152 protein-coding genes and 2 tRNA genes (2 of these 154 running past the window's edge) are annotated in these 230,686 nt (G+C 40.0%); 44 read left to right on the top strand and 110 right to left on the bottom strand.

The annotated features are described in order from the left end of the window. On the bottom strand, positions 1–763 hold the 5' portion of the coding sequence (locus C7S20_RS10690; protein WP_107012460.1) for a methylmalonyl-CoA mutase family protein. 2,690 nt of this gene lie to the left of the window's left edge; 763 of the gene's 3,453 nt are visible here — the first part of the coding sequence; the start codon lies at positions 761–763; the stop codon falls past the left edge of the window. A gap of 141 nt (positions 764–904) precedes the next feature. Here C7S20_RS10690 and purU point away from each other — a divergent pair, with 141 nt between their 5' ends. The 3 genes from purU (at position 905) to C7S20_RS10675 (ending at position 2,896) form a co-directional block, all read left to right on the top strand. Continuing rightward, on the top strand, positions 905–1,756 hold the full coding sequence (gene purU, locus C7S20_RS10685; RefSeq protein WP_107012459.1) for a formyltetrahydrofolate deformylase: 852 nt from the start codon (positions 905–907) through the stop codon (positions 1,754–1,756). Between the two features lie 97 nt (positions 1,757–1,853). Further along, positions 1,854–2,555 (top strand): DUF4197 domain-containing protein, encoded by a 702-nt coding sequence (locus tag C7S20_RS10680; protein WP_107012458.1) that lies wholly within the window; start codon positions 1,854–1,856, stop codon positions 2,553–2,555. A gap of 161 nt (positions 2,556–2,716) precedes the next feature. After that, on the top strand, positions 2,717–2,896 hold the full coding sequence (locus C7S20_RS10675; protein WP_107014202.1) for a Lacal_2735 family protein: 180 nt from the start codon (positions 2,717–2,719) through the stop codon (positions 2,894–2,896). On the opposite strand, the gene C7S20_RS10670 is transcribed toward C7S20_RS10675, so the two are convergent. From C7S20_RS10670 to prfA, 3 genes are all read right to left on the bottom strand, one after another. Next, positions 2,886–3,665, bottom strand: coding sequence for an ABC transporter substrate-binding protein (locus C7S20_RS10670; RefSeq protein ID WP_107012457.1), 780 nt, complete (start codon positions 3,663–3,665; stop codon positions 2,886–2,888). The two genes, C7S20_RS10675 and C7S20_RS10670, sit on opposite strands and share 11 nt — an antisense overlap. A 4-nt stretch (positions 3,666–3,669) precedes the next feature. After that, positions 3,670–4,494, bottom strand: coding sequence for an orotidine-5'-phosphate decarboxylase (gene pyrF, locus C7S20_RS10665; protein WP_107012456.1), 825 nt, complete (start codon positions 4,492–4,494; stop codon positions 3,670–3,672). 145 nt (positions 4,495–4,639) lie between these two features. Next, entirely contained in the window at positions 4,640–5,716 is a 1,077-nt protein-coding gene (gene prfA / locus C7S20_RS10660; protein WP_107012455.1) for a peptide chain release factor 1, read from the bottom strand. 437 nt (positions 5,717–6,153) lie between these two features. On the opposite strand from prfA, the gene C7S20_RS10655 reads away from it, so the two are divergent. Continuing rightward, positions 6,154–6,396 carry a hypothetical protein gene (locus tag C7S20_RS10655; protein ID WP_107012454.1) on the top strand — a complete coding sequence of 81 codons (243 nt, stop codon included), beginning with the start codon at positions 6,154–6,156 and terminating at the stop codon, positions 6,394–6,396. After that, complete coding sequence (locus C7S20_RS10650) at positions 6,387–6,704, top strand: type II toxin-antitoxin system RelE/ParE family toxin (RefSeq protein WP_107012453.1); 318 nt, start codon at positions 6,387–6,389, stop codon at positions 6,702–6,704. The genes C7S20_RS10655 and C7S20_RS10650 overlap by 10 nt, the downstream gene beginning before the upstream one ends. Positions 6,705–7,026: 322 nt before the next feature. On the opposite strand, the gene C7S20_RS10645 is transcribed toward C7S20_RS10650, so the two are convergent. The 3 genes from C7S20_RS10645 to C7S20_RS10635 form a co-directional block, all read right to left on the bottom strand. Next, entirely contained in the window at positions 7,027–8,205 is a 1,179-nt protein-coding gene (locus tag C7S20_RS10645; RefSeq protein ID WP_107012452.1) for an AIR synthase related protein, read from the bottom strand. A 120-nt stretch (positions 8,206–8,325) separates the two neighbouring features. Beyond that, positions 8,326–10,512, bottom strand: coding sequence for a glutamine synthetase III family protein (locus C7S20_RS10640; protein WP_107012451.1), 2,187 nt, complete (start codon positions 10,510–10,512; stop codon positions 8,326–8,328). A 435-nt stretch (positions 10,513–10,947) separates the two neighbouring features. Continuing rightward, on the bottom strand, positions 10,948–11,895 hold the full coding sequence (locus C7S20_RS10635; protein WP_107012450.1) for a calcium/sodium antiporter: 948 nt from the start codon (positions 11,893–11,895) through the stop codon (positions 10,948–10,950). Positions 11,896–12,024: 129 nt separating this feature from the next. Here C7S20_RS10635 and C7S20_RS10630 point away from each other — a divergent pair, with 129 nt between their 5' ends. The 3 genes from C7S20_RS10630 (at position 12,025) to C7S20_RS10620 (ending at position 14,726) form a co-directional block, all read left to right on the top strand. After that, positions 12,025–12,387, top strand: coding sequence for a BlaI/MecI/CopY family transcriptional regulator (locus C7S20_RS10630; protein ID WP_107014201.1), 363 nt, complete (start codon positions 12,025–12,027; stop codon positions 12,385–12,387). Continuing rightward, complete coding sequence (locus C7S20_RS10625) at positions 12,384–14,393, top strand: M56 family metallopeptidase (protein ID WP_107012449.1); 2,010 nt, start codon at positions 12,384–12,386, stop codon at positions 14,391–14,393. The genes C7S20_RS10630 and C7S20_RS10625 overlap by 4 nt, the downstream gene beginning before the upstream one ends. Positions 14,394–14,573: 180 nt before the next feature. After that, positions 14,574–14,726 (top strand): SsrA-binding protein, encoded by a 153-nt coding sequence (locus tag C7S20_RS10620; protein WP_107012448.1) that lies wholly within the window; start codon positions 14,574–14,576, stop codon positions 14,724–14,726. On the opposite strand, the gene C7S20_RS10615 is transcribed toward C7S20_RS10620, so the two are convergent. Both C7S20_RS10615 and C7S20_RS10610 read right to left on the bottom strand, forming a co-directional pair. Continuing rightward, the gene (locus C7S20_RS10615) at positions 14,723–15,244 is read right to left on the bottom strand and encodes an adenine phosphoribosyltransferase (RefSeq protein WP_423738320.1); all 522 of its coding nucleotides are present in this window, start codon (positions 15,242–15,244) and stop codon (positions 14,723–14,725) included. The genes C7S20_RS10620 and C7S20_RS10615 overlap by 4 nt on opposite strands. A gap of 2 nt (positions 15,245–15,246) precedes the next feature. Continuing rightward, on the bottom strand, positions 15,247–15,900 hold the full coding sequence (locus C7S20_RS10610; protein WP_107014199.1) for a DUF2461 domain-containing protein: 654 nt from the start codon (positions 15,898–15,900) through the stop codon (positions 15,247–15,249). 635 nt (positions 15,901–16,535) lie between these two features. Here C7S20_RS10610 and C7S20_RS10600 point away from each other — a divergent pair. After that, positions 16,536–16,895 (top strand): hypothetical protein, encoded by a 360-nt coding sequence (locus tag C7S20_RS10600; protein WP_107012447.1) that lies wholly within the window; start codon positions 16,536–16,538, stop codon positions 16,893–16,895. 191 nt (positions 16,896–17,086) lie between these two features. Here the strand turns inward: C7S20_RS10600 and C7S20_RS10595 are convergent, their stop codons facing one another. From C7S20_RS10595 to C7S20_RS10485, 24 genes are all read right to left on the bottom strand, one after another. Next, entirely contained in the window at positions 17,087–17,785 is a 699-nt protein-coding gene (locus tag C7S20_RS10595) for a gluconate 2-dehydrogenase subunit 3 family protein (protein WP_107012446.1), read from the bottom strand. Between the two features lie 10 nt (positions 17,786–17,795). Next, entirely contained in the window at positions 17,796–19,538 is a 1,743-nt protein-coding gene (locus C7S20_RS10590; protein WP_107012445.1) for a GMC family oxidoreductase, read from the bottom strand. A gap of 130 nt (positions 19,539–19,668) precedes the next feature. Further along, positions 19,669–21,009 (bottom strand): Gfo/Idh/MocA family protein, encoded by a 1,341-nt coding sequence (locus C7S20_RS10585; RefSeq protein ID WP_107012444.1) that lies wholly within the window; start codon positions 21,007–21,009, stop codon positions 19,669–19,671. A 10-nt stretch (positions 21,010–21,019) separates the two neighbouring features. Continuing rightward, a complete protein-coding gene (locus C7S20_RS10580; RefSeq protein ID WP_227008995.1) occupies positions 21,020–22,396 on the bottom strand; it encodes a 3-keto-disaccharide hydrolase in 1,377 nt (458 codons plus the stop codon). Positions 22,397–22,430: 34 nt separating this feature from the next. Beyond that, entirely contained in the window at positions 22,431–22,553 is a 123-nt protein-coding gene (locus tag C7S20_RS19635; protein WP_257791332.1) for a hypothetical protein, read from the bottom strand. A gap of 60 nt (positions 22,554–22,613) precedes the next feature. Next, positions 22,614–24,263, bottom strand: a complete 1,650-nt coding sequence (locus C7S20_RS10575; protein WP_227008994.1) for a sulfatase family protein — start codon at positions 24,261–24,263, stop codon at positions 22,614–22,616. A 262-nt stretch (positions 24,264–24,525) separates the two neighbouring features. Then, positions 24,526–25,539: a class 1 fructose-bisphosphatase gene (fbp, locus tag C7S20_RS10570; RefSeq protein WP_107012442.1), complete on the bottom strand. Its 1,014-nt coding sequence runs from the start codon at positions 25,537–25,539 to the stop codon at positions 24,526–24,528. A 21-nt stretch (positions 25,540–25,560) separates the two neighbouring features. Next, positions 25,561–26,799: a tagaturonate epimerase family protein gene (locus C7S20_RS10565; RefSeq protein ID WP_227008993.1), complete on the bottom strand. Its 1,239-nt coding sequence runs from the start codon at positions 26,797–26,799 to the stop codon at positions 25,561–25,563. Positions 26,800–26,810: 11 nt separating this feature from the next. After that, positions 26,811–27,617, bottom strand: a complete 807-nt coding sequence (locus C7S20_RS10560) for an SDR family oxidoreductase (RefSeq protein ID WP_107012441.1) — start codon at positions 27,615–27,617, stop codon at positions 26,811–26,813. Positions 27,618–27,636: 19 nt separating this feature from the next. Beyond that, positions 27,637–28,827 carry a mannonate dehydratase gene (gene uxuA, locus C7S20_RS10555; protein ID WP_107014196.1) on the bottom strand — a complete coding sequence of 397 codons (1,191 nt, stop codon included), beginning with the start codon at positions 28,825–28,827 and terminating at the stop codon, positions 27,637–27,639. A 179-nt stretch (positions 28,828–29,006) separates the two neighbouring features. Beyond that, positions 29,007–30,089, bottom strand: a complete 1,083-nt coding sequence (gene pelA, locus C7S20_RS10550) for a pectate lyase (RefSeq protein ID WP_107012440.1) — start codon at positions 30,087–30,089, stop codon at positions 29,007–29,009. 13 nt (positions 30,090–30,102) lie between these two features. Next, positions 30,103–30,873, bottom strand: coding sequence for a rhamnogalacturonan acetylesterase (locus C7S20_RS10545; RefSeq protein WP_107012439.1), 771 nt, complete (start codon positions 30,871–30,873; stop codon positions 30,103–30,105). Between the two features lie 30 nt (positions 30,874–30,903). Then, positions 30,904–32,793: a pectinesterase family protein gene (locus C7S20_RS19770; protein ID WP_227008992.1), complete on the bottom strand. Its 1,890-nt coding sequence runs from the start codon at positions 32,791–32,793 to the stop codon at positions 30,904–30,906. 13 nt (positions 32,794–32,806) lie between these two features. After that, a complete protein-coding gene (locus tag C7S20_RS10535; RefSeq protein ID WP_107012438.1) occupies positions 32,807–33,619 on the bottom strand; it encodes a rhamnogalacturonan acetylesterase in 813 nt (270 codons plus the stop codon). A gap of 6 nt (positions 33,620–33,625) precedes the next feature. After that, positions 33,626–36,415, bottom strand: a complete 2,790-nt coding sequence (locus tag C7S20_RS10530; protein ID WP_107012437.1) for a glycosyl hydrolase family 28 protein — start codon at positions 36,413–36,415, stop codon at positions 33,626–33,628. Positions 36,416–36,423: 8 nt separating this feature from the next. Further along, complete coding sequence (locus C7S20_RS10525; RefSeq protein ID WP_227008991.1) at positions 36,424–38,043, bottom strand: glycoside hydrolase family 43 protein; 1,620 nt, start codon at positions 38,041–38,043, stop codon at positions 36,424–36,426. Positions 38,044–38,049: 6 nt separating this feature from the next. Further along, positions 38,050–39,300, bottom strand: coding sequence for a glycoside hydrolase family 88/105 protein (locus C7S20_RS10520; protein WP_107012436.1), 1,251 nt, complete (start codon positions 39,298–39,300; stop codon positions 38,050–38,052). Then, a complete protein-coding gene (locus C7S20_RS10515) occupies positions 39,300–40,322 on the bottom strand; it encodes a DUF4861 family protein (RefSeq protein ID WP_107012435.1) in 1,023 nt (340 codons plus the stop codon). Before C7S20_RS10515 ends, C7S20_RS10520 begins: the two co-directional genes overlap by 1 nt. 143 nt (positions 40,323–40,465) lie before the next feature. After that, entirely contained in the window at positions 40,466–41,899 is a 1,434-nt protein-coding gene (locus C7S20_RS10510; RefSeq protein WP_107012434.1) for a glycoside hydrolase family 28 protein, read from the bottom strand. A gap of 335 nt (positions 41,900–42,234) precedes the next feature. Beyond that, on the bottom strand, positions 42,235–44,085 hold the full coding sequence (locus tag C7S20_RS10505) for a right-handed parallel beta-helix repeat-containing protein (RefSeq protein WP_107012433.1): 1,851 nt from the start codon (positions 44,083–44,085) through the stop codon (positions 42,235–42,237). Continuing rightward, a complete protein-coding gene (locus tag C7S20_RS10500) occupies positions 44,082–49,220 on the bottom strand; it encodes a pectinesterase family protein (RefSeq protein ID WP_107012432.1) in 5,139 nt (1,712 codons plus the stop codon). Before C7S20_RS10500 ends, C7S20_RS10505 begins: the two co-directional genes overlap by 4 nt. Positions 49,221–49,572: 352 nt before the next feature. Beyond that, positions 49,573–51,129: a DUF5123 domain-containing protein gene (locus C7S20_RS10495; RefSeq protein ID WP_107012431.1), complete on the bottom strand. Its 1,557-nt coding sequence runs from the start codon at positions 51,127–51,129 to the stop codon at positions 49,573–49,575. Between the two features lie 30 nt (positions 51,130–51,159). Beyond that, a complete protein-coding gene (locus tag C7S20_RS10490) occupies positions 51,160–52,953 on the bottom strand; it encodes a RagB/SusD family nutrient uptake outer membrane protein (RefSeq protein ID WP_341476502.1) in 1,794 nt (597 codons plus the stop codon). Positions 52,954–52,966: 13 nt separating this feature from the next. Then, complete coding sequence (locus tag C7S20_RS10485) at positions 52,967–56,230, bottom strand: SusC/RagA family TonB-linked outer membrane protein (RefSeq protein WP_107012429.1); 3,264 nt, start codon at positions 56,228–56,230, stop codon at positions 52,967–52,969. A gap of 585 nt (positions 56,231–56,815) precedes the next feature. Between C7S20_RS10485 and C7S20_RS10480 the strand changes: the two genes are divergently transcribed. Next, entirely contained in the window at positions 56,816–57,865 is a 1,050-nt protein-coding gene (locus C7S20_RS10480; RefSeq protein WP_107012428.1) for a LacI family DNA-binding transcriptional regulator, read from the top strand. On the opposite strand, the gene C7S20_RS10475 is transcribed toward C7S20_RS10480, so the two are convergent. The 26 genes from C7S20_RS10475 to C7S20_RS10345 form a co-directional block, all read right to left on the bottom strand. Further along, on the bottom strand, positions 57,852–59,039 hold the full coding sequence (locus C7S20_RS10475; protein WP_107014193.1) for a Gfo/Idh/MocA family protein: 1,188 nt from the start codon (positions 59,037–59,039) through the stop codon (positions 57,852–57,854). The two genes, C7S20_RS10480 and C7S20_RS10475, sit on opposite strands and share 14 nt — an antisense overlap. Before the next feature lie 14 nt (positions 59,040–59,053). Further along, the gene (locus C7S20_RS10470) at positions 59,054–60,670 is read right to left on the bottom strand and encodes a UxaA family hydrolase (protein ID WP_107012427.1); all 1,617 of its coding nucleotides are present in this window, start codon (positions 60,668–60,670) and stop codon (positions 59,054–59,056) included. Between the two features lie 25 nt (positions 60,671–60,695). Next, positions 60,696–62,141: a tagaturonate reductase gene (locus tag C7S20_RS10465; protein WP_107014192.1), complete on the bottom strand. Its 1,446-nt coding sequence runs from the start codon at positions 62,139–62,141 to the stop codon at positions 60,696–60,698. Between the two features lie 32 nt (positions 62,142–62,173). Beyond that, complete coding sequence (locus C7S20_RS10460) at positions 62,174–63,463, bottom strand: TRAP transporter large permease (protein ID WP_107012426.1); 1,290 nt, start codon at positions 63,461–63,463, stop codon at positions 62,174–62,176. After that, positions 63,460–63,930, bottom strand: a complete 471-nt coding sequence (locus tag C7S20_RS10455; RefSeq protein WP_107012425.1) for a TRAP transporter small permease — start codon at positions 63,928–63,930, stop codon at positions 63,460–63,462. The genes C7S20_RS10460 and C7S20_RS10455 overlap by 4 nt, the downstream gene beginning before the upstream one ends. Continuing rightward, entirely contained in the window at positions 63,927–64,904 is a 978-nt protein-coding gene (locus tag C7S20_RS10450) for a TRAP transporter substrate-binding protein (RefSeq protein ID WP_107014191.1), read from the bottom strand. The genes C7S20_RS10455 and C7S20_RS10450 overlap by 4 nt, the downstream gene beginning before the upstream one ends. Before the next feature lie 105 nt (positions 64,905–65,009). Next, the gene (locus C7S20_RS10445; RefSeq protein ID WP_107012424.1) at positions 65,010–66,038 is read right to left on the bottom strand and encodes a sugar kinase; all 1,029 of its coding nucleotides are present in this window, start codon (positions 66,036–66,038) and stop codon (positions 65,010–65,012) included. A 21-nt stretch (positions 66,039–66,059) separates the two neighbouring features. Continuing rightward, positions 66,060–66,728 carry a bifunctional 4-hydroxy-2-oxoglutarate aldolase/2-dehydro-3-deoxy-phosphogluconate aldolase gene (locus C7S20_RS10440; RefSeq protein WP_107012423.1) on the bottom strand — a complete coding sequence of 223 codons (669 nt, stop codon included), beginning with the start codon at positions 66,726–66,728 and terminating at the stop codon, positions 66,060–66,062. Between the two features lie 11 nt (positions 66,729–66,739). Further along, entirely contained in the window at positions 66,740–67,780 is a 1,041-nt protein-coding gene (locus C7S20_RS10435; RefSeq protein WP_107012422.1) for a sugar kinase, read from the bottom strand. Between the two features lie 40 nt (positions 67,781–67,820). Next, entirely contained in the window at positions 67,821–69,224 is a 1,404-nt protein-coding gene (uxaC, locus tag C7S20_RS10430) for a glucuronate isomerase (protein ID WP_107012421.1), read from the bottom strand. Positions 69,225–69,249: 25 nt separating this feature from the next. Continuing rightward, a complete protein-coding gene (locus tag C7S20_RS10425) occupies positions 69,250–70,011 on the bottom strand; it encodes an SDR family NAD(P)-dependent oxidoreductase (RefSeq protein WP_107012420.1) in 762 nt (253 codons plus the stop codon). A gap of 7 nt (positions 70,012–70,018) precedes the next feature. Next, positions 70,019–70,855 (bottom strand): 5-dehydro-4-deoxy-D-glucuronate isomerase, encoded by an 837-nt coding sequence (kduI, locus tag C7S20_RS10420; protein WP_107012419.1) that lies wholly within the window; start codon positions 70,853–70,855, stop codon positions 70,019–70,021. 242 nt (positions 70,856–71,097) lie between these two features. Continuing rightward, positions 71,098–73,236, bottom strand: a complete 2,139-nt coding sequence (locus tag C7S20_RS10415; RefSeq protein WP_227008990.1) for a hypothetical protein — start codon at positions 73,234–73,236, stop codon at positions 71,098–71,100. A gap of 436 nt (positions 73,237–73,672) precedes the next feature. After that, on the bottom strand, positions 73,673–76,549 hold the full coding sequence (locus C7S20_RS10405) for an exo-beta-1,4-galactosidase (RefSeq protein ID WP_227008989.1): 2,877 nt from the start codon (positions 76,547–76,549) through the stop codon (positions 73,673–73,675). Positions 76,550–76,581: 32 nt separating this feature from the next. After that, the gene (locus C7S20_RS10400) at positions 76,582–77,877 is read right to left on the bottom strand and encodes a glycoside hydrolase family 28 protein (RefSeq protein ID WP_227008988.1); all 1,296 of its coding nucleotides are present in this window, start codon (positions 77,875–77,877) and stop codon (positions 76,582–76,584) included. Positions 77,878–77,954: 77 nt separating this feature from the next. Further along, positions 77,955–78,545: an acetate uptake transporter gene (locus tag C7S20_RS10395; protein ID WP_193510765.1), complete on the bottom strand. Its 591-nt coding sequence runs from the start codon at positions 78,543–78,545 to the stop codon at positions 77,955–77,957. Positions 78,546–78,553: 8 nt separating this feature from the next. Next, entirely contained in the window at positions 78,554–80,443 is a 1,890-nt protein-coding gene (locus C7S20_RS10390) for a rhamnogalacturonan lyase (RefSeq protein WP_107012416.1), read from the bottom strand. After that, positions 80,440–82,353 (bottom strand): rhamnogalacturonan lyase, encoded by a 1,914-nt coding sequence (locus C7S20_RS10385; RefSeq protein WP_107012415.1) that lies wholly within the window; start codon positions 82,351–82,353, stop codon positions 80,440–80,442. Before C7S20_RS10385 ends, C7S20_RS10390 begins: the two co-directional genes overlap by 4 nt. Positions 82,354–82,601: 248 nt before the next feature. Continuing rightward, entirely contained in the window at positions 82,602–84,080 is a 1,479-nt protein-coding gene (locus C7S20_RS10380; protein WP_107012414.1) for a glycoside hydrolase family 28 protein, read from the bottom strand. Positions 84,081–84,259: 179 nt separating this feature from the next. After that, the gene (locus C7S20_RS10375) at positions 84,260–85,684 is read right to left on the bottom strand and encodes a purine-cytosine permease family protein (RefSeq protein WP_107012413.1); all 1,425 of its coding nucleotides are present in this window, start codon (positions 85,682–85,684) and stop codon (positions 84,260–84,262) included. 7 nt (positions 85,685–85,691) lie between these two features. Further along, positions 85,692–86,273 carry a LutC/YkgG family protein gene (locus C7S20_RS10370; protein WP_159039917.1) on the bottom strand — a complete coding sequence of 194 codons (582 nt, stop codon included), beginning with the start codon at positions 86,271–86,273 and terminating at the stop codon, positions 85,692–85,694. Next, positions 86,266–87,633, bottom strand: a complete 1,368-nt coding sequence (locus tag C7S20_RS10365; RefSeq protein ID WP_107012411.1) for a lactate utilization protein B — start codon at positions 87,631–87,633, stop codon at positions 86,266–86,268. Before C7S20_RS10365 ends, C7S20_RS10370 begins: the two co-directional genes overlap by 8 nt. Further along, positions 87,630–88,370, bottom strand: coding sequence for a (Fe-S)-binding protein (locus C7S20_RS10360; protein WP_107012410.1), 741 nt, complete (start codon positions 88,368–88,370; stop codon positions 87,630–87,632). The genes C7S20_RS10365 and C7S20_RS10360 overlap by 4 nt, the downstream gene beginning before the upstream one ends. Beyond that, positions 88,367–89,752, bottom strand: coding sequence for an FGGY-family carbohydrate kinase (locus C7S20_RS10355; protein WP_107012409.1), 1,386 nt, complete (start codon positions 89,750–89,752; stop codon positions 88,367–88,369). The genes C7S20_RS10360 and C7S20_RS10355 overlap by 4 nt, the downstream gene beginning before the upstream one ends. Before the next feature lie 10 nt (positions 89,753–89,762). After that, entirely contained in the window at positions 89,763–91,043 is a 1,281-nt protein-coding gene (locus C7S20_RS10350) for a sugar isomerase (protein WP_107012408.1), read from the bottom strand. Between the two features lie 77 nt (positions 91,044–91,120). Next, on the bottom strand, positions 91,121–93,217 hold the full coding sequence (locus tag C7S20_RS10345; RefSeq protein WP_107012407.1) for a bifunctional aldolase/short-chain dehydrogenase: 2,097 nt from the start codon (positions 93,215–93,217) through the stop codon (positions 91,121–91,123). Between the two features lie 405 nt (positions 93,218–93,622). Between C7S20_RS10345 and C7S20_RS10340 the strand changes: the two genes are divergently transcribed. The 9 genes from C7S20_RS10340 to galB all read left to right on the top strand — a co-directional run bounded on the left by C7S20_RS10340 (position 93,623) and on the right by galB (position 111,688). Beyond that, positions 93,623–94,669, top strand: coding sequence for a GntR family transcriptional regulator (locus C7S20_RS10340; protein WP_107012406.1), 1,047 nt, complete (start codon positions 93,623–93,625; stop codon positions 94,667–94,669). Between the two features lie 100 nt (positions 94,670–94,769). Next, entirely contained in the window at positions 94,770–96,290 is a 1,521-nt protein-coding gene (locus C7S20_RS10335; RefSeq protein ID WP_107012405.1) for a sialate O-acetylesterase, read from the top strand. Between the two features lie 11 nt (positions 96,291–96,301). Then, the gene (locus C7S20_RS10330) at positions 96,302–97,600 is read left to right on the top strand and encodes a rhamnogalacturonan acetylesterase (RefSeq protein WP_107012404.1); all 1,299 of its coding nucleotides are present in this window, start codon (positions 96,302–96,304) and stop codon (positions 97,598–97,600) included. 4 nt (positions 97,601–97,604) lie between these two features. Further along, positions 97,605–100,475: a glycoside hydrolase family 2 TIM barrel-domain containing protein gene (locus C7S20_RS10325; protein WP_107014188.1), complete on the top strand. Its 2,871-nt coding sequence runs from the start codon at positions 97,605–97,607 to the stop codon at positions 100,473–100,475. Between the two features lie 12 nt (positions 100,476–100,487). After that, positions 100,488–102,005 carry a rhamnogalacturonan acetylesterase gene (locus C7S20_RS10320; RefSeq protein WP_107012403.1) on the top strand — a complete coding sequence of 506 codons (1,518 nt, stop codon included), beginning with the start codon at positions 100,488–100,490 and terminating at the stop codon, positions 102,003–102,005. A gap of 240 nt (positions 102,006–102,245) precedes the next feature. Continuing rightward, complete coding sequence (locus C7S20_RS10315; RefSeq protein WP_193510764.1) at positions 102,246–103,283, top strand: glycoside hydrolase family 43 protein; 1,038 nt, start codon at positions 102,246–102,248, stop codon at positions 103,281–103,283. Positions 103,284–103,305: 22 nt separating this feature from the next. Beyond that, positions 103,306–106,287, top strand: coding sequence for a glycoside hydrolase family 2 protein (locus C7S20_RS10310; RefSeq protein WP_107012401.1), 2,982 nt, complete (start codon positions 103,306–103,308; stop codon positions 106,285–106,287). Continuing rightward, positions 106,280–109,183, top strand: coding sequence for a glycosyl hydrolase 115 family protein (locus C7S20_RS10305; protein WP_107012400.1), 2,904 nt, complete (start codon positions 106,280–106,282; stop codon positions 109,181–109,183). The genes C7S20_RS10310 and C7S20_RS10305 overlap by 8 nt, the downstream gene beginning before the upstream one ends. 75 nt (positions 109,184–109,258) lie before the next feature. Further along, positions 109,259–111,688: a beta-galactosidase GalB gene (gene galB, locus C7S20_RS10300; RefSeq protein ID WP_107012399.1), complete on the top strand. Its 2,430-nt coding sequence runs from the start codon at positions 109,259–109,261 to the stop codon at positions 111,686–111,688. Between the two features lie 50 nt (positions 111,689–111,738). Here the strand turns inward: galB and C7S20_RS10295 are convergent, their stop codons facing one another. The 23 genes from C7S20_RS10295 to C7S20_RS10185 form a co-directional block, all read right to left on the bottom strand. Continuing rightward, complete coding sequence (locus C7S20_RS10295) at positions 111,739–112,497, bottom strand: GDSL-type esterase/lipase family protein (protein WP_107012398.1); 759 nt, start codon at positions 112,495–112,497, stop codon at positions 111,739–111,741. Positions 112,498–112,522: 25 nt separating this feature from the next. Further along, positions 112,523–113,548: a glycoside hydrolase family protein gene (locus tag C7S20_RS10290; protein ID WP_107012397.1), complete on the bottom strand. Its 1,026-nt coding sequence runs from the start codon at positions 113,546–113,548 to the stop codon at positions 112,523–112,525. Positions 113,549–113,596: 48 nt separating this feature from the next. After that, entirely contained in the window at positions 113,597–115,195 is a 1,599-nt protein-coding gene (locus C7S20_RS10285; protein ID WP_107012396.1) for a rhamnogalacturonidase, read from the bottom strand. 11 nt (positions 115,196–115,206) lie between these two features. Then, entirely contained in the window at positions 115,207–115,521 is a 315-nt protein-coding gene (gene rhaM, locus C7S20_RS10280) for an L-rhamnose mutarotase (protein ID WP_107012395.1), read from the bottom strand. Positions 115,522–115,531: 10 nt separating this feature from the next. Next, positions 115,532–116,920 (bottom strand): TolB-like translocation protein, encoded by a 1,389-nt coding sequence (locus C7S20_RS10275; RefSeq protein WP_107012394.1) that lies wholly within the window; start codon positions 116,918–116,920, stop codon positions 115,532–115,534. Positions 116,921–117,096: 176 nt separating this feature from the next. Then, positions 117,097–118,434, bottom strand: a complete 1,338-nt coding sequence (locus C7S20_RS10270) for a glycoside hydrolase family 88/105 protein (RefSeq protein ID WP_107012393.1) — start codon at positions 118,432–118,434, stop codon at positions 117,097–117,099. An 81-nt stretch (positions 118,435–118,515) separates the two neighbouring features. Then, positions 118,516–119,622 (bottom strand): PKD domain-containing protein, encoded by a 1,107-nt coding sequence (locus tag C7S20_RS10265; protein WP_107012392.1) that lies wholly within the window; start codon positions 119,620–119,622, stop codon positions 118,516–118,518. A 221-nt stretch (positions 119,623–119,843) separates the two neighbouring features. Next, complete coding sequence (locus C7S20_RS10260; RefSeq protein WP_159039916.1) at positions 119,844–120,491, bottom strand: DUF6250 domain-containing protein; 648 nt, start codon at positions 120,489–120,491, stop codon at positions 119,844–119,846. A 67-nt stretch (positions 120,492–120,558) separates the two neighbouring features. Further along, positions 120,559–121,860: a DUF4861 domain-containing protein gene (locus C7S20_RS10255; protein WP_107014187.1), complete on the bottom strand. Its 1,302-nt coding sequence runs from the start codon at positions 121,858–121,860 to the stop codon at positions 120,559–120,561. A 28-nt stretch (positions 121,861–121,888) separates the two neighbouring features. Further along, the gene (locus C7S20_RS10250; protein WP_107012390.1) at positions 121,889–124,585 is read right to left on the bottom strand and encodes an exo-rhamnogalacturonan lyase family protein; all 2,697 of its coding nucleotides are present in this window, start codon (positions 124,583–124,585) and stop codon (positions 121,889–121,891) included. Positions 124,586–124,645: 60 nt separating this feature from the next. Further along, positions 124,646–125,950: an oligogalacturonate lyase family protein gene (locus C7S20_RS10245; RefSeq protein WP_227008987.1), complete on the bottom strand. Its 1,305-nt coding sequence runs from the start codon at positions 125,948–125,950 to the stop codon at positions 124,646–124,648. An 81-nt stretch (positions 125,951–126,031) separates the two neighbouring features. Beyond that, on the bottom strand, positions 126,032–127,600 hold the full coding sequence (locus C7S20_RS10240; protein ID WP_107012388.1) for a RagB/SusD family nutrient uptake outer membrane protein: 1,569 nt from the start codon (positions 127,598–127,600) through the stop codon (positions 126,032–126,034). A 12-nt stretch (positions 127,601–127,612) separates the two neighbouring features. After that, a complete protein-coding gene (locus C7S20_RS10235) occupies positions 127,613–130,594 on the bottom strand; it encodes a SusC/RagA family TonB-linked outer membrane protein (protein ID WP_107012387.1) in 2,982 nt (993 codons plus the stop codon). 559 nt (positions 130,595–131,153) lie between these two features. Then, a complete protein-coding gene (locus C7S20_RS10230) occupies positions 131,154–132,893 on the bottom strand; it encodes a RagB/SusD family nutrient uptake outer membrane protein (RefSeq protein WP_107012386.1) in 1,740 nt (579 codons plus the stop codon). A gap of 35 nt (positions 132,894–132,928) precedes the next feature. Then, a complete protein-coding gene (locus C7S20_RS10225) occupies positions 132,929–136,093 on the bottom strand; it encodes a SusC/RagA family TonB-linked outer membrane protein (protein WP_107012385.1) in 3,165 nt (1,054 codons plus the stop codon). Positions 136,094–136,114: 21 nt separating this feature from the next. Next, complete coding sequence (locus C7S20_RS10220; RefSeq protein WP_107012384.1) at positions 136,115–137,581, bottom strand: fasciclin domain-containing protein; 1,467 nt, start codon at positions 137,579–137,581, stop codon at positions 136,115–136,117. Between the two features lie 30 nt (positions 137,582–137,611). Next, positions 137,612–139,282: a fasciclin domain-containing protein gene (locus C7S20_RS10215; protein WP_227008986.1), complete on the bottom strand. Its 1,671-nt coding sequence runs from the start codon at positions 139,280–139,282 to the stop codon at positions 137,612–137,614. A 46-nt stretch (positions 139,283–139,328) separates the two neighbouring features. Further along, the gene (locus C7S20_RS10210; RefSeq protein ID WP_107012383.1) at positions 139,329–140,819 is read right to left on the bottom strand and encodes a RagB/SusD family nutrient uptake outer membrane protein; all 1,491 of its coding nucleotides are present in this window, start codon (positions 140,817–140,819) and stop codon (positions 139,329–139,331) included. 10 nt (positions 140,820–140,829) lie between these two features. Continuing rightward, entirely contained in the window at positions 140,830–144,111 is a 3,282-nt protein-coding gene (locus tag C7S20_RS10205; RefSeq protein WP_107014185.1) for a SusC/RagA family TonB-linked outer membrane protein, read from the bottom strand. A 4-nt stretch (positions 144,112–144,115) separates the two neighbouring features. Continuing rightward, positions 144,116–146,374 (bottom strand): fasciclin domain-containing protein, encoded by a 2,259-nt coding sequence (locus C7S20_RS10200; protein WP_107012382.1) that lies wholly within the window; start codon positions 146,372–146,374, stop codon positions 144,116–144,118. Between the two features lie 352 nt (positions 146,375–146,726). Beyond that, on the bottom strand, positions 146,727–148,127 hold the full coding sequence (locus tag C7S20_RS10195; protein ID WP_107012381.1) for a sulfatase-like hydrolase/transferase: 1,401 nt from the start codon (positions 148,125–148,127) through the stop codon (positions 146,727–146,729). A 282-nt stretch (positions 148,128–148,409) separates the two neighbouring features. After that, positions 148,410–149,903, bottom strand: coding sequence for a RagB/SusD family nutrient uptake outer membrane protein (locus C7S20_RS10190; RefSeq protein WP_227008985.1), 1,494 nt, complete (start codon positions 149,901–149,903; stop codon positions 148,410–148,412). A 4-nt stretch (positions 149,904–149,907) separates the two neighbouring features. Then, the gene (locus tag C7S20_RS10185; protein WP_227008984.1) at positions 149,908–153,021 is read right to left on the bottom strand and encodes a SusC/RagA family TonB-linked outer membrane protein; all 3,114 of its coding nucleotides are present in this window, start codon (positions 153,019–153,021) and stop codon (positions 149,908–149,910) included. A gap of 482 nt (positions 153,022–153,503) precedes the next feature. On the opposite strand from C7S20_RS10185, the gene C7S20_RS10180 reads away from it, so the two are divergent. Genes C7S20_RS10180 through C7S20_RS10165 form a run of 4 tightly spaced genes read left to right on the top strand, consistent with a single transcriptional unit; the run spans position 153,504 to position 160,452 of the window. After that, on the top strand, positions 153,504–154,691 hold the full coding sequence (locus tag C7S20_RS10180; protein WP_107012380.1) for an oligogalacturonate lyase family protein: 1,188 nt from the start codon (positions 153,504–153,506) through the stop codon (positions 154,689–154,691). Positions 154,692–154,700: 9 nt separating this feature from the next. Beyond that, positions 154,701–157,457: a glycosyl hydrolase gene (locus tag C7S20_RS10175; protein ID WP_107012379.1), complete on the top strand. Its 2,757-nt coding sequence runs from the start codon at positions 154,701–154,703 to the stop codon at positions 157,455–157,457. A gap of 5 nt (positions 157,458–157,462) precedes the next feature. After that, entirely contained in the window at positions 157,463–158,599 is a 1,137-nt protein-coding gene (locus tag C7S20_RS10170; RefSeq protein WP_107012378.1) for a glycoside hydrolase family 88/105 protein, read from the top strand. Between the two features lie 38 nt (positions 158,600–158,637). Continuing rightward, positions 158,638–160,452 (top strand): prolyl oligopeptidase family serine peptidase, encoded by a 1,815-nt coding sequence (locus C7S20_RS10165; protein WP_107012377.1) that lies wholly within the window; start codon positions 158,638–158,640, stop codon positions 160,450–160,452. Positions 160,453–160,958: 506 nt separating this feature from the next. On the opposite strand, the gene C7S20_RS10160 is transcribed toward C7S20_RS10165, so the two are convergent. The 5 genes from C7S20_RS10160 to C7S20_RS10140 all read right to left on the bottom strand — a co-directional run bounded on the left by C7S20_RS10160 (position 160,959) and on the right by C7S20_RS10140 (position 175,109). Continuing rightward, entirely contained in the window at positions 160,959–162,125 is a 1,167-nt protein-coding gene (locus tag C7S20_RS10160; RefSeq protein ID WP_107012376.1) for a DUF4998 domain-containing protein, read from the bottom strand. Positions 162,126–162,391: 266 nt separating this feature from the next. Beyond that, the gene (locus C7S20_RS10155) at positions 162,392–165,796 is read right to left on the bottom strand and encodes a VCBS repeat-containing protein (protein ID WP_107012375.1); all 3,405 of its coding nucleotides are present in this window, start codon (positions 165,794–165,796) and stop codon (positions 162,392–162,394) included. A 150-nt stretch (positions 165,797–165,946) separates the two neighbouring features. After that, on the bottom strand, positions 165,947–167,593 hold the full coding sequence (locus C7S20_RS10150; RefSeq protein ID WP_107012374.1) for a RagB/SusD family nutrient uptake outer membrane protein: 1,647 nt from the start codon (positions 167,591–167,593) through the stop codon (positions 165,947–165,949). A gap of 10 nt (positions 167,594–167,603) precedes the next feature. After that, a complete protein-coding gene (locus C7S20_RS10145) occupies positions 167,604–170,663 on the bottom strand; it encodes a SusC/RagA family TonB-linked outer membrane protein (protein ID WP_107012373.1) in 3,060 nt (1,019 codons plus the stop codon). 387 nt (positions 170,664–171,050) lie between these two features. Then, the gene (locus C7S20_RS10140; RefSeq protein ID WP_159039915.1) at positions 171,051–175,109 is read right to left on the bottom strand and encodes a hybrid sensor histidine kinase/response regulator transcription factor; all 4,059 of its coding nucleotides are present in this window, start codon (positions 175,107–175,109) and stop codon (positions 171,051–171,053) included. 230 nt (positions 175,110–175,339) lie between these two features. Between C7S20_RS10140 and C7S20_RS10135 the strand changes: the two genes are divergently transcribed. The 9 genes from C7S20_RS10135 to C7S20_RS10095 all read left to right on the top strand — a co-directional run bounded on the left by C7S20_RS10135 (position 175,340) and on the right by C7S20_RS10095 (position 192,651). Then, positions 175,340–178,438, top strand: coding sequence for a SusC/RagA family TonB-linked outer membrane protein (locus tag C7S20_RS10135; protein WP_107012371.1), 3,099 nt, complete (start codon positions 175,340–175,342; stop codon positions 178,436–178,438). A 9-nt stretch (positions 178,439–178,447) separates the two neighbouring features. Beyond that, positions 178,448–180,139 (top strand): RagB/SusD family nutrient uptake outer membrane protein, encoded by a 1,692-nt coding sequence (locus C7S20_RS10130; RefSeq protein ID WP_107012370.1) that lies wholly within the window; start codon positions 178,448–178,450, stop codon positions 180,137–180,139. Positions 180,140–180,295: 156 nt separating this feature from the next. Next, the gene (locus tag C7S20_RS10125) at positions 180,296–181,873 is read left to right on the top strand and encodes a glycoside hydrolase family 30 protein (RefSeq protein WP_107012369.1); all 1,578 of its coding nucleotides are present in this window, start codon (positions 180,296–180,298) and stop codon (positions 181,871–181,873) included. A gap of 23 nt (positions 181,874–181,896) precedes the next feature. Continuing rightward, on the top strand, positions 181,897–184,305 hold the full coding sequence (locus C7S20_RS10120; RefSeq protein WP_107012368.1) for a glycoside hydrolase family 2 TIM barrel-domain containing protein: 2,409 nt from the start codon (positions 181,897–181,899) through the stop codon (positions 184,303–184,305). A gap of 17 nt (positions 184,306–184,322) precedes the next feature. Next, the gene (gene lacZ / locus C7S20_RS10115; RefSeq protein WP_107012367.1) at positions 184,323–187,427 is read left to right on the top strand and encodes a beta-galactosidase, LacZ type; all 3,105 of its coding nucleotides are present in this window, start codon (positions 184,323–184,325) and stop codon (positions 187,425–187,427) included. Positions 187,428–187,485: 58 nt separating this feature from the next. Further along, positions 187,486–188,781, top strand: a complete 1,296-nt coding sequence (locus C7S20_RS10110; protein ID WP_107014182.1) for a BNR repeat-containing protein — start codon at positions 187,486–187,488, stop codon at positions 188,779–188,781. A gap of 152 nt (positions 188,782–188,933) precedes the next feature. Further along, entirely contained in the window at positions 188,934–190,142 is a 1,209-nt protein-coding gene (locus tag C7S20_RS10105) for a glycoside hydrolase family 88 protein (RefSeq protein ID WP_107012366.1), read from the top strand. 361 nt (positions 190,143–190,503) lie between these two features. Next, positions 190,504–191,370: a glycoside hydrolase family 16 protein gene (locus tag C7S20_RS10100; RefSeq protein WP_107012365.1), complete on the top strand. Its 867-nt coding sequence runs from the start codon at positions 190,504–190,506 to the stop codon at positions 191,368–191,370. A 39-nt stretch (positions 191,371–191,409) separates the two neighbouring features. Beyond that, on the top strand, positions 191,410–192,651 hold the full coding sequence (locus tag C7S20_RS10095) for a DUF2264 domain-containing protein (RefSeq protein WP_107012364.1): 1,242 nt from the start codon (positions 191,410–191,412) through the stop codon (positions 192,649–192,651). A 54-nt stretch (positions 192,652–192,705) separates the two neighbouring features. Here the strand turns inward: C7S20_RS10095 and C7S20_RS10090 are convergent, their stop codons facing one another. Beyond that, a complete protein-coding gene (locus tag C7S20_RS10090; RefSeq protein WP_107012363.1) occupies positions 192,706–194,862 on the bottom strand; it encodes a glycoside hydrolase family 43 protein in 2,157 nt (718 codons plus the stop codon). A 117-nt stretch (positions 194,863–194,979) separates the two neighbouring features. On the opposite strand from C7S20_RS10090, the gene C7S20_RS10085 reads away from it, so the two are divergent. Then, positions 194,980–195,981: a glycoside hydrolase family 43 protein gene (locus C7S20_RS10085; RefSeq protein WP_107012362.1), complete on the top strand. Its 1,002-nt coding sequence runs from the start codon at positions 194,980–194,982 to the stop codon at positions 195,979–195,981. 152 nt (positions 195,982–196,133) lie between these two features. Here C7S20_RS10085 and C7S20_RS10080 read toward each other — a convergent pair whose 3' ends face one another. Continuing rightward, positions 196,134–197,744 (bottom strand): family 43 glycosylhydrolase, encoded by a 1,611-nt coding sequence (locus C7S20_RS10080; protein WP_107012361.1) that lies wholly within the window; start codon positions 197,742–197,744, stop codon positions 196,134–196,136. A 567-nt stretch (positions 197,745–198,311) separates the two neighbouring features. Between C7S20_RS10080 and C7S20_RS10075 the strand changes: the two genes are divergently transcribed. Further along, positions 198,312–198,965 carry a Crp/Fnr family transcriptional regulator gene (locus C7S20_RS10075; RefSeq protein ID WP_107012360.1) on the top strand — a complete coding sequence of 218 codons (654 nt, stop codon included), beginning with the start codon at positions 198,312–198,314 and terminating at the stop codon, positions 198,963–198,965. An 83-nt stretch (positions 198,966–199,048) separates the two neighbouring features. Here C7S20_RS10075 and C7S20_RS10070 read toward each other — a convergent pair whose 3' ends face one another. From C7S20_RS10070 to C7S20_RS10040, 7 genes are all read right to left on the bottom strand, one after another. Beyond that, entirely contained in the window at positions 199,049–199,435 is a 387-nt protein-coding gene (locus C7S20_RS10070) for a hypothetical protein (RefSeq protein ID WP_107012359.1), read from the bottom strand. Between the two features lie 31 nt (positions 199,436–199,466). Beyond that, entirely contained in the window at positions 199,467–199,883 is a 417-nt protein-coding gene (locus C7S20_RS10065) for a hypothetical protein (RefSeq protein ID WP_107012358.1), read from the bottom strand. Between the two features lie 85 nt (positions 199,884–199,968). After that, the gene (locus C7S20_RS10060; RefSeq protein WP_107012357.1) at positions 199,969–200,478 is read right to left on the bottom strand and encodes a nicotinate-nucleotide adenylyltransferase; all 510 of its coding nucleotides are present in this window, start codon (positions 200,476–200,478) and stop codon (positions 199,969–199,971) included. 182 nt (positions 200,479–200,660) lie between these two features. Further along, positions 200,661–201,335: an ABC transporter ATP-binding protein gene (locus C7S20_RS10055; RefSeq protein ID WP_107012356.1), complete on the bottom strand. Its 675-nt coding sequence runs from the start codon at positions 201,333–201,335 to the stop codon at positions 200,661–200,663. 5 nt (positions 201,336–201,340) lie between these two features. After that, entirely contained in the window at positions 201,341–202,603 is a 1,263-nt protein-coding gene (locus C7S20_RS10050; protein ID WP_107012355.1) for an ABC transporter permease, read from the bottom strand. Next, positions 202,600–203,676: an efflux RND transporter periplasmic adaptor subunit gene (locus C7S20_RS10045; protein WP_107012354.1), complete on the bottom strand. Its 1,077-nt coding sequence runs from the start codon at positions 203,674–203,676 to the stop codon at positions 202,600–202,602. Before C7S20_RS10045 ends, C7S20_RS10050 begins: the two co-directional genes overlap by 4 nt. 94 nt (positions 203,677–203,770) lie before the next feature. Then, positions 203,771–204,313, bottom strand: coding sequence for a hypothetical protein (locus C7S20_RS10040; RefSeq protein WP_107012353.1), 543 nt, complete (start codon positions 204,311–204,313; stop codon positions 203,771–203,773). Positions 204,314–204,537: 224 nt separating this feature from the next. Here C7S20_RS10040 and C7S20_RS10035 point away from each other — a divergent pair, with 224 nt between their 5' ends. Genes C7S20_RS10035 through C7S20_RS10025 form a run of 3 tightly spaced genes read left to right on the top strand, consistent with a single transcriptional unit; the run spans position 204,538 to position 206,873 of the window. Continuing rightward, on the top strand, positions 204,538–205,566 hold the full coding sequence (locus tag C7S20_RS10035) for a zinc-dependent alcohol dehydrogenase family protein (protein WP_107012352.1): 1,029 nt from the start codon (positions 204,538–204,540) through the stop codon (positions 205,564–205,566). Positions 205,567–205,585: 19 nt separating this feature from the next. Beyond that, entirely contained in the window at positions 205,586–206,230 is a 645-nt protein-coding gene (locus tag C7S20_RS10030) for a dienelactone hydrolase family protein (RefSeq protein ID WP_107012351.1), read from the top strand. A 4-nt stretch (positions 206,231–206,234) separates the two neighbouring features. Further along, on the top strand, positions 206,235–206,873 hold the full coding sequence (locus C7S20_RS10025; protein ID WP_107012350.1) for a phosphoribosyltransferase: 639 nt from the start codon (positions 206,235–206,237) through the stop codon (positions 206,871–206,873). A 624-nt stretch (positions 206,874–207,497) separates the two neighbouring features. Here C7S20_RS10025 and C7S20_RS10020 read toward each other — a convergent pair. From C7S20_RS10020 to C7S20_RS09980, 9 genes are all read right to left on the bottom strand, one after another. Beyond that, positions 207,498–209,813: an amylo-alpha-1,6-glucosidase gene (locus C7S20_RS10020; RefSeq protein WP_107012349.1), complete on the bottom strand. Its 2,316-nt coding sequence runs from the start codon at positions 209,811–209,813 to the stop codon at positions 207,498–207,500. 82 nt (positions 209,814–209,895) lie between these two features. Then, a complete protein-coding gene (locus tag C7S20_RS10015) occupies positions 209,896–210,354 on the bottom strand; it encodes a pyridoxamine 5'-phosphate oxidase family protein (protein ID WP_107012348.1) in 459 nt (152 codons plus the stop codon). A gap of 24 nt (positions 210,355–210,378) precedes the next feature. Continuing rightward, positions 210,379–214,629, bottom strand: a complete 4,251-nt coding sequence (glgP, locus tag C7S20_RS10010; protein WP_107012347.1) for an alpha-glucan family phosphorylase — start codon at positions 214,627–214,629, stop codon at positions 210,379–210,381. Positions 214,630–215,142: 513 nt separating this feature from the next. Further along, positions 215,143–215,216, bottom strand: a tRNA-Arg gene (locus C7S20_RS10005). A gap of 87 nt (positions 215,217–215,303) precedes the next feature. Next, a complete protein-coding gene (locus C7S20_RS10000; protein ID WP_107012346.1) occupies positions 215,304–215,579 on the bottom strand; it encodes an ATP-dependent Clp protease adaptor ClpS in 276 nt (91 codons plus the stop codon). A 50-nt stretch (positions 215,580–215,629) separates the two neighbouring features. Further along, on the bottom strand, positions 215,630–216,463 hold the full coding sequence (prmA, locus tag C7S20_RS09995; RefSeq protein WP_107012345.1) for a 50S ribosomal protein L11 methyltransferase: 834 nt from the start codon (positions 216,461–216,463) through the stop codon (positions 215,630–215,632). A gap of 1 nt (position 216,464) precedes the next feature. Then, positions 216,465–217,217 carry a triose-phosphate isomerase gene (tpiA, locus tag C7S20_RS09990; RefSeq protein WP_107014181.1) on the bottom strand — a complete coding sequence of 251 codons (753 nt, stop codon included), beginning with the start codon at positions 217,215–217,217 and terminating at the stop codon, positions 216,465–216,467. A gap of 147 nt (positions 217,218–217,364) precedes the next feature. Further along, positions 217,365–218,459 carry a BT_3928 family protein gene (locus tag C7S20_RS09985; protein ID WP_107012344.1) on the bottom strand — a complete coding sequence of 365 codons (1,095 nt, stop codon included), beginning with the start codon at positions 218,457–218,459 and terminating at the stop codon, positions 217,365–217,367. 50 nt (positions 218,460–218,509) lie between these two features. After that, a complete protein-coding gene (locus tag C7S20_RS09980) occupies positions 218,510–219,064 on the bottom strand; it encodes a DUF1599 domain-containing protein (protein ID WP_107014180.1) in 555 nt (184 codons plus the stop codon). A 76-nt stretch (positions 219,065–219,140) separates the two neighbouring features. Between C7S20_RS09980 and folP the strand changes: the two genes are divergently transcribed. Together folP and cdaA are read left to right on the top strand one after the other, a co-directional pair. After that, on the top strand, positions 219,141–219,971 hold the full coding sequence (folP, locus tag C7S20_RS09975) for a dihydropteroate synthase (protein WP_107012343.1): 831 nt from the start codon (positions 219,141–219,143) through the stop codon (positions 219,969–219,971). A 31-nt stretch (positions 219,972–220,002) separates the two neighbouring features. Then, positions 220,003–220,776, top strand: a complete 774-nt coding sequence (gene cdaA, locus C7S20_RS09970) for a diadenylate cyclase CdaA (protein ID WP_107012342.1) — start codon at positions 220,003–220,005, stop codon at positions 220,774–220,776. Here the strand turns inward: cdaA and C7S20_RS09965 are convergent. Together C7S20_RS09965 and truA are read right to left on the bottom strand one after the other, a co-directional pair. After that, a complete protein-coding gene (locus C7S20_RS09965) occupies positions 220,773–222,539 on the bottom strand; it encodes an ABC transporter ATP-binding protein (RefSeq protein ID WP_107012341.1) in 1,767 nt (588 codons plus the stop codon). The genes cdaA and C7S20_RS09965 overlap by 4 nt on opposite strands. 4 nt (positions 222,540–222,543) lie before the next feature. Continuing rightward, entirely contained in the window at positions 222,544–223,287 is a 744-nt protein-coding gene (gene truA / locus C7S20_RS09960; protein WP_107014179.1) for a tRNA pseudouridine(38-40) synthase TruA, read from the bottom strand. A gap of 109 nt (positions 223,288–223,396) precedes the next feature. Here truA and C7S20_RS09955 point away from each other — a divergent pair, with 109 nt between their 5' ends. Beyond that, entirely contained in the window at positions 223,397–223,885 is a 489-nt protein-coding gene (locus C7S20_RS09955) for a metallophosphoesterase family protein (protein WP_107012340.1), read from the top strand. Between the two features lie 61 nt (positions 223,886–223,946). Here the strand turns inward: C7S20_RS09955 and C7S20_RS09950 are convergent, their stop codons facing one another. Beyond that, positions 223,947–224,357: a DUF4293 domain-containing protein gene (locus tag C7S20_RS09950; RefSeq protein ID WP_107012339.1), complete on the bottom strand. Its 411-nt coding sequence runs from the start codon at positions 224,355–224,357 to the stop codon at positions 223,947–223,949. A gap of 195 nt (positions 224,358–224,552) precedes the next feature. Between C7S20_RS09950 and rho the strand changes: the two genes are divergently transcribed. Continuing rightward, positions 224,553–226,229, top strand: a complete 1,677-nt coding sequence (gene rho, locus C7S20_RS09945; protein WP_107012338.1) for a transcription termination factor Rho — start codon at positions 224,553–224,555, stop codon at positions 226,227–226,229. Between the two features lie 401 nt (positions 226,230–226,630). On the opposite strand, the gene C7S20_RS09940 is transcribed toward rho, so the two are convergent. Continuing rightward, positions 226,631–226,703 (bottom strand) — tRNA-Gly (locus tag C7S20_RS09940). A gap of 1,288 nt (positions 226,704–227,991) precedes the next feature. Here C7S20_RS09940 and C7S20_RS09935 point away from each other — a divergent pair. From C7S20_RS09935 to C7S20_RS09925, 3 genes are read left to right on the top strand one after another with little or no spacing between them, the layout of a single operon-like run. Next, on the top strand, positions 227,992–228,558 hold the full coding sequence (locus C7S20_RS09935; RefSeq protein WP_107012337.1) for a ClpP family protease: 567 nt from the start codon (positions 227,992–227,994) through the stop codon (positions 228,556–228,558). Further along, on the top strand, positions 228,555–228,833 hold the full coding sequence (locus tag C7S20_RS09930) for a GNAT family N-acetyltransferase (protein WP_107012336.1): 279 nt from the start codon (positions 228,555–228,557) through the stop codon (positions 228,831–228,833). Before C7S20_RS09935 ends, C7S20_RS09930 begins: the two co-directional genes overlap by 4 nt. 9 nt (positions 228,834–228,842) lie before the next feature. Further along, complete coding sequence (locus C7S20_RS09925; protein WP_107012335.1) at positions 228,843–230,489, top strand: L,D-transpeptidase family protein; 1,647 nt, start codon at positions 228,843–228,845, stop codon at positions 230,487–230,489. On the opposite strand, the gene C7S20_RS09920 is transcribed toward C7S20_RS09925, so the two are convergent. Continuing rightward, positions 230,470–230,686, bottom strand: the 3' portion of a protein-coding gene (locus C7S20_RS09920) for a murein L,D-transpeptidase catalytic domain family protein (protein ID WP_107014178.1). 530 nt of this gene lie beyond the right edge of the window; 217 of the gene's 747 nt are visible here — the last part of the coding sequence; the start codon falls outside the window, past its right edge; it ends in the stop codon at positions 230,470–230,472. The genes C7S20_RS09925 and C7S20_RS09920 overlap by 20 nt on opposite strands.

Here is a 230,686-nt window from a genome sequence, read left to right as displayed (position 1 = left end):
TTGAATTCATTCGGATTCGATCCCCCAGCAGAGCACCGCCGGTTTTTTTCTTGGATGGATCTACAGAAACAATTCCGATATATTTTTCGGGAAAATCGACTAAAAATCTTCGCACCAGCTCATCCACCAGGCTGGATTTTCCGGAGCCGCCAGTACCCGTAATTCCGAGGACCGGAGTTTTAGCTCCTTTAAAATCTTTTTTCAGAAAGGCAGTTTTGAATTCTTCGTGCTTATTTTCAGCAAGGGAAATAAGCCGCGCAATGGTATTGATGTCTTTATCTTCAAGCTTGCTCTTTATGTTGATTTTTTCAGGAAGTGAGGGGATCTCATTATCGACCTTTTGAATCATATCATTGATCATTCCCTGCAGTCCCATTTCGCGCCCGTCATCAGGCGAATAAATACGCTCGATCCCATAATCCATGAGCTCTTTGATCTCTTCCGGAAGGATCACTCCGCCGCCGCCGCCAAAAACTTTAATATGTCCTGCTCCTTTTTCGTTCAGCAGGTCATACATATATTTAAAATATTCAATATGGCCGCCCTGGTATGAGGTCATAGCTATCGCATGAGCATCTTCCTGAATGGCACAGTTCACCACTTCCTCAACACTGCGGTCATGGCCCAGATGAATCACTTCCACCCCCGTAGCCTGAATGATCCGGCGCATGATATTTATAGCCGCATCGTGACCGTCAAAAAGCGAAGCCGCGGTTACAATTCTAATTTTATGTTTTGGAGTATATGCTTGTTGTGGTTCCATTATTGAATTTATCGGTTTTTCCAGGCTGCAATTTACGAAAATTGTAAAGTTTAGCGGCCTTTTCTGATAATTGTCTAATACTTGGCAGGTTTCTGCGGAATGCCTTGAAAATCTCCTATTTTAGCTGAAAAACAGGCTGAAATGAGCAAGATCACCCTACTAATTCACTGCCCCGATACCTCCGGGATCATTGCCGGCGTTACTTCATTTTTTCATGGGCAGCAAGGGAATATAATTTATATAGATCAATATGTCGATAGAGAAAATAAGGTATTTTTTATGCGCCTGGAGTGCGAATTTTCCGAAGACCTTAAACTTGACAGGCTGAAGCAAAAATTTGGCGCTTCGATTGCCGAAAAATATGAAATGACCTGGAAAATAGCTTCTGCCGAAGCACCCGAGAAAATGGCAATTTTCGTTTCTAAATACGAGCACTGTCTTTATGATCTCCTCGGAAGATATAAATCAGGCGAACTGGAGGTAGAAATTCCACTTATCATCAGCAACCATGATAAACTTCAGCCCATTGCCGAAAGCTTCGGTATTCCCTTTTATCATATTCCGGTTGAAAAAAATAGAAAATCTGAAGCAGAAGCAAAACAGCTGGAACTGCTTAAAAAGGAAAAAATTGATTTCATCGTGCTTGCGAGGTATATGCAGATCATTTCCGGAGAAATGATCGAAGCTTTCCCAAACCGCATTATCAATATCCACCATTCTTTTTTACCTGCCTTCGCCGGCGCAAAACCGTATCATTCGGCCTACAAACGAGGTGTTAAGATCATTGGCGCCACCAGCCATTACGTCACCGCCGAATTGGACGCCGGGCCGATTATCGAACAGGATATTTCCCGAATTTCACACCATCATTCTATCCGCGATCTCATTCTTAAAGGAAGGGACCTGGAGAAAATTGTACTGGCAAGGGCAATTAAGCTCCATCTCGCGCGAAAAACCCTGGTCTATAACAATAAAACTGTCATTTTCACCTGATTTTTTCCACTTGAAGAATCGGATAAATTTTATCCTATGAAACCCGGTTCCCAAATTGTTTCAAATCGAAAAGCCTTATATTTGAGAAAAGACCGTTATGCAAAAACTTTTAGTTTTATCCTTCATTTTCATGTTCACCTCCTGTGCTGAGCTTCAGAACATCGCTTCGCAGTTGCCACAGGACTATACCTTAAGCGATGCTGAAATAAGTTCAGGATTAAAACAGGCGCTTCAATTTGGAATAGACCGCGAAGTCACCAAACTTGCTGAAGAAAACGGTTTTTATAATAATGAGCTCGTGCGGATCACGCTTCCGCCAGAACTCCGAAAAGTTGATAAAACCCTTAGAGATATAGGTTTGGATGCCCTGGCCGATAAAGGATTAATGGTCCTGAATCACGCCGCCGAAGATGCCGTTAAGGAAGCAATCCCTGTTTTCACCAATGCGGTAACCCAAATGAGCATTAACGATGCCAGGAATATTCTTTTTGGCCCCGATAATGCAGCAACCAATTACCTGCAAAACAGGACCAGTGAGGAGCTTTATCGAAAATTCAGTCCTATAATTTCAAATTCTCTGGATAAAGTTGGAGCCACCGAAGTCTGGAAGAATATCATTGATAGATACAATGCCATCCCTCTTACAAATAATGTGAATCCTGACCTTCCCGATTATGTAACAAATGAAGCATTAGATGGAGTTTTTACCATGATCTCCATCGAAGAGAAAGACATCCGAAACGATCTTTCAGCCCGCACCACTCAACTGCTGAAAAGGGTATTTGGAGCACAAGATTAAGAAATATTTTTCCTACAACTTATAATATTTTAACACTCTAAAGGCCTTTTCCTGAAGTTTTTAGAATAAGCTTAACGGGATTTTATCATAACCTATGGTAAAGCCTGTGTAGCTTTGTAGCATGCAGAATGATAACGTTGAAGGAAAAGTCCGATACTACCATGTTTAGAATCTTTGAAAATAAAACCAGGGAAGAACTTTTATGCGAAAAGTATTCCCGACTAATGGCACGCTCCTACAAACTTGCCCTTACCGATAAAGAGCAGAGCGACAAGCTAAATGAAAGGGCGGTTAAAATTCTTGAAGAGCTTAAAAGGATGAAAAGCGCGCTCATCGATTAAGATGCAGGGCCTTGAAGTAATCCAAAGCTTCAGATAGACGTGAACCGTACCAGCTAAAATACTCTCCATCGACCAGTTTAACCTCTGAAAAATGAGGTTGCAGTTCCTTTTTATGCTCCTCTGTGAAGGAATATGGTTCAGAGGAAAGAAGGCAGAGTTCCGGCTCAAGATTTTTTATTTCCTTTAAACTCATTTGGGGATAACGATTTTCTTTCACTGCATTTTCAAAATTATTTATTTCTAATAAAGAATTGATAAACGTGTTTTGCCCCGCGAGCATATAGGGAGCTTTCCATATAAAATAAGCAACCTTTTTAACAGGTTTGTCCTTTAAAGAATCCCGAAGATTATCCAGCTTTTTTCTGATAGCGCCAATCATGGTTTGGGCGAAATTTTCGCGATCGAACATTTTTCCATACTGGAGCATCAAATCGAAAGCATCTTCAATCGTGACAACGTCTGAAATATGAACAGTGGCGATCTTCTCAAGTTCGGAAACCATTTCCGGAGTATTTTCTTCTTTATTGCACAGGATAAGATCTGGCTCCAATTCATGAATTTTTCTGAAATTCACTTTTTTCGTGCCGCCAACTCTCGTTTTGATCTTTTTTAAATAAGAAGGATGAACACAAAATTGGGTAATCCCAACAATATTCTTTTCCATGCCAAGATCTACAAGTAATTCGGTTTGACTCGGAACCAGGGAAACAATTCTTTCGGGAACTTTGGAAAGATGGATTTTTCTGCCAAGCTGATCCCTGATCTCCATATTTTCAGGATTTCAGTTTCTCCAGTTCTGCAGCCATTTGTTGTTGAAGGGCTTCGGCACGTGCAGCGGCAATTTCAGCAAAATTAGGAGCATCAGAAGCATAAATGATCTTTCGGGAAGAATTTACCAGCAGGCCAACATCTTTTGTAATTCCGTATTTACAAACCTCTTCAAGACTTCCGCCCTGGGCGCCCACACCGGGGACGAGAAGAAAATTCTCAGGAATGATCTTTCTTATTTCTGAAAGATATTCTGCTTTTGTCGCGCCTATTACATACATCAGGTTTTCAGAATTCTTCCAGCTTTTGGAAGTTTTAATGACTTTTTTGTAAAGCTCTTCTCCTTCAGTTTTCAAAATTTGAAAATCGGATGCTCCGTCATTAGAGGTCAAAGCAAGCAGGATGGTATGTTTGTCGGTAAATTCCAAAAAAGGCTCCACAGAATCTTTCCCCATATATGGCGCTACGGTCACCGAATCGAACCCGAGATCTTTTAGAAAGGTCTTCGCATACATTCGCGAGGTATTGCCAATATCGCCACGTTTGGCATCGGCAATGGTATAAAGATCGGGATATTCGGAATGCAGATAATTAATGGTCTTTTCCAGCGCTTTCCAGCCATCCAGACCCATCGCCTCGTAAAAGGCTATATTGGGTTTGTAGGCTACACAATATTGATGTGTGGCATCGATAATTGCTTTATTGAAAGTAAAAACCGGATCTTTTTCTGAAAGGAGATAGGTTGGGATCTTCTCCAGATCGGTATCCAAACCAACGCATAAAAATGATTTCTTTTTAAAGATTTGTTCGATCAGTTCCTTTGTCCTCATTTTTCAGTTACCTGTTATCGGTTATCAGTTATCAATTATCAATTATCAATTATCAATTATCTAAGATTAATTTTTTCTGGGAGAATCAATATATTCATCATTAGAACTTCTCAACCTTAAACCTTAAACCTTAAACCTTAGACATTTAAAGGATGTCTGAATTTTCCTTGAGTTTTTCGGTGTTTTCGGCGAATCTTAATTCATCGATTATCTTTTGAATATCGCCATTAATGATATTCGAGAGATCATATAAAGTAAGATTGATACGATGATCTGTCACCCGGCTTTGCGCATAATTATAAGTACGGATCTTTGCACTACGGTCACCACTGGAAACCATTGAATTTCGTTTTGCCGCATCGGCTTCCTGTTTCTTGGCAAGTTCCATTTCATAAAGCCTGGAACGCAAAACGCGGAAGGCTTTTTCCTTGTTCTTATGCTGAGATTTTTGATCCTGGCACTGAGCTACCAGTCCGGTAGGTTCGTGGGTTAATCGAACTGCCGAATAGGTAGTATTCACCGATTGTCCGCCGGGACCTGAGGAACAGAAATAATCTATACGAACATCTTTAGGATCGATCTCCACATCAAATTCTTCGGCTTCAGGTAACACCATCACAGTAGCTGCAGATGTATGCACTCTTCCCTGGGTTTCGGTTTGCGGCACACGCTGAACACGGTGCACGCCGGCTTCAAATTTCATTGTGCCGTAGACCTCTTCCCCTGAAATCTCAAAAATGATCTCTTTGAAACCTCCGCTGGTACCTTCGCTGAAATCAACAATATTATGCTTCCAGCCCTTGCTTTCCACATATTTGGTGTACATACGGTATAGATCACCGGCAAAAATACTGGCCTCATCACCGCCGGTACCCGCACGGATCTCCATCACCACGTTCTTGGCATCTTCAGGATCTTTGGGAACCAACATCATCCTGATCTTTTCTTCGAGTTCCGGGAGTTGCGCTTTAGCCTCTTCAAGCTGGAGTTTTGCCATTTCGGTCATCTCAGGATCACTTCCATCGGCAATGATCTCTTCGGCTTCCTTTATATTATCGGTAAGCCGCATATATTTTTCGCGCTCATTCATCAGCGCCTTAAGATCTTTGTATTCTTTGTTTAATTCAATATATCGCTTTTGATCTGAGATCACATCCGGCTGAATAATCAAATCGTTCACCTCATCAAATCGCTGCTTTACGATATTAAGCTTATCAATCATATAAAATGCTGAATTTAGGTTGCAAATTTACGATAAATCCACGGAATTCTATACCGCATTGCTTTCTTCTGAAAAATTTTTACCGAAGCTTCACCGATAATTTCTGTTGAAAAAAGTGATATTATTGAAGTTTTAGAAACAGGAGAGAGTTATTATTTAAACTAAGCTCTTAAACGCTTAAAGAAGTAATGAAGAAAGGATTCGTTGAGTATTTTTCTCCCGCAGATCCACGCTGATTCTCGACCAGTATAACCCCTAAATCTGTTGGAGAAAAAAATCTGCGGATTTCTGCGTCATCTGCGGGAGCTTTGATAAAACAGGTTTCTTTACTTCTTTCTGAAGTTTCTTTACCCCGCAGCTGGCAACAAGCTGCACAAAAATTTAACTAAAATAGAAGGAATAAATTAGAATTCGTATTTTTGATAAAAAGCAGACAGATGGATTTAGAGGCTAAAAAAATATCTTTTGTTCAAGAATTTCTTCGTTTACAAAATGAAGAAATTATAAATGGATTAGAGAAAATGCTGCATAAAAGAAAAGCAGAATTGCTTGAAAAGGAAATGAAACCTATGTCAATGCAACAATTTAACAAGGAAATTGACCAGGCCTTAGATGACTCTAAAAATGGGCGATTAATTAAAGCATCTGAATTAAAAACAAAAGTTCAAAAATGGAGCTAACCGTTTATTGGACTCAACTAGCCGAGGATAAATTAGAAGATATATTTCATTACTATAAATATAAGGCCAGCAAAAGAGTTGCTGCAGATATAATTAACGGAATTATTGATTCTACAAATGATTTAGAAAAGACACCTGAAATTGGCCAGAAAGAATTTCTTCTTAAAGAAAGAGAACAAGATTTTAGATATTTAATTTTTAAAAACTACAAGATTATTTACTGGATTAATAAAAATCAACAGCGCATAGAAATTACTAATGTCTTTGATACCAGACAAAATCCAGAAAAAATTAATCAAACCAAATAGCAGCCAGTTGCCAACATCGCATATTCGCAATTGCGGCCATTCTGCTAAAAAAAGATTGTAGAAAACCAGGAATTAAAAACTAAATCGAACAAATCCGCATTTTCACTACCACAACTGACGAATAAACGTGACCTATCTCCCAGATCCACGCTGATTTTCAACCAGTATAACCCATAAAGCGCTTTGAGAAAAAAATCTGCGGATTTCTGGGTCATCTGCGGGAGATTTTTTTATTTTTATATGCCTTTTTCTCAAGCTGATTCAGCTGATATTCGCTAATTGTTAAAGTTTGCAATTCATTGGAAGCGGACATCGGCTAAATCTAGTATTCAAATTCCCCAAATTCACTTTTAATAGTGAGTTTTTTAGTTTCAGAATCTTCTACTCTCCCGATTATTTTCGCATCTACATTGAAAGATTTTGAAATCTCTATTATTTTCTCAGCGAAATCAGGATGTACGTAAAGTTCCATACGATGTCCCATATTAAACACCTGGTACATCTCTTTCCAGTTCGTGCCGCTTTCCTTCTGAATTAACTTGAACAAAGGCGGAATTTCAAAAAGATCGTCCTTAACCACATGATATTTATCCAGGAAATGAAGGATTTTTGTCTGAGCGCCCCCGCTGCAGTGAACCATCCCGTTGATATTCTCGTTGCCAATTTCCTGAAGTATTTTCTTAATGATCGGCGCATAGGTTCTGGTTGGGGAAAGCACCAGTTTACCCGCGTCCAGCGGACTATCTTCCACTTTATCGGTTAATTTTTTCGATCCTGAATACACCAGTTCTTCAGGTATGGAACTATCAAAACTTTCGGGATATTTTTCAGCGAGAATTTTGGAAAAAACGTCGTGGCGCGCAGAGGTAAGTCCGTTGCTACCCATTCCGCCGTTATATTCCTTTTCATAAGAAGCCTGGCCAAAAGAGGCCAGCCCAACGATCACATTTCCGGGTCTGATATTGGCATTGTTGATCACCTTTTTTCGTTCCATCCGTGCAGTCACCGTGGAATCTACAATTATCGTTCGTACAAGATCACCCACATCGGCCGTTTCCCCACCGGTAGAATGTATCTCCACGCCAAAATCATTTAATTCGGAAATCAATTCTTCGGTTCCGTTAATGATCGCAGAAATCACTTCACCGGGAACCAGGTTCTTATTCCTTCCGATAGTGGAAGAAAGAAGAATATTGTCTATAGCCCCAATGCAAAGAAGATCGTCGATATTCATGATAAGAGCATCCTGGGCAATGCCTTTCCAAACCGAAAGATCCCCGGTTTCCTTCCAGTACATATAAGCAAGCGAAGATTTGGTTCCGGCACCATCGGCGTGCATAATAAGGCAGTGATCCCTGCTTCCGGTCAGATAATCGGGCACGATTTTACAGAATGCCTTCGGAAAAAGGCCTTTATCCACATTTTTAATAGCCTTGTGCACATCTTCCTTTCCGGCAGAAACACCGCGGCCAGCATATCGTTTACTTACTTCTTTGCTCATTCCTGAAGGTTTTGAGTTTCCAAAGATAATCAGTTTTGAAAGTTTAGATAAAACTTCAGACTTTAAAATAAAAAAGCCCCGGCATAAGCAGGGGCTTCCAATCTTAGTTTAACAGAATATTTATCTCGTGAACAACAATTCTCTGTACTTGGTCAATGGCCAGAGTTCATCGTCAATCAATAATTCCAGTTTATCACAGTGATAACGGATCTCATCAAAATAAGGCTTCACATCATCACAATAGGCAAAGGCCCGCTCTTCTACCTCTTCAATCTTATTGGCGACCTTACGAGCTTCGATCATGGCGTTAATCTTGGAATTGATAATAGCTATATGAGAGGAAATACTTTCCAGGATTTCCAGTTGTTCCTTGCCGTGACGTGCAAAATCCTCACCGTAAATTTCTTTCAATCCGCGAACATTTTCAATAAGAAGGTTTTGGTAACGAATAGCCGTTGGAATCACGTGGTTTCGCGCGATATCTCCCAGTACACGTCCTTCAATTTGAATACGCATCGCATATTCTTCAAGTTCGATCTCGTGACGAGCTTCTATTTCGGTCTTATTCATCACCTCAAGCTCTTTGTAAAGATCGATGGTCTTTTTACTTACCTGTGCTTTTAAAGCGGTAGGGGTATTTTTATTATTGCTAAGACCTCTCTTTGCAGCCTCTTTTTCCCATGCTTCACTATAACCATCCCCTTCAAAACGAATTTTTTTGGATTTTTTGATGTATTCTCTAAGAACATTGAAAATAGCATCATCTTTTTTCATTTTTTTGTTCTTCACCAGCTTGTCAACTTCTTTTTTGAAATCGCGCAGCTGCTTGGCAACAATACTGTTAAGAACGGTCATCGCACCGGCGCAGTTAGCGATAGAGCCAACGGCACGGAACTCGAATTTATTGCCGGTAAAGGCGAATGAGGAAGTACGGTTACGGTCGGTATTATCTCTTAAGATTTCAGGAATTTTTCCAACCACGTTAAGTTTAAGATCGGTTTTTTCCTGAGGAGAAAGTTTTCCGTCGGTAACTTTTTCAAGTTCATCAAGAACTTTGGTAAGCTGTGATCCGATGAAAACCGAAATAATCGCAGGTGGAGCCTCGTTTGCACCTAAGCGGTGATCATTTGAAGCACTTGCGATGGAAGCCCTCAGCAATTCTTCATAATCGTATACCGCTTTAATGGTATTGATAAAGAAGGTTAAAAACTGAAGGTTTTTCATAGGTGTGGAACCTGGAGAAAGAAGGTTCACTCCGGTATCGGTTGCGAGAGACCAGTTGTTGTGTTTACCACTTCCGTTGATCCCGGCAAAAGGTTTTTCATGCATGAGAACGGTTAAATGATGACGTTCTCCAACCTTTTTCATCACATCCATTATAAGGGAGTTATGATCTACGGCCAGGTTGGCTTCCTCAAAAATCGGAGCAAGCTCAAACTGGTTTGGAGCCACTTCGTTATGACGGGTCTTTACAGGAATTCCCAATTTCATACACTCTATTTCCAGATCCATCATAAAAGAGATAGCTCTTGAAGGAATAGAACCAAAATAGTGGTCATCTAATTGCTGTCCTTTAGCAGGCGAATGTCCGAGCAAAGTCCTTCCGGTAAGCGTAATATCAGGGCGGGAAGCCGCAAGGGCTGAGTCAATAAGGAAATATTCCTGTTCCCATCCCAAAGTAGAATTAACTTTCTTTACATTCTTGTCGAAATATTTACATACATCGGTAGCAGCATGATCAACGGCCTGTAAAGCTCTAAGAAGCGGAGTTTTATTATCAAGTGCTTCACCGGTATATGAAACGAAAACTGTAGGAATACAAAGGGTAGTCCCCCAGATAAATGCAGGGGAAGTTGGATCCCATGCGGTATAGCCACGGGCTTCGAAAGTATTTCTTATACCTCCACTAGGAAAACTGGAAGCATCTGGTTCCTGTTGTACTAATTGTCCGCCTCCGAATTTTTCGATGGCCGTTCCATCTCCAATTGGCTCGAAAAAGGAATCATGTTTTTCGGCAGTTGCTCCGGTAAGCGGTTGAAACCAGTGCGTATAATGCGTTACTCCTTTAGAAATAGCCCACTCTTTCATCCCGGTAGAGATATGATCGGCTACTGAGCGGTCAATCTTTTTCCCGGTTTGTATGGCTTCTCTAACATTCTCGTAAGCTTCTTTGGTAAGAAACTGACGCATCATTGATTCATTGAAAACATTCTGTGAATAGATCTCAGACCTTCTTCCTGGTTCGTCTACTTTAACAGCGCTTCTGCCGAGCGTTTCTTTTAAAGCTTGAAATCGTAGTGTTGGCATATTGTACTTTATTGATTTGAATTCTATTAAAATGAAGACCTAAAAAAGTCTTTTATAAATATCAGCTGGTTAATTTTCCAATTTTCAGATGCGAATATAATATTTATCCTATGAAATTTCATTAAATCAGGTAAATATTTATATGTTTCTGAGTTTTACCCCCTGTTAAAATAAGGGTATATTTGAGGGTAAAATTAAAATTTATTATTTAAGCCCTGTAATTGTATAGGGTATTTATCCAAATCGCATTTTTAGCCCTCAATTATTACGAAGATTATAAATTCCAGGTAAAAACAGAAATGAAAAAATAAAAGCAGAAAAAATTGATTTTCAGAAAGAAATCAATAAAAAACACCTTAAAAGATTAAAAATAAGAGGGATAACCAACTCCTTTTAATGAGGTTCAAATATTAAAAACTAGAAATTCGGTTCTTTTTAGCTAAGAATAGTCATTGCAACAAAAACGCAATAGGCAGCGAAAAGAAAAAATCCTTTATACCGGCTAAATTTTAGCCTGGTAGGCAGAAAGGCCAGCGGAGCCAGAATAAATCCTACCGCAAGCATCCAGATAATATCATTGGTAAGTATCTCGGGGGATTGCACCTGGATAGGTTTTATAAGCGCCGTAATGCCCAAAACTGAAGAAATATTAAAGATATTCGAGCCTATGAGGTTACCTAGAGAGATGGCTTTTTCCTGTTTTACCGCCGCGATAATAGAAGCCGCGAGTTCGGGTATACTCGTTCCCACTGCGATCATGGTCACGGAAATCACCCGTTCACTCACTCCTAATTTGGTTGCCAGTTCTACCGCCCCTTTAACAAGTAATTCAGAACCTGCCCATAAAGCAAAAATGCCTATTCCCAGCCAAATGATTATTTTAAAAGTGGAGACTTCTTTTAATTTCTCATCAACTTCTTCTACGAGAACTTCATCCTTTATGCGTGCGCGCCTTAACAGGAAAAAAAGATAAACAAACAGACCCGATAACAGAGCCAGCCCTTCTAACCTGTTAAGATCATGCCCATTTTTCAGGAAAAAATAGAGGATAATTGAAAAGATCATCATGACCGGCCAATTGATCTTAAAGAAATCCCTGTCGGCAAAAAGCGGAGCGATCATAGCCGTGATCCCCATTACCAGGGCGATATTGGCGATATTAGAACCGATTACATTTCCCAGAGAAATATCTGAAAAACCGTTAATAGCAGCCTGGAGGCTTACCAACAGCTCAGGGGCTGAAGTAGCAAAAGATACCACCGTTAATCCTATGACCATTCGGGAAATGTTCATCCGGAAAGAAAGAGCCACTGAAGATCTCACCAAATACTCCCCTCCTATTACCAGTAAAACAAAACCTATAAGTAAATAAACGATGCTCATAGAACAATTTTTGACGAAGATAGTCAATCGAAAAAATATAGGCAGACACAAAAAACTAACTACTTTTATAGTTGTTAAACTATTTTTTTCGTTATATTTGAAAACAAGATGATTATTCAATCAACCAAAATGGAAAAATTAACCAATAAAGAAGAGGAGATCATGCACGTGTTGTGGGATCTCGAAAAAGCCTTTGTAAAAGAGGTTTTAGCCGAACTTAAAGATCAAAAATTGCATTATAACACTGTTTCCACCATCATTAGGAATCTTGAGGAAAAAGGCTATGTTTCTCATAAAGCATTCGGGAAAACACACCAGTATTATCCGGTGGTAAGCAAGGAAAAATATCGGAAACAGTTTATGAACATGGCTACTAAACGCTTTTTTGATAATTCGTTTAAGAGTGTGGTTTCCTATTTTGCCAAAGAAGAAAAGATTAGCGCGGAAGAGCTTAGGGAAATACTGGAGATCATCGAAAAAAAGAAAAAATGATAGAGGATATACTTTTTTACCTGTTCAAATCTTCTGTTTTACTGCTGATCTTTTATGGAACCTATCAATTACTGTTGAAAAAGGAAACATTTTTCAATCTTAATAGGAAATTTTTACTAGGCGGACTCATCGTGGCCGCAATCTTTCCTGCGATCTATTTTACAAAAACCGTTTTTATAGAAGCTCCTCCGCTTCCAATAACAAGTCAGGAAACGAATCTCACTTTGGTAGCAGTTCAGGAAAGTTTCGACTGGTGGGAGATCGCAGGAATGGTATATTTATGTATTACCAGTTTTTTTCTGTTGCGTTTCGGCCTTCAGCTATTTTCAGTTTTAAGGATTATTATTTCTGAAAATGCCAAAAAAGAGAAGGGTATTTATTTCATTGATACTTCCAAAAATCAGCTGCCGTTTTCCTTTTTCAATTATATCGTTTACAACTCTGATAAACATCATCCCGGGGATCTGAAACTGATCCTGGAGCATGAAAAAGTTCATACCAGGCAGTTTCACAGTATGGACATCTTAATGGCAAATCTTGCGCAATGTCTCCTTTGGTTTAATCCGTTCGCATGGTTTTATAAAAGATCCATCGAACAAAATCTTGAATTTATCGCCGACAGGGAGGCTGCAGCGGGCTACCCTTTAAAAGATTACCAGCATGCGCTGGTGAAAGTTTCGGTTGCCGACCTAAAACCGGCACTTACTAATCACTTTTATCAGTCATTTATCAAAAAACGAATTCTTATGCTCAACAAACGTCATTCAGGAAATGTGAAATTCTGGAAAAGCAGCCTCGTGCTCCCTCTTATTTTTACTTTCATGCTAACCTTCAATGTAAAAACAGAGGCCAGGATCCTGCAACAACAGCCTTCAGAAACTTCCGTAGCTTCCGGAGCAATTTCAGCCCGCATTACTAAAAAAACAACAAAATCAGAATTGCAAGAATTCGAAAAGGACTTTGCGAGCCATGGTGTAAAGCTCAAATTTGATCATGTAAAGTACTCTTCCGCAGGTACCCTCACCGGGGTCGACATTTCAGTAAAAGACAATAATACCGTAAATAAAGGAAGCCTTAGTCGCAGAAATCCCGATGGAATAAAACCCATAGATATTCTTATTGCTGAAAATGGTGAACTTTCGCTGGGCTCTGCAAAGACGGTTGAAATTGAAGAAACCAAAGCGACTTCCGGAAAGAAAAAATACAGGATCATTGATCATGCGTCCCCAATTCTCCAGGACGACAAACCGATGGTGATAATAGATGGAATTCCACAGAAAGACCGGTCAGAACTGGAAAGTCTCAGCCCTTCCAAAATCATAAACATTACAGTCCTGGAAAACCCTAAGGCCACTGCACTTTACGGAGCTCGCGGTCGCAACGGAGTTATAATTGTGCGCACAAAAAGCGAAGACAAAAAGGCTCCAAAAATAAAAATCAGGAGAAATGTAACGATCTCTGATTCCGCAGAAAATCCCAATGGAGATATTTACGCCTATGAGTATGGGAAAAATGATCAAGAAATCATTCTCGGCAACCACAAGGGAGAAAAGCCGCTGATAATAATAGATGGTGAGGTAAAAGAAAAAGATTTTGATTTAAACCAGATGGAACCCGAAGAAATAGCGGCTATAAATGTGCTGAAGGGAAATCAGGCCACTGAAAAGTACGGCGAAAAAGGAGAGAACGGTGTTATAGAGATTAATACCAAATCTTCAAATTATAAATTAAAATCAGGTAAAACTGATGCGATTGCCTTCAGACTTACTAAAACACTTTCAGACAATGAACTGGAAGGACTTAAAGCCAGAATTCAGCAATCAACAGGAATGGAAGTGAGTTTTTCAGGAATCAAAAGAAATTCAAAAAATGAAATCACGAATATCAGAATTTCAGGTAAAAAAGATAGCAGCAAAGCATCAGCTACCTGGGAAAAGAAAGACGGAATTCCTCCCATAGTCATCGGATTAGATCGCAATGGAGGAATTCAAATTAAAACGGAATAGTTTATTTCAAAAAATATTGTTTAAAGGATCTGTCTCAAAAGTTCAATTTTCGTCAAGCTGAACTTGCCTGCCTGTGGTAAGCAGGTTTCAGTTTTCGATCCTTTGGAAGGAGAAACGCTTAATCTTTCCAAAAACAGCATTTTTAAAAATTTGATATCTTTGATAGAAACCATCCTTTAGATGAAGAAGAAAATTTTTCAGGCACTGGCAAAATTCAATAAAAAGGTACTGCCTTCTTATTCCAAAAAGCAGCTCGACTTAAGCAAGGCCAGCAAACTGCAAATGGCGATCATCGGCTGGAAATTGTGGGTCACAAAAAATTCGCTGGATTAAAGATAATCAAGCAAACTCTTCACCTCATAGTTCTTTAGTTTTTCCCTTCCTTTTAAAAATCCGAGTTCCACCAGAAAATTGCACTGAACGATCTCTCCACCACATTTTTCAATGAGCTTACAGGTGGCAAGCGCTGTTCCTCCCGTTGCCAGTACATCGTCATGCAGCAGCACTTTCTCTCCTTTCTTTATCGCGTCTTCATGGATCTCTAAAGTATCGGTACCATATTCCAGTTCATAAGTTTCTTTATGTGTGATATAGGGCAATTTTCCAGGTTTTCGTACCGGAATGAAGCCTGCATCAAGTCTTTCGGCCAAAAGAGTTGCAAAGAAAAATCCGCGGGATTCGATGCCAACAACCTTGTCGATCTTTTTTCCTTTAAGTCCGGCCATAAAAAGATTAACAGTATACTTCATCGCTTCGGGATCCTGGAGGAGCGGAGTAATGTCTTTATATGAAATCCCTTTTTTGGGAAAATCTTTTACTTCTCTTATATATTCTTTTAAGTCTATTTCCATTTTTAAACAGTTATGGCGTGATTCAGATATTTACGAAAAGGAAGCATTTCTTTATATATAGTGATAATTTTTTGCTGAAAATCGTCAGCGGTTACCTCTTCTCTTGAAAAGGAATGCATAACGGCAAAGGTCCTTTTCCTTAAAAGGTCTATGTATGGATGATCTGCCGGATATCCTTTTGGTGAAGTTTTTAAAGGATCGACCTCCATCATTTCTCCAAAAACTATTTTAAAGGAAGCTTTATTCAGAATTTTTCGGAAATCTTCTCCATTATAATCTATAGCTGCACGAATGCTATCCAGTTTTTCCTTTGGCGGCTTGTAAAATCCGCCAGCAACGAAACGCTCATTGATCCCGATATGAATATAAAAATCGCCTTTCCCCTTCTCTTTATCAAGGCCGGCACCGAAATGATCTTTATAAACAGGTTTATCGGGATGAAAAAGAAGGTTATTGTTTATGCGGTTGATGGCCTGCTTTCCGGTAGTTGGAGAATAATCGGGATCTATTTTGGCCAGTTTGATATCCAGCTCATTAAGCCAGGAAATATAAAAATCGCGGATCTCATAATATTCACCGCGATGCTCATCCATCCATTCTTTAGAATTATTCCGGTTTAGTCTTTCGAGAAAACCGAAAAGCTTTTGGAAGCTCATTTTTCTTTTAAAGATATAAAAAAGGGCGGTGGACACCAGCGTTTTCAGCAAATTTCGAGCTTATGGGCTCATTTTTCAGCTTTTTCAGAAAGTTTCTTCAGGTGTGCTTACGAGAAATATTAAAGACTACAAAAAAAGTGAATTAGCGATAATGACTCCTGAAACCTATTTAAAGGGTGCCACCAGTCTCTAACATAGGTTAAAGCGAATAGACGGTGGATCGTGTTCTAGAGATTTATTAATTCATTTTGTAAACTGACAAACCCGTGTCTCCTACTCCGGCCAATTGTCCATAACCCTAACCGTTGGTAACGAGCTGGTAAAAATATCTATTACAACTCCAAGAGGATACCGGAAATCGCTTTTTAGTACTTGAAGTATCCGGTGATTCTTAAGCGTATTGCCTAAAAAACAGGGCTTTTAATTTCATAATCTTTGGTTTACCGGAAACTTAGAATTAACCGCCATTTACCGCGTAAAGAACCGGTTAAAAGCATCTGAAAAAAGCCTTAATACGATCCTCTGAAAATCAACTGATTGCATTCATTAAAAAGTGGATAGTGTTAATCATAAAGAAGCTTTTTCCTTATATTCAGTATTACTTAATTGACACAACAACCTAACTTCGATTACTAATGAACTATAAGCAATTAGGGGAATTTGTATATATTCCCAAAACCGATGGAAAACCTTTGAAAGACAAGAAGGACATTAAATTCAATTATTATTTGTCAAGCCGGGTAAACGGCAAAAAGATAGATGTTGACATAACAACCAAACTTTTTGACGACGAACAGATCTATATTCGTAAAGCATGTTATCGGGTGGGGATTGGAGAAATTGAAGGCTGTGTAAAGGAAAATCTTATTAATCACATGAAAAGCCTTGGAATGGACGACGAGAATATTCCCTCTTCACTTATTAATGTAGGAATTACACCCCATGCAGTTCGTTGCCTGACCAAAAACTCTTATAAAAAGGAAAGAGTAGAATAAGCTTTTTTATTTTCACTTTTATTGGCTGGCTGAAAATGACAGTTCAACCGGGTTTCCAGTTTATTTCAGAAATTAACCTTCTGATAATTAAGATTATATCTTCTGAAAAAAATTCAGCCTGATGATTTTTTTCAGCCAGTCTTTTCCATCTGAAAATTGAGCTTTTTCAGATTATAGGGTTTGAGATCAAATTAAACCTCATAGGAATTCCAGTCTTCAATTTCGTTTCTCTCTTCAGGTTTAATAGCCTGTCGCAACATCTCCTGGTCATATTCCAAACCGTGTTTTTGAAGGACATCCTCAGGAACACCATCCCATACATTTGGCCTGTTTCCTTTATAACCTAAATATTCGATCCCTTCTTTGCTGGTAAAATAGCCGGTCGTCACCAGGTTTCTGATGGTACTGAAAAATTTGGCACCCTGGGAATACTCAGGTTTTACCTCTTCAGGATAAGCGATATCATCAATAATGGAAAGCTGCTGATCTTTTGAAAGATCTACGAAATCCTGATTATAACGTTTATAACTTTCATTTTTCAGCCATCTTAGACCACCTCGCATAGGAATTTTATAGGCGGGAATATCCTTGGTGATAAATTCGATAAATTCAGGAACACCAACCTCTGAAGCCGGCTTTGTATTGTCGCCGGGCATGATTATATCACTAAGAACAATGATAGTACCCATCTCCTCATCGGTATAAAAATCTTCTTCCATCAGCCGTTCATCACGGGCCTCCTCTTCGGGAGTCCTTCCGTAATCGAATTCTTTTTCCCTGATATCGGTCAGTTGACTTACATCGGTATTTTCATCAAGGCGGCAGCTCATTAATAAACCAGAGCCGGCTCCGCCGATAATTAAGGTTTTAAGTGAATCTCTTCTGTTCATAACCAGCTTTTTAAATATTACCTTTTTTCATTTCATCTGATAAATAATCGGAAGCCCTCCATGCCAGTGCAAGAATGGTCCATGTGGGATTCTTATCGGCCTGGGAAACAAATGCGCCGCCATCCATCACAAAGAGGTTGGGCACATCATGCGCCTGATTGTATTTATTAAGCACTGAAGTATTTCTATCATCTCCCATTCGGGTGGTGCCTACTTCATGAATGATCTGTCCCGGATTCGTGAGTCCGTAATTAGATTCTTTCCCGGGTTTGGTACCTAAAGGAACCCCTCCCATAGACTCGATGATCTCTTCAAAAGTATCCTGCATGTGCGCGGCCTGTTTGATTTCTTCTTCAGACCATTTATAATCGAATTTAAGAACGGGAATTCCGAATTTATCAACCGTTTCCGGATCAATAGTACAGCGGTTATCATGCCTCGGAATACTTTCACCTCTTCCGGCCATTCCAAGGGTAGAACCGTAAAATCTTTTTACATCGTTCATGAATTCAACGCCATAACCTCCGGCTTTTTTCTTTTCTCCATTTTTTCCCGGTACGCGGCCGTTCATACCTTCCATATTAAAACCGAAACCATAGGAAGGCATTCCCATTCCGCCCCAGTATTCAATATGGTAACCCCGGGTAAAGCCAAGATTTTTATTATCATTCAACCACCACGGCGTGTAAAGATGCATACCGCCTACCCCGTCTTCATTATATCGTTTTCTGTCCATCAAAGAAGGAATGAAGCCCATACGAGAAGCTCCCGTAGAATCATGAAGGTACCGGCCAACCACATCACTTGAATTCGCTAGGCCATTAGGATGAGCCGATGATTTGGAATTAAGAAGGATCCTGGCAGAACTACATGCGCTCGCAGCAAGGATCACCACCTTCGCTTTAAGATGATAATCTTTTTGGTCAGATTTATTGATATAGTGTACACCGGTAGCATTTCCATCTTTATCGGTGCTTACTTCCCGGACCATGGCATTCACAAAAAGATCTACATTGTCACTTTCTTTTGCCGGTTTAACCAGTACCGAAGAAGATGAAAAATCTCCATACACCGAGCAGGATCTTGAACACTGACTACAATAAAAACAAGCCTGGCGGTCTTTATTAACCCTTTTTGTCAAAATGGAAAGTCTCGATGGGATCATGGGGATTCCGGCTTTTCCGGTAGCTTTTTTGAGATATAATTCGTGCAGGCGCGGTTTTGGAGGCGGCAGGAAAAAGCCGTCAGGTTCATTGGGAATGTTTTCTTTGGTGCCGAAGACACCTATAAGTTTATCAACTTTGTCATAATAAGGCTTCACATCATCATAGCCAATAGGCCAGTTATCACCTTTCCCGTCAAAATCTTTTCTTTTGAAATCAAGGGGGCCAAACCTCAGCGAAATCCGTCCCCAGTGGTTTGTCCTTCCTCCAACCATTCGGGAGCGAAACCAGTCGAATTCGGTGCCCCATTGCTTGGTGTAAGGCTCCCCTTCTATCTGCCAGCCCCCGTAAGCCATATCGAAATCGCCAAAAGGGCGAACTGTGGCAGCTCCTCTTCTTGGAGACTCATAAGGCCATCTAAGCTGAGTACGTTGTTCGGGATTTGCCGGATCAAAATCTGGACCGGCCTCCAAAAGGGCAATTTTATAGCCTTTTTCGGCTAATATTTTGGCAGCCATACCGCCACCCGCGCCCGAACCTACGATGCAAATATCATATTTCGGGGATTGTTCAATGATTTGAAAGGACATAATAAAAAATTATAATAACTAAAAGGTTTCTAAAACAGGCATTTTTGAATCCTGCCATTGCTTAAGCAATCATTTTCAATAATTTAAAAATCGATAAAATATCTGACCAAAATTGGTATATTTTTCCTGGTTATACTGAAGGTCTCCAGCCGGGAGCATATTCCCTGGACCACAAATTCATCACTTCATCATCCAGAACTCTCCCTGATCGGTCATCAACCTTAAACTCTTTGCCTGAACGATAAGCCATGTTGGCATAATGTACCATCGCCATAGAAATACTGGCATCGGCTATGGGAGCTGTCAATTCTGATTTTCCCCGAACGGTATCAAAGAAATTGACCATATGTGCTGTTGTCATATCGCCTCCTCCGCCAAGGGCTGTTCCCGCTTCATTTGAAGCAGATTCGGTTGTACGGATCACTTTCCCTGCCCTATCTTTTAAAACATATTTATCACGATCTACAAAAACGCTACCTTCTGTGCCGTAAATGATGGTTCCGCGGCCGGCACCGTAAGTTTCATAACCATTACGGCTTTGTCCATCCCATTCAATAATCTTATCACCATTAAATTTAAAGCTGGCCTCCATGCTGTCATACATTTCCCAGCCGTCATTCGGAAAATGCCTTTTTGCTGCCTGGACCTCTACATATTTCGGAAAGCCTACCTGAAGCGCCCACCTGGCGATATCCATTTCATGGGTGCCATTATTTCCGGCTTCGGCAGTACCATAATCCCAACCATACCAGTGCCAGTTATAATCCCAGGTTTCTGCAGTATAATCGCGGCGCGGCGCAGGTCCCTGGAATAGTTCCCAATCCAGCCCTTCCAGAACGGGAGCCGGAGATTGCACCGGAACCCTTCCCCTGGAATTTGTGTAAAATGCCGTGGCTTTATACGGTTCTCCAATGGCGCCATTATGAATTTCATTAATAATTTCTATGGTATGATCTGAAGATCGTTGCTGGTTTCCCATTTGCACGATCTTATAATATTTTTTAGCAGCCGCTAACAGTATTTCGTTTTCGTTCATATTATGGCTGCAGGGTTTTTCAACATACACATGTTTTCCTCCTTTCATGGCCATGATCGAACCGGGAGTATGCCAGTGATCAGGAGTGGCATTGATCAAAATATCAACCTCTTTATCATCGATCACTTTTCGGATATCATTTTCCAGTTTTGGTTTGTAATCGATCAATTTTGAAAATTCTGCTGAAGCCTTTTCACGCTGACTTTTCATTACATCACATAAATATACCAGCCGGACATTAGACGATTTCAGAGAAACAGGTTCATAATAACCGCCAAGCCTTCTACCCAGGCCGGCAATTGCCACATTTAACCTTTCATTAGATCCGATAATCCTTCGGTAACTGCCAGCAGCCATACCCATCGCCGAACTTCCCGCCAACAGTGCGGCACCTCCTAAAACCGTTTTTGAAATAAAATCTCTTCTTGTGGTCATAAATTCAGAATTAAAGAGGTTTAATTTTTATGTTCCTGAAGGCTACGCGATTTCCATGATCCTGCAAAAGGATCCTTCCTTTTTCCAGTTCACCAAAATTTGGCCATTTATCGTATTTACTTTCTGAAACCAGTTTTCGAAATTCATCTGAACCCCTTTCATATTCCAAAACTTTTACCCCATTTAACCAGTGTTCCACATGATTATCTTTGGAAATTATGTGCGCCGTATTCCATTCCCCAATCGGATGAATGGGTTTATCAGGATCAGCCTGAATGAGATCATATAAAGAAGCTACAGTCCTGCTGCCCTCATGATTTCCCAGTTTCGCATCGGGATGGTTCTCGTCATCGAGAATTTGATATTCCAGACCAATGGAAGAGCCCGGACCTTTATTGAGATCGGTATCTACATAATACTTTATCCCGCTATTAGCTCCTTTGGTGATCTTAAAATCTACTTTCAGCTCGAAATCGCCGTAAAGCGAATCGGTTACGATATCACCTCCAGCAGCAGATTCTGCCCCTCCACTAGCCAAAACGATAAGATTTCCATCTTCGATCACCCAGCCTTTTTCCGGAAAATCATCCAGCCTGGCTCCGTGCCAGCCACTGGTAGTCTCCCCATCCCAGAGCATTTTCCAGCCGTTGGCCGCTTCATCTGAAGTCAGTTTATTTTTAGTAGTTTTAGGTTCCAGAGCAATCTTTTTGGAATATTTTGAAAGACTATCGGTAAGAATCTTAATATTCTTCCACATGACCTTTTTTCCGGCCTCATCATCTTTTCCGATAGCATGTACCTGCAGCGCGATAAAACCTTTATCGGTCTTATCATCTATAAGATAAGCCGTGGGAATTTCATTCACCCAGGTTTTAATGGTATCGCCTATAGCTTCGATGCGGTAATGATTCCACTTGTTCTGCCGGAAGGCTTTCTGAGCTTCGGGATTATTTTCGAGGGAATACAGCCAGCCCCTGCGGCCTTCATCATAGATACCCCCGCTCCAGGCCCTATCGGAAGGATCGATCTCTACCTGATACCCGTGAACTCTCCCGTTTTGATAATTGGGAAAACTATTGCTGCGAATCTGGATTCCCGAATTCATTGTGGAATCTACTTTAAAATCGAGTTCCAGAATAAAATCCTCGTAATTTTTTTTGGTGGTCAAAAAAGAGTTGGGAGTATCGTGAACCGTAGAGCCGATAATCATCCCGTTTTGCACCTCATAATCGGCTTCACCACCTTTTTGTTGCCAGCCGCTAAGGTCTTCACCGTTAAATAAAGGAACCCAGGGTGTGGAATCTTTTTCGGTTTCCTGGCAGCCGGTAAGCATTAAAAGCGATAACAGAAGTGGGATCGTTATCGCACTGAGGATGGATTTTTTCATGGGAAAGTAAATTTTCATCTCTAAATATCAGGAATTATTGCCTGATGAACAACTTCTTGTTCGGTTTACTACTCATCCAGAACGTCAATTCTCCACCTTTCATAATATCATCATGCTGAATGAATGGTTCGGTAAGCTCTTTTCCGTTCAGTTCCACTTTTTATACGTAGACGTTCTTATCGCTCTGGTTTTTGGCGGTTATTTTGCAATTCCTTTTTTAATGCTTCCTGGAATAATACCCCGAATCCTTTCCTTTTAATTTGGAAAACATTTCATAAGCCCTGTCAACCTGTTTTGGAGTAGAATGCTTAAATTCTGCCGTGTCTTTATAAACCTTCATCAGGGAATCCAGGCTTTTATGAAGTCTTCTCCGCACCCCGACATATTCTTCTGAATTATAGACGTTATTCTTTTCGTCAGGATCTTTTTCCAGATCATACATCTCCCATTGGTCGATATTATCGTAAAAATGCATCAGCACATATCGATCGGTACGAATACCATAATGCTTTTTCACCATGTGGAAAGCCGGAAAATCGTAATAATGATAATACAGTGAATTTCTGAAATCCTCATCTTTAACCTCGCCCTCAAGTAAGGGTTTTAGCGATTTTCCCTGGAAGCCTTCCGGAATTGGAGCTTGAGCATAATCGAGGAAAGTCTCGGCAAAATCCAGGTTTTGAGTCATGGCATTAATTGTAGTATTCGGTTTAATATGTCCCGGATACTGAATAAGTAGCGGCATTCTGAATGAAGTTTCGTACATAAAACGCTTGTCAAACCAGCCATTTTCGCCAAGGTAGAAACCCTGATCTGAGGTATAGACTACCAGCGTATTATCATCAAGGCCGTTTTCTTCAAGATAGTCCAGAATTTTTCCCACCCCGTCATCAACCGCTTTTACGGTTGCAAGATATTCTCTCAGGAACCGCTGGCCTTTCCATCGTGCCAATTCTTTCCCTTTAAGATTAGCTTCATGAAAAGCATCATTTTTCTTCTGATAGGCGCTGTCCCATTTTCTGCGTTGTTCCTTGGTCATCCGGCTGAATTCATTATGCCATGGATCATGAGCAAGCTCCGGGCTACCTTCCTTTACCGTCATTTTAAGGTCATAGCCTTCATACATATCCCTGTAAATGGTCATTAACTGATCCTGAGCGGCGATTTGCGTGGAATCAAATTCCGGAAAATAACTATCGGGTAACGGAAAATCTATGCTGTCATATACATTGGTGTAGCGCAAAGGTGCCATCCAGTTTCGATGTGGAGCTTTATGGTGCACCATCAGGAAAAAAGGTTTGCCGGAATTCTTTTGCTTTTGAATCCAATCAATGCTTTTTTCGGTAATAAGATCGGTCGCATATCCGTGGATCGTCGTAGTGTCGCCATCATGAATAAAATCAGGATTATAGTAATGTCCCTGATCATTCAGAATATCATAATAATCAAAACCAGTGGGTAATGTTCCTAAATGCCATTTTCCGATAACGGCCGTTTTATAACCATTTTTCTGAAGCACCTTTGGAAGCGTAACCTGTGAGGCGTCAAACTGATCTCCGTTCATCCTGAAACCATTCTCATTGCTGAATTTCCCGGTCAAAATAGTTGCACGACTGGGGCCGCACAAAGAATTTGTACAGTAATTTCTAATGAAAATAGCTCCGTCATGAGCTATCCTGTCGATATTTGGAGTTGGCGCCAATTTGCTGAGCGGATGGCCATACGCACTGATTGCCTGGAATGCATGGTCATCGGCCATGATAAAGATGATATTTGGCCTTTCGGGAGATTCCTTTTCATTCTTATCCTGGGAACTATCACAGGAAATTAAGCTAATCGTAAAAAAAACAAGGGTAAATAATTTCAATATATTTTGAAATGGAGAAATCAAATTCAGGAGTTTTTTGTGGATAAATGAGAGAAAAAATTAATGGTATCCGAAAGATATCAAAAACTTCAAACAATTCTTCCTGCAACAAAAACAAAATAACTTGAATTTTCTGGAAAATAAATTAAACCGTCTAATTTTCCACTAAAAGTTCAGCTTCGTCTCCCATTTAACCAAAACCGCTCTAAAAGATTTGAGGAAAACCGCTTAGTTTCCGAATACAATTTCGATCTTTTGCCTGTTAATCTTCAGGATATTCTTTCAGGAATTTTTCGGCAATGGTTACCATTTGAGAATTTCCACAAATAAAGGGAACTCGCTCATGCAGTTCTTTCGGGACAATATCCATAATATTCATTTTCCCGTCAATGGCTTTTCCCCCGGCCTGTTCAGCTAAAAATGCCATTGGGTTGCATTCGTAAAGCAATCTCAGTTTCCCATTGGGCGCGGTACTTCCCTGCGGATATAAATAGATCCCTCCTAAGAGCATATTTCTATGAAAATCGGCCACCAGAGAACCGGTATATCTCGCAGTAAAAGGACGATTCTCTTCTTCATTAAGCTGCTGCATCCATTTAATGAACTTTTTTATTCCGACAGGGAAATGGATATAATTTCCTTCGTTTACGGAATAAATGCTTCCTTTCTCCGGAAATTTTATTTTAGGATGGGAAAGGAAAAAAGAGCCTACCCCCGGATCAAAAGTAAATCCGTTCACTCCCTTTCCCGTGGTATACACAAGGATGGTGGAGGACCCATAGATAAGATAGCCTGCTGCTACCTGGTTTCTGCCCGATTGCAGAAAATCTTCGTCAGTCACCGTAGTGCCGGTTGGAGAAACACGCCTGTAGATACTGAATATGGTGCCGACCGTAATATCTACATCAATATTAGATGATCCATCCAGGGGATCTATCAGGACAATATATTTCGCTTCCTTATGCATGGGTTCTTCAAAGGCCAGGTAATTTTCCAGTTCTTCTGAAGCTAATCCACAAACTTCTCCCCTGTTCCTCAAGGTGTTTATAAATTCATTATTGGCCATAATATCCAACTTGGCCTGGACTTCTCCCTGTATATTCTCCTTCCCTGCCTTCCCGAGGATTTGTGACAAACCTGCCCGGTTAATGGATTGGTGCACCACTTTTCCTGCGAGTTTGATTGAACTCAATAAGGCGCTGAGTTCTCCTTTTGCGTATGGAAAATCTTTCTGATTTTCGATAATAAATTCTCCAAGAGTTATTGGCCTTTCCATAGAAGTTATTTTAGTCGGTATTTACGTAGGAAAAATCTGTTTCAGATGCCTTTCATATAGATTGTAGGTGACATTCTCTTCTATCCTGGCACGATGTTCCAGAAGCAAGGCCTCGAAATCTTCTTTTTCTGCAGCGATCTTATAGGCGCAATGGAGCAATTGCCTGAAGTGTGGATTATAGGCTTTGGAATTCTCATCATGCCTCAGGGCATCTGCATATTCTTTACCCGAATGAAAACTATCCACTTCAGGCAACTTAACCTTATCTATAGAAAGAACTGAAAAGTAATCTTTTGTGAGCTCGTCATAGCGCTGCAAGGCCTCCTTATAGACCTCTTTGGCAAATTCAAAGGCTTTGCCATCACTTTCGGCTAAACCTATGAGCTCTTCCAGCCAGGTAGTACCGGCCGTTTTGAGATGAAGCCCAAAATTGTGCTTTTTAATGAGCTTTTTCATAACGGGATAAATCGAAAATTTGTCGCTGCCACTATGTACACTGAGCTTCAAATTTTCAGGAAAACCCAATTCTTTTATAGTGAATTTCAGCACCAGCAGATCTTCTTCAAATTCTTTTTCAAATTGCTGAAGATCTCCCTGATAATCCACTCCCTTGTTAAATTCTCCCGTGAATTTGGGCGCGATGGTATTTACCGGAACCTGATAATAAGCCAGGGCCGATAAAATGAAGAACAATTCTACCGGCGATTGCGGATCTTCAACCTCATCTATAGAAACTTCAGTATGAAATTGTTCTTTTTTTGCAGACTTTATGATGGAATAAACCTCTCCCGCCTTTTTCATGGCGAGTAGAAAACTGTTCGTCATCTCCTCCAGTTCTGCTTCGGAAATCTTTATTTCTGAAGAAAAACCATCGATCTTAAAGCCTTTGGTATATTTTTCAAAATACCTGAGAAACTCCTTCTTTTCTTTATTTGAAGCTGATTTTCCTATATAATCGGCTACATCAATGGTGAAAAAATTGCTCACCGGTATGTATGGCTCAACGATTTCGGCATTTATGTGGTCGGCATCTACAAAATATGCCTTTTGGAATTGCAGTTCTTGGACGGCTTTATCGGCTTCCTTACGAATACTTTCAGGCTGTGTCCCCACCGTCCTGTGTTCACGGTGAGATTTATTCCATACGGGAGTTACTTCCACGCCCTTCTCTTCCATCTTCAGAATGGCCTGTAACTGTGCTTTTCCCTCTTTGCCAAACCTGTCACCCGTTCCGAAGGAATATTTGCCTAATTTCATCATTATATATGTTTTTAAACGCCGCTAAAAGCGCTGAAGCCACCATCAACAGGGACTATGATCCCGGTGACAAATTTTGAAGCCTCACTGGCAAGCCAAACTGCCACTCCCTGCAATTCTTCGGCTTCTCCGAAGCGCCTCAAGGGCGTCTGGCTTACGATGGTTTCACCCCTCGCAGTAAGCGAACCGTCTTTTTTGAGAAGCAGGTCCCTGTTCTGTTCACCAATAAAAAAGCCGGGGGCAATAGCATTTACGCGAATCCCTTCCCCATATTTTGAAGCCATTTCCACCGCCAGCCATTTGGTAAAATTGTCCACCGCGGCCTTTGCTGCGGAATATCCCATCACACGTGTCAAAGCCTTTTGTGCGGCCATGGAAGAAATATTGATGATACTTCCCTTTTTATTGTCGGCCATTACTTTTCCGAAGACATAGGTAGGTAAAACCGTTCCTTTATAATTAAGCGCATTTACCTTGTCCATATCATCTATAGAGAGATCAAAAAAGTTCTGATCGGGTCCAATAGTGGCGCCTTTCAGATTACCACCGGCACCATTCACAAGGATATCAATGCTGCCCCATTTTTGAAGGATCTTATCTTTTGCTTTCTTCAGACTTTCTTCGTCCAGCACATCGGCCACCAAAGAAATGGCCTCTCCTCCTTCCGAAGTTATCTCGTCTACCCGTTGCTGCACGGTTTCTGAAGTTCTGCCAAGAATCCCTATTTTGGCTCCCTGAGCAGCAAGGCCTTTGGCTATTGCGCCTCCCAGCACTCCGTTTCCGCCGGTAACTATTGCAACTTTATTTTTTAAACTGAACATAAACCTTCTTTTAAATTTTTTACGCCTGATGGCTTTTCACTATTCCGAATTCCAGCCCCCGCAATTCAGCCAATCCTCTCAAACGCCCAATAGCAGAATATCCCGGATAGAAGCTCTTGTCCCTGTCATCCAGCATTAAATGTCCATGGTCTGGCCGCATGGGAATCGCTGCTCTTTGGTGCTTTTGCTGATTCTTGTAAAATGTCTTCACTAATTCAAACATATTAGCACTTCCTTCCAGGTGATTGGCTTCGTAAAAACACGAATTATGATCCCGTTGTACCGAACGCAAATGCACAAAATGAATTCTCTCATACCATTTATTAATGATAGCCGGCATGTCGTTTTTGGGCGAAGCACCAAGGCTCCCACTGCAAAAGGTAAGTCCGTTGGAATTTTGAGGTACTTCAGTAAAAAAATATTTCAGGTCTTCAGCCGTACTCATCACCCTTGGCAATCCCAGTACAGGCCATGGCGGATCATCAGGATGAATGGCCATTTTTACGCCCAGGTCTTCCGCAGTGGGAATCACCGCTTTCAGGAAATAAACAAGGTTTTTCCGAAGCTGATCTTCTGAGATACCTTCATAGTCCCTGATTCCTTTGCGTAGCTTTTCAATGGTAAAACCCTTTTCATCTCCGGGCAGGGCCATCAGCAAACTTTCTTCAAGAATGGCGATCTCTTCCTTATCCATATGGGAATATTTCTCCTTCGCCTTTTCCAGGATGGCATTTTCATAATCTTTTTCAGCGTCCTTTCTCTTCAGGATAAAAAGATCAAAGATGGCCACATCCACAAAATCGTGGAGCAGGGCATAACTCCCGTCTTCAAGCTGAAATCTCACATTTGTCCGCAACCAGTCGAGTACCGGCATGAAATTATAGCACACGGTCGTAATTCCGCATTTCGCCAAATTGGCAAGGCTCTTCTTATATTTTTCAATATAATCATCGCGATCTTCCCTGCCCTGTTTGATATGCTCATGTACGGGGAGACTTTCCACCACATTCCAGTTGAGTTCAAAATGCAATTCCCTGTTGCTCTCTTCCAAAAGAGAGATTCGTTTTGTTATTTCCTCGACCGTCCACACCTCTCCAACCGGAACATGATGAAGCGCGGTTACGATTCCATGCGCGCCGGCCTGTTTTACGGCTGCTAAAGAAATTGGGTCATGAGGCCCGTACCATCGCCAACTTTGTTGAAAAATCATAGGTTTCATTTTTTAAAGATCGGGTCCCCGAATCTGAGATTCAGGACAATCATAAAGATACAATTCAGGAAATAAAAGCCAGCTTTTCTTGCTTCTGAATTCTGAAAAGCAAAATAGAAGTATTTCGCAAAACCTTCATCATGTACTTACCGGCTGTGCAAATCCTTAGCCGGCAAATTTCAATGCTTCTTCTCCCATTCAGGATAATCCTCTTTAAGAAGTTTCTCAGCGTAATTATCAATATAATTATATCCGGCTCTTCGTTCCTCCTCAATATCTGCAAGATGTTTTTTCTTTACTCCGTCCCGTCCCACAAAAAATGGCTCCCCGGTTTCTATATCGTTGAACCTTCCCCAGAGAGGACCTGCAGAAGAATCCTGTACCACTATCCTGTCTTTTCCTTCAGAATAAGACGGATCTTTTACCCATTCTACCTTTTCACCCATTACTTTATGGTCTTCAAACCACTGCACTGCACTCCTGATGGATCTTTCAACTCTTTCTCCAGGATTTTTGATTCCCATTAGAAATTCTACCACCCCTACACTTTCCTGTCCGCTAAGGGAAATCAATTCGTAAGCCCGCGCATTGGCAGGTAATAATGTGTGCTCATCGTGCTGGGCACACCAAATGGTGAGTTTTCCGTTTACAGGAACCTGCATTTTCAATAGCACATCGACACCTTTTTCTACTGCAAGCCTGGCTTTTTCCATTCGCTCCTTATCTACAAAATCTACCGGTTTTTGATTACGTGCAATCGCTTGTAATAACTTCATGACGCCTATCATTGCTCCATCATTCAGGGTAATATGCTCATAATAACCCTCGCGCAAGGGATAAAACTGAGGCCAGCCACCATTGTCGTATTGCGCCTCAAGCAAATAATCTACCCCATTCAGGAATGCAGCTTTGTATTTCTCCTCGCCGGTGGCTTCATATACTTTCGCCAGGAACCACATTTGGGTGTGGGTAGCACCGTTGTCGATCGTGCTGGCAAGCAAATGGGATCCTTCGATTTTCAGATTTTTTAATTTTTTCAGATCGGGGTCCTTAGACATATCAAAATTTTTGGGCCAGCCGCCGTCTTCATTTTGATAGAACAACACATTATCTGCGATGTGCTTAGCCTCTTTTGAGGCAAACCAGGAATCGTCTTTCGCATTCACCTTTCCAAGGATCTTATCGTACGACTGCGCATGCAGCTGAAAATTTGCTGTTGCAATGAGCATAAAAATACTCAGTACGAAATATGTCTTCTTCATAATTGATTATGATTTAATCTTCAAGTATTTCCTTTGACAAAACCTCTGGCTTGATATATTTTTGAAGCCCCAGATCCTGCCGCGCAGCAGCTTTCAGTGCCAGGCTCGCTTCCAGGGTGGCGCCTAATTCTGAAAGGTGCGTGTCGTCATGTCTACCTTTAGGCTCATAAGGATCATCTCCCGGCTCCAAATGTAGGTGAAGCTTCTTTGAACCTTCCGGGCCGTACTGCATTTCCAGGCGTTCTGTAAGCCACCCCATATCAATAAAGGGAACGTCCATTTTTTGCGCGACCAGCCTTGTCACCAGCGGATAATCGCCGTGGGTATCAACCAGTACTCCATTTTCATTGAAATTGCGTCGCACGATAGAGCTCAGCAGAATTGGAGTCGCTCCTTTTTCACGGGTCTCCTGTACAAACTTCTCCAGATTGTGCCAATATTGGGTATAGGGATTGGTGAATCTTGTGGAATCTTTTATTTTTTCATCATTATGCCCAAATTGGATAAAAACGTAATCTCCTTTCTGAAGCTTGTCTTTCACCGTTTTCCAGCGTCCTTCATCAATAAAACTTCTTGAACTGCGGCCATTTACCGCGTGGTTCTCAACTTTTATATCTGAAGTCATCAATTCCGGTAGCATTTGGCCCCATCCGTGTTCAGGATTAACATCTGGATCTTTTTTGTCAGCCATTGTTGAATCGCCAATGAGATAGAGGGTCGGCTTCTGCTGTGCTGATATCGTTAGTGAAAACAAGATCAGCATACTGGCTATTATTTTCTTCATTTTGAATAGTTATTTTAAAAATTAATTCCTCTATTTTTTATTTTCTGCAGTAGGATTCCAGTTATCCTTACCACCCAAAATATTCTCCAAATTATATTTCTCTACCTCTTCGGAGGAGAGCTGATGAGACCATTCCACGCGTTTTTCAGGTGCAGCACCGGGTCCGGTGCTATGGTATTCGGCATAATAGGCCGTTTCTTCTTTATTAGGGAACATTTCATCTCCTTTCCACGGATTCCAGCCTTCAGACCTGATATGGTTCCCCAGATCAGAATTTATAAAAACGGTTTTTGCATAAGATCGCCACGGCCTGCCCAGATATACCTCGTTCACCCCTTCCGCAGCTATGAGTTTACAGTTGATAAAAACATAACCGAATTCCTGGCCTTTGGGAGTAGCCGCAGCCGTCACGAAAGAATCGGCGAGGCTTTTTATCGTACAATTCTTAAAAACCGCAGTTGCTTCTCCGAAGATAAAATCGGTAGTGCCTTCAATATAACAGTTCAGATACAGTTGCCTGCTACCTTCATTGGCGGTATAAATGGTGTCCTGGCAACCCAGAATATTACAGTCTTTAATAAAAAAGCGATCGCCCTCCACATGCAGGGCCACTGCCTGTCCTTCACCACAAGAAGAGTTCCTAATAGTTAAATTTTGAATATGAATATCGTCGCCTTCTACAAGTAATGTGTAGGAGGTAAAAGTGGACAGTTTTTTACCTGTTTGGGAATCGATCTTTCCGCTGAAGTCATCGTTGGTGATGACCGTATTCTCCCGGTCTTCGCCCACCAGCGTGAGTTTGTGCTTCCAGGAAGGAATTTCTATTTTTTCGTTGTAAGTGCCTTTTTTGATGTGGATAACGACTTCTGCCGGCCCTAGGTCACGCGTAGAATTTATGGCTTCCTGGATACTTGAAAAATCTCCTTTCCCGTCTTTGGATACCGTGATCTCCCGATATGGCTGATCTGGAGCATATTTCAGGGTTCTGTTGAGGAAATTTACCGTATACTCCAGGGTAGTTTCGAACCAGGGGCGCATCAGCCAAAAGGAATGCGGCGTATCCGGAAGGGTATGAACTTCGTTGTAGATCCCGTTCTTATTCAGAATTTTGATCATGTCGTCCCGACCCGCATGAAAACGTGGATAAGAACTATTCAGGAACAAGGTGGGAGGAGTGTTTTCATCTACATATTCAAGCGGCGAGGCTTCTTTCCAAAGATCCTGCTTTTCTGAACGCGATCCGCCAAACCAGGTAGCCGCCATCCAGCCTTCCTCGGCATCGGGATGAACAAACGAAAGGATCCCATCAATATTCACGATCGCCTGCACTTTGTCTGAAACATCAGGATCTCCAGTTTTATAGAGGTCAGAATCGGCAGTTACTCCCAGCAAGGTGGCGAGCTGCCCTCCAGCGGAAGCCCCCAGCACCGCGATCTTATTCGTATCTATATGATATTTTTCGGCATTTTCACGCATCCATTTCAGGGCGTCTTTCAGGTCAAGAACTGCGGCGGGATACTTGGCCTCCTTTCCCAGGCGATAAGCCGCAGCTACACCCACAAAGCCATTCTTTGCAAGATACTGGGCCATCATCCGTTCATTTTCCTTACTGCCGGTAAGCCAGCCTCCGCCATGGATCAGCAAGACAGCCGGGTATCTTTCCGCAGAATTTCTGCTGGGCATATAAACATCAGCCTTCAGCTTTTTCCCATTTACTTTTTTGTAAACCTCGTTCTCCTTCGCAACAATTTCTTCAGAAGAAAGAGGTTCCACAGGGGTGATAAAAGGATAATCCTTTTTCAGCTTGACATAGGTCGTGGCAACCGTATAGGGTTTAACTTTATGGTTTTCCTGAGCACTTACCGCCCAAAACACTCCAAAAAATAGGAGCAATACCAAATATATCTTCCTGAGCTTCATTTCATATCGATTTTTAGTTTGTTGAATTTGCCTGACCACTTAAGTCTTTCAGGCCGTTGAAAACCATTTGCGCTACCGCTTTGGCTCCTTCAGGCTGAAAATGTGTATTATCATCATCTCCTTCCGGATAAGCTTCATATTTTCGGGCAGGGAGATTCATAAAGTAATTTTTAGTCACATAATCCCGGCCTTTTTCAGAAAATTTGTCCATAGAACGTTTATTGAGGTCAATGAGCCTCACATTCATTTCTCTGGCTACATCAATCGCCGCAGGATAATATTCCCCATGAACATTTTCCAGGTGGCCTTCCTTCCAGGGGTAATTTCTTGCCACAGGGGTAAGGATTATTGGGATTGCACCTTTTTCGCGGGATTGGGTGATAAACAACCGCAAAAATTCTTTATAGCCCTCCACATCCACATAACGCGCAGGATGATCTTTAGAGGCATCATTATGACCAAATTGGATAATTACAATATCATTTTTTTCCAGATTATCAACTACTTTTCTCCAGCGGCCTTCCTGGAAAAAAGTTCGGGTACTTCGGCCGCCTCGAGCAACATCTTTTACAATCACACTGTCGGCTTTTATTAATTCCGAAACTTCTTCAAGGCTATCCTTCACCATAAATTGCTGAAAAACCTGTCCCCAGCCGGTAAGCGGGTAACGTTCCTTCATGTAATCCTTACCGGGATCATAATCTCCGGTATAATCGGCCATGGTAGAATCACCCACTAAGTAAACGGTGATAGAATTCCTTTGACTTCTGAAGGCAAGAAAAACAAGACTCAGAAGAAAAACTGATAATAAAATTCTTTTACCCATGTCATTTTATTTCACTTCGATTGCCCCGAGATCGGGAGCTTTGCCTTCATAGCTTCTGCCCAGTATCTCACCGGCATCAATAAGTTTACTGTTCTTTTTAGGACGCATAAAATCGATATCAGGAAGGCTGCCATCACTCTTCCGCGGAGCTGAAAGTTGAGACCGATCAAGTGAGACAAAATCATTTTCGTTAATCTTGAAATCCATCTGCCAGCTGTTGTTCTCCACTTTTTCAACCTCAGCATTATATTTGCCCATTTCTCCTAAAACGAGCGTATTCATGATCACGATCTTCTCCAGCTGATTTTTTTCTGCAAAAGCCAGGTTACGCCCATTTCCGGTGGCCGAGCAATTGAGAATTTTAACCGTCCCCCGGTTACTGTTATGGTCAAAACCATCGGCTACATTATGGACAGAGATACACCGGTAGTAGGTCGCGTTGTGCTTTCTCGCCTTATTATCGCTCCCCCCGGTCTTAAAGCCATTACCATCACCTTTGCCTTTGGTGCCATCTTTTAAATAACCATTATTGAAAGACCAGCAATGCTCGTAAGTGGTTTCAATATTATCGGCTTCCCGCAAGTAACCGTCCCAGCCATCATCGAGGTTGTTCCAGCTGCGACAGCCGATGAATTTATTGCCAGAACCCACATCCATCTTTACGGCAAAACCATCGGCATTTTCCAGTTTGGAGTCGGCATTGTAGAATGAATCGCAGTTGAGAATAGTGTTATTGGAAGCACCATCATCCAGCTGCAGCCCGGTGTCTGAACATTCAGAGAAACTGCAGAATTCTATAATATTGTCATTTCCCCGCACCTGCATTCCATTATCGCCGGCATTGTAGATCCTGAGGCCTTTCAGGTGCCAGTTGTCTGCTTTAAGAACAATACCCTGGTTGGAAGAATTTTCTTCCATGGCGGAAAAATCGAGCAGGGGCCGTTCGCCGGAAGTATCTCCAATTAGGTAGATCTTATTATCACTTTCGCCGGAATCATTGATATAAAAGCGTTCGTCAAGTTTATAGGTGCCCGCGTGCACCACGATGGAATCTCCGGGTTTTGGTTCATCCAGGGCTGCTCTAAGCTCTTCCGAAGTTTTTACTTCAATAAGATTTTTCTTTTTTCCCGCGGAAGCTTTTTCTATCGTCCTGGCGATTTCAGCTTCTGAAATTTCACTTTTTGAGAAGTCGATATTTTCACTCTTGCCCAGGATTTTTATCGCTGGGAAGGATTCAATTTTATTAAAGCTGAAATTCTTAAAATTGAGATCACTGCTATTGTAGATCACCAGCGCCGGTCCTTTCTTCCGAAGTACCTTAACATTTTTTAATCCAATATCCTTAGCATCTATGATGGTGATCCCTTCTTCAGCTTCAAAAAGAGAATTTTCCAAATGGGCATTCTCCAACTTCATTTCAGGAAGTCCAACTATAATAGCCGCTTTTTTTGAACCGGTAGAAGAAATATTCTTCATATAAATATTGCGGAAAATAGGAGTCTCTTCGGTCACCGGTTCCAGGCTCTCATCACGCTCTTCGTCCTTCGCATTTTCATCGGGATCCAGAACCGGAGAATTTCCGTTATAGAACATATTGAAGCGCACAGCTTCGGAACCAATATTAACCATATTGATGTTAGAAATGTAGATATTCTCTACCACTCCGCCCCGGCCGCGGGTGCTCTTGAACCTCAGGCCCGAATCGGTACCAACGAAAGTACATTTGGAAACATGAATATTCTTTATTCCGCCAGACATTTCGCTGCCCACCACAAATCCGCCGTGAGCGTGATAGACAGTGTTATTCTTTATCACCACATTTTCGGTAGGCATTCCACGTTTGCGCCCTGCCTCATCTTTTCCCGATTTAAGGCAGATGGCATCATCACCCACATCAAAGCTGTTATTGTAGATAAAAACATTGCGGCAGGATTCAAGGTCAAGACCATCTCCGTTTTGCGAATACCAAGGGTTGCGAACCGTAAGATTGCGGATAATCATATTCTCGCTCATTAGCGGATGAATGTTCCATGCAGGAGAATTCTGAAATGTTGGCCCGTCCAGTAGCACATTTTTGCAATTTCTTATGCTCACCATCACTGGCCTGAGGAAATCTTTTACCGATTTAAGTTTGTTTTCATCGATCAGGTCTGGAACATTAAAATTACTGCTGCTATTGAAGCCTTTTTTTGAACTTTCGGAAGGAAACCACATCTTTTTATCGTCTGAAAGCACACCTCCTGAATTCACCAGATTTTCCCAGTTCGCAGGAGCCATTTTCCCTTTTTTCACCGGCCGCCATGCATCGCCGCTTCCATCGATAATGCCTTTCCCCGTAATAGCTATATTCTCGGCATTTGTAGCACTAATGGGAGATTGATTGCGGACGGTATTGAGTCCCTCAAAACTGGTTTTCACCAAAGAATAATCATCAAGATTTGAACTGAAAAGAACAAGTGCTCCTTCCTGCAGATGCAGGTTCACGTTGCTTTTAAGAACAATTGGTCCGGTAAACCAGATGCCGCGAGGTACTTCTACAGTCCCACCTCCTTTTGAGTTTACACTACTGATAGCCTGAGAAAAAGCTTTGGAATTATTAAAAATTCCGTCCCCTATTGCTCCAAATTCGGTAATGCTTACCGAAAGTTTGGGAAAATGTGGAACTTTAAGCTTAGACATATTGAATTCGAGGCCCTCATAAAGTTTTGAATCCAGCGTTGAAATTCCCTGGGAATGGATCTTGTGATGGAATCCAAAGAGAAGAAAGAACAGAATAATGTATATCGATTTTTTCATGTAATTTTTTATTTGGTGATCCGAAACCAGTCAAAGTCGGCATAGCCGCCGCGCTTTGCCTCCTGCGTACTTACGCTAAAAAGGCCAATTTTGGCACCGACCCATTTTCCCGGAACCGCCTTAAATGTTTTTCCGATTTCAGTGAATTTTTTGCCATCAGAGCTGTAGCTAAACTGGCAGATGGCATCGGGTGCAGAAACCTGCACCCGAAAAATAATGTCATTAGAGTCAATACGCTTTTCAGCAATAATTGTTTCTGCTTTTCCTCCTTCGGCATCCAGAGCTTCTGTTTGCCTGATGAGGAAGCCCTGCTTGTCGTGAGTGAGCGAAAGAGTAGCGTAGTCTTCGCCAAAAATAATAAGGCCAGCACGCTTTCCTTCGGTTGCCTCCTCCGGAAAAAGTGACAATTTGGTGGTAGCGGTAAATTCGGATGCAGGGAATTTCTGAAGCAACAGGTTAGGCTGCAACCAGAGATTGGGTGCATCTTCCGGAGTTTTAATAGAAAAAAGCCGAAGATGATCGCTTCCTCTTAATTTTGCCTTCCACACCACCTCGGGATTTGCATTCCACTGCCATTGTAAGCCGATGGAATCCTTGTCAAATTCATCAGACTCCTGCGGAGCAGTCCTATCACTTTTACCTTTAATTTCAGGCTTTTTATAAGTTTCCACCGGCTCTCCTATTCCATTTCCATCGAAATCCTTCCCAATAACCGGCCAATCATTTTTCCATTCCATCGGTTCCAGGTAAACCACCCTTCCGTAGGCTTCCATATCACGGAAATGATAGAACCAGGAATCGCCTTCAGGAGTAGTTACCCAGGCTCCCTGGTGCGGACCGTTAATATTGGTGCTTCCCTGCTCCAGCACCTTCTTTGCTTCGTAAGGACCATAGATGTTTTTGGAACGCATGGCCAGCTGCCATCCTGTAGGCACACCTCCGGCCGGTGCAAAAATGTAATAATAGCCATTGCGCTTGTAGAACTTGGAACCTTCCACAGTAGGATTGGCATCATGACCGTCAAAGACATGCGTTCCCCGGTCCAGGACTTTTGTTCCTTCAGTATTCATTTTATTGACGGTTAGCAGACTTTTGACTCCTGCGCGGCTCCCCGCCCAGGCATGCACCAAATAAGCCTTTCCATCCTCATCCCAAAGGGGACAGGGATCTATGGCTCCTTTTGCTTCCATCACCAGGACTGGCTCATCCCATTCTCCATAAGGATCTTTGGTTTTCACCATATAAATACCGTGATCGGGATCGCCCCAGTAGATGTAAAATTCATTGTTATGGTATCGAATGCTCGGTGCCCAAACGCCATTCCCATGTTGAGGGGTCTTAAATTCCGCTTCCGAAACCTGGATGGGCAGGGCGTAATTGATCAATTCCCAGTTCACCATATCTTTACTGTGAAGAATTGGCAATCCCGGGGCATTGTTAAAACTGGAGGCGGTCATGTAAAAATCATCCCCCACGCGTGTCACATCAGGATCGGAATAATCAGCGAAAAGGACGGGATTCTTATAAGTCCCATCTCCCTTGTCGGCCATCCAAACTTCAGATTTATAAGGTTGTTGCGCCAGAAGAGAAAAAGAACAAAATAATATACAGGAGCACCAGGTTTTCATAAATCTTTATTCATCGAGTTGCAGGCTCGCAAGGATAAAAGGACCGGTTCCTTTTGGATCGTTGGAACGGATCTTTTCATTCACGTAGTATTCGTAGGTTCCGTCGCGATAAGGATCGCCACCAAGGCCGGCCACGGCACATACCTGGTTCAAATTAACAACACCATTTTCATCTACAGTTACCAAATTATTCAGGATTCCCTGATAAGCTTTTTTTGCATTAGCTATGTATTTCCCAGGAAGATAGCCTTTTTTCACTCCCTTGGCCAGCGTATAGGTAAACATGGAAGATCCGGAAGCTTCCAAATAGTTACCTTCCTTGCCTCCTTTATCAAGAACCTGCCACCAAAGTCCTGTTTTGTCATCCTGGACTTTTACGATGGCATCGGCAAATTGATTCAAATAGCCTATCAGTTTCTGGCGGCCTTCAAAATCTTCCGGTAAATAATCGAGCACATCTACGAGGGCCATTCCGTACCAGCCCATAGCCCGGGACCAGAAATTAGGAGATGTTCCCGTTTCTTTATTTGCCCACTTTTGCTCTTTGCTGGCATCCCAACCGTGGTATAAAAGGCCGGTTTCAGGATCTAAAGCATGCTGCTGGATAAGTTCAAACTGGTGCACCACATCATTATAGGCTTTCCGGGCTTTTTCACCTTCTGAAAACATCTGCGTATAATGAGCGTAGAATGGTTCGGCCATATATAACCCATCGAGCCACATTTGGTTGGTGTACCTTTTCTTGTGCCAAAATCCGCCGTCGTATGTCCGCGGCTGGGTATCTATCTGACTTTTCAAGGTTTTGAGAGCTTTAAGGAACCGCTCTTTATGTGTTTTAGGATAAAGAAAAAGCAGGACATTTCCAGAATTGAGCATATCGAGATTCTGTTTTTCCAGATCGTAGGTGCGAATTTCACCTTGATCGGTCACCATCGTATCGGCAAAATTGTAGATATAATCGTAATACTTCTGCTTGCCGGTTTTCTCATAAACTTCCTGCGCCGCCTTAAGCACAAGGCCGTTAGTATAGCTCCACTTTGGTTTGTCTGAAAAGTCCAGTTTGGAAGCTTCCGGAAAACGATGCATTTCAGAAAGCATCATTCGTTGGGACCATTTCAGATCCCTCGGCACTATGAGTTCCTGAGATGCCGTGTTTACAGCCTCCTCACCCGTCGTCTTCTTTTCATTACCACAAGATGTGCAGATGGTTAGTAAAAAGAGTGCTATAAAATTGATCTTTGATAAAAAAAACTTCATTATTCCTTAGAATTTAGGCTTCCGGTCTGGTCAAGAACCTGGAGCTTTTGGTTCAAATCATTCAAAAATTCTTCCTTGCTGGTGATGCCCTGCTTCTCTTCGTCCCAGGCAGCCAAAGGATAATAAGTGATCTCTTCGGAAGTGGGCTTAAAGATGAGCAGGTGATCATCGGGACCTTCTACGATCTTTGAAACTTCATCGGACTTGTAGAAAATGGCCATGCCAAGTTTATCGGTTTCGTTCACCAGTGTTTGTGTACCATAGGTAGCGATATAGGCCCATTTGCCCGAATCGCTTACTTTCTTGATCAACGGAACACCTTCCACCTTCACTATGCCGGTGGTAAGACCTTCAATTGCTTTGGAAGGATCCAGTTCTACCTTGAGGTAGCGATCATCAGGAGTAATAGAAATATTTGCTTCCAGGTCTATGGTTTTTTCACCGGTTTTCCAGTCTTTATAATTAATTGTCACCGAAGCATTCTCTTTGTTGTTATGAACTTTCGCAAAAGTCTTTGAAACATTGCGGAAGTGGGCCACGGTATCGTTCATATACCGGCCAAAACCACCAATTCCGAGGGCTTTTCCGGAGTGAAGAATATCCTGACCCCAGGGAGAAGCTTCATGGTAAGAATCGAAATTATCCTGCCCCACGTGTGGTAGCACCAGGGTATCGACTCTTTTCCCGAAGATATCAATGGCATTTCTCCAGTCTAAATAAAGCCTATAGGCTATATTCTTATTTTCCCAACCGGGTCCTTCATACCTTATAAAGTAAGAATGATCGGTATGGTTCGCCGGCAATTCAACTGAATCTACATTCTTAAAGGTTCCACCCTCATATTTTCTGCCTTTCCATTCGCCACCTTCTTTTATGGACAATTCAGAGTAAGTACCAAAATCGGTATTTTGCACGGTATCTTTTACTGCAGCATTTTTAGCAGTAGAATTCTGGTCTTCCTGGTTTTTACAGGAAAAAAGAATGGCCGAAGCCAAAACAGGAACTAAAAAAAATTTTTTCATAATTTCAATAATTGGTTTTCGATTTTAAAGCTCAAAAGAAGCCGGACAGCGCCGGCTTTCCTTTTGAACCCTTAATAAACAATATTAACACACACTATTAATTAATTGTTTCATTGGCCTCATTTCACTGAAGAAAAGAGGATCTAATATTTTTTACCGTTGATGGTGGTGTTTTCATATTTAATAGGTTCTGAATGCTCAATAGAAACAGGGGTTTCAGCTCCTTTAATGGTGACATTTTTCAAACTCACGCCTTTTACAGGAGACTCCTCCCTACCTGTAATGAGAATGCCAAATTTTCCACCTTTTTCAACATTTACATCTTCAAGCCTTATATTCCTGATCACCGGCATAAATTCTCCTTCCTGGTTGTCATAGATGCCGTAATGCGTGTTTATCTTTAAAACAGCTTCTTTTACCTCGCCTACTTCCAGATTTTTTACATATATGTTCCTGATAGTTCCCCCACGCTTGGTATTGGTTTTTATCCGAATGGCTCGCTCGAGTTCCGGACTGTTCATCTTACAGTTCCTTACAAACACATTGAGCACGCCCGCTGAGATTTCACTTCCTATTACCACTCCCCCATGGCCGTCTTTCATAATGCAATTTTCGATCACGATATTTTCGCTGGGAATTGCCACCCGACGTCCGTCTTCATTACGACCCGATTTTATGGCTATACAGTCGTCACCTGTATTGAATACACAGTTCGTGATATGAACGTACTTTGAATATTCGGGATCACAGCCGTCATTATTGGGGCCATGGCTATTCACGGTAACACCATCTATGGTTACGTTCTCTGATTTTATTGGATGTAGTATCCAGAATGGTGCATTTGTAAAGGTTACGCCCTTTACCAGTACATTCTCACATTCAAACGCTTCAAAAAAGGAGGGCCGTATCTGATGCCCTTTTCCGAAGACGCGATCGGAAACCGGAACGCCTTTTTCGTTCATATTTCGCAGGGTAGGAAGATTATTTTCATCATTTTGCGAAGGTTCACCATCTTTATGACCATAGGTATCTTTTCCTGCCCAGGGCCACCAATTTTTATTATCGGCCTGCCCGTTGAATATACCTTTACCTGTAACTGCCACGTTTTTCTCACCATAAGCATAGATCAAGGGAGAATAATTCATCAGTTCCACGCCTTCATAAGAAGAGTGTACCACGGGTAGATAAGCATCTTTATCAGTTGTGAAAAGTACTTCGGCTCCTTCCTGTAAATGCAGGTTTACATTGCTTTTTAAATGTATGGGACCGGTAAGAAATTTCCCCTGTGGCACCAACACCATTCCTCCTCCCTGAGCAACACATTCGGCGATAGCTTTCCTGAAAGCTTCGGTATTGTCTACTTCGCCCCCGGCCTTCGCACCAAAATCGGTAATATTGAAAGTTTTATCGGGAAAGGACGGAATAGCAATATTCTGGACAATCTCATCGGCTCTTTGCCAGATGGAATCTTTAGCGACAACGGTATCTTTCGCGGCAATACGGCTATCCTGATCTTTACAGGAAGAAAAAACAGCCACGAGGGCTATGATAATTATTGAAAAGGAGAAAGGTTTCATACTTTTTGTAATCGATTGCACTAATGTAATTAATAATTGTTTACTTCCAAAGATAAATAGCAAAAACTGACTCAATAGTCTATGAATAAATGCTTTTTAAGATAAAAATTTCAGGATGGGAACAATTTTTAGCAAAAATAAAGAATCCTTTCTTGAAACCTTTCTGGCAAGTAAAGGCAGCCAGAGCATTAAACATTGATCTTTAATTTTATTATCCTTTCGTAAACTCCAGATTAAAAAAAAGCACTATCTACCAAATTTCAGAATTCGGTAAATAGTGCCTTATTTCCAATTAGATCAATTCAACCATTTTAAAATGAATGAAATTGATTTTTTTAGAATTCAAATGCCCCAAGATCTGGCGCGGAACCATTGTAAGGAAGACCCACATCAACTCCTGCATCAATAAGATCACTACCCGAAACCAGGTGGAAAAAACTAACCTCAGGCAGACTACCGTCAGCTTTTCTGGCACTGGTAAGCTCAGAGTAATCGATGCTTTCAAAATCTTCATAAGTGGTCACGATACCATCCATCCAGCTATTATTACTCACATCAAGGGTTGTGGCATTTATGCTTCCTACATCGCCCAAAACATTGCTGTTCTTAATGGTAAGTTTTCCAAGAGGATTTGTACTACCGAAACCGTAATTTTTACCATTGTCATAAGCAGAACAATTATAAAGGGTTACATCTCCTCTGTTGCTGTTATGATCAAAACCATCGGCAAAATTTCCTGCCGCGATACATCTTACGTAGAGGGCATTATGTTTCAGATCTTTATTATCACTTCCTCCGGTTTTGAAGCCGTTACCATCTCCTCCGCTTGGAGTGCCATCTTTGAGATAACCATTTTTAATAGACCAGCAATTCTCGTAAGAGGTGGTAACATTATCACCATTTCTCAGGTAACCATCCCAACCATCATCGAGATTTTGCCATGCCCTGCAACCTACAAATTTGTTCCCGCTACCTACATCCAGTTTAGCGGCAAACCCATCAGCATTCTCAAGGGAAGAATCGGCGTTAAAATAAGAATCGCAGTTCAGGATCGTGTTGTTGGAAGCACCACTATTCAGCTGAAGACCTGTATCTGCACATTCAGAGAAAGTACAGAATTCAACAATATTACTATTTCCTGTTACCTGCATCCCGTTATCCCCGGCCTTATAAACATCGATTCCTTTTATATGCCAGTAATTCGCTTTCAATTCAATTCCCCTGTTAGATGAACTTTCGCTCATCGAAGAAAAATCGAATTTTGGGCGGCTATCATCACCTGGATAGGCCAAAAGGGAAATCATATTGCCTGCACTACCACTGGTATTGATCTGGATTGGCGAATTAAAAGTATAATCTCCACCATGGATATAAATATTTTCCCCAGGCATTGCTGCAGCAATGGCATCGAGAATTTCCTGAGAAGTACTTACCACTTTACCATTAATAGAAGAGGAATTAACTCCCGTCCTGAATGAAAATGTATTGCTAATGGCTGTGTTTTTTCCATCGCTGGTTTCTACATGCCAGTAATAAACTGAATTGGGATCAACCTGGATTTCCATGGAAGTTTCAGTAAGGCCTTTCCATTCTTCCAAAGGTTCCTGATTTCCATCTACTGCATCTGCGAATAGAGTAAAAGTAAGTGGATCACCATCAATATCGGTTAGATCACTTTCCCATTCCAGGGTTACTTTTCCATCAACCGGTGTAACCGTAGCTCCTGAGGCTGGTGCCAATAAAGTGGCGGGAAAGGGAACGTTATTCGATCCTGCCTCTCCGGCAACATAGAACCTGTAAGGATTAGAAGTAGTAGTTTCTTCTCCTCTATTTTTTGAAACAATAACCCATGAATATGGATTTCCTCTTTCAAGTCTTACCATTAAAGATGTAGTGGTAAGGTTGGGTCTTTTAGTTACCTCCTGGGTTGCCAAATTCGTAATAACGAGATCATAACGTTCGGCATCACTTGCTTCATTCCATTCGAAAGCTACTTCTGCCATGTTTGCAACGACCTCACCCACTTCGCATTCTGTATTATCCTGTGGAAGTACAAGTTGTGCGGCTCCAGGAGTATTAAAGTTGATGATTTCAGAATCATCCTCCTTGGAGCAAGACACTGCTATAGTACCCATGAAAAAAATGAGAAGGAGTTTTATAAAAGGTATATTTATAGACTTTTTCATAATTTAATAACTTTTAATGATTTACTTACCTTTTCTGACTTCAACAGAAGAAAATATACCCCATTGCTATAATTGGTAAGATCAAGATTCAGAACCCTGTCTGAAGGTATATCCATATTTCCTGAATAATATTCTCTTCCGCTTAGATCGATAAGCGACACATCTATATTGGTATCGTCTCCGTTGATGTAAACCTTAAGTTCCCCCATTGTAGGATTTGGAAATAGTACCACATCGTCAGACATCAATACTTCTTTGAAAACTTTGCCCTGACAATCTGAATTGGTATAAATCGCGAATTTATTTTTCCCGGGTTTAAGATCCAGCACTATGCTCGATTGAGTGGTAGAAATTGTTTCACCATTATGATCAATAGAATATGCCTTGGAACCTGACAATGAAAAGGTCACAGTATTATTTGAATAATTTACCGATGAATAAGCTGCCAACGGAGCAGGACCTTCAATGGTTACACTGAAACATTGTTCATAATTATCACGGGAATCTATGGTTATGCATATAGCATAAGTTCCTGCCTTCAGATTTTCGATATTAGCTGAAAATCCGTTGGAAGAGGATAAGCTTGCAGAGCCGGTATCTGCTCCTGTAACCGAAACATTATAAGTATAACTGGTATCTTCTGCACTAATACTGATATAGCCATCATTATTTCCATTACAGCGAACATCGTGTACAGTTATGTTGTAATTATCGGCAGCCAGATTAAAAACCTCACAACCAAATACATCAACGACTGCTCCTTCCGGGGAATTAGGACAATGGTCCTCGCTATCTACCAGGCCGTCGCCGTCACTGTCGTCACAAACATCTCCAATTCCATCACCGTCCATATCGGCCTGATCTGAATTTGGAGTGGACACGCAATTATCATCAATATCCAGGATACCGTCATTGTCGGTATCATCATTGGCAACGAGGGCTGGAAGAGGATCCCATCCATCATTTCCCTTGGTAAAATTAAAGGTTGTGATATCGGTACCATCTTTAAGAACCGGGCTGTCAAGCACGGTTGACCATGAAACGCGATCTGCGGAATGGTCTACCCCAGAAGCTTCAATTGTTCCGTATTCATACATTTTTTCAGATTCACCTCCAAGGCTGCTTTTCCAACCTTCGGGGTTTATTAAAGACTCTCCTTCATAACCTGGATAGGAAGAAGTATCTATATAAGTTTTAAAGAATACAACTTCGCTGGTATTGGCCTGCCATGGCCTGCCAAAGTATCCGGGTTTTGCTCCCTGGGAGGAAGCTGTATTAACACCTGGTACTGTTGAAATTATATTCGTTTCATACATAAGAAAACCTCTACCGCCATCCTGTTGCGCAGCGGTAATATAAGCGGCGTCACTACTTACATCGCTGGTGTTCAACACAAGATCTGATTTATAAAAAACCGCGGTCATTCCACCAAAAATATAATCTACCGCGCCCATCATGGCTCCTTTATAAATTACCACCCTGGCATCAGATCCTCCGTAAAAAGAATCCTGTCTACCAACAATCCGGCATTTGTACAGAATAACTTTATCTGACCCCCCGGCTATGCCAATGGCAGCAGCTCGTTCTACAAAGCTTCGGTTCTGTACGCTGGTATTACCGTAACCGGTAGGACGCTCGCCACGGTTACCACTTACCATAACAACGATGTCTTCCGATTCTTTTTTAGAGATATACTGATTAAAGGAGTTCTCAATAATAAGGTCTTCAGCGATAAATCCATCGGCAGAAACCACTAGAGTCGCATCCCAATAAGAACCATTGGTTGTTCCTGATACATTATCATACGGCTGAGATCCATTTGCTTTATTAACGGCCAGCGCTTCTGCATTCCATTTATTATCGGTTCCCTGGCTATAGTAATTGTAGCCATATCCATAATATGAGGTAATACGTACGGCATTATCGGCAATATCAACTCCCTGATTGGTAAGTTCGATACTTGGTATAGAAGCTGCATTTTTCAAAGTGATATTATTCTCATTGATCACCAGCATTTCTTCATAATTGCCCGGATCTATAAGAACAGTTACACGTTCATCGTTTGGCCTGTCCATTCTTGAAATCGCATCAAGTGCTCCATTTATGGTTTGGTAATCTTTATCCACCCCTACAGTTATTATTGCAGAAAATGGTACTACATCAATCACCTCTATATTGGTAATATAAGTAGTGGCGTTTATACTTATCACTGCTGAACCTGCTTCAGTCCCGGGATACACATAGGTAACATGCTCTAATTGTGAAGTACTGCCGCTATTAGTGGTGATCGCATCGCCTCCATCAATGTTGAAATCGGCTGCATAATAATAGGTCACTATCATTTTCTGGCCAGGTTGCAATGGTACTTCAATAGTTCCACCGCTACCGCCAACGAGGTGACCTTTTGCCTTTTCGTTCTTAATGCTTCCTGTAAAGGTAAGCCCCTTATAAAATTCTGTATCATTTGTTATGACAACGTCATCAAACGTCCAGTTTGTCACGTTTTCGAAATCCAGCGTCTTTGTAACCGCTTCCCCCTGAATGGTCAAATTGGAAGTGGGAGCCAACTGTAACGGATATTTATCCAGACCACTAGCGCTAACTTTATAAACACCGTCTCTTAAAGCTACTGCACTAATATCTGAAAAAGTATAAGAGTACCCAGATTCGTTCAAATTGGTAAAAGTTAACACCAAATCAGCTTTTTGAGCATCAGTAAGTCCATTTGCAACAATGGTCACTTCCTGTAATGGTTTGGGATCAAAAGTTATATTGTGATTGGTATCACCCGAAATTTGTAAAATGTTATCCGGAATGTAGTAATCATTAACACCTTCGGCCTGAATCGTATAATCAATACCGGGTTCCAGCTGAACCGTATACGTGCTGGCATCTTTATCCAGTACTGGCTGCGGCACATATATGCTATTTGCATCAGGATCTGGAATAAAACTCAGACTTAGATCCTGAATATGATCCCCAAGACCAATAATTGATCCTGAAACCGTATAGATCTCTACTTTTTGAATATTTATATCATAGGAAGTAGTGGCCTCGGTTACCTCTAAAGTCGTTCCATTGGAGATGATATAGCCATTCGCGTCTTCCAGTGAAAGGCTATATTGATATCCTACAGGAAGGCTTACCTGATAAGTTCCTCCAGAAGGAGTCACATTCCATGTCTTTCCGGCTTCATTGGTAAAGTTGATGCTATAATTGTCCGGAATACCGGCAGCTTCAGTCAAATCTACATTTCCGCTTAAATCCACGTAAGTGGCAGATTTTCTTATTATCCTAAAGTAGCTAGGTTTATCGGCAGCATCATAGATGTGATAAGTACCACCTTCTTTTGCTACGAAATTTACCTGGGTAACCTCTCCTCCAACATCAGCAACATCATTTTGTATTGAAGGATCTGCCACATATTCGAAATGAAGTTTCCCCACGCCGTCCTGACCGAGCACCCAAAGGCTCACCTCATCATCTTCACTGAGCGTAATGCTCATATATCTTCCGGTAGCTCCTCTTGAATTGACATAGACTCTTCCTGTAAATACATCAGATGAAACATTCTCGTCATATCTAGTAAGATTGGTATTTGTAGTTCGCAACCGATCATTTCCACCACCTATCCAGCTTAATACACCGGCAGTAAAATCGGGTAGAACATTTCCTGAACTTCCCGGGGTAATTGATTCGTCGTACCAGGAATTGATAATATCTACTGTTAGCCTGTTATTATATTGAGATTCATCGAGCTGTTCGGCGCCAAAATCCCAAACATCTGCAAGCCCATTGGAAGGTTCAATAGCGGCAGCGTTCTCAATCACAAGGCCATGAATGTACACCTCGGCGGTAGGAAAATTGTCGCTTTTCAGAGTTGCTGTTATTTTTCCCGCAGGACCTGAGTAAGTAAAGCTTGATGCGTAAGCATCAGCTCCACCAATATTTTGGCCAGGAATAGAACCTAAAACATTGCCGTCTTTATCGGTAAATTCGAATACAGCATCGGTTGCCGATCCATAAGTACAAACTATAAAACTGATGGTTGCATTCCCCGCCACCATCATATCTACAGAATTTCCGGGAAACATCACTAACCCGTGGGTTGAATCGTGATATCCAAATTTCAGAGACTCATCATTGGTATTACTATTAATAGTAAAAATTCCATCGTTAGTCTGGAAAGTATCATACCGAAGCGAGGTATAAGAGGTTTGGGGAATTTCAGAACCATCAGCAAAACTGTAGGTGTAAGTTTTTCCTGCCTCGGCAGCGGCACTAGTGTTATTGTCTTTGATACTAACATCAAACGATGAAGTACTTTCAGTTACCTCTAAAGTAGTAGCACTGGATATACTATAACCATCAGCTCCTTCAAGGGAAAGGTCATACTGATAACCCACAGGTAAATCAACATTATAAGTTCCGCCGGCAACTGTCGAACTCCAGGTTTTACCTGCGGCATTTGTAAAAATAATACTATAGCCGTCAGGAATCCCAGGGGCAGCAGTTACATCTAAATTTCCTGTAATAGAAGCATATGTGGCACTTTTCCGAACCACTCTGAAGTAGCTGGGTTTATCGGTATCATCATAAATGTGATAATTACCTGCCTCTTTAGCAACAAAAGTCAATTCGGTGGGCTCTGTTCCCACAGCAAATGCATCATTTTGCAGATTTGAGTCGGCCACATAATCAAAATGAATATTTCCATTACCGTTTTGACTACGCGCCACAACTGTTACCACGTCATCCTCATTCAAATCAAGATTAAGGTATCTTCCGGTGGCTCCCGAGGAATTCACATAGATCCTTCCTTTGAAATCGGGGTAATCGTTAATATTTTCATCGTACCGGGTTAGATCGGTATTGGTGGTACGTAATCGGTCATTTCCTCCTCCTGTCCAGCTCAATATACCAGTGGTAAAATCAGGTAAAACGTTTCCTGAACTTCCCGGAGTGATAGAAGCATCATACCATGAATTAATTACATCCACGGTTAACATGTTGTTGTACTGGGAAGCATCCAGCTGGGTAGCACCAAAATCCCAGACATCGGGTAAATTTTGTGAATAGCCCTTAAATAATCCCAGCAAAAGGAAAAGAGCTAATAGTTGTAGTTGTTTCTTCATTCCATAAAGTTTAAGTTGATTTTAGTATTAGAATTTTATATAAAAGCCTTTAGTTTTATTCCTGTACTTTATTTGAATCCTGCCTTTTTATTAAAATTTCATAATCGAAATCGTTTTCGTCCAAAGGTCTTTAGGTTCCGGTTTTCGTAAAATTGGACCACTTAAAAAATTGAATTAAAAAATCAATCTGTCGGGCTTATTTCTGAAAAGGAAAAAGGTTTGTTTTTTAAAGTTTATCGTTTTAGAATATCTTTTTCTTATCAATATCAGGATATGTTAGTCATAATAAAAGGGTATGCATTTTTCAACACATACCCTTTTGTCATTATTTAAAATAAAACACCATTATTAACTATCTCCAACGTGGATCGCCCACCTGATTATCTATTAAAGTTTGATTGGTGATCGTAAAATCTCCAGAGGCAGGGTCAACAAATCCCGGATCTAATGTTGTATAATTATTGTTATCAAAGATGTATTGAGAGGTATCGTAGAATCCTGGTGCATTGAAATAATTGTTATTCAAAAATGTGGGAGATTCATCAATACCAGATCTGTCAGCATAACCTTCTGAAGCAGTTTGAGCGATGATAGTATTTTTAACTATTACATCGTTGGAGACAAATCTTACATACAATAATCTTCTACTATCGTTATCAGCACATGCATAAATAGTTGTGCTATCAATAAGAATATTCGCTGTTAAACCAGTATCATTAGAAGTACCACTGGCATCCAACCTAATAAAGTCACGACTAGGAGCACAGTTGTAGAAGGTATCATTTATGAGATTAATATTCAGCACATCAGAATTTCTGAAATCTATGAAATCACCGCCTGAAGTAAAGATATCATACACAATACTATTCTCAACAGTAAGGGTTTGCAGGATCGCATCAGTCTCATTACCAGCAATAAAGGAACGTGAGTAATCATGAATTCTGCTACCGCTTATTAAAAGGGAATTATAATTTCCCGGACCAGTATATCTTACCACATCCTGAAGTTCTGACGAACCTTCCCCGGCTCCCTGAAGCTCAAGATCTATTAATGCAACATCCTCAGCGCCAGCAACAAGTTCAAAGTTCACTTTAAGCAATGGTTTATTATAACTTCTTAAACCTCTTATGGTAATCGATTTATCGAGGGTAATTGTTCCAGATTGATCGGTATAATCACCGGCCTCAAGTACAAGAATATCACCAGGACTCGCGTCTGCTATCATCTGCATAAGATCATCTTCTACAGTAACCAGTTTACCATCACCAATATCTATTCCAGTGGTAAATTCTTTTACTCCCCGTCTTTGAGTGCCGTTAAGCAAAACTGCTGTATAATCGGTTTCTGGTGTCAGGCCTGTGACTGTGGCCACACCACTTGCCTTCTCCTCTGCTGATAATGTATAGGTTATATCACCCGGGTTTAAACTTATTGCAGTAACTTCACTATTAGGCACCCATCTAAATGTCGCCTCTTTGGCCTTGATATCTCCAGGTTCGCCATCCAGGAAAAGTTGCTCGGTCAAAGTCCTAACGGTCGTAGTTGCCCAGGAAGAATCATCAATACCACGATCGCTTATAGTCTTCACTCTCACCGAGTATAAAGTTTCACTTTCTAATGGTACCAGAACCGGCAATTCATCCGGATTTACTTCAATTGTTTTTACAATATTGTTGAATTGCAGGGAATCTTTTGCGAATTCCACTATATAACTATTGGCATTATCATCAACCGTCCAGTTCAATTCAACATTCACCTGATTTCTCACGTGAGATTGGAGGTTTACCGGCGCAAATTCTCTGCTTACTGGTAGTTCTTCTATAAGTTCCTTATCATAATCACAACCCGTTACGGTAGCTGCAAGCAGAATAGCTATAAGTAAACTTTTAAGGATATATTTTACTTTCATAATTCAAATAATTAATTCTTTTTTTAGGTTCTAGTAACCGTAATCGTTTACTAATTTACCGTTGCTGGCGTCAATAAAAACCTGCCATATGGGCCAGAATTGCCTTTCATTTGGATTGACTCCAGGTTTGTAAAGAGTATTTATCATTTCTTCAAGAGACTGATCCCATGGGTATGCTGAAAATTCAGGACCCGGATTTCCGGTTTCCCCTCTGTTAAGACCATAAATTTCTAAAGAAACACCGTCCTCGGCATACTTATAATATAGCGTGGTAGGAACATTAGCATATTCGCCTGTTCGGTTTTCGAGATTCGTTAGTTTTTCCTTCTCTTCGTCTAATTTGGTCTTTAAAAGATTCCATCGAATAAGGTCCATCTTTCGATCCATTTCACCTGTATATTCAAACTTATATTCCTTTACAATTGCGTTAAACATAGCATCTTTACTGGAAAGTCCGTCGACATAGGAATCAACTTTTTCGGCCTGTTGGTCTGAAGGGAATGCCCGTCTCCGAATTTGTTTAAGATAAGGAGCCGCTGCTGCCGGTCCCTCCAGCTCATTAGCTGCTTCTGCAGCAGTTAATAAGACCTCTGCGTACCGCATGTATAAATAATTAACGCCGTCATCATTCGTAGAAGTCACATAACGGTCCATCCATTCATATCGATACTTCCCAAAATACCAGGTATCAATAGCGGTAAGTTCCTGTTGGGCAATCCCTTCTACAGCGGTACCCCACTGATAGGGAACACAAGTAACTTCTCTACGGGTGTCAGTTTGATCAAAATCGTAAAATACAGTAGATGTAGGACCTGCGGTACCCCCTCTTGGTTGACCTGTAAACTGGTCTACACTACGGTGGCGAACAGCAAATGAAAACAATACCCGACCTCGACCGCTGGCAAAAGGAATTTCCCATAAAGCTTCTCCACCGGCATTTAAGTCTTCGCGATTATATTTCTTCCAAAATGTTCTAAAAGACGGTTCAAGATGAGCCTTCCCACTATTAATAACTGACCGACATTCATCAAGTGCCAACTTATACATTTTTTGAACAGAAAGGTCTGGATCATTACTTCTTCTTATTCCATCAGGATATTGTTGATAGCCTGAAGCTACCATTGCCAATCTCGCTCTAAATCCTTTAACAAATGCTTTGTTAATACGTTCCACCGTAGAAGTCGCCGGAGTTTCATTTGGCCAGGCCACAAGTGTCTCTGCTTCTCCCAAATCACTGATTAGTCGCTTGTAAATTGTATCACGACTTGTTTTAGGCAGATAAAGAGTTTCTGTTGTAATGGGTTCAAAACGAGCCGGAACATCTCCCCAGGTTTTTAAAAGATCTGCATAATAAATTGCTCTATAAGTAAGAGCTGCTCCTAAAAGCTGACCAAAATCGGTACCTGGTTCCGGGTTTCCATAATTTCGTAATCCTCTTATTACGATATTAGCTCTTTCAATTCCCTGGTACATCATTGCCCAGGCATTATTATCGGTATTCATTCTGGAATTGTTGGGTTTGGCATCATAATACACCAGATCAGCATCTGAACCTTCATCCCCCGAACTATAATTATATTCAACATCGGTATTAAATCCGTAATAGGGAATCCATCGTCCTCTGTAAGAATTAGTTTGCCCCATTGGCTCCAGTATTCCATCTACAGCACCTGTTGCCAAATCTACTGTTGAAAAAATAGTGGATTCATCGAGTGATGATTTTGCAGGTGCGTCCAGAAAATCCTTATCTAAAAAATCTTCCTCACAGGACACCACCATGCAGGCAATTAGAAGTACCGAACAGGTTTTTATTAAGTTTTTCATTTTCATCTAAATTTTAAAAATTAAGGTTTAAACCAAATACCACTTGTCTACTTCTAGGAAATGGTGAATAATCCACCCCTGGAGTTAGAGGGGTTTTCCTTCTGGTAGAAACTTCAGGGTCAAGACCCGAATAATTAGTAAGAATAAATACATTATTAGCCGTTGCATACAATCTGAGTTTTGTAATACCAGCTTTCGACATAATTTCATTAGGAATAGTATAACCCAATGTGATGGTATTCAATCTTAGAAAAGAACCATCTTCTACCGCCCAGTCACTGAATACGTAGCTTCGCATATAAGGAGACCACATGGTAGTGTTGGCGTTCGCAGCTGCAAGTGCATCAGGATCGGTTATTAATTGTCCGGTTTCCGGATTAAGGTTTGTCCATCTCTGGCCATCAGCCATGTCGCCACTTAGGTTTCTATATTGACTGTTTTCATTAGCCGTGGTAAATTGAATCTTGTTTGCATTATAAACATCATTACCCACACTGTAATTAAAGGCCGCTGAAAAATCAAAACCATATGCATAGGCATTAATTACCATACCGCCGGTATAATCTGGATTGGCATCTCCAATAATAGTATTATCATTAATATCCACCACACCATCACCGTTAATATCTTTTAATTTCAAAGAACCCGGCATTATATTACCAACAACGGCACTATTATCTACAACATCTGGCTTGAGTGTATAAGAATTGGTAGCTGGATCAAAATTAAAGTCAGACACTTCATAACGGCCATCATTTTGATAACCATACATAGTTCCCACAGGATGATCTACCCAGACAGCATAGTCACTTCCAATTTGAGAAGATGCCCAACCCGAATACTCCTGGTAATTCTCCAATGAACCAAGCGAATTGATCTTATTCCTGTTTGCTGATACATTGAACGAGAAATTCAAACCGTAATCTGCCTTTGTAATTGCATTGATATTTAAAGATCCTTCTACACCAGTATTTTGAATCTCTCCAAGGTTTCTATATTGATATTCATATCCAGATCCGGGAGTACGAAAAGCAAGCAATAAGTCTGTAGTAAGATTCTTGTAAGCCTCCACACTTCCACTTAAAATCCCTTTGAACAATTCAAAGTCAAGACCAATATTTTCAGTAACTGTGGTTTCCCACTTCAGATCAGGATTAGCCAAAACTCTTGAAGCCGACCAGTAATTGGGAATTCCATTCAAATAAGTAGTTGTATTAGACTGAAAACTTTGTACAGTTTGGCCGGATGGAATATTATTATTACCTGCTTCACCATAACTTAGTCTCAGTTTGAGAGCATTAAGCCAGTTTACATCTTTTAAAAAATCTTCTTCTTTAATTTTCCACGCAACGGCCGCCGAGGGAAAAAATCCCCAACGATTATTGCCCAGAAATTTACTGGAACCATCCGCACGGTATGTAGCAGTTGCCAGATACTTGTTCTTAAAATCATAATTAATACGACCAAAGAAGGATAAAAGCTTATCATCTGGGCTATAAAAATTATCCACGCTCTGAGGAATTCCCTGTGTAGTTAATTTTCTTGTAGTTTCGAAATCAAAATCTTTGGGATAGCCCTGAATTTCGGTAGTTTCTTCATTGTTTTTGGTTACGATCATCTCTTCACCCAAAAGCAACTTCAAACTATGATCTTCACCTATCAATTTATCAAAATCGTAATTAAAGGTATTGGCATTCCTGAAGCTTTCTCGTTTTCTGTCACTATATACCAATGAAGGCAATCCCTGGTTTTCTGCCGAAGGTCTGTTTCGGGAATAATAAGTAGACCGGCCATAAAAACGATAATCCTGATCAATACGGTAATCCAAACCAAAATCAGATTTAAATTTTAGATTATCGATAATATTCCATCCAAAACTTCCTAACATATTGAAATTTTTTCTTAATTGTTGCCTCTGGTTATCGGCCGTCGCAACAAAAGGATTTACCAGATAACCTGCCAGAGCTTCGTCTGTATTCGTAGTCGTTAGACCAGAGATCGGGATTGGTGAATATTGAACGCTGTATTTTAAGCGAGAATCAGCAGAAGAGACTTCATTTTGCTCATTGGCACCTCCACCATTAATTTCAGTATCGGAATAGCGAACGGTAAAAGATAAATCTACCTTCTCTCCTGCCTGACTTTTTAGTGCCAGGGAAAGGTTGTCTCTTTTAAAATCTGAACCAACCATTATGGTACTGACATCATAATGTGCATAATTGAAGTTAAAATTAGCCTTTTCAGACCCACCTCTAATAGCCAGGTCGTGGCTCTGCACCTCTCCCATATTTCCGTAGATCTGTTTTTGCCAGTTATTACCTTCCTGGCCTTTATACAAATCATAATCCTGCCATAACCCAAAATATCTTTCATAAGAGTCAAGGTGATCAGGATCCCTAAGAAGAGCATATTCATATTGCCATTTAACGAAATCTTCAGGTGAAAGAACATCAATAGTTTTGGCAATTTTTTGGAAACCGTGAAATGCATTTACACTCACAGCGATTTTACCGGCTTTACCATCTTTTGTAGTAATAATAATAACACCATTTGCACCTCTTGAGCCATAGATAGCCGTAGATGAAGCATCCTTAAGCACCGAAATACTTTCGATATCTGTCGGGCTGATATCACTCATACTATTCACGGGAAAACCATCGACAATTATCAAAGGAGAACTGTCTTGAGTTAGCGAGCCATTACCGCGAATTCTAATATTTATTTCTGCATCTGGAGAACCTTCTGTTGATAACACCTGAACTCCCGCAAGACGTCCGGAAAGAGTTTCGGCCACGCTGGATTTTGCCTGCTCCTGGAGATCACTACCGGAAATAGAAACCACCGATCCTGTTAAATCTGATTTTTTAGTAGTGCCATATCCTACCACTACGACCTCATCAAGAGAATTTTGATCAACCTGAAGTGTTGCATTAACGGTGTTTCTTCCATTTACTTCAGTTTCGAGAGTCTTAAATCCAACATAACTAAAAACAAGAACTGCATCAGGACCTGAAACCTGGATTGAATAATTTCCATCAAAATCGGTCATGGTACCATTAGATGTTCCCTTTTCAAGTACGTTTACCCCGGGAAGAGGAGTATTATCTTCTCCATCTACCACAGTGCCACTCACCGCAAACGATTGCGCAAATGCCGAATTAAGAGAAAAAATGAAAAGGAGAATCAGAAAACTACCTTGCCGCCAGTTATCCGAAAACAATTTTTGCCTGCAATTAAGCAAGAAGTGATTGCTTTTAAATTCCAGAAAGTTTTTCATAAAATTAGTTTGAATTAGTTAATAAAGTTGTCCCTCCAGCCTTATGCCTTTTGAGACTTTCCTGATATCACTTTAAACATTTGTTAGTTTTTTCTTAATCGTAAAAATTAGTTCAAATGCTTATCCAGCGAAATCCGGCTTCAATTCTTTTTGCATTAATATTTATTTAACAATGTAATCGATTACGTAAATATAGAAAAAAACCTTTGTGGGCTATTAATTTATGTTGTAAAATGATCTTGAATTTTCAAATAAGCTATTTTGAATGTTTAAAAATGAAGGATATATAGCTATAACAAAGAATTTTTCTTTATCAGGTTTAATATCCGGCAATATTTAAAGCAAATTCTGAACTATTTTATTTGTAATCGATTGCACTAAAGTATAAATAATTTTTAATCATGCAAAAGAAATTTGTTTTTTCTGCCAAAAATGAAAAAAACCACCGAATACTTTAAGAATTTGAAGTATTGAAAAACCTCTAAATTCAAACCTTTCCAATAAAATATGAAATTTTAATTTTTTTTATATCTTGCATTTGATTCAATCGATTGCATCTGTGCAATCTTTTTATAAATTTCTTTCATGAATGAAAAGGACAAAGTGACCATCTATGATATTTCAGAAAAACTGAATATCAGTGCCGCAACTGTTTCCAGGGCCCTTAACGATAACCCCAAGATTAGCATTAAAACAAAAGAGCTGGTGCTAAAGACTGCAGCAGCTATGAATTACAAGCAAAACCGCCTGGCCCAGGCTTTAAAAAGCGGAAAGACAAATAATGTAGGTGTAATTGTGCCTTATATAGATCGGAACTTCTTTTCTTCGGTGATTCGCGGTATAGAAGAAGAACTATCTCCTCATGGTTACCACGTCATCATCTGTCAGAGCCACGAAGATGTTACCAACGAGATCACACAGATCAATACGTTGCTCAACACACAGATTGACGGAATTTTCATGTCGATATCAAAAACCACACAGGACACCAGCCATATCCAGAAGGTTCTCCAGGAAAAGACACCTCTTATATTCTTTGACCGTAAAAAAGACCTGCCCGGCTTCAGTTCAGTAACCATTGATGACTTTAATGGAGGTTTTTCAGCCACAGAACACCTTATCAATCAGGGTTGTACTAAAATTGTCCATTTTTCAGGAGATCTTAACCTCGATATTTATAAAAACAGGTGTGACGGCTATATGGCGGCCCTAAAAAAACATGGCCTGCCCATTCGTAAAGAATACATTATTCAGGTAAACAGTAAAATAGAATCCGGCGCTTCTGCAATTTCAGAATTATGGGAGTTGGAAGATAAACCCGACGCAATTTTCTCGGCGGGAGATTACGCGGCACTCGGGGCCATTCAGGAATTAAAAAGGAGAAAGGTCAGGATACCGGAAGACGTTTGTGTAGTTGGTTTCAGTAACGAACCATTCACGAAATATATGGAACTACCCATGAGTTCGGTAGATCAAACTCCTTTGGAAATGGGCAAAATTGCCGCTCAGGTATTTCTGGAACAAGTAAAGGGAAAACAAACTCTTACCATCGAAAAAAAGGTAGTACTTACTCCTGAACTTTGCATCAGGGATTCCTCAAACCGAATTGGGAAAGCCATACCTACTGTTGCATAGAAGGAACAGAAATTTCCACACCTTTCCTTTCAGCGGAAATATAGGCGGCGTAAATAGTCGCAATGACATCGGCGGCCAAATGGCTGTTGCTTTCTACGGGATCTCCGCTAACAGCAGAAGCGTAAAAAGCATCCATTTCATGCTGATAGCCATTAAACCAGGCTTCATCTGGTGAAATATTAGACCATCCTTGTTTCGTTCCTGTTTTTTCCACCACATAAATATCCCTGAAGTTCTCTTCAACGGGATTATAGGTTTGCATGGCGTTGTTAGGTGTAAGATTGCAGATGCTGCGGTGGTTGTTCGCATGAACTTCCAGGTAGTTCTTTACTCCTCCATGTAATAATTCGCTCGCCAGGATATCTGCGATGGTACCGTCTTCAAAGGTGACGTGAATATTCGCATAATCTTCCACGTCGGTATAGGAATCGCGCAAATGACCTTCATTCTGAAAATTTTCCATTCTGGTGATCGCATGCGTTCGGGCAGAAACTGACCTGGGACGAATAGGTTTTCCGAAGCGTACCCGCCCCTCAACATGCTTAAGATAAACAGCACCCGTTAAGGGATGGCAGCCTTTACCCATTAGAGAGCCACCTCCGGAAAATTGCCACTTTCCGTAGGCAGAAGAATGTGAACCCGAATGAGCTTGCTCTGCCTGTATCCACAGCACCTGGGCCTTCGTTTTCTCCAGGATTTCCCGTTCTTTCTGAATGGCCGGAGCATAGACCCAGTTTTCAGCATACATTATAGAGCCCTTGCTCTTCTCTTCTGCTGCCAGCATACGATTAATGCTTTCCATTGCCTTTTCCAGGCCTTTTTCCCGCGGAAAAGTATCCCCGTTAAAATCCTCTTCCTCTTCCCCGAAGTAACCGGTAAGCGGTTTCTCAATGATCACATCTTTATCCTGGTCCAGTACGGCAATAGCAATGGCTTCATGACTTACAGGCGGGGTACACAAATGCAGGATTTCCGAAGCTTCGATCAATCCTTCCAGGGAATCAAAGGCCCTGATATTCCTGTTATGTGCAAAATTGTTCCGGTTTTCTGAATTCCGGCTGTAAACGCCTACTACTTCCACGTTGGCACTGGTAAGTCTTTGCAAGGCATCCATATGAAAGCCTGAAGCATAACCAGAACCTATAATCCCCGCACGAATCGTCTTTTTGTTCATTTCTGAAAGGTTTTTTAAAGAGATACTCCCCTTTTCCACGGAATAAAATCATCCTGCTCCAGTTGGTCGGCTTTGGACTGGATCTCTCCACTGGCAACTTTTACGACGTATTCCAGGATCTCTTCGCCCATTTCTTCGATGCTCTTTTCGCCCCTGATCACAGCACCGGTGTCAATATCAATAATATCAGGCATTCTCCTGGCAAGTATTGTATTGGAAGCCACCTTCACTACCGGAGCGACCGGATTACCCGTAGGTGTTCCCAAACCAGTTGTAAAAACAACAATATTGGCACCCGATCCTACCAGGGCTGTCGTACTCTCCACATCATTCCCGGGAGTACAAAGCAAATTCAAACCATTTTTGGTCACGTATTCCCCGTAATCCAATACAGCTTCAATGGGCGAGGTTCCGCCTTTTTTGGCTGCTCCGGCCGACTTCATGGCATCAGTTATTAAGCCGTCTTTGATATTTCCGGGAGAAGGATTCATGTCGAAGCCAGAGCCTGAAGCAATGGCGGCTTTTTCATAGGCCCTCATCAATTCCAGAAAGCGATCGGCAGTAGCATCGTCAACACATCGGTTTACCAGTTCCTGCTCTACACCGCACAGTTCAGGAAATTCCGAAAGAATGGGGGAACCTCCCAGAGCCGCCAGAAGATCAGACGCGTAACCAAGAGAAGGATTCGCCGAAATTCCGGAGAAACCGTCAGAACCTCCACATTCCAGACCCATCTTGAGCTTGCTCAAAGGCGCCGGTTTTCGCTGAATTTCATTGGCTTTACGAATGCCTTCAAAAGATTCTTTAATGATCTTATTAAGCATATCATCTACCGTTCCTTCCTGCTGCTGTTCAAAGATCAGCACAGGTTTTTGAATATTGTCATTGATCTCGCTCAGCGCATTTTTAAAGATATCTACCTGCAAGTTCTGGCAGCCCAGACTCAGCACTGTTGCTCCTGCTACATTCGGATTGTTGACATAACCCGCCAAAAGCTTCGAAAGCGCTACGGCATCCTGTCTAATTCCACCGCAACCGCCCTGATGCGTGATGAATTTCACCTCGATATTCGAAAAAATTTCACGGTCTTCCCCAGCCTCCTCATCAAAAGCCTGGATATCTTCCCCGCTTATGAGATTACGCAGAAGTTGTCTTTGTTTCTTAGCCTTTTTGAAGGAAAGTTCAGCTTCAAAAACCTCCTTCAGCAGTTCCACATTGCGGTTCTCGCAGAACACCAGCGGAAAAAACAACCAGATATTATTGGTTCCCACCTGGCCGTCTGGCCGGTGATATCCCATAAAAGTACGATCTTTCCACCTGCTAATATCGGGAGCTTTCCACTTTAGCGTTTCAGTTCTTCCTGCAGTAGAATCGGCTTCATGCTTGATATTTGTCACGGTAAGGACTTCTCCTCTCCGAATCTTGGATACAGCTTTTCCCACCAGCACTCCGTACATATAGATGCTGTCGCCGGGTTCCAGATCAACAAGAGTGATCTTGTGTTTGGCTTTGGTATCGGCAAGAATGCTTATTTTTTCCCCTTCGAACTCCGGCTGGTCACCTTTCCACAGGTCAACAAGCGCAATAGCTATATTATCACCGGGATGGACCTTTATCAGTTTTTTTTGCATAATCTTTCTTTTTAAAGGTTACTGGTTAGGCAGTTTCCTGGAATTTGCGGAAAGCCTCCTCTACTCCTTTCAGTTCTATCAAATCAAGCGCCTGAATGGTCTTTTCTTTTAGCCCCGGCACTTTAGTTAAATCTTCACCCCAAAAACTTTCATTCCCAAGGATCTCCTCAACAATTTCTTTATAGCTGTTGAGCTCCCAGATCTTTTTGATCTCATTCACCACCTCCTGATCATCGTTTACGGGTAGGGCCTTTCCTCTCCATTCCCCTTTGTAAAAGCGCAGTAAACACGCCAGGGCAAAAGTGAGATGTACGGGCAGCTTATCAAATTTCTTCTGGTATGCCAGCAAACTCGGCAGCACCCGCACCTTGAATTTTGAAATGGAATTCAGGGCAATGCTGGCAAGCTGATGCTTGATAAAAGGATTCCTGAAACGATCAAAAACCTCATCGGCAAAGCTTTTCAGCTCTTCTTCGGAAAGGTCTAAAGTAGGATTGATCTCGTTGAAAACAGCTTTTTGTACAAATTCGCCGGTGAATTCATCGTCAATAGTTTCCTTGACGGTTTCATTGCCGTAAAGCAGGGAAAAAGGAACCATGGCGGTATGTGCCCCGTTTAGGATGCGCACTTTTCTTGTTCGGTAAGGCTGCATATCTTTTACAACCTGTATATTTTCATCAATTTTGTCAAAAGGAATTTTCTGTTTCAGTTTTTCGTCACCTTCAATGACCCAGAGCAAAAATACTTCGGCTGAAACGATCAGCTGGTCTTCGTATTGCAACTGAGATTGGTAAGATTCTATGTCATCTTTTGGGTAGCCAGGAACGATCCTGTCAACAAGGGTATTATGGAAGTCGTTCGCCTGCCCAATCCATTGAACAAATTCTTCGTCGAGATTCCAGAGATCGGCAAATTTAAGGATGATGCTTTTCAGTGTATCTGCGTTGTAATTGATGAGCTCACAGGGAATGATCGTCAAGCCTTTCTTCCTCTCCCCGTTAAAGTGTTTGAAACGCTCATAGAGCAATGCGGTCACTTTTGCCGGAAAACTCTTGTGAGGATAAGCCTTCAGCTTGTCATTTTCATCATAGGCGATGCCGGCTTCAGTAGTATTCGAAATTATAAAGGAAAGTTCAGGTTCTTTGGCCAAATTCAGGAATTCCTGGTAATCTTTATAAGGATTGATCCCTTTCTGGATACAGGTAATGGTCCTCTTTTCCTCAATCTGCTGCCCTTTTTTCACTCCTTTCATAAAGAGGTTGTACAGGCCATCTTGTTCGTTGAGCTTATCTACCAGGCCGCCGGCCAAAGGCTGAACCACTGCGACTCCGGCATTAAAATCTGCTTCCGCATTAAGCTTATCGATAATATAGTCCACAAAGGCTCTCAGGAAATTCCCTTCTCCAAACTGTACCACCTTAATGGGCAGTTTTTGGTCGAATCCTGTATTTTTTCTATTTAATTTTTTCATTTTGATCTTTTCCATTTCTTCGGAATTATAGGTTATTCAAACAAACGAGGCAGCCAAAGGCTGATTTGAGGGATAAAAGTGACGAGTAATAATACTATAGCCATCACCACATACAACGGCAGTAAAGGCTTCATGATCTTCTGAATTGTTGTTTTCGCGACTCCCACGCCGATAAAAAGTACTGAGCCAACCGGAGGGGTACATAGCCCCACACAAAGGTTCATTACCATCATAATACCGAAATGCACAGGACTCACTCCAAGATTCTCCAGTACAGGGAGGAAGATGGGAGTAAAAATAAGCACCGCCGGAGTCATATCCATGAATGTCCCTACAAATAGCAACAACAGGTTGATGATAAGGAGAATTACGTATTTGTTGTCGCTAAGTGCCAGTAAAGCTTTACTCACCGACTGCGGAATATTCTCGAAAGACATTACCCACGACATGCTCATGGATGTCGCTATAAGCAACATTACAATGGCAGTGGTAACTACCGAATTCAGGAACACCTGGTACAGGCTTTTGCGGTCGATTTCTTTGTACAATGCTGATAATACAAGGGTATAAAGCACCGCAATGCCTGATGCTTCAGTAGCAGTAAAAACTCCCGATACGATTCCTCCAATTACGATTACCAGCAAGAGTAAACTTGGAAGCGCCTCCACAAAAGTTCTAAAAGTTTTTGACAATCCGCTTTTCTCGCCCCGGGGATATTTTTTCTTTTTTATCCAGAAAGTTGCCGTTAGCATGAGTGCAAGCCCCATTAAAATTCCAGGAATATAACCCGCCAGGAACAAAGCGGCTATGGAAACTCCACCACTGGCCAGGGAATAAACGATCAAGACGTTCGATGGAGGGATTACAAGCCCTGTGGTAGAAGAGGTGATGTTTATGGCTGCGCCAAATTCTTTGGAATAATTTTCTTTTTCCATGTGAGGGCCCAGAATACCACCAATCGCTGAAGCCGCTGCAACAGCCGATCCTGAAATGGCTCCAAAAAGCATGGCTGCGATCACATTCACATAAATAAGGCCGCCAGGAAGCGAACCAATGAGTGCCTTGGCAAAGGCGATAAGCCGGGTGGCAATACCACCCCGGTTCATGATCTGTCCCGCCAGAATAAAGAAGGGGATCGCCAGCAGCGAAAAACTGTCCAGGCCTGTGGCCATTCGTTGTGCTACCGTTGTAAAAGCGGGGATAGAATCTATGGAAACCAGCATGGTCAGCAAACAGGAAATTCCGATAGACCAGGCGACAGGCACTCCAATACTTAAAAGTATAAGAAAGGAGATAACAAGTATGAGGATTTCTACGATCATGCCAGGAATGTTTTAGCGTTGATGATTTCGTTGACTTTATAAACAATGACCAGGATTCCGCTGAGGGGAACCACAAGGTACACGAAAGATAAAGGCAGGCTTAAAGCTGCCGAAGTTTGTCCAAGATCATAGTTCATATACACCAGGTTTCCCCCGCCGATAATCAACACCACGAAGCAAAAAAGTATTATAAGTATATTGATAAAAACACGTAATCTTATCCGGTTCTTTTCATCCAGCTTTGGTGGCAGAATATTGATTGCAAGGTGCTCCTGCTGCCCGGAAGCATATGCGGCACCCAAAACCCCAATCCAAATTAGAAGAAATCTGGAGATCTCTTCTGTATAGGAGCTCGGAGAGTGTAAAACATAGCGTGAGAAAACCTGCCAGAGCACGGCTATAACGATGCAAACCATCAAAATGACCAGAAAATTTCCTAATATTTTATCTAATTTTTGTTTCATCATTTCATCGCTTGAATTGCCTCGATAGTTTTCCTCATCTCCGGATTCTTCTTAAATTCTTCATACATAGGCTGCACTTTTTCGCGGAAAGGTTCCTTATTGGGAGCGATCACTTTCACCCCGGCTTTCTTGATCTCTTCCAGCGCATGGAGTTCAGCTTCATGCCAGATCTTTTTCTCATATTCTGAAGATTCCATCGCGGCTTCCTTCACCCACTTTTGTTCCTGTTTCGAAAGCTTGTCCCATACAATGGTACTTATTAAGAGTTCATCGGGCAGCGCGGTGTGTTCATCGGTGATAAAAAACTTGCAGACCTCGTAATGATGGGAAAGATAGAAGCTCGGAAGGTTATTCTCTGCTCCATCCACGATCCCCTGCTGTAAGGCGGTGTAAAGTTCTCCCCAGGAAATGGGGGTGGGCGAACCGCCTAAAAGATTGACCATAGTAATGGCGGTCTGGCTTTCCATCACCCGCAATTTCAGGCCCTTTAGATCATCGGGGTTATAGACCGGCACTTTGGTATAGAAACTCCGGCTCCCGGCATCGTAAAAAGTGAGGCCTTTCAATCGATTTTGAACGCTTTCATTTAAAAGACTTTCCCCTATGTCGCTTTCCAGCACATTAAAACGATGCTGCCGGTCCCTGAAAAGAAAAGGCAGGCCGAAAACCTTCAGTCTTGGCGCAAAATTTTCGAGAACTCCTGTGGAAACCTTTGTCATTCCCAAACTTCCTATTTGAAGGAGTTCCAGGGTCTCTCTTTCAGATCCTAATTGCTGGTTAGGATAAATATCGATCTGTAGCGTTCCGTGTGATTTTTCCTTAAGGCGTTTGGCCATGAATTCCATCGCCTTGTGCACGGGATGTGTAACATCCAGCCCATGGCCCAGTTTGATGACCTTGACCTTTGAGTCGTTTTGGCAGCCTATAAAAAGGGATGCTAAAAACACAACTATAAATACCTTTGAAAATTTTAGCATTCTTTCTCTCCCTCGTTTTTGTACTGCTCTGAAACAGCCGGAACTGCTGCCGAAAAGGCCGGGCAAATTCTATATTGAATATTCATTGTCAATTTTCTAAAATTATTATCTCTTGATCCTGCCGCTCACATTTCCGTTTACCACCTCGAGAACTTCTTCTGCGCTTACCAAATTAGCATCTCCCACATGAGTATGTTTCAAAGCACAGGCGGCATTGGCAAAATCCAGCACCTGTTGATCGTCCTCAAAATGCTGCAATCCGTAAAGAATTCCGGCTGCATAAGCATCGCCGGTACCAATACGGTCTACTACATCTCTTATCTCCAGTTCTTCGCTGGTGATGTATTTTTTATCGGTCCAGCCCCGGCCGTAGATCTTTTGCCAGGAAGAACTCACGCTATTACGCACTTTATCAAAGATCTTTTCTATGGAAGGAAAAGCCTTCATGAGCGCTTTGCTGGCAGCAATAAAACTTTCTTCATCAATTTCATATTCAGTACCAAGGAGCTCGTTGATCTCGTTGACACCACCTATAAAAATGGTGGAAAGACTGACCAGTTCGGCCAGAACATCCTGACTATTCCTTCCGTATTTCCACAGATTGCTTCGATAGGCAGGATCTGCAGTAACAATAATACCTTTTTCTCTGGCGATCTCCAGCCCTCTTTTAAGCGCCTGGTATGCTCCTTCTGAAATTGCCGGGGAAATTCCCGCCCAGTGCAGGTAACCTGCATCTTCCAGAATGCCCTCCCAATCCACACTTTCGGGACTAATATTGGCAAAGGAACTATGCAACCTGTTGTAAGCGATCTGGCTGGAACGCATTGCCGAACCCACCTCCAGGAAATAAATTCCCAGCGGATGCTCTACTTTTTTTACTTCGGAAACATCTATTCCAAATTTCCGTAGGGTTGAAATTGCGGCTTCCCCTACTATGTCGTTGGAGACATTGGTGATATGCTGAACCTTCATTCCAAAGTACGCCAGCGAAGCACCTACATTCATTTCAGTCCCGCCGAAGAAAAAATCGAGGTGCGTGGCCTGTTGCAACTTCCGGTTCTCGGAAGGCGACAGGCGCATGAGCACTTCGCCAAAAGTGACCACCTTTTTCTTTTCTTCGGTTTTCTGCTGCATCAATTGAATTAGGGAATGAATTTATTTTTTAAGCCTTTTGATCAACCCCAGCGTTTCTTTTACCATTTGCTGAAGTTTGTCAAAATCTTTATTTGCGAGGATCTCTTTGGAAATAAGCTTGGAACCCATTCCAACGCAGGTCACGCCGGCATTGAACCAGCCCTTGAGGTTTTCCTCATCTGGAGATACCCCACCGGTAGGCATAATACTCGTCCATGGCTGCGGACCTTTAATGCCTTTTACGAACTGAGGTCCGTAGATATCTCCCGGGAAGAGCTTTACGATCTCACAACCCAGTTCCTCGGCACGTGCAATTTCGCCAAGCGTTCCACAACCCGGAGACCACAATACTTTTCTTCGGTTGCAAACCACCGCGATGTCTTCCCGTAGCACCGGCGTCACGATAAAATTCGCACCCAGCTGCATATATAAGGAAGCCGCTGCAGCATCGGTCACCGAACCTACTCCCAGGATCATCCCGGGCAGTTCCCTGATCGCGTATTTGTTCAGTTCGCCAAAAACCTCAAAGGCAAAGTCCCCGCGGCTAGTGAATTCCAACAAACGGGCACCGCCGTCGTAGCAGGCCTTCAGCACTTTTTTTCCTAATTCCACGTCAGAATGAAAGAACAGGGGCACCATCCCAATGTCTTCCATCACCGCGGCTACTTCCAATCTTGAATATTGAGCCATATCTGATTATTTTATCTGGAGACACGCCCGGAAGCGTCTCCTCCCATTAGTTTCTTCACTTCATCTACAGTGACCAGGTTCGCATCTCCCTTGATAGTATGTTTTAATGCGGAAGCTGCTACGGCAAAATTCAGCGCATTCTGATCATCATCAGGATACTGAAGCAATCCGTAGATCAAACCTCCCATGAAAGAGTCGCCTCCTCCTACGCGGTCAACGATATCAGTGATATTGTATTCCGGAGATTTGAACATGGTCTCGCCGTCATAAAGCACTCCGGCCCAGGTGTTGTGCGATGCTGAAATGGAACCACGAAGCGTGGTGATCACTTTCTTGGCATCCGGGAATTTCTCCATCATCTGCTGACAAACAGATAAGAAAGCTTCAGCCTTTACATTCTCACCCTGGGTCGTAATGTCCAGTCCTTCAGGTTTTATTCCGAAGTGTTTTTCAGCGTCTTCCTCATTTCCGAGGATGATATCACAGTATGAGGTAAGCTCGGTCATAATGGCTTCAGGCTCTACGCCATATTTCCACAATTTCGCCCTGTAGTTCAAATCGGTAGAAACGGTAAGTCCCTTCTCTTTGGCAGTTTTCACCGCCTCCAGGCACACATCGGCTGCTCCCTGCGAAATAGCCGGGGTAATGCCGGTCCAGTGAAACCATTCAGCTCCATCAAAGACTTTCTTCCAATCGATCATTCCTTTTTGGATCTCCGCAATAGCCGAATGAGCACGGTCATAGACCACCTTACTTCCGCGGTTCACAGCCCCGGTTTCGAGGAAGTAGATACCAAGGCGGTCGCCGCCAAAGATGATCTTATCGGTTCCAACGTTTCTTTTACGCATTTCCATCAGGGCACATTCCCCAATGTCATTTTTTGGCAAACGGGTCACAAAATCTACCGGCACGCCATAATTGGCAAGGGAAACAGCCACGTTGGACTCCCCCCCACCATACACCACATCAAAACTGTTAGCCTGTGAAAATCTCAAATATTCAGGAGGTGCCAAACGAAGCATGATCTCACCGAATGTCACTACTTTTTTCATATATCTGTAATTAGTTTTATAAAATTAGTTTCGTTATTTATTAAAAATCAAAGTATTCTTTGGCATTATGGTAACTGATATCGGCAATGGTCCTGCCTACCAGTTCAAAATCCATGGGTAATTCGCCGTTCTCCATTTCAGTCCCGAAGAGGTTACAAAGCACCCTGCGGAAATATTCGTGCCGTGGAAATGACAAAAAGCTGCGTGAATCGGTAAGCATTCCAATAAAACAGCTTACCAGCCCCATGTTGGAGAGGGCGTTGAGTTGTTTGACGATGCCGTCTTTCTGATCGAGGAACCACCAGCCCGAACCGAGTTGTACTTTACCTTTCACGCTGCCGTCGTTGAAATTACCAACCATAGTGGCAAAGATCTCATTATCGGAAGGGTTCAAATTATAAAGGATGGTTTTGGTCAGTTTATCCTGACCATCAAGGGCATCGAGGAACGCAGAAAGATTTTCAGCCTGTTTAAAATCAGCGATGGAATCCCAACCGGTATCGGGGCCGAGTTCCTTCAGCATTCTTTTGTTATTGTTGCGCAGGGCTCCCAGGTGAAATTGTTGCACCCAGCCAAATTTGTGGTAGGTTTTTCCCAAAAACAGCAAAATCGCCGTCTTGAACTTTTCAGCTTCCAGTTCTGAAACCGCTTCACCTTTTCGCTTTTTACTGAAGATATCCTCAATTTCGGCATCGGTAAATTCTTCGAAAGAGATAAAATTGAGTCCGTGGTCACAAAGCCTGCAGCCGTTCTCATGGAAATTTTCGATGCGTTTGCGCAAAGCTTTTTTCAGGTTATCAAAAGAATCGATGGAAACCTCTGCGGCATCGGACAATTTGTCCAGGTAAGCATTATAGCCTTCCGCATCAATGAGAATGGCTTTATCGGGGCGAAAGGCGGTGCTCATCTTGATATCAAAATCGCTTTTGGCCAGTTGCTGGTGATATTCCAGGGTATCGGTAGGATCTTCGGTAGTACAAACCGTCTCCACGTTCATCTTTTTCAGCAACCCGCGACAGGAATTCTCCGGCAATTGCAATTGCCGGTTCACCTCTCCGTAAATCCGTTCTGCCGATTCTTCGTTCAGCAATTCATCAATTCCGAAGTATCTTTTGAGCTCCAGGTGCGTCCAGTGGAATAGCGGGTTTCGCAAGGTATGCGGTACCGTTTTGGCCCAGGCTAAGAACTTTTCCTTATCGCTGGCATCGCCGGTAATATATTTTTCATCGATACCCAAAGTCCGCATGGCTCGCCATTTGTAGTGATCCCCATAGAGCCAAACCTGCGTGATATTATCAAAACTACGGTCTTCGGCGATATCCTTCGGAGGCAGGTGGTTGTGGTAATCGATAATAGGCTGATTTGCCGCGTACTCCTGGTATAGTTTCTCCGCCGCCTCGTTCTGCAGCAAAAAATTGTCTTTTATAAAGGTTTTTTTCTTCATGTATGGTTTGTTCTTCAATTCAATTTTATCGGCCCATCCAGCCCCCGTCAACCGTAAGAATGGAACCATTCATATAGTCACTGGCTTTTGATGCCAGAAAAATGACAGGACCCTTGAAATCTTCAGGTTCTCCCCACCTTCCGGCCGGAATTCTGGCAAGGATAGCTTCACTTCTTTCTTCATTATCCCGCAATGCCTGGGTATTATCAGTAGCAATATAGCCGGGAGCGATCGCATTGATCTGCACTCCGTTAGCCGCCCATTCATTGGCAAAAGCCTTGGTCAACTGGCCAATAGCTCCTTTTGAAGCCGCGTAACCGGGAACGGTAATCCCCCCCTGAAAGGTGAGCAGGGAAGCCGTAAAAATGATCTTACCGCTTCCACGGGAAACCATTTCTTTCCCGATCTCCCGGGTAAGGATAAATTGCGCATTCTGATTTACTTCGATCACCTTATCCCAATATTCATCGGGATGTTCGGCAGCAGGTTTTCTCATGATGGTCCCGGCATTATTCACCAGGATGTCGATCTTCGGATTTTCAGATTTTAGTTTTTCTATAAAGCTATACAGCGCTTTTCTATCGGAAAAATCACATTGGTAGCCTTTGAAGCTCCTACCTTTTGCTTTTACCGCCTTTTCTATTTCTGAACCTTCCGGTTCCAGGGACGCCGAAACACCAAGAATATCGGCACCGGCTTCTGCCAAAGCTTCAGCCATGGCAAATCCTATCCCTCTTTTACAGCCTGTCACCAGCGCTGTTTTTCCTTCTAAACTAAATAAATTCATAAGCTGCTTATTTCAGTTCGTCCGGAGTTACTTTATCCATATCGCCATAGTCGAGGTTTTCCCCGGCCATACCCCAGATAAAGGTATAATTGGAAGTTCCTGCTCCGGCATGGATCGACCATTCCGGAGAGATCACCGCCTGGTGATTTTTCATAAAAATATGCCGTGTCTCATCCGGCTGCCCCATAAAGTGACTGATGGTTTGTCCTTCTTCAAGATCGAAGTAGAAATAAACTTCCATTCGGCGGGTGTGGGTATGAGGAGGCATGGTGTTCCATACATTTCCTTCCACAAGTTCGGTCATCCCCATCTGCAGCTGGCAGGTTTCAAGGATACTGTTCACGATAAGCTTGTTCAATATTCTCTTATTAGCATACTTTGCATCCCCAAGTTCTATCACCTCAGCATCTTCCTTTCCAACTTTTTTAGTTGGATAGGGGTGATGTGCAGGAGCAGAATTCAGATAAAAATACGGCTGCTCAGACCCTGATTTTTCAAAGATCACTTCTTTATTTCCGCGTCCTACATACAGAGCTTCTTTATGTCCAATTTCATAAACTTCGCCATCAACGCTTACCTTTCCGGCACCTCCCACATTGATGATCCCAAGCTCCCGGCGATCGAGGAAATTTTCTGATTTCAGATCGTCGAAGGCCTCCAGTTTCAGAGCCTTATCAACAGGGAAAGCACCCCCGGCAATAAAGCGGTCATACATGGAATAGGTAAGACTGATCTCATTTTTCTTGAAAATTTCAGGAATAAGAAAATGGTCCCTTAGCTCCTGAGTGTTATATTTTTTCACATCTTCGGGATGATGTGCGAAGCGGAATTCAGAGTGAGTCATAATTGTGGTTGTTTTAAAGATTTATGCAATCGATTACACGAATATATTGATTTTTTTTTAGTATTCAAGATTTTAAGAAGAATACTCCTAGTAAATACCGTAAAATTTCTCCTGATGTCAATGGAAGATGTTAAAAATTTCAAATACTATACTGGAATTGCCAAAATAAGTATTCATCTGGGATAACCCATCCTGTAGTATACTGCCGCCGTCATTGCCGTTAATACAAAAAGAGAAAATCCTTATGGCATTCTTTTCAAACCCTCCCAACGAATCCTCCAGGAACCGTCTTTAGGAAATCCGGGGGTTTTTCCAATGCTCCCGTCCCAGCCCGCACACATCATTGCAACAGCAGTTAATAATCCGCCATTGCCGGGAAGATAAACTGGCAGCCTTTCTTCCTGATAATTGTGTCCATTCTTGAGATAGGTATTAGTTTGCACGTTCATGAATAAAGCGTCTACAGCTTTTTGAGGCATCCCTAGCCTGGCTGCAGCCATAGCAGTCATGGGAAAATCCCACCCCCATGTATCTTTCCAGCTCCATTTATTCCAGACAAGATTTAAGGTATTTTTCATGATCGTTTTATCTAATATGGCAGTTTCCGGTAACATACCATAGGTTCCAAGTACCGAAGGATGATCGGTTTTATATTCGGGATTGGTATAAGAATCAGTAGCGCTTTCTGTTGCCAGATAGACCCCGTTTTGAACCGGCAGCGCCGAAAGTTTCTCTAAAACCCTTTGCCAGGCAGGATCTGGTTTTTCACCTAAACGTTCCTTCCATTCTAACGCCGTTTTTAAGCCCCAATACCAGTACGCAAGCTCATAGGTAGGATTGAAAGTCTGCATTGGTTTATATCTTTCCTGGGCAGGAATCAAACCCGGCCCCAGTTCGTAGCGATCCTGCTGCGGATCATAATGAGCGAAGGAAGCCATGAAATCGGCAGTGGCAAAGACCCCGTCTTTGTACCGGAGGAGGGTCTCTTCAGAAGGGTTTGCACGATACATCAATTCTGCATAGGTTATAAAATGAGGTTCTTGCCATATAAGAAAAGAACCTACAGAGGAAGGACCTTCATCACCAGATGGATCGGTCATTTTTTGCCATCGCGCTCCTTTGAATCCCTGCCTTTCAGCTATAGCTTTCGCCTTCGCTAATACTTTTTTATACCAGGGTAAGCTTTTTTCCAGCAATTCCGGTCTACCCCAAAGAGCATAATGAATGCCATGCCACCAGTGCATCTCCAGGTGAGGTTTCCCATACCAGCTGTTATAGGTAAGACCGGTTTCCTGGGGTGGCATGGTGCCAGCACATTGTAACCGGGTGAGGTATTGTGAAAGGACGACACGACGTTCCAGCTCATTGGCCCGAGGATCAGTACTTCCCGAAAAATCTACTGCCCCGCCACTTCTCCAGAAATTCTTCCATCCATGAGTACTACTTTCTTTTACCTCCGCAAAAGAGGGAATTTTTTTAAAAACCTTATCAGAGAACCGGCATGTAAAGGAAAAATCCTCCTCCCCTGTTGGTTTCAGAATAAAATAATTCTCCTCTTTTTTATCAAATTTCGCCTTTCCAGACCAGGTAAGGCCAATATTGTAAGTGAGGGAATCCAGCTTTCTGGCGATCGCTACCTGCTGCTCATTTTTTGAAATAATCTTGCTGGTATAGTTAGATTCGCCGCTCCATTTGGTTCCAAGATCGGTCCATTCACCTGTCGGATATGGGATCCTTAGCCGAATCTTTAACCGGCCCCTGGAAATCAGATTAGATTTTATTCTAATACCCACGGCATCTGCCGCCTGATGGCATACCGTCCACACCGTAACGGGAATACCTTCAACAGAGAATCTGCTTTCTATCTCTCCTGTCCATAAATTGAGTTTCTGATCAATATTTTCCAGATCGGCCGGCGTTGCCCTTTCTCCATTTTTTTTATATAGTATCAATCCAAGGTTTCCCAACTGCAAGCGGTGCGGATTAGAACGGAAATAATTGACCGCCGCCTCTTTCCGGTGCGATTTCTTTCCCTGTGCAGAATAAGATATCTCCCGACCATATTGATGATAATTCTCAAGGGTCTCCTCGAACCTGAAATTCTCGGTATTGGGATAACTGTCCCAGCCCCATCCCGATTCTGTTCCCAAAGGCACTCCGTGCTGGTAGTATTCAGGAAAACTTTGCATTCCCGTCGCATCCACCGTATAGGCAAAGCTGCCATTCCCCACCGAAAGGGAAGCAAGGGTGTCTACTTCATTAATCTCTATATTATGCCGCGTAACCAGAGTTTTTCGTTCGATTTTTTTCTGCGCTAAAAGTAGGTGGCAGGCTAAAAGGATTTGAAAAAAGGCGAATCTTTTTAGGTAGAATAAAATCATAATCTATCAGGTTAATTTAAAAAATAAAGTCCGAAGCGGTTTCATAACGTCCTCCCTGCGATGCTGTAAAAAGGTAGGTAGGCTTTCCTTTCTGAAATAATAGCTGGGGACGTTCTGCCCTCCCGTAGCGGTTTGGATGACCAGGTGCGGAAGGTATATTGATAGGTTCGAAGGCGAACTTAAATGAGAATCCCTATCTTTATATTTGTTGATCAAATAAACATCTCCAGCATCTGCACTAATTTCGGTATCACCATGAAATTTCTCGCCATCTGTATCTTTACGTTAATATAGCCTTATTATTTTTTGGCTTTTCTTCAGAATTTAGCTTTGGTGCCATATTGTTCTTTTAAGCCGAAAAGCCTTTGCGATAAGTAAACTAAAAAAATAACCAAATTTTCTAAGTCATCCCGTCCTTCTTCAGATTTCTATAATTCTATTTTTTCTGGTCTGGTTTTAACTCATCCGGACCTTCTTTCGAATAATTATTGAACTGTTGTTTCGAAGGACTTTCGAAAATATCTTCGATTACACTTAGTTCCACTTCCTGCTTCGGGTCAAAATCCTTTGACTCCATATACTTCCGGAGGCTGTAAAAAAGCTGATGTGCAGCCGCGTCTTTACCGGGATCCTGCAGATCAACACTGCACACCAAAAGCTTTCCTTTGCCAACCTTAGCTTCAAATATCATGGCTAGCCGTCTGTTCATAAACCAGGTATCGATCGGCTGGATCAAGGGTTTGAAGCTCTCAGGAAAATCTTCGAGATTCATCACCTGCGTATTATTTACGATGCTCCACCATTGGAGATCACTGTGATAAGAGGTGGGAAATTCGGTGAATATTGGATGCCTCGGATTCACCAGAATGCCGAGCGTATGAGGAGGCCGCATCTGGAACCATGAAGTATTCCAGAACACCGGGAGAAATGTCTGTTTTACTTCCTCTCCCTTCACCACCTTTCCCGCTGCATTGAGGAACACTTTTCCCCCTGCACGCAGCACTTCTTTTGCTTTTTCATTAAGGGAAGTGCAGGTGTAAAAATCGGGTCTAATCTCAGGCGTTTTTGCTGGAAAAACCCAGAAATTCCAATGATTATGGAAAGAAGTCCCTTGAACATTCACCGAAAGAGTGAATTTGCCCGGAGTCACAACAGAATCCAAATCAGCTTCTATACTGCCGATCTTATTCAAGCCAAAGCTAAGGCTGGAATGAGGAAAACTCCCTTTTTTAATCAGTTGCCCATCTTCTGCTTTTATTTCCCAAAAAAGGTCCTTTTGAAGAGCTTGTTTTCCATAGTGCGAAACTTCTAATACGGCTGTAAATTCTTCAGTAGTGGTAAAGACGAAGTGTGGAATTTCAGCCAGGGGAACTGTGCTGTTACAAAATTCCCTGAAGTCTTCTTTATTTATGTAGGGCTTTGGATCCCAAAAAGCATCCAGAACTCCTACCAAAGCAGTTCCCTGCCCAGGATAGTCGTTCAGAGAAAGTAATTGGAAACCCGAATAATCGGGGGTGCGTAGCGCCTTTTCAATGGTATATTTATAACAGAGCGCCTGCAGTTTTCCGGAAGCCATAAAAAAATCGTGTGCCTGTGAAGCCATATGATGATCTTTCAGATCTTCGCGAAACAGTTCAAAGTTCTTAGCTTTATAAGCCCCTTTATATTTCGTTATTTCTTTAAAGTTAGGAAACACGCAATACTGTCCCATCTCATGAGAGACAAAGGGCACATCAAAATTCGCTATTGCCCTTTCGAAGTTGGCTTTAGTCTGGGGAGCAGAATTTTTCCACCTGAGATCTCGGGCACCACCTCTAACCATATATTCATTATTTGGAATTACGGGCCAGCTCCCCCCCACAGAAGCACCGGTATAGATCCTTCGCGGATCCTTTTTCTTCCAGTAGGCATTGAAGCTGGAGAGATACTCCACCTGCCTTCCGCGCGGTTCATTTCCGTAAGCCATCATACAAAAGGAGGCGTAATTCCCATACTGCCGGGCCATTCTGTTTGCCTCCTGGTAAATGTATTTATCTACAGGTCTGCCCACTCCCAAAGCGGTGCCGTGGTTTGCCCAGCTAGGACCTTCAGGCTGAAGATACAGGCCTTCCAAATCTGCAGCCTTAAAGGCTGCTTCTGGAGGGCACCAGGAATGATAGCGCACATGGTTTAATCCATGAGCCTTTATGATCCTGAAAATCCGAAGCCAGGAATCAAGATCCATATCAGGATAACCTGTGAGTGGAAATACCGCATTATCTACGGTTCCTCTCAGAAAAACCGGTCGACCGTTAATCGTAAAATTTTTCCCATCGGTTTTAAATTCCCGCATGGCGAATTGAACCTGGTATTGATCTTCTTCAGAAGTGGCCGAATGGAGTTTTAACTTTAATAGGTACAAAGCGGGGTCAAATTCATCCCAGGTTAAAAAATCATCTCCCATTGGGATACTGAGATGCAGTGTATCAGCCTTGCCTTCGTAAGCATAACTATAGCTCTGCCTTTTGATACTGTCTTTTCTTTCTGAATTAAAACTACTTCCCCAAATTTCAAGCCTGCCTTCATCTCCAATGCCTTCCATAGAGGCCAGCGCTATCTTTAGATTCACCTCTTTAGCATTTAGATCGGGATAAGCCTGCACTCCTGAAATATAAACGGGGGCAGTTGCAGTAAGCTTCAGTTTTCCAATCATTCCATTCCAGTTACCCTGGGTGTGATCGGTAATACTATGAGAATCGGGGCCTACATTGATATTTTTAATCCGATTGTCTATACGGAGGCTGATGCGGTGCTTTCCCGGAGAAAGTAAAGAATCAAGCTCATATTGATGTGGCGCAACAAGGCTGTTTCTCATACCTACTTTAACTGAATCTATCCAGAGGATGGTTTCGGTATGCGCTCTTTCCAGGAACAACTTAATATGTTTATTTTTCCACGTCTTCGGGATCACCACCTCTTTCTGATACCATGCGGCTCCTTTGTATTGCTTTTCCGGCGTCAGCCAGAATGGAAATTTCACATCGCCCGGCTGTCTGTACTTTTTGTACCGGGGATTGAAGTAAAAAGAACTGTCATAAATACTTCCCGTCCATTGTGTTTCTAAAGTCACAGGATCACCTTTGCCCCGAACTCTCATGGAACCGGGAAGCTCAATTTCACCATCCAACGTTTTGTTATACCATTTCTCATTAACGCCCAGATCTTTCTCATCCTTTTGGAATTTCCATTGCCCTTCCAGATCGATCGTATCTCTGACCTGGGCCTGTAAGGAAAACCCAATGGAACTCAACAATATCAGAACTACTATTCTCATTTCTTTCATCATTGTACTTTACGCTCTACGGGCTAATCTTCGACGTTGAAATTCTCCACATTTTCGCGGATGTACCTTTCTCCCCTAATGGTATCGGCAGTGACGTTTTTAAGAATAACATTTTCTACAGGAAGTTCTTCGGCCCCTTTAATGCTTGAGAGGAATTTGACATTGCCGGCATGAATATTCCTTAAACACAAATTATTGATGGGAGTAAGTTTTTTCTCAATGGTAGGAACTAAATTGCGCCACTGATAGAGTACATCTGTTTCTACACCAAGTATTCCTCTTTCTATTCGCCCCGCCTCCACATTGTTTACATAAATATTCCTGACAAAGCCTCCCCTGCGTTCATTGGTCTTTATATACAGAAGGTGATTGAGTTTGGCCCCCTCTACCACTCTGCAGTTCTCTATGAGGACATTTTCAATACCTCCGGATAATTCACTTCCCAAAGCCACGAGCTGATGCCCGTTTTTAACAGTGCAATTTCGAATAACAATGTTCTTAGAAGGCGTATTTAATCGCCATGCATCCTGATTTCTACCAGATTTGATAGAAATTGCATCATCCCCCTGATCCAGAACACAGTTCTCGATCAATACATTCTGACTCATTTCAGGATCAATGCCATCATTGTTATGCCCATGTGCTTTCACCCTTATATTGCTGATCAGTATATTTTTAGACATAAAAGGATGAATGGTCCAGAAAGGACTTTGTTGGATGGAGATGTCTTGCAGCAGGACGTTCTCACACCGGTTGAACTGAATGAACTGTGGCCTGAAATGGGCTGAATCGTTCACCATCTGTCTTTCCTTTACAGGTTTTGAATAGGAAGAGAGGTTGTAAAGTCTTTTCAAATTTTCCATGTGTGCTTTAGGGCGGGCAAACCATTTCTTCCATACTTCCATGTTGGCTATCAATGTTCCTTCGCCGGTAACAGCCACATTCTTACAGCCGAAAGCATAGATGAGTGGGGAATAGTTATAACATTCCATTCCTTCCCACGTAGTTTGAACGGATGGCAAATAATCATCGGGATTTTCTGAGAATTCCAGCACCGCTCCTTTTTCGAGATGGAGATTGACATTGCTCAAAAGGTGTATCTTTCCGGTGTTCCAATGCCCTTCAGGAATAGTCACCGTAGCGCCACCCATACGATTCGCCTTTTGTATAGCTGCCGCGATAGCCTGAGAAGTCTTCTCTTTCTGCCCCTCTACAGCTCCAAAATCGGTAATTGCAAGTTCGGTGCAATCACTGAAATCCGGCACTGTGATATCCGGCATTTCGAAAGGTGCTTCCACTTCTATTTTTCTGAGCTTCATCCGAGATCCCAGCCTTTTTTCCGAAGAGAAAAAGGAAAAAGAACAGAATAGCAGTAGGATCAGATTTCTTGTAATGATCATTTTTTTATTATTCCTAAGGGAAAGATATCTTTCCCGTACACTTCGTTCAACAAGGTTCCTGCTCCGGCATAGATCGCCGAACCCCCGCAAATTATACCTTCAAAACCAGTGAAGGTCTTGATCACAGAGTTACCTGTGGCGTCCCCCAGAGCCAACAGAAAGAACAACAAAGCCAGAGTTGCGAACACGAACTGTAACGCTCTGCTCATTCTAAGTGTTCCAAAAAACAGCAAAAAGGTGAAGATTCCCCACATAATCAAATAAGCAACCATGGCACTTTCGGAAGCGGCACTTCCCCACCCCAACTTCGGCATCACCAAAAGCCCTACCAGGCTTAGCCAAAAGAAGCCATAGGAGGTAAAGGCCGTCAGGCCGAAAGTATTTCCTTTTTTAGCCTCCAGTATTCCGGCAATCACCTGGGCCAGTCCTCCGTAGAAGATTCCCATTCCAAAGATCATGGCGTTCATTTCAAAAAAACCGGAATTGTGTAGGTTCAACAAAACTGTTGTCATTCCGAAAGCCAGCAAACCCAAGGGTGCAGGATTAGCAGTATGATCTTTTAGGCTTAATAGATTTGAATTTTCCATATTCATAATTATTGAGTTTTTGATGAATTTTGGGAGTTGCTTTGCTGCTGTTTAATGATCTCTATATCTGGTTTTGGAACAGATTGCATGTCTGTTCCAAAATAAAAGCTGGTATGCGGAGGTTGATTATATCCCACATTTTGCCAGGCAACACTCAGGCGATACTGGGGATCCTGCATAAAGGTATATTGTCTTAGATTGGTAGGAATGGTCGTAGAATAGATTCGTAATTCTTTATTATCGTCACTTCGCAGGATCAATTCTTCCCGCCAATCACCAAGTATATCGGCAGACAACGCAGGAGTAGCTTTTGAGCCATTGTTCGAAGAAGCTCCCTCAGCGGTAAAAATGCGCCCTTTCCCATATTTTTCGATGTAATTTCTGTTCAGCAGTTCCCTGGTAGCATCGCCATCCCACCAGATAAGGAAATTCGTTGCCCGGGGAGCTTGTCCTATCACGTTTCCTTTAATATCATATAAATTCGGTGAACCCGACCACCACATTTCAGCTCCCTTGTGATCAGGATCTATATTGCCGGCCACCCCGCGACCCACGTCTCTGTTATGGGAGGCGGTGAACAGTACTTTCCCATCTTCCGCAGCATAAAGAGCTACCCCAGGGCCCTTGGTGCCGTTTTCTATTTCATGGATCCCAAATACTTCCAGACCGGGCCTTTCCGGATCCAGATCGCTCACATGCAGGGCGTCTCCATGCCTGAAGCCGGTGGTGTACAAGCCAGAGCCATCATCATCAACGACCATGGAACCAAAGATGATCTCGTCCTTTCCGTCGCTATCAACATCGGCTACAGAAAGGTTGTGATTTCCCATTCCCGAATAGGGATTTTCTCCATTCTTACTGTCAAAAACCCACCTGGAGGAAAGCTCTCCATTTCGAAAGTCCCAGGCAGCCAAGACTGTTCTTCCGTAGTAACCGCGCCCCATTACCACGCTGGGATGCTTCCCGTCAAGATAGGCGACACAAGCCGTAAAGCGGTCAACGCGGTTGCCGGTATTATCATTTCCTCCGTTACCGCCTCTTCCTCCCCAGGCACCAATATCTCCGCGGGGCGGCAAATAGTCTGTAGTGGCCAGGGCTGCTCCTGTCTTTCCGCTAAAAACCGTGAAATACTCAGGCCCTTTAAGGACCTTACCGTAGGTCCGGGAATTTTGATCCAGGTCTCTCCAGTCCTTATCTTTATCGCCTATGATATGACCAATCCCATCTACGGTTCCATCAGCAGTTTTACAGGCTACCTCGGCAATTCCATCTCCATTGAGATCATAAACCATAAACTGAGTGTAATGAGCTCCTTCCCTTATATTTTTTCCAAGATTGATCTGCCAGAGCAGAGTTCCGTCTAGTTTATAAGCCTGAAGAATTGGAGTATCGGTTAGCCCTGTTTGAGAATTGTCATGCCCTCTGCCGGTTTGATGCACTACAATCTCGTACTGCCCGTCCCCGTTCAGATCACCAACAGAAACATCATTGGGCCGGTAACCTTCAATGGTTTTGAGAGGAAGGCTTATATATTCTTTTGCTTCGGAATTAGCAGGAATAGAAAAATCACCTTTTTCCCTGATCTCCTTACCGCCTGAAATACTGGTCACATACCAGGTGTTTTCAACAGAGGCTTCCGCCGTAGAATCGGTGAAATTCGTGGCCCCGTCAAGAGGCTTTTTATTCAGCTTAATAGCTGTTCCGTCGGATGGCTTTCGGTAAATATTGAATGTCAGTCCGTCAGGATCGGTTGCGAAAAATCGCCAGCTAACAAAGACGTCTCCGTTTTCTTTTTTTATGGCAATCAGGCCCCTGTCCAGGTCCTCCATTTGACGCTGGGCCATGAGATAATTCTGGTTCAGAAAAAGCATAAGGAAGGCAATGATAATTTTCTTCATTTGTGTATTATTTCGATTTTCGGTTTCGGAAATTCTTTGGTTTCAGCCCCCAGATAGAATCCTACCTGCGGAGGCATATTATAAGCGGTATTTTGCCAGCCCACACTCAAGCGGTATTGAGGATCATGCATAAGAGTATAGAACGGGTGGTGAGAGAGCGTGGTGGGGGTATAAATGCGCAGGCTTTTATTGTCGGCACTACGCCAGATGACCTCTTCCCTCCAATCCCCGAGAATATCGGCGCTCAGACATGGGGTGGCCTTGGTGCCGTTGTTCGAACTCACGCCTTCAGCTATAAGCAGTGGAACACATCTGTTATTTTTCCAATCCCATTTTTCAATACGGTTCTTATCTAAAAGTTCACGAGTAAGATCATCATCCCACCAGATCAAAAAGTTGTTGGAGCAGGGGGCTTGCCGGCTAATAGTGTTTCCTTTGGCATCCCTTAGGCCTCCTGGTCCTCCCCAGTTTTCATATCCAACATACCTTGGGTCTATGTCTGCAGCAGAGCCACGCCCTACATCCACTCCAGGGCCTTTAGACCAGAGAACTGTTCCGGTTTCAGCATCGAAAATTGCCACTCCGGGAGTTCCCAAAGCTTTTGTCTTTCCTTCGTTTTCATGGATTCCGAAAACTTCCAGACCGGGACGGTCAGGATCAAGATCGGTTAAATGCATAGCATCTCCATGCCTAAGGCCCGTGGCATACAATCCGGAACCATCATCGTCGAGGGTCATGGCTCCCACACAAATTTCATCCCTGCCATCGTGGTCTACGTCAGCTACCGCCAAATCGTGATTTGCCATTCCTGAATAGGGATTTTTTCCATTTTCAGAGTCAAAGGTCCATCTGGACTGCAGGTGCTTTCCGTTGAAATCCCACGTAGCTACCACGGTACGCCCATACCACCCCCTTACCATGACTGCACTGGGTTTTTTCCCATCGAGATAGGCCACCCCCGCGGAAAAACGGTCTGAGCGGCTGGCGGTATTATCATTCCTGCCATTCCCGCCTATCCCACCCCAGCCATTAAGAGGAAAACGGTTAGGAATATATTTTTCAGTATCTATAGCTCTTCCGGTCAACCCGTCAAAAACCGTTATGTATTCGGGGCCCTTTGCAATTTTGCCATACATCGGACTTTTTTGATCATAATTTCGCCAGTCTTTGGAGGGATCACCAATAATTTTCCCGGTACCATCTACGGTGCCGTCTGCTGTTTTACAAACAATTTCAGACCTGGCGTCCCCGTCGAAATCATAGACCAGGAAGGTCGTATAGGCTGCACCCGACCTAATATTCTTCCCAAGATCTATTCGCCATAGCATCTTTCCTTCCAGAGTATAGGCATCCAGGATCTGATTGCCTGTGAAGCCGGTTTGCGGAGGATTTTTAGCATTGTCTGGCTGCCATTTCAAAATGATCTCATATTGTCCATCTCCATTGAGATCTCCCACACTGGCATCGTTTGCCGAATAGGTAAAGGCTTTGCCGTCAATTGTCCCACCTTCTGGAATTTGCAAGGGTATCGAAATATAATCTTTCAGAGGCTCTCCTGCCTCTGGAGGGACAAATGAAAGAGTGTCCACTATCTTTTCTTTGCCCTGTTGAATTTGCGCCAAATAATAGGTGCGTTCCCGGGAATTGCCTGTTTTGTCTATGAAATTGTTCAGGCTGGTCCTGACTATGCGTTCTTTTGCTCCCGGTTCCTCTTCTGAATAAAGAGCGAATTGAATATCCTGCGAATCATCCCCAAGGATCCTCCACCCAAGATAAACACCTTCATTAGTCTGCAAGGCAATAAAACCCCCGTCGAGAAATTCCATTTGACGTTGCGCTCCAAGGCTGAAAGTAATAAAAATGAAGAGAATCGTGATCAGGCCAATATTTACGGAACTTCTATCTTTCATGCCGGTTTAATGGATATTTCTAAAAATAGCCCACTTTTATGGTTCCCGTATCCTGCACCTTCCTGCTGATCGTTTATTGGTTTCCAAAGGGATCGCGTAGGAATTAAAATCTCACCAGAGATCAGGCCCAAATTATCCAAAAGAACTCCCCTTTTCCTTTAATTTATTAGCTCTATTGGGCGAGAATCACAGCTCCCCAACAAAGAGGAATACACCGCTGAGAAGATGTTGCATTTTCTTCCCCAGCTCTATTGCGAATTGACATATAATGAATCAGAAAAAGTTACGCCGGGAGAATTTTCGATCTTCAGTTTTGAATTGTCATCTGTTTCTATTGTGACATTCTGGAGGTTCCAGTTTTTACTATAGTTTATTTGCCCGGCAGTTTCAGCCTGAATATGCACATCTTTTAGGTTAATATTCTCTACATAAGAACTATTCAGGCCATTAACGTTGATAGCCCTTTTTGCTCCATCTACGTCAATATTATAAAGAGTGATATTCTGAAACTTTGGAATTCCCTTTGATCTCGGTTCTACATGCCTCAGCATTTTTTTCCATCTTAGGGGTATGGAATCTCGATCATAACCATCAGGCAATTTTGAATAACTGTAAGAAGGGTTCCAGTTCATCGAAACTTCTATAAAAGTTCGAACAGAATCCATTTTTATATTTTCCAGGTAGATATCTTCTACTGTACCTCCCCTTGTAGTTGCCGATTTGATATTTAATCCGTTTTTGGTTCCATTACCCCGGATATTTGAAGCATATACATGCCTTATACTTCCCGAAGTTTCACTTCCTATGGTGAGTAAGCCTGAGCCTTGTCGTGCAATACAATCGCGTACCACTATATATTCCGTGGAGCGATTAACCCTAAGACCATCCCAATCACGACCAGCCTTGAGGCAAAAATTATCGTCATTACAGTCTATATCGCAGTTCTGAACTAGGATCCATTTTGAAGAATCAATGTCAACCCCATCGGTACTTGGACCATGCCCGTCAATATTATTTCGGATGGTAATACCATCAACAGTTATGTGATTGGAATATAAAATCTGCACCGTCCAGAAACCGGCTTTCTGAATATTTATCTGCTTCAACTTTACGTCTTCCGAATTCGAAATCAAGAACGTACGAGGACGTTTGGCATCATAATCTACGATCCACCTTAGACCTTTTGGTTCATATTCCTTCCGCAAATCCCAATAATAATCCCAAAAGACCTTTCCCTGCCCGTTCACCAGACCATCTCCATCAATGATCACATTTTTCTGGTTCCTCACATTGATCAAAGCTGCAGGCCATTTCATTTCAACCCCTGCAATGCGGGTGTCTATTTCAGGATAGTCTTTGATGTCTTCACTTCCCCTAATTTCAACTCCTTTAGGAATTTGGAAATGCACTCCTTCTTTTATAAAAACAGATCCTGTCAGATAAATTCCCGGCTTAAAGGATACTGTTCCGCCTCCATTGGCTGCACAAACATCAATAGCCTTTTGAATGGCTTCAGTATTAAGAACTTTACTGTCCATTTTGGCAACATAATCATTAACATAATATACCTTTTCCCGCAACTTAAAATCTTTGGAACCAACTTTTGAAACCCAATCTGGTTGAAGGCTTTCAGTTTTTATCTTATCTGATTCTGCTTCACCGGAAGATTTACAGGAAAAAAAGAAAAACGAGCAAATTAGACCCAGGAATATAGAATAGAATTTCATCAAAAGAGGTTTAAATAGGGTTATTGATTTTGTAATTTCCATAACTTTATGCGTCTCGCCATCCCGTACTTACCTGAAGAAGATTATAATACATGCATTTTCCAAATTGGGCAGTCAATAAAAATAGAAATTGTTTCAAAAATTAAAAATAAAATGCTTTGTCTAATTCTCTGTTGGTATTATGCAAATTGAAGACTTCTTTTCTGTACCCATTTACTGAAAACAAGGTATAAAATTCCACAAAAAATCCAGGCAGGTAAAGTTAGAAAAGAGAGAAAAACATCCAAATAGATCGAGATCCCATAAAATATTCCCGCGCTTAGTACCCATGCCCAAAAAACAGCCTGATTAAATTTAATCCCTGATTTTTCGGCATAGAATGATTGAATTTCGGCTTTTTTTCCGAAAAAATATTCAAAAACTATTACCGCTCCAATTGGTGCCAGAATAAACCCATATAGCGCCACAAAATCCAACAGCTTCATTGCGAAGGCAGGAAACAATCCCGCGATAGTAGCAACAGCCCCTGCTAAAATTGTGACCCAAAAGGTTGACATTTTTGGAATAATAGCCTGAAAAGCCAGTCCAGCTCGATAGATAGTAGGATTGGCCGTTGTCCAACCGGCCAGGAGAACAGCGATGATCCCAAAAAATCCCAGGGCGTTATAGGCCAGAGGTCCCGGTGCAACAGGTGGTGCTTCTCCATTATTCAAAAAGGACGCTGCTTCAGGAGATTTGAGATATACGGCATACAACAAGGCCGCTGCAATCCAGGCCACATAATGACCTACATACATTCCACCGGCGGTTGTCCATCCAGTACTGGATTTTTTCGCAAAACGGAAAACTGAAAGATCCGACATTCCAATATGCATGGCGGCATTGGCAAACCACGACCATAAGAAGACGTGCCAGAAGGTGTATTTCATTTGGCCAGGAAAGGGTTCTCCTCCCGTGCCCCAAATGTTCCAGAACTCCGAAAAGCTGTCAATATGCAATTGGTACAAAGAGACAATCCCGCAGGCAATAAAAGCCAAAACGATAAAGGGAGACATCCAGTTTGCAGCCTTTGCCACCGTGCTGTAGCCCTTGGCCGCAATTAGAGAAATAACAACCCCTATACATAGAACCACAATTACCCAGGTAAGACTATTAGGCATAGTATCGGTAAGTTGCGGCATTTTCATATCAAACGGAATGCCTACCGCCGTAGCCGAAACTGTGATCATGGAACCCGCCAGGAAACAGAAGAGCATGCCATTTGCAAGATTATAAATGGTCACGAGTCTTTTTCCGCAGATCTTTTCTAGGTGAAAATAAAGGGTGTAGCGAAATTTCACACCGATCTCAGCCGTCAGAAAACGCCAGCTCAATACCGCCATGAGGTTACCCAAAAATAGCCCCACAATGAGATCAAATGCACTAACGCCGGTGGTTAAAAATAAAGGACCTATCACAAACTCGGTACCTGCAGCATGCTCGCCGGCATACATACCCAAAAAACTTTTCCAGCTTTTCCACTGAGACTGGGGGACCGGCTCCCTCTCGAATTCTCCAGCGGTTTCGTTTTCTATTACTTCTTCTTCTACCTGGGCTAAACTCATAATTTCTTTAGATTAAAATAACTGTATTACTTACTGCTCCCTGTGCGCCGATCACTAAAGATTGCTCAATATCGGCAGTTTTTGAAGGCCCGGCAATAAAAACCCCATAGCCGGTTTCATTGATGTTCAATATTTGGTAGGCCTGGTGCATGGTAGGCACTATGTTATGGTGATCGATAACCATCAGGGTATGCTGACAGGCAAAAGGGGCAACCCGATGCTTTAATATTCCCTCATCAAGCCATAAACATCCATTTTCGGCAACGCCTAGTTTTGGTTCAGCTATGAAAAGATCAATGTTCTCCTGAAAATCGACATTTTCCGGAATTTCTTTTCCTGAACTTCTCGTGTCATAGAATTTTGTCGCTTTCGGAAAATTCTCTGCAATAAATTCTTCCAGAAAAACAGAAAGATCCACTTCAGAAGTAGTAAGATCTACTACATTGCTCATATTGCCCGTAGAAGTCTTAATGAAATCGGCCACGAGAATTTCTGGCGAAATTTCATGCTGAAAAACCGACAGGTCCGGCAAAGAAAGGCTTTGCGGCTTATTCTTCTTAATGGCTTCTAAAATATCTGCCCTACTCATCTTTTTGCTTTTTATACCATTCCTTAAAGCTGTATTCTGGCACCTCAGGAAGCTCCCTTTGTTTGCCCCAGCCATTAAGATTATTATAGACCATAAACCTTGGAAGATGTTTGAGAGAACTGCGGGCTATCTTCCCCACAGAATTAAAAATCGAAGGATTTTCAAAGATCTTTCCTGTTATTCTGAGTGGAATCGATTTGGATTTTGGAAGTTCGTGGTGCTTATAAATTTCCTGCCTCCATTTATAAAGCTGCTCGTGAATGTCAATCTTGACAGGACAAACATCACTGCATGAGCCACAAAGGGTGGAAGCAAAAGGCAGGTCGCTGTATTTCTTCAGGTCCCGGTTTGGCGAAAGAATTGCCCCAATAGGCCCGGGAATGGTTGCATGATAACTATGCCCGCCACTTCTCCTGTAGATAGGACAGGTGTTCATACAAGCGCCACAGCGGATACACTTCAGACTATTTCTGAAATCTTCTTTCCCAAGCTGCTCACTTCTGCCGTTATCTACGATCACTATGTGCATCTCCTTTCCCTTTTGCGGCTTCTGAAAATGGGATGTATAAATCGTTGTGGGCTGCCCAGTAGCACTTCTCGCTAACAGCCGGGTAAACACTCCTAAATGCTCAGCCTTTGGCAGCAGTTTTTCTATTCCCATGGAATGAATTTGCACGGCTGCGGAATGGCAACCCATATCGGCATTCCCCTCATTAGTACAAACCACAACCCCACCCGTTTCGGCAATTCCGAAGTTTACCCCAGTGATGGCTGCATCGGCCTCAAAGAACCGTTGCCTTAAATGAGTACGGGCCGCTTTGGTGAGATAAGTTGGATCTGAATTCCCTTCTTCGGTCCCCAATTCCTTATGAAAAAGTTCGCCAACCTCTTCTTTTTTTATGTGAATGGCCGGCAAAACCACATGGCTGGGCTCTTCCTTCCGCATTTGAATGATGCGTTCCCCCAGGTCGGTATCTATAATTTCAATATCATTTTCTTCCAGAAAATCATTGAGTTTACATTCTTCGGTGAGCATGGATTTACTCTTTACCACCTTCTTTGCATTACTCCTTTGGAGAATTTGACCAACTATTTGGTTGTGTTCTTTACCGTCTTTGGCCCAATGCACCACTACCCCATTTTTTTTTGCTTCAGCTTCGAACTGGATGAGATAATCATCAAGATTGGCCAGTACATTGTCTTTAATATGGGAGGCGGTGTTTCTTAATAATTCCCACTCCGGAAGGAGGGAAGCTGCCGCATCCCTTTTCTCCCTCACATGCCAGAGGGCCCCGTCATGCCAATTGGTTCGGGCTTCATCTTTTATAAATGCTGCTGCTTTTTCCGAATGCGTGCTCATAATTTATCTCCATTTAAGATATTTGCAAGATGCACGATCCTGGGGCCGCTTTTCTGCCTCCCGGCAATCCCCTGCAAATGCATCAGACAAGACATGTCTCCTGAAGTAAGTACTTCGACTCCGTTGGCGAGGTGATCTGCCAGCCGGTCTTTCCCCATTTTTACTGAAACTGCTTCTTCAGCCACGGCAAAAGTTCCGCCGAAACCGCAGCATTCATCAGAGCGGTTTAATTTGGCAAGTTCCACACCTTCTACCAAACCCAACACTTTTTCCCATTTCAGCGGAATATCACACATAAGTTCTGATGGTTTGGACAAATGCATTCCCCGCAGGCCATGACAACTTCTGTGCAATCCTACTTTGTATGGAAAACTCGCATCAAGATGATCAATCTTCAAAACGTCAACAAGGAATTCCACGAGATCATAAGCGTTTTTTCTCAAGTGCCGAATAGCTTCTGTTTGCTCTATAATATCATAGTGCTCCCTGATATGGTTTACACAGCTCGGCGAAGGACCCACGATGTATTTACAGTCGCTGAAAAGTTCAGCCAGATCTGCATAGATTTTTTTGCCTTCCTGTTCCATTCCTGTATTGGCCATAGGTTGCCCGCAACAGGTTTGCTTTTCAGGAAAAACCACTTCGCAACCCTGCTTTTCAAGGAGTTGAAGGGTGGCAATTCCTACTTCAGGGAAGAATTGATCTATATAACAGGGTATAAAAAGTCCTACTCTCATATTTTCAATAACAGGGGCACCAGTTTTTTCAACCGGTAATTTTCTTTCAGGAAAGTGGAATCTACCTTCTTGTTGGAAATGACCATAGCAGCACCCAGCGCAGATCCCAGTGGCGACTGTGTAGACAGTACCATGAATTGGCTAAAATGACAGGCCATTAATTTCATAAAAACATCATTATCGGTAAAACCGCCGTCAATATATATGGTTTTGATATTCGTGCTTCCTATGGCATTCTTGATCGTATGGATCTGTAATTCCATCAGCTCGATCATCAGCTGATGATAAGCTTCTTCAAAAGAGGCAAAGGGCTTAAGATCGGTCTTATGCAGTTCTTTTCTTTGCAGGGAAATACCTTCGAACTTAAAATAGATGGAAGGTTTCCTCATCAGTTTAAGATACAGGTCCTGGTCGAATTTCACATCCCTGTGATACCCGTACTCTTTTCCGTAGTAATCGCCAAGCTTCTGCACCTGAAGCCTGTATTCATTTCCCATAAAGAAGCGGGAAGCTTTTACCCGTTTGCCGTCGATCCTTAGGTAATTAAGACAATTGTTCCTAATATCCTCTTCCTTGAGATTCTCCTCATTAAAGGGATTCAGGGCAATACTCCAGGTACCGGTAGAGAGCAGTAAAAATGGCTTTTTTTTGCTCAGAATGTAAGGCAATAAAGCGGAAGAACTGTCGTGGATTCCTACGCCAATTTTGATCTTCTGATCCCTATAAGAAGTGTTTATGCTGGCAGAAGTAGGCACAAGAGGCGCCAGGATCCTATCGATCCCCTCTTCATAAACCCATTCATGATAATCTTCCTTTTCGTAATCCCACAGGTTCGTATGACAGCCAATACTGGTATATTCACTCACCGGAATTCCGGTGAAAAGATAAGACAGGTATTGAGGCAAATGCAGGCTATACTTGATTTTGCTAAAAACTTCAGGCCTTCTCTTCTTCAACCAGTACAATTGCAGTCCCGAATTTAGAAACCCGCATTGCGGAGAGGCTGTTTCGGTAGCAATTTTAAGCTTTCCGCCGTAGCTATTGTAGAATTCTTCTTCAACGTCTTTCTCAATCGATTTCGTGTAATTATAAAGGGGAGTGAGCGCGTTGCCCTTGTGGTCAATATGGACGAAACTCGCTCCGTAAGTAGAAAAATTCACCGACTTCACACTGAATTCCTCGCTTTCCAGGACTTTGTGAAAAGTCTCCTCTATCCACGCCTGAAGATGCTCAAGATCTTCAGCAGGATACCCATCCTCATCTTTGGTTTCAGGCAGCTGTGTGTACTCCCGGAAAACTTCTTTATAATTCTTATCAAAGAGGAAGAATTTTTTATTTGTCTTTCCGATATCAAAAACGGCTGTGACTTTCTTTTTGGCCATCTTAAAAGCTTTACAATCCGGTTGCCATGTTTTTTGTACCTCTTTCTTTTATCAGGGATTTTCGCACCTGGAAATCGCGATATGCGGTTATTGGGTGAAGTGCCGCCCCGGCTTTTTTGCGTGCGGCCATAAGAATAGGACGAACATCGGTTCGATACGCTTCCTGTAGAATTTCCTGACATTTCACCACGTCATTCTGTTCCTGTGCCTCCCTAAGCTCCTTTTGATCTATAAGCAGCGCCTGGGCGTAAGCAATAAGAATAGCCTCGAGGGACTGCAAAAGATCTTCCAGCGGATCCTTGATGTTATGGCTGGCATCGATCATCCAGGCAAGATTGGGATTTTGCGGATTGTTCTCCATTCCGTATACCAGCTCATTGAAGATCAGGAAAAGGGCATAAGGTTTTATAGAACCTACTGTTAAGTCGTCATCTCCATATTTGCTGTCGTTAAAGTGGAAACCGCCCAGCTTTCCTTTTAGCATAAGAGTGGCCACTATTTGTTCAATATTTGTATTAGGCAGGTGATGCCCAAGATCTACCAGCGTGTAGGCTTTTTCTCCACAGGCATTCGCAAGCATGAAAGAAGTTCCCCAATCCTGGATTGTCGTACTGTAAAAATTAGGCTCATAAGGCTTGTACTCAATAAAAATTCTCCAGTCATCTGGCAGGTGCTTATAAATACCCTGAAGGCTTTTCTGGGTATTCTGCAGAGCGTTTTGGAAGTTCAGTTGCCCGGGAAAACTAGCTCCGTCAGCAAGCCACACCGTAAGGCTTTTGGATCCTAATTCCTTGCCGATGTTTATCACATCTATATTGTGCTGCACGGCAAAGTCTCGTATTGCGGGATCAGTATTATTAAGAGAGCCGAACTTATAGCTTTTCTCTGCCTCAGGCTGATCCTGAAAGGTATTGGAATTCATAGCGTCAAAGGAAATTCCATGACTTGCGGCCACTTCTTTAATAGCCTTAACATCTTTGGGGGTATCCCAAGGAATGTGAAGGGAAACTGCCCCGGCAGTACGGGTAAGGTCATTTAAAACTCCAATATCATTTAGCTTTTGCTCAAGAGAGGCAGGTTCGCCGCCGTAGGAAAAACGACCAAAACGTGTGCCCCCGGCACCTAAAGCCCAACTTGGCACCGCCACCTGGAATTCGCTCACCTTCATTACAACTTTTTCAACATCAATTCCTTTACGACTGAGGTTTTCAGCTACAAAACCAAAATCCCTGTCAAAGGATTCTCTGAATTGCCCATTATGATCGGCAATTTTATTTTTATCGATTTTCATAAATCAATTTTAACATTAATTAGCCAAAAAGGGATCTTCATTTGATGAAAATCCCTTTAATCGGCTAAAAACAAACATTATCTTACAAAAGCATTTGCCATCCCACCATCTACATTAATGATATTTCCGGTAGATTTGGTTAGACACCCTGTTAAGCAAAATACGGCCTGTGCAATATCATCAGGATAAATTATTTCATTTAAAAGGTTTCTTTTGGCGTAATGTGCCGGTAACTCATCTACCGTAATTCCATAAGCTTTCGCACGGCCTTCCGCCCATTCACCTTCCCAAATCTTACTGCCTACGATCACACCATCAGGATTCACGGTGTTCACCCTGATGTGATCTCCTCCCAGTTCCGCAGCCAAAAGGCGGGTCATGTGTTGCTGGGCAGCTTTGGCGGTTCCGTAACCAACATTATTTGGTCCAGCCACCAGTCCATTTTTACTGGCAATATTCACAATATCACCTCCAAGCCCTTGCTTTTTCATTATTTCGACTCCTTTTTGAGCCATCAAAAACTGACCTTTTACCAGAACATCCTGAAGCAGATCCCAATCTTTTTGAGTAGTCTCTTCAAGAGGTTTCGAAATTGCCAGGCCGGCGGAATGAATCACCATATCCACGCCCCCAAAGGCGAGATTAGCTTTTTTATAAGCCTCTACGATTGATTCTTCCCTGGTCACATCACAGATAACTCCATCAACCTGATCCCGTTTGTAAGTAGCAACTGCCTCCTTCAGATTCTCTTCATTCACATCGGTTAGCACCACATTGGCACCTTCAGCCACCAGTTTATCTGCTATTGCTTTTCCTATACCGCCACCGGCTCCGGTAACGATCGCCACTCTTCTGGACAATAATTTTTCTGCAGGCATACGCTGAAGTTTAGCTTCCTCCAACAGCCAGTATTCTATATCGAAAGCTTCCTGCCTTGGAAGACTCGTGTATTCACTAATAGCCTCTGCGCCACGCATCACGTTAATGGCATTCACATAAAATTCACTGGCGACACGTGCTGTTTGTTTATTCTTAGCGAAGCTGAACATTCCCACGCCAGGATAAATAATGATTACGGGATTAGGATCCCGCATAGCAGGACTATTGTCGTGCTTGCAGTTTTCGTAGTATTCCTTGTATTCTTTGCGATATTGGTCAAAAGCCGGATTCAGTTTCTTCAAGACCTCTTCGGTATTTGAAAGATCTTCAGAAGCATCCAATTTCAGTATCAAAGGCTGGATCTTGGTGCGCAGGAAGTGATCGGGACAGGAAGTGCCCATGGGCGCCAATCGCTCCAGGTCATTGCTGTTTATATACTGCAATACGGTATCACTATCGGTAAAGTGCCCGATCATTTGGTTTTCAGAAGAAGCCAGACCACGCAACATGGGCATTAATTCTGCCGCTTTATCCTTCCGTTTTGCAGGAGAAAGGCTTTTTATCTTTTGACCGCCAAACACTTCACCCTTCTCTTTCACTTTTTTTGCGATGTATTCTGAAGCCTGTTCAATAACTTCCAAACTATTCACATAACATTCGTAGGAGGTATCGCCCCATGTGAAAAGTCCGTGGCTGCCAAGAACGATTCCTTTAATACCGGGGTTTTCCTTCAGGCACTTCTCCAGCTGAAGTCCCAGGTCAAAACCAGGACGCTGCCAGGGTACCCAGCCCATGGTATCCCCCCAGATCTCTTTGGTCACTTTCTCACTGTCTTTAGCTGCAGCCACAGCAATAAGAGCATCTGGGTGAAGGTGATCTATATGTTTAAAGGGTAAAAGCCCATGTAAAGGAGTATCTATTGAAGGGGCTTTACTATTCAAATCATAGATACAGTGATTGAAAAGACCTACCATTCGGTCTTCATCCTCAATACCTTTGTAAACATTTTTAAGGTTTCTCAATCTCTCAGTGTATAAACCTGCTATACCCTCTCTCGTCAATGTACCTATATCTCCACCAGAGCCTTTGACCCACATCACCTCAACATCTTCATTAGTCAACGGATCTTTTTCAATGGTTTTGCAGCTCGTATTTCCTCCGCCATAATTCGTTATTCTTAAGTCCGCTCCAAGAATATTAGATCGATAAAGAAATAGTGCCACCTGGTCATCTCCATATGAAGCAGCTTTTTCTTCATCCCAGAGGTAGTCTACGTATTGAAAGGTTTTTTCCATTTGATTCTTAAATTTCTATTAAAATACTCAATGATTTTTCAAAAGTAATTCTCAGGTTCCAAGCTTCCATCCTGTAGTATACTGTTAATCCAAAAACGATTCTACCTCAGTATCCTGAAAGCTTTAAAAGAACCTATTAGCTGCAATTAACCACCTTTTTACAAATACTGCAAATCCACTACTAACCAATTTTCCCCGCAGAAACTCTTTACTTTTTCTGGAATATTTACCTTTTCCAATTTTTATTTCCGGAAGAAACCTATGCTACGGATTTTACTTTTTAAGCTTTGGATTTTCCTTTTGAAAAAAAAATCAATTAACCATGATAATGTCTTAAACATTCGCTAAATTTTGGGAAATTGTTTACATTTATCCCCAGAGAACTATCCCAATTATTGTCGAAAAATGTCCCAGGCGCTCCATATAAAAATTAACGAAACCTCGAGAATTCCCAAGTACAAGCAGATCGTGGATTCCCTGGTCGCAGATATCGCCAATGGAAGAATTAAAGTAGGGGAAAAAATTCCTTCAATAAATGAATTGAGCGAAAATCTACTTTTGTCCCGTGATACTGTAGAAAAAGCTTATAAGCTTCTTAAAGAGCGCAAAATAATCGTTTCTGTAAAGGGAAAAGGTTTTTACACTGCCAAAACAGATCTTATTTCCAAGGTGAACGTTCTTTTTATGGTTAATAAACCTAGCACCTATAAAATGATCACCTATAATGCCTTTGTCAATGGACTGGGCGTTAATGGTCATGTAGATATGTTCATCTACCACTGTGATGAATCTCTTTTTATAAAAACAATGGAAAGGAACATAGGTTCTTATGATTACTATGTTATCATGCCACATTTCAGGGATGAGAATTCATGTCATGTGAGCTACACTCCTGAAGTACTCAGAATTCTTACAAAAATCCCCGACCATAAATTAATCATGCTTGACAATATTAAATCAGGACTGACCGGAAATTTTGGTTCCGTTTATCAGGATTTTGAAGAAGACATCTATAATGCCCTTACAGAGGGCATTGAAAAAATAAAGAAATACGATAAAATCATCCTGGTTTATCCAAACAGGTCGGCCAACCCATATCCTCGCCGAATTCTTACTGGCTTTAGGAAATTTTGCGTAACTAACAATCTCGATTTCGAAGTTCTCGACGAGATCTATGAAGATATGGAGTTACAAAGTAAGGATATCTATGTAACTATCCAGGAGCGTGACCTGGTGAACCTTGTGCGGCAAACCCGAAAAAAGAGGCTCAAGCTGGGAAAAGATATTGGTATTATCTCTTATAATGACACCCCTTTAAAGGAACTATTGGGTATTTCTGTGATCAGCACCGATTTCAAGACGATGGGAGAATCTGCAGCTTACATGGTTCTAAGAAACAAAAAGGAGAAGGTCAAGAATGTTTTTAACTATATTGAACGCAATTCTGTATAGATTTCGTTATGGAATCTACCTCCTGTCATAACAGTACAGGATACTCGTCCGCACCGACTCCCTTATATTTAGGCAAAAATTATTTTAATTTATTGCCTGTATGTCGTTTTTTAGGAAGTTTTCATTACTCATCCTTTTACTCATTTTTGGCAGGACAACGCTCTTCGCTGAAATAAAATTGCCTTCCCTGGTAGGAGACCGTATGGTCCTACAACAGAAATCTGCTGTAAATCTTTGGGGCTGGGCAAAGCCGGGAGAGCAGATTGACGTTAAGCTTGGCTGGGAAAAAGAGAATTTGCATACTACGGCTGATGAAAACGGAAACTGGAAATTCACTGTCCATACTCCCGCTGCCGATGGCAAAGCCTATGATATTGTTCTAAAAGGGGAAAATACCATAAAGCTTCACGACGTCCTTCTAGGCGAGGTTTGGCTCTGTTCGGGCCAATCGAATATGTTTTTTCCTGTAGGAAGACAGGAAGGAACCTGGAAAACCGGGGTACAGAATTATCAACAAGAAATAGAACAGGCCGATTATCCGAATATACGATTATTCACAGTGGGTTTGGACGTTTCACAACATCCCGAAGAAGATGTAAAAGGTAGCTGGAAGCGCTGTTCTCCCGAAACGGTAGAGAGTTTTTCTGCCGTCTCTTATTTCTTCGGAAGAAATCTTAAACAGGAGTTGAATGTCCCCATTGGTCTGATCTCCACCTCCTGGGGTGGTACAAAAGCCGAAGCCTGGACATCTAAAAAAGTACTTGAAGAAAATCCAGACTTTCTACCAATCCTTGAGCGATATGCTGAAAAAGAGGAAAAGTATTATCACGATCTTGCCAGCTATTACGGTGCCAAACAAAAAGAAATAGCAAATACAGACCTGGAAAAGCCTTCTAAAGGTGAAAGGAATAAAGATCCCTATGTATTATACAATGCTATGCTCCATCCCTTGATCAATTACACTATAAAAGGAGCTATTTGGTACCAGGGAGAAAGCAACGCTGAAAGAGCCTATCAATACCGGAGTCTGTTCCCCGCTATGATTGAAAATTGGAGAAGGGATTGGCAGCAGGGAGATTTCCCCTTCTATTTTGTACAAATTGCACCTCACAGAAGTCAAAATGCGGAAATACGGGAAGCACAGTTGATGGCTTTCCAAAATGTAAAAAACACCGGAATGGTAGTAACAACTGATATAGGAAACCCAACTGATATCCACCCGAGAGATAAACAAACCGTGGGTAAAAGATTGAGCCTATGGGCCCTTGCCCAAACCTATGGAAAAGAGAAATTAGTGTTTTCCGGACCAATTTATGATCATATGGAAAAAAGAAAGAATTCTATCCAAATCTACTTTGACCATACAGGAGCTGGGCTGGTGAAAAAAGGGAAGGACTTAACTGAATTCGAGATTGCAGGAAGCAATCAGAAATTTTATCCTGCTAAAGCCCGAATTAAGGGCAACACAGTTATTGTTTCCTCTCCAAAAGTCAAAGATCCTGTAGCCGTTCGTTTTGCGTGGAAGGATATACCGGCACCTAATCTTTTCAATAAAGAAGGGCTACCAGCTTCCCCTTTCCGGACGGACGATTGGCCTGGTAATACATATGAAAAATTCTAAGCTTAGCTTCTATGAAAAAAATAAAATCAATATTATTTCTTGCCTTTCTTGTAGCATTTTTTACCTCAGCAGCACAAAATAAGGACCAGCTAACATTTGTTTTTGGAAAAGACAACTCCAAATCCGGAACTTCTATAACTTCTCCTGTTACCTTTAAGAATGAGCGAAATAATGGTTTTGATTTTAAAACTTCCGGAAATGTACAGCTACATAAAGAAGGATTTACTGCTGCTAAACCCGTATATTTCTCCACCAGGGTACCTGAAGGAAATTATAAAGTGGAGGTAATATTGGGATCCTCTCAACAAGCTTCAAAAACTACTATCAAGGCTGAATCAAGGAGAATAATGGACGTGGGAACCGAGATCCCAAAAGGAAAAGAACTTATAAAGATTTTTAATGTAAATGTAAGAAAACCACAAATTAAGAACGATCAAAAAGTCAGCCTTAAATCACGGGAACTTGATGATCTGGACTGGGATGACAAGCTTACCCTTGAATTCTCGGGCAATGTAGCGGTAAAAAGGGTCAGCATTAGTCCGGCTCCTGATGTGAAAACCATCTTTCTGGCCGGAGATTCCACGATGACCGATCAGGACATTGAGCCATGGGCCTCCTGGGGACAAATGATACCCCAATATTTTAATGATGAGGTTGTTATCGCTAACCACGCTTTTTCAGGAGCATCGTTAGCTTCATTCAAAGGACGTAAACGTCTGGAAAAAATTATGGAACAAATTAAGCCGGGTGATTATCTTGTGATTGGTTTTGCTCATAACGACGAAAAAAGAACAGGAGAAGGCATTGGTCCCTGGCAATCCTATACAGAATTATTGAAAGAATTTGTCAATTCAGCCAAAGAGAAAGAAGCTAATCCAATACTTATCACTCCAACTCAACGTCGTCATTTCAAAGACGGTGAACTGCAGCCAACTCACGGGGATTATCCGGACGCGATTAGAAAAGTAGCTGAGCAAATGAATATACCTCTAATCGATTTCACCAAAATGACCACAGAGATGTATAATAGCTGGGGAGATGAAATTTCCCGGAAGGCATTTGTTCAATATCCAGCAGGAACTTTTCCCGGGCAGAATAAAAAATTGGAAGATAACACGCATTTCAATGCTTTTGGAGCCAACGAAATTGCCCTTGCCTTCATTCATGGCATACGCGAACAAAATCTGGAGTTAGAAAAATACCTTAAACCTGAAACTCCTTACTACAATCCTGAAAAACCAAATCTACTTTCCAGCTGGACAGTCCCAATGAGTCCACGCTTTGAAAGTATTAAACCTGATGGAAATTAATTTTATGAAACTAAAAACGCTCATCTTAGGTCTTTCAAACATTCTGATTCTCACTTGTTGCCTCTTCCAGGCAAATGCGCAGGAAACAAAAAAAATTATGCTTTCAGGAAAAGATTTTGAACATCCCAAGGAATGGGAGTTCAAGGTCACCGGAGGACAGAACAGCGGAAAATGGAGTACCATAAATGTTCCTTCTCAATGGGAACTGGAAGGTTTTGGAACCTATACCTATGGCCGATGGTATAAAGAACTTGAACAGGACGAACCTAGTAAAGAAGAAGGCTCCTACAAATATCAATTTGATGCACCAAAAGTTTACAATGGTCAACGTGTTATCATCAAATTTGGCGGTGTAATGACAGACACCCAGGTAAAGGTCAACGGAAAATTGGCTGGGCCAAAACACCAGGGAGGTTTCTATGAATTCGAATATGACATTACAGATCTATTAAAATATGACGAGGAAAATCTTTTAGAAGTACATGTATGGAAACATTCTGCCAACCCTACCGTAAATAATGCTGAGCGCAAGGCAGACTGGTGGCTTTTTGGCGGAATTTACCGTCCGGTGTGGTTGGAAATTCTTCCGGAATCACATATTTCACATATAGCCGTGGATCCGGAAATGGACGGAAGTTTAAGAGCAGAGGTTCTCCTGAGCAACATCCCGGGGAAAGCTGAAATAAAAGTCACTCTGAAAGCTGTTGGCGAAGAAGGATCTTTTAAAACATTCAGTTTTCCTGTCAAAAGAGGAACAGAAAAAACTAATATTGAGACAAAATGGGATAATATAAAACCCTGGAATCCGGAAGATCCGCACCTTTACGACCTCAAATTGAGTCTTGTAAAGGGTAAAGAGGTGCTTCACGAATTCAACCAACGAATAGGATTCCGCACCCTGGATTTCAGAAAAAAGGACGGAATATACCTGAATGGTGAAAAAATAATAATGAAAGGAGTAAATCGTCATACCATCTGGCCCGAATCAGGAAGGAGCACTAGTAAGCGAATAAGCATTATGGACGTAAATCTTATAAAAGATATGAACATGAACGCGGTAAGGTTTCATTACCCTCCAGATGATCATTTCCTGGAAGCTTGCGATTCTCTGGGTCTTTTTGTTTTAGACGAGTTGGCGGGTTGGCAAAATCCTTACGATACCCCCACAGGAAAAAAACTTATAAAGGAAATGGTACAACGGGATGTGAATCATCCTTCGATAATAATCTGGGACCAGGGGAATGAAGGCGGATGGAATTATGAACTTGACTCCATTTTTTCAGAATTTGATCCCCAAGACAGAATTGTAATCCATCCCTGGGCTGATTTTAATGGATGGGATACTCATCACTACCCCACCTATCTAACAGGTGTACATAGATTTGGTAATGGGGAAAATGTTTTCTTCCCTACCGAATTTATGCACGGCACCTATGACAACGGTAGTGGCTCCGGACTTGCCGATTTCTGGGAACATTACAGTCAAAGTCCACTATTCGCCGGTGGATTCCTTTGGGTTTTCAATGATGCTGCAGTGAGACGTAGTGATTGGACTGGCGACCAGGTTTACGACTCTAAAGGTTCACTTGCTCCAGATGGAATTCTCGGGCCCCATCGAGAAAAGGAAGGAAGTTTCTACACCATAAAGGAAGTTTGGGCACCTATTCAGTTTGAACCACGGCAAATTACTCATAGTTTTGATGGTTCCTTTTTGATTACAAACAAATATATTTTCACAAATCTCAAAAAAACTGAATTAACTTATAAAATAAAAAAAGCAGATGCAGAAACCTTTTATACCGAAGATGAAATTGAAGTATTATACGAGGGTGAAATCCATGTACCAGACATTCAACCTGGAGAAACCCGGAAAATTGAAATTCCTGTAAAAGAAAATTTCTTTGGAGGAGATTGGGTGGAAATAACAGGAAAGGATGAACACGGGCGGGAGATCTACACTTGGACCTGGCCTATCCATAAGGCTCCTTATTATGCTGAAAAGTTTTTACATAAAGAAAAAGATGACAAGGCAGAAGCAAAAGTAGAGACCAGAGAAAATAACGTATTTCTATCTGGAGGAGAAATAGAGGTCACTCTTAATGCAGATTCCGGAGAAATGATCCATATTGAAAATAGTAAAAATGAAATTCCCTTCCTCAATGGACCACGTCCCATAGGCATGAAGGCTGAAGTGGAAAAAGTGGATACCTATATGGAGGGTGAAGATGCCGTTGCCGTAATACACTATAATGGAGGAATTCACACCATCCAGTGGACTATGCATCCTGACGGAAGATTGAAAATGGAAATGGTAGCTTTAAAGAATGCGGGTAGGAATAGTGGTTTTGATGGAGCTTTCTATGAAGGAGAAATAGATAAATTCGGAATAACTTTCGATTTTCCTGAAGACGAAGTTAGTGGTATTAAATGGTTTGGTAAAGGCCCCTATCATGTCTGGAAAAACAGGATGCAGGGCACCGAATATAACATCTGGGAAAAAGATTATAATAATACAATTACCGGGGAAAGTTTTGAGAACTTGATTTATCCTGAATTTAAGGGATATCACGCCAATTTTCTTGCTGGAAAAATACTAGCAGGAGAAAACACCTTCAGGATATTCAGCGAATCTGACAAACTCTTCCTTCGATTATTTACCCCTGACGAACCTAAGAATGCTTTTCCTGGAGCTCATCCGCAACCAGAATTTCCGGAAGGAAACATTTCCTTTATGTATGAAATCCCAGCCATGAGAGCTTTTAAGCCACTTTCACAGCAGGGTCCGAGCAGCCAACCTACCAATATACGCATCAAAAGCGGTGATGACGGGATTAAGATGAATCTTTGGTTCGATTTCAGAAACATTTCAGAATAATAAATCATTAATATGAAGAATTTTAAGCAATTGTTAATCATTCTAATTTCAATTTTCCTCGTAAGTTGTCAGGACAGCAATTCAAAAGAACCCACGGTTTACATTGTCGGAGATTCAACTGTGAAAAACGGCAGCGGCCAGGGAGATGGTGGCTTGTGGGGCTGGGGAGATTTTATCGGCCAATATTTGGATACCACTAAAGTAAATGTGGAAAACCACGCTCTAGGAGGAACCAGCAGCCGTACTTTTCAGACTAAAGGTCTTTGGAAACCGGTAAAAGACAGCCTTCAGGAAGGGGATTATGTCCTAATTCAATTTGGCCATAATGACTCGGGTCCATTAAACGACGATTTCAGAGCAAGGGGTACCATTAAAGGAACAAGTGATCAAAGTGAAGAAATCGACAATATGTTAACGGGAGAGCACGAAACAGTGCATTCCTATGGCTGGTACATACGCAAAGTGATCCAGGATGTGAAGGAAAAAGGAGCCATTCCAGTCGTGATGTCCCCTATTCCAAGAAACGACTGGAACAACGGACAGGTTCCCAGAAACAAAGATTCCTATGGAGGCTGGGCCAGACAGGTTGCAGAAGAAGAAAATGTGACTTTTATAGACCTAAATGAAAGAATGGCCTCAACTATGGAGCGAAAAGGAGAGGAAAACGTAACAGGAACTTATTTCTACAAGCGCGATCATACACATACTTCAGCTAAAGGAGCAGCCCTGGCCGCTTCCCTTATTGTTGAAGGACTACAGGATAGCAACAATTCCCTGAAGGATTACCTTCTTGAGAATCCGGATGTTCAGCTTCCTGCCAAAAAAGATATTTATATTATTGGTGATTCTACAGTGGCCAGTAATAATGAAACCCTTGTAGGCTGGGGAGTTCCTATAGATAAATATTTTGATACCACAAGGGTAAATGTTTATAACAAAGCTCGAGGTGGAAGAAGCAGCCGAACCTATAGAGGCGAAGGTCTCTGGAAAGCTGTAGAAGATAGTTTGGATAAAGGAGATTTTGTCCTGATACAATTCGGGCATAATGATGGCGGACATATTGATACTCCCAAATACCGTGGCTCATTAAAGGGAATGGGGGATGAAACTCAAACTGTCGAGTTTAAAAGCGATAGTACGGAGGTAGTACATACCTATGGATGGTATATGAAGAAGTATATTGAAGAGGCCAAGGCTAAAGGGGCCACCCCAATAGTGCTGAGTATGATCCCCAGAAATATCTGGCACGGTAATAAAGTAGAACGTAATGACGACTCTTATGCAAAATGGGCTAAAGAAGCAGTTCAGGAAGCAGGCGGTTTTTTCATTGACCTCAATGACTCCATTGCCAGAAAATATGAAGCAATGGGAAAACAAGAAGTAAAAGATTTCTTTCCTAAAGACCATACTCACACAAATATGAAAGGAGCTGAATTGAACGCCTATATTGTCGCTAAATCACTGGATCAGCTAAAAGGTAGTGGAATAAGAGATTACGTCTTTATTCCTGAAGAGGAGAAGAAGAAATAATTTTCAAGAATCCCTTAAAACCTTAGACTTCCAGTCTTGGGAGGGGCTTTATATCTTTCACTTGCTCTCTAGTTGTGCTTATTCTCAATAGCCAATTCATCCTTCAGCATTCTATTGAAATTATAAGACAAAAAAGATCAAGGAAATATTGATTAAGCTCCATTCCTATTTAACAGGAATTACAAGTCGCCAATAAGTTCAGAGAGAAATATGAGAAAAAACCATTACCACAAAGTAATAATGAGAGGAATTCTCTTCTTCTTGATGCTTCCCGGTCCTTTTCTCAGTGCACAAGATAAAGAATTGGAAGCTTACCTTTTTGTTTATTTTGAAGGCACCGGACCGGGAGATAAGCAGGAGCAAATACGTTTCGCGGTTAGTGAAGATGCTGTTAACTGGGAGGCCTTAAATAATAATGAACCCGTCTTAGCCTCATCAAAAATTTCAAATACAGGCGGAGTTCGGGATCCGCATATCCTCCGTGGTTCAAAAAGTGACGGCTTCTATATGGTTGCTACAGATATGTACACCAGAAAAAATGGCTGGGAAACCAATCCAGGTATAGTGATGCTTAAGTCCCGGGACCTAATCAACTGGAGTTCTAGTGCTATTGATTTGGTAAAATCCTACCCGCAGAAGTTTAAAAATGTAAAATGGGTATGGGCCCCGCAAACCATTTATGATCCTAAAGCAGATAAATATCTTGTTTATTTTACAGTACGCTTTCACGATAATCCTAAACTCGATTTTTACAGCGCTTACGTAAATGAAGATTTCAGTAGTTTTGAGGAGGCACCTACTTTGATGTTTAGTGCTAAAGACGGCGCCATAGATGGAGACATAGTTTATAAAGATGGGATCTATCATTTATTCTATAAAGGAAATACTAAAGATGAGAATGGGAAAGAAATTAAAAATGGCATAAAACAGGCCATTAGTAAATCACTCCAGGGCCCCTGGAAGGAAAGCTTTAAGTATTTAGATAGCTATGCCCAAAGCAGAACGGGAGTAGAAGGCTCTTCAGTTTTTAAATTAGTTGATAAAGATGAATACATTCTGATGTACGATTTGTATTCCAGTGGGAGATATGAATTTCAGCGAAGTAAAGATCTGTTTAATTTCAGCGTAACAACGGAATCTTTCATCAAAAATTTTACGCCACGTCACGGGAGTATTATTGGTATCACAAAAAAAGAAATCCAGCGACTCAATAAAAAGTGGAGTTCGAAAGAGAGTAATAAAGATTTTCAACCTGAAACGGTAGAAAAGTACCGATAGATTCTAAAAACCTATAAATAATATGAATTGTTCTATCTTATTACATTCCCTGAACAAGCTCTTGCTTATTGTAATTCTTACAGCTTCTGCCTCAATTGAAGCACAGGAATTCCAACGAAAGGAATTCAATTTCAATTCAAAATGGAAACTGAAACCGGGTGATATAAAGGGAGCTGAAAAAGCAAATTTCAATGACAGGAAATGGAAAGAAGTCACCCTTCCCTACGCCTATAATCAGGAGGAAGCTTTTGAAAAATCCATTTACGAGCTTAGTACGGGAATAGTTTGGTACCGCAAGAAATTTAAACTTCCGGAAGAAACTGAAGGTAAAAAGATCTTTCTAGAGTTTGAAGGAATCAGGCAGGGAGGAGAGATCTTCTTAAACGGTCAAAAAATTGGGCTTCACGAAAACGGGGCGATGGCCTTTGGATTGGATATTTCCGGGGAGGTACATACAGGAAACAAAAAAAATGTGATTGCCTTGCGTATAGACAACAGTTGGGATTACCGTGAAAAGGAAACAAATGCCAAATACAGGTGGAACGATCATAATTTTAATGCCAATTATGGCGGAATCCCTAAAAACGTGAAGCTTCATATTGCCAACAAGATATATCAGACCCTCCCTTTATATTCCAATTTGAAGACCACAGGGATTTATGTCTATCCCACCGACTTTAACATCCCGACCAAATCTGCAAGGATCAATGTCGAGTCACAGGTAAGAAATGAAAGTGGTTCTGAAAAAGAAATCTCCATGGAGGTTGAAGTAATCGATTTAGAGGGGAATTCAATAGGTAGTTTTTCCACTGATCCTGTTACCCTCGCTTCTGCAGAAACCAAACTTCTAAAAACAGATAAAAAGCTGGAAGGCCTGAATTTTTGGAGCTGGGGCTATGGCTACCTCTATGATGTAATCACCAGGATCAAAGAAAACGGGAAAATTATTGATGAGGTAAAGACAACCACAGGCTTTAGAAAAACAGATTTCAAGGAAGGCAAAATATGGCTAAATGACAGGGTAATCCAGGTAAAGGGATACGCTCAACGTACCAGCAACGAATGGCCTGCCGTTGGAATGTCAGTCCCCGCCTGGATGAGTGATTTCAGTAATGGAATGATGGTAGAAGATAATGCCAACCTGGTAAGATGGATGCATATTACTCCCTGGAAACAGGATGTAGAATCCTGCGACAGGGTTGGACTAATGCAGGCTATGCCTGCGGGCGATTCCGAAGGAGATTCCAAAGGAGCGAACTGGGATCAGCGCGCACGTCTAATGCGGGATGCTATTATCTATAACCGAAACAACCCCAGTATCATTTTCTATGAATCGGGCAACGAAGCAATTAGTGAACCCCATATGCACCAAATGAAAAGCATAAGAAATACCTTTGATCCTCACGGTGGCCGAGCAATTGGCTCCCGGGAAATGCTGGCCAGTAGGGAAGCAGAATATGGGGGAGAAATGTTATATATTAACAAAAGCGCCCATATTCCTATGTGGGCTACAGAATACTCCCGGGATGAAGGCTTAAGAAAATACTGGGATGAATTTACACCTCCTTTTCATAAGGAAGGAGAAGGCCCCCTTTATAAGGGGGAGCCAGCCCGTGCCTATAATCATAATATGGACGCACACGCTATTGAGGATGTTGTGCGCTGGTATGATTACTTCAGAGAACGTCCCGGAACAGGGGAAAGAGTGAGTTCTGGTGGGGTAAATATTATTTTTTCAGATTCCAATACACATTACCGCGGGGAAGGAAATTATCGCGGCAGCGGGGAAGTAGATCCTATGCGTATTCCAAAAGAAGGATATTTTGCCCACCAGGTAATGTGGGATGGCTGGGTTGATATTGAGGATCATAGATCCTATATCATTGGACACTGGAACTACAATGATACTATTGTTAAAAATGAATATGTAGTTTCCACCGGTGATAAGGTTCAGCTCTTTCTAAACGAAAAATCCTTAGGTTATGGTGAAAGGAGCAACGGCTTTTTATTCACTTTTAAGGATATTGCCTTTAAACCAGGAACATTGAAGGCTGTAAGCTACGATTCCGAAGGGAATGTATTAAGTGAAACTGAAAAACATACCGCAGGAAAACCTGTAGCAATTAAATTGATCACTCATGTATCCCCTACAGGATTCAAAGCCAATGGAGCAGATATTGCCTTGATAGATGTTGAAGTGGTAGACGGAGAAGGAAATCGTGTTCCTACTGATAATTCCGAAATAAGATTCAAAGTAGACGGACCTGCTAAATGGTTAGGTGGAATTGGTTATGGCCCTGGGAACGATATTCTTTCTAAAGATCTTGCTGTTATAAACGGAGTGAACCGGGTAATGGTACGATCCCTTACGAAAGGCGGAGAAATAAAGGTTACAGCCACCTCTGAAGGTTTAACCTCATCAGAAATAATCCTGCGTACTCTTCCTTTTGAAAGTAAAAACGGCCTTTCAGAACACCTCCCAGGAGAAGGTTTAGCCTCTAACCTGGAACGCGGCCCTACTCCCTCCTCCCCTTCATATACAATAAAAAGGAAACCTGTTTTTATTGCCAAAGCCACAGCTGGAGCTAACGAAGAGGAAGCCTATAATAGCTATGATGACAATGAATTAACGGAGTGGACAAACGCAGGGCAACTTAGCAATGGTTGGATCAATTATGAATTAGTAAAACCATCCTTAGTAAGCAAATGTGTGATAAAGTTGACCGGATGGAGAAGGAAATCCTACCCTATCAGAATTTTAGCCGATGGAAACGAAGTATACAAAGGAGAAACCGAAAGAAGTCTTGGTTACATCACCCTTCCTTTGGAACCCACCGTGACGGAAAATATCCGGATCGAATTGATAGGGGCTAATTCAGAAGAAGATGCATTCGGTGATATTGTAGAGGTAGATCCCACCAAAGAGCTCGATTTGTACAAGGACAAAGAAGCCGCCAATGCAAAAGGCCAGCTACGAATCGTAGAAATAGAATTTTATGAATAAAGCTTTTATTTTTTCTCTCTTATTTATTTTTAATCTCTCTGCAGTCGGCCAGGAACAGGATAAAAAATTTACCATCATCAAAGGGAATGAAGTTGCCTCTATTGTCTATGACAAGGATGGCTCTTCTCTAGATTCCATTTCAGCCTATCTTTTAGCTGAAGATATTTTTAGGATCTCTGGTAAAAGGCCTAAGGTAAGTTCAGGTATTAAAAAAAATGGAGGAAATCTAATTCTAATCGGGGAATTAAATTCTGAGTTAATTAAAGGTGCTATCGGCATTAAGAATCTTCCTCCTGAGTTCCATATCCAAAGGGAGAGTTATATGTTTAAAACCGCCTCTCATTCTTCTTCATCACAGCAGATTTTTGTGATAGCCGGAACCGATCCCCGGGGAACTGCCTATGGAGTCTTTGAGCTTTCTAAAACGATAGGGGTATCTCCCTGGTACTGGTGGGCCGATGTTCCTATGAAAAAAAGGAATGATATTGTCCTGAATGAGCCAGATTTTTTTTCCAAGGAGCCTTCAGTAGATTATCGCGGCATTTTTTTAAATGATGAAGATTGGGGCTTACAACCCTGGGCAGCAAAAACCTTTGAACCGGAAGTTGGTGATATTGGACCTAAGACTTATTCAAAAATTTTCGAATTACTCTTGCGTTTAAAAGCGAACACCATCTGGCCGGCAATGCACCCCAGCACCAGGGCCTTTTTTCATTATCCCGGAAATCACGAAATGGCTTCAAAATATCATATCGTAGTGGGTAGTTCTCATGCAGAGCCAATGCTGCGGAACAATGTAGATGAGTGGAATCACTATACTATGGGAGATTTCAGCTACGTTTCAAACCGGAAGAATGTATATAATTACTGGGAAAAAAGAGTCAAAGAATCTTCGAATTTGGATGCAATATATACAGTTGGAATGCGCGGCATCCACGACAGTGGGATGGAAGGAGTGGAAAGCACTGAGGAAGCCGCCAGAGTTCTTTCAGGTGTAATCCAGGATCAACGCGCACTTTTAGAAAAATACCGGAAAGAACCTATTTCAGAAATCCCACAAGCCTTTACGGTTTATAAGGAAGTCTTGGGCCTATATGATTCAGGAATGAAAATACCAGATGATGTTACCATTATCTGGACTGATGACAATTATGGGTATATCAGGAGGTTGAGCAACAATAAGGAACGCCAAAGAGCTGGTGGTGGCGGGATTTACTATCATGCATCCTACTGGGGAAGGCCACACGATTATCTTTGGCTGAGTACCACTCATCCAGGTCTGATTAGAGAGGAAATGATGAAAGCTTATAAGACTGACAATAAAAAAATCTGGATCCTAAATGTGGGCGACATAAAACCAGCCGAATATAATATTCAGCTATTTATGGATATGGCTTATAATGCTTCAAAATTTGAGGACCCGGAATACCTGAATCACCATTTAAGTTCTTTTTACACATCTGTATTCGGAGAAACCTATGGTCCCGAAATTGCCAATGTCAAAATGAAATATTATCAATTGGCGTTTGAACGCAAACCCGAATTTATGGGCTGGAGCCAAACAGAACCTACCACTTCAATAGATACCACGGCTTACAGCCCCTTCCTGGCTGGCGATGAAATCAGCAACCGTATTAACCAATACGAGAATCTTACATTGCGGGCTGAAAAAATTAAAAAAGAACTAAAACCTGAATATCAGGATTCTTATTTCCAATTAATATATTATCCTGTAAAGGCTGCTTCCTTTATGAACCAAAAGTTTCTGTACAGGGACCTGGCCATAAAATACCAGGCTCAGAATCGTTACAATGCCAAGGAATATGAAAAATCATCTGGTAAAGCTTTCGACAGTATAAAGGCACTTACCCATAAATACAATCATGCAATTGCAGGAGGGAAATGGGAGAATATCATGGATATGCAGCCACGGCGGCTCCCCGTGTATCAAAAACCTGAGATTAACTTAGAGAATTTAAAGCAACACCCGGAAGCTAATACTCCTGTAGGAATTGCCGTAGAAAATCAAATAAAAGCAGGGATCTTCAAATTACCCGTCTTCTATGAAAAATCGCCTGAAAAGCATTTTTTTGATATTTTCCTCATAGCCTCCAAAACTCTGAAATGGAAAATACTGAAAAAGCCTGAATGGATGGTGCTGAACAAAAATGAAGGAGAATTAACGCCCTCTCAGGTTTCAGAAAGAATCTTCGTTGGCATTGATTGGCAAAAATGGAATCAATCGGGCAGACCAGGTCGGGGCAAAGTCAAGATCAGAGCGGCTTCTGAAAATTTCAGCCTTCCCGTAAAAATTCATTCTTACAAAACGACAAACAAAACGCCTAATATTTTTGTTGAAAAAAACGGAGTTGTTTCAATTTATGCCGAAGATTATACGACCAAAACTGATAGGAAAGAATACTTTTGGAAAAAGGTACCTGGTTTAGGCTACAGCAGTAATCTTATGCAGGCCCACCCCTTCACCAGAAAGCCTTTAGAAACTTCAGATTTAAAAGATTCGGCACCATATATGGAGTACAGCATCATTACCGAAAGTGAAAGCCGGAATGCCGAACTAATTCTAAACGCTCTTCCCACCCATCCAATCACCAAAAATCACGCTGTAAGGATTGGAGTCCAGTGGAATGAGAACGCTATTAGAATCGTGGATTTTCAGACATATGGGCGAAGCGAGGAATGGAAGCAAAATGTTCTAAGGAATTTAGCGAAAATCACTATTCCTGTTGAAGTTAGGGAAGCCGGAAAACAAAGCCTGAAAATCTATATGATTGACGAAGGAGTGGCCCTGGATTTTATCTATTTAAAGTTGCAAGACCTCACGTTGCCCTATAGTTTATTACCTGAAACCAATTTTAATCCGAAAATCTCTGATTGATTAATCCAAGGCATTTAATTTATCAGAAAACAGCCGGAGACAGTTGAAAAAAAACCGATTATAACAGATATCAAAATGAAAAATAAATATTTCCTTTTCATATTCATTTTAGCCTTATCCAACAATCTGTATTCCCAAACTAGGAGTATTCAGGAAATTGAGACCTGGAAATTTTTTCAGGGCAAAAATGAAAATGCATATCAGAAAGATTTTGATGATTCAGACTGGCAGGAAGTAAACATACCTCACGACTGGGCAATTTCCGGGCCTTTTGATAAAGAGATCGATAAGCAAATTGTTAAGATAGAACAAAATAACGAAGAAATCGCCACTGAAAAAACAGGTCGAACAGGTGCTCTTCCTTTTATCGGAACTGGCTGGTATCGAACAGTTTTGCATATTCCGGAATCTGCCCAAAACAAACAGCTTATGCTCAATTTCGATGGGGCTATGAGCAATGCCGAAGTTTTTATAAATGGAAAAAAGATAGGAAACCGCCCATACGGCTATAGCTATTTCTATTTTGACGTGACCGACGAACTGAAAAAAGGGGAAGATAATACTATAGCCGTTAGACTGGAAAATCTGCCTAAATCATCCAGGTGGTATCCCGGCGCTGGGCTATACCGAAAAGTACGGCTGATTACCAAAAACACCGTCTCATTTAAACATTGGGGCCACACTATTACTACTCCGTTTATTAATTCTAATGAGGCCAAGGTCACTATCAAATCTGAGGTCCAGGGAACCAATCTATGTGTAGAAACTATAATAAAAGACAAAAATGGGAAAAAAGTCTCTTCAAATTCCAATTGTCAGCAGTTCGGAAACCAGATCGAGCAAAACATAAAGGTTAACAATCCTAAGCTTTGGTCGCCTTCCACGCCCTACCTCTATACTGCTGAAATTAGGTTATTGCAAGATGGTGAATTGAAAGACCAGCAAGAGATAAAATTCGGAATAAGAGAAATAGAATATACTCCCGGAGGATTTAAGCTGAATGGAAAAGTAACAAAATTCAAAGGCGTATGCCTTCATCATGATCTTGGACCGTTGGGGACTGCAATAAATAAAGCTGCACTAAGAAGGCAGCTCAAAATCCTTAAAGACCTGGGATGTAATGCTATTCGTTCAGCTCATAATATGCCTTCCCTGGAACAACTTCAATTGTGTGATGAAATGGGCTTTCTGGTAATCGCCGAAAGCTTTGACGAATGGAAAAGGCCAAAAGTTAAGAATGGCTACAACCTGTATTTCGATGATTGGGCTGAAAAAGATGTAGAAAGCCTGGTAAGAGCTACAAAGAATCATCCGAGTATCGTGATGTGGAGTGCGGGAAATGAGGTGCCAGATCAATTTGGAAGTGAAGGGGTAAAACGCCTGCACTGGCTTCAGGATATTTTTCATCGGGAAGATCCCACCAGGCCGGTAACGGTGGGAATGGACCGCGTAAAAGCAGTAATGGAAAGTGGCTTCGGGGCTGTTTTGGATATTCCCGGACTCAATTATCGCGTACACCTTTATGATGAAGCTCATCAGAGATTCCCGCAAGGGTTCATCCTGGGTTCAGAAACAGCTTCAACGGTCAGCTCCCGCGGCATCTATAAATTCCCTGTTAAAACAGGTTATAATATCACCTATCCTGATCTTCAATCCTCTTCCTATGATCTTGAATATTGCAGCTGGTCCAACATTCCTGAAGTAGATTTTATTGAACAGGATGAACATGATTGGGTTTTAGGAGAATTTGTCTGGACAGGTTTTGACTATCTTGGGGAACCAACACCTTATGATGATTACTGGCCGAGCAGAAGTTCCTACTTCGGTATGGTTGATCTTGCAGGAATCCCTAAAGATCGTTATTATTTGTATCGCAGTCGCTGGAATACAGAAGATGAAACTTTGCACATCCTTCCACACTGGAACTGGGAAGGGCGCAAAGGTGAAATCACACCTGTATTTGTTTATACAAGTTATGATAAAGCAGAATTGTTCATCAACGGGAAAAGCCAGGGAATCCGCGCAAAGAATAATAATTCTCTCATGGAAAGGTACCGACTAATGTGGGATGATGTGGTTTATGAGCCCGGAAAAGTAAAAGTTGTTGCTTATGATGAATATGGCAATCCTGCTATGGAAAAAGAAATAGTTACAGCGGGAAAACCACATCATCTAAAGCTGGAAGCAGATCGCGCTAATTTGATCGCAAATGGCGAAGACCTGAGTTTCGTCACCGTTTCAGTGGTAGATAAGGATGGAAACCTCTGTCCCACTGCAGCCAATCAACTGAATTTTCAGGTAAAAGGAGCCGGGGAATATCGTGCAGCCTGTAATGGAGATCCAACTTCTTTAGAAATGTTCCATTTACCAACAATGAAGACTTTTAGTGGAAAGCTGGTGGTTCTCGTAAAATCTACCGCCCAAACCGGAAAAACGGAGCTTATTGTTACGGGTAAGGGATTAAAAACAGGGCAAATTAGCTTAGAAATTGAAGCTCCAAAATAATAGGTTTGACTTCAACAAAAATATAGCAAGAAGGAAATCATTGGGTTTGATTACTGCAGTAATTCCAAAATTGATTTTTCAACGGAAACCCAATGGGAATAACCTTCTTCAGTAAGATGCACCCCGTCTACTGTAAAATCCCTGATCATCATTCCGTCTTTATCCACGAACTCTGAATAAAGATCGATTACCGTGTAGAAACCTTCTTTCTCATTCCTCTGAATTAAATCATTTAGATGAGCAATGTCATCCATAAGGAATTCTCTCCTGGTGGGCAAAACGGTGCGAACATATACCTTAGTGGAAGGAGATTTGGCAGAGATTTCTTTTGCTATTTTCAGGATATTATTGGCTATATACTCTACAGAAGGCACAATTCTATCATACTTCAGATTATGACGATTTTCCACATCGTGATACATATTGAATAAATCATTTATTCCAATAAGAAGGAAAACTGCCCTCGGTTTAAAGTGAATAGGTTCAGCGAGTCTTTTCAAAACACCATCAGAAAGATCTCCTGAAATACCCCTATTTCGAATATCATCCATTTCAAATTTTTCAGCCCAGTCCCCTCCTTTTTCGGTAATGCTGTTCCCTATAAATACTATTTCGTCAAAGCTCAATGGATCTTTCTCAAAAGCTTGAATTCTGCCTTGATAATGCTTTTGAGTCCAATCGTTATGATAGCGCGACACAATGGAATCGGTAGGATATAATGTTTTTACATTTTCCTGAGCTATTCCTTGAACAGAAATAGAGAGAACAACGCCAAGGAATAAATGAAGGGAAAAAAGGTTTTTACTCATATTTTCTTATTTAAAAAATGGACTTTTATGGCTTCAAATTCAGTCTTACTTCTTTATTTCGGTCCACTGTAATTTCTCCTTCTTCAAAATGGAGTTCTGCTACCTGAATGGAGCTTCTCCTGGTTTCATAGTTATCTTTGCCTTGATTTTCCGGTGTCCTTCCAGGATGGGTGAAGTAGAAAATAAATGCCCGGTCTCCTTGTACCACGACATCCGGGTGACCACCTTTTACCTTATCATCTTTTCCAGTGCCGGGTTTTTTCAAAATATTATTCTCTTGCCTTTTCCAATTTTCAAAATCCTCTGAAAAATAGACACTTAAACCATCCCAACTATCCAGGATCATCCAATTCTTTCCTTTCCAGGTAAATATCTTAGCACCTTCTCCCCTGTCACCAACTACTTTTTTCCCGCTATCCTTCCAATGGTACAAATCCTCACTATCTGCATAGTAGATAGATTTCCCATCATTCTCATTGTTGTAGTACATTCGCCAGCTGCCATCTGGCAATTTGAAAACGCTAGCATCAATAACTCTTTCTGAGGACAGTTCAAGGCTGGATTCGTATTCCCAGTTAATAAGATCATCACTTGTGAAATGAGCTATACTGCGTGGATGATACCAGTCTTCAAAAATCCCTGGTACGATGGTAAGATACATATGATAAGTCCCTTTGTGTTCTATTACATCTGGTGCCCAGTAGGTAGCTTCAGAATCCTCCAGGAGAGGATAGTTGATATTTGCGGTTCCTTTATACTCCCAGCTGGCTCCACCATCCTGAGATTCTGCAATTCCTATTTTAGTTCCATGTACCCAACTTACCCCCGGCAATGTATCTGCCCTTGCACGGCGATTGGTATAGAACATAAAATGCTTTTTTTCGGCTGGGTTCCAGATCACCACAGGGTCTGCAGCACCATCAAAAATTGGATCCCGGTATAGTGGTTTTTCAGCTACGTTCAAAACCTGATCTGCTTCTGATCTTCCTGAACCGCAAGAGAGTAAAATCAAACAGATTATTAGTAGCACAATTTTTTGATGGTATCTCATGGTAAATGATTATTATTTAAAGTAATTAAAAGAATTTGTGCTTTTATTTTACCCATAATCCTGCGTTTCAATCTCTTTGATCTTTCTATCCTTTAAAGCATCACAATCCTCGATTTCAATCTCTCCGGAATCTTTTATCTTTAGCACCGGGGCATTTTCAACTTTTTGTGCATCCACATTAAACAACTCCACATTTTTAACATCATCTAAAATAAGGGCCGGCCTAATCTCATCACCTAAGTGATAAATATTTATGTCATGTATTTCAATATTCTTCGCATGCCTCACAAAAAAACCATAAGCTGGCATTATGCCCATTTTAGCAGGCTCTGGATAAGTTTTAATATGTTCCGGTACAAGTTCCTGGATCTGGGTTTTGGCAGAATCCAGAGGCCTGTACCAGATATTGATATTACTAAAGCGTACATCTTCAATATAATGACCGGGTATTCCGCTAACAATGCTGGAAAAATGTGAATCGGCATTGTAAATATTAATATTACTGATATTAATTCTTCTTAATTTCCCAATAGGAGTATTCTCCGGACCACGCATTCTGCCCGCTAGTCTCAGAAAAAAGGGAGAGTTGGTAAGATCACGCATGGTGATATTGCTAATGGTTACATCTTCCAGGAGCCCCCCATCCACAGTTTCCAAAGCAAGACCACGGGAATGTTCAAAAACACAATTGCTAATACTGATATTTTTAAAACCCCCATTAGATTCGGTGCCGAATTTAATCCTCCCGGTTGGCCCTTCCTGATCTGGTACCAGATGCCCTTCCTTGGTTTGAAATGTCCCATCTATAAGAGTACCTACATCGTAGCCCGAAACCTGACAGTTAGTAATGGTTACATTTTCAGTTGCCTGGGGAAATCCCAGGGCGAAGGAACTTTTCAGCACAATAGCATCATCATTCGGCGAATTAACGGTACAATTGGATATCCTTACATTCCTGCAGGCATCAATATCTATCCCATCCCGGTTGGTATCAATCTTAAGATTATCTATCGTGAAATTATCCACTCCTGTAGCGAGAATTCCAAAATGCCCGCCTTTAATAACGGTAAAATCTTTAAAGACAACGTTTGTACACAGCTTTAAAGCAATGGTTTTATTCCCTCCACCTTCCCACATAAGGTGACCGGCAGGAATCCCTTTTTCGTCCCATTTTTGATATGCATAAAAACCGCGACTTAGATTTTCTCCCAGAATGATACCGGTTCCTGATATTGATATATTATTAAGCCCTATACCCCAAATAAGGCTATTTTTCCAGTAGCTGTGGCCAAAATCCTGGTAATTATTCCCGGCCCCCTCTCCAGGAGGATCATATCTCCCACCATCATTTTTACCCGCAGCTTTTAAAATAGCCCCTGCAGACAGATACAAATGAATATTACTTTGTAAACGGATAGAATAAGAAAGATACGTACCAGCAGGGAAAAATATAGTTCCACCACCTGCTTCTGCAGCTGCTTCTATAGCATTATTAATCGCGTTTGTATCGAGAACTTTCCCGTTTCCTGTGGCACCAAAATCTCGTATATTATAATATGACGGGGAATTTGCAAAACCCGAAATCACAATTAAAAATATACTGATTATTGAAAATGCAGATTTTTTAAATTTGTTTACTCTTTTCATAATTTATAAAGCTATCCCATATGAAAAACTATTCGTAATGATTTTTCAACTGGAGAGTTATCGAGATTAGTTTCCATAATATCGGCCATATAATCCCACCATTTTCTTAAGATAGGTTCTTCTTGTAACTTACTGGTGTCTGCATTCTTTTTTACTTTCTGTACAGCAAAGAGAATATTGGTTTCCGGATCAAGAAAAATACTATAATCAAAAATGCCATTTTCAGATAATAGCTGACTCAGCTCAGGCCATATTTCATCATGTCGCTTTTTATATTCTTCTTCATATCCCGGCAACAATTTCATTTTAAAAGCTTTAATTTTCATTTTTTATATTTTAAAATTTATCAGGATCATATTCGCGATCCAACCAGGATTTTGGAACAGGTACAATGCAAAGGTTCATGGTACGATCATCTTTAGATAGCATAGCAGACTGAATTAAAATTTCTTTTCCATTGGGCTTAAAGGTGGGGTGTAGATGGTCTGCCGCCGTAGGTTTATGCCCGGTGGTAACCATTTTCATCTCCCTATTATTTCGATCAATAAGATAAAGACTTCTTGAAAAATCATCTCCTACCGCCCACCTTCCATCCGGGGAGCCATGTACATGCCAAAGACCGCTACCACTTTTCGTCTGTCCGGCAATAATCATTTCCCGGGTTCTTAAATTTACAATAGCCAGGCCTGTAGGTTTTTCCCGGGTTCCTGAAGGTCCCCAATTGCTTTCCTGCCCGGGATTTTCAGGGTTTCTTATGCCTCGACTATTAGTAACTTCCACAGGAGCTTCTTCTTCTATATCAACTTTACGATGTCCCATTATCGCAATAGCTACCTCATCTTTTGAAATTACGGCCTCATGTGTAACCCATTCATAATCAGCCTCAGGATATAAAGGTCGTAACCCACTGCCATCAGCATTCACAAACCAGGTTCTTTGTGGAGATTTTCCTCCTGTTTCCCAGGAAAATATTATTTCTCCGGGTTTCCAGAGATTGGTTTGAATATGCCCAACCTGAAAAGGTACTGAGACTACATGTTTTATTTCTCCCGTTTTTATATCCATCATAGCAATTCCGCCGGGTCCTACACCCATATTTCGTGGGCCGAAATTTTCTTCTACCTTAACCCTGGGATCGATGTATTTAGCCGCCTGTTTCTTGCCTACTCTAAAGTAGACTTTATCTTCATTAGCATCTAAGGCCATATCTCCGCTGGCACCCACTTCTGCAGGAATTTCCCCGCAAATCCGCTGATAAGCGCTTGCCGGCTTCAGTGTTCCTGCTTCACTATCAGCAAAAAGTTTCTCAAGATTGGTCTCTATAATTTCCATGGTAAGATTTCTCACTTTTGCATTATCTCCCGACGCCTTTCTTCGCATGTAATACAGTTTCATGGAACGTTGAGCAATGTCAAGCATTCCATTATAACCACCCTCGGTTACCTGAATAATAACCCCGGTATTTTCATTTACGGCCATCGCTTCGCCTCTTACCATATTTGAACGGAAAATCACCCAATTCCCATCAGCAGTCCATTGTGGATGGGTTTGATAAATTTTGGAATCACCGTGGGCCGAGCTTGTTAAAAAAACAAGATCAATTCCGGTGACGGGATCTTTAACTACTTTTTTTTCTGAAGGGAATCTTTTTCCTATTTGAGCATTTACAGAAAGGGAAGAAAGAGCTATTAAAAGTAAAGAACTGAAATTTTTTTTAAATTTCATTTGTTACAAAAATTAAAACTTATTAAATTTTTCTATAAATAGCCTGAAAATATTTTCTATTGAAACTCCTAATTCACCTTTGAGTTCAAGTGGATTCATAACGAGCTGAGCCCATAACCTGTAGAAATAAAAAAAAAGCAGAACAAAACGAATAATTTAAAAAAACTCTTCATTGATCAATCCTGAACTTTTAATTGAAGTGAACTGTCATTTATTTCAAACGAATTATTTTTTAGCAACATAATCATTTCTCCTCCAGCAAGCAGTACTGGACCGTATCCATGAGCAGCATATTTATTGATGGGTCTGTAATAATAAAAAGCTGGATCAAATCCCATTCCTGTACCAACGCAAGTTCCTTCCACCTGACCTTCATCATCGACCTTTGTTGAAACTGCATTCCACGCTAACATAGCCATTGGAGCATATGCCATTTTATCAATATATCCTCTATTAATAGCCCTAGTGATTGCATAAGTAAATATAGCTGTAGCCGAGGTTTCAAGATAGGTATCATTCCTATCGATTAACTGATGCCAAAAACCTGTACCATCCTGGTATTTTGACAACCCCCGAATGTGAGCCTGCAACTGTTTTAAAACATCCTCATAACCAGGATGATCTTTGGGTAATACCTCCAGCAATTCTACCATTGCCATCAAAGCCCATCCATTTGCCCTTGCCCAATGGTATTGAGGTTTGTCTTCCATTGCCTGAACCCAACCATGCATAAATAAACCTTTATCTTCATTAAACATTCTTGCTGAAAATTGTTTTACCTGCTTCACGGCATCATCAAAATACTTTGTTTTCCCTGTCAATTCTCCCATTTGAGCAAGTGCCGGAACAGACATAAATAAATCGTCCAGCCAAAGTGTGTTATCCTGAGGCCTGTTACGGGCAAGTGTGCCATCGTTTAACCTATACTGATTATTGCTGATATAATCAATAAAGTTTTCTATAACTGGGCGTAGCTCTGCATCCAAGCCTTTACGCTCCGCCTTTATCATTGCCGCGCAAATGGCGCCGGCATCATCAAGCGCCCGCGGATGTAGGACCGATTGTACCGGGGAATTTTCAAAGGATTTCCCCCTATGCTGTGTTGCTATATTTGCAATAAGTTTTATCCTTGAATCTGTGTATTCTTCAAAATATTTTTCCCCCGTTGCCTCCGTTGCCAATAACATTCCGGCATAAGTCACACCCCATTCGTAACTGGTTAAACGAAAAGAAGCAGGGGCAAACGCTATACTCCCATCCAGATTATTGAAGTTTTTGACTGCAGAACTGTCTTTTGTATTAATTATTCCTGCAGGGGTGCTTTTATCTAAAAATTGATAAACCCTATCCAAAACTGCCTTAACTTCAGCTATTTCGGGAGCTTTATATGGTACAGGATAATTCGGTTTAAGAAGATGAAGGGGAGTAGTTGCATCGTTAATCTGAGCGAAATTTTTACTTGAAATTAGTAAGAATATACTGGAGAGAATTAATAGAGATTGCTTAGAGCACATAGGGAATGTTTATGTTATTGTGAACGTCTCGAATTTAATTAGGAACGACCTTAAATCTATCCCGTCCTGTCCTGTTCCTTTCTATTTAACAACCACGTCCCAGACTTTTGATTTTCTGGATTCGCCGGCAGGTCCTTTTATTGTGAGAACCACTACATATTTTCCTCCCTTCGAATAATAATGTACAGGATTCTTTTCTATCGAAGTTTGGCCATCTCCAAAACTCCACAACCGGGAAGTCACTTCTCCTATGGACTCATCAATAAATGCAACCTGACGACGATCCATATCGATGATCTTATAAGACCAGTCGGCTTTAAACTTTTCACGGAATTCCTTTTCCAGTGGCATAAGTTTAAACGGGAGGGCATACGAAGCGTTACCATACATGGTATGTTCTTTGGAGAGATTCCAGAAACCGTTATTAGGTTTCTGATTAACCTCATCATAGTCTATCACCGCCCAGGATAAGCCTATATTTCTATTTTCCTTCAGAATAGATTTTACGGCCCTCGAAGGATCATTCCCCGCATAATCAAAAGGAGTAATCCAAAACTCCAGAACAAGCTTACCACTACTTCCAGGCTCAAAGTTATAGGAATAAGCCGCGTTGGCATAAGGAAGATTCTTGATCCACGGCTGGCTCCCCCATACCATTGTCCAATCCTTTCCTTTTGCGGGAGTAAAAATATGGTAATTCTGGGCATGAACGCCGTGAAAAGAAAAGAAGGCATCAAGGCTATCCATAGCTTTATTAGGATGAAAACGATCTATAAAAGGTCCGCCCGACTGGTCTCCATCAACAATTAATTCAAAAGTATCATTATGAAGTCCGGGTAATGAAAAATCCCAATAATCATCATAAGCTTCATAAAGAAAATAAATTTTATTCATTCCTTTTATCCAGCCCACTTTTACCTGCACGGCAAGATTTAAAGAATCTACTTCAGTGTATTTTCCACTGTCTTCCCGAAGCTCATTTATATCCACGACATATTCTTCTGGTACTATTTCCCAATCGCTTGGATCTCCATTAATCACGGGGATTTTATTGGCAGGAAATTGAAAAATTTTATAACTTCTATTATCCTGAGACCAGCTGATACTGGTAAAACTAATAAGAACGAGAAATATTATTTTTTTGCTCACTATGGTAAGTCCTTTTGGGACGATGAAGATACTATTCATTTTTTCAATTTGTATTGCTTCAAATTATTGGGGATGACCTGTTCCTCCTTCAAAATTAATTAACTGAACATTTTCAACATTTTTCAGCCATAAATGCATTGGTAAAGTCATCAGGCACATCTTCTCCAATTTACTTCAGAATTTTTTAATATTATATTTTCTCCATTACCAAAAAATATCCCGGATTAGTATTTGGCCCTGTATCCAGATACACTATCACTCTAATCCTGAATAGAGAAAACTTTGAAATTGTCTATTTTCTGGTGGGATTGAACAGTTCTAAAACCGAAATATCCTGCAGTTAAAGGATCTTTATCATCATACGAGAAATATTCCCTGCCTTCCACAAAAACTTTTGTAGTACCATTTAAATTTAAAATCTGGATGAAATAATCTTTATTGGCCTTAAGAAGATATTTCTCCCCCCTAAAGTCGTAAAGCAGCCTACGCATTCCGTTTCCAGGGTATTTTCTAAACCTGGTGGTTGTATTCCTGTTTCCTCCTATCCCTGCATAATACATTCGAACAGAATCGTATTCTCGAAAAGAGCCAGAGCGCGTGAAAAGATTCGAATTCTCAGGATCCCGGGCCATCCAAAATTGATTAAGATCAGACAGACGGTCATTTTTTCCATTTTTTATGATCACTGTCCTATTATACTGTATAAGTACATTTTCCTTGTCAATCATTTTTTTAAACCAAACGGTAGCTCCCCCACCAACATCAATAACCATTTTACCACCTTCCACATAAACTTCTGAAATTTCTGCCGGTTCTTTTTCTACCACCCATTGATGCAGATCATCTTCAAACGAATCTTCGTACAAAAGTTCCTGTTTTTCAATTTCCAAATTTCCAAGAATAATCATTTCCGGTGATCTGCAACTTAAAAGCAGCGCAAACAGAAGGAGAAAACATTTGGAAATTTTATCCATCTTAATTTATTTCTACTTCTACTTCCGCAGATAATTGTTCTGCAGTATCGATTACGTACTGCTTAAAAAATTCAGGATCGGCAAATCTTTCTTCCTGGCTTAACTCCCAACCCGCCATAGCATAATAGCTGATAGGTTTGCTGTTCTGGATATTCAATTTTGCAAGAAAAGAATCAGTTAATTTTCCGGTTTTTGGTGCTTCCATATACCCTAAATATGCATCGCGTGGAAGAATTAGTGCCAGACCAAGAATCCATTCCCGCTCGTAGGTTTGATGATCATGTGTAATTAGTACTACCCAGTCATCATTAACCTTAATCTCCTGCAGCGGATTTTGATTATTGATATTTACAAGACCTACTGCCAATTGTTCATTACCCTGAAGGCCTGATATTTTCACAGTATTTTTAAATCCATATATACCAGGCCAAATAGTGGTGGTTTCTTCTACATCATACATATTTCCCCCTACGCACCAATCCTGATAATTGAAGGTTAACACAGACTTTACAGGTCCTTCTTCCTGAATTTTAAACCTGGTAAGTTCCACATTGCTCACAGTATCTGTCACCAAAGCTCCCAGCCTATGCACTGTTTCATTAACAATTAATCCAAAGCCGCCTAAACCAACGGAATTTCCAACGGCAAGTATATCCCTTCCCCAATCTTCCATGACATGGTAGTTATCTTCCACAGCGGTGTCTTTATTTATTCCCACATTCTCAGGTGATATATCCGGAATTCTCTTTCCAAAGACATCTTTAGAATATCGCCCGTCAAGGTATTCTCGAAATCCTACTTTATCATTCTCCCAACTTGGACCATCGGTCTGGTATTTTTGAAATCCTTGTTTAGCGGGCATATCATTTTTGGTAAGGGTTTCTCCTGTTGCTGGTTCTACGGGTTCGTCTTCAGTTTCTCTTTTTCCAAAACGTGCACTTGTTCTTTTGGTATATTCTGGAAGCTTACTTGCTTCAGTCCATTTCAATTCCAAATGTTTTGTTTCATTCGGTGCGAAATTGGCCACAAGGAATATTTCATCCCAAACACCATCCTGATCTATATCTGAAACCTGAAGAGGATAAATTGTATTCCCTGAAGTTAACACCGGATATTTAGTAGAATCTTTAAATTTAAGGTTTGATCTTTTAATAATTACTGGCTTATCCAAAAGGGAGTCGGTAGAAACATTTTTTAAAACTATTTCTTTAGAAGGCACTATTTCATTTTTTCCCTCTTGATTTTTACATTGCACAGCAAAAAGGGAAATTGAAAGCAATACTACAATAACTGGCTTTTTCATATTTGTTGCATTTGAAATGTTAAGAAAATTATTTATCATGGTTAAAACGTGGATGATCTTCAGGAATTTTATATCCAGCCAATTCCAGAAGTTCTATAGCATTTAAAGACCACTGTGCCGTATTGTTTGTAGAAACTCCCGGCACTTCATCTATTGGCCCGAGACTTTCAGGTTCATTAAAGGTAGTAGTATCAAAAGTAGTATAACCTCCCCACGGATTATCATCTAAAAAGGTTTCCCAGGCTCTTTTAGCATATTTTTCGTCTCCGGTTTTACTATAATAATAAGCGGCTAGCCTAGAATACCAGGGACCTGCATCTCCAAGTTTTACCTCTCTTCCAAACTCTTCATTAATCTCTTCGACAGGTGCCCCATAAATCTTGCAGAACTGCATCCACAGTTTTTCCCATTTGTTGCTAGCCAGTAAGGGTATAAGTTCAAAAGAAACTTCCGGCCCTCCCATAAGAACTGACAAATGCAGGTAACCTATATCATCTTCTCCAAGCCGGTAAAGTTCATTGGTTTCCGGATCGTATCCAAAAGCTGCATCTTTTGCAGAGAACATTCCGTATGGCATTTCTGCCAAATTATTCACTCCAGTTAAAATTTTTGCTTTATACCTGTCGTCTCCTGTTCGTTCCCACTCTGTCATCCAATTTCCCACAAGAGCGAGCCAATCCGGCCCAACCCGAGCATGGGTAGGGTACTTGCTTTTTTTCATTATTAAACGAACAGGATCTAATTTTCCAATAGCCGAGTTAGAAGCCTCGGCAGAGGCACGCATTAAATCGCCGGTGCGCTCATCGGTAGTGAGATAATAATAGAATCTTTGCAATGCCGCCTGAGCAATGCGTACTTCCTTAGCCCCTCCTCCCCAATGCAAAACATTATGACGCGAACCAAAACCTTTAAAAGGACCAGCGTGGTAAACATCAACTTCGCCAGTATGCCTTGTTAGTGCTTCAGCCATGCGAAAAACATCTTCTTTCCCGGTCCTTAAATATTGATACCATAACCACATATTTGGCATCAGCTCAGTATTATCCCATGCATAGCCTCCCATATCATATTTCCACTCATGGCGATCGGCATCATAACCATGCATCACATCACCATAATCCCAGAATCCATACCAATTACGCTGTTCCACCTGCGCCTGATAAAATTCAAAAGATTTTTGAAGTTGGTCTTCCAGCCATCTCTTTCCGTTTGTAGACCTATCCGGCAAACTCCAGGCACCAAACACAGGGATCTCATGAATATATTCAGGACTTGCACCTAAGAGTGGCGGATTATTTCCAATTTCGGCTATTGCATTTAGAGTATCCAATGAAGGCACATTAGAAGTGGCAAATAGAAGAAGTTCACTTGTTCTGGCTATACCTTCGGGAGTACTATGCCCTGGCTGGGCATCCTCATAACTTGCCTCCAGAGAATGTCCCCAGGCTAAAGTATCGTAAGGCCGAAGATCCATTGCCGGACCCTCAGGTGACCATAACCAGGCCCTGATTTCAGCTTTATCTGATTTAGCATTCCTAACTTCCAAAGCACTGGGATAGGATTCCCAAAAGTTCTTTATAGTTATGGCAAGACCTCCTGAAACGTCTCCTGCAAAAACCAGTCCCCGGGATCTTCCTCCGGCACCGGCATCTATCCAGGAACTTTTGTCGTTTGTTCTTTTTTTGATAACAAAACCTTCAGCGTTATTCTGTACGAGTTTGAAGTCATTCCAGGATGCCCAATGATCTAATAAGAATTGCTTTTTTTCGGAAAATTCATTCTTATTCGGTAACCGCTCTCCCTTAAGTTGCTTTTCATACAAATTAACGCTGTCTTTATATAATTTTATTCTGCCGTTAGCTGGCTGAACCGGCTCATCCCAGAATCCATTATTTTCACCTGAAAAACGTACATGACGGTTATGTACTTCCTCATCCATAGGAATCTCAAAGTTTACACCGAGGCCACGAATAAAATCCTTATACTGGTCGCCGTCATAAACAATGGTATGAACCATTTTTACAGATTTCATACCTGCATAAAAATAAAGCCTCACAATAAAGGGGAGCCAACTTTCTCCGTTCTCGCTCCTATGCTCTCCTTCAAGTTTCAAAACAGCACGAACAGGACCATTTTGTTCAATTGTTACGCTGGAAGTATTACCAATATATTTCTTGATCTCGGGAGGAGTACCTACTTCCACTTCAGGACCTTCTTGTTTTAAGCAAATTAAACTTCCTCCTGAACTCACAACTTTATCCTTTATTGAAATGGAGTTGATTATCTTATCTCCTTCCCTGGGAATAACGAATTCTGCAAGACCCGTATTAACCTTTATGCTATATTCATTTTCGGTTAATTTCAACATGTTTTTCCTTGCTTGTTTGCCTTTCTTTACAACCTTTAGACTAAGAGATTCATTATTAGTATGTAGCACAGATGCAAAGCCTACCCATTTAAGAGATCCATCGGGCCAGTAAGCTAATTTCCAGGATTGAAGCGGAAGCTCCTTCCCTTGTTTATCGTTTAAACTGAAAGCATTTTCCTGAGTTACTTTTCCCCTTTCAAATGGTATCCCCCAACTTACTCCCGTCCTGATCCCAGGAGGTTCCTTACCCAACCAATTCAAATCAACTGAAGTGGGTTCCTGAGCAAAAACTTTAATGCTTGGTAATAGAAGAATAAAGAAGATACTAGCGGCTAGAAGATTTGAAAAAGACTTCATATTTTAGGAATTTATATTTGTTTTCCTAGTAAAACCAGGAATTTTGCAGAAAACTCATCGCTATCTTGAAATTTCAGGATGCAAGGGCACAAGCATAATATCATTATCTGTAAAGTAGCTTGAATTTATCAACACCCATTTTCCATTCGGGCTAACAGATTGGTGCATATGTGCCTCCTTAGTAAAAGGACTTTTACTTAGACCCCTGTGGCCCTGAGTAAGCAGTTTAACATCGGTGCTATCATTAGCATTAATCCTATACAATTTTCCATCAAAAGTGTCCCCAGCAATCCATTTACCATCTTTCGTGGCATTGGAATGCCAATAACCACCTCCATTTGTTTGCCCATGGTATTTCAATTCATTAGTACGAAGATTAAGAGAGAATATTCCGGTTTTGTTCTTCTTTAATCTATCAAGGTGTCCCATTACATTAAATAAGATATGATCAGGGCCCATAAATACCTCGTGGGTCACCCAATCTGAATCAGATTCTTCAAAAAGAGGCTTATTGGTAACAGCACCATTATCTCCTATAGAAAGATACCATATTCTCTGAGGAGAATCGCCGCCAGTTTCCCAACAGTACATCACCTCACCAGTTACATAGGGATTGGCCTGAAGGTGACCGATACGAAATGGAACTTCTTTTAATTTTTTAGTTTCACCAGATTTAAGATCAGTGCTGTAAATAGCGGAAGTGTTCTCATCAATCCGGGTAGAGTAAAAAACCCTGTTTTCTTTTGCATCCAGTCCAATTCCCGAAGGCTTAATACTATCCGGCACTTTTGCAAGTAGCTTTTCATAATCTTCAGGTTTGCCTACAGAATTGACTTCGCTATCGCCTAATAACCGGTGCAGATCGAGCTCAATAATATTATTATTCCTTACAAAGTATGCATTCCCGCTACTCCATCCCAGATGAAAATTGCTGCCATCGTCTCCTGTGGTAATCTGAACAATTTCAAAATTATCCATGGAAACCGCATAATATTGGCGTCCTTTTCCATCTCTGGCCGTGCGATTGGAAGAAAACACAATATATTCTCCATCTGAAGTCCACTGTGGATGAGTCTGGTACATCTTTGAGCTACTATGTCTGGAAGTAGTAAGGGCATTAATTTTCACTCCTGTTACTTCATCAGGGTAGGTAAAATTTTCTGAAGGAAACCTTTGGCCGAAAATATCCTCTCCAGCCATATCAAAGGTATGGTCAACATCGGCCCTTGAAGAATAATCTTTCCCTTCAATTATTTGAGCTGAAGAAAATCGCACGTTGCAAAACATTAATAAACAAAAGGCAAGTGATAGGGAAATAAAAGGATTAGCTTTTCTTTTCATCAGAATTTTATTTCTATTTTTCATTATTATGCTTTTTAAAAAAGAAAGAGCTGTTGCTATAGACAGCTCTTTCCAATCCAATTTTCTATACTTACCACACCAATTTTAGTATCCCGGATTTTGTTGCAACTTAGGATTAGCGTTTATTGCAGCCTGAGGTATAGGATATAGGGTTCTGTAAGGCTCTGAAGCAGGTTTCCACAACCAAGGATCTGTAAATTTTCCAAATCTGATAAGATCTCGCCTTCTTGTCATTTCAAAGGCTAATTCACGATTTCTTTCCTCTAATATCTGGTCGAGGGTGAGGGAAGTCCAGGTCTCAGCATTGCTCCGTTCTCTTACCATATTAACATAATCAAGAGCTCCTTCCAAATCCCCTTGTCTGGCCATAGCTTCAGCCTTGATAAGAAGAATATCGGCATATCTGATAAAGGCAATATCATTACCCGCACTTCCTCCCTGGGTATTGGGGTCTATTTGCCATTTTATCCATTTGATTCCTGCATTCATAGGTTGATTTCTTATTCCTGTGGCAGGAATAATTTCATAAGGTACAGGACCTTCAGTAGATACTCCTGGAACATATAATACGGAGTTGTTATCTGGGACTATTCTCTCAACCATTACCACCTCGCCGTTTCTTGGGTCTATTAAGGGTCCATAACCGATGAAAACCTCTTTCCTTACATCCTGGTCTGAATAGGCATTGTAAATTGATGGCCGTGTGGCAAATCCATTTTGAGGAGTATAAGGCAAGCCAAATAATCCACCCGATATTCCTGGAAGAACCTTTTGGACAAGAGGATGCCCAATTCCTCCTGCAATTTCTGGAGTATAGACCGCTCCAAATATAAATTCTGCGTTATTTTGGTTATCCGGTACAAAATTGTCAAAGAAATCAGGTAAAAGGTGGTAAGAACCAGAATTAATTACCTTATCGGCATATTCTTCAGCTTCTGCATACATCGGTGTGCCAGTATAAACCTCTGCGTTAAGATAAATGATTGAAAGTAAAGACCAGGCAGCTTCCTTGGTCAGTCTACCGTAATACTCAGCCCCTGCTTCAGATTTTGAAGGGAGATCTTCGGCCGCAGCTTTAAGCTCAGAAGTAACAAAATTAAAGACCTCAGTTCGTGTATTTTGTTCAGGCAAGTTAAGAGGGTCCACTTTGGGCTCTGTAAAAATGGGAACGTTGCCAAATAAGTCCATCAAAAAGAAATATGCATATGCTCGTAGGGCCCGAAGCTCGGCAATAGGCCCACTAACATCCAATTCAGAACCTTCAAGGGAACTGAGCAGAGCATTGGTTTGACCAACGGTTTCAAAGAAGGTATTCCAGGTTCCTGTAATATAAGCATGATCGGGATTCCAATTGTGCTCCATTAATTGCCAGAAATTATCTCCTCCCCACCAACCTTGAATTTTGGCCTGTACCACAACCTGATCTGCTGAAAGCTCGAGGGTTCTATATTCAACTCCCATACCGGTGATTGCCGCAAAATTTCGGTATATCCCTGAAAGAGATGACAATATCTGGAAATCATTTGAGTAAAAAGTTTCCGGTGTATAAATTGAATAGGTTTCTTCTTCAAGAGAACAAGAGTCCAGAACAAGAATGGCCATACTCACCACCATGATCAACTTTACTCTCCATTTAATTTTAATTGTTTTCATGTTTTCTCCTTTTTAAAATGTAACACTACCTCCTATCAAGTAACTCGTTGGCCTTGGATATGCCAAATAATCAACTCCAACTGCCCTGGTATTAACTTCAGGATCATAGCCGGTATAATCAGTAAGCAAAATAAGGTTTTTACCACTCACATATAATCTTGCATTCTTTAGAAAAGAAACATTGGTGGTATTGAAGGTATATCCAATACTTAGATTATCGAGACGCAAATAGCTGCCATCTTCCAGCCATCGGGAAGAAAACTGGGCCTGCTCCTCTCTACTTGTACCATTAGTTAATGCAGATTCTAATACATTGAGTCCTGGAGCTGAGACTGGATAGGAGAATTCAGCAGCTGTATTGTTATAAATATCATTTCCAAGAACACCTCTTATATTAATGGCTGCATCAAATTGTTTATAACGAAAATTATTATTGAAGCCATATACTAAATCTGGATTTGCATTTCCAATCACCAGCAAGTCTGCTTCACCATCATTGTCGGCATCCAGGTAAGTTTCCATTCCTTCACTGTCTAACCCGGTAAATTTCCTCCCATAGAAAGAACCAATTGGTAATCCTGGTCTGATTATCTGTATTCCGGTTTGGAAACCTACTACACCCGAACCATCTACCGTTCGGATTTCATCCCTCTGAAAATTCTCGTTTGAAAGGCTGATCACTTCATTTTTATTAGTGGAAAAATTTATGTTAGATGTCCATGTAAAATCATCGGAATAAAAGATATCCCCGGTTACACCGAACTCGAAACCTTTATTTTCAACTTCCCCTACATTTGCCCACTGGGAAGATACAACTGAAGGTGCCGCAGTAGAGAAATTCAACAATAAATTATCTGTATTTTTCTTATAGTAGTCTATGGTTCCTGTTAGTCTTTCCTTAAAGAAACCAAAATCCAAGCCCACATTCAACTGGCTGGTTTCCTCCCACTGTAAATCAGGATTAGCATAATTGGTTGGCAGTACACTTGGCACCGCTTGACCTCCAAATACATACACGCTCGACCCATTAATTGAGAGTTGCTCTCTATATAGATTATTAGGAATTTCCTGATTACCAGTGATTCCATAACCCAATCTGAACTTAAGATTGCTAATTTTGGAATCCCTCATAAATTCTTCATTGGAAATGTTGTATGCAAAAGCACCTGATGGGAAAGTACCCCATCGGTTATTCGGACCAAACCTACTGGAACCATCTCTTCTTACTGTTAGAGTAACTAAATATTTATCCATTAATCTATAATTGACACGACCATAATAAGAAGCGAGGCGATTTGCCTCTTTAAAAGAAGTATTTGCGAGGGTATTTCCAGACTGGATAAGATTCCATTTGGTAGCAGTAGAGACAAATTGATTGGCCTGTGTGAAGGTATTTTCATTTTCAAACCTTTGAAAAGAATATCCTGCCAAAACGTTTATAAAATTATCTTCATTAATCTGTTTTTCATAAGTAAGAGTTGTCTCTATCAGGGCGGTTGTGTTCTTAAACTTACTTATTGATGCACGTCCACCTTCAGATTCTGCCGAAGGATGTGTTTCCGGAGCTAAAGTGTATCTATCCACCCGCTCGTTGGAATACCCAAGATTTAATCCGAATGTCAGAGATTCGAGGATATCAAATTTTAAATCTGTATTACCTATAAACTGACCAGTTTTATTAAGATCCTCTACTTCAACCCAGGAAACTGGATTGATTCTAAGTTCCCCTACCTGATAAAAGCTTCCATCTTCATTGTAAACAGGTAAGGTTGGTGCCCATCTCAACGCATCCTTTAAAATATTGCCTCCTTCGTTATTTATACTTGAAGAGATTGCTACTTTGTCATCTTCGAGATTGGCATACGTCATATGGACACCAATCCTTAATTTCCCGTCTAAAGCCCTATGACTTCCATTAAATCTTCCTGTATATTTTTGAAGCTGATTAGAAAGAATGATCCCTTCCTGACCCGTATACCCAAAAGAAGCCCTGAACTTGGTAGACGAGGACCCTCCTGAAAATGCCAGGTTATGGTTTTGAGTAAAAGCCGTTCTAAAAATTTCTTCCTGCCAGTTTGTATTAGCTCCAAGATCAGGATAAGCTTCCCCTATACTTTCGGCATAACTACGATACTCCTCTGCAGATAAAAATGGCAGGGTCTCTCGAACATTAGCTATACCAAAATAATTATCATAAGTAAGAGTTTCACCTGCTCCCTCTTTACTTTTGGTGGTGATTATTATCACACCATTAGCTCCCCTTGAACCATAAATAGCTGTGGCTGATGCATCTTTTAGCACATCTATACTTTCTATATCTGCCGGATTTATAATATTAAGTGGATTCGAGGTTTCATTTGAAAAGGCTGTAGTTCCACCCTGAGGACCAAGTTGTACAGTATTGTTAGCGCTACCAAATTGAAGAGGAACTCCATCAATAACATATAAAGGGTTATTACCTGCTGAAATTGAGCTTATACCCCGAATGCGTACTGTAGATCCTGAACCTGGCTGACCGCTGTTTTGGACAATATTTACACCTGTGACTTTTCCCTGCAATATCTGCTCTGGCGCTACTGGTGGCGCGTCCTGAATTCTTTCTGAACTGAGGGAGGATATAGCTCCGGTAACGTCACTTCTCTTTTGAGTTCCATAACCTATCACAACCACCTCATCCAGTTTACCTCCGTCTTCTAAGGTTACATTAATCATAGATCGGTTATTCACTTCTTCCTCTACAGGCTGAAAACCTACGAAGGAAAACACTAATACCTGAGGTTCATTTTGCTCAAGATTAATAGTGTAATTTCCATCAAAATCTGTTACCACTCCATTGGAGGTCCCTTTCTGGATCACGTTAACACCGGGTAGAGGCTCTCCATTAGAAGAAACAACTGTACCCGTCACTTGCCTATTTTGAGCATAAGCACTTAAGACGAAAACCATAGTAATACAACAAACTATAGTTCGTAAGAGAGAATAGTGTTTATTCATAATTTAATTTGTTAGTTAGTTAGTTAGTTAGTTGAAAAATCTAATAAGACTTAATAATATCCCATTAGATTAAGCAAAATAGCAGAGATAATAATGAAAACTATCCTGCTCTGTACTGTTAAAATTAAATATTTGTTAAAATTTTATAAATCATGAAATATTTAAAAAAACTTCTCAAAAAAATATTTTAACTAACAATAAGACTAACGAACAAATCAATAATCGCTTTTAAAATATAGGGAAGGGTTTAAGGGTTTAAGTGTTTAAGTGTTTTAATTTTATAGCATGTCGAAATTTTTCTCACAACCTTAAGATCTAATTGAGGAAAAGTTCCATATGCTGTGACCATTCAGGTACATAGAGTCCGCGATATTTACTGAGGGGGAATTCAATATTAAGAAGCAGCTATTCCTTGAGAATCTAGGGAGAGGGTTCCAGTTAAGGTTAAGATTATTGTCATAAACTGCATAAAAAAAGCCGCATTTCTTATCTTTTTGGAATATATTTAAAAAAACGGGCCATGAAAACATGACCCATTCTACCAAACTATTAACTAAAACTATTCATTTTCATCATTTGTCCAATCAAATGGTAAATACCAGTTATCAGGATTCATAAGTTTTGATCTCACTTCGGCGGCATGAGGATTTCCTTCTTCCTTTAATTTCTCATAAATCTTATCTGCAAGAAAAGCCGGATCATTTCTCCTCCTGGCTATTCTTAACAAATCTGGCCATCTATTTCCTTCAAAAGCTAATTCCAGGCCAGCTTCCCTTATTATATTATTTTCTATTGAAATTAAACTATCACCAACTACAGGGGCGGGTTCTAGGTAAGCCCTCCCCCTCAAGCCTGTATTTCGATACCACGGACCCCTGAAATAAGGATAATCACCCTGCCTGGCATCAAAATCGTATGGTGCCACATCGTGGGTTTGCTGAATATCGGTAACATCTGTAGTCCCCGGGATATTATATGCTGCCTGGATACCATTATTTAATAAGGCATTGGCTAATTTATGCCTGTCATCCCGATTTGCCGCTTCTGCAAACCTCAGGTGTAATTTGGCCGCCCTGTATAAAAACCACTGCCCCTGTCTTTGCAATAAATCATTGGGCACAAGCGTATTAATATCAAGGTAATTTCCAAGATATTTCATTACTACAGGCTGACCCCCTATTATTTTGTAACTAAATTTCTTCCCTCTGGCATCGTATGGAAAACCATTAAGTTGGGTTTGGTCTTCCCAAAGAGAAATTGCCCTTTCTGAAGGTTTTAATAAATATTCACCTCCACGATTGGAAAATAAATCGATAAACGGATTTTGGGGCTCAAAATCTGCACTAAACGGCAGGACCCAAATCCACTCATAATCCCAATTATTATCCATTTCCCTTGAGAAAATTGACCCCCAGCCCTGAGTAGGAGTATTAATGAGAGATCTTGCATCCTGCTCCTGATACCTGATATAACTCACATTTATATCCGTACCCCAGGCAAGCCTGTAGGTGTTAAATAAATCACTTTGATTACCACTTTCCGTACTCGTTTCCAGTACAGTTCTATAATGAGTAGCTGCCGCAGTATAATTACCTTTCCATAAATTAAGATCCCCCAATAGAGTCTCTTTATTGATAAAAAATTTCTGGGTATTATAACCATCAACATTAATCACTAAATTATCAGAGGTATAAGGCTGCATATAATTAAGAGCTTCTGTGAAATCTATGAGTTTTGTCAAAAGCTCATCGAGACCGATTTTAGGGAATTTAGAGTCATCTTTTACATCATCAATATTATCAAGAGGATCGGTAACGTAAGGCACTTTACCATACTGAATTCCAATTTGTAAATACAACCACGATCGAAGGGCTCCTATATCAGAATAACGTTGATTATATTCTTCCTGAGATAAACGGTTATCCGCAAGCATTTTATCAAAATTTGAAAGCGCATCGTTACAGTCGAGAATTACCTTGTAGAAATTTTGTGGATTCGCATAAGGGTTATCTTTAGTAACACTATGCTCATTAATTTGTCTTAAGAGAGGGCTTGCATTGTTTGTGGCAGATAGCAAATCTGCTCTAAGTTCATTTAAAATAACATATTTGTCCGCTAAATTCATAAGCTCTCCATAGATACCAATTACTGCCGCATCAGCATCATGTACATCACGATATGTTTGAGATGCTACAAGTTTATCTTTGGGTTCCACGTCCAGATAATCAGAACAGGAAAAACATAAGCTAAAAACTAATAACAGGAATAGTAAATTACTTATTTTGGTTACTAACTTCATAATTGTATAATTACTTCAATTCTTAAAAATATTTTTTAAAGACCTATTCGGAAACCCAACTGATAGGTTCTAAACTGCGGCTCGAGGCCAAAATCTACTCCTTTTCCATAAATAGAAGAAGTGGCGCTGAATTCAGGATCATAACCTAAATAATCTGATACAGTAAATAGATTATTAGCGGTTGCATAGACCTTAGCGTACCTAAAAGTATTACCAGAAACGGGTAGATCATAACTTAGAATAAGAGTTTTAAGCCTTAAATAATCTCCTCTTTCTATCCATCTACTTGAGAAATCAGAATTACCCATGGGATCACCCCAGGATACTTTTGGAATATCGGTAACCTGGCCATTAGCACGCCAGCGATTTAATACTGCCAGCGTTTGATTTTCGTAACCAGACATACTTTCTAACATCGCACGCGTTCCGTTATAAAGGTCATTCCCAACTGAAAAATTGAAAAGCGCGTCCAGGGTGAAATTTCCATAAGACAGTTTAGTACTAAAGCTTCCCATGAAATCAGGATTCGGATCGCCAATTACCATACGGTCATTTTCATCGATAATTTTATCACCGTTCACATCGGTAAACTGAATATCACCGCCCTGAAACGGCCGTAACTCACCATTTGGTAACCTGGTTTGCAAGCCATCGGCATTAGCTTCCTCATTGGTGGTATAAACTCCCTTACTTTCCAGACCATAAAATAAATTTGGAGCGAAACCTTCTGCAGTCAAATAGGTGGCACCTCCAAAATTCGTAACAATCATATCCCTTGGCAGGGAAGTCACCTCATTTACATATCTTGAAAGTATCAAGCCACTATCCCATTTAAAGTCTCCATCTAAAATTCTTCCGTAAATATTTAGATCAAAACCTTCAGTTTTCATGCTCCCACTATTAGAAACTACATAATCAAACCCGCTTGAGACCTCAACCGGTTCATAAATAATCATATTTTGGGTTTTATTCTGGTATACATCTACACTGGCGCCAAGTCTTTCATTCAATAAGGAAATATCAAGCCCAAGATCGGCTTTACGCACAACTTCCCATTGTAATTCAGGATTTCCAATATTACCTCTTACAAGACCTTGAAGACCAAGAAGGTTTTGTGAAACATAATATTTTTGAGCGGTATAGTTTCCAATATCATCATTTCCGCTTAAGCCAAAGCTGGCTCTAAGTTTTAAGTAATCAATAGCACTTTCTTTCATAAAAGGTTCCGCAGAAATCAACCAGGCTCCACTAACTGAAGGAAGGAATGCTAATTTTTCAGCACCGAAGCCAACTGCCCAATCTTGAGCATCTTCACCAAACCTGCTCGAGCCGTCAAGGCCCATGTGTAAACTGAGGAAATACCTGTTTTTAAATCCATAATCGGCAGAAAGGTATATGTTTAACCAGTTCCAATCTCCCAGGAAACCACCTACACGTCTTAAAGCGTTAGTACCTGCTCCCACACTAGTAAAATCATCGGTAGCAGAATTATACCCAAGGCCAAAATCACTTTCTGCCTCGTTCTTCTGAAGTCTGAAACCTACTCTTGTATCTAAGGAATTTTCTCCCCAACTATCGGTATAGTCTAAATACGTATCATTATATAAAGTAAATAATCTTTGAACTTCGCTTCCTGACCGATTATTGACAACTGCAGTTCGGAGGGTATCATTTACAACCCCGATGTCTGGGATGAAAAAATTCTCTCTTACCTTACTGTAATTAATTCCAATAATGGAATTTAACTTAACAGAATTATTGAATTCATATCCAAAATTAAGATCTCCAAAAAAGCGATAATTTCTATTCCTTCCAATTGCATTATCAATAATAGCTGCCGGATTACTTATATTGAAAATGTCTGAATCTGCTAAGTTTGGAGAAACACCACCATTCGCATCAATCTCATTTTGTGACAGGAACGGAGATTTTACTAACGCAACTCGAATAGGACTGGTTTGAGAATTTCCTTGGTTGCGAAGGTCCTGCTCGCTATAAACAAATGAAAGATTCGCCTGAATGCTTAGTTTAGGACTAATTTTAAGATCAGCATTAAAACGAGTATTATATTTTTGAAGTCCAGTATTTTTTACAATACCATCACTGGAAAGATATCCTACAGATAGGGCATATTTTGCAATATTATCGCCCCCCTGAACCTTTAAGTAATAATTCTGATTATAACTCTTATCATTAAAAATTCTTTCTTGCCAATTAGTATTGTTATTGTTCTGATAATAATCTAAAGACTCGGTATTATCCGTAAAAAACGGCTGGGTCATTAATTCTTCCTGGGTAAGACCTTTTGAAATTAATAATTCTGACAAATAGGTCCGGTATTGCTCAGGTCCCAGAAGTGGTAATTGTTCAGGTGCCTGGTTAAAACCACCATAAGCGGCAAAATCTATTTTGGTTGTTAAATCTTGAGGTCTACTTGTGGTAATGAGTATGACACCATTTGCTCCTTTCGTTCCATATAAAGAGGAACCATCTTTAATAACAGTAATTTCCTGAATGTCTTTAATATCGATATTAGCCAAAGGTGAGTTTGTATGGTTTTCAATTAAACCCGCTCCATAATAACCATCATCGTAAATCATTCCATCTACAACAATAAGCGGCATGTTTGTTGAATAAAGTGAATTATACCCTCTAATCAAAACTTCAGCACCCATTTTAGGAGTTCCGGAACGTCTTGTTACATAGACCCCAGCAAGGTTTCCTTTCATATATCCGGCTACAGACTCATTGACGCTCTGGCCCCATTGACTATCGTCAGAATTTATAGTTCCTGTTGCATGAGTAATTTTGCTTTCCAGCTTTTTTCCGGAAGGGGTATGAATCTCATCATAAAATGAAGGATAACCCTCCTCACGAAGAAGAATTTCAATCTCAGCCTGATCTCTTAAGGGTACTTCTTTAATCTGATAATCTTCTCCTTTTACAAGCAAAGGGGTATTTAAACTAGGAACATTAATTTCAAAGGTTCCATCGTCTTTGGTAATGGTAGCAGAAAAATCAGGAACCGAAATATTAATTCCCGAAAGCGGCTCTTTTGTAAATGCATCTTTAACTACCCCTGAAACCAGTATTCCTTTTTTAACTTGAAGGCTGTCTTCCTGTGATAATGCAGTTTCGGAGGCCAGCATGAAAAATGTGAAAACACTAAAGCTTAATATTAATTTTGTAATTTTTATCATGAGAACAAGTTAATTTTGTGTTTATTCTACTACCGGAACTAACTTGATGTAATCCAACGTAAGAGGATTCCATCGATTTGAACCGGTGTTTTCGGCAATTAGTGAAATCAGCTCCAAATCGCCAGCATATTCTAAAGTAAATTCACCAACATATTCTTCATTATAATCGTAAGGTGGTATTTCTTTTGAATCATATTCTACTATAGGATCGGCAACATATTGGTTACCAAATTCATCAACTTCAAAGTGTCCCCCTATCCTTATATGTTGCCAGAAAGATCCTTCAAAATCATTGATCGCCCTCCAGTAAACTCTATAAGTGGTACTGTAAAGATTTTTAGCATTGTAATAGATAGAGAATCGGGGAACCCCGTGGTTTCTCACTTCAATATCCTGAAATTCATTACCCGATGGATCTGCTTTATCACGATAAAAAATATTCGCGCTTTTATCATCCTGGCTAAAGCCTATTGGCATTTCTCCCTGGATCTTAACCGGGAGAAGCTTATTTTCTATAGGCACATCTACTCTTTTCATTACATAAGCAATTCCATTACTCAATGTGATTGGCTGCCCTACAATATTTTCTTCATTTACCGGGACCTTTACTCCAGCCTGGGAGATAAGGGTATCGGGGAGATTAGAAGGATAGTATTTGTTTTCGAAAACCATATCCCTTACCACGTAATATTTTGCGAGATGCTCTGTGGAGTCCTGTGTTGGTTTCTGGCTGTAAGGCAACATTTTGTCAGTTTCGGCTGTAAAGCCTTCGTCCTGCATTAAAAAATAGGTGTAATTCTTTTTTTCATTCTTGAAGTAATAGCCTGTCCTCAACAATTCATTATAAATAGAATCATTATCAACCTGCATGGTGGTATCTATTGCTTCCCGAAGATCAGTTTCGTTCTGGAAGAGGTCATAGTTATCGAGCGTAGTTACAAAATCATTTTGCTTATATCCTGTATTAGACTTTATAAATTCCCACAGATTCGGATTAGGAATCAGGGCCATGTCAATTACATGATATACTCCATTAGATGCATACTGATCGCCTTCAACCACCGAAGCTTCTTCGATATGATTATCGGCATAAAAATTCTGATACTTGCCGGTAAGCATTTGTATGGAAAGTGTGTCTTCGATATTGCTGGTAGGTACTCTGTTTAGACTAATATGATTTTTAACGAATTCCGTTTTCATGGCAGCCGTAGCAAGCGCTTCATTACTTACTGCCTGCATCGCTTGGTTGGTGGGCACCCATACTGTAAAGGTTTCCGAGGAACTAAGAACCTTATCGTACCCCGTTTCTACCAAAAGATCATGAAAATCTGAAAGATCCCCGTTTGTTGCTATATTCTGCTCCAGCGTATTTTGAAGTTTTAGATCATTCACTGCGGTATGATCATCGAAATTATCGGTACAGGAATTAAGAGAGCCAACGATAGTTACAACTCCCAGGAATCCCCAAAATTTCTTTATAAAATTCATCTTCAATTTTTAAGATTTACTATTTAATTATTATTCAGATGCGGGCTGAAGGTCTTCTTCAGTACAAAGCTGACCGTCTCCTCCAAGTTTTGGCCATAATTGATCCATATCTACAGGTCTGAATTCTATGACGTCTATCCATGAGGGACCACCTGCTCCTGTTAAGGCTTCCAGTCTGAAAACGTGTCTTCCTGTAGTTTCCACATTAACTATTCCCAGGAATCTACTGTTGTAAATCCAGGTATCTCCGCAAAGACTTTTTTTGTAACCCTGCGATTCAAGTACTCTCGGTGGCAATTCGGTATTTCTATACTCTCTAAAATCAACGGTTCTTGATAATTTAGCACCATCGAAAAGGGGCTGAGCTACCGATGCCCTTGTATTCGTTCTAAAAGTAATCCACACTTTATACTGTCCTTTTATAATTACCGGAGTATCGAATTCAACCCAGGAACTGCTTCCTGTTCTAAGGCGGAGAATTTCCAACCAATCACCCCAATAGGCTTGTGCTTCCCTGGACCCGGCAGTATGAGCAGTATAAGTTATAGGCAAGCCACCACCCCACCTGATATGCTGGAGATCCCCCGGATAATACGTTTGATAATTACCTGGTTTCCTAAAAACAGAAGCCAATTGTCTAATTTCAGGCTGGTCGCCCACATCAAAATATACAGGTTGGGGTAACCTCAATTTAATATTAAAATTACCATCTACCTGGTGTAAAACACCATTAGAAGCAGTGATATCACTTTTATCCCTGTCAAGGACAACACCTTTTTCCAATACACCATTAAAGGTTTCTTCATTTATTAGTACTGTATCCTTTTTAACCTTCACGCCAATAACTTCCAAAGGTGCTTTGGTTAAATGAGATGGGGATGTCACTAAATCAGCTACATATTTCAAGCCGGGAAGAATTCTATATGCAACGTAAAGATTAAGGCTATCTTCCGGATTAGTAGGATCTCCAGTTTGAGAATACTTTTCTTTTAAATCTTGCAAAGAATTAAGGCCTGCATCGTGAAATACCTCGTTATTCTGCGCAATCACAGTTAAATAACTGGGAATACTGTCTTCATCATAAGTTACGGGCTGGTCTAATCTTTCCTGCCATCCGGTAGCTTTCACGACCTCGTTGAAAAGAGAAAGATTATCATTAGAGGCAATAAGTTCAGCCAATGTTTTTTTAGCAATAGGAAGAACATGATCTACCACATGAATAATTCCATTACCCACCTCGACATTAGCTTTTTGAATTTTAGCAACTTTATTTACCGTAATTTTTGTTGTACCATTTTCATTGGCAGCTCCTGTGGTTAAAAATTGTCCATACATAGTAGCTACAGGAATTTTACCGTCAGTAAATGCTGAAGTTTCGATTACCTGATCTATTAAATGAAGACGTACGAGATTATTTAATTCTTCTACCGGCACATCTTCTACCGAGCCGTATCCATTTTCTGAAAGATACATATCTACTGCTTCATTGGTTGGAGCAAAAAATGTATACGTTCCATAGGTTCCAATGAATACGTCGTTATCAGTAAGTTCAAGAATTTTTAAAATTTCGGAAAATTGATCTGAATTTTCCTGTAAATAACCAAGAATATTTACCTCTGTATCTGTTCGTTCTGCATATTCCTGTTTTGTACATGAGTATATAAGCAACCCTGCAACAAACAGCATGAATATGCTTTTCATGCATGCTCTGTTAAAAATTTTAGGTTTCATAATATTTTGGATTATTTTATTCATAAAATGGATTCTGCTCTAATGCCTTATTAGCATATAGTTCATAGTAGTAAATAGGCAAATAATGACTATTAGGATCTCTTAATTTCGCCAAAATCGACTGTTGAAGATCGGAAGGTGCACTATAGGCAGCCATGGTTAAGAGCAAATCTATTCTTTCATAATTGTTTCTTTTGGCGTTCCGTAACACATCAAACCATCTTTTTCCTTCAAATGCAAATTCTCTGGCTCTCTCCTCCAAAATGTAATCGGTAATTCCATCTTTATCGGTAGGATTTCTTTCTGTCATTTCAAGAGCTTCTGCTCTCTCCCTTACTTGATGTATTAAATCCAGGGCCTGCTCTCCCATACCCAATTGGTTTAACGCTTCAGCTTTCATTAATAAAACATCCGCATATCTATATAAGAACCAATGGGTATCTGAGGTTCCCCTGGATTTACGTTCATACTGAGTTAAACCAACATATTTATAGATGTAGCCGTTAGTAGCAACCAAAGAGCAGCGGTTTCCCCGAATATCTTTTTTAGTAGGATCCTGAAAATTTATTCCAAAAACTTCTTCCATCACTCTAGCTGAAGCAGTATATCTAGGCCTTTCCAAAAACATGTCATAGAAAGGATTAAGATTGTTTAAACTATACTGCAATTCAAATATACTTTCAGAAGAATTTCCTTCTGCATATACGGTATTAAACCAGGAATTATTAGCTGGTATAAGTGCAAAGTCACCGGTGTTTATAACTTTATCAGCTGCTTTCACTGCATTTTGATAATCTTCCATCCATAAATATACATCTGCAAGCATGGCATTAATAGCTGATTGGGTAATTCTCCCTTTATCTTGAGCATTATTACCATAGGTTTTTTTAGCCATCGTTGCAGCCTGTTCCAGGTCGCCTGCCACTTGTTCAAAAATCTCAGCCTGAGTAGATTGAGGAATTTGAAAATTATCGGTATCGCTTAAAGTAGCATTTAATTTCAATGGTACGTCTCTAAAAGTCCTTGCCAATGTAAAATATAGGTAAGACCTAATAGCAAGAGCCTCGGCCATAAATCCGTCTAATTCTTTCTGGGTAAAAGTTGGATCTTTTTCCAGAACATCTGGTGCAAATTCTAAAATAGTATTGCAATAATTTATTACCCTGTAAAATGCGGACCAGTTCGTTATAGGATTCGTTTCCAAAATATTCATTCGCGTTATATCTCTTTCATCATTAGAAGCATATTCAGTAGGCAATACCATATCAGCTCTAAGTTCTCCATACATGAACAGATAATCTGTTAAAGGGCGGTCGCTAACTCCAGGAGGTGAATTAAGCATTGAATTATAACAACCTATGACGGCAGCCTGCACGTCTTCCTTTGTTTTCCAGAATTCCTGTCTCACGGTACCATCTTCAGGTTCCAGGTTTAGGTAATTATCACATGAAAAGAATATGGCAATGAAAAATGCTATTAATGATATTTTTATTTTATTCGTTCGCATAGTCAAATTTTTAAAACCTTGTTGAAATTCCTAAAGTAAAACGTCTTGTGGGTGGTGTTCTGGAATAATCTATGGCGATTCCAAAGGGATCTCCGCCTCTCATACTCACTTCCGGATCCTGACCTCTATAGCTAGTAAAAGTTATGATATTATCAGCTGTAAGATATACCCGCAGATCTTTGAGATTTAAATTTTCGAGTACCCTATCTGCAAAACTATAACTGATAGTAGCAGATCTAAATCTTAAAAAAGAAGCATCTTCCACATATCTGTCTGACCCTAACCAGTTGTAGCCGGCTCCATAAACCGCTCTTGGGATATCTGTTTCGTCTCCAGGATTTCTCCATCTGCTCAAAGTAGCCATGCTTTGATTATCCCACCCATACATATTGGTGGTCAACATATCGGTTCCGTTTATAATATCATAATTAAGGCGATAATTAAAAAAGGCTATAAACTTCCACTGATTATTAATGGTTACGGTAGGACCGAAACCTCCTGTGTATTTAGGATTGCTGTTTCCAAGGTAAACAACATCTCTAGAATCAATATTCCCGTCATGATTAATGTCTTCATACATAGCATCACCCGGTTGAAAAATATAATCAGTATTCGGATAATTAAATCGCATGTAAACTACCTGTCCATTAGGCCCTGTGATTACATCCCCATCAGCATCTACAGCCTGGGTAGCTTCTTTATCTTTATAAACCCCTTTGTACCGATATCCATAGAAAGATCCAAACGGATTGTCTACCTGTAAAAACCTCTTGAATTCTCCGTTTCTATCAACATTTCCCTTCTCACTAGGGAAATATTCTGAAATTTCCCGAATAACATTTTCATTGCGAGAAATATTGAAATTAAAATCTACTTGAATATTTGGTGATTTATAGGGAGTTGTATAAAGACCCACTTCCCAGCCTTGATTATCCAATTTACCAACATTCATGTCGATAGAGTTATATCCCGAAATGGAAGTAATATCAAGATTTTCGAATAAAAGATCGTCCGTGGTATTTTTATAAAAATCAACATCCAGCATCAATCTTTCATCGAACATTCTCAAATTTAAACCTAAATCACGGCCGGTGAGTGTTTCCCATCTTAAGTTTGAGAGCTGAATATTGCTGGGGTATACCCCTGACATTCCAAGATATTCAGCCTGAAAATTACCGTACACATTAAAATAACGATAATCATAACGTGGTGCTCTACCCGCCTTACCATAACTGGCACGCAAACTTAAATCGTTTACATAATCAAAATTTTTCATGAATTTTTCTCCAGAAATTCTCCATCTTGTAGAAACTGAAGGGAAAAGGCCGTAACGATTTTCAGGACCAAATTTTGAACTTCCATCTGCACGTAGGCCTACATTTATGATATATCTATCTAATAAACCATATTGTACATTCGCTAAAGCGGCGACATTCCTGGACTTACTATTGTTGGTATACAAACTTAAGTCATCATTCTGGGTTCTCGAAGGAACCGATGGATCGGTAAGTAACGAGGAAGCAGTATTCGAGGTCAACACCTGATGAGATACATAACTATAATCATTGGTCTGCAAAGAAATGATTCCCTGCAATGATTGTTTTTCATCCAGTGTTGGTGTGAAAATAAAATTAGTCTTTGTTATAAGATTGAATGCATCCACGTCGGCATCGGTGGCTCTGTTAACAACTGTCTCCGTAAATGGTCTTCCCGTGGCATTTTGCGGAAGGAATGCATTTAATTTTGTGTTATTTATATCAAACTGAAGATCAAATGTTGTTGTTAAAAAAGAGGGAATCAATTTAAAATTCACATTGAAATGCGGAACTATTCTTTCTCCTAATTGTGTATTTTCAGCAAACTCCGCCATTGCTACAGGATTGTACGTTCTGCTGTAAGATCCCTGGATATTAGAAACAGGTGAAAAATAATTAGGCGTTAAGTGACCGTATTCATCATATTCGTAGATACTCATATTTGGCATTTTAACATACGCTACATTTCTTATTCCATCGGCACTATTACTAGTTCCATTTACATAATTTCTTTCTGTTTTAGAATGGGTATAAGATATATCTGCTCTAAATTTAATTCTATCAGAAACTATATAATCGAGATTCAACCTGGCATTTATTCTATCCAAACCAGTACCGATAGTAACACCTCTTGAATTGTAATACCCCAATGAGGTATAATACCTGGCTTTTTTCCCTCCACCTTGAAGGGACAAATTATGATCCTGGATCAAACCGGTTTGCGATATAGCATCTATCCAATCAGTATTATTACTATAGTTTTTATACCAATAAACCTCCTGTGGATCATATTGAAATTCTTTGACATACAATGTATTTAACGGAGTTCCATTCCTATTCATAAATTCCTCCGGAATTAATTGTGAATACTGGTCTCCATTTAACATGGGAATTGTTTCCGGTAACGCAGCAACCGAGCCTTTAAAAGTATATCCAATAGTTGGAGGTCCTACCGCTCCACGTTTGGTGGTAATCATCAACACCCCACTAGCCGCACGGGCTCCCCACATGGCAGTAGCAGCAGCATCTTTTAATACGCTGATACTTTCTATATCGGAAGGTGCAATGTTTAATAAGGCAGCATAATCTTCCTGATCTGCCGTACCAAAATTAAAATCTTGAGGTACAGAAGTTTCATAAGGCATTCCATCGACAACCACCAAGGGGTCTGAAGATCCATTAATGGAAGAAGTACCTCTAATCCTTATTTGCATTCCGGCACCCGGATCACCTGAAGTGGCCGAAATATCCACCCCCGGCATTCTTCCCTGGAGAGCTTCATCTATCGAAGCAGCCTGCATGTCTTCAACTTTCGATGCATCAATAGTTACCACACTAGTGGTTCGATTACGTTCAGCAATATCAAGCAATCCAGTCTCCCTAACTTTTTCGGCTGTAACAATTACCTCGTCCATTTGTTCCAGTGAAGCATCCAATAAAATTTCTATATTGTTAACATTCTCGTTAAGTGTTATGATCTTGCTCCTGTAACCTATGGAAGAGATTTCAAGCTGATGGCTCAAATCTTTTACCCGAATAGCAAAGCTTCCATCAATGTCGGTAGCTACTCCTGTAATAGTTCTATTGTCTTTATCTTTTTCAATAACAGTAGTTCCTATTATTGGTTCTTTCGTTTCGCTATCTAAAACCTTTCCACGAATAAGCTTTCCAGAATCCTGAGAATAAGCCTGAGTAGAAAAAGCCAGGACAAAAAGAATGAATAAGGAAGGTATTACTTGAGTAAAGTTTCTAATCATAATATTATTCATTATGCTGTAAATAATTATCGATTAAGTGTATCAAAGACCTGTCTGCCAGGTTGTTACTATATTCAGGGATTAATTCTGCCATTCTCCCCTGTTCCCCTATAAACTGCAGAGCACCGGGATCGTTAACAACATTTACATATTTACTATTATTAAAATCATCTTTTAACAGGGTTTCAACAAGCCCTTCTACATATCCGTCGGCAGCAACAATGCGGTTTTCAAGAATATGATAAAGTAAAAATTTCGTAACCTTTTCTTTTTCTACTGAATTTGATGGAGCAAAATTTGGCTCCAACCCAGTTTCGGTCTCAATTCCCGGAAGAACACTATCTCTTACAGCTTGCTGAATGGCATCATTACTTGGAATAATAAATGTATATTTTGTTCCCAAATCTACTCCCCTGATTGCGTAAGTATTACTATCATATATTTCTGAATTCTTCAAATAATTATAGTAATAAGAGTACGGTGAGTTTTCTACAGGAATAGAATCTGTACCTACCGCTAATTCTTTTAAATCTTTAGCTGGTGGTTGCTCAGAGAATTTTAAAATATTATCTGTGTAATATACCCTACCATTCTCCTGATCTTCATATCCTGTAATATGCACAACACCTCCAGCATCTTCATTACCAGCTGCATAGACTGTATTATTGTCAAATTTTATATATTCTCCAGGAATTTCTGTATCACCGCTTCTAAACATTCCAGTTCCTGAGAGATCATTAAGCCTTCCATCTGGGTTAGGAGCGATATGATTATACAGTACTCTTAAAATTCTGGACTTTGCCAGTGAACCACTAGTGGTTACACCTGTCTCAGGAGAAGTATATTCCCATTCCTGTCGATTGATATTATAATCATAGCCCAGTTCATGAAGAGTCTCATCAGACATCATGAAAAGAACATAATCTCTTCCAATGTTGCTAATAATCTTTTTATAGCCATCGGGCTCATTCAAGGCGCGAGTCATTAAACTATAATCCGGATCCAGATAGGCAGACGTGTAAACCGAATAGAAAAGATTCGATTTTTGAACTTTATTAGTTCCATAAAAAATACCGTTACTTAAAACTTCCTGATCCACAACATCGGTACCGGAATCAAACCTTGCTTCCTCTTCCAGCATATTAGAGCTAGAACTGAAGTGGCTGGGCCAGACTGTTGTTTGGAACATATGTGCATTAAAGAAATCGACAAAAACATATTTGGGCAGAGCTTTAAGATTGGGATAATGCTTTAAAAGTATATCGTCAATAAAATTCTGAAGCACCTCATTTGTAGGGACAAACATTGTGAAACCTTCAATTTGAGCATCATTATCACTCTCTTTTAAATAATTTTCATTATTTGGAGAGAAACCTAGTTCTGGATCATACACTTTTACGAATACCTGATCTGCATTTCCAGTATAAGTTTGGTAAGTATGAGTTGCTTCATTATTTGGTATATAGCTCACAAGGTTTTCTTCCAAAATACTCTTAAACAAACTATATTGAGGACTTTCCTGGAGATATTGATCAAAATTAGGAAGAGGTAAATTTACCCTTGACACCTCATCTATTACTCCGTTTTCTGCGATTATATCGGCATTTACCACCTGAGCATCAATTACATTGAAACCGGTATAGGTTTGATCTGGAAAAAAATAATTATAATCTGCAGCACTCAACCGGGTTAACTGCATGTAGTCCTCATAGAAATAAGGAATGTATTTATTATTATTATCTCCTGATACATAATAATTAGCATTCGCATCATTATTACGATTTGATGCTACGGTTACAATTTCACTTCCGTTAATAGTAGATTTTTGAAAACCAGTATAATATGCAGTTCGACGCTTATATGCCAGATCTTCCTGCCACCCGATAGGAGACTGAAAGTCTGCTATATGATCAGTTCGAAAAGCATTGTACACCAATGCATATTTAACAATTTTACTCGCGGTAGTAGAATCAATTGCTTCCAAACTTCCATATTCTGAATTTTCCTGGAAAAATTTTTGAAAAGCTTCATCATTCGGTGCAAACATGGTCCAGTAACCGGCTGTGCTCAAAATATCTTTATACCCAGCCTTATCAATCACTGACAAAAGATTTGTAAAATTACCTCTCGATTCCAAAACCTGATAAATTGGCGGTTCCAGATTATCTGGACGCGCATAATACTCATCAAATTCTTGCTTATTACAGCCTTCGAGAAAAATTAATACGACCACTAAAAGAAAACTGGTAATTTTATTTTTCATTCTTAAATTTTAAATAATTGCTTTTTGTAAGCTCGACATAATTAGTAAAATATTAACAGTGCCAATGTATCTTATATTCTTCGTTAAGGTATCCTGTACTATGCTGTAGACGTTAAATAAATCTTAAGAAATATAGAAAAATGCAACACCTTTCGTTAAACATTTTCTTATTATTATAATTATTTATTATGCTTTTAAACCGCTAAGATTGAATATTTGCTATTTTATTTTGCTTTAAACAGAATGCTTTAAGCATTTTTCAGTCAAACTCAGATATTAAAAATCATTCACAGCTAATAAATCTCCCTGAAATAATTTTTCTGAATGCCGTAAAAATTGTTAAATCGTAGGTTTAATTTTTGATGCTCACATTCACACTGTCTGAATCCATGTTAAATTGCTCCTGCAATGCTCTTTTCATCTTTTGTGCTATTTTAGATTTCTCCTTCAACAAATCGTTTTTTTCAGAGGGGTCCTTTTCGATGTTGTAAAGCTCGAATTCTGTAGGTCTCTCAAGATGTCGCGTACGAATCAATTTCCATGGTTTTGCGATATAACTTTCCTGGAGATGACCTCGAACATAAATGGGATGATTGCTGGTATCTTTTTCTGTCAACATTCCCAGGAATGATCGACCCTCCACCCCTGCAGGAATTTCCTTAGCCGAAGCGATTTTCAGTAAAGTCGGCATTAAATCTTCAACACTTATATAATTAGAAAGGTAACCGGGATCAAAATGATCCTTCCAGGCTATGATTGCCGGAACCCTTATCCCTCCTTCATAATTCAGTTTTTTAAAGTCTCTAAGAGGCAAGTTGCTTCCTAAAACTGGGTTAGGCCCATATTTTCCTTTATATTGCCAAGTTGGATACCAGTTTTCCTGGGCCCCGTTATCACTCATAAAGATTACCACGGTATTTTCCCCGAGCCCTTCTTTCTCTAATTTATGCAACACCTCCCCAATCGCACTATCTAAATGCGTCATTGCGGCTGCATAATGCTGTCTCGAAGTAGCTTTAAATACACCTTCATACATTTCTCTCCATTTTTTTGGTTCCTGAAGAGGAATATGAGGTGCGCTGTAGGCCAGTTGTAGAAAAAATGGTTTTGAGCTCTGTTTTTCTTCGTCTATGTAACGAATAGCTTCTTTAGTGATCAAGTCTGTAGCATGGCCCAGCTCGGTTATAAATTTGCCGTTTCTATGCCAACTGGAATCCCCGTTTTTATAGGTATGTGCATATTGATCTATTTGACCATGTAAAAATCCGTAAGAATAATCAAAGCCGTAGGCCGAGGGACCACTTTGAGGTTTTAACCCTAAATGCCACTTCCCCAGAAGGGCAGTTTTGTATCCCGCACTTTTTAATGCCTGCGGAAGAGTTACAATAGAATCAGGCAGGCTTTTTTCACTTTTCCCGCTAATTGGCGCAACAATGCCCAATCGGCTGGCAGGAATACCGGTAAGTAAAGTCGCCCGTGAAGGTGAACAGGTGGGACTTACGTAAAATCTGGATAATTGTATTCCGTTTTTTGCGAGCTTATCGATATTTGGAGTTTTTATTTCTGAGCCATGAAAGCTCATATCATTCCAACCTGCATCATCAGCTATTATCAGAAGAATATTTGGTCTTTGGATCTTTTCTCTCACCGGCACTTCTTCTTTAGCATTATTTTGACAGCATTGCGTTGTTAGGATAAACAGCAAGAACAAGACAACTGATCCTAAAAAGGAAATTCTGTAACTTCTTATCATCTGGATTGGTTTGTTAAAAATAAGTGAAATTGATGATCCCACAATATTCTTTAAAACACATATAACGGGATGGTATAAAATAATACTCTGGCGCTAAGCTTCCATCACCTTTTCTGTATAATATCAAAAGAATAAGAAATGTAGTGTTATTACCAAAAATATCCTTTTTAAGAACCTCTTGTATCCTGCACTGTCTTGTAGTTACTAGTAAAACCCAAACGCCACCGCAAGGACGGTGGCGCTCAAACCAAACAAAACTAAATAGAAACTCTTAATGATTTTTTAATTATAACCAGGATTTTGCTCATATAGGCCTTCCTTGACGGTAATTTGGTCTGAAGGTATAGGATATATAATTTGGTTGGCATCCATAAGATTCATGCGATTTTGCACATCCTCTTCAGGAATCCAGGCATTCATAACTTCTAATACTTTACCGGTACGCACCAGGGAATACCACCTTTTACTTTCAGAAGCAAATTCCCTTCTTCTCTCAGCAAGATACATATCGAGATCGACATTCGTAACATCATCCAATCCAGCACGTTTCCGAACTAAATTAATAATATTATCAACATCGGCAGAATTCCCCGCATTACCCATCAGAATAGCTTCAGCTTTCATCAAAAGAATATCAGTATATCTTATCACCGGGTAATTCAAGCCCCAATCAAAGCGATCCTGACCTGCCTCATTTAGATTGATGAACTTCACAAAGAAAGGCGAAGGATTAAAATGGTCATTTTGATCGGTATAACCCATCAAAATGTTGAAATCTACCCGAATGTCGCCATCGGGGTAGGCAGCAATCAGATCGGCGGAAACTTCTTTACGATCTTCCCCATTGGGGAAGCCCACATCATTGGCTTCCAGATAGCCATTAGGAACGCTTATAGAAGGATAGGATGCACCTGCTCCAGTTCCACCTGTAATGAACTCAATATCAAAAATAATTTCAGGGTTATGTTCATTATCATAGGCAAAGATTGCAGGATAATCATCTACAAAGCCAAAAGGCCCATTAACTATAATATCATTGAATAAAGCAAGCGCCTTATCATACTCCCCACTGTCCAAACCAGGTCCTTCAATTCCGTAAGTTGGCCCCGAACGAGTAAGATAAACCTTTCCAAGAAGGGCTTTTGCCGCCCAGGAAGTCGCTTTTCCTACCAGATTATTAGGATAACTTTCAGGAAGATTCAACACCGCCTCATTTAGGTCCGAGATGATTAAATCATAAACTTCTGACACCGGGCTTCTCGAGATATTTAAGGTTTCAGTAGGGGTATAAACATGATCTAAAATTGGCACTTTCCCATAAAGTCTCACCAGATCAAAATAAAAGAAAGCGCGCAGAAATTTTGCTTCGGCGATCATGCGGTTACGAATATTGGCATCGGGCACAGCATCTTCGCTTATCTCATCCAACACCGTGTTAGCTCGCATGATTCCCGTATAGTCATTATCCCATTCCCTTGAAACGTCTTCGTTCGTGGCGATTGTAAGATCAAAATTATTAATCTTTTCATAAGGCCTTACGCCAGTTTCAGTAACACCATAGAGATTATCTGATCGCATTTCTGAAAGATAGAACTGCTCATTTGGGTAAATATCTAAAGTACTGTAAATACCAGTTACTGCATCTTCAAAATCTTCGGTGTTTTTGTAGAAGTTGTTACTTCCAACCTCCGAAATTGGGGTTTGATCGAGTTCCTTTGAACAGGAAAGCAGTAGTAAAGAAATAATTGCTACAAAACTTATATTTTTCATCATCATTTTTTTAAAAAGTTATATTAACACCGGTAACAATTGATTTTGACAGGGGAAATGCGCCATAATCGTCACCATTGTTGTTTACCGCTTCCGGGTTAAAACCTCCAACATATTTATCGCCTCCAAAGTAATTTTCAGCGCTGACATAAATCCTGAAAGCTTTAAAAACATCTGAGTTCAATTTCTCTCCCAAAGCATAACCAAGGGTAATATTTCTGATTCTCCAATAATCTGAAGGATATAACCAATCTGTATTCTTAATCCTTCCAAAGTTAGAGTTGGCCTTACCATCTTCTCCGTTTCCTGGATTTTCTGGTGATCTCCACCTGTTACGGTGTGTTCCCAGCACGTTCTGATTAAAGCCCATTCCGGTACGGTCTATCGCCCTACCGAAAGTTGAATATATCTTTCCGCCGGTTTGTCCCTGCACGAGAACACTCAGATCAAATCCTTGATAGTATAGACTGTTACTAACCCCCCAAACATAATCGGGATTTGGATGTCCTGAAAGTTGACGATCGGCAGGGCTTATTACCCCATCGCCGTTTGCATCGACATACTTAGGATCCCCGACCGTCTGATTCCCGTAAAGAGCTGCACCATTGTCAATATCTTCCCGCGAAAGTATTCCGTCCTGATGAACAAGATAAAGGCTGTACAATGGCTCTCCGACCATAAGGATATTGTGCTGAATATCGAAGGAACCACCCAGAATGGGAGAGTTATCAGGACCCAGTTGTTTCACTTCATTGGAGTTATGACTCAAATTGAAGTTGGAAGTCCACCTGAAGTCACCTACAAAGTTCCTTGTTGTTAATTCCAGTTCCCATCCACGATTCTCAACCTTACCGATATTGGTTACGGTATTTGAAAAACCAGATGCTGTAGGAACCGGTACATTGAGTAAAAGATCAGAGTTCGTTTTCACATAATAATCAAGGGAGGTAAAGATCCTATCATTAAAGATTCCTATATCCGCTCCTACATCTATAGTTTCAGATTCTTCCCAGCTAAGATCGGGGTTTGCGGAATTCAGAGGCACCTGACCCACGGCAAGATTTCCCCCATAAGAATAATTGGAAAAGCCAATCCTGGAAATGCTGGCATAGTCATCAGAGAATCCATTGTTTCCTGCCAACCCCCAACTTGCCCTGAACTTAAAGGCACTAAAAAAGTCACTATCCTTCATAAAATCCTCTTTATCCAGGTTCCATCCCACAGAGGCTGAAGGAAATACACCCCATTTGGTATCCTTACCGAAGTTGGAGGACCCGTCACGACGGATACTAGCCGTTGCTAAATACTTCCCATTATACCCATACTGAACCCTTCCGAAATAAGACACTAAAACCTTTTTTGTCTCCCATGTAAAAGTTCTGCTGGCACTGATATTATTTGCAGCATTAAGAGTGGTGATTAAATCCGAACCGAAACCATCGGCCGCAACGATCCTTTGATTATCGAATTTGAAGGTACTATAAGAAAAGCCAGCCAGTAAAGAAAGATTATGGTTTTCACTGAAAGTATGGTTATAATTAAGAGTTTGTTCAGTTACAAAATTTTGTTTCTGATAAGAACTAAAGCTTCCCGCTGCCTGGCGACTTCTACTTACAAAGGAAGGCCTGAAAAATTTATCCTTAGATTCCGTATTATCGAAATTCAGCGTCGATTTAAAATTCAAACCTGGTAAAAATTCATAGTTTGCATATAATGTAGAAAGTGTTCTGGAAATTCTGTTTTCTCCAACTGTATTTTGCACGACCCTAATTGGACTTGGACTTCCTCCTCCCCAGGGATAATTAGTATTGTCCCCAATATTATAATCCAGCCCATCTTCAGAGATAGGAGCAGCTGACACGGCATGATGCAATTCCTGGTCCTTTCCTTCCACCCCTGGATCGGTAAACAAGGAATAAGATGGTGCCAGATTAATTCCGAAGCTAAGTTTATCATTCAAGTTTATATCAATATTGGCTCTGGCCGAATATCGCTTATAGCCAACACCAATTGCCACGCCTTCCTGGTTAAGATGTTCCCCGGATACGTAATATCGCACGCTCTCATTCCCTCCTTTTGCTGATAGCTGATAACTCTGCACAATTCCTGTCCTGAACAACTCGTCCTGCCAGTCTATATAATCCAGTTCAGGATGTCCGGGTTCAAACCAGCGATCGTCTTTTATAAGACTTGCATTGAAACCACCCAGAATAGCCTCCCTTTCGGCACTTGTTTGATTTGCCGTTCTTCCTTCGCCAGAATGTACCCAGTTGTAGTCGATCATTTCTGTAGCTCTTTCTATCCATTCTTCTGCATTGAGAATATCAAGCTTTTTTGCAGTTTTATTAATACCCACGGAAGTATTCAAACTAATCTGTGCTTTACCTTCAGAACCAGATTTAGTGGTGATAAGAACAACACCATTTGAAGCCCTGGATCCATAAATAGCGGCAGCAGCAGCATCTTTCAGTACCTGGATCGAAGCGATGTCACTGGGGTTAATGTTATCCAAAGGATTTCCTGAAGAAAAATCTCCATTTACATTCTGCGTAGAAGGCTCCAGTGGAAAACCATCTACAACATATAAAGGCTGATTATTTGCAGAAATAGACCCCGTACCCCTTATTTGAACCGAAAAGCCTTTCCCAGGCAATCCACTCGTCTGCTTCACCCTAACTCCCGCCATTTGTCCAACCATGGCCTGATCTACTTTGTTAATAGGTCTTTCTTCCAAATTTTTAGTATCCATTGTTGCGACAGAAGTAGTGATATTCGATTTCTTTTGAGTTCCATATCCCACCAATACAACCTCATCCAACTCCGCACTATTAGGCTTCATAACCACAGCTATACGATCTTGTGACCCTACTGTTTTTTCAATCGATTGCATCCCAAGAAAAGAGAAAACAAGGACATCTTCGGGAGAAGCCATTAAGCTAAAATTTCCATCGAAATCCGTCTGCGTTCCTCGCGAAGTTCCTTTTACCAATACATTCACCCCTGGAAGAGGAATGTTATCGGCATCGGTAACTGTTCCTTTTACTGTTTTTTCCTGAGCTAGTATAGTGACACTTGTCAATAAACTTGCTAATAACAGGAAAAAATGTTTTGTAAGTTTTTTCATATAATAATATGATTTTAAAATTTGTGGTGATAATAGGTTAAAACGTGGGTCGAATTTATTTTTAATTCTCAATTGTAGTATCCTGTACTGTACTGATTCCATTAGAAAAAGGGCGATTTCAGGTTGCATGGATTCCCTTCTTAGCTCCCTAGAAAGTTGGATCGATCCCTTTTTTAAAACAACCTCTAGCGTACCCAAATATGTTCCCGGGAAGTATACTTTTTTATTACTATAAAATCATATTCTAAATAAAAGTTTCATGGTTTAATAACTAAAACTGAAATTATAATCTGAAATCCTGCTCCCTCATGTATCATCAACAGGACGGCACAGGATACAATAGGAAGAACAAAGCATTAATTTAGGTTCACATTTCCCCATACATAATCCCTATGAAGTCACTAAATCAGTTATCGAAATCGATACTTCTCTTATCTGTAGTATCGTTATTTTTTGCGTGTAAGAATGAAAACAGACTATCCATGAATGAAAAGAAGGTGAACCAGAAGGAAATTCCGATTCTTGAAACTGGAAGCCTAAAGACTATGCCGGAAGCATGGATTGATAAAGATACCCATCATAAAATTATAAAGCTCATCCTCAGGAAAGGAAATAACCGAAGTTTCTATTTTCATAATAACCCTTTTCTTCCCACTAAAGATGGCAAAGGTACTTTAATGGTTTTCTATGGAGATACTAATGATGGGAACCAATTATTTACAGTCAATCTAAATACCAAAGAGTTAGAACAAATTACACATAAACCGGGAAACAAAAGGGGGGAAATCGTTGGAGCAAAGACCAGGAAAGTGTATTACAAAAACAATGACAGCATTTTTTCTACAGATATAGATACTCATGAAGATCATTTTGTCTTTAAATTTCCGGAGGGATTGATCGGATCGGCGAGCACTTTGAATGCCGATGAAAAACTTTTGGGAGGCGTCATTATTACCAAAGAAGAGCAGGAGATCTTCAATAAAAATCCAGACAAGAGTGATTACTTCAATAAAATATATGAGGCGAAACTGGAACGTTCCCTGGTCACCATTGATATTGCCAGCGGAAAACTTCAGAAATTTTTCACTGAAGATGCCTGGTTGAATCACGAACAGTTTTCCCCTACAGATCCAGACCTCTTTATGTACTGCCATGAAGGCCCCTGGCATAAAGTAGACCGCATCTGGACGATAGATATTAATAAGCTGAAACCCCACCTGATGCATTATCGAACGGTAAACCGGGAAATTGCTGGGCATGAATTTTTTAGCCCTGACGGAAAGAAAATTTGGTTCGACCTTCAGATACCAAGAGGAGAAACTTTTTATCTTGCGGGAAAGAATATCAAAACCGGAAAGGAAATACGCTATGCCTTAAAAAGGAACGAATGGTCCATTCATTATAACATTTCACCAGATATGGAGACTTTCGCCGGAGATGGTGGAGATGAAAGCCAGGTAGCTCATGCCAAAGACGGCCAATGGATCTACCATTTTACTCCTGCAGGGGACAGCCTTTCTTCGGAAAAACTGGTAAATATGGCACATCATAATTATGAGTTGGAGCCGAATGTTCATTTTTCGCCTGACGGAAAATGGATAATTTTCAGAGCCAATTTTGAGGGGAAAACAAATGTTTATGCCGTAGAGCTGGAAACAACTAATATTTAAAATCTAATAATGAACAAAAAAATCTTAATCATATTAAGCTTGTTTGCCAGCCTTCCAAATCTATGGAGTCAGCAAACTAATGATACTGCTTCCGTTTTTCCACCGGAGACCAGCCGCACCTCAAAACCCTGGACCCGTTGGTGGTGGATGGGAAATGCAGTAGATAAGAAAAATCTGAAAGAAAACCTCATCGTATTGCATAATGCCGGATTGGGCGGCGTGGAGATCACCCCCATTTATGGCATAAAGGGAGAGGAAGAGAATTTTATCGACTATCTCTCCCCTAAATGGATGGAAATGCTGGGCTATACCATTCATATAGCCGATAGTCTAGATATGGGGGTAGATATGGTGCTGGGCACGGGCTGGCCTTATGGTGGCCCAAAAGTAAGTGCTGAAAATGCAGCCACTAAACTGGTGGTAAACAAATATCAACTTGAAAATGGGGAAAGAATAAAGAAAAACATAGAAGTTGATCCTGAAAAAGAAAAGAATTATACCCGTCTTTTATATGTTCTTGCCTTCGGAGAAGACGGCACCTATAAAAACTTAACTGATGAGCTCAAGGGAAAATTTTTGAACTGGAAAGCACGTAAGGAAGATTATACGATCTATGCCGTTTATGCGGGCAAAACGGGACAGATGGTGAAGCGGGCAGCTCCAGGAGGAAAAGGTTTTACCTTAGATCATTATTCAGAGGAAGCACTGCATGAATATTTGCAGCCTTTCAACAAAGCCCTGCAGGGCTACGAAGGAAAAATTCATTCCATCTTTAATGACAGTTATGAAGTATATGGAACTAATTTCACTCCCAAATTTTTCGTTGAATTTGAAAAGAGACGTGGCTATGATCTCAAGCCATACCTCCCGCTTTTATTAAAGGAAGAAGATTCTGAAGAAGCTAACAGAGTCAAGAGCGACTACCGCGAAACACTTTCAGACCTGTTACTTCACAATTTTGATGAACCCTGGACAGCGTGGGCGCATTCAAAAGGATTTAAAAGTCGTTTACAGGCGCATGGTTCTCCCGGCAATCTAATTGACCTTTATGCCTCTGCCGATACGCCTGAATGTGAAACCTTCGGCTCTATGCCCTTCGATATTCCTGGTTTCCGTCGCCTAGAGAAAAATATTAGAGAAGGAGATGCCGACCCGGTAATGCTTAAATTCTCTTCGTCTGCGGCCCATATATCAGGAAAACCGCTCACCTCTTCGGAAACTTTTACCTGGCTCAGAGATCATTTCAAAACGGCTTTGTCTCAAACCAAACCCGAAGCAGAAGAGTTAATGCTCAACGGAATCAACCACATCTATCTACATGGCAATGCCTACTCCCCCGAGCGTGCAAAGTGGCCCGGTTGGAAGTTTTATGCCGCTGTGAACTTTAGCCCTGATAACACTATTTGGGAAGATGCCCCTGCCCTTTTCTCTTATATCTCCAACTGCCAATCCCTGCTTCAGGCTGGAAAAGCCGATAACCAGACTTTGCTATACTGGCCGATCTACGATGTTTGGGGGAAATATCTCGACGGGCAGCTTTTTTTTCAATTCAAGATCCATTCCCTGGATGAATGGCTTCACGAAACACCTTTTTACAAACTTACTAATGACCTGATGAAAAAAGGTTTTCAGCTGGATTTTATTTCAGATAGCTATATAGCAAAAGCCAAGGTGAAAGACGGTAAACTGTTATTACCCGGTGGAAGCTATAAAACACTTGTCATTCCCGATACTAAAAGAATGAAATTGGCAACCCTCCAAAAACTACTATCTTTGAAAAAGCAGGGAGCAAATATTATTTTTCAGGGCCTTCCCGAAACGGTACCTGGCATTAAAAATTACAAAGAGGAAACGCAGGAACTTAAGAAAACACTTAACGAAAATAAAGATCGTATAAGGCAGTCTTCAGATATTCAAGCGTCTCTAAAAGAATCTGGGGTACTTCCTGAGTCTCTTGTCGATAAAGGACTAAAATACATCCGAAGGGATGAAAATGGAAACAAAATCTATTTCCTTGTCAATCACACTTCTGAGGCTATAGCCGACTTTATACCTCTTAACGGCCACTATTCCGAAGTAAATATTTTTGACCCTCTAACAGGAAAAACCGGGAAAGCCGTAACAAAAAGCCAGGCAGACCAGACGCTGGTAAAAATAAACCTAGAACCCGGAAAATCTTTATTTCTGAAGACCGGAGAAATCCAGGGAAGTAAAAACTGGAAGTATTACGAAATTGCAGGAAACAGTTTTCCCCTTGACGGTAGCTGGAATATCTCTTTTGAAAAAGGAGGTCCGGAACTACCAGAGGATACCATACTTACCCAACTTGAAAGCTGGACGAAATTGAGCAAAAAAGCCGAAGCTTTTTCAGGAACCGCATCCTACCAATTGGAATTTGACAAACCTGAGGCAGATGCTGATAGTTGGATGTTAAATCTTGGCGATGTGCGGGAAAGTGCCAAAGTATGGTTGAATGGGAAATATATAGGGGACGCATGGTCGGTTCCCTTCAAAATAAATATTGGTGAATTAAAAGAAGGTAAAAATACTTTAACGCTGAAGATAACGAATCTTCCCGCGAATAGGGTTCGGGATATGGAGCTTCGAGGTGAGGAATGGAAGATCTTTTATGAAATCAACATGGTAGACAAAGATTACAAAAAGTTTGATGCTACCAAATGGGAGCCAACCCCTTCCGGTCTGCTTGGACCTGTTTCGATGACTCCTTTAAGATTAGACCACGAAAATTCAAACAACCACAATTAGTCAAGATGAAAAAAAACCTTTTTCTCAGATCATTGATACTATTTCTTTCATTTCAGGTTTCTTCTGTTTATGCACAAACCACTATCGACAGGCAGGAGGTTTTGAACAAGATGCAACTGGCCAACAACTACTTTATGCAAAAATGGCCCGATGTAGGAAAAACCATCATTACCAATAAAGAAAGGCCTAGCAATATCTGGACCCGTTCGGTATATTATGAAGGCCTTATGGCCTTACATGAGATTTATCCAAGCAAAGAATATTATAAATACGCAAAAGATTGGGCCGATTTTCACAACTGGGGTTTCAGAAGCGGAAATATTACCCGCAATGCCGACGACTATTGTGCTGCACAAACTTATATTGACCTTTATCAGCTGGAACCAAAACCTGAAAAACTAAAGAATACCCGAGCCTGTATGGAAAAATTTCTGCATACTCCGCAGAATGACGACTGGTCCTGGGTGGATGCAATTCAAATGGGAATGCCGGTTTTTGCGAAAATGGGCGTGGTTGAGAATGATCCCCGGTATTTTGAAAAAATGTACGACATGTATATGTTTACCCGGAACCATCACGGAAAGAACGGATTGTTCAATGAAGAGGACGGCCTTTGGTGGCGCGATGCCGATTTTGCACCGCCTTACAAAGAACCAAATGGCGAAGATGCCTATTGGAGCCGGGGGAACGGCTGGGTGATAGGAGCTCTGGCAAAAGTATTATCCATCATTCCTGAAGATGCCCCACATCGGGAACAATATGTAGAAGACCTGCAGACGATGGCCAAAGCACTTAAAAAGGTGCAGCGCAAAGATGGGTTTTGGAATGTGAGCCTACATGATGAAAGCCACTTTGGCGGGCCCGAATTATCTGGCACTGCCCTTTTTGTCTACGCGATAGCTTACGGAGTTAACCATGGACTTCTTGACAGGAAGGAATACCTTCCCGTGATCAGGAAAGGCTGGAATGCAATGGCCAAGGAAAGTTTGCATGACAATGGTTTTCTGGGCTACGTGCAATCTACAGGAAAAGAGCCAAAAAACGGGCAGCCACTTACATACGACAAAGTCCCAGATTTTGAAGACTACGGCCTGGGGTGCTTTTTACTGGCCGGAAGTGAGGTTTACAAACTAGAAATATGATCTAAAAACACATAGTTAAATTGATAATAACATTATAAATGAAGAACCTATTTTACCTGTTTTTATTCCTGATCTTACCTCTTGACCATACGAATGCCCAAACTAAAATATTTCCTCTCTGGCCGGAGAAGATCCCCGGCACCAAAACCGCTTCTTCATACACGGAAGAACAGCAGTTGGATTCAGAGGGAGAGGTGAAGAGCCTCAGTAAAGTTAAAACACCCACTTTGGCTGTATTTCTTCCGCAGCAGGATAAGGCCAATGGAACAGCGGTGATCATTTGTCCAGGTGGTGGCTATAGCCATCTGGCTATCAACAAGGAGGGTTATAAGGTAGCCGAGTGGCTGAATTCATTAGGAGTTACCGCCTTTGTTTTGAAATACCGCCTTCCCAGTGATCAGATCATGGAAGATAAGACCATTGGTCCTCTTCAGGATGCCCAGCGGGCACTGCGAATGGTTCGAAGAAATGCTGATAAATGGAATCTTGATCCCTTCAAAATCGGGATCATGGGATTCTCAGCCGGCGGACATCTGGCTGCCATGCTCTCCACTCATTACGACCAAGAAGTTTATAAGGTAAAGGACAGCGTGAGTGCCCGGCCAGATTTTTCCATACTCCTTTATCCCGTAGCTTCCATGCAGAATGAAATCACCCATAAAGGATCCCAGGAAAGTTTATTAGGCAAGAATGCTTCACAGAAGAAAAAGGACGAATATTCCAACGAACTGCAGGTTGATGAGAATACTCCCATGGCTTTTCTTGTTCATGCTGCTGATGACGGTGCCGTTCCGGTTGAGAACAGCATCAGGTATTTCCTTGCACTTAAAGACCGTAATGTAAAAGGAGAACTTCATGTCTTCCAAAAAGGAGGCCACGGATTTGGAATGGGTAGAAATCTTCCCGCTACCCAATGGCCAAAAACTTTGGCCAATTGGCTTCGCGTGAATGAATTAATTCCAAAACAAATTGATTCCGTCTGCTTATTCTCATATTTTAAAGGGAATGGCGAGGATGGCCTCCATTTAGCCTATAGTAAAAACGGACTGGAATGGAAGCATATGAACAATGATCGATCGTATCTGAAACCGGAATTGGGTAAGGAAAGATTAATGCGCGACCCATGCATAATTCGAGGAAAAGATGGAAATTACCATATGGTGTGGACGGTTGGTTGGACCGCAAAAGGTATAGGTTATGCTACTTCCAAGGACTTGATTCACTGGAGTGAACAAAAGTTTATTCCGGTCATGGAAAAAGAGAAAAATGCCAGAAATTGTTGGGCTCCTGAAATAAACTATGATGCCAAAAATGACAGGTATATCATCTATTGGGCTACCACTATCGACGGTAAATTTCCGGAAACACAAAACAGCACTGACAATGGTTACAATCACAGGATGTATTACACCGCCACTAAAGATTTTCAAGAATTTACTCCTGCCAAACTTTTATTCGATCCCGGATTTAACATTATTGATGCCACGATCAAAGAATCCGGAAACACTTTTTATATGTTTTTAAAAGATGAAACCAGAAATCCTCCTAAAAAAAATATTAAAATAGCTACTTCTAAAAATATTACCGGTCCATATACCAACATATCAGAGCCTATAACAGGAAAATACTGGGCAGAAGGACCAACTGTCATAAAAATTGGAGATTACTGGTATGTTTATTTCGATAAATACATTGAAAAAAAATATGGGGCCATAAGATCTAAAAACCTCAAAGATTGGGAAGATGTCACCGGGCTCGTTTCATTTCCAAATGGCGCCCGACACGGAACTGTTTTTAAAGTTTCAAAAGTTGAATTTGAGAAGTTACGTAATATTGCTAACGGTCAATTTTAAAAAATAACAGTTTGGTAATTTTAACTTCTTGTTCCCATCCAAAAAGGTAGGAGTTACAAACAGATGATCACTACACCCTTCAGACCTCTGTTCATTTATTTCAAAAAGATAACTATAAGCAGGTATTTTGCTTTTATAACGGGTAAACATAATACAAGGCCGTTACCGTAATAAATATTAGGAATTATCTGGAACCAAAAGTCGGATTTAATAATTTCCCCACAAATATTTTTCCCTCTAAATGATGATCCTTTATGAATTTTAGAGGTTTATACAGATTTTAAAAATAAACTCTACTATTAAGACAATATATTGATTGCCCTGGGATTTTTCAAAAATTATTATTGGTGAGTTTATGAAATTGGGCCAAAAAAAGCTGTGCTTCTTTATTATTAAAACTGTTTAAAATAAAAATAATTGGGGCCAGAACCCCAGTTATTTTTTGACTCATTATAAATTTTATACAGTAATGAAAGAAAAAGACACTTTAACTTTATTTAAAAAAATTAATTTGGTAGAATTTCGAAGGACTTAATAGGTCCATAACGTCCAGAATCATCCTGTGTGGTCACAATGCCGATCGAAATTAATGTAGTTTCATCAACTGTAAAATCAATATCGTAAGTCATATTTGAACTGGTGACACGCTCGTAACCAAGAACTTCGGGAGCAGTGGGAATATCTTCAACATCTGGAAGGCCTTCCACTTTTGCCACTACTATGTAATAGCCACCTTCATCAGATTCTGAATAATTATTTGCATTGAACACCACTTCCAGTGTATAGTCCGTCGGTCCTGCTGTCACAGTTTGATATATTTTTCCATTAACAATCGAAGGAGCTCCCCATCCAGATTCCACATTAAAACCATTTCTGGAATCCCATCCGCCGTAACCATCGTGGTTTTTTATAGCATCATTAGTAATCCAATCTGCAAGTATCCCCCATCTTCCATTAACTTCTGAGGCTTCAAAAGAGCTTGCGTTCTTTAAGACCGGGAACTGGAATGGGGTAACACTGGCATAATCGGTATATATAGTATCTAAAGCTAAAGTCGAGGGAATAAACGCTGTTCGGTATTTGTAAGTTGAACCACTATTAAAATCAGTAACATTCAAATTATTCCTATTCACATCCAGAAACAATTTTTCTGTTTCCCCTGAAGTATCTTCATATATAAATTCTGTTCCAATCACCCCGGTAGTTTTATCAATCATACCAAAACTAACCTCCAAAGTACTATCAATTAACATACTAGATTCTAAGGGTCGATTCACCAGGCTATTAATGTAATTTGATCCAAATACTTCTGCCCCAGCTGAAACTACTTCGGAGCTATTTCCGTTCGCATCAATTGTTTTAACATTAAAAACATGCAGGCCTTCTTCAAGATTCCCAATCTCTTTCCTAATAGTATCCTGAGCATTTACAGGAAGCATTATAGAATCTGTATTATCCCAAGAAATACTTACCTGGGAAACATTGGGGTCTTCTATTATTCCCTCAACCAATACCCTATTTTGGCCAGACATAATTATCAGGGATTGGACTTTTCCCACTTTAGAAGCATTGTTATTTAGCAATGAATCATAATCGTCTTTTTCGCAGGAAAAAATTCCGAGGGTCAAAATTAGGGTCAGCAAAATTAGAAGATATCCGGATAGATGTTTCATTTCTTATGATTTTAAAGAATTAATAAGATTAGCTTCAATGGTAAAAAAATGCTAAACTCATTATTTGTATAAAAATAGCTTCTAATATATATAATAGCATCCTGTAGTATCCTGAATTTTACTGCGATGTATATATCTTAATCGATATATTATGAAAATGATTATGAATTATTTCTTTCAATTTATAGAAATACACACGTAAATAAGCCGAGAGGTCTGGGATTTATATTTTAGCATGTTAGTTTTTAGTTTATTCCACGCTTTTATTAACGCTTAACCAGTTTATTAAGTTTCAAAACTTGTATGCTGTCGCTATTCTTCGAAACAATTATATAAATTCCCTTATTATTAGATAAAAATTCTGCGTCTCGCACATCTCCTTCAATCCAGACACCTAATTTATTTTCGGGTACACAATCAAATTCTCCATTACCTTTACCTAATAACAACAGACCTTTGCTAGCATCTACAGGACCATATTCTACTTTGAATGGATAATAATTTCCGGTTAACAGAATGTCTTGAATGTTGTCGTTATTAAAATCAAATATATTTATGCCTTCAATAGCCGAAAACTGGGCCTTCATAGGAAGTTCATGTTTTTCAAAATGATTCCCTTTGTTTTCAAGATAAATACTTTTAAGTTCATATACTTCCAAATGCTTAGCTTTTTCAAGCTGTTCAGGGCCAAACACCTCCCTTAAATTAGCATTAGCATATTGTTCATACTTTAAATATCTCTTTTTGATCATAGGGAAAGCATCTTGTAATTCATCCAATGAAGCAATTGGATATCTTTCTCCAAGTATATAGCTGCTAATTACAGGACTCATTACACCATCTCCTCTAAAATCACCAATATAAGCTTCTAAAGGTTCTGATTCAGAAACTTTAAATGGCAAATTGGGACTCATATTTCCAACAATAAGATCCATATCTCCATCCCCGTCTATATCAGAATTTTCAATACTTTGCCACAAACCATTGCTTTTTCCTAAACCGTATTCATTAGTCTTTTCTATAAGTTTTCCATTATTATTAATATAAACTTTGATAGGCATCCATTCTCCTACTAGAACAAGGTCTAACCAATCATCATCATTCAAATCGGTCCAAATAGCATCAGTAACAATTCCTGGCTGCCTTAGTTTTTCATTAATTTCCCTTGTAGCAATAGTAAATTTAATTTCTCCCTTGGAGAGGTTACTATCATTTCTAAGAATACCTCCTAAGGAAGAGTTGGGATAATCACCAGGTTCACTTCCTCCGCCAATAAAAAGATCCTGATCTCCATCATTATCATAATCACCTGCAACAACAATGCTTCCGTTCGAATAAGCAATCGGTAGAACACCCTCTTTTGCTTTTTCAAATTTTCCATTACCTTGGTTAATATAAAGTCTGTCCATCAATACCTTGGGATCACTATATTTTTGGCTTCCTCCATCAACAACATACAGATCCATATCTCCATCACCGTCTGCATCAAAAAAAGTTGACCCTGTAGATTCAAAGGCTTCGGTTTTTGACCAAAAATTTACATCAACCTTTTTAAACTTTCCTTTGGGATCAGAAATAAACAAAGCGTCTGGTTGCCCCAAAGCTCCTCCAATAAATAAATCATCCAAGTTATCACCATTCACATCGGCTACGGCCATTTTTGGCCCAGACATGGAACTTTGTTTAAGCGCGAGACGGTTTACTTTAAAATCAATGTATTTATTCTCTTTGTGCTCATAAACAATACCTGAATTATTAACCTGTTCAAAAAATTTCTTATTCGGTAATGAATCAGCCCCCTTTTGAGAAATTTTGGCGTCGGCTTGATCCAATTGTAAAACCTGGTTCGACTTAACATTATTCCGGATTGTCAAACGCCCGTCAGGCCACTGAATTTTAACATTGACCTTGTGGGATTTCCCAAGGCCAAAAAACATCTTTGGGTCTACTGAAGACTGATAACCTCTAACATTGTAGTGCTCTATGAATTGATTTGAAGAATCAGTAGATACCCAGATTTTAGACCCAAGTGCCAGTGTATTCTTTCCTTCACCCTTCAAATCAATTTCCAGGTAATTATTTTTTAGTTTATCTGCGTTATTCCGATAAATACTTACTGGCTGATTAGTATTAGACACAACTAAATCAAGATCCCCATCATTATCCAAATCGCCATACGCAGCTCCCGTTGAAACTGTGGGAGCAGACAAACCCCATTCTTGAGTTACGTCTTTAAAGTTTAAACCATTGGTGTTTTTAAACATGTAATTTGGAATTTTGGTCGAAGACATCTTTTTTACCAATTCATAAATAACATCGGAATATTGTTTTTTTCCTTTTTTCCCAAATAATTCACCACCTTTCCTTCTCACTTTAGCCACCGCCTGATCAACTTCGAACTTCATAAAATCTTTATTGGTGAAGTCTTTTAAATATCCATTAGTAATATATAAATCTTTTAATCCGTCGCTATCAAAATCGGCAACTAAAGGCGCCCAGCTCCAGTCGGTATTGGATATTCCGGTGAGTTGACCAATCTCACTAAAACGAGGCACTTTTTCTTTATCTATACCTTGATTGAGTTGAAACATGTTTCTCATTTGCTGTTTATGATAACCACTATCAATAGCTAAATGGTATAAATCATATTGATCTGGACCTTTTAATATTTTTTGACGATAATTATCCTCAGGAATCATATCCAATGTAACCAGATCAATTTGGCCATCATTATTTATATCGGTGGCATCATTGCCCATTGAAAATTTAGAAATGTGACCAAACGATTTTTTAGAAGTTTCCGTAAAAGTCCCATCTCCGTTATTTAAATACAAAAAGTCCTGCTCCACATAATCATTAGACACGTAGATATCCGGCCAATTATCGTCATTTACATCACTAATGGAAACTCCCAAACCAAAATTTAATCCGCTACCGTGAATACCAGCTTCTTCACTAACATTAACAAAACTGCCATTATCATTTCTATACAAAATATTTCCATAATATGGATGTCTTGTATTTCTTAGCTTTGTACTATTGTAAAATGGAGAATAGTACTCTTTTGAATGATTTAGAAGAAACACATCAAGGTCTCCATCTAAATCATAGTCTAAAAATGCTGCCTGGGTACTATTGCTTCCAACTGCGTCTAAACCAAAATCTTTTGCTTTATCAATAAATTTTGGCACGCCGTTTTTATCAGGTCCCTGGTTGATAAATAATTGGTTCGAGCGGTCTTCTTTAGTTCCCAATCCAGAGTAGCACACATAAATATCGAGCAATCCATCACTATTGACATCCGCCATACTAGTTCCAGTACTCCAATTCTCTTTTCCTTTAACTCCAGATTGCTGGGTTACATCTTCAAACTCAAAATTTCCTTTATTTAGATATAATTTGTTTTCTACAATATTACCCGTCAGGTACAGATCTGGCAGGTTATCTCCATTTAGATCCCCAATTGCAACACCAGCACCATTATACATATACTCATATTGCATAACATTTAGCTCTTTAGTTTCGATAACTTCGTTGGTAAAAGCAACTTTTGTCTTGGCCGGATCAAGGGAATCAAACATGGTAGAACCGTCTCTTTCCTTATTGCATCCAATAAGAAATAAACTAATACAAATAAATAAAAATCTAAAATTGCTATTAAAGGAAATCATACTAATTTTTATTTGCAAACATAATTGAGGTTCTGGAGATCAAATAAATAGTAGCTACTATATTTTTGGTAGGTAATTTAAGGCAAGAAAAAAGATTGCCCTTATTTTGGCAACCTTTTTCTGGCTCATCAAAATTAATTAATTAAAAAATTACCAACCTAGAATTTGCTTTGCTGCTGGATTCTTATCAATCTCATCCTGTGGTATTGGCAATACATACATTTTTTCAGGGAAATTGCGCTGTTCAACATCAAATATTTCGTAAGTGAACGAACCATCATCATTTTTGTAAGTATGCATACCCTGTACTGGGCCATTCAACAAATCCGGAGCAATCCGCCATCTACGTATATCAAAGTAGCGATGCTCTTCAAATGCCAGTTCAATTCTTCTTTCATTTCGTATCTTAGCTCTCATTTCACTTTGTGAAAGTCCCTCTGGTAAATCGGGCATACCAGCTCTATTTCTTATTGCATTAATAGCATCATATACACTACCATCTGGACCGGATGCTTCATTTTTTGCCTCAGCATAATTCAATAATACCTCTGCATACCTCATAAAAATCCAATCCTGATCACTGGACCTTGAGTATATAACAAGGTCTTCATCGTGAAATTTGCGTACAAAATATCCGGTATGCATAAATACATCATCTCTACCTCCTACGAATAGCTCAACCTTGCGCCCGCGAAATGTCGCGCCGTTATGCACCACAGTTGCTTCAAACCTAGGATCCAGATTATCCCAAGGATGTTTTGGGTCGTAAAGAGGCGACTCATCTTGTGGTTTTCCGTCAATCATATCATAGGAGCCAACGAAATTCTGAGTAGGTAAGTTTCCACCCCACCCAGCATCACTTACTCCCCGGTATGATGCAGGAGTGTTGTATACATCCCAACCCGCATTTGGTGTACCACCGGCATTGGTTTGATGATGTTTATCAGGGTAAAGAAATTTCTTGGCAAATATTATTTCTTCGTTATTTTTAGTCAAGAATAAGGTTCTATAATCTGGAAATAATGAATAGTTTCCGGAAGATATAACTTCGTTAGAAGCTTCAGCAGACTTCTGCCATTTTTCAGCATACAACAACACCCGACCCTTATAAGCCTTGGCCGCTCCAGATGTAGCTCTTCCTGCTTCAATACCCCCCTTAGCAGGGAGAAGTTCAGCTGCCTTGTCGAGATCAGCTATAATAAAGTTTACTACTTCGTCATAGGAAGCTCTTGGAATTTGTAGGTCATCATCAAGGCTCAAGCTTTTATCAATTAGAGGAACACCGGTCGGATCCCCTCCCTCTGATCTATATCCAAACAATCTTAATAGTTTATGATACATAAAACCTCTTAAAAAATATACTTCTCCTTTTAACCTTGAAGCTAATTCCTGATCTTCCAGGCGATCGAGATTCTCCAACGCCACATTAGCTTTTCTTATAAGATTGTAGTAATTACCCCACATATTTCCCCATGGAACATAGGTTGGCAAGAATTGAGCATTCTGCAATAAGGTAGAATGAGTCCACCCCATAGAAACATCTCCATCATCGGAAGCTCCATCTAATAAATAAAGACCTTTCGCCCACCCATCATACCAGCGATCAAAACCAGATGGCATTTCACCATAAATTGCGTTTACAAATTGAATTGCTCCCTGAGGATCACTCCAAACAGTTTCTTCAGTTAACGAATCTTTTGGAACCTGATCGAGAAAATCTTTTTGGCAACCAAATAGAATAAAAATCACCAATAGTCCTCCTAAAACTTTGCCTGATATATTAGATTTTTTTTTCATATCAATAATTTTAAAATTTTAAATTCAATCCAACATTCCATATTTTCATCTGTGGATATGTCCACCCTCTGCCATCCCCATTTTCTGGGTCATATCCTTTAATTTTTGTCCAGGTGTAGATGTTATTTCCGTTTACATAGATTCTAGCACCCTGAATAAATTTGGATTGAAATGAATCTACAGGAATGTTATAAGCCAATTCCATATTTTTAAGCCGAACATAAGAAGCGTCTTTTAACCAAAATGAAGAAGCTGCCTGATTACTATTTGCATCTATTAATACCCGGGGTTCGCTAGCGTCCCTATTGGTGGGAGTCCAGCGATCCAAATTATGTCTAAATGCAGGACTGGTGCCAAGGAAGAAAGGCCAGTAGGCTTCAGCCGAATAATATTGATTGACGTTCGTAGCACCCTGAAAAAGGTACGAGAGTTGAAAATTTTTATAGCTAAAACTTCCATTTAATCCAAATATTATTTCGGGAGTATTGGAAGTTCCAATATAAGTTCTATCCAAATCATCTATTACCCCATCATTATTCAAATCGGCATACTGTATATCTCCCGGAGCAATATTCCCTACCTGTTCTGCAGCATTGTCAATTTCTTCCTGAGTTTGAAAAAGGCCTAAGGCTATATAACCATACTGCCCGTATAGGGGTCGACCTGTTTGTCTTATTCTAGGATTCGAGGTTTCAGGCTCATCGATAAAAACAATTTTATTTCTGGCGTAAGTCAAATTAGCGCTTACTGAATAATTGAAATCATCTCCAATGTAGTTTTGATGGCCTATTACAGCCTCAAAACCTTTATTATCTATACGGGACAGGTTTTCTACGGGAAGACCAATACCTAAAAGACTTGGAACTGTTAAATTTCTCCTTCCAAGGATATCCGTTCGTTTATCATAAAAATAATCAAATGTTAATGACAATTTTTTATCCCAGAAATTTGCATCCAAACCTATATTGAGTTTTTTCACTGTCTCCCAGGTTACATTGGGATTAGCTAAATTACCCTCTACAATTGCCGGCTGCACATTTCCATCCCCAAACACGGCATTCCCAGACTGATAGAATGACTGAAGGTAAAGGAATCTTGCCCCACCAATACGGTCATTACCCAGAACTCCATAAGATCCTCTAAGTTTTAGAAAATCTATTACTTCTGAGTCTTTAAGAAATGATTCTTTGGAAATTACATATCCCAAGGATCCAGAAGGGAAAAATCCCCATCGTTTTCCAGGCGCAAATTGTTCAGAAGCATCTGCACGAAAACTTCCCTCAATAATATATTTATCATCAAAGGTATAATTTAATCTTCCCACAACTCCTCGTCTGGCACTTCTACCAGAGTAACCGCTATTAGTCCGGTTAGCAGCTCCTCCAAAATCAAGTTCGTCTATAGCCAAAGTAAATTGGTCTCTGTAAGCCGACATGAATTTCCATTTTTCTTCAGTTTGAGTATATAATAGTAGAGCTGACACATTAGATTTACCGAATTCATGATCATAATTTAAATGGGCCTCTAAAGTAATAGACTGGTAATCGTTATGATCCTGATATAACTCGGTTTTTCCTTTTGGATCCTCCGTAAAAGTTCCATCACTATTCCTTGAGTAACTAGGAATTTGGGGAAATAGGAAGTTTTTATGATCGGTAAACGTTTTGTCATATGAAGCTATACCCTTTAGTGTAAGGCCATTAATCGGTAATTCCTGCAGTATTTGAACGCGACTTTTAAATGCCATTATAGCCCTATTTCTATAACCATTTTCAGGCAGGGCTAGGTATGCTGCTCCACCAGAATACGTTCCGTTTGACCATTTAATAGGCACTTCATTTGGTCTTTTACTTGATAACCATCTAAAAAGCTCTTGTGCTGCCACATTATTGGTTCGATCGTCACGACCTGAGAGATCAAAAGACAATCTGGTTGTCTCTGTAACATCTGCATCAATATTTGAACGAAAGTTATATCTTTTAAAATTATTAGAGGGAACAATCCCATTCTGATCTAAAAAGCTTAAAGAAGTAGCGTATTGAACCTTTTCAGAACCTCCACTAGCCGAGAGACTATACTCTCTTAAAAGAGCAGTGTTTTTCAGCACATCAAACCAGTTTACATCTGGATGTGTATCAGGATTAGTATGATTCAAATATTTATTTAAATCTTGCTCTGTATAAATAGGGTCTTTCCCTTCATTAATTAAAGCCTCATTATATAACTGGGCATATTCATAAGAATTTAGGTAATCAGGTTCGTTAGTTCTTTGTTGAACACCTAAATTTGAGGTGAAATTAATTTGCATTACACCCTCTTTTCCCCTCTTAGTAGTCACCAGTATAACCCCGTTACCCCCTCTTACTCCAAATACAGCTGCACTCGCTGCATCTTTAAGTACAGATAAAGATTCTATTTCATTAGCATTGAGCTGTTCGAAATCCCGATAACCCCGAACTATCCCATCGATCACGAAAATTGGGGAAGCGTCTCCAGTAGTTCCAATTCCACGAATATAAATATTTGAATAGTCATTTCCAGGGGAACCTGAACGTTGCGTAGCTATAATCCCGGCAGTTTGACCCACCAAAGAACTTGTAAGGTTTGGCGCCGGATTTTGCTCCAATTCCTCAGCAGGAATTTCCGAAACTGCACCAGGAATATTACTTCGTTTTTGCTCACCGTACCCAATCACTACAACTTCATCCAACTGCCCTAAATCTTCAACTAAATCTACATTAATAACATTTTGCCCGTTTACAGGTATTTCTTTTGTTTTAAAACCCACAAAAGAAAACATCAGAACGGCATCTGGATCACTAACAGAAATAGAATAATTTCCATCAAAATCTGTTACCGTACCATTTTGCGTACCCTTAACTATCACGGTTACTCCACCCAAAGGCATATTATCTGAAGCAGAAGTTACTGTACCTGTTATCTCCCGCTGAAAAATTATTGAAGGAGAATTACTATTATCGGCTAAAATACTTTGCCACAGAAGTGGAAAAAGCATAATGAAAAGCCACTTCGAGCGGTTTCGAAATTCACAGAGTAAAAAATTTCTCATAAAAATTGGATTTATAGTTAGTTAAAAATTCCTGAAATATGGTAGCCTTCTTAATTTTTTTTAAAGAGGTATATTCAACGATTTACCCATTTATCCTTAATTTCCTAAATACAATTATAAGTGTATTTTTGACAATTAAAAAAAATAAAATAAAAAATTTATTAATATTTAATATTTACTTTAAGAAAAAGGTAGTTTAATCGCGGAAAATGAAGGAAGTTTATGAATAAAAGAGAACGATATCCAAAACTTTGATTTCTCAAACGCCTATTTAACTGAGATTTGAAAAAATAACAAACTCAAAATCTTGTTAAAATTTCTTAGCTCGTCAAGCTTATAAATATAGATTTGTAGATCCTGAAGGCTTTAAGTCCACAAATTTTGCTATTAATTTTCCTGTTTTAATTCTGAAGGATTCTTGCCATATTTACCTTTGAATATTTTTCTGAAATATTTTACATCGCCAAAACCAACTTCGAAAGATGCTTGTGAAACAGAGTAATTTTCAAATTGGATTAGGTGAGCAGCTCTCTCTATTTTAAAATTTCGAATATATTCATTGATATTTAAACCCGTTATTGCCTTTAGTTTACGGTATAACGACGTTCTGCTCATTCCTGCTCCCTGTGCTATATTTTCAACACTATCATTATTATCATTCATATGTGCCAAAATAATTACATTAAGGTCCTTCAGGAAAAGTTTTTCTTTTCTCAAAACCAAGGGAGAATTTTCTTCATTCGGATTAGGTTCTAATTTATTTGTAAAATACTGCTTCAGCTTTTCTCTCCCTGCCAATAAATTTTTTACTCGAGTTTTAAGAAGACCGGGGTTAAATGGTTTGGTGATATAATCATCTGCTCCTTCCTGATATCCATGGCTTATATTATCGACCGCAGTTTTAGCTGTTAACAAAATAATGGGAATATGACTAGTCGCCATCTCATTTTTTAATTCTGAACATAAATAAAGTCCGCTTTTCTCCGGCATCATGACATCTGATATAATAATATCTGGAATATACCGTTTTGCTTTTTCTATACCTTCTCTACCGTTTACAGCAAAAACTAAATCGTAATCTGGTTGAAAAATCCTCTTTAAAAACTGAAGAATCTCTTCATTATCATCAATAATTAAAATCAGGCTCCGTTCTATTTCAGGTTTTATACTTATTTTTTGATTTGCAAGCTTTTCTATAGGATAATTTTCAATTTTTAATTCTTCTATACTAACTCCTTCCATATAAAGATTAGTCATTTTCACGGGGATACTAACTGTAAATATTGTACCTCTGCACTCCTCGCTTGACACCTCTATTGAACCGCCGTGAAGCTGAGCAAATCTTTTTGACAAAGCAAGACCGATACCAGTACCAGACTTTTTGGTTATACTTTCAGATCTATAATACCATTCGAAGATATGAGATATGTCTTTTGCATTAATGCCTGGTCCCGAATCCTGAACCTGAATTTGAAAACCTGTTTCGTCATCACTAAAACTGATTTTAACTCTACCCCCTTTATCGCTATATTTAATGGCATTTGAAAGAAGATTATTTAAAATCACCTCCATCTTTTCAATATCTATAATGAAAATTTTTGGTTCAATTGGTCCAGAAAATTCAATTTGAATTTCTTTTTCTTTTGCCAGGGGAACGTAATTTTTTACCAACTTTCTCATTTTTGCCGGTAAATCAACAGGTTCATTTTTTAATTGACTAAGACCCTCCTCAGCTTTTCTAAATTCTAGAAGTTTATTAATAGATCTATATAAATTCTGTGCATTACGATAAATGAATATCAAATCTTTTCGATTTTCATTAGGTAGTTTTTTTGACAGAAGATTTTCAACAGGTGCCAGGATGAGGGTCAAAGGTGTCTTCAACTCATGAGAAAAAGCGGTAAAAAATCGAAAACGCTCTTCATTAATGTCATGCTCTAGTATTCTTTGCTTTTTTTCAAAAAGAAGTGAATTTTTTAATTTTAACCTTTCAGAATAATACCGGGAACTAATCCATATAAGAAAAATAGCTATCAAGGTATAAAGCACGAAGGCGGGGAGAGTTTTCCAAAAAGGCGGTATAATAACTATCTTTAATCTTTTGGAAAGCTGATTTTCCAAACCGGAATTTGTTTTTACTATAAAATAATATTCCCCGGGAGGAACGCTTGTAAAATTAGCCGTTCCTGAAGTTCTATTATCTATCCAGAAATCATTATAATTTTCAAGCTTATAAGAATAATTGATATTTTTTGCCTCCGGATATTTTAAAGCAGCAAAATCTATTGAAAAACTATTCTGGTTCGATGCCAGTTTTATTTCATCCTGAAAGAATATAGTTTCTTCAAGAATGGATTTTTCTCCATTTTCTGCTACCTTTACCTCTTCATTCAGTACTTTTATACCCTCGAATACCACCGGGAAATCATTCTTATCGGCTTTAAAATCCTTGGGATTAAATATATTTAGACCGTTATTACCTCCAATATATATTACGCCATCCCGGTTAATTTCAGCAGCTCCAATATTAAATTCCCCTTCCTGAATATTATCTAAAGCACTAATATTCAATATCTCGTTCGTTCTTATATTATACCTATTAAGACCATTATAACTACCCATCCAAACAAATTTGTCATCTTCAATAACAAGGCTATTTACGGTATTATTACTTAATCCATCTGTTTCTGTAAAATGGTCTATTCTGTTAGTTTCAGGATCTAGTCTTATTAAACCTGCATACCTGGTGCCTGCCAGAATATCGCCATCTGGTAAAACAATAATTGAGAAAATTACATTACTATTAAGCTTAGGCAGATTAGATTGCAAATAAGTATTATAAACCCTGGTCTCAGGTTCAAATTTTATTATTCCTGACCCGTAGGTGGCAAGCCAGAGTATACCATTTTTATCTTCGGCAATATCTCGCACATCAATTTTACCAAGATTATCAATATATTGAAATTGATCCTTCCCTCTTATATATTTATAAAGACCTCCTCGATTTGTCCCAACCCACAGTTTACCGTTTGAAGCACGATAAATAACACGAACATCGCTTCCTTCTTCTGTAGATCCTTGCAAATAATGCCTACAATCGCCGGTTTTAGGATTTAAAAGATTAAGACCTCCCTGATACGTGCCAACCCAAACCGAATCGGGTGATTGCTGATATATGGAAAGAAGATAATTGTTACTTAAACTGTTCTCGCCGCTATGCTCAAAATGCTTTACTTTTCCCTTTTGAGGATCCAATAGATCCAAGCCGGCACCATCTGTTCCGATCCACACCTTATTTTTATCGGCCTTAGCAATAGAGCCAATGCGATCATGACTTAAAGAATGCCCTTTCAAATTTTGATGAGTAAGCAACTGAATTTTTTCTCCTTTCGGGTTAACGAAATTTATTCCTGTGGGAGTACCCAGCCACATATTACCCTGCTTATCCCGGAATATTACAGAAACTGTTCTATTAAAAACACTTTTCCCGCTATTATCCGGCAGGTACCATCGGTTAAGCAGCTTTTTACTATTTAAAGATTTTATATCCAAGATATTCAGACCACCATTCCGTGTACCTATCCACATTTGTCCATTCCGATCTTCCTGTAAACTCAATATCTCATCATCACTTAAACCAAAGGAAGGAGCTTTTGATTTGGAAAGTGATAAAACTTTACCATCATTTTTTAAGATCTTTAGTCCCCTTCGGGTACCGATCCATAAATTATTCTTGGAATCTACATAGAGAATATTTATAACTGCTGAGGTTAGGTCAAGTCCTTTAATTTTAGAAGAATGAGTAATTTCTCCAGTTCTGAGTGAGATTCTATCCAGCCCATTATTAAAGGACCCCACCCAGATTAGCGAATCGTTTTGAATCACAATAGATGATATCTCATTAAAAGAAAGCTCATTATTTATTCCAAAAAAATCTGGAAGACTAATCACTTCTTTTTTCTGATTTACTATTTGCAGACCTCCTCTATATGTTCCAACCAATAAATTATTATCGCAAAACTTCTTTATGCTGCTAACACTATTATTATATAAACCATTCTCACTATTTAAAATATCAAATTTACCGCTTCGTAGATTATAGGTATTTAAACCCGCATCAGTTGCAATTAAAATTCCCTGAGGAAGCACTTCTAACGCCTGAACATAATTATTGGACAGCCCCATCAATGGTTTTTTCAATTCTTTTTTAAACTGGAGAAAACTTGAACCGTCATATCTATTCAATCCGTCATAAGTTCCTACCCAAATAAAACCGAGAGAATCCTGGGTGATATCATTTACAAAATTGTGAGATAATCCAGATGAGACATCTAAAAGATGAAAGTTAAGATTGTAATTGGATACGTTCTGTCCGGATGATTTTTGCGCAAAAACAACCAAACAGAACTGAAAAATATAAATAAAAGAGAGATTGCGAATTTCCATTCTCTGGGTAAAATTTTTAATAAAGTCATTTTTTAAGTTGTCCAAATTAAGCATTATTTAAGAGTTGAACGATTAACCCCCCGAAATTTGACAATTTACCCCGGGGTATCTTTTTGATTAATCATGAAAATTGTAGATCGATATTTGTGAAAGTAATTTTACGAAATCGATTTCTTAAATCATATTAAAAAATAACTGGATCAATCACTTCTACATTAAAACTAAAACGTATGTTGAAAAGATTAATTATTTCGAAAAGTCTCAGGTCCTATACCTCGATTCTTTTCTTCCTATTTTCATCGTTGATTTTTGCACAGGAGCAAGAAATCACTGGAAATGTTAAAGATGAAACTGGACTGCCTCTTCCTGGCGCGACAATTGTTGTTAAGGGTACGTCAAATGGTACCACTACCAATATGGACGGAAATTTTTCACTTAGAGTAGAAAACCCGATGGATAAAACTCTGGTAGTCTCCTTCATAAGTTATGCCACCCAGGAAATACCAATTGGGAATAAAACAAATTTTAACATAACAATGGAACCAGACCAACAATCATTGAACGAAGTGGTGGTGGTAGGTTATGGCGGTAAAAAAAGAGCAACACTTACAGGTTCCATTTCTGAAGTTGAAGGGGAATCTCTGGCGGAGAGTCCTCAACCAAACCTTTCAAGTTCGTTTGCCGGCCGGATGTCAGGTGTAATTACAACAAACAGGGCAGGTGAACCAGGATATGATGATTCGTCTATTTTGGTCAGGGGACTATCAACTTTAGGGAATAATGATGTGCTTGTTGTTGTTGATGGAGTGCCGGGTCAGGTAGGTGGTCTTTCAAGATTATCACCTGAAGATATCGAAAGTGTAACGGTACTTAAAGATGCTTCAGCCGCTATCTATGGCAGCCGTGCTGCCAATGGTGTAATTCTTATTACTACTAAAAAAGGAAAAAACAATTCGAAACCAGAGATTTCTTATAAATTTGATATAGGTTTATCTTCTCCTACTCGCTTGCCTGAAATGGCTAATGCTGCAACGTACGCACAAATAAGAAATGAAATAGCGTATTATAATAATCCCGATGGAGGTCTAAATCAAATTTATGATGACAATGAAATTGAACTATTTCGAAATGGATCTGACCCCTTAAATTATCCCAATACTGATTGGGCCGAAATAACTCTAAAAAATGTAGCGGTTCAAACACAGCATCATCTTGATGTTCGAGGAGGTGGAGAAAACAATAATTATTTCTTTTCTCTGGGAAAAACTTCACAGGAAGGTTTATATAAGAATGGCGCAACCCAATACGATCAGTATAATGTTCGATCTAATATTAACGTAGATATTACAGATCGTCTTAATGTTGGTCTATTATTATCAGGCCGAAAAGAAGACCGTCAATTTCCAACAGAAGGTGCTGGATATATCTTTAGATCTATATATAGAGCATATCCTACAATACCTGCATTTTACCCTAATGGCTATCCCTCTACCGGAATAGAAAATGCCAATCCAGCCGTTCTTGCTACCGCAATGGGAGGTATTAATGATAATCCCAGATATGTTTTTAACGGTATCTTAAATGCTAAATACGAATTACCGTTTCTTGAAGGGCTCTCTCTGGATGGATTCTATTCGGTAGACGAGCTTTCAAATCGGGTAAGAAATTTCAGAACTCCATACACTCTTTATAATTACAATCGTGCTAATGATGTTTACGAGCAAATTGTTGTTGGCGGTGGTCCTAACCAATTAGGGTCGTTGAATGAAGAGCAATTTAACGAATCTCAAACGGTTGCTAACATCAAGTTAAACTACAAAAACGAGTTTCACGGCCATCATATTGATGCTTTTATAGGGTACGAACAAAGTGAAACTTATTCACATACATTGGGAGCTAATAGAATAAATTTCCCTACAACCGCAACACCTGAACTTTCACAGGGGGGACCCGCCGCTACCGATAGGAACAATTACGGATATAGCTACAATTTTACTCGTCAGAGTATTATAAGCCGTATAGCCTATGATTATCAGGAGAAGTATCTCGCTGAGTTCCAGATGAGGGCAGATGGTTCTTCTAATTTTCCTGAAGGAAAAAGATTTGGCTATTTTCCTTCAATTTCAGCTGGGTATAGAATTACTGAAGAAGAATGGTTTAACACTGATTTCTTCGATGATCTAAAATTCCGTGCATCCTATGGCCAATTGGGAAATGATAATGTTGGACAATTCCAGTATTACGACAATTACGTTTTTAATAATGGTTACGTTATCGGAAACGAAGTTGTTACGGGTATAGATTTGACGAAACTTGCAAATCCTAATATAACATGGGAAGTTGCTAAGAAGACAGATATTGCTGTTAATGCCAAATGGCTCAAACATTTTAATACTGAAGTGGTTTACTATTATGAAAACAGAAGTAATATTTTATGGCCACGAAATGCATCGATTCCTCAGGTGACGGGGATCGTCAATCCATACGGCTCGGGAGCCCTTGTACCTGATGAAAATATTGGTGAAGTAAAAAGTCATGGTATAGAAACAAGCATAGGTTATCAAAGAAATGCCGAAGGGGATTTCGACTTTAACATTACAGGTAACTTTACTTATGCCAGAAATGAAATTGAATTTATAGACGAAGCCTCTGGAATTCCAGAATATCAGAAACAGACAGGCGGTCCAATGAACACCTATCTGTTATATCATGCAATTGGGATTTTCCAAAATCAGGAAGAAATCGAGAGCAGGCCTTCCGTACCCGGAGCCAAACCAGGTGATTTGATCTATGAAGACATGAACGATGACGGCGAAATCACTGCCGATGACATGTATAGAACGAAATATGGCAATATTCCGAGAATAACATTTGGCTTGACTTTTGACGCCACTTATAAAAATTTCGATTTTTCAGCAGTAATTTCGGGACAGGGACAGGTAAGACAATATGTGCTACCAGAATCCGGAACAATTGGTAATTTTTATAGTAGCTGGGCCAACAATCGATGGAGTCCGAATAATCCAGACGGGACTTATCCCCGGGTAAGTGAAAGATCTTCATCTGCTGTGAGTGGTGGACTTTACAGAAATGACTTTTGGTTAGACAATAATGCTTTTGGACGGCTAAAAAGCGTCCAGTTAGGTTATACTTTTTCTGAAGACTGGACAGATAAAATAGGATTATCACGTGTTAGACTTTACACCAGTGCTTTTAACCTTCTTACACTTACTAGTGTAGAAGATTATGACCCTGAAGGATATAGCGAAAGTGGACAATTTTATCCACAACAACGAATTATCAATTTCGGATTAAACGTTCAATTTTAAAAACATACTATGAAAAATATATTTAACACTAAACTGATTTATGCAGTTATATTTGGTAGTATCTTTCTAACAAGTTGCCAGAAAGACTACCTGGAGATTACACCTACCGACAGGGTATCAGATGCCGCAATTCTCTCAGATTCTACTTTGTTTGAAGCTTTTGTTGTAAATAGATATTTAGGTGTTAGGCTCACAAATAAAGAAGGAGATGGAAGTGCACCAGGATTTGGTCGAGGTTTTGAATACGCAATGTGGAGCTCACTTACAGATGAGTCTATCTACAATAATGATGACAACACATGGCTTATTCAGCGGGGCCAGCTTTCACCAGAAAATCTTGGTATTGCTGGTACTTTTTGGGGACGAAGCTATAGAAGCATTAGAGAGGTTAACTATGCTCTCGCACATATTGATGAGCTTAACATGAGTGAATCTCATAAGAATAAATTAAAGGCGGAATTACATTTTATTCGTGCATATCGCTATCATGATCTTATAAGAAATTATGGACGTGTCGTACTGGTGGGTGACAAGGTCTCAGAATTAGGTGATGATTTTTCAGATCCTTCACTGTTTGAAAGAAGCTCAATTCAAGATGGGATTGATTATACTATCAATGAATTGAATTTAGCCATTGAAGGTTTGCCTCTTCAAAATAATTCTGACTGGGAGGAAGGACGAGCTACTAAAGGCGCTGCAATGGCATTGAAATCAAGATTATTACTCTATGCTGCAAGTCCTTTATATACTGGTGGGTCTTCTGATTCTCAAAAATGGGCCGAAGCAGCGCAGGCTGCGAAAGCTGTAATGGACCTAGGCGTATATAATTTATATCCCGATTATCAGGAATTATTTTTAACACCTGGCTCAAACAGCGAGATTATTTTCGCCAGATATTACAATCTTAATCAGCTCCACACTCACCTTGAAATAGCAAATGGTCCCAATGGATATGGGGGATGGGGTGGTAACGTGCCGCTTCAAAATCTGGTAGATGATTATGAAATGGCCGATGGTACAGAATTTAACTGGAGTGATCCGGAAGAAGCTTCAAATCCTTATGAGAACCGGGATCCGAGGTTTTATGAAACCATTCTATATAACGGTGCCGAATACAGAGGAAGACCAGTTGAAACATTTGTACCTGGTGGATTGGATAGTCCTGATGGTCCTTCTAATTGGAACACCAGTAAAAGCGGTTATTATTTGAGGAAATTCATCGATAAAGACCTTCCTATTATCAATCCATGGGGAGCTGCAGGTATCCAGAACTGGATCTATTTGAGGTATGGAGAAATATTATTGAATTACGCTGAAGCGCAAAATGAAGCGAGTGGCCCTGATGACTCTGTATACGAGGCAATGAATGCTATTCGGGATAGAGCTGGAATGCCAGATTTACCGGAAGGTCTTTCTCAATCTGAAATGAGGGAACGAATTAGACATGAACGAAGAATCGAACTGGCGTTCGAAGAACATCGATTCTATGATGTGAGACGATGGATGATAGCAGATGAAACTGCAAATAAGCCAGCAAAAGGAATAAAAATCACAAAAAGCGAAAGTGGTGATTTATCCTATGAAGTTATTACGGCACTAGAGGGACGTTCTTTTGATCCTAAGCATTATTGGCTGCCGATTCCCCGGGATGAAATTCTCGCTTCAGACAACCAACTTGAACAGAACCCTGGTTACAATTAAAATTTAGTTAATAGAGTTAATAGTTAGTTTGAATAGTGCATTTATTGCTATACCCGACAATGGTTGGGTATAGCATATAAATGATTTACCCTTAAAATATTTTGTCTTTCTTTAAAAAAGAATTTTACCCAATACAACAAACCTTTACACTCACAGATGATAAAGATAAAAGCATTGCAGCCATTTAAATTATGTATTATTATTTTATTAGGGTGTTTTAGTGCTGCCTCTTGCCAATCTAATGATGAAAGCAACATAGAAGTTCCTTTTGATAATGCCTCAGGTGAAAAAATAATAAATTTAAAAATTCAGGAAAATAATATTTTTCAAACCATTGAAAATTTTGGGGCTAGTGATGCTTGGTCTGCCCAGTTTGTTGGAAAATGGCCTGAAGAGAAAAAAAATATTATCGCCGATCTTCTCTTCAGTAAAGAAATTGATCAAGAGGGCAACCCTATAGGAATTGGTTTATCGTTATGGCGTTTTAATTTAGGGGCAGGAAGCGCGTCTCAAGGAGCTGCGAGTGGCATATCAGATCCTTGGCGAAGAGGTGAATCTTTTATTGTTCCTGAAACTGGAAAATATGATTGGGATAAAATGCAGGGACAGGTGTGGTTTGCCAATGCCGCTAAATCAAGAGGTGTAGAGAAACTTTTGCTTTTTACAAACAGTCCACCAGTAACGATTACGAGAAATGGCAAAGCTTTTACAAGTGATTCAAATCAATCTAATTTGTCTCCCGAACATTATGATGAATTTGCTGACTATCTCGCCGATGTAGTGGAAGGTTTATCTAAAAAAGGCCTGCATGTCGATTACATAAGTCCTGTTAACGAACCACAATGGGACTGGACAGGCGGGCAGGAAGGAACGCCGTTTTGGAACAATGAAATTACCAGAATTGTTAAAGCCCTGAATTCAGAATTGATAAATAGAAATCTCACCCCCAAAATTGATATCTCAGAAGCAGGTCAGATCAATTACTTGTTTGAACAAGGCAATAAACCTGGAAGGTCAGAACAGATTATGGATTTTTTTGAACCTTCTTCTGAAAATTATGTCGGCAACCTCGAAAAAATTGGACATAGCATTTCCGGGCACAGTTATTTTACCACTTCCCCCTATCCTTCAATGATTTCTGTTAGAAAAATGCTAAAATCGGAAATGGAAAGTGTACCAGATTTAAATTACTGGATGTCGGAATATTGTATTTTAGGCGACAATAATGGCGAAATTCAAGGAAATGGTCGTGATTTGGGAATTAATCCGGCACTTTATCTCGCCAGAGTAATTCACACAGACCTTACTGTTGCCGAAGCTTCGGCATGGCATTGGTGGACGGCTATCTCTGCCTATGATTATAAAGATGGACTTGTTTATGTTGACAAAAACATCGAGAACGGAAATTATTACGATAGTAAAATGCTCTGGGCTCTGGGTAATTTTAGTCGCTTTATTAGACCTGGTTCCCAAAGAATTCAAATTTCATCTCCAGATTCTTCAAATAAAGACTTTTTGTTCTCTGCTTATAAAAATCCGGAGACCGGCGAAAAGATTATAGTAATAGTGAATTCAAAATTTGATGAGATTCCTGTTAAACTGCAGGATACTTCAGCCTCTTCGTTAGAAGCTTATGTAACCTCTTCAAGTAAGGATCTTGAAAAGACTGACCTGAATTCTCAAGATATAATCAATATCCCTTCTCGTTCCATCGTAACCTTACTACTAAAATAGACCTTTCCGAAAATCAAAAAAATATGCAATCGAAATTTAAAATATTAATTTTTTTAGCCGTATTTATACAATTTTCTTCTCCTACTAAGGCGCAAGAATCCGGCAAAAAATTATTTAACAAAGGCTGGAGTTTCCAAAAAGGGGACAGTACTGAAGTATTTTCCAATAATTCGGACTGGAAGAATGTAGATCTCCCACATGACTGGAGTATTGAAGGACCTTTCGCTTCAAAATGGGCCAGCGGTACAGGTTTTCTTCCCGGCGGAATAGGTTGGTATAAAAAAGATTTTAATATTGAAAATTATGATCCAGAAGAAAATTATTCTATCTATTTCGATGGTGTCTATAAAAATAGTGAAGTCTGGATAAATGGGCGCTATTTAGGGAAACGTCCAAATGGATTTATACCTTTTCAATATGACCTAACCCCTTATTTGAAACCGACCAATAACGAAATTCTGGTCAAAGTTGATCATAGTGAATATGCCGACTCCCGTTTTTATACTGGTTCAGGAATCTATCGCAACGTTTATCTGTTAAAACAAAATCCGGCGCATTTCGCCCAATGGGGAGTTTTTTTTACCACTCCTGAAGTTTCAAATAATTCAGCAAAAGCTAAAATATCGGTAGAAGTCAAAAATAATAGAAAGGAAATAGTTCCTTCGACCATTCAGGCCGAATTAATGAATAAAGAAGGAAAAGTTATTGCTTCAACAGAAAAGCCTCTTTACCTAAGACCTGGAAAGCAAAATTATATAGAACTTAATTTAAGTATCGAAAATCCGGAATTATGGTCACCGAAAAACCCAAATTTATATAATTTGAAAGTGACTATCATAAAGGAAAATCAATCTGTCGCCGAAACCTGGAATGAAAAGGTGGGATTTAGAGATTTTAAATTCGATCCCGATAAAGGCTTCTTTCTTAATGGTGAAAATATACTTATAAAAGGGGTTTGTCTCCATCATGATGCTGGTGCTTTAGGAGCTGCAGTTCCAAAAGAAGTATGGAGGGAAAGATTTCAAAAGTTGAAAGATTTAGGAGCAAATGCAATAAGAATGAGCCACTACCCACATCAGGATTATATTTATGATCTGGCAGATGAGATGGGATTCCTGGTTCAAGACGAAGCTTTTGATGAGTGGGAATTTGGTAAGAATAAATGGATTACCGGCTGGAATGCAGGAACTCCTGGCAATGACGGCTCCCACGAAGATTTTGCACAATGGGGCGCAAAGGATGTTCAGGATATGGTCAGAAGAAACCGCAATCATGCTTCCATCATTATGTGGAGCATCGGTAATGAGATCGATTATCCAAATGATCCTTACAGCCATCCTGTTCTTGACGAAGGTCTAAATCCCCAGATATACGGAAAGGGTTATCAGCCACAGAACCCGCCTGCAGCTCAGTTAGGCAAATTCGCAAATGAACTGGTAAAGGCAGCAAAGATGTTTGATACCACTCGCGCGGTTACCGCTGCCCTGGCCGGAGTAACCATGTCAAATCACACTATTTACCCTGAGGTATTAGATATTGTAGGTTATAATTACCAGGAATTTCGTTATGACGATGATCATAAAAATTACCCAAAAAGAGTTATTTACGGCAGTGAAAATGGAGATGCGCTGGAGGCTTGGCTGGCGGTAAAAAACAACGACTATATCTCCTCTCAATTCCTGTGGACTGCTTTCGATTTTATCGGAGAAGCTCGTGAATGGCCTAACAGAAGTAGCGGTGCCGGAATTCTGGATCTTGCCGGAAAGCCAAAACCCGATTTTTATTTCAGAAAAAGTTTATGGAATGAAAATCCGATGGTTTTTATTGGAGTAACCAATAGCCAGAAAAATTTAAACAGACGCTGGAATATTCAACCGGTCTGGAAAGGGAAAGAAGGAGAGATCAAATGGATCTCCGTCTACACCAATACTGATGAGGTGGAATTATTTTTAAATGGGGAATCCCTGGGCCGTAAAAAGGGAGAATATACTCCTGACCAAATGATTGGATGGGAAGTTCCATACCAGACAGGAGAGTTAAAAGCAAAAGCTTTTAATAATGGAAAGGAAGTTGCATCCTATTCTTTAAATACTCCGGGTGAAGTAAATAAAATGCAGGTTTCAAGCAGTAAAGAAGATTATTCAGATTCAGGAGAAACCTTTATGGTCGATATTTTGCTTGTTGATAGAAAAGGTTCCAGGGTGATCGATGAAGATAAAAAAATATCTTTCGAGATTGAAGGACCTGCAAAAATTCTTGCTCTGGAAAGTGGGGACAGAGACAGTCATGAGATCTATCAATCAAATAATAGAAAAACTTATCAAGGCCGATTGCGAGCCTATGTCCAAACTACAGGAAATTCAGAAAACATCAAGATTCAAATAAAAGCAAATGATCTAAAAACTCAAAAGATCACTATTAAAAAAGAATAAATTAAGGAAAAGTATCCATGAAAAATCAAAAATTGCTATACCTGGTTTTCCTTTTGTACATTGGAGCCTTTGCTCAAAATGAAAAGAATGAATGGGAAGATCCTTCAGTTTTAGATAGAAATAAAGAAGGCGCTCACGCACAGTTTGTTTTATACCAAAATGCCGAGGCTGCCAAAAATAAAAAGGAGTCTGGATATTACAAAAGTCTCAACGGCACCTGGAAGTTTAAAATTGTAAAAAGCCCTTCAGAAAGACCTAAAGACTTTTATGAAGTTAGTCTTAATGACAGTGCCTGGAAGGATATACAGGTTCCTTCCAACTGGGAAGTAGAAGGGTTTGATATTCCCATTTATACCAATGTCACTTATCCATTTCCAAAAAATCCACCTTTTATTGACGGCACTTATAATCCCGTAGGCAGTTACCGGACCAATTTTGTCATTCCTGATAATTGGGATGGAAAAGAAATTATTCTACATTTCGGATCTATTTCAGGATATGCGCGAGTTTTTCTAAACGGAAAAGAAGTTGGGATGACCAAGGCTTCAAAGACTCCCGCCGAATTTGACATTACTTCCTTCGTTGAAAAAGGAAATAATCTTTTAGCCGTACAGGTATTTAGATGGCATGACGGCAGTTATCTGGAAGACCAGGATTTTTGGAGATTAAGTGGTATAGAACGCGATGTGTTCCTCCAGGCAATGCCTAAAACTACTATCTGGGATTACTTTGTCCAGAGCGGTTTGACTGATAATTATACGGATGGAACTTTTAATCTTCAGGTAGATCTTCGCAAATTCGAAAACAGTAAAATAAAAAATCCAACAATTCAAGTCGAATTATTTAATCCTTCAGGTGAAAGGATATATACCCAGCAAAAGGAAAAAGTAGATCCTGAAGGAAAAGTAAATTTTCAAGAGCAATTTCAGGAGGTGGAACGCTGGAGCTCAGAACATCCTAATTTATATACTTATGTAATTTCACTTTCAGATAAAAAAGGAAATATGCTAGAAGCCCTCTCAGGCAAAACAGGTTTCCGTGATGTACAGATTAAAGATTCACAGCTCCTGGTAAACGGGAAACCGGTTTCGGTACATGGAGTGAATTTGCATGAACACCACGGCACCAAAGGCCATGTTCCTGATAGAGAAACCATGACCGAGGATATTAAACTCATGAAACAGAATAATATCAATGCGATACGTATGAGCCATTATCCTCATGGAACTGAATTGTATGATTTAGCCGATAAATATGGAATGTACCTCGTTGATGAGGCGAATATTGAAACGCATGGTATGGGTGCTGAACTTCAGGGTAACTTTGATAAATCCAAACATCCCGCTTATCTTAAAGAATGGGCTCCTGCCCACCGCGACCGGATTAAAAGAATGTTGGAAAGAGATAAAAACCATCCTTCCATTATTCTCTGGTCCATGGGAAATGAATGCGGGAACGGACCTGTGTTTCATGAAGCCTATGACTGGATAAAACAAAGAGATACAACGCGCTACATTAGTTTTGAACAGGCAGGACAGGACACCAATACTGATATCGTGGCTCCTATGTATCCCAGCATAAACTATATGCAAAATTATGCCACCGATGAAAGTCAGCAAAGACCTTTCATTATGTGTGAGTACTCCCATGCTATGGGTAACAGTAATGGTAATTTTCAGGAGTATTGGGATATTATTGAAAGCAGCGACCATATGCAGGGCGGATTTATATGGGATTGGGTTGATCAGGGATTAAAAGCATACACTAAAGACGGAAGAATGTTTTGGGCTTATGGCGGTGATTTAGGAGGCGAAAATCTGCAAAATGATCAAAACTTCAATGCCAATGGGCTGGTAACTGCTGATAGGCAGCCGCATCCGGGCCTACACGAGGTTAAAAAAGTTTATCAAAATATAGGTTTTGATCTGCAGGGAGAAAAATTACAGGTGAAAAATAAATATAACTTTACCAATCTTAATGCTTATTATTTCAAATGGCAATTATTGGCCAATGGTAAAAAAGTGGATGGTAAAAAATTTGAAATTACATTAGCTCCCGGAGAAGTTAAAACCATGAGTCTTCAACTTCCGGAATTGAATCAGAATACAGAATATTTTTTGAATGTTTACGCCTATACTAAAGAAAAATCAGCTTTGGTTCCTGCGGATCACGAAGTAGCCAGAGAACAGTTCTCCATAGGCGATTACAATTATTTCAGCCAAGAAAAAGAAACCGATGGAAATCTTGAATACACAAAGGATGATGGAAAAATAAGCTTTTCAACACAAAAGATTGAGGGTATTTTTGATCTGGAAAAAGGTCAGCTAACTCAGTACCATTTAAAAAACGGTGAAAAGGTAATTTCCAAATTTCCCCAACCCTACTTCTGGAGAGCTCCTACCGATAATGACTTCGGAAACAATATGCCGATAAAACTGGTCTTCTGGAAAAGAGCTTCTGAAGAAAACAAGATACAAAATGTAAGTGTTGGCAAGAAAACCGCTGATGGTCTGCCTATTTTCGTTAAATACAGTTTATCTGATACTACTGATGTGGCCTACCTCGTAAAATACCTGATTCAACCTAATGGAGATTTAAAAATTACCGCCAGTATCGATATGAAAGGCATGGAATTACCGGAAATGCCAAGATTTGGAATGAGAATGGTTTTACCTGGTGAATATGATCAACTGAAGTATTATGGAAGAGGTCCCTGGGAAAACTATTCAGACAGGAAAACATCAACTTTTATTGGCAAATATGAGGATAAGGTCGAAAATCAGTACACCTGGACCTACATAAGACCTCAGGAAGCTGGTTACCATACTGATGTTCGATGGTTAAAACTTACCGATAAGAATGGCAATGGACTTTTAATAAAAGGAGATCAGCCACTTGGTTTCAGTGCACTGGATATTCCGGTAGAACAATTAGACCCGGGAATGGAAAAGGCTCAACGCCATCCCACCGATTTGAAACCTCAGAATAAAGTTTTTCTACATGTAGATTTAAAACAAAGAGGCTTAGGCGGGGATACAAGTTGGGGAGCGTATCCTCATAAAAGGTACAGGCTGGAAGATAATCAGTATAGTTATTCATACACTTTATCCCTGAAAAAATAATTCAGTTAAAATTTTTCTGGTTGAACAAAATTGAAAAATGAGTTAGTTGTTTAAAACAATGAAGTACCAAATTCTTCTGATCGTTACTATTTTATTCATTGGCTGTTCTCCTCTAAAGGTGAACCGTATAGATATTGGTACTGGCTGGTCACGAAATTCCGTGAACACGGTTATTTTCAGGCAGAATGCCCTCACAACTTATGGAAACAATCAGGTTACAGCCTATTATGATTCCGACAGTAATTTAATTCTTGCCAGGAGAAAGTTAGGTTCTCGAAATTGGACTGTTTATAAAACCGGATACAAAGGAGATACTTCTGATGCTCACCGGGATATTAGCATAGCTGTAGACGGTGAGGGCTACCTGCACGTCAGCTGGGATCATCACAATTCACATTTACGCTATGCCAAAAGCAAAGCACCTTTGCAACTCGAGTTGGGACCGGAATTGCTTATGACAGGAAAGCTAGAAGAAAAAGTGACCTATCCTGAATTTTATAATCTTCCGGATGGAAACTTGCTGTTTTGTTATCGGTCAGGTCAGTCAGGCAAAGGTAGTATGGTCATGAATTTTTATGACCATGAGACCAAAGAATGGTCTCAACTCCATTCAAACCTTTTAGATGGTGAAGAGGAGAGAAGTGCCTATTGGCAGGGAACAGTTGATGAGAATGGTGCAGTTCATTTGTCATGGACCTGGCGAGAGAGTTGGGATGTTGCTACAAATCATGATATTTGTTACGCGGTTTCTTATGACAATGGGAAAACCTGGGAAAAATCAACAGGAGAGAAGTACCAACTTCCTATTACTGAAAAAACTGCGGAATATGCGTGGAGAGTTCCACAGCACAGTAATCTTATCAATCAAACCAGTATGACAACCAATAATGAAGGGTTGCCTTTTATTGCCACTTATTGGGAGGAAGATGGAAGCACACAATATCAGGTAATATACAGGCATAATGATAAATGGAAGCATATTAATACTGGTTTTCGGAAAACAAATTTTGACCTGGGAGGCGGCGGTACTAAAAGTATTCCAATTTCGCGCCCTGAGATACTGGTAAATGGAAAGGGAAAACTGGAGAAAATCCTTCTCCTCTTCAGGGATGAAGAAAGAGGTAATAAAATTAGTTTGGCAAGTAAAATACTCAATTCAAATAAGTCATGGGAAATAACCGATATTTCTATGGAAGAAGTTGGGCAATGGGAACCTAATTATGACCGCCTGCTCTGGAAAGAAAAAGAAAAACTCAATGTTTTCATGCAGAAAGTAAGACAGGTCGATGCCGAAGGCCTGGCGAAATTACCGGCAACACCTGTGAGCATCCTCGAATTAAAGAATATCCCCTAAAAATATCTTATATAAAGCACAAAGCTATACAACAAAAGAAGAATATATTGTTGAATTTCAATTATTTTACTACATTTATAAACGTAATTTTTACGTTTAACACGACAAGGCAGGCAAAAAACCACTCACCAAGAATAACCTTTTAACCGAGTATGAAAAAAATCTGTATAAAACTTAAAACAATTGGTATTCTTTTGGCAATAGCGATAGCATTATTTAATGTAAGTTGTTCAGTACAGCAAAAAATTTCAGGAAAGAAAATAGATGATACCCTGGCACTTGCTGCCGATCAATATCAATATATGGCAAAACAACTGCCACCGGAAAGATTTCCAAAGACATATTATTTGGAACAAGATCGATTGGAAACTAGTGGATCTGGATGGTGGGTAAGCGGCTTTTATCCTGGCACTCTGCTTTATTTATATCAGGCAGAAAAAGATCCCCAATTAAAAGAAGAGGCCGAAAGAATTCTGGAAGACCTTAAGAAAGAACAATTTAATACTTCTACCCACGACCTCGGTTTTATGATGTTTTGTAGTTTTGGAAATGCCAACAGAATAGATCCAAAGGAAAACTATCAGGAGGTATTAATGAACAGTGCAAAATCGTTGGCCAGCCGCTTTGATAAAGACGTAGGTGCCATTCGTTCCTGGGATTCCCCGGGGGAGAGCTTTCTTGTAATCATTGATAATATGATGAACCTCGAATTATTATTATGGGCCTATGAACACAGCGGTAATGAAAAATATAAGAACATCGCTATTACCCACGCCAATACAACCATCAAGAACCATTTCCGGAAGGATTACAGTTCGTATCATGTAGTGGAATACAATGAAAACACGGGTGAGGTAATCAAAAAAAGAACAGCTCAGGGAGCGGCCGATGAATCATCCTGGGCAAGAGGTCAGGCGTGGGGACTTTATGGATTTACTGTTATGTACCGCTATACTCACGATGAGAAATATCTTGACCAGGCCAAAAAAATAGCCGAATTCATCCTTAACCATTCGAACCTGGCGAAAGATAAGATACCTTACTGGGATTTCAATGCCCCTCAAATCCCAAATGCATTCAGGGATTCCTCTGCTGGTGCAATTATAGCTTCAGCTCTGCTGGAGTTGAGCAAATATACAGATGAACAAAAAAGCAGAAAGTACTTCATTAGCGCTGAAACAATGCTAAGATCACTTATGAGCGATAAATACCTGGCTAAAAGAGGAAGCAATGGTGGTTTTATCCTCAAGCATGGCGTGGGTAATATGCCAGCCAATAGCGAAGTAGATGTTCCTCTTACCTATGGAGATTACTACTTCATCGAAGCTTTGAAAAGATATAAGAACCTGACTAAAATCTGATCAGCAATCTCTCGATAAAAATCATGGAAATACGCAGCCAACTATACCCATTAACTTTTACAATTTCAACATTGCTTCCTTCCTGGCCTAGCCTTGCCAAGGAAAATATCATTATCAATCCTAACAACCGCAAAACATTTCCCTTAACGGAACCTGGGATTATATTATAGATAAAATGGATTAATTGATTAAAAAGGTGATTAAGAATTTATTAAAAAAATGGATTAGGAATACGATTAATTAAAGTTTAACAACACATTAAGGCTCAAGTTGATTTGAATTAATAAGTGTGAAAATTACCAAATCAAGGAGGGTCAATAAGCCCCGGTTTTCGGGGCTTATTTTTAAATTTTAGTTTTGAATGAAAATCAAAGTTCTGATAATTACCATTGTGACCATTAACTCTTTTACTGGTTGTAAAAGACCTGCTTCCATTTTTGCTGAAAAACAAAACGATACATATCCGGCTTATAACCTCGTATGGGCCGACGAATTTAATGAGAACGGAAAACCTCATAAGGACAACTGGTCATATGAGCATGGCTTTTTAAGGAACAATGAACTGCAGTGGTACCAGGAAGAAAATGCAAGTTTAAAAAATGGATCGCTTATAATTGAAGGTCGTCGGGAAAAGATCAAAAACCCCCTTTATAATCCCAAAAGCAATGATTGGCGACAGACTCGGGAATTTGCTGAGTACACTTCTTCCAGTCTAAACACTCGCGGTAAAAAAGAGTTTAAATATGGCATCATTGAAGTAAGAGCAAAAATAGATACTGCCAGTGGTAACTGGCCTGCTATCTGGACTCTAGGTATTGAAAAGCCATGGCCGGCAAATGGTGAAGTTGACATAATGGAATTTTATAAGATTGATGGCAAACCTCATATTTTGGCCAATGCAGCCTGGAATGAATCACAGCAGGTGAAATGGGATAGTGAAAAGATCCCCTTTTCTCATTTTCTTGAAAAAGACTCGAATTGGTCCGAAAACTTCCACATATGGAAAATGGATTGGACCAGAGAATACATCCGTCTTTATCTGGACGACGATCTACTGAACGAAATTGATCTGAATGAAACCACAAATCCTGATGGATTTAATCCATTCCGGCAGCCTCATTACTTGTTGCTAAACCTGGCTCTTGGTTCCAATGGGGGCGATCCCGTGAAAACCCGTTTTCCGGTCCAATATAAAGTTGATTATGTACGGGTATATCAAAAGAAATAAAAGGTCAATTTCAAATTTTTAATTATTAAAATTATAATTATGAGATTCATTTCTGGGAAAACAATCATACTTCTCCTTTTTACAATTCTGACAGTATTAAGAACTCAGGCTCAGCAGGTAGCACTGAAAGAGAGAAAACCGGAAGCCGTCCGTGATTTTTTTGTCTCCTCTTTGGTGAAAATCGGAGACCCGGTACTTGAGGCCCTGAGCAGGAATGAACTGAAAAAACAAATGCCTGTAGAACTTTCTCCTCATGCATGGGATAATCGCACACATGTGACTTATCTCGAGGCATTTGGCCGACTTCTATCAGGCATGGCTCCGTGGCTTGAATTAGGACCAGACAAAACGCAGGAAGGCAAATTGAGAGCGAAGTACATTGATTTAGCCAGAAAATCCATTCACAATGCTACCAATCCTCAATCTCCAGATTTCATGAATTTCACCAATGACAGACAGCCTCTGGTAGATGCCGCCTTTTTTGCACAGGCTTTACTGAGAGCTCCCGGACAACTTTGGGAACCCTTGGATAAAACCACCAAAGAGAATGTGATTTCAGCATTAAAATCTACCCGCCAGATACAGCCATACTACAGCAACTGGTTACTGTTTTCTGGAATGATAGAAGCGGCCCTGCTAAAATTTGATAATAATACAGATAAATTCCGTCTCGAACTTCCTTTGAAAAAACATATGGAATGGTATCTCGGAGATGGGATGTATGGTGACGGCCCAGATTTTCACTGGGATTATTACAATAGTTTTGTAATACAGCCAATGATGCTTGATATCCTGAAGGCCGCAAATGAAGCTGGAATGGATAAAAAAAATGAGTACCAAGAGGTGGTGAGAAGGGCCATGAGATATGCTGAAATTCAGGAAAGACTAATCTCTCCTGAAGGCACCTACCCTCCTATTGGCCGTTCCCTTGCCTATAGATTTGGTGCTTTCCAGTTACTTTCTCAAATTGCACTTTGGCAGAAGCTTCCAGACGAAATAAAACCTGCCCAGGTACGTTCTGCACTTTATACCGTAATAAAAAATCAATTGGGTGCCGAAGGCACCTTTGATGAAAATGGATGGTTACAAATAGGGCTGTATGGCCATCAACCAAATATAGCCGAAGGATATATCTCGACGGGGAGCCTTTATTTGTGTTCCGAAGCTTTTTTAGTACTGGGACTTGCTCCAGATACAGATTTCTGGTCAAACCCACCCGCCCCCTGGACTCAAAAGAAGATCTGGAGTGGTGATGAAATACCAATAGATCACGCAAAGTAAAATAATGAACGATAATTTTTTTAGATAATGGTTGCCGAAAGGAATAATAGAAACTTATTCCAAAGGGCCTATTCCCTTCAGGCTCGGCTCTACCTCAATAATACTCCCGTCTTTATCAAACTCCATTTTGTCTATACTTACCTCGCGGTGAAAACCAGCAGCGCGGCCCATTTCTATTCCCTTTGGCCTGGTAAACCTGTGGTACACGATATACCACTGATCTGTTTCCGGCACATTTATAACCGAATTATGGCCGGTCGCATAGATCTGCTTTTCCTCATCTTTCTGAATTACAATATTATTTTCCGGAATATTCAGTGGTCCAAAAGGTGAATCGGCTGTAGCGTAACGCACCTTGTAATTAGGGCTTCTCGTGTCATCTTCAGACCACAGGAAATAATATTTCCCATTACGATAAAAAACTTCTGTTCCTTCCCTGAAAGTATTATCTGGAGTGATCACTTTTATAGTGCCTTTCTTCAAAGAAGTCATATCCTCATTAAGCTCTGCAACAGCCATAAAACCATTTCCCCAATAGAGATAGCTTTTACCACTTTTAGGATCTGTAAATACATCCGGGTCAATATTCTGGCCTCCCTGCACTCCTTCAGGTTTTTCAGAAACCAAAGGCTCACCGCTATCAATAAAATGACCTGCAGGATCATCAGAAACCGCCACTCCTATTTTTTGGGCAGCTGTGAAGTAGTAGTAATAAAGGTATTTACCATTTACCTTCTTTTCAGCAATAGTAGGTGCCCATGCGTGGCGATCGGCCCATGAAACTTCCTTTTTAAGATCAAGTATCACGCCTTCGTCTGACCAATTCACAAGATCCTTAGAAGAAAATGTTTTAAAATAGGTCCCAGACCAGCCAGTAAAACCATCACTGGTAGGGTACAGATAATATTTTCCATCTTTATGAGAATAAATTATTTCGGGATCGGCATAATATCCTTCCAGTACCGGATTATTATTAATTTCAGCCTTCACAGATATCGTTTCTTTTTTTCCATCGGGCAGGTGTAAAGTATATTCAACAGCTTCTTTGGTATAATCCTGTGGCTCCTCAGGTGAAATTGTGACATCCGGCCATAATTTAAATTCCGGGTCAAAGTTTGCCAGGTCTGTTCCTTGCTTTACAGGAAGATAAAGATTACCCTTCTTCAATTTTTTTACAATATTCATTTTTTTAACTTGGGATGACTCAGAGGTCATTACCCATGGAATTTGACCGGGTGGAAAAGCTTTTAGTAATTCTTCAGTTTCCTGATTTGTAATGGGAATTACTGTTCCATGGCGCGGGTGAAAATTCATTGAAATTTCCTCGTCTATGGCCTTGAAATTCTTAAGATCAGTACTTTGGGCAAACTGATATTCCCCATCCATATAGACATCATACATAAGAATGTATTTATCTGAATCTATCAGTTTAAAAACACTAGAGCCTTCTACAGCTTTATCAGTTTGATCTACATTTCCAGGAAGGGGTTCAAAGCCTTCCGTTAGACTATCGGAAATTGCAACCTTAATTCCTTTATCCGTTGAACCTTCTGTTTTATAGAAAAGATAAAACTTTCCTTCTTTTTTAATAATATCTCCATCTATAGCAGCCATTTCTTTAGGGTTAAAAAACAGTTGTTTGGGAGCTTCCTCTAAACTGGTAAAATCTTTATTGGCATAAGCATAATAAATCTTGTCATAACTCCCCGGCTGAAGCATGGAAAAATAAACCATATATTTCCCAGTGTTATCATCATAGATGGTCTGGGGTGCCCAAACTCTTATAGCATCTGAATACTTATTTGTAAATACCTGAGGAATATCTACTATAGATGATTCCCAGTGTATCAAATCTTTAGACTTCAACATAACCATAGCCGTATTTGTCCAGCCATTTGCTGATTTTAAATCGGTCAATACCATATAAAACATACCATTTTCAGCCCTTAGAATATGAGGATCGCGAACTCCACCGGCTTCACTTATATCTTTGGTATTAATTATTGGCTGATCATTATTAAGAGCATAAAAATGATAGCCATCGGGGCTTATAGCATAGTGAACTGCCTCTTCTCCTTCCCTATTTCCAGTAAAATAGGTAAAAAGATAGTTTTGAAATCTCTTTTCCTCGATTTCTTTGGAAGCTGTGCAGGATTGAAAAAGGAAAGTAATTGAAACTATAAACAAGTAAATTCGAAAACTGGATTGCATTTTTTAAGTATTATTTTCAATAAATATAAATTATTTCAATATTTAAATGTACAAATCACATTTAATTTTTAAATTGTAATTTAAATTTTTTCTTTCAGGACTTATTTAAGTATTTACATGAAACCTAATAGTTTACTTCTAACATTTCTTTGTTTATTTTTCCTAATAAACCTCCATTCTCAGAAAAATAATAAGATCCACAAAGATTTACCTCTGGACTCTATCTATTTAAGCGACCCTTTTATTTTAGCTGACGAATCCTCCCAAACCTATTATATGACAGGAACAGGAGGTAGAATGTGGAAAAGTAAAAACCTGAATACCTGGAATGGGCCTTATGATATTGTTAAAACAGATCCAAATTCCTGGATGGGAAAAGACCCGATGATATGGGCAGCAGAGATTCATAAATACAAAGGCAAGTATTACTATTTTGCAACCTTTACTAATTCTGAAATAAATATAGATACCGTCAACAAGAACATTATACCTAGAAGGGCAAGTCATATTTTAATGAGTGAAAAACCCGATGGGCCTTATGTGCCCATGAAAGACCCTACTTATTTACCAGCAAATAAACCTACCTTAGACGGTACCTTCTGGGTGGAGAATGACGCTCCCTATATGATATACTGCCATGAATGGCTTCAGAACTTGAATGGCACCATTGAAAAAATACTTTTGAAACCGGATCTGAGCGGATCTATAGGCAAAGGAGAAATTCTTTTTAAAGCAAGCGATTCTCCCTGGAGTAAAGAGCGCAATGACCAGGGTGAAATCTTTCCGAATAAAGTCACCGACGGCCCTTTTCTTTTTAAAACACAAACTGGAAAATTGGGAATGCTATGGACCAGCTGGGTTTTTAATAAGTATACCCAGGGAGTGGCCTATTCAAAAAGCGGTACTATTGATGGTCCCTGGGAGCAGCAAAAAGAACCTATTACTCCCCCTAATTTTGGCCATGGAATGTTGTTTCGAACTTTTGACGGAGAATTATTGATGGCTCTTCACAGCCATAGAGTAGATAAGAGCGGCCGCTATATTCGTATCCCCAAATTATTTAAGGTGGATGATTCGGGAGATAAATTAATTATAATCGGAAAGTTTCCGTCAAAATAGAATTAATGGCTCAATTGAAAACAAAGTTTTAATTCTGCTTGAATTTAATTCGGAAGATGATAACCACTTCCTTCTTATTCGATCATTTTGATTTTAACGCTTTACCAAGAAGTGATAAAGGAAACCAACTAGAATTGCAGAAATTTTTTTAATTATTTCTGAGCTAATGAAACATCGTCTACCTGGCAGCTCGCACCACCTTCACCCTCTGCTATAAAACCTATTTCCACTTTACCATTTCTTACCTGAACATCGCCAATTTGAATTGTCTCCCAGGTATCTTTTGGGGTGGCAATTTGGGTTGCTATTCTTTTTCCAGAACTTTCGGCGTACATCTCTAATTTATTAAAATCTCCGCTGTTCTTAACTTTAGCCGATAATTTATAAGAACCATCCTTTAGTTTCACATAGGGCGAAGATTCAATTATTTGGAATACCTTTCTTTTAAAATCAATATTATCTGCAATATTTAAGCTTTTCTCGCCAATTACATGTTTCCGGTCCTCTTCAGTGTTGAAATAATTCAATACTGGCGATTCTTCTGATTCAATGACTATTACATTCCCCTGTTCAACTTCCGAGTACCAGCCTAAGAGTTGTTCCTGAATTGGTTTCATAGGGCTTGGTATTGCCTTTCTGTCAGCCTCGAAGCTTGCATTTTTTACATAATTATTATCATCAGCCACAGTCCACTCCCCTGTGCTTTCATTAAAATTCCAGGAATTTAATGAGTTAAAGTAAGGGGTTTCTCCATCAAACGAAAGGGGCACCCATTGATTATATCCTAGGCCATTGCCAGCAAAGTCAGACCAGCGGTCTCCACAGTAAATTGCGGTTTCCTTCTCTGAGCCTTGTACGTTTACAAAAAAACCTGTTTGCGTTATATGCGCATAGTCCTCATAACTACCTGGGGTGATTAGCATTTTATTTTTGGGAGAATATGGCCCTCTGATATCCTCAGAAACCATATAATAAGCGTATGAAGAATCCCATCCATAAAGATTTGATGCAAATACATAGTATTTACCATTGTGCTTAAGCATACAATTTCCTTCCCGACCTTTTCCTCTAAAAATCTGAGTAACATCCAAGAGGGTTACTTTGTCATCTTTAACGCCAATTTCAGAAACATAAATTTTATTCCTGCCCTCCCCGTATGAATAGACTAAATAGGAGATGCCGGTATCGGGATCGGTAAAAACAGTTTGGTCACCTGTATTGGGAGTCCCGATTCTTTCAGTCATATCCAGCCTGTTATGAACTTTGAAAGGTCCGGCAGGAGTTTCAGAAAGCGCTATTAGAACCCCATCATTATGCTGGACGAGCATGGCATACTTATCGATTTCCTTAACATAAGCCACACCTAATCTTCCCATCCAGAAAGTTCTTTCATAATGGTCTACTACCTCTGATCTTTCCAATGCATTACTTTCAAATTCCCAGTTAACCAAATCTTCAGAGGTATAGCAAGTAACAGCCTCAATATGATTTCTTTCCTGGGTTACAGCAGGATTATCGCGGTATAACTCTGCCTCCCTGTAATGAGCACCATACCAATAATATTTTTCTACTCCATCTTCAGGGTCAGTAAAGGTAAAAATACCACCTCCCTGACTGTAAATAGGCTCCCCTGTTTTGGTATCCCAGAATTTATCATTTTTAATATTTCCAGTTTGGGCTTTTAAATTTTGTTGGGTGCATAGCAATAGCCCAAAAGCAAAAAACAGTAATACAAGTGAAAAAGGATTTTCATTCTGCCTCATATGGTTTTCTCTTTTTTAACGGGAAGAATTTTCAGATTTAATCACGACTCTAGAAATATAAAAGAATTTAAATGTAAAAAATACACCTACAACTTTACTAAACTTTTATTAAAACGACAAGGTTTTTACGAATTACCTCTGTTTGCTATCGGCAAACCAGGAAACCTTTAAGAAATTATAGCTTTCTCAATCTGGAAAAAACTCCTTGTTTAATAACCCAGCAAATGTTCTGAAACTTAAGAAATGAAAAAATATCCTCTTGCCTATCCCTTATCCATTCTATATCTCTTGTTTTTTAAAAGTGAAAACTTTAAACGAACACATGAGATCAAGGGTTAGCCAAAAGCTTAATTTTTAGAAATCAAAAGGATTATTTTTTATCTCTTTTTATTTCTAAAAATATAACATAGATCAACACTTGGTTATTACCCATGATACTTTCCGCAGTCTTCGGGCAACATATTATAAATTAAGATTATTCGTCATGAATTGATCCATATTGACATTTATCAATCTTCACTTGTTCTTATTTATGTACTTTCAATAAGCATTAAATTATTGGGACACATGGAAAATTTTATTTCATCCTTGAAATTTCGAAATTTAGTTCCGGAAGAAATAGAAAAGGTTCTTGATAGATTGGTTTTTAGGAAAAATCAAACTGTTTTTATGGAAGGTAGTACACCCCTTGGTGTTTATATTTTATATAAAGGGAGCATATTGATTTTTAAATTAGGTAGCCAAAAAGAACAGGTTCTCAGAATACTTCAAGAAGGTGAAATGTTCGGATGTACAGATCTTATCCTACAAAAAAGATTTGGCTCTTCAGCGCGGGCAATTTTAGATTCCATTGTTTTCTTTATGCCTAAAAATCTCTTTATGGAGCTGCTAAAGTCTGATTCTGATTTTAATCAAAAGATAATATCACAGTTTGCTAATGAAATAAAAAAATTAGAGGAAAAATCGGTCAGTCTTGCTTTCAAACCCGTTAGAGGACGTTTAGCCGATAGTTTACTTTTCCTAAATCAGAAAACCGAAAATACAGACAAAAAAATATACCTCTCGCGAAAAGAGCTTGCTGGTTATACCGGTACTGTAAAGGAAACGGTCAATCGCTTGCTATCTGAATTTCGTAAAGAGAAATTAATATCTATGAACAGAAAGGAAATAAACATTCTAAATCAGGATCACCTGCAAAAAATAAGTACAATGTATGAATGAAGCTCCTCTTACTGACGATTATTTTTCGCAATCACAATTCAATTACAAACAAATTGATGATTGACCCTTATATACGGGCGGTATCAATATAGAACCAATTCATAGCCCATATTTAGCAGAAAAATACCCAGAAGAAATAGAAGTACGTAAAGGAATTGGAAGAGTTTTACATTCATATTTAGCAGGAAATCTGCCAATTTCTGTGGGATTATGAACAATAATAAACCCATTGCCAGGCAGGTCCAGCCAAGAAGGCTTATAATGGTCGTCCAGGACGAATTCCATTCATTATAAAAATGGATGCTCAACAAGCCTATTATAAAAGCGAGGAATGCGGTAATTAAAGAGAATTTGGAGTCTTTAAAATCGGTGAAAATCTGTTGAATCCTTTGTGGTTTAATGCTCAAAACCACAAAAAATATGAACAGGTACCAACCCCAGAGCTTGGCCAGTATGAAAGAAGTTTCCATAACGAACTGTTTTACTTATTAAATGAACTACTTATACACTCCCCCAGCGATAGAAATTTCGAACGTGCGCTTTAAATTGTTTATCAGATAATTTATCAGTTTTCTCCACTGTTTTTAACCTGGTCCATAAAATTTTGTTTTTTCTTTCCAGTCGATGGGTAAACATTCGGGGAATTTCTCCCGGGCCGAAAACGGCGATAGCCTCGGCTTTTCGAACTGCTTCAATGACCTCATCGAAATAGGTGTTCAAATGATTTTTTTCTTTTTCTTCTATCGTTTTAGCCGAAAGCACGTCCTGTGGACCGCCCCATTTCATTGCGGCCCTTGAAAAACCTTTATGTTTAAAAAAGTGAAGATGGGAAGAAATGGTATTTAATCTTTCTTCTTCTTCAGATATACTTATAATTTTGGCATTTTTTCGATCTATCCAAATCCCTATCTTTTTCATATCAAACTATATTAAATGAAGCACCGCTAAAGAGGATAATCCCATTTAAGCTGAATTATTCTCTTTAACGGCTTTTTTAGTTTTTTTAGAGGTAATCGCCGTATTCATTCATTTTTACTCGTACGATTTTATCTCCATTCTCTAGTTTTAGTTTATATTTTTTATTGATCCCGCCCTTGTCGTAAAAAGAAACCAGATAGATATCTTTGGTGATAGTCCAGCCGGGGAATCTCAGTGCTACGGCATCTTTAATACCTTTTGGTAAATTCACGTCTTTGTACTTTTCAGCGGTTCGAAGCAATTTACCGTCTTTATCGTAAGCGGCGAGAACTTTACCCTCTGGGATATAAAAACTAATAATATACTTATCATACTCGTCCTGATAGAAATCAGAGCTTTTCAAATCGTAGTTAGCCACCATTTGCTCTAAAGTTTTTACAGGAATCGATGCAACTTCTTTGCTGTTAACATTGGTCAAATATTTATAATTTGTCGCGTAAACAGTCACTTCTGATAATTGTTCAGGTTTAGTTATCTGAGAAAACATTGGATTGGCGAGTCCAATAAATAATAGGCCAAGAAGCATTTTTTTCATAATTTCTACTAATTATATTGAATAATGAATTTAAAATCTTGATTAAAAATATCCCATTAAATATTGATTAACAATGATTTAAATCATCGTTGAAAATTCATAAATTGTTTCTTCTGATAATTATTGAACACATCATTGCCGGTGAATTAAGGAAAGATAGTTGCTAAGAAGAAAGGTGAAATTTAGCCAGCGATCTTTCCATCTTCAAGAATAATGGTACGGTCGGTTTTTTTAGCGAAATCCTCGTCATGAGTGACGATAAGAAGTGAAAGCCCTTTTTCTTCCTTTAAAGATTTGAGAATATCAAACAGGTTTTCAGAGTTATAACTATCAAGATTACCGGTGGGTTCGTCTCCCATAAGCAGCAATGGTTCATTTATTAAGGCTCTCGCCACAGCTACCCTTTGCTTTTCACCTCCCGAAATTCGCGAAGCTCTGTTTGAGGCAAGATTCTCTATATGCAAGGATTTAAGAATATGTATGGCATCTTCGGTTATTTCTTCGGAAGTTTTTAGGCCCAGTTTCTTTGCTGGTAACATCACATTTTCCAATACACTGAACTCCGGTAGCAAATAGTGAAACTGAAATACAAAACCTATCTGTTTATTCCGAATATGGGCTAACTCCCGCTGATTTTTTCCGGTTATCAATTGTTCGTTCAAAAAAATCTCCCCGGTATAATCGGTATCCATGGTAGAGAGAATATATAAAAGCGTTGATTTACCAGAACCCGATTTTCCCATGATCGTGGCAAATTCACTTTTATGCACCTCCAGGAAGATATCTTTCAATACATGAAAAGCTTTGTTCTTCCCGAAATACTTATTGATATTTTTCGCTTCCAGAATCAGGCTCATAATTATTAATTTCCACGTATAATTCTTACCGGGTCTATCTTCGCGGCTTTTTTTGAGGGCAAATATCCCGCAATGAAGGTGCATATTAAGGCAAAAGTGATCCCTATAACGTAATGACCGGGATCGTAATTGATGGGGTAGGTCGTGATGGTAGGCAGAGCTTCTGTATGAAACCCAATATTATCGATGGTAAGGGAAAGTGCATAACCAATAAGAAGACCCGTCACCCCTCCCACCACACCGATGATCATAGCCTGGCTCATAAATATCTGCTGCACATCACGCCCCGAAAAACCTATGGCCTTTAAAATGGCAATGTCATTCATCTTTTCATAAATAAGCATATTCAGAATATTGTAAATGCCAAAACCCGCGACAATGAGAAGTGTGATAGATACCGCATAGGTAATCAGGGTACGAATGTTCGAACCGGTCTCAAACTGCGCATTCATCTCGTTTATATCGCTTGCCGTCACATCGAATTGTTTTTCCAGGGAATTTGCCATAGCAGGCGCTTCTGAAATTTCTTTGAGTTTGATGTTGATATCTGTAATATAATTCTCGGCTTCTCCCAAAATTCTTTGAACGGTTTTCAAATTAGCAAAGCTCTGGATGTTATCGATATCGGCGATCCCGCTTTGATAAATCCCCACAATTTTCAGAGGAAACTGGTCTCCTTTTACGGTACTGATGATCACCCGGTCTCCTGCCGAAAGAGACATCTTTTTGGCAATTCCAGCACCCAGTAAGATTCCGTTCTCAGTATTTTTTAGATCCATATAAGTTCCCTGAACGATGTAATCCTGGATATTAGACAGTTTTGCTTCCTTTAAAATATCAACACCTATAAGATTCCCGCCCAGTTCTATGGTTCCCGAGAGGTAAAATATTTGGGCTTTTAACTGTGGTGTCGCCCCCAGCACTTTTTCATTATGTTCCAGGTAGTTTATTATTGGGAGGGCATTATGGATCTTTCGCTGGTTTTGTTTCGGTTTTACCGAATGGATTATAGGAACCGCCTGTTTAAAGGCATCATATAAGTCTACAGGCTGTTCTTCGGTAGGTTTTATCTCGTTATAAAGGCGTACATGGGGTGTCTGGTTAAGAATAAGGCCATCCAGCATATCATTAAGGCCAGTCATAAAGCTTACCAGTGTTATATACCCACCAATTCCAAAAATTACTCCAATAGTTGCCGTAACCGTAGATTTCAGTTTAGTGGTAAGATGCGTTTTGGCAATTTGCAATATTACATTCCAGCCTTTCATTGTTCGGGTTTATAAATTGTTTCATCCTCCTTTAAACCCGAAAGAATTTCTACCTTTTCAATATCCTGAAGTCCGGTTCTAATTTTTCTAATTCCATCATCGGTAAGCACATGATCTGCATCTATGAGGTATTCTTTCGGAATGGTTAAAGCATCCTTTTTTTCGGCAATAAGTATGTTTGCCTCACCTGCAAGGCCGGGATATAATTTAGGTGGAGCCTCATTGAACACCGCCTCAATTTTAAAAGTTTGGGTTCGTTCGTCTTTAGTAGGATAAATTTTATGAATCGTCCCTTCAAATACGCGCTGGCCGTAGGCATCAAGGGTGACCAGAGTTTTTTGCCCTTCTTCAATTTTGACAATATCGGTTTCATCAACGAGCATTTCAATGATGAATTTATCTGCTCTGCCAAGTAGCGCAACAGGTTCAACCGTAGTTACCAGTTCTCCGGGATTCTTATATAGCGCATATAGTTTCCCGTTAATATTGCTGGTAATAGTGAACTCTTCGGCGGTAAATTCAGAAGATCTGTAATTGTTTAGAGCCTGCTGTACCTGGTTTGAAAGCTCTTTTCGAGTACGTTCATACTCTTTTTTTAAAAGCTGAAGGTTGTTTCGGGAGAGTTCATAGGCAAGCTTGCGGTTTTCAAATTCAACTTTTGAACCTATCTCCTGTTCCCAAAGCGTTTTCTGTCTTAAATAATTTACCGAGTCATTGTAAAATGAAAGACTGGCGGCCCTTATTTCCCTTTCCAGGGAATTTAGAACACTATTATTCCCGCTGCTGTTTTCCTTCGCCAGTTCAAAAGAGAGTTTTGCATTTTCACGGCTAAGGGCGGGTTTCAAATTGATGAGTTTAAGTATGGGAGTGCCTTCCTGTACCAGAGCACCTTCTTCTAAAAGGTTTCGATCCAGGATCGCCACCACGGTGGAATAAGCCTTATAAAGACTGTCTGGCTGAATGGTAACTGAAGAATATACCGATTCCACCAGATCGGCTTTGACCGGCATAATTCCTTCCTTTTTATTAGAACAGGAAAGCAGTAGAAAAAAGATGAAAATATACCTCTTCATGAAAATGAATTCTATTCAAAATAAATCAAAACAAACGCATAAAAGTATGAGCGAAATCATTTAACCGAATGAATTCGAGGCCATGCTATGATAATTAGTAAACCGCAAATTCAATTCTCGCTGCCGCGAGTTTTGAAAAGAAACTAATATCGTGAATACTCTTCCTGGAATCTACAATTATATCGAGGCCCATCCATAATAAAAACCATCCCAGGGGTTCAAAAACCCTTAGTAAAAGATGCCAGGAGAATTTATCTTTATTTATGTAGGTAAGATATTCGGTTGTGAGCATAACCAAAATCCCCAGGAATATGTACAAAATTCCCTTGTAGATGGTTTCTTTTCGGCTGCGTAAAACCTCGTTCCTGCGAGCTTCAAAGAAATTAGATAACCGTTTTATCAAATCTTTTTCCACCATTTCCTGTTTCTCTTTCCCCGGCAGTAGAATTCTTAACACTGAAATTTTTTTAGGATGGTCTTTGATCACCTTTCTGATTTGTATAATAAAATCATCAGACCACATCCTTTTTGAGTACGGACGCGGGTCAAAATCGGAAAACATATCATCATAAGAATCTAGCCAGATCTGTACGATGTTTTCTTCAGCTACCTTAGGTATTTGACCGGTTAAATGCATGATATTTTATCCATATTTCATTTCAAATTTATCGCTGAAAACTTTTCCGGGAAATGACTTTTATCAGCACCGGAATAAATTTCACTCCCATTTGCCACACATATAAAGCATAGACTATCATTGATATTTATCATTTAAAAAGGCCTTGATTTAATGTACTTTCAAGGTAACATAAGAGATTTTCAGCTGGGATCTGAAGGTGGAAATTATGCAACACTTGAATTATGAAGGCAATGCTGTTAAAAAAGATCGTTTCCATGGATACAAATTCAAGTCCGCTGAGTTTGGAAGAATTGCCAAAACCATCACCTGCTCTAAATGAAGTGTTGATAAAGATATCGGTATGCGGGATTTGCCATACAGAGCTTGATGAAATAGAAGGCAGAACTCCACCGGCATTTTTTCCCATGGTCTTAGGCCATCAGGTGGTTGGAAGCATTATTGAAAATGGGGAAAAAGTTTCTCCTTCGATGATCGGGCAACGAGTGGGAGTGGCTTGGATCTTTTCCAGCTGCGGAAATTGCGAATTTTGTCATTCCGGACTTGAAAATTTATGTTCAGATTTTCAGGCTACAGGCCGCGATCGTTTTGGAGGTTACGCGGAATATATGGTTGCTCCCAAAAAATTTGTCTATCCCATCCCCGATTCAATATTAGATGCTGAAGCAGCTCCACTCTTATGCGCAGGCGCCATCGGAAAGAGATCCCTTTCCCTTTCAGGACTCAAGAACGGCCAGAACTTAGGATTAATGGGATTTGGAGCTTCTGGACACCTGGTGCTGAAAATGGTAAAACATTCTTTTCTTGATTCGGGAATCTTTGTTTTCTCAAGAAATAAAGAGGAAAGAAAATTCGCCATAGAGCTTGGAGCCAATTGGGCCGGCGATATTTCAGAAAAATCACCTGTAAAAATCGATTCCATAATAGATACCACTCCCGCCTGGAAACCAGTCTTAAAAGGTCTTGAAAATTTGCAAAATGGAGGCCGACTGATAATCAACGCAATACGAAAAGAAGATATGGATAAGGAATTACTGCTTCAGCTTGATTACGAAAAACATCTCTGGATGGAAAAAGAGATCAAATCGGTTGCCAATGTCACTGCGCAGGATGTAAAGGATTTCCTGAAGATTGCCGCAGCTTCGGGTATCAAACCCAATTACAAGGAATACAAACTGGAGGAAGCCAATAAGGCCCTTTGCGATCTAAAAAAAGGAAACCTGAGAGGCGCAAAGGTTTTGCGAATTTCATAATCATTAAAAATTCAGAAAAATGGAAACTATTCAAAAAGATAAGGTAAAGATTGATCTGGGACGCATAAAATTAGATGGTATTTTAACCGTACCGCCTTCCCCAAAAGGCATTGTGGTGTTTTCACACGGGAGCGGCAGCAGTCATTTAAGTCCGCGAAATTCTTATATAGCTGGAAAGCTGAATTCTCACAAATTCGCAACTCTTCTTTTTGATCTTTTAACCGAGGGAGAAGATATTCAGTTTAAAAACAGGTTTGATATAGAATTATTAACCGACCGTCTCCTCCAGGTTTCAGAATGGCTTAAAGATCAGGCGGCGACCATCGATCTTCCTTTAGGATTTTTTGGTGCAAGTACAGGAGCCGCATCGGCTTTACGGGCATCAGCCTTAATGGGAGAAAAAGTGGAAGCGGTGGTTTCAAAAGGAGGACGGCCAGATATGGCTGGAAGCGTTTATTTAACAAAAGTAACTGCACCTACCTTACTTCTGGTTGGCGGAAAAGATGATGTCGTTTTAAGTTTAAATCAAAAAGCACTTCATGAAATGAACTGTACCAAAGAATTAAAAATCATCCCTGGCGCCGGGCATCTCTTTGCCGAACCTCATACCCTGGAACGCGTAGCTGTTTTAGCCTCTTTATGGTTCGACAAATTTTTAAATTAAGGCCATGTTTAAGAACAGGCAGGAAGCAGGGAAACTGCTCTTCGATAAATTAAAAAATTACAAAGCTCAAAATGCGGTAATTCTGGCGATACCCCGCGGGGGACTTCCAATTGGAGTCATACTAGCCAAAGAACTAAAATTGCCTTTGGAAGTAGCTTTGATAAAAAAAATTGGCCATCCGCTCAATAAAGAATATGCCATTGGAGCTGTAAGCCTTAATAATATCATCCTGGATAATCAGGCAGCCGATATTTCACTGGATTTTATTTTAAATGAAACAAAACGATTGAGAGCTGTTTTGACAGAAAGAGAATCTGAATTCTACAAAAACCGTAAACCCCTGAAGCTAAAAGGTAAAATAGCAATTATTGTAGACGATGGGGTCGCTACTGGAAACACAATTTTGGCAACCGCCCAACTGGTTCATGAAGAATCTCCATCAAAAATAATTATTGCGATACCGGTTGCTCCGATGTCCACGATTTTAAAGCTTTCCGCTTCAACTTATATAGACCAAATAATTTGCCTGGAACAATCTCTTGATTTCGGTGGAGTTGGTGAATTTTATGAGAATTTCGACCAGGTTTCTGATAAAGAAGCTTTTAGGCTTTTCAAAATGTTCAATAATTCGGAAAGTATTTAATAATCTTATTCCACATTTAGAGTGAAGCCTTTTACTAATTCTTAAAAATGGGATTTTTCAAAATAGACCGATTGGGTAAAAAAACAGTAAGCGGGTTCGAAACCCGCTTTATCCAAAGTTTTCCGTTTCTGGAAAATTTTAAACATCAAATTACAGTTATTTCAGCCTCATCTCCTGACCGATGTCTTCGGATTCTAACCTAAAAACTTCTTTTTTGATCCCGACATATACGCCTGCGTACATGAATTTCAACAAACTGATATGAATTTAGATTCGGTTGTTACCAACCTGCTTTTTATCTCTTATTTGATAAACTAAAGATAACCTAAAAACTATTTGATTCCAATAACATTCATTTCTAAAAAAAGTGATTTTTGTCACTTTATTACAGGATCCTCTGTTTTTAAACTTACTTCATAATTTCTTGTTTACTAAGTACAACCAGTAGCACCTATAAAAAGAAAAGAGGGAAATTCATCCCAATTTTTCTCTTTTCTTTTAGGCTTAATAAACCTCCGAAAACCTAGGTATTAAAATTCCCATTAAGAAAATGAAGATGAATTAACCGTGCCTGAAGATGGTTTCTACCTGCGTGCCAATTAAATTTTTTTAAGCTATGTTTCTTTAAACATCTATACTATAAAGTTGATAATCAGCGTATAATTTCACCAGCGCCGCGACTGACCACGCCTGATGAATGCATCCTTTCCCATGATGAGGCTCCAGACCATCAAAAATTTCCGAAATGCAATAAAGGCCATGGTCATGATAAAAATGTTCTTTTATGGGAGCCAGTTCCTTTAAAACGTATTTTTTATTTTTTAAGTTCTCCCCATATATTTGAAAATAAGCACGGAAGTATTCGTATATCAAAAACGGCCATACTGTTCCCTGATGATAGGCATGATCCCGCTGCCATTGATCCCCTTTATAAACTCCCTGGAATTTTGAATCATCCCTGCTTAAAGTGCGAAGGCCATAAGGAGTATAAAGCTTTTCTTTAACAGCTTTAAAGATCTTTTCTTTTTGGTCAAAATTCAAAACGGAAAAGGGCAGGCTCAGACAAAAAATTTGATTAGGACGAAAGCTATTATCGGTAGAGACACCAGGATTGATTACATCAAAAAGGCTTCCTTCACCATTAGTAAAGAAACGTGTAAAATTCCTTTCAAAAAGTCCAATCAATTCCAGAAATTTATTATCAATTTCAGAATGTAATAAGGAGGCAAAATATTCATATATTTTCAAGGCATTATACCAAAGAGCGTTGATCTCAACAGCGCAGCCATTTCTGGGAGTAATAGCAATGCCGTTAATTTTTGCATCCATCCAGGTTAGCTGAGTGCTAACATCGCCCCCATACAAAAATCCTTCCCCGGTTACATGAATATTATACCGGGTACCCTTAATGTGATAATCCAGAATTTCTTTTAAAGCCGAAAAATGATTATTCACAAAGTCCAAATCACGGAATTTAGTGTAATATTCATATAAGACCACAAAGAGCCATAGCGTCGCATCTATTGTATTATAAGGTATTGAATCTGAATGGTGATCTGGAAATCTATTAGGGATCATTCCCCGATCAATATTTTTAAAAAATCTGTTCAGAATAGATTTTGAGGCGATTTTATTTTCTCTCGCTATGGTCAATCCCCGCATAGCAATCATAGTATCTCTCCCCCATACTTCGAACCAGTGATAACCGGCAATTATGGACTTATATTCTGATTCTGGCTTCTGCACTAAAAATTGATCTCCGGCTTTTAAAAGATCCTGGTAAAATCTACATTCATTTTCCGGGTAGAGATCATTAGTTGATTGAGGTATTAGATCGGAAATTTTTTTCCCCGAAAGTTTATCATCATCGGTAAAACAAATGGTCAGTTCTTCGTTGGGATTGATCGTATATTTCAGGAAACCTATGCGATAATAATCACAAACATAATCCAGGCCTCTTTGCTCATTTACGGGAAGTAAGACGTTTTTGTACCAGCTTCGAGCTTCCATATAATTTCCATAGTTCCAAAAAGTATAGATCGCTTTACTACCATAAAAGGGATATGTTTTGATCATTTTTGAACCGTATTCCGTATAAAAATCGAAATAGCTGTTCTCTCGAAAAACCATCTGATGATCAGAACAGGAATATAATGGATGAATTTCAAAAGAAATTGGAATGTCGCTCTTGTTTATATATTGGATCAAAGTGGTATTGGATCCCTGAAGCATAAAAATATTTTTCTCCAGTTTCCACTCCTCATTACTGTATACCCATTTTGGATTGGGATTGACCTGGTAAGATTTTAAAAATTGGGTGCCATCAGGATGTATGACCCCAGGATATTTATTGGAAGAAAGATCGAAATATTTTCCATCATGAAAAATTCGTTCTTCAACTTTGGCCACGAGGACTTTTCTATCGGCCGGCGGATTTAAAGAAGCTACCAAAACTCCATGGTGGCTTCTCGTATTGGCTCCTGAAATTGTGCCCGAAGCATAGCCTCCAATACCATTGGTTAATAACCATTCCTTACTGAAAAGATCGTCCCGCCATTCATAATGGTCCCCGGTAACCAATGTGCCCAGAAAATTTTCAATTTCCAATGTCGCCTGATCTTTTGAAAATCCTGAATCTATAGCGTACCTATAAATTAAGCTGTGTTCCAACTCATTAATTCCATAACCATTCTGAATACTTCCTAAAAAGTTCCGAAAAGCCTTTTTACGTTTCCTCGCACTCCAAGAAACTTCCACATCGTAGCGGCCTGGATTTGCAAAAATAAGATTGACTTTTTTTTCGGGAATATGTAAGGTTTTAGCCAGTTTCTTTAGGACCTCTGGGGATTTTTTTTCGCCTATGCCAGCTATCTTGACAATAGATGCAAAATGAGCTTCATTGCTATCAGGGACAGATTTAATGGAGGAAAAAATAGACATGCATAGCTTATTAAATTAATTCTATCTTTTTGAAAATGTGAATTATACTTCCCTTATACAGGTAGACCAGATATTTTTCCTTTTATTCCTGGTCCCTATATTTTCCTGTCCATTCCAGGTCTTTGATTCGAAAAACGATAGGTATCTCCTCTTTGATTATTCTGGTAGAAAACTCACTGATGGCGTGAAGTTCCCTTTTCTCCTTTTTAGCAATAAGCTTCTCAACTCCCAGGGCAAAGGCATGCAACAAATATTTTGCCTCTGTTTGATGAAGCTCTTCAAATTCGCCATGGACCAAAACTGATCGCCAATGATCAATAGATTCAATTTCATCAATTTCCAGTGAAATGAATTTATTCTTTCTTAAAGCCTTCAATTTTTGACCTTTACCTGAATAGCCAATAACCGAGTTATTTTCCTCGCTATAGAAATAGGTAATGGGTACGACAAAAGGTCTTTTTTCAAATATATACCCTAAACGACCCACATAATTATTTCTCAGCATTTCCAGACATTGCTCATTATTTAAATCTTTTCTCATGATTTTAAGGTATTACTGAAACAATTATATCCACTTTACTAATGGGAGGTTCCTTCTTTTCGTTAACAACTTATTCTTTGGAAAAAAACGCATGTCGTAATGAAAAGCTCCGGTAAAGGATGCGGTAATTTCACCTTTATAAACTGCCTGAGAGTTATCTTCTGAAATCAAAGGCAATTCCTCTATATTTCTAATTCCATAATTACCATTTTCCAGATGTTTAACAAGAACCAATTCAACGCCAATTTCTGAGGGCGGAATTTGACCCAGATTCAATACAACTTCAGCCGAGAATATCTCCCCTAATTCCAGGGAACGGCTGGTATCTGAAACCTGAACGCTTACTACAGAAATTTTCGACCATTCTTTATTAATCTTTTTTGTCCAATCGGTAAATTTTTTTGTTAGTTCATAATTGTTCTCCTTCATTTGCCTGGTCTGATCATACATATTCTCATAATAATTAGTTTTATATTCCTTCAACATACGTTTAGTGGTAAATTGAGGTGTTATATATGCAAAGGAATTTTTTATCCGATCAGTCCATTTTTCGTTTATATCACCATCGGTAACGCTAAAAAATTCCGGAATAATTTCGTGCTCAAGAATATTAAATATGGTTTCAGTATCTAGATCATCCTGATCTTTTTGATTTTCATAAAGTTGTTCCTGGGTAAGAGCCCAGCCTGCTTCCGGCCTGTAAGCTTCAGCCCACCATCCATCCATAACACTAAAGTTGAGAGTGCCATTCATTGCTGCTTTCATACCACTCGTTCCGGAAGCTTCATTTCCCCTTTGTGGAGTATTTAACCATACATCTACCCCCTGTACAAGCAAACGAGCCAATTCCATATCATAATTCTGGATGAATAGGATCTTGCCTGAAAAAATAGGCTGTTCGGCTACTTCTATAATTCTTTTTATCAAGGCTTGTCCCTCTCTATCGGCCGGATGAGCCTTTCCTGCAAAGATGAATTTCACCGGTTTCAAAGGATTGTTGACAATTTTGGAAAGTCTTTCCATATCATTAAACAGCAGAGTGGCTCGCTTATAAGGGGCGAAACGTCTCGCAAAACCAATGATAAGATCCTTTTCATTAAAAGAATTAAATATACCGTACGCTCTAGCTGGTGGAAGATGACGACTTCTGACTTCATTTTTTAATCGGGATTGAATTCCCTCGATCAGAGCTTTCTTTAATTCTTTTTTTATTTCTGCGACTTCCTTAGAAGGAATTTCCCTGACCTTTGCCCAATAGTTACTATTTGAGGTATCTTCCAGAAAATTGGGATCTAAATATTTTTTGAATAATTCTTGCCATTGCGGAGCCGCCCACGTTTGGTAATGAACACCATTGGTAACGTTATTGATCTCCAGTTCCTGCTCGAGCAAGCCTTTCCAGAGAGGTTTAAAAATCCTTTGGGTCACCTCGGAATGAATTTTACTTACAGCGTTAATCTCGCCAGATAACCTTGCCGCGAGATAGCTCATGGAAAACTTCTCGTGAGGATCAGAAGATTTAAGCCTGCCAAGACTTAAAAAACGTTCCCATGCCACGTTAAGAGAATCTGCCAGATGAGATTGATAACTTCTAAGTAAATTTTCCTCAAACATATCCTGTCCGGCAGGAACCGGTGTATGGGTGGTAAAAAGAGAAGATGCTTTCACAAATTGTGTAGCTTCCTCGAAGGTCAGATTATCATTCCCAACCAGTTTCATAATTCTGAATAAACTCGCAAAGGCAGTATGGCCTTCGTTGTAATGATAGAGATCCGGATGAATGTTCAATTTATCTAACACCTGTAGCGTCATGGCTGCAATTAAAAGTTCTTGTCGCAGCCGGTTTTCATTATCACCGCCATAAAGCTGGTGAGTAATTCCTTTATTTTCATCACCATTTTCAGGAATATCAGTATCAAATAAATAAAGGGGAATACGGCCTACTTCTAATTTCCAAATTTGAACGCTCACCATAGGTCCTCTCAATGGAAATTGCAGCACCAAACGATTTCCTTTTGAATCTGTCACCGGAGTTATGGGCAGTTGCGTAAAATGCAGTTTATCATATTCAGCTACCTGTTCGCCATGTAAGGTGAGCGATTGTTTAAAATACCCATACCTATAAAGTATTCCAAAGGCAACCATATCCAGGTTCATTTCACTTGCTTCCTTAAGAAAATCACCTGCCAGAATTCCCAAACCACCGGCATAAATTGGAATGGATTCATGCAAACCGTACTCCATACATAAATAAGCTATTTTTGGGCCGGTTTTATTCTGGCTCAAGGCCATATACTCCTGGAAATTTTGAAAAATCTTCCGAAGTTTTTCCATAAAGCCGTTATCTTTTTCCAGTTCCAGGAATCGCTGATAAGCTAAAGAATTAAGCAACGTGATAGGATTTCCGTGCACCTTTACCCATAATTTAGGATCGATAGACCGAAATAGATCTTCAACTTCAGCATGCCAGGTCCACCATAGATTTTTACACAATATTTCCAGGGGTTGGAGAGCTTGCGGAATTTTAAATTTTACCATCGCGCTTTTCCAGATGGGTTCATTAGACTCGGCTGGTTCAACATAGGCGTGCGAAATCATTTCATAAATTCTTTTAAGCCCTTCTTCTTTTAACCTTCGTCTTTCAATAGCTACGGCATATACCTCGTAATAGTTACCAATAAGTTGTTTCCAAAGGAAATTTCTGGAAATTTCAAAGGCACTTTTTCTGACTTCTGATAATTCCTGTTCATTCTTGATACTAAATTCATAGATATGATTTGCAATTTGATCAACCACGGTTTGATCATTGTAATCCATACGCTCGATAACCAGCATCCCTTCTGAAGTGTCTTTGGAAAGGGAATTCACTTCTTTGCCAAATCCGGTTAAGGTAGTAGTTACCGAAGGAACCTGAAAGGACAGACTTTCTAAGGGCGTATACCCAAAAGGTTCATAGTAAGACGGAAAGACCGTGAGATCAAAACCGATTAAAATATCATAATAACTTTTATTAAAAACTCCATCTCTTTCATCCAGATAGATGGGAGCAAAAATAATTTTGACCTTTTTATCAGGACTATTTGTAAGCTTATTATTCTTTATTTTCTGGCAAATTGCATCATGGGCAAAATCCTGTAAATAATGAGTCAAAAAGTTAATATCTGCAGCTTCTTTATAGCCTTTACCCTGAAGGCAATCTAATACCTCATTCCGGGGGCGGGTATGTGCGGCAGGTACAAGTATAAAACCAATTATCTGGCGGTCTAACTTTTCATTTTGGAGCAATTCGGCGAGAGAATCCAGGAAAAGGTCCATCCCTTTATTTTTAAACTCATACCTCCCACTGGTGGCAACCAAAAAGCTATTTTCTGGTAAGGCAGAACCTGTTACACAAGAAGCTATCTTAATAAGATCTTTCCTGGCTTCGCTGCGTTTATTTTCCAAATCTTTTTGGGCAGGTAAAAAAGAATCATCAAAACCGTTAATGGTTACTTTATCTACAGCTTTTCCCAGTAATTGCTGACATTCCCGAGCAGTATTTTCACTAACGGTAGTAAAAGCATCTGCGGTAACCGCAGCCGCTTTCTCAAGAGAATGTTTAGCCAGGGTATTAAAATCTTTTGCTACCTGATCGCCATTATAAGTATCAAATTTTCCGTAAAATGGCTGTCCTGCACCACAAAGGGTTCTTCCAGTGACCGTTGCGTGCGTGGTAAAAATGGTAGTGACACCCTGAACTTCATTTTCAAGATATAAAACTCCCGCACCGGTCATCCATTCGTGAAAATGAGCGAGGATGTTATGTTTTCCCTGCAGGAAGAATTTTTTATAATCTTCAATTATCATTCCCGCACTATAACCAAATAATGCGGGTTCGATATAATCCCATCCCCCCTGAAGAGAATCCAATCTGTTTTTAGACCATAAATTGCTAAAAATTTGATCTTTCTTTGAGAATAATGGTGAGAAATCAACCAGGATCACAATAGGATTACTGGGGATATTCCACCGTCCAATTCTAATTTTTAATCCTTCCCTGTTGAATTGATTTTTCCATTCCCTTAATAATTCAGCTTCTTCTATAAACTCGGTATTTCCTTCACTTCCCTTATACAAATCTGGTCCAATTTGTATAAAATGATCGCCAAGATCTCCTTCCAACAATGGAGCTTTAGAGGCAAGAAAAGTATGTATACCTCCCACTTTGTTGCAAACTTCCCAACTAACCTCGAAGATAAAGTCAGGTTTTGAAAGGGTTTCTGAATTATTTTCCATTTTTTTAAAATTACCTGAATAAGCCTAAGATCCTTATTGACGCTATAGATAGAAATAAGGCCTGAATTCTTCCCTTTTGGTAATATTAAATTTAGGAAGAAGACAGGGGAGGAATGATGATATAAATCATTATTTAAAAAAGCTATAGAGCCCCATATGGTGTTAATCAGGATCTATTTCCTGAGGAAGGAAACCGCATAGTTTTCCCCAAAGGTTTTACGAAGATAAAAGAAGAAAAATACACCAATTTGCTCTTAATATTATCTTTTGAAGCGCGACTCTAACCAGAGAGGAGAATTGACCTCTAAAGGGCTAAACAGAAGCAAGCCGACTCTGAATTTTTAGAGGAACTGAAGGTCAAGGCAACAATTTGATGACATTATAATTTGGTGTTGAAGATCTGTGAACTAAAAAAGGTAAAAAACCTTTTTTAAACAGAAAGCCATAAAAAACATAAATCCCTGTAAATCAAAGTATTTACAGGGATTTGCTTAAAATTGAATTCTCTAAAAGTGACCTCGGCAGGATTCAAACCTGCAACCTTCTGAGCCGTAATCAGATGCGCTATTCAGTTGCGCCACGAGGCCTTTTTTGTACCAACTTTGTGTTTTACAAAGCGGGTGCAAATATATTGTTTATTTTAAAAACTGAAAAGTTTCAGGATAATTTTTGGCCTAAATAATTTCAGCGCTTAAACCCGCGTCCAGAAGTTTTGAACACCGCGGCTTCAAATCTTCGTAAGGTCCTGTTTTTACCGTACATTTACCTTTGTAATGAACCAGTAGTGAACATTGTTCGGCCTGTTCAGGAGTGTGGTCGCAGGCATAAATAAGTGTTTCTATAACGTGATCGAATGTATTATGATCGTCATTATACAAAACGATCTCGTTTTCTTTTTTCTCCTTTGTCTTTTCTTCTACCTTTTCTAATACTTCTTCTTTCGTGCTCATCTTCAATAATTTCCTTTCCAGTTCAAAGATAAAAATTAATTATAAAACCCTCAACGTGAAAACTTTGCAGCTACCCAATCATTCCTTTCAAAATTCTCGACAAAATCCAGTCCAACTTTCCTGCAGGCTTTTTTAATTACCGGAAGGTCGATCAGATAAAATCCACTTAAAAAAATCACGCCATTTTCGGTGAGCGTTTTTTCATATTCCGGCAAATCCCGCAAGAGAATATTTCTGTTGATATTGGCAAGAATGATATCATATTTTCGGTCTTTAATCAGTTCAACTCCGCCTTCTTCCACATTGATAAAAGTACATTCATTCCTTTCAATATTTTCGATCGTATTTAAATAACACCAGTTATCAATATCGATAGCATCAATTTGAGAAGCTCCTTTCATGGCTGCCAGAATAGCAAGAACACCGGTTCCGCAGCCAATGTCCAATACCTTTTTTCCTTCAAAATCATTTTTCAGAATATGCTGGATCATCATATGAGTGGTGGCGTGATGCCCCGTTCCGAAAGACATTTTCGGCTCTATGACGATATCATATTTCGCTTCAGTTTCGGGATGAAAAGGCGCTCTTACGCTACAAATTTCATCAACCAGGATAGGAGTGAAATTTTTCTCCCATTCCTTATTCCAGTTCAGCCTTTCAATTTCTGAAACCGAATAATTTATTTCAAATTCTTCCGACTGCAAAATATGAACACCTGTTAAAAGGTCATCTTCATACTCTTCTACTGGAATGTAAGCGGTAATACCGTCATCATTTTCAACGAAACTTTCAAAACCCAAATATCCCAGTTCTGCAATGAGGATCTCTGAAGCCGGCTGCACCGGATCGATCTTAAACTGAAATTCCAGGTAATTGCCACCCATCTTAGAATGAATTTACGATCTCCACAAAATCTACCGCTTTTAGACTGGCACCTCCTATGAGTCCACCATCTACATCTTCTTTGGCAAAAATTTCTTTGGCATTATCGGGTTTTACACTACCTCCATATAGAATGGATGTATTTTCAGCCACTTCTGAACCGATATTTTTTGAAATCAATTCCCGTACATGCTTATGGATTTCCTGTGCCTGCTCGGGAGAAGCTGTTTCGCCCGTACCTATTGCCCACACCGGTTCATAGGCGAGAATGATATTTTTCCAGGCGCTTTTGGGAAGATTAAAAAGACTTTCTTTTAATTGCCTTTCCACAACTTCAAAATGCCTCTCACTCTTACGTTCTTCCAGTTCTTCGCCAAAACAGAAAATTACGGTCATCTCTTTTTCTATAGCCGTTTTTACCTTTTTAGCAAGTAGCTCATTCGTTTCCTTAAAATAGGCCCTTCGCTCACTATGCCCAAGAATGACAGTCTCCACGCCCACACTTTTCAACATATCAGCTGAAATTTCACCAGTATACGCGCCTTTTTCATGTTCGCTCATATTTTGAGCGGCCACAATCACCGGAGTATTTTTTAAAGCCTGAAAAACTGGATATAAATTAGTAAAAGAAGGGGCTACCATGACCGTTGCTTCTGGTTCTTTTACCAGTTGCATTTTGATATGACCTATAAGCTCTTCGGCTTCAGCAAGGTCGTTATTCATTTTCCAGTTTCCGGCTACTATATTTTTTCTCATTTTCTGAAATTTTCGAGGATTGGTTTGTTTTAATTTCAGGGAATTTTTCCCCTGATAACAAATATAATACAAGGAAGATTGAAAGCCTCTTAAACCGAAGCTAAACCTCTAAAAATTGAAAAATCCTGAAAAAGCTACCGAAATCATTTATAATTTTATATCGGAAGCATCATACCAGTGAACTTTTTGGGTGATAGTACCATTTTCGAGGGTGAGGATTCCTGGATTGGAACGCACAATGGTCTTTAAGGCCGTTTCATCAGTCTGATAAAATTTGAAGTTAAGGTTGTACTTTTTCCTGAGCTTCTGCTGAAGTTTTTCACCGGAAGCGGTTAGCCCCAACACCATATATCCTTTATCAAGGGCTTCATCGCTCAAACGCTTTATCTCTTTATAGCCTTCAAGCTCGGTTGATCTAATGTTATAAACAACGATCAGCAAAACTTTGGGCGCATTCAATACTTCCTGCGTTATATCCCCTTCTTCACCTTCGATGACAAAATCGTGAATTGGAGGGATCATATTTTCTTCAGACTGTTTTGTCTCCACTCCAATAAATTCACCATCAACCTGCGGATAGGCTCCATGATTGGTGATCACCTTTTCCTCACCATCAACTTTGAATTTCCAGTGGTAAGTTACCTCAGCTTTTCTCGCCTCTTCGGGTAATTTCATTTTCTCCGGAATATTATTTCCAACTTTATAAGGCCTGAAATCGAAAACCGGCAGATGCATCAGCACATAATAGCAAAATGCAAAACAAAGCATGAAAGAAGCAAAAATGATCCAGCGGTGCGATGCCGGTGCGAAAATAGGCGTGATATATTTCCTGTTAAAAAACAACACGAGAATGAACAGCAGCAAAGCCACATCTTTATAGAATGACTGCCAGGGCGTGAGAGGAATGGCATCGCCAAAACAGCCGCAATCTGTCACTTTATTATAGTATGCCGAATAAAAAGTCAGGAATGTAAAAAAGAGGATCATGAGCAACAGGCACCAGGTAGTGAATTTTGGCGCATAGCCTATTAAAAGCATGATCCCGAGCACCAGTTCAAAAATGACGATGATAATGGCAATTATTAATGCGAAGGGAATTAAAAACTGGATATCAAGTACCTGTTCGCTGAAATATTCCTGTAGTTTATACGAAAAACCTACGGGATCGTTGAGTTTGATAAATCCGGAAAAAATAAAAAGAACTCCAACCAGCACTCTGGCGATACCTGTAATTACCTTCATAATTTTATTTTCAAATTATTATAGTCTGCCAACTATAAAAGTCATTTTAATTATTTTTCCGCTCCTTCGGCCTCACTGAAATGTATCATCGCGAAAACCGAATAATTGATCATATCCTGGTAGTTGGCATCAATGCCTTCACTTACCAGGGTTTTTCCTTTATTGTCTTCAATTTGCTTTACACGCAGTAATTTCTGAATGATCAAATCGGTAAGGGAGCTTATTCGCATATCCCGCCAGGCCTCGCCATAATCGTGATTCTTATCCATCATCAGCTGCCTGGTTTCGGAGATTTTTTCATCATAAAGCCGGGTAGCTTCCTCGACAGTCAGGTCTGGCTGGCCGGCAATTCCCTTTTCCAGCTGAATAAGGGCCATCACCGAATAATTTATAATTCCTATAAATTCAGATTTCTCATCTTCCTCGATCTTTCTTACATCACTTTCCTGAAGTTTCCTTATGCGCTGCGCTTTTATAAAGATCTGATCGGTAAGCGAAGGCAGCCTGAGAATTCGCCAGGCACAGCCGTAATCTTTCATTTTATTCAAGAACAAACTGCGGCAAACTTCTATCACCGCATCGTATTGTTTGGAAGTATCCTGCATGAAGTAGATGTAATTTGCGTAAATTTCGGTCAAATATTTCAGATAGTCAAAGTTATTTAAAAAGCCCGTTTTTTCTATGTTTATCAACTGCAAAGGCACTCTTTTAGATCTTTCCGAACCCAAAGTCATGGGAATTATCAATATCACACCCGATTCTTTTTACAGCGGAAGCCGGGCAAATTCTGATAAGGAAATTCTGAAAAAATCCGAACAGATGCTGAATGAAGGAGCTACTTTTCTCGATCTTGGCGCATACAGCAGCAGGCCCGATGCAGAGGATATTTCTGAAGGAGATGAATTAAAAAGAATGCTTCCGAGCATTGAAATTATTTTAAAAGAATTTCCTGAAGCTATTTTATCCATCGATACCTTCCGAAGTGACGTTGCAAAAAGAAGTATCGAGGCTGGCGGTGCGATCATCAATGATATTTCAGCAGGCATTTTAGATGACAAAATGCTGAAAACAGTGGCTGATTTGCAGGTGCCCTATATTATGATGCATATGAAAGGTACGCCCCAAACCATGAAAGCTCAGAACCAGTATGAAGACCTTGTAGGTGATATTTTGTTTTATTTTTCTGAAAGAATCGCGGAAGCACGAAAACTTGGAATTAACGACCTAATTATCGATCCCGGCTTCGGATTCGCTAAAAACATCGCACAAAATTTTGAATTATTAGCTAAGCTCGAACTTTTTAAGAACCTGGAACTCCCGCTGCTGGCAGGACTTTCCCGCAAAAGCATGATCTGGAAAAAGCTCAGGATCGCTCCAGAAGATGCTTTAAACGGCACTACGAGTCTTAATACCATAGCTCTTTTAAAAGGAGCTTCCATTCTTCGGGTTCATGATGTAAAAGAAGCTTTAGAATGCATCAAATTAACCGCTGAAGTATCAAACTTATTTTAGTTTTTCTATTTTTACATAAAACCCCTGCAATTTGGACATCATAGATCTTCGAATTCTCGATATCCTGGATATTGTTTTTGTTGCCCTTCTCTTATACTACGTATACAAGCTGGTACGCGGTACGGTAGCCGTAAATATTTTTATAGGTATTGTAGTGATTTACCTGGTCTGGCTGCTAACAAAGCTGCTCCAAATGGAATTGCTCAGCAGCGTTCTTGGTGAATTTATAGGGGTTGGTGTTTTTGCGCTGATCGTGGTTTTCCAACAGGAAATAAGGAAATTCCTTTTAATGATCGGCTCTACCAATTTTACGCAACGGGGGCGCTTTTTCCGAAATTTTCGTATTAACAGGGAAGATTTTGAGACCAAAACAAATGTCGAAGCTATTGTGGGTGCCTGTGAATCAATGGGAAATTCTTATACAGGTGCTTTGATGGTCATACAAAAAAGCAATAAGCTTGATTTTGTTAAAAATACGGGTGATAAAATGTGGATTGAGCTAAATCAGCCAATTATTGAATCCATTTTCTTTAAAAACAGTCCGCTTCACGATGGAGCAATGATCATCGAAGATAATAAGATCACTGCTACCAGGGTTATTCTGCCGGTTTCTAATGACCGCACCATTCCTTTAAGATTCGGATTGCGCCACCGGGCAGCCGTTGGGATCACTGAAAAGACCGATGCACTTGCTGTGGTGGTGAGCGAGGAGACCGGACAAACTTCCTATATCAAAGACGGACAGTTCGTAATGTTTGAAACCATGGAAGAATTAAAGGAAAAGCTGAAAGAAGATCTTAACTAAACCGCTTCTTCAGCCTTAAACTGCACTTCATAAAGTTTGCGATAATAACCGTTATTTTTCTGAAGCAGGTCAGTGTGTTTGCCAATTTCAACAATTTCACCCTGGTCCATTACAATAATTTTATCGGCTTTTTTGATGGTAGCCAGTCGGTGGGCAATAACTATGGAAGTGCGGCCTTCGGTAATTTTCTCCGTCGCTTCCTGGATAAGCTGTTCGCTATAAGAATCTACGGAAGAAGTCGCTTCATCTAAAACGAGAATACTGGGATTACTAACATAAGCCCTAAGAAAGGAGATCAATTGCCGCTGACCCGAAGAAAGCATCGCGCCTCTTTCCTTTACATTATAATAATAGCCATTTGGAAGGGAGCTGATAAATTCATGAATCCCGATTTGTTTGGCCGCGTTGATGACATCTTCATCTGAAATTTCAGGATCTTCCAGGTTGATATTATTCATGATAGTATCGGCAAACAAAAACACATTCTGAAGCACTACCGCAATTTGTGCCCGTAAAGACTGGAGTTTAATGTTTTTTATATCGATCCCGTCAACACATATACTACCGGAACTGATCTCATAAAAACGGCTGAGAAGGTTGATAATAGTCGATTTACCCGCGCCGGTAGCGCCAACAATGGCAACAGTTTCGCCCGGTTCAACCTTAAAGGAAATTCCTTTTAAAACCTCTTCATCATCAACATAGCTGAAATGAACATTTTTGAATTCGATCTCCCCTTTAAGTTTTTCAATTTCCAGATCACCGGTATCTTCAATGGAAGCTTGAGTATCCAAAATTCCAAAAACCCGGTTTGCAGCGACCATTCCCATTTGCAGGGTATTGAATTTATCGGCAATTTGCCGTAACGGACGGAAAAGCATCTGCGATAGTTCAATAAAAGCCACAATAATACCCAGGGTCATGCCATCACCCGTGATCACCCTTAAACCACCAAACCAAACAATCAGGCCGATGGTTATTGAAGTTGACATTTCAGCGATTGGAAAGAAAATTGAATTATACCATACCGTCTTTACCCATGCTTTTCTATGTTTATCATTGATCTCTTTAAAATTCTCATATTCGGTTTTCTCGCGGGTGAAAAGCTGAACGATCTTCATTCCCGTGATCCGTTCCTGGACAAAAGTATTTAAATTGGCCACCTGTGTTCTTACTTCCTCAAAAGCCAGTTTCATCTTCTTCTGAAAAACACGGGTAGCATAAATAATAAACGGTAAAACGGTAAGTACCAGCAGCGTAAGTTGCCAGCTTTTATAGAACATCACCCCTAAAACGACCAGCATTTTTAAAAGGTCACTAATGATCATGAATAAGCCCTGGCTAAAGATACTGGCGATGGTTTCAATATCACTAACTGCCCTGGTAACGAGCCTGCCCACAGCCGATTTATCATAATAGCTCATCTTGAAATTGAGCATATGCCTGAATAATTTTACCCGAATATCTCGTACCACTTCCTGGCCAAGCCAGTTGGCATAATAGATAAAACTAAACTGGAAGATCACTTCAAGCACAAGCACTCCCATCATCAGACTTACATAATAGATAAGGCTGTCATAATCGGCTGGCAGGAGCGCATTATCTACAGTTTCCTGAAGAAGGATAGGTCTTAATACGCCGAATAAGGATAAAAGTACCGCTGAAATAGCAACAAAATAAAAAATACGCTTGTACGGATTGGTATATTTAAGCAGCCGCTTAAATAGATCCATATCGAAAGCATTTCCTGTTTTTGATGCCATATTTTTAAATTCTGATATTTTTTGGGTATTCGATTTTTGTTAAATACAATCCATGTGCAGGAACCGAAGCTCCAGCCATTCCCCGGTCTTCACTTTTGATGACCTTGTGCATATGCGAGACCGGATATTTACTCTGACCTATTTCTATTAAAGTTCCAACGATCGCCCGAACCATGTTTCGGAGAAATCTGTCGGCTTTAATATAAAAAACCAGTGTATTTTCTCCTCTTTTCCATTCTGCCAGGTCAATACGGCAGTTATAAGTTTTTACATCGGTGCGGCTACGCGAAAAACATTTGAAATTAGTGTATTCTTTTAAAATTTCAGCAGCCTGATTCATTTTTATAAAATCAAGATCCTGATATAAAGCCCAGGCAAAATCGGCCATAAAAGCATCTTTTTTCTGAATGATATGATACTCATAGCTCCTTGAAATCGCATCGAACCGTGCATGAACATCTGCCTTAACTTCAAAAATATCTGAAATCGCGATATCTTTTGGAAGCATGGTATTCAGCTTGTACTTCAACTCCTGCAAATCGAAATCTTGCTCAGTATCAAAATGGGCAAAGAGTTGTTTGGCATGAACTCCGGCATCAGTCCTTCCCGCTCCTACCACTTCGATTGTTGAAGGAAAGAGCCTGCTCAGATTTTTTTCAAGAACTTCCTGGACGCTTATCGCATTTGGCTGAATTTGCCATCCGTGATAAGCTTTTCCAAAATATGAGAGATCTATAAAATACCTCAAACGCCGCTTAATTTTTATATTTGCGAAGTGCAAAGATAAGGCAATTATGGCAAGGAAAAAGGCTTTTAGCACCTCATCATTTGTTAAGTGATTTCTAAAAAAATACCATTTGAAAAAAATTCTTCTTCTCAGCGATACCCATGGATATATAGATGACCGAATTCTTCATTACGCCTCACTAGCCGATGAAATATGGCATGCCGGTGATATTGGAGATCTTTCGGTTACAGATCAGCTTCAGAAATTGAAGCCTCTGAAAGGAGTTTATGGAAATATCGATAATGCAACCATAAGAAAAGAGTTTCCGCTAAACAAAAGATTTATGTGTGAAGATGTAGATGTCTGGATCACGCATATTGGTGGTTATCCCGGAAGATATTCCCCTCCTGTTAAGGAAGAAATCAAAAGAAATCCGCCTAAATTATTCATTTCCGGCCATTCCCATATTCTGAAAGTAATGAACGACAAAAACCTTCATTTACTTCATATGAATCCCGGAGCAGCCGGGAAACAGGGGTTTCATAAAAAGCGAACCATGCTGCGGTTTGAAATTCACAAAGCGAATATTCAGAATCTGGAGGTGATCGAATTGGGCTGAATAAAAAAACCCGGAGCAGAACCCCGGGTTTTTCACGCACTAATATACTAAGATGATAGGCTTATCGCAATCGGTCTACAGATTTTACGAGATCTTCGTCCCTTTTAATGGCCTTATTGGCCAGAACAAGTAAAACGATAGAAACAATGGGAAGGAACATCCCAATACCCTTCTCTGAAATATCCATTTCTCCAGGTAAACTTAGAGACCAATACACAAACACTCCTAGTAAAAAAAGATTTAATATGATATTCAGGCGGCCCAGAACAAACTGGAGCTTCCTGTTTTTAAACATAAAAATACTCACCAGCGACAAAGCTGCTGAGGCAAGGAACATTCCAAATATAAGCAATTGGTCTATTGCGTAAACTTCAGTCCCCTCAGATGTTTCCCAAACCGGGAAAACAAAAATGAGGCCGGCACTTACAATTACTGCCAGTAATAAATAAACCGTCTGTATTCTTTGAAGCATAGTTTTTATCCTTGCGGCCACAAAAATAAAAGATTCTTTTTAGAATTGGTATGTAAAAGTTTAAAATAAAGTTGTATTATTGCAAGAACATTTCGTAACCCATTCAATAGTGGTTACTTAAGTCTCCAAACTTTTTGTTCTTCCTCGAGAAGTTTAAAATCAACCCAAAGAAAAAAATTTTATTTTAAAGCATTCATGTTTGAAATTTCAGAATTAAAAGCTAAAAAGCTTCCTGAACTTAAGGAGATTGCTCAATCTCTAAACGTTCCCAAGTACAAAACAATGAAGAAGTTAGACCTGGTTTACCAGATTCTTGACTATCAGGCTGCAAATCCTAAAAAGGTGAAAGAAGTACTTACCGAAGAAAACCAGGACACCACCAAGAGCCAGGAAAAGAAACCTAAAGGCAAGATAGGCAGCAACAAAAGGCCGCCTAAATCTTCTCCATCTAAACCTTCTCCAGATAAAAGTAAGGAAAAGGATTCTTCATCTAAAAAAGACGAGAGTCAAAGCGCTCCTAAAAGCCAGGGAAACAAAGGAAATCCAGGTAAAAAAGACAATCGCGGCCGTACCGACAACCGTAGTTCCAATCGCAATGATAACAGGAACGACAATCGCAATGACAACAGGAACGATAACCGTGGTGACAATCGTAATGATAATCGTAACGACAACCGCAGCGATCATAAGAAAAGCAGCCATGATAACAATGGCAATCGCGACAATCGTAATCGCTATCGAGAGCCTGATTATGAATTTGATGCCATTATAGAAAGCGAAGGAGTTCTGGATATTATGCAGGACAACTATGGTTTCCTAAGATCGTCAGATTATAATTACCTTACTTCACCTGATGATATTTACGTATCACAGTCGCAAATTCGTTTATTCGGACTTAAAACCGGAGATACTGTTCAGGGACAAATTCGTCCGCCTAAAGAGGGTGAAAAATATTTCCCTCTGATCAAGATCAATAAAATAAACGGCCTTGACCCTCAGGTGGTAAGGGATCGCGTTTCTTTTGAACATCTTACTCCTCTATTTCCAAAAGAAAAATTCAATATAGCTGAAAAGCAAAGCACAGTTTCAACCCGTGTGATGGATCTTTTTGCGCCCATCGGAAAAGGACAAAGAGGAATGATCGTTTCTCAGCCTAAAACGGGTAAAACCATGTTGCTGAAAGACATCGCAAATGCTATAGCCGCCAATCATCCCGAGGTTTATCAAATCATTTTGCTGATCGATGAACGCCCGGAAGAGGTGACCGATATGCAGCGAAATGTAAAAGGCGAGGTCGTGGCTTCAACTTTTGATAAAGAAGCACACGAGCACGTTCGGGTTGCAAATATTGTTCTTGAAAAAGCAAAAAGACTTGTAGAATGTGGTCACGATGTGGTTATCCTTTTAGATTCTATCACCCGTTTGGCCAGAGCATATAATACTGTTCAACCAGCCAGTGGTAAAGTACTAAGTGGTGGTGTAGACGCAAATGCGCTTCATAAGCCGAAGAGATTTTTCGGTGCCGCACGAAATATAGAGAATGGAGGTTCGTTATCTATTATAGCGACTGCCCTTACCGAAACAGGTTCGAAGATGGATGAAGTGATCTTTGAAGAATTTAAGGGAACCGGTAATATGGAACTTCAGTTAGACCGAAGAATTTCAAACCGAAGAATTTTCCCTGCTATCGATCTTGTTTCTTCAAGTACACGTCGCGACGACCTGCTGCTTGATGAGAAAACGGTACAAAGAATGTGGGTACTTCGTAAGTATCTCGCCGATATGAATCCTGTGGAAGCTATGGAATTTATCAATGACAGGATAAAACAAGCAAGGAATAATGAAGAATTTTTAATCTCCATGAACGGTTAAATTCTGTTAAACCCTACTTTAACAGCCGGAAGTTAAAAAGCATCCGGCTTTTTTTATGCCTAAAAATCTGGAAATAAAAAAGCTCCGCCTTATCAAGAAGCCTTTAGAGCGGGAGAGCCACCTTCGTTTCACTTCGGTCGCCAGGCCGGGTTCCCTTCACCTTCGCTCAGGATAAACTTCTCACCCGGTATTTTCTTCTATATAATTTTATTTTAACCAATAAAAAAAGCTCCGTCTTATAACGAAGCCTTTAGAGCGGGAGAGCCACCTTCGTTTCACTTCGGTCGCCAGGCCGGATTCCCTTCGCCTTCGCTCAGGATAAACTTCTCACCCGGTATTTTCTTCTATATAATTTTATTTTAATCAATAAAAAAAGCTCCGTCTTATAACGAAGCCTTTAGAGCGGGAGACCGGGTTCGAACCGGCGACATTCAGCTTGGAAGGCTGACGCTCTACCAACTGAGCTACTCCCGCATTGATAGAGAAATATTTTTTATTTAAAGAACATCAAGGGAGATCTCGCCTTGGCCATGACGACATTCAGCCTGGATCCGCCTGAGGCGGACTACCAACTGAGCTACTCCCGCATTGATAGAGAAATATTTTTTATTTAAAGAACATCAAGGGAGATCTCGCCTTGGCCATGACGACATTCAGCCTGGATCCGCCTGAGGCGGACTACCAACTGAGCTACTCCCGCATTGATAGAGAAATATTTTTTATTTAAAGAACATCAGAGAGATCTCGCCTTGGCCATGACGACATTCAGCCTGGATCCGCCTGAGGCGGACTACCAAATGAGCTACTCCCGCATTGATAGAGAAATATTTTTTATTTAAAGAACATCAAGGGAGATCTCGCCTTGGCCATGACGACTTCAGATTGGATCCGCCTGAGGCGGACTACCAACTGAGCTACTCCCGCATTGATAGAGATAATATTTATTATTTAAAAAACATCAAACGAGGTCTCGCTTTAGCCATGACGACTTCAGATTGGATCCGCCTGAGGCGGACTACCAACTGAGCTACTCCCGCATTGATAGAGAAATATTTTTTATTTAAAGAACATCAAGGGAGATCTCGCCTTGGCCATGACGACATTCAGCCTGGATCCGCCTGAGGCGGACTACCAACTGAGCTACTCCCGCATTGATAGAGAAATATTTTTTATTTAAAGAACATCAGAGAGATCTCGCCTTGGCCATGACTTCATTCAGCTTTGATCCGCCTTAGGCGGACTACCAACTGAGCTACTCCCGCATTGATAGAGATAATATTTATTATTTTAAGAACATCAAGGAAGATCTCGCCTTGGTCATGACGACATTCAGCTTTGATCCGCCTGAGGCGGACTACCAACTGAGCTACTCCCGCATTGATAGAGATAATATTTATTATTTAAAAAACATCAAACGAGGTCTCGCTTTAGCCATGACGACTTCAGATTGGATCCGCCTGAGGCGGACTACCAACTGAGCTACTCCCGCATTGATAGAGATAATATTTTTTATTTAAAGAACATCAAGGGAGGTCTCGCTTTGGTCATGACGACATTCAGATTGGATCCGCCTGAGGCGGACTACCAACTGAGCTATGCCCTCCTGTGCGTACAAATATAAATGGAAACTTTTTCATCTTCCAAAAAATTTATCCGCTTTTTTTCTTAATTAAAATCTTGTTAAATGGAATTCAACAGATTCTTTTTTCTGATAAAATAGTCCTATTTTTAGCTACCACTTGAATTAGAAAAAAACACATCAATGGATTTTAAAAAAAATAAGACTGGAAAGATTCAGGATATCATAGAGAATAAATTACTTGAAAAAAGAAAGATCTATCTTTGGGGAGAGGTAAGCGGGAAATCGGCCAAACATGTTATCGACCGCCTGGAATATCTTAACCTGGAAGGAGATGATGAAATTCAATTGTTCATTAATAGTCCGGGCGGCTACGTAACAGATGGTTTCGCTATTTATGATACTATAATGTCGCTGGATGCTCCCGTTTCAACTATTTGTACAGGACTCGCAGCCTCCATGGGATCAATTCTACTTTCAGCAGGAAAGAAAGGAAGAAGGTTTATTCAGCCACATGCCAAAGTCATGATCCACCAGCCCAGCGGTGGAGCCCGGGGACAGGCTTCAAATATTGAAATTGCCGCAAACGAAATTTTAAAAACAAAACACCTAAGCGCGAAAATTCTAGCTGAAAATTGCGGGCAAAGCGTGGAAAAAGTTTTAAAGGATTTCAACCGCGATTACTGGATGGATGCCGATGAATCTTTAGATTATGGTATCGTGGATGGGATTTACAAAAGAGAGAAATGATCATTAAAAACCGGGAAAAAGAAGGGCGGGGATCTTTCTTTATAGAAGACGATGCAGGTTTGATCGCAGAATTAACCTATCGTCGTAAAGGAAATATTCTCACTATTGATCATACCGAAGTGAAGCGGAAAGTTGAAAACCGCGGAATAGGCTCAGGACTTGTTCGGGAAACGGTAGAATTTGCCAGGAGGAATAATTTGAAGATCGAACCTTTATGCCGCTTTGCAAAAGTTCAGTTTGAGCGAAATGAATCTTACCAGGACGTAAGAGCATAAAATAGCTTTATGCCAAATTTTCGAAATTTAATTCATTTTTCTATTTTTCTTTTTCTTATCGCCTTTAGTGGTTGTAAAAATGATGAGGAAAAAAAAGAAGCCTCTTCAACTTCAGAAGAAAAAGTTACAAAAAAAGCTGAAAACCTTACAAATTCACATTCCCTCCAAAATTTATTCGCTTCAGGAATAGATTCCACAGCTTTCTATGCTCCTGCTCAAATTTCGGCTTTTTACAGGAAGAATGAATTCCAGCCAATATGGAATGATTCCCAACTGCGGGAAGATATAATTGCGAACATTGAGAACAGTGAAGCGAAGGGCCTTTTTCCTGAAGATTATCACGCCTCTGAAATCAGGGAATTACACAATTCAATAAATTCAAATTCTGATGAAAAAAATGCCCGATTTGAAATTTTGCTCACGGATGCTTTTTTTCGCTTAGCCCATGACCTGGCAACCGGAAAACTGAATCCTAAAGAATTGTATGCCAATTGGGGCACGCCTTTAAATTCTGTTGCTCCGGAGAACCTTCTGAGTAACGTAATTAAAAAGAATAACGTCAGTGAAATTCTGGTTTCACTGGAACCGGAAAATCCTGTCTATTCGGGATTAAAGAAAGCTTTAAGGAATTTTGAGAAAGATTCCTTTTCCGAAGAAAAAATCACCAAAATTCCGGCTGGCAAACTTATTCGGCCGGGAGAAAGGGACGAAAGAATTTCCAAAGTTGCGAAGCGTCTACAGGAACTCGGGTTTCACCAAAAATCTACAGATACCACCAAGCTTTACGGTGAAGATCTTGAGAAAAGCCTTCGTAATTTTCAAAAAGCTCATGGGCTGGAAGAAGACGGCATTATTGGCGGTTCAACAATAGATAATCTCAATAAGTCTCAGGAGGATCGCTACCACCAGGTCCTGGTAAATTTGGAACGATGGCGCTGGTATCCCAGGAAGCTCGGAGAGCAGTATATCCTCATAAATATTTCAGATTTTCAATTAAACCTCATCAAAGAAGGTGACACGCTGGGAACCTATAAAACCATGGTAGGGTTACCTTCCAGGCAAACACCGGTATTTTCTGATGAAATCGAATATGTGATTTATAATCCTACATGGACCATCCCTCCCACCATTGAAAAAAAAGATGTGGTTCCGGGAATGCGCAGGGATAGAAATTATCTGAAAGAACGCAGCCTCAATGTTTATGATAAACAGAATAATCGCGTGGATCCTTCAAAGATTGAATGGACTTCTTCAGAGCCATATTCCTATACCTACCGGCAGGGTCCCGGGCCTACAAATCCGCTGGGGCAGGTGAAAATTATTTATCCCAATAAATACATGATTTATCTTCATGATACGCCACACCGGGAATTATTTAATAAAAGAAACAGGGCAAGAAGTTCAGGCTGCGTGCGTGTGGAGAATGCACTTCAGCTGGCAAAATATCTTCTGAATGATCAGCCGAAGTACGATGATGAAAAAATCAAAGAAATTCTCGATTCAGGAAAAACTACAGAAATTCCGGTAACAAAAAAGGTAAGCGTCCACCATTTCTACTGGACTGCTTACCCTGAAAATGATTCCATAAAATTCATCGATGATATTTATGATCTCGATGAGGAATTATGGCAAAATCTTAAACCGACTGGAAATTGAGGAATTGCGATTTAGAAAGGTAATCTTGATCACTTTTGTTGATATAAACCACCGACTTTCCCTTTATTGAATTAATCAGGTTTTCAGCGATAGCTTTAGGAACTGCGGGACAACCATAACTTCTGCCCAGTCTTCCGTGGCTTTTTATAAACGATGGCTCGGCATAGTCTGCTCCATGAATAACCACGTAACGTTTA

The sequence above is a fragment of the Christiangramia fulva genome (assembly GCF_003024155.1).
Classification (GTDB): Bacteria; Bacteroidota; Bacteroidia; order Flavobacteriales; family Flavobacteriaceae; genus Christiangramia; species Christiangramia fulva.
This window is presented reverse-complemented; position numbering and strand designations above follow the sequence as displayed.

Excerpts from the sequence above, each read along its gene's own strand:
- C7S20_RS10200 (WP_107012382.1), bottom strand. The coding sequence starts at position 146,374 with ATGAAAAATAAAATTACCAGTTTTCTTTTAGTGGTCGTATTAATTTTT.
- uxuA (WP_107014196.1), bottom strand. The coding sequence starts at position 28,827 with ATGATTTTTCAACAAAGTTGGCGATGGTACGGGCCTCATGACCCAATT.
- C7S20_RS10225 (WP_107012385.1), bottom strand. The coding sequence starts at position 136,093 with ATGATAAAAATTACAAAATTAATATTAAGCTTTAGTGTTTTCACATTT.
- C7S20_RS10215 (WP_227008986.1), bottom strand. The coding sequence starts at position 139,282 with ATGAAAAGCATATTCATGCTGTTTGTTGCAGGGTTGCTTATATACTCA.
- C7S20_RS10060 (WP_107012357.1), bottom strand. The coding sequence starts at position 200,478 with ATGAAAAAAATGCTTCTTGGCCTATTATTTATTGGACTCGCCAATCCA.
- C7S20_RS10515 (WP_107012435.1), bottom strand. The coding sequence starts at position 40,322 with ATGAAAAAATTTTTTTTAGTTCCTGTTTTGGCTTCGGCCATTCTTTTT.
- C7S20_RS10175 (WP_107012379.1), top strand. The coding sequence starts at position 154,701 with ATGAACAAAAAAATCTTAATCATATTAAGCTTGTTTGCCAGCCTTCCA.
- C7S20_RS10310 (WP_107012401.1), top strand. The coding sequence starts at position 103,306 with ATGAATTGTTCTATCTTATTACATTCCCTGAACAAGCTCTTGCTTATT.
- prfA (WP_107012455.1), bottom strand. The coding sequence starts at position 5,716 with ATGATTGATAAGCTTAATATCGTAAAGCAGCGATTTGATGAGGTGAAC.
- uxaC (WP_107012421.1), bottom strand. The coding sequence starts at position 69,224 with ATGAAGAAAAAAACCTTTATAAAAGACAATTTTTTGCTGCAGAACGAG.
- C7S20_RS10155 (WP_107012375.1), bottom strand. The coding sequence starts at position 165,796 with ATGATTTCCTTTAATAGCAATTTTAGATTTTTATTTATTTGTATTAGT.
- C7S20_RS10370 (WP_159039917.1), bottom strand. The coding sequence starts at position 86,273 with ATGAGTAGGGCAGATATTTTAGAAGCCATTAAGAAGAATAAGCCGCAA.
- C7S20_RS09930 (WP_107012336.1), top strand. The coding sequence starts at position 228,555 with ATGATCATTAAAAACCGGGAAAAAGAAGGGCGGGGATCTTTCTTTATA.
- C7S20_RS10130 (WP_107012370.1), top strand. The coding sequence starts at position 178,448 with ATGAAAAATATATTTAACACTAAACTGATTTATGCAGTTATATTTGGT.
- C7S20_RS10580 (WP_227008995.1), bottom strand. The coding sequence starts at position 22,396 with ATGAAAAAATCCATCCTCAGTGCGATAACGATCCCACTTCTGTTATCG.
- C7S20_RS10480 (WP_107012428.1), top strand. The coding sequence starts at position 56,816 with ATGAATGAAAAGGACAAAGTGACCATCTATGATATTTCAGAAAAACTG.
- C7S20_RS10195 (WP_107012381.1), bottom strand. The coding sequence starts at position 148,127 with ATGATAAGAAGTTACAGAATTTCCTTTTTAGGATCAGTTGTCTTGTTC.
- C7S20_RS10075 (WP_107012360.1), top strand. The coding sequence starts at position 198,312 with ATGGAAAATTTTATTTCATCCTTGAAATTTCGAAATTTAGTTCCGGAA.
- C7S20_RS09980 (WP_107014180.1), bottom strand. The coding sequence starts at position 219,064 with ATGCAGGATACTTCCAAACAATACGATGCGGTGATAGAAGTTTGCCGC.
- C7S20_RS10545 (WP_107012439.1), bottom strand. The coding sequence starts at position 30,873 with ATGAAGAAAATAATAGCCAGTATGCTGATCTTGTTTTCACTAACGATA.
- C7S20_RS10255 (WP_107014187.1), bottom strand. The coding sequence starts at position 121,860 with ATGAAAAAGCCAGTTATTGTAGTATTGCTTTCAATTTCCCTTTTTGCT.
- C7S20_RS10635 (WP_107012450.1), bottom strand. The coding sequence starts at position 11,895 with ATGAGCATCGTTTATTTACTTATAGGTTTTGTTTTACTGGTAATAGGA.
- C7S20_RS10365 (WP_107012411.1), bottom strand. The coding sequence starts at position 87,633 with ATGAGCACGCATTCGGAAAAAGCAGCAGCATTTATAAAAGATGAAGCC.
- C7S20_RS10675 (WP_107014202.1), top strand. The coding sequence starts at position 2,717 with ATGTTTAGAATCTTTGAAAATAAAACCAGGGAAGAACTTTTATGCGAA.
- C7S20_RS10475 (WP_107014193.1), bottom strand. The coding sequence starts at position 59,039 with ATGAACAAAAAGACGATTCGTGCGGGGATTATAGGTTCTGGTTATGCT.
- C7S20_RS10655 (WP_107012454.1), top strand. The coding sequence starts at position 6,154 with ATGGATTTAGAGGCTAAAAAAATATCTTTTGTTCAAGAATTTCTTCGT.
- C7S20_RS10355 (WP_107012409.1), bottom strand. The coding sequence starts at position 89,752 with ATGGCCAAAAAGAAAGTCACAGCCGTTTTTGATATCGGAAAGACAAAT.
- C7S20_RS10535 (WP_107012438.1), bottom strand. The coding sequence starts at position 33,619 with ATGGGTAAAAGAATTTTATTATCAGTTTTTCTTCTGAGTCTTGTTTTT.
- C7S20_RS10205 (WP_107014185.1), bottom strand. The coding sequence starts at position 144,111 with ATGATTAGAAACTTTACTCAAGTAATACCTTCCTTATTCATTCTTTTT.
- C7S20_RS10670 (WP_107012457.1), bottom strand. The coding sequence starts at position 3,665 with ATGGAGATCAGGGATCAGCTTGGCAGAAAAATCCATCTTTCCAAAGTT.
- C7S20_RS10190 (WP_227008985.1), bottom strand. The coding sequence starts at position 149,903 with ATGATGATGAAAAATATAAGTTTTGTAGCAATTATTTCTTTACTACTG.
- C7S20_RS10165 (WP_107012377.1), top strand. The coding sequence starts at position 158,638 with ATGAAGAACCTATTTTACCTGTTTTTATTCCTGATCTTACCTCTTGAC.
- C7S20_RS10380 (WP_107012414.1), bottom strand. The coding sequence starts at position 84,080 with ATGAAATTCTATTCTATATTCCTGGGTCTAATTTGCTCGTTTTTCTTT.
- C7S20_RS10440 (WP_107012423.1), bottom strand. The coding sequence starts at position 66,728 with ATGGCTCAATATTCAAGATTGGAAGTAGCCGCGGTGATGGAAGACATT.
- tpiA (WP_107014181.1), bottom strand. The coding sequence starts at position 217,217 with ATGAGAAAAAATATAGTAGCCGGAAACTGGAAAATGAATAACGACCTT.
- C7S20_RS10125 (WP_107012369.1), top strand. The coding sequence starts at position 180,296 with ATGATAAAGATAAAAGCATTGCAGCCATTTAAATTATGTATTATTATT.
- pyrF (WP_107012456.1), bottom strand. The coding sequence starts at position 4,494 with ATGAGGACAAAGGAACTGATCGAACAAATCTTTAAAAAGAAATCATTT.
- C7S20_RS10180 (WP_107012380.1), top strand. The coding sequence starts at position 153,504 with ATGAATGAAAAGAAGGTGAACCAGAAGGAAATTCCGATTCTTGAAACT.
- C7S20_RS10020 (WP_107012349.1), bottom strand. The coding sequence starts at position 209,813 with ATGTCTATTTTTTCCTCCATTAAATCTGTCCCTGATAGCAATGAAGCT.
- C7S20_RS10445 (WP_107012424.1), bottom strand. The coding sequence starts at position 66,038 with ATGCAGCAGAAAACCGAAGAAAAGAAAAAGGTGGTCACTTTTGGCGAA.
- C7S20_RS09925 (WP_107012335.1), top strand. The coding sequence starts at position 228,843 with ATGCCAAATTTTCGAAATTTAATTCATTTTTCTATTTTTCTTTTTCTT.
- rhaM (WP_107012395.1), bottom strand. The coding sequence starts at position 115,521 with ATGAAAATTAAAGCTTTTAAAATGAAATTGTTGCCGGGATATGAAGAA.
- C7S20_RS10680 (WP_107012458.1), top strand. The coding sequence starts at position 1,854 with ATGCAAAAACTTTTAGTTTTATCCTTCATTTTCATGTTCACCTCCTGT.
- fbp (WP_107012442.1), bottom strand. The coding sequence starts at position 25,539 with ATGGAAAGGCCAATAACTCTTGGAGAATTTATTATCGAAAATCAGAAA.
- C7S20_RS10520 (WP_107012436.1), bottom strand. The coding sequence starts at position 39,300 with ATGAAGTTTTTTTTATCAAAGATCAATTTTATAGCACTCTTTTTACTA.
- C7S20_RS10375 (WP_107012413.1), bottom strand. The coding sequence starts at position 85,684 with ATGAGTTTAGCCCAGGTAGAAGAAGAAGTAATAGAAAACGAAACCGCT.
- C7S20_RS10170 (WP_107012378.1), top strand. The coding sequence starts at position 157,463 with ATGAAAAAAAACCTTTTTCTCAGATCATTGATACTATTTCTTTCATTT.
- C7S20_RS10080 (WP_107012361.1), bottom strand. The coding sequence starts at position 197,744 with ATGAGGCAGAATGAAAATCCTTTTTCACTTGTATTACTGTTTTTTGCT.
- C7S20_RS10640 (WP_107012451.1), bottom strand. The coding sequence starts at position 10,512 with ATGCCAACACTACGATTTCAAGCTTTAAAAGAAACGCTCGGCAGAAGC.
- C7S20_RS10460 (WP_107012426.1), bottom strand. The coding sequence starts at position 63,463 with ATGATCGTAGAAATCCTCATACTTGTTATCTCCTTTCTTATACTTTTA.
- C7S20_RS10185 (WP_227008984.1), bottom strand. The coding sequence starts at position 153,021 with ATGAAAAAACTTACAAAACATTTTTTCCTGTTATTAGCAAGTTTATTG.
- rho (WP_107012338.1), top strand. The coding sequence starts at position 224,553 with ATGTTTGAAATTTCAGAATTAAAAGCTAAAAAGCTTCCTGAACTTAAG.
- C7S20_RS10525 (WP_227008991.1), bottom strand. The coding sequence starts at position 38,043 with ATGAAAACCTGGTGCTCCTGTATATTATTTTGTTCTTTTTCTCTTCTG.
- C7S20_RS10105 (WP_107012366.1), top strand. The coding sequence starts at position 188,934 with ATGAAAAAAATCTGTATAAAACTTAAAACAATTGGTATTCTTTTGGCA.
- C7S20_RS10360 (WP_107012410.1), bottom strand. The coding sequence starts at position 88,370 with ATGAGAGTAGGACTTTTTATACCCTGTTATATAGATCAATTCTTCCCT.
- prmA (WP_107012345.1), bottom strand. The coding sequence starts at position 216,463 with ATGGGTGGCAATTACCTGGAATTTCAGTTTAAGATCGATCCGGTGCAG.
- C7S20_RS19770 (WP_227008992.1), bottom strand. The coding sequence starts at position 32,793 with ATGAAGCTCAGGAAGATATATTTGGTATTGCTCCTATTTTTTGGAGTG.
- C7S20_RS10015 (WP_107012348.1), bottom strand. The coding sequence starts at position 210,354 with ATGAGAAAAGATTTAAATAATGAGCAATGTCTGGAAATGCTGAGAAAT.
- C7S20_RS10050 (WP_107012355.1), bottom strand. The coding sequence starts at position 202,603 with ATGAAAGGCTGGAATGTAATATTGCAAATTGCCAAAACGCATCTTACC.
- C7S20_RS09950 (WP_107012339.1), bottom strand. The coding sequence starts at position 224,357 with ATGCTTCAAAGAATACAGACGGTTTATTTATTACTGGCAGTAATTGTA.
- C7S20_RS10090 (WP_107012363.1), bottom strand. The coding sequence starts at position 194,862 with ATGCAATCCAGTTTTCGAATTTACTTGTTTATAGTTTCAATTACTTTC.
- C7S20_RS10495 (WP_107012431.1), bottom strand. The coding sequence starts at position 51,129 with ATGAAAGTAAAATATATCCTTAAAAGTTTACTTATAGCTATTCTGCTT.
- C7S20_RS10435 (WP_107012422.1), bottom strand. The coding sequence starts at position 67,780 with ATGAAAAAAGTAGTGACATTCGGTGAGATCATGCTTCGTTTGGCACCT.
- C7S20_RS10250 (WP_107012390.1), bottom strand. The coding sequence starts at position 124,585 with ATGAAGTCTTTTTCAAATCTTCTAGCCGCTAGTATCTTCTTTATTCTT.
- C7S20_RS10465 (WP_107014192.1), bottom strand. The coding sequence starts at position 62,141 with ATGAAAAAATTAAATAGAAAAAATACAGGATTCGACCAAAAACTGCCC.
- glgP (WP_107012347.1), bottom strand. The coding sequence starts at position 214,629 with ATGGAAAATAATTCAGAAACCCTTTCAAAACCTGACTTTATCTTCGAG.
- C7S20_RS10650 (WP_107012453.1), top strand. The coding sequence starts at position 6,387 with ATGGAGCTAACCGTTTATTGGACTCAACTAGCCGAGGATAAATTAGAA.
- C7S20_RS10100 (WP_107012365.1), top strand. The coding sequence starts at position 190,504 with ATGAAAATCAAAGTTCTGATAATTACCATTGTGACCATTAACTCTTTT.
- C7S20_RS10295 (WP_107012398.1), bottom strand. The coding sequence starts at position 112,497 with ATGAGTAAAAACCTTTTTTCCCTTCATTTATTCCTTGGCGTTGTTCTC.
- C7S20_RS10265 (WP_107012392.1), bottom strand. The coding sequence starts at position 119,622 with ATGAATAGTATCTTCATCGTCCCAAAAGGACTTACCATAGTGAGCAAA.
- C7S20_RS10055 (WP_107012356.1), bottom strand. The coding sequence starts at position 201,335 with ATGAGCCTGATTCTGGAAGCGAAAAATATCAATAAGTATTTCGGGAAG.
- C7S20_RS10235 (WP_107012387.1), bottom strand. The coding sequence starts at position 130,594 with ATGAATAAACACTATTCTCTCTTACGAACTATAGTTTGTTGTATTACT.
- C7S20_RS10290 (WP_107012397.1), bottom strand. The coding sequence starts at position 113,548 with ATGAGATACCATCAAAAAATTGTGCTACTAATAATCTGTTTGATTTTA.
- C7S20_RS10405 (WP_227008989.1), bottom strand. The coding sequence starts at position 76,549 with ATGAGAATAGTAGTTCTGATATTGTTGAGTTCCATTGGGTTTTCCTTA.
- C7S20_RS10385 (WP_107012415.1), bottom strand. The coding sequence starts at position 82,353 with ATGAAAGATAGAAGTTCCGTAAATATTGGCCTGATCACGATTCTCTTC.
- C7S20_RS10585 (WP_107012444.1), bottom strand. The coding sequence starts at position 21,009 with ATGACCACAAGAAGAGATTTTATTTCAAAAACGGTTTTAGGAGGTGCC.
- C7S20_RS10560 (WP_107012441.1), bottom strand. The coding sequence starts at position 27,617 with ATGTTCAGTTTAAAAAATAAAGTTGCAATAGTTACCGGCGGAAACGGA.
- C7S20_RS10030 (WP_107012351.1), top strand. The coding sequence starts at position 205,586 with ATGGAAACTATTCAAAAAGATAAGGTAAAGATTGATCTGGGACGCATA.
- C7S20_RS10045 (WP_107012354.1), bottom strand. The coding sequence starts at position 203,676 with ATGAAGAGGTATATTTTCATCTTTTTTCTACTGCTTTCCTGTTCTAAT.
- C7S20_RS10320 (WP_107012403.1), top strand. The coding sequence starts at position 100,488 with ATGAAGAATTTTAAGCAATTGTTAATCATTCTAATTTCAATTTTCCTC.
- C7S20_RS10345 (WP_107012407.1), bottom strand. The coding sequence starts at position 93,217 with ATGGAAAAAACCTTTCAATACGTAGACTACCTCTGGGATGAAGAAAAA.
- C7S20_RS10625 (WP_107012449.1), top strand. The coding sequence starts at position 12,384 with ATGATAGAGGATATACTTTTTTACCTGTTCAAATCTTCTGTTTTACTG.
- C7S20_RS10630 (WP_107014201.1), top strand. The coding sequence starts at position 12,025 with ATGGAAAAATTAACCAATAAAGAAGAGGAGATCATGCACGTGTTGTGG.
- C7S20_RS09965 (WP_107012341.1), bottom strand. The coding sequence starts at position 222,539 with ATGGCATCAAAAACAGGAAATGCTTTCGATATGGATCTATTTAAGCGG.
- C7S20_RS10065 (WP_107012358.1), bottom strand. The coding sequence starts at position 199,883 with ATGAAAAAGATAGGGATTTGGATAGATCGAAAAAATGCCAAAATTATA.
- C7S20_RS10505 (WP_107012433.1), bottom strand. The coding sequence starts at position 44,085 with ATGAAAAAGTCTATAAATATACCTTTTATAAAACTCCTTCTCATTTTT.
- C7S20_RS10620 (WP_107012448.1), top strand. The coding sequence starts at position 14,574 with ATGAAGAAGAAAATTTTTCAGGCACTGGCAAAATTCAATAAAAAGGTA.
- C7S20_RS10350 (WP_107012408.1), bottom strand. The coding sequence starts at position 91,043 with ATGAAAATCGATAAAAATAAAATTGCCGATCATAATGGGCAATTCAGA.
- C7S20_RS10400 (WP_227008988.1), bottom strand. The coding sequence starts at position 77,877 with ATGAAGCTCAGAAAAATAGAAGTGGAAGCACCTTTCGAAATGCCGGAT.
- C7S20_RS10110 (WP_107014182.1), top strand. The coding sequence starts at position 187,486 with ATGAAGTACCAAATTCTTCTGATCGTTACTATTTTATTCATTGGCTGT.
- C7S20_RS10455 (WP_107012425.1), bottom strand. The coding sequence starts at position 63,930 with ATGATGAAACAAAAATTAGATAAAATATTAGGAAATTTTCTGGTCATT.
- C7S20_RS10285 (WP_107012396.1), bottom strand. The coding sequence starts at position 115,195 with ATGAAAAGAGTAAACAAATTTAAAAAATCTGCATTTTCAATAATCAGT.
- C7S20_RS10160 (WP_107012376.1), bottom strand. The coding sequence starts at position 162,125 with ATGAAACATCTATCCGGATATCTTCTAATTTTGCTGACCCTAATTTTG.
- C7S20_RS09935 (WP_107012337.1), top strand. The coding sequence starts at position 227,992 with ATGGATTTTAAAAAAAATAAGACTGGAAAGATTCAGGATATCATAGAG.
- pelA (WP_107012440.1), bottom strand. The coding sequence starts at position 30,089 with ATGAAGAAGACATATTTCGTACTGAGTATTTTTATGCTCATTGCAACA.
- C7S20_RS10095 (WP_107012364.1), top strand. The coding sequence starts at position 191,410 with ATGAGATTCATTTCTGGGAAAACAATCATACTTCTCCTTTTTACAATT.
- C7S20_RS10135 (WP_107012371.1), top strand. The coding sequence starts at position 175,340 with ATGTTGAAAAGATTAATTATTTCGAAAAGTCTCAGGTCCTATACCTCG.
- purU (WP_107012459.1), top strand. The coding sequence starts at position 905 with ATGAGCAAGATCACCCTACTAATTCACTGCCCCGATACCTCCGGGATC.
- C7S20_RS10450 (WP_107014191.1), bottom strand. The coding sequence starts at position 64,904 with ATGCTAAAATTTTCAAAGGTATTTATAGTTGTGTTTTTAGCATCCCTT.
- C7S20_RS10270 (WP_107012393.1), bottom strand. The coding sequence starts at position 118,434 with ATGTGCTCTAAGCAATCTCTATTAATTCTCTCCAGTATATTCTTACTA.
- C7S20_RS10275 (WP_107012394.1), bottom strand. The coding sequence starts at position 116,920 with ATGAAATTTAAAAAAAATTTCAGTTCTTTACTTTTAATAGCTCTTTCT.
- C7S20_RS10470 (WP_107012427.1), bottom strand. The coding sequence starts at position 60,670 with ATGCAAAAAAAACTGATAAAGGTCCATCCCGGTGATAATATAGCTATT.
- C7S20_RS10500 (WP_107012432.1), bottom strand. The coding sequence starts at position 49,220 with ATGAAGAAACAACTACAACTATTAGCTCTTTTCCTTTTGCTGGGATTA.
- C7S20_RS10070 (WP_107012359.1), bottom strand. The coding sequence starts at position 199,435 with ATGGAAACTTCTTTCATACTGGCCAAGCTCTGGGGTTGGTACCTGTTC.
- C7S20_RS10145 (WP_107012373.1), bottom strand. The coding sequence starts at position 170,663 with ATGAGAAATTTTTTACTCTGTGAATTTCGAAACCGCTCGAAGTGGCTT.
- C7S20_RS10490 (WP_341476502.1), bottom strand. The coding sequence starts at position 52,953 with ATGAAAAACTTAATAAAAACCTGTTCGGTACTTCTAATTGCCTGCATG.
- C7S20_RS10425 (WP_107012420.1), bottom strand. The coding sequence starts at position 70,011 with ATGAATTTATTTAGTTTAGAAGGAAAAACAGCGCTGGTGACAGGCTGT.
- C7S20_RS10120 (WP_107012368.1), top strand. The coding sequence starts at position 181,897 with ATGCAATCGAAATTTAAAATATTAATTTTTTTAGCCGTATTTATACAA.
- C7S20_RS10230 (WP_107012386.1), bottom strand. The coding sequence starts at position 132,893 with ATGAAGTTAGTAACCAAAATAAGTAATTTACTATTCCTGTTATTAGTT.
- C7S20_RS10240 (WP_107012388.1), bottom strand. The coding sequence starts at position 127,600 with ATGAAAACAATTAAAATTAAATGGAGAGTAAAGTTGATCATGGTGGTG.
- C7S20_RS10335 (WP_107012405.1), top strand. The coding sequence starts at position 94,770 with ATGTCGTTTTTTAGGAAGTTTTCATTACTCATCCTTTTACTCATTTTT.
- C7S20_RS10260 (WP_159039916.1), bottom strand. The coding sequence starts at position 120,491 with ATGATTATTCTTGGAAATTTGGAAATTGAAAAACAGGAACTTTTGTAC.
- C7S20_RS10220 (WP_107012384.1), bottom strand. The coding sequence starts at position 137,581 with ATGAATTTTATAAAGAAATTTTGGGGATTCCTGGGAGTTGTAACTATC.
- C7S20_RS10610 (WP_107014199.1), bottom strand. The coding sequence starts at position 15,900 with ATGAGCTTCCAAAAGCTTTTCGGTTTTCTCGAAAGACTAAACCGGAAT.
- C7S20_RS10085 (WP_107012362.1), top strand. The coding sequence starts at position 194,980 with ATGAAACCTAATAGTTTACTTCTAACATTTCTTTGTTTATTTTTCCTA.
- C7S20_RS10140 (WP_159039915.1), bottom strand. The coding sequence starts at position 175,109 with ATGGAAATTCGCAATCTCTCTTTTATTTATATTTTTCAGTTCTGTTTG.
- C7S20_RS10565 (WP_227008993.1), bottom strand. The coding sequence starts at position 26,799 with ATGATGAAATTAGGCAAATATTCCTTCGGAACGGGTGACAGGTTTGGC.
- C7S20_RS10315 (WP_193510764.1), top strand. The coding sequence starts at position 102,246 with ATGAGAGGAATTCTCTTCTTCTTGATGCTTCCCGGTCCTTTTCTCAGT.
- C7S20_RS10415 (WP_227008990.1), bottom strand. The coding sequence starts at position 73,236 with ATGATTTTATTCTACCTAAAAAGATTCGCCTTTTTTCAAATCCTTTTA.
- C7S20_RS10395 (WP_193510765.1), bottom strand. The coding sequence starts at position 78,545 with ATGGAAAATTCAAATCTATTAAGCCTAAAAGATCATACTGCTAATCCT.
- lacZ (WP_107012367.1), top strand. The coding sequence starts at position 184,323 with ATGAAAAATCAAAAATTGCTATACCTGGTTTTCCTTTTGTACATTGGA.
- C7S20_RS10210 (WP_107012383.1), bottom strand. The coding sequence starts at position 140,819 with ATGCGAACGAATAAAATAAAAATATCATTAATAGCATTTTTCATTGCC.
- C7S20_RS10000 (WP_107012346.1), bottom strand. The coding sequence starts at position 215,579 with ATGAGCACGAAAGAAGAAGTATTAGAAAAGGTAGAAGAAAAGACAAAG.
- C7S20_RS10645 (WP_107012452.1), bottom strand. The coding sequence starts at position 8,205 with ATGAGCAAAGAAGTAAGTAAACGATATGCTGGCCGCGGTGTTTCTGCC.
- C7S20_RS10245 (WP_227008987.1), bottom strand. The coding sequence starts at position 125,950 with ATGAAAAATAGAAATAAAATTCTGATGAAAAGAAAAGCTAATCCTTTT.
- C7S20_RS10530 (WP_107012437.1), bottom strand. The coding sequence starts at position 36,415 with ATGAAAAAATCGATATACATTATTCTGTTCTTTCTTCTCTTTGGATTC.
- C7S20_RS10485 (WP_107012429.1), bottom strand. The coding sequence starts at position 56,230 with ATGAAAAACTTTCTGGAATTTAAAAGCAATCACTTCTTGCTTAATTGC.
- C7S20_RS10325 (WP_107014188.1), top strand. The coding sequence starts at position 97,605 with ATGAAACTAAAAACGCTCATCTTAGGTCTTTCAAACATTCTGATTCTC.
- C7S20_RS10590 (WP_107012445.1), bottom strand. The coding sequence starts at position 19,538 with ATGTCCTTTCAAATCATTGAACAATCCCCGAAATATGATATTTGCATC.
- C7S20_RS09985 (WP_107012344.1), bottom strand. The coding sequence starts at position 218,459 with ATGAAGGTAATTACAGGTATCGCCAGAGTGCTGGTTGGAGTTCTTTTT.
- C7S20_RS10390 (WP_107012416.1), bottom strand. The coding sequence starts at position 80,443 with ATGAAGAAAATTATCATTGCCTTCCTTATGCTTTTTCTGAACCAGAAT.
- kduI (WP_107012419.1), bottom strand. The coding sequence starts at position 70,855 with ATGACTCACTCTGAATTCCGCTTCGCACATCATCCCGAAGATGTGAAA.
- C7S20_RS10340 (WP_107012406.1), top strand. The coding sequence starts at position 93,623 with ATGTCCCAGGCGCTCCATATAAAAATTAACGAAACCTCGAGAATTCCC.
- C7S20_RS10510 (WP_107012434.1), bottom strand. The coding sequence starts at position 41,899 with ATGAAACCTTTCTCCTTTTCAATAATTATCATAGCCCTCGTGGCTGTT.
- C7S20_RS10600 (WP_107012447.1), top strand. The coding sequence starts at position 16,536 with ATGAACTATAAGCAATTAGGGGAATTTGTATATATTCCCAAAACCGAT.
- C7S20_RS10595 (WP_107012446.1), bottom strand. The coding sequence starts at position 17,785 with ATGAACAGAAGAGATTCACTTAAAACCTTAATTATCGGCGGAGCCGGC.
- C7S20_RS10035 (WP_107012352.1), top strand. The coding sequence starts at position 204,538 with ATGAAGGCAATGCTGTTAAAAAAGATCGTTTCCATGGATACAAATTCA.
- folP (WP_107012343.1), top strand. The coding sequence starts at position 219,141 with ATGTTTATCAACTGCAAAGGCACTCTTTTAGATCTTTCCGAACCCAAA.
- C7S20_RS10305 (WP_107012400.1), top strand. The coding sequence starts at position 106,280 with ATGAATAAAGCTTTTATTTTTTCTCTCTTATTTATTTTTAATCTCTCT.
- C7S20_RS10330 (WP_107012404.1), top strand. The coding sequence starts at position 96,302 with ATGAAAAAAATAAAATCAATATTATTTCTTGCCTTTCTTGTAGCATTT.
- C7S20_RS10040 (WP_107012353.1), bottom strand. The coding sequence starts at position 204,313 with ATGCATTTAACCGGTCAAATACCTAAGGTAGCTGAAGAAAACATCGTA.
- C7S20_RS10025 (WP_107012350.1), top strand. The coding sequence starts at position 206,235 with ATGTTTAAGAACAGGCAGGAAGCAGGGAAACTGCTCTTCGATAAATTA.
- C7S20_RS10150 (WP_107012374.1), bottom strand. The coding sequence starts at position 167,593 with ATGAAAAAAAAATCTAATATATCAGGCAAAGTTTTAGGAGGACTATTG.
- galB (WP_107012399.1), top strand. The coding sequence starts at position 109,259 with ATGAAAAATAAATATTTCCTTTTCATATTCATTTTAGCCTTATCCAAC.
- C7S20_RS10615 (WP_423738320.1), bottom strand. The coding sequence starts at position 15,244 with ATGGAAATAGACTTAAAAGAATATATAAGAGAAGTAAAAGATTTTCCC.